General features: G+C 74.8%; 205 protein-coding genes, 1 tRNA gene, 1 pseudogene and 1 riboswitch (2 of these 208 only partly in view). Of the genes and pseudogenes, 81 read left to right on the forward strand and 126 right to left on the reverse strand.

The annotated features are described in order from the left end of the window. Positions 1-572 carry the end of an FUSC family protein gene (locus TPA0908_RS23785; protein ID WP_281941425.1) on the forward strand. Its footprint begins 592 nt before the window's first position, so the window shows 572 of its 1,164 coding nt (coding positions 593-1,164); its start codon lies off the left edge, out of view; its stop codon occupies positions 570-572. A gap of 44 nt (positions 573-616) precedes the next feature. On the opposite strand, the gene TPA0908_RS23790 is transcribed toward TPA0908_RS23785, so the two are convergent. The 4 genes from TPA0908_RS23790 to TPA0908_RS23805 all read right to left on the reverse strand — a co-directional run bounded on the left by TPA0908_RS23790 (position 617) and on the right by TPA0908_RS23805 (position 3,402). Beyond that, complete coding sequence (locus TPA0908_RS23790; protein ID WP_281941428.1) at positions 617-1,162, reverse strand: hypothetical protein; 546 nt, start codon at positions 1,160-1,162, stop codon at positions 617-619. Between the two features lie 87 nt (positions 1,163-1,249). Then, complete coding sequence (locus tag TPA0908_RS23795; protein WP_281942676.1) at positions 1,250-2,386, reverse strand: RNA polymerase sigma factor; 1,137 nt, start codon at positions 2,384-2,386, stop codon at positions 1,250-1,252. Positions 2,387-2,394: 8 nt separating this feature from the next. After that, entirely contained in the window at positions 2,395-2,805 is a 411-nt protein-coding gene (locus tag TPA0908_RS23800) for a YciI family protein (protein ID WP_281941430.1), read from the reverse strand. A gap of 180 nt (positions 2,806-2,985) precedes the next feature. Next, positions 2,986-3,402 carry a DUF6069 family protein gene (locus tag TPA0908_RS23805; RefSeq protein WP_281941432.1) on the reverse strand — a complete coding sequence of 139 codons (417 nt, stop codon included), beginning with the start codon at positions 3,400-3,402 and terminating at the stop codon, positions 2,986-2,988. A 171-nt stretch (positions 3,403-3,573) separates the two neighbouring features. Here TPA0908_RS23805 and TPA0908_RS23810 point away from each other — a divergent pair, with 171 nt between their 5' ends. The 5 genes from TPA0908_RS23810 to TPA0908_RS23830 all read left to right on the forward strand — a co-directional run bounded on the left by TPA0908_RS23810 (position 3,574) and on the right by TPA0908_RS23830 (position 8,157). Further along, complete coding sequence (locus TPA0908_RS23810; RefSeq protein WP_281941434.1) at positions 3,574-4,680, forward strand: sensor histidine kinase; 1,107 nt, start codon at positions 3,574-3,576, stop codon at positions 4,678-4,680. Positions 4,681-4,855: 175 nt separating this feature from the next. Next, positions 4,856-5,518 (forward strand): response regulator, encoded by a 663-nt coding sequence (locus TPA0908_RS23815; protein ID WP_281941436.1) that lies wholly within the window; start codon positions 4,856-4,858, stop codon positions 5,516-5,518. A 254-nt stretch (positions 5,519-5,772) separates the two neighbouring features. Continuing rightward, complete coding sequence (locus TPA0908_RS23820) at positions 5,773-6,258, forward strand: hypothetical protein (protein ID WP_281941438.1); 486 nt, start codon at positions 5,773-5,775, stop codon at positions 6,256-6,258. Positions 6,259-6,333: 75 nt separating this feature from the next. Further along, positions 6,334-6,984 (forward strand): class F sortase, encoded by a 651-nt coding sequence (locus tag TPA0908_RS23825; protein WP_281942678.1) that lies wholly within the window; start codon positions 6,334-6,336, stop codon positions 6,982-6,984. A 75-nt stretch (positions 6,985-7,059) separates the two neighbouring features. Next, positions 7,060-8,157, forward strand: a complete 1,098-nt coding sequence (locus TPA0908_RS23830) for a magnesium and cobalt transport protein CorA (protein WP_281941440.1) — start codon at positions 7,060-7,062, stop codon at positions 8,155-8,157. Between the two features lie 10 nt (positions 8,158-8,167). Here the strand turns inward: TPA0908_RS23830 and TPA0908_RS23835 are convergent, their stop codons facing one another. Both TPA0908_RS23835 and TPA0908_RS23840 read right to left on the reverse strand, forming a co-directional pair. Then, positions 8,168-8,779 (reverse strand): TetR/AcrR family transcriptional regulator, encoded by a 612-nt coding sequence (locus tag TPA0908_RS23835; protein WP_281941442.1) that lies wholly within the window; start codon positions 8,777-8,779, stop codon positions 8,168-8,170. Between the two features lie 57 nt (positions 8,780-8,836). Further along, complete coding sequence (locus TPA0908_RS23840) at positions 8,837-9,895, reverse strand: phosphotransferase family protein (protein WP_281941444.1); 1,059 nt, start codon at positions 9,893-9,895, stop codon at positions 8,837-8,839. A gap of 179 nt (positions 9,896-10,074) precedes the next feature. On the opposite strand from TPA0908_RS23840, the gene TPA0908_RS23845 reads away from it, so the two are divergent. Then, positions 10,075-10,464 (forward strand): YchJ family protein, encoded by a 390-nt coding sequence (locus TPA0908_RS23845; RefSeq protein WP_281941446.1) that lies wholly within the window; start codon positions 10,075-10,077, stop codon positions 10,462-10,464. 83 nt (positions 10,465-10,547) lie between these two features. Here TPA0908_RS23845 and TPA0908_RS23850 read toward each other — a convergent pair whose 3' ends face one another. From TPA0908_RS23850 to TPA0908_RS23885, 8 genes and pseudogenes are all read right to left on the reverse strand, one after another. After that, entirely contained in the window at positions 10,548-12,410 is a 1,863-nt protein-coding gene (locus TPA0908_RS23850) for a transketolase (RefSeq protein WP_281941447.1), read from the reverse strand. A gap of 56 nt (positions 12,411-12,466) precedes the next feature. Further along, entirely contained in the window at positions 12,467-13,750 is a 1,284-nt protein-coding gene (locus tag TPA0908_RS23855; protein ID WP_281941450.1) for an MFS transporter, read from the reverse strand. Positions 13,751-14,260: 510 nt separating this feature from the next. Continuing rightward, positions 14,261-15,055: pseudogene (locus TPA0908_RS23860) on the reverse strand (membrane protein); the annotation flags it as partial. Positions 15,056-15,108: 53 nt separating this feature from the next. After that, on the reverse strand, positions 15,109-16,089 hold the full coding sequence (locus TPA0908_RS23865) for a hypothetical protein (protein ID WP_281941453.1): 981 nt from the start codon (positions 16,087-16,089) through the stop codon (positions 15,109-15,111). A gap of 53 nt (positions 16,090-16,142) precedes the next feature. Continuing rightward, positions 16,143-17,786, reverse strand: coding sequence for a serine/threonine-protein kinase (locus TPA0908_RS23870; protein WP_281941455.1), 1,644 nt, complete (start codon positions 17,784-17,786; stop codon positions 16,143-16,145). 238 nt (positions 17,787-18,024) lie between these two features. Then, positions 18,025-19,830, reverse strand: coding sequence for a CehA/McbA family metallohydrolase domain-containing protein (locus TPA0908_RS23875; RefSeq protein WP_281941457.1), 1,806 nt, complete (start codon positions 19,828-19,830; stop codon positions 18,025-18,027). 150 nt (positions 19,831-19,980) lie between these two features. Continuing rightward, positions 19,981-20,421, reverse strand: a complete 441-nt coding sequence (locus tag TPA0908_RS23880; RefSeq protein WP_281941459.1) for a DUF4395 domain-containing protein — start codon at positions 20,419-20,421, stop codon at positions 19,981-19,983. Between the two features lie 121 nt (positions 20,422-20,542). Further along, on the reverse strand, positions 20,543-20,995 hold the full coding sequence (locus tag TPA0908_RS23885) for a TlpA family protein disulfide reductase (RefSeq protein ID WP_281941461.1): 453 nt from the start codon (positions 20,993-20,995) through the stop codon (positions 20,543-20,545). A gap of 212 nt (positions 20,996-21,207) precedes the next feature. Between TPA0908_RS23885 and TPA0908_RS23890 the strand changes: the two genes are divergently transcribed. From TPA0908_RS23890 to TPA0908_RS23920, 7 genes are all read left to right on the forward strand, one after another. Then, the gene (locus TPA0908_RS23890) at positions 21,208-22,341 is read left to right on the forward strand and encodes a peptidoglycan recognition protein family protein (protein WP_281941463.1); all 1,134 of its coding nucleotides are present in this window, start codon (positions 21,208-21,210) and stop codon (positions 22,339-22,341) included. Positions 22,342-22,610: 269 nt separating this feature from the next. Beyond that, positions 22,611-25,796, forward strand: coding sequence for a penicillin acylase family protein (locus TPA0908_RS23895; RefSeq protein WP_281941464.1), 3,186 nt, complete (start codon positions 22,611-22,613; stop codon positions 25,794-25,796). A gap of 95 nt (positions 25,797-25,891) precedes the next feature. After that, on the forward strand, positions 25,892-27,079 hold the full coding sequence (dinB, locus tag TPA0908_RS23900) for a DNA polymerase IV (protein ID WP_281941467.1): 1,188 nt from the start codon (positions 25,892-25,894) through the stop codon (positions 27,077-27,079). 101 nt (positions 27,080-27,180) lie between these two features. Further along, on the forward strand, positions 27,181-28,110 hold the full coding sequence (locus TPA0908_RS23905; protein WP_281941469.1) for a hypothetical protein: 930 nt from the start codon (positions 27,181-27,183) through the stop codon (positions 28,108-28,110). Continuing rightward, positions 28,110-28,562 carry an ABA4-like family protein gene (locus TPA0908_RS23910; protein WP_281941471.1) on the forward strand — a complete coding sequence of 151 codons (453 nt, stop codon included), beginning with the start codon at positions 28,110-28,112 and terminating at the stop codon, positions 28,560-28,562. Before TPA0908_RS23905 ends, TPA0908_RS23910 begins: the two co-directional genes overlap by 1 nt. 9 nt (positions 28,563-28,571) lie before the next feature. Further along, complete coding sequence (locus TPA0908_RS23915; RefSeq protein ID WP_281941474.1) at positions 28,572-29,801, forward strand: sensor histidine kinase; 1,230 nt, start codon at positions 28,572-28,574, stop codon at positions 29,799-29,801. Next, positions 29,798-30,424: a response regulator gene (locus tag TPA0908_RS23920; protein WP_281941476.1), complete on the forward strand. Its 627-nt coding sequence runs from the start codon at positions 29,798-29,800 to the stop codon at positions 30,422-30,424. Before TPA0908_RS23915 ends, TPA0908_RS23920 begins: the two co-directional genes overlap by 4 nt. 4 nt (positions 30,425-30,428) lie before the next feature. On the opposite strand, the gene TPA0908_RS23925 is transcribed toward TPA0908_RS23920, so the two are convergent. From TPA0908_RS23925 to TPA0908_RS23945, 5 genes are all read right to left on the reverse strand, one after another. Next, on the reverse strand, positions 30,429-31,142 hold the full coding sequence (locus TPA0908_RS23925) for an RraA family protein (RefSeq protein ID WP_281941479.1): 714 nt from the start codon (positions 31,140-31,142) through the stop codon (positions 30,429-30,431). A gap of 83 nt (positions 31,143-31,225) precedes the next feature. Then, the gene (locus TPA0908_RS23930) at positions 31,226-31,852 is read right to left on the reverse strand and encodes a maleylpyruvate isomerase family mycothiol-dependent enzyme (RefSeq protein ID WP_281941481.1); all 627 of its coding nucleotides are present in this window, start codon (positions 31,850-31,852) and stop codon (positions 31,226-31,228) included. Between the two features lie 31 nt (positions 31,853-31,883). Next, a complete protein-coding gene (locus TPA0908_RS23935) occupies positions 31,884-32,636 on the reverse strand; it encodes a dienelactone hydrolase family protein (RefSeq protein ID WP_281941483.1) in 753 nt (250 codons plus the stop codon). Between the two features lie 79 nt (positions 32,637-32,715). After that, a complete protein-coding gene (locus tag TPA0908_RS23940; RefSeq protein ID WP_281941485.1) occupies positions 32,716-33,645 on the reverse strand; it encodes a diacylglycerol/lipid kinase family protein in 930 nt (309 codons plus the stop codon). 10 nt (positions 33,646-33,655) lie between these two features. Beyond that, positions 33,656-34,255 carry a TetR/AcrR family transcriptional regulator gene (locus tag TPA0908_RS23945; RefSeq protein WP_281941487.1) on the reverse strand — a complete coding sequence of 200 codons (600 nt, stop codon included), beginning with the start codon at positions 34,253-34,255 and terminating at the stop codon, positions 33,656-33,658. A gap of 73 nt (positions 34,256-34,328) precedes the next feature. Between TPA0908_RS23945 and TPA0908_RS23950 the strand changes: the two genes are divergently transcribed. Then, positions 34,329-34,874, forward strand: a complete 546-nt coding sequence (locus tag TPA0908_RS23950; RefSeq protein WP_281941489.1) for a hypothetical protein — start codon at positions 34,329-34,331, stop codon at positions 34,872-34,874. A gap of 51 nt (positions 34,875-34,925) precedes the next feature. Here the strand turns inward: TPA0908_RS23950 and TPA0908_RS23955 are convergent, their stop codons facing one another. Both TPA0908_RS23955 and TPA0908_RS23960 read right to left on the reverse strand, forming a co-directional pair. Continuing rightward, complete coding sequence (locus TPA0908_RS23955) at positions 34,926-35,696, reverse strand: SIR2 family NAD-dependent protein deacylase (RefSeq protein WP_281941491.1); 771 nt, start codon at positions 35,694-35,696, stop codon at positions 34,926-34,928. Further along, positions 35,693-35,980, reverse strand: coding sequence for a DUF1905 domain-containing protein (locus TPA0908_RS23960; RefSeq protein WP_281941493.1), 288 nt, complete (start codon positions 35,978-35,980; stop codon positions 35,693-35,695). The genes TPA0908_RS23955 and TPA0908_RS23960 overlap by 4 nt, the downstream gene beginning before the upstream one ends. 119 nt (positions 35,981-36,099) lie before the next feature. Between TPA0908_RS23960 and TPA0908_RS23965 the strand changes: the two genes are divergently transcribed. Together TPA0908_RS23965 and TPA0908_RS23970 are read left to right on the forward strand one after the other, a co-directional pair. Next, positions 36,100-37,389 (forward strand): sensor histidine kinase, encoded by a 1,290-nt coding sequence (locus TPA0908_RS23965; protein WP_281941495.1) that lies wholly within the window; start codon positions 36,100-36,102, stop codon positions 37,387-37,389. After that, on the forward strand, positions 37,377-38,036 hold the full coding sequence (locus TPA0908_RS23970) for a response regulator transcription factor (protein ID WP_281941497.1): 660 nt from the start codon (positions 37,377-37,379) through the stop codon (positions 38,034-38,036). The genes TPA0908_RS23965 and TPA0908_RS23970 overlap by 13 nt, the downstream gene beginning before the upstream one ends. A gap of 4 nt (positions 38,037-38,040) precedes the next feature. On the opposite strand, the gene TPA0908_RS23975 is transcribed toward TPA0908_RS23970, so the two are convergent. Together TPA0908_RS23975 and TPA0908_RS23980 are read right to left on the reverse strand one after the other, a co-directional pair. Then, a complete protein-coding gene (locus TPA0908_RS23975) occupies positions 38,041-39,669 on the reverse strand; it encodes an ABC-F family ATP-binding cassette domain-containing protein (RefSeq protein ID WP_281941500.1) in 1,629 nt (542 codons plus the stop codon). A 218-nt stretch (positions 39,670-39,887) separates the two neighbouring features. After that, entirely contained in the window at positions 39,888-40,193 is a 306-nt protein-coding gene (locus tag TPA0908_RS23980) for a DUF1330 domain-containing protein (RefSeq protein ID WP_281941503.1), read from the reverse strand. A gap of 121 nt (positions 40,194-40,314) precedes the next feature. Here TPA0908_RS23980 and TPA0908_RS23985 point away from each other — a divergent pair, with 121 nt between their 5' ends. Beyond that, complete coding sequence (locus TPA0908_RS23985; RefSeq protein ID WP_107158076.1) at positions 40,315-40,647, forward strand: putative quinol monooxygenase; 333 nt, start codon at positions 40,315-40,317, stop codon at positions 40,645-40,647. Between the two features lie 54 nt (positions 40,648-40,701). Here the strand turns inward: TPA0908_RS23985 and TPA0908_RS23990 are convergent, their stop codons facing one another. After that, the gene (locus tag TPA0908_RS23990; protein WP_281941506.1) at positions 40,702-41,547 is read right to left on the reverse strand and encodes a S1 family peptidase; all 846 of its coding nucleotides are present in this window, start codon (positions 41,545-41,547) and stop codon (positions 40,702-40,704) included. A gap of 411 nt (positions 41,548-41,958) precedes the next feature. Here TPA0908_RS23990 and TPA0908_RS23995 point away from each other — a divergent pair, with 411 nt between their 5' ends. Further along, positions 41,959-43,401, forward strand: a complete 1,443-nt coding sequence (locus TPA0908_RS23995; RefSeq protein WP_281941507.1) for an endo-1,4-beta-xylanase — start codon at positions 41,959-41,961, stop codon at positions 43,399-43,401. Positions 43,402-43,502: 101 nt separating this feature from the next. On the opposite strand, the gene TPA0908_RS24000 is transcribed toward TPA0908_RS23995, so the two are convergent. Together TPA0908_RS24000 and TPA0908_RS24005 are read right to left on the reverse strand one after the other, a co-directional pair. Then, positions 43,503-45,077: a Na+/H+ antiporter gene (locus TPA0908_RS24000; RefSeq protein ID WP_281941509.1), complete on the reverse strand. Its 1,575-nt coding sequence runs from the start codon at positions 45,075-45,077 to the stop codon at positions 43,503-43,505. Positions 45,078-45,153: 76 nt separating this feature from the next. Beyond that, positions 45,154-45,774 carry an L-threonylcarbamoyladenylate synthase gene (locus tag TPA0908_RS24005; protein ID WP_281941511.1) on the reverse strand — a complete coding sequence of 207 codons (621 nt, stop codon included), beginning with the start codon at positions 45,772-45,774 and terminating at the stop codon, positions 45,154-45,156. Positions 45,775-45,870: 96 nt separating this feature from the next. Here TPA0908_RS24005 and TPA0908_RS24010 point away from each other — a divergent pair, with 96 nt between their 5' ends. Continuing rightward, on the forward strand, positions 45,871-46,134 hold the full coding sequence (locus tag TPA0908_RS24010) for a hypothetical protein (protein ID WP_281941513.1): 264 nt from the start codon (positions 45,871-45,873) through the stop codon (positions 46,132-46,134). Positions 46,135-46,369: 235 nt separating this feature from the next. Continuing rightward, positions 46,370-49,375, forward strand: a complete 3,006-nt coding sequence (locus TPA0908_RS24015; RefSeq protein ID WP_281941515.1) for a glycosyl hydrolase — start codon at positions 46,370-46,372, stop codon at positions 49,373-49,375. Between the two features lie 46 nt (positions 49,376-49,421). On the opposite strand, the gene TPA0908_RS24020 is transcribed toward TPA0908_RS24015, so the two are convergent. Genes TPA0908_RS24020 through TPA0908_RS24035 form a run of 4 tightly spaced genes read right to left on the reverse strand, consistent with a single transcriptional unit; the run spans position 49,422 to position 54,437 of the window. Continuing rightward, the gene (locus TPA0908_RS24020; RefSeq protein WP_281941517.1) at positions 49,422-49,802 is read right to left on the reverse strand and encodes a VOC family protein; all 381 of its coding nucleotides are present in this window, start codon (positions 49,800-49,802) and stop codon (positions 49,422-49,424) included. Between the two features lie 9 nt (positions 49,803-49,811). After that, positions 49,812-52,640, reverse strand: a complete 2,829-nt coding sequence (locus TPA0908_RS24025; protein ID WP_281941520.1) for an FAD-binding and (Fe-S)-binding domain-containing protein — start codon at positions 52,638-52,640, stop codon at positions 49,812-49,814. A gap of 2 nt (positions 52,641-52,642) precedes the next feature. Then, positions 52,643-53,476: a nucleotidyltransferase domain-containing protein gene (locus TPA0908_RS24030; RefSeq protein WP_281941522.1), complete on the reverse strand. Its 834-nt coding sequence runs from the start codon at positions 53,474-53,476 to the stop codon at positions 52,643-52,645. Positions 53,477-53,519: 43 nt separating this feature from the next. Further along, positions 53,520-54,437, reverse strand: coding sequence for a diacylglycerol/lipid kinase family protein (locus TPA0908_RS24035; protein ID WP_281941524.1), 918 nt, complete (start codon positions 54,435-54,437; stop codon positions 53,520-53,522). Positions 54,438-54,868: 431 nt separating this feature from the next. Here TPA0908_RS24035 and TPA0908_RS24040 point away from each other — a divergent pair, with 431 nt between their 5' ends. Then, positions 54,869-56,932 carry a M4 family metallopeptidase gene (locus tag TPA0908_RS24040; RefSeq protein WP_281941526.1) on the forward strand — a complete coding sequence of 688 codons (2,064 nt, stop codon included), beginning with the start codon at positions 54,869-54,871 and terminating at the stop codon, positions 56,930-56,932. 193 nt (positions 56,933-57,125) lie between these two features. Here the strand turns inward: TPA0908_RS24040 and TPA0908_RS24045 are convergent, their stop codons facing one another. Next, positions 57,126-57,575 (reverse strand): YbaB/EbfC family nucleoid-associated protein, encoded by a 450-nt coding sequence (locus tag TPA0908_RS24045; RefSeq protein WP_281941528.1) that lies wholly within the window; start codon positions 57,573-57,575, stop codon positions 57,126-57,128. A gap of 208 nt (positions 57,576-57,783) precedes the next feature. On the opposite strand from TPA0908_RS24045, the gene TPA0908_RS24050 reads away from it, so the two are divergent. Next, positions 57,784-59,346, forward strand: a complete 1,563-nt coding sequence (locus TPA0908_RS24050; protein WP_281941531.1) for an LLM class flavin-dependent oxidoreductase — start codon at positions 57,784-57,786, stop codon at positions 59,344-59,346. Between the two features lie 49 nt (positions 59,347-59,395). On the opposite strand, the gene htpG is transcribed toward TPA0908_RS24050, so the two are convergent. Further along, positions 59,396-61,294 (reverse strand): molecular chaperone HtpG, encoded by a 1,899-nt coding sequence (gene htpG, locus TPA0908_RS24055; protein WP_281941533.1) that lies wholly within the window; start codon positions 61,292-61,294, stop codon positions 59,396-59,398. A gap of 145 nt (positions 61,295-61,439) precedes the next feature. Here htpG and TPA0908_RS24060 point away from each other — a divergent pair, with 145 nt between their 5' ends. The 3 genes from TPA0908_RS24060 to TPA0908_RS24070 are packed head-to-tail and all read left to right on the forward strand — an operon-like array spanning position 61,440 to position 63,618. Continuing rightward, positions 61,440-62,162 (forward strand): FadR/GntR family transcriptional regulator, encoded by a 723-nt coding sequence (locus TPA0908_RS24060; protein WP_281941535.1) that lies wholly within the window; start codon positions 61,440-61,442, stop codon positions 62,160-62,162. Next, positions 62,159-62,986 (forward strand): sterol desaturase family protein, encoded by an 828-nt coding sequence (locus TPA0908_RS24065; RefSeq protein ID WP_281941537.1) that lies wholly within the window; start codon positions 62,159-62,161, stop codon positions 62,984-62,986. The genes TPA0908_RS24060 and TPA0908_RS24065 overlap by 4 nt, the downstream gene beginning before the upstream one ends. Further along, the gene (locus TPA0908_RS24070; RefSeq protein ID WP_281941538.1) at positions 62,983-63,618 is read left to right on the forward strand and encodes a lysoplasmalogenase; all 636 of its coding nucleotides are present in this window, start codon (positions 62,983-62,985) and stop codon (positions 63,616-63,618) included. Before TPA0908_RS24065 ends, TPA0908_RS24070 begins: the two co-directional genes overlap by 4 nt. A gap of 164 nt (positions 63,619-63,782) precedes the next feature. Here TPA0908_RS24070 and TPA0908_RS24075 read toward each other — a convergent pair whose 3' ends face one another. Then, entirely contained in the window at positions 63,783-64,655 is an 873-nt protein-coding gene (locus TPA0908_RS24075) for an NAD(P)-dependent oxidoreductase (protein WP_281941539.1), read from the reverse strand. Positions 64,656-64,788: 133 nt separating this feature from the next. Between TPA0908_RS24075 and smpB the strand changes: the two genes are divergently transcribed. The 6 genes from smpB (at position 64,789) to TPA0908_RS24105 (ending at position 69,770) form a co-directional block, all read left to right on the forward strand. Next, a complete protein-coding gene (gene smpB, locus TPA0908_RS24080) occupies positions 64,789-65,280 on the forward strand; it encodes an SsrA-binding protein SmpB (RefSeq protein WP_281941540.1) in 492 nt (163 codons plus the stop codon). Between the two features lie 78 nt (positions 65,281-65,358). Beyond that, a complete protein-coding gene (locus TPA0908_RS24085; RefSeq protein WP_281941541.1) occupies positions 65,359-65,796 on the forward strand; it encodes a VOC family protein in 438 nt (145 codons plus the stop codon). A 46-nt stretch (positions 65,797-65,842) separates the two neighbouring features. Beyond that, positions 65,843-66,418, forward strand: coding sequence for a helix-turn-helix domain-containing protein (locus TPA0908_RS24090; RefSeq protein ID WP_281941542.1), 576 nt, complete (start codon positions 65,843-65,845; stop codon positions 66,416-66,418). Next, a complete protein-coding gene (locus tag TPA0908_RS24095; protein WP_281941543.1) occupies positions 66,415-67,677 on the forward strand; it encodes an MFS transporter in 1,263 nt (420 codons plus the stop codon). The genes TPA0908_RS24090 and TPA0908_RS24095 overlap by 4 nt, the downstream gene beginning before the upstream one ends. Before the next feature lie 114 nt (positions 67,678-67,791). Beyond that, entirely contained in the window at positions 67,792-69,027 is a 1,236-nt protein-coding gene (locus TPA0908_RS24100; RefSeq protein WP_281941544.1) for a ricin-type beta-trefoil lectin domain protein, read from the forward strand. A gap of 107 nt (positions 69,028-69,134) precedes the next feature. Next, positions 69,135-69,770: a GNAT family N-acetyltransferase gene (locus tag TPA0908_RS24105; RefSeq protein ID WP_281941546.1), complete on the forward strand. Its 636-nt coding sequence runs from the start codon at positions 69,135-69,137 to the stop codon at positions 69,768-69,770. Here TPA0908_RS24105 and TPA0908_RS24110 read toward each other — a convergent pair. Next, the gene (locus TPA0908_RS24110) at positions 69,730-75,510 is read right to left on the reverse strand and encodes a WD40 domain-containing protein (RefSeq protein ID WP_281941548.1); all 5,781 of its coding nucleotides are present in this window, start codon (positions 75,508-75,510) and stop codon (positions 69,730-69,732) included. The genes TPA0908_RS24105 and TPA0908_RS24110 overlap by 41 nt on opposite strands. 109 nt (positions 75,511-75,619) lie before the next feature. On the opposite strand from TPA0908_RS24110, the gene TPA0908_RS24115 reads away from it, so the two are divergent. After that, positions 75,620-76,852, forward strand: a complete 1,233-nt coding sequence (locus tag TPA0908_RS24115; RefSeq protein WP_281941550.1) for an ArsB/NhaD family transporter — start codon at positions 75,620-75,622, stop codon at positions 76,850-76,852. A 21-nt stretch (positions 76,853-76,873) separates the two neighbouring features. Here TPA0908_RS24115 and TPA0908_RS24120 read toward each other — a convergent pair whose 3' ends face one another. Both TPA0908_RS24120 and TPA0908_RS24125 read right to left on the reverse strand, forming a co-directional pair. Continuing rightward, on the reverse strand, positions 76,874-77,308 hold the full coding sequence (locus TPA0908_RS24120) for a hypothetical protein (protein WP_281941552.1): 435 nt from the start codon (positions 77,306-77,308) through the stop codon (positions 76,874-76,876). After that, positions 77,301-78,596, reverse strand: a complete 1,296-nt coding sequence (locus TPA0908_RS24125; RefSeq protein WP_281942679.1) for a molybdopterin-dependent oxidoreductase — start codon at positions 78,594-78,596, stop codon at positions 77,301-77,303. Before TPA0908_RS24125 ends, TPA0908_RS24120 begins: the two co-directional genes overlap by 8 nt. Before the next feature lie 235 nt (positions 78,597-78,831). On the opposite strand from TPA0908_RS24125, the gene TPA0908_RS24130 reads away from it, so the two are divergent. Then, positions 78,832-79,902, forward strand: coding sequence for an NAD-dependent epimerase/dehydratase family protein (locus TPA0908_RS24130; protein WP_281941553.1), 1,071 nt, complete (start codon positions 78,832-78,834; stop codon positions 79,900-79,902). A 114-nt stretch (positions 79,903-80,016) separates the two neighbouring features. On the opposite strand, the gene TPA0908_RS24135 is transcribed toward TPA0908_RS24130, so the two are convergent. Continuing rightward, positions 80,017-81,429, reverse strand: a complete 1,413-nt coding sequence (locus TPA0908_RS24135) for a hypothetical protein (RefSeq protein WP_281941555.1) — start codon at positions 81,427-81,429, stop codon at positions 80,017-80,019. A gap of 145 nt (positions 81,430-81,574) precedes the next feature. Between TPA0908_RS24135 and TPA0908_RS24140 the strand changes: the two genes are divergently transcribed. The 3 genes from TPA0908_RS24140 to TPA0908_RS24150 are packed head-to-tail and all read left to right on the forward strand — an operon-like array spanning position 81,575 to position 83,672. Continuing rightward, complete coding sequence (locus TPA0908_RS24140; RefSeq protein WP_281941557.1) at positions 81,575-82,249, forward strand: glycosyltransferase family 2 protein; 675 nt, start codon at positions 81,575-81,577, stop codon at positions 82,247-82,249. After that, positions 82,246-82,953, forward strand: a complete 708-nt coding sequence (locus TPA0908_RS24145; protein WP_281941559.1) for a TIGR04282 family arsenosugar biosynthesis glycosyltransferase — start codon at positions 82,246-82,248, stop codon at positions 82,951-82,953. Before TPA0908_RS24140 ends, TPA0908_RS24145 begins: the two co-directional genes overlap by 4 nt. Beyond that, a complete protein-coding gene (locus tag TPA0908_RS24150; protein ID WP_281941561.1) occupies positions 82,950-83,672 on the forward strand; it encodes a methyltransferase domain-containing protein in 723 nt (240 codons plus the stop codon). Before TPA0908_RS24145 ends, TPA0908_RS24150 begins: the two co-directional genes overlap by 4 nt. 51 nt (positions 83,673-83,723) lie before the next feature. Here TPA0908_RS24150 and TPA0908_RS24155 read toward each other — a convergent pair whose 3' ends face one another. After that, complete coding sequence (locus tag TPA0908_RS24155) at positions 83,724-84,056, reverse strand: winged helix-turn-helix transcriptional regulator (protein ID WP_281941563.1); 333 nt, start codon at positions 84,054-84,056, stop codon at positions 83,724-83,726. A gap of 162 nt (positions 84,057-84,218) precedes the next feature. Between TPA0908_RS24155 and TPA0908_RS24160 the strand changes: the two genes are divergently transcribed. Continuing rightward, a complete protein-coding gene (locus TPA0908_RS24160) occupies positions 84,219-85,106 on the forward strand; it encodes an SDR family NAD(P)-dependent oxidoreductase (protein ID WP_281941565.1) in 888 nt (295 codons plus the stop codon). Between the two features lie 6 nt (positions 85,107-85,112). Here the strand turns inward: TPA0908_RS24160 and TPA0908_RS24165 are convergent, their stop codons facing one another. After that, positions 85,113-85,334, reverse strand: a complete 222-nt coding sequence (locus tag TPA0908_RS24165; RefSeq protein ID WP_281941567.1) for a sigma-70 family RNA polymerase sigma factor family protein — start codon at positions 85,332-85,334, stop codon at positions 85,113-85,115. Between the two features lie 11 nt (positions 85,335-85,345). Between TPA0908_RS24165 and TPA0908_RS24170 the strand changes: the two genes are divergently transcribed. Next, a complete protein-coding gene (locus TPA0908_RS24170) occupies positions 85,346-85,672 on the forward strand; it encodes a hypothetical protein (RefSeq protein ID WP_281941569.1) in 327 nt (108 codons plus the stop codon). Here TPA0908_RS24170 and TPA0908_RS24175 read toward each other — a convergent pair. The 6 genes from TPA0908_RS24175 to TPA0908_RS24200 form a co-directional block, all read right to left on the reverse strand. Further along, a complete protein-coding gene (locus TPA0908_RS24175; protein WP_281941570.1) occupies positions 85,663-86,067 on the reverse strand; it encodes a VOC family protein in 405 nt (134 codons plus the stop codon). The genes TPA0908_RS24170 and TPA0908_RS24175 overlap by 10 nt on opposite strands. Positions 86,068-86,103: 36 nt before the next feature. Continuing rightward, entirely contained in the window at positions 86,104-87,006 is a 903-nt protein-coding gene (locus tag TPA0908_RS24180) for an inositol monophosphatase family protein (protein ID WP_281941571.1), read from the reverse strand. A gap of 15 nt (positions 87,007-87,021) precedes the next feature. Further along, complete coding sequence (locus TPA0908_RS24185) at positions 87,022-87,675, reverse strand: sulfurtransferase TusA family protein (protein WP_281941573.1); 654 nt, start codon at positions 87,673-87,675, stop codon at positions 87,022-87,024. Beyond that, positions 87,672-88,682 carry a hypothetical protein gene (locus TPA0908_RS24190; protein WP_281941575.1) on the reverse strand — a complete coding sequence of 337 codons (1,011 nt, stop codon included), beginning with the start codon at positions 88,680-88,682 and terminating at the stop codon, positions 87,672-87,674. Before TPA0908_RS24190 ends, TPA0908_RS24185 begins: the two co-directional genes overlap by 4 nt. A 43-nt stretch (positions 88,683-88,725) precedes the next feature. Next, the gene (locus TPA0908_RS24195; RefSeq protein WP_281941577.1) at positions 88,726-89,514 is read right to left on the reverse strand and encodes a class I SAM-dependent methyltransferase; all 789 of its coding nucleotides are present in this window, start codon (positions 89,512-89,514) and stop codon (positions 88,726-88,728) included. A gap of 139 nt (positions 89,515-89,653) precedes the next feature. After that, positions 89,654-90,610 carry a TolB family protein gene (locus tag TPA0908_RS24200; RefSeq protein ID WP_281941579.1) on the reverse strand — a complete coding sequence of 319 codons (957 nt, stop codon included), beginning with the start codon at positions 90,608-90,610 and terminating at the stop codon, positions 89,654-89,656. A gap of 139 nt (positions 90,611-90,749) precedes the next feature. On the opposite strand from TPA0908_RS24200, the gene TPA0908_RS24205 reads away from it, so the two are divergent. The 3 genes from TPA0908_RS24205 to TPA0908_RS24215 are packed head-to-tail and all read left to right on the forward strand — an operon-like array spanning position 90,750 to position 92,087. Continuing rightward, positions 90,750-91,343 (forward strand): HD domain-containing protein, encoded by a 594-nt coding sequence (locus TPA0908_RS24205; RefSeq protein ID WP_281941581.1) that lies wholly within the window; start codon positions 90,750-90,752, stop codon positions 91,341-91,343. 46 nt (positions 91,344-91,389) lie between these two features. Continuing rightward, a complete protein-coding gene (locus TPA0908_RS24210; protein WP_281941583.1) occupies positions 91,390-91,869 on the forward strand; it encodes a DUF2975 domain-containing protein in 480 nt (159 codons plus the stop codon). Then, complete coding sequence (locus TPA0908_RS24215) at positions 91,869-92,087, forward strand: helix-turn-helix domain-containing protein (RefSeq protein WP_107158121.1); 219 nt, start codon at positions 91,869-91,871, stop codon at positions 92,085-92,087. The genes TPA0908_RS24210 and TPA0908_RS24215 overlap by 1 nt, the downstream gene beginning before the upstream one ends. Before the next feature lie 109 nt (positions 92,088-92,196). Here TPA0908_RS24215 and TPA0908_RS24220 read toward each other — a convergent pair whose 3' ends face one another. From TPA0908_RS24220 to TPA0908_RS24235, 4 genes are all read right to left on the reverse strand, one after another. Then, positions 92,197-93,396: an RtcB family protein gene (locus TPA0908_RS24220; RefSeq protein WP_281941586.1), complete on the reverse strand. Its 1,200-nt coding sequence runs from the start codon at positions 93,394-93,396 to the stop codon at positions 92,197-92,199. A gap of 24 nt (positions 93,397-93,420) precedes the next feature. After that, a tRNA-Glu gene (locus TPA0908_RS24225) sits at positions 93,421-93,494 on the reverse strand. Between the two features lie 352 nt (positions 93,495-93,846). After that, the gene (locus tag TPA0908_RS24230; protein ID WP_281941589.1) at positions 93,847-95,211 is read right to left on the reverse strand and encodes a cellulase family glycosylhydrolase; all 1,365 of its coding nucleotides are present in this window, start codon (positions 95,209-95,211) and stop codon (positions 93,847-93,849) included. Between the two features lie 202 nt (positions 95,212-95,413). Further along, positions 95,414-96,439 carry a LacI family DNA-binding transcriptional regulator gene (locus tag TPA0908_RS24235; protein ID WP_281941591.1) on the reverse strand — a complete coding sequence of 342 codons (1,026 nt, stop codon included), beginning with the start codon at positions 96,437-96,439 and terminating at the stop codon, positions 95,414-95,416. A gap of 229 nt (positions 96,440-96,668) precedes the next feature. Here TPA0908_RS24235 and TPA0908_RS24240 point away from each other — a divergent pair, with 229 nt between their 5' ends. From TPA0908_RS24240 to TPA0908_RS24250, 3 genes are all read left to right on the forward strand, one after another. Further along, a complete protein-coding gene (locus TPA0908_RS24240; protein ID WP_281941592.1) occupies positions 96,669-97,814 on the forward strand; it encodes a helix-turn-helix domain-containing protein in 1,146 nt (381 codons plus the stop codon). A gap of 157 nt (positions 97,815-97,971) precedes the next feature. Beyond that, positions 97,972-98,136 carry a hypothetical protein gene (locus tag TPA0908_RS24245; RefSeq protein WP_281941594.1) on the forward strand — a complete coding sequence of 55 codons (165 nt, stop codon included), beginning with the start codon at positions 97,972-97,974 and terminating at the stop codon, positions 98,134-98,136. After that, a complete protein-coding gene (locus TPA0908_RS24250) occupies positions 98,123-99,316 on the forward strand; it encodes a helix-turn-helix domain-containing protein (protein ID WP_281941596.1) in 1,194 nt (397 codons plus the stop codon). The genes TPA0908_RS24245 and TPA0908_RS24250 overlap by 14 nt, the downstream gene beginning before the upstream one ends. Before the next feature lie 20 nt (positions 99,317-99,336). Here TPA0908_RS24250 and TPA0908_RS24255 read toward each other — a convergent pair whose 3' ends face one another. Next, positions 99,337-99,729: a hypothetical protein gene (locus TPA0908_RS24255; RefSeq protein ID WP_281941598.1), complete on the reverse strand. Its 393-nt coding sequence runs from the start codon at positions 99,727-99,729 to the stop codon at positions 99,337-99,339. 151 nt (positions 99,730-99,880) lie between these two features. Here TPA0908_RS24255 and TPA0908_RS24260 point away from each other — a divergent pair, with 151 nt between their 5' ends. After that, on the forward strand, positions 99,881-100,654 hold the full coding sequence (locus tag TPA0908_RS24260; protein ID WP_281941600.1) for an alpha/beta hydrolase: 774 nt from the start codon (positions 99,881-99,883) through the stop codon (positions 100,652-100,654). 9 nt (positions 100,655-100,663) lie between these two features. Here TPA0908_RS24260 and TPA0908_RS24265 read toward each other — a convergent pair whose 3' ends face one another. From TPA0908_RS24265 to TPA0908_RS24275, 3 genes are all read right to left on the reverse strand, one after another. Further along, a complete protein-coding gene (locus TPA0908_RS24265) occupies positions 100,664-101,170 on the reverse strand; it encodes a DinB family protein (RefSeq protein WP_281941603.1) in 507 nt (168 codons plus the stop codon). Between the two features lie 69 nt (positions 101,171-101,239). Continuing rightward, positions 101,240-102,028 (reverse strand): M15 family metallopeptidase, encoded by a 789-nt coding sequence (locus tag TPA0908_RS24270; RefSeq protein WP_281942681.1) that lies wholly within the window; start codon positions 102,026-102,028, stop codon positions 101,240-101,242. An 88-nt stretch (positions 102,029-102,116) separates the two neighbouring features. Then, entirely contained in the window at positions 102,117-103,079 is a 963-nt protein-coding gene (locus TPA0908_RS24275; RefSeq protein WP_281941606.1) for an acetylxylan esterase, read from the reverse strand. Positions 103,080-103,270: 191 nt separating this feature from the next. On the opposite strand from TPA0908_RS24275, the gene TPA0908_RS24280 reads away from it, so the two are divergent. Further along, on the forward strand, positions 103,271-104,296 hold the full coding sequence (locus TPA0908_RS24280) for a LacI family DNA-binding transcriptional regulator (RefSeq protein ID WP_281941608.1): 1,026 nt from the start codon (positions 103,271-103,273) through the stop codon (positions 104,294-104,296). 13 nt (positions 104,297-104,309) lie between these two features. On the opposite strand, the gene TPA0908_RS24285 is transcribed toward TPA0908_RS24280, so the two are convergent. The 8 genes from TPA0908_RS24285 to TPA0908_RS24320 all read right to left on the reverse strand — a co-directional run bounded on the left by TPA0908_RS24285 (position 104,310) and on the right by TPA0908_RS24320 (position 113,485). After that, on the reverse strand, positions 104,310-105,608 hold the full coding sequence (locus tag TPA0908_RS24285; RefSeq protein WP_281941611.1) for a D-alanyl-D-alanine carboxypeptidase family protein: 1,299 nt from the start codon (positions 105,606-105,608) through the stop codon (positions 104,310-104,312). 95 nt (positions 105,609-105,703) lie between these two features. Continuing rightward, a complete protein-coding gene (locus tag TPA0908_RS24290; protein ID WP_281941613.1) occupies positions 105,704-106,420 on the reverse strand; it encodes a polysaccharide deacetylase family protein in 717 nt (238 codons plus the stop codon). Further along, complete coding sequence (locus tag TPA0908_RS24295) at positions 106,417-107,658, reverse strand: MGDG synthase family glycosyltransferase (protein WP_281941615.1); 1,242 nt, start codon at positions 107,656-107,658, stop codon at positions 106,417-106,419. Before TPA0908_RS24295 ends, TPA0908_RS24290 begins: the two co-directional genes overlap by 4 nt. A 142-nt stretch (positions 107,659-107,800) precedes the next feature. Next, a complete protein-coding gene (locus TPA0908_RS24300; RefSeq protein ID WP_281941617.1) occupies positions 107,801-109,075 on the reverse strand; it encodes a D-alanyl-D-alanine carboxypeptidase family protein in 1,275 nt (424 codons plus the stop codon). Between the two features lie 142 nt (positions 109,076-109,217). Then, complete coding sequence (locus tag TPA0908_RS24305; protein ID WP_281941619.1) at positions 109,218-109,637, reverse strand: protein-tyrosine phosphatase family protein; 420 nt, start codon at positions 109,635-109,637, stop codon at positions 109,218-109,220. A 100-nt stretch (positions 109,638-109,737) separates the two neighbouring features. Then, complete coding sequence (locus TPA0908_RS24310) at positions 109,738-110,367, reverse strand: hypothetical protein (protein WP_281941621.1); 630 nt, start codon at positions 110,365-110,367, stop codon at positions 109,738-109,740. 13 nt (positions 110,368-110,380) lie between these two features. After that, a complete protein-coding gene (locus TPA0908_RS24315; protein ID WP_281941623.1) occupies positions 110,381-112,165 on the reverse strand; it encodes a DUF4012 domain-containing protein in 1,785 nt (594 codons plus the stop codon). An 84-nt stretch (positions 112,166-112,249) separates the two neighbouring features. Beyond that, entirely contained in the window at positions 112,250-113,485 is a 1,236-nt protein-coding gene (locus tag TPA0908_RS24320; RefSeq protein ID WP_281941625.1) for a glycosyltransferase family 4 protein, read from the reverse strand. Between the two features lie 144 nt (positions 113,486-113,629). Between TPA0908_RS24320 and TPA0908_RS24325 the strand changes: the two genes are divergently transcribed. After that, the gene (locus tag TPA0908_RS24325; protein ID WP_281941627.1) at positions 113,630-114,184 is read left to right on the forward strand and encodes an arsenate reductase/protein-tyrosine-phosphatase family protein; all 555 of its coding nucleotides are present in this window, start codon (positions 113,630-113,632) and stop codon (positions 114,182-114,184) included. Here TPA0908_RS24325 and TPA0908_RS24330 read toward each other — a convergent pair. Beyond that, positions 114,165-115,619, reverse strand: a complete 1,455-nt coding sequence (locus tag TPA0908_RS24330; protein WP_281941629.1) for a tyrosine-protein kinase domain-containing protein — start codon at positions 115,617-115,619, stop codon at positions 114,165-114,167. The two genes, TPA0908_RS24325 and TPA0908_RS24330, sit on opposite strands and share 20 nt — an antisense overlap. A gap of 185 nt (positions 115,620-115,804) precedes the next feature. Between TPA0908_RS24330 and TPA0908_RS24335 the strand changes: the two genes are divergently transcribed. Together TPA0908_RS24335 and nhaA are read left to right on the forward strand one after the other, a co-directional pair. Further along, a complete protein-coding gene (locus TPA0908_RS24335; RefSeq protein WP_281941631.1) occupies positions 115,805-117,661 on the forward strand; it encodes a polysaccharide biosynthesis protein in 1,857 nt (618 codons plus the stop codon). Positions 117,662-117,802: 141 nt separating this feature from the next. Continuing rightward, positions 117,803-119,101 carry a Na+/H+ antiporter NhaA gene (gene nhaA / locus TPA0908_RS24340; RefSeq protein ID WP_281941634.1) on the forward strand — a complete coding sequence of 433 codons (1,299 nt, stop codon included), beginning with the start codon at positions 117,803-117,805 and terminating at the stop codon, positions 119,099-119,101. A 57-nt stretch (positions 119,102-119,158) separates the two neighbouring features. On the opposite strand, the gene TPA0908_RS24345 is transcribed toward nhaA, so the two are convergent. From TPA0908_RS24345 to TPA0908_RS24380, 8 genes are all read right to left on the reverse strand, one after another. Beyond that, positions 119,159-119,359, reverse strand: coding sequence for a hypothetical protein (locus TPA0908_RS24345; protein WP_281941636.1), 201 nt, complete (start codon positions 119,357-119,359; stop codon positions 119,159-119,161). 100 nt (positions 119,360-119,459) lie between these two features. Continuing rightward, the gene (locus tag TPA0908_RS24350) at positions 119,460-120,047 is read right to left on the reverse strand and encodes a TMEM165/GDT1 family protein (protein ID WP_107162705.1); all 588 of its coding nucleotides are present in this window, start codon (positions 120,045-120,047) and stop codon (positions 119,460-119,462) included. A 228-nt stretch (positions 120,048-120,275) separates the two neighbouring features. Then, the gene (egtD, locus tag TPA0908_RS24355) at positions 120,276-121,241 is read right to left on the reverse strand and encodes an L-histidine N(alpha)-methyltransferase (protein ID WP_281941640.1); all 966 of its coding nucleotides are present in this window, start codon (positions 121,239-121,241) and stop codon (positions 120,276-120,278) included. Beyond that, a complete protein-coding gene (gene egtC / locus TPA0908_RS24360) occupies positions 121,241-122,023 on the reverse strand; it encodes an ergothioneine biosynthesis protein EgtC (protein WP_281941643.1) in 783 nt (260 codons plus the stop codon). The genes egtD and egtC overlap by 1 nt, the downstream gene beginning before the upstream one ends. Positions 122,024-122,032: 9 nt before the next feature. Then, positions 122,033-123,361, reverse strand: coding sequence for an ergothioneine biosynthesis protein EgtB (gene egtB / locus TPA0908_RS24365; RefSeq protein WP_281941644.1), 1,329 nt, complete (start codon positions 123,359-123,361; stop codon positions 122,033-122,035). Beyond that, complete coding sequence (gene egtA, locus TPA0908_RS24370; RefSeq protein ID WP_281941646.1) at positions 123,358-124,593, reverse strand: ergothioneine biosynthesis glutamate--cysteine ligase EgtA; 1,236 nt, start codon at positions 124,591-124,593, stop codon at positions 123,358-123,360. Before egtA ends, egtB begins: the two co-directional genes overlap by 4 nt. Positions 124,594-124,752: 159 nt before the next feature. After that, positions 124,753-125,523 carry a hypothetical protein gene (locus tag TPA0908_RS24375; RefSeq protein ID WP_281941649.1) on the reverse strand — a complete coding sequence of 257 codons (771 nt, stop codon included), beginning with the start codon at positions 125,521-125,523 and terminating at the stop codon, positions 124,753-124,755. Between the two features lie 16 nt (positions 125,524-125,539). Continuing rightward, positions 125,540-126,157, reverse strand: a complete 618-nt coding sequence (locus TPA0908_RS24380; protein WP_281941650.1) for an RNA polymerase sigma factor — start codon at positions 126,155-126,157, stop codon at positions 125,540-125,542. A 500-nt stretch (positions 126,158-126,657) separates the two neighbouring features. Between TPA0908_RS24380 and TPA0908_RS24385 the strand changes: the two genes are divergently transcribed. Then, positions 126,658-128,052 carry a serine/threonine-protein kinase gene (locus tag TPA0908_RS24385; RefSeq protein ID WP_281941652.1) on the forward strand — a complete coding sequence of 465 codons (1,395 nt, stop codon included), beginning with the start codon at positions 126,658-126,660 and terminating at the stop codon, positions 128,050-128,052. Positions 128,053-128,115: 63 nt separating this feature from the next. On the opposite strand, the gene TPA0908_RS24390 is transcribed toward TPA0908_RS24385, so the two are convergent. The 5 genes from TPA0908_RS24390 to TPA0908_RS24410 form a co-directional block, all read right to left on the reverse strand. After that, complete coding sequence (locus TPA0908_RS24390) at positions 128,116-130,596, reverse strand: ABC transporter permease (RefSeq protein ID WP_281941653.1); 2,481 nt, start codon at positions 130,594-130,596, stop codon at positions 128,116-128,118. Between the two features lie 5 nt (positions 130,597-130,601). After that, positions 130,602-131,366: an ABC transporter ATP-binding protein gene (locus TPA0908_RS24395; RefSeq protein ID WP_281941656.1), complete on the reverse strand. Its 765-nt coding sequence runs from the start codon at positions 131,364-131,366 to the stop codon at positions 130,602-130,604. A 147-nt stretch (positions 131,367-131,513) separates the two neighbouring features. Continuing rightward, complete coding sequence (locus tag TPA0908_RS24400) at positions 131,514-132,179, reverse strand: response regulator (RefSeq protein WP_281941658.1); 666 nt, start codon at positions 132,177-132,179, stop codon at positions 131,514-131,516. Further along, the gene (locus tag TPA0908_RS24405) at positions 132,176-133,387 is read right to left on the reverse strand and encodes a sensor histidine kinase (protein ID WP_281941660.1); all 1,212 of its coding nucleotides are present in this window, start codon (positions 133,385-133,387) and stop codon (positions 132,176-132,178) included. The genes TPA0908_RS24400 and TPA0908_RS24405 overlap by 4 nt, the downstream gene beginning before the upstream one ends. Positions 133,388-133,427: 40 nt before the next feature. Further along, positions 133,428-134,123, reverse strand: a complete 696-nt coding sequence (locus tag TPA0908_RS24410; protein ID WP_281941662.1) for a DUF305 domain-containing protein — start codon at positions 134,121-134,123, stop codon at positions 133,428-133,430. Between the two features lie 153 nt (positions 134,124-134,276). Between TPA0908_RS24410 and TPA0908_RS24415 the strand changes: the two genes are divergently transcribed. After that, positions 134,277-135,713 (forward strand): LVIVD repeat-containing protein, encoded by a 1,437-nt coding sequence (locus tag TPA0908_RS24415; RefSeq protein ID WP_374709259.1) that lies wholly within the window; start codon positions 134,277-134,279, stop codon positions 135,711-135,713. Between the two features lie 74 nt (positions 135,714-135,787). After that, a complete protein-coding gene (locus TPA0908_RS24420; protein ID WP_281941666.1) occupies positions 135,788-136,402 on the forward strand; it encodes an HDIG domain-containing metalloprotein in 615 nt (204 codons plus the stop codon). Here the strand turns inward: TPA0908_RS24420 and TPA0908_RS24425 are convergent. The 3 genes from TPA0908_RS24425 to TPA0908_RS24435 are packed head-to-tail and all read right to left on the reverse strand — an operon-like array spanning position 136,399 to position 140,013. Next, a complete protein-coding gene (locus tag TPA0908_RS24425) occupies positions 136,399-137,391 on the reverse strand; it encodes a linear amide C-N hydrolase (RefSeq protein WP_281941668.1) in 993 nt (330 codons plus the stop codon). The two genes, TPA0908_RS24420 and TPA0908_RS24425, sit on opposite strands and share 4 nt — an antisense overlap. A gap of 47 nt (positions 137,392-137,438) precedes the next feature. Then, positions 137,439-139,052 carry an asparagine synthetase B family protein gene (locus TPA0908_RS24430; RefSeq protein WP_281941670.1) on the reverse strand — a complete coding sequence of 538 codons (1,614 nt, stop codon included), beginning with the start codon at positions 139,050-139,052 and terminating at the stop codon, positions 137,439-137,441. A gap of 4 nt (positions 139,053-139,056) precedes the next feature. Continuing rightward, positions 139,057-140,013, reverse strand: a complete 957-nt coding sequence (locus tag TPA0908_RS24435) for a hypothetical protein (protein ID WP_281941672.1) — start codon at positions 140,011-140,013, stop codon at positions 139,057-139,059. 182 nt (positions 140,014-140,195) lie between these two features. On the opposite strand from TPA0908_RS24435, the gene TPA0908_RS24440 reads away from it, so the two are divergent. After that, positions 140,196-142,391, forward strand: a complete 2,196-nt coding sequence (locus TPA0908_RS24440) for a family 43 glycosylhydrolase (protein ID WP_281941674.1) — start codon at positions 140,196-140,198, stop codon at positions 142,389-142,391. A gap of 40 nt (positions 142,392-142,431) precedes the next feature. On the opposite strand, the gene TPA0908_RS24445 is transcribed toward TPA0908_RS24440, so the two are convergent. Together TPA0908_RS24445 and TPA0908_RS24450 are read right to left on the reverse strand one after the other, a co-directional pair. Further along, positions 142,432-142,965 (reverse strand): 2'-5' RNA ligase family protein, encoded by a 534-nt coding sequence (locus tag TPA0908_RS24445; RefSeq protein ID WP_281941676.1) that lies wholly within the window; start codon positions 142,963-142,965, stop codon positions 142,432-142,434. Between the two features lie 63 nt (positions 142,966-143,028). Then, positions 143,029-143,772 (reverse strand): helix-turn-helix transcriptional regulator, encoded by a 744-nt coding sequence (locus TPA0908_RS24450; protein ID WP_281941678.1) that lies wholly within the window; start codon positions 143,770-143,772, stop codon positions 143,029-143,031. Between the two features lie 373 nt (positions 143,773-144,145). On the opposite strand from TPA0908_RS24450, the gene TPA0908_RS24455 reads away from it, so the two are divergent. The 3 genes from TPA0908_RS24455 to TPA0908_RS24465 all read left to right on the forward strand — a co-directional run bounded on the left by TPA0908_RS24455 (position 144,146) and on the right by TPA0908_RS24465 (position 147,601). Next, positions 144,146-144,751, forward strand: a complete 606-nt coding sequence (locus TPA0908_RS24455) for a hypothetical protein (protein ID WP_281941679.1) — start codon at positions 144,146-144,148, stop codon at positions 144,749-144,751. Positions 144,752-144,911: 160 nt separating this feature from the next. After that, a complete protein-coding gene (locus TPA0908_RS24460; RefSeq protein WP_281941681.1) occupies positions 144,912-145,739 on the forward strand; it encodes a hypothetical protein in 828 nt (275 codons plus the stop codon). A 101-nt stretch (positions 145,740-145,840) separates the two neighbouring features. After that, positions 145,841-147,601 carry a DEAD/DEAH box helicase gene (locus TPA0908_RS24465; RefSeq protein ID WP_281941683.1) on the forward strand — a complete coding sequence of 587 codons (1,761 nt, stop codon included), beginning with the start codon at positions 145,841-145,843 and terminating at the stop codon, positions 147,599-147,601. Between the two features lie 123 nt (positions 147,602-147,724). Here TPA0908_RS24465 and lon read toward each other — a convergent pair whose 3' ends face one another. Continuing rightward, the gene (lon, locus tag TPA0908_RS24470; RefSeq protein WP_281941684.1) at positions 147,725-150,061 is read right to left on the reverse strand and encodes an endopeptidase La; all 2,337 of its coding nucleotides are present in this window, start codon (positions 150,059-150,061) and stop codon (positions 147,725-147,727) included. Between the two features lie 222 nt (positions 150,062-150,283). Here lon and TPA0908_RS24475 point away from each other — a divergent pair, with 222 nt between their 5' ends. Continuing rightward, entirely contained in the window at positions 150,284-150,631 is a 348-nt protein-coding gene (locus TPA0908_RS24475) for a histone-like nucleoid-structuring protein Lsr2 (RefSeq protein ID WP_281941685.1), read from the forward strand. A gap of 428 nt (positions 150,632-151,059) precedes the next feature. Here TPA0908_RS24475 and TPA0908_RS24480 read toward each other — a convergent pair whose 3' ends face one another. Then, on the reverse strand, positions 151,060-152,358 hold the full coding sequence (locus TPA0908_RS24480; RefSeq protein ID WP_281941687.1) for a hypothetical protein: 1,299 nt from the start codon (positions 152,356-152,358) through the stop codon (positions 151,060-151,062). A 248-nt stretch (positions 152,359-152,606) separates the two neighbouring features. Continuing rightward, positions 152,607-153,470 carry a PDDEXK family nuclease gene (locus TPA0908_RS24485; RefSeq protein ID WP_281941688.1) on the reverse strand — a complete coding sequence of 288 codons (864 nt, stop codon included), beginning with the start codon at positions 153,468-153,470 and terminating at the stop codon, positions 152,607-152,609. Positions 153,471-153,605: 135 nt separating this feature from the next. Between TPA0908_RS24485 and TPA0908_RS24490 the strand changes: the two genes are divergently transcribed. Further along, positions 153,606-154,688: a DICT sensory domain-containing protein gene (locus TPA0908_RS24490; protein ID WP_281941690.1), complete on the forward strand. Its 1,083-nt coding sequence runs from the start codon at positions 153,606-153,608 to the stop codon at positions 154,686-154,688. 55 nt (positions 154,689-154,743) lie between these two features. Then, on the forward strand, positions 154,744-155,460 hold the full coding sequence (locus TPA0908_RS24495; RefSeq protein ID WP_281941692.1) for a helical backbone metal receptor: 717 nt from the start codon (positions 154,744-154,746) through the stop codon (positions 155,458-155,460). Between the two features lie 13 nt (positions 155,461-155,473). Here TPA0908_RS24495 and TPA0908_RS24500 read toward each other — a convergent pair whose 3' ends face one another. Further along, the gene (locus tag TPA0908_RS24500) at positions 155,474-156,172 is read right to left on the reverse strand and encodes a CBS domain-containing protein (protein ID WP_281941695.1); all 699 of its coding nucleotides are present in this window, start codon (positions 156,170-156,172) and stop codon (positions 155,474-155,476) included. A gap of 217 nt (positions 156,173-156,389) precedes the next feature. Here TPA0908_RS24500 and TPA0908_RS24505 point away from each other — a divergent pair, with 217 nt between their 5' ends. Further along, entirely contained in the window at positions 156,390-156,947 is a 558-nt protein-coding gene (locus TPA0908_RS24505; RefSeq protein ID WP_281941697.1) for a DoxX family membrane protein, read from the forward strand. Between the two features lie 168 nt (positions 156,948-157,115). Continuing rightward, positions 157,116-157,484: an FKBP-type peptidyl-prolyl cis-trans isomerase gene (locus tag TPA0908_RS24510; RefSeq protein WP_281941700.1), complete on the forward strand. Its 369-nt coding sequence runs from the start codon at positions 157,116-157,118 to the stop codon at positions 157,482-157,484. A 55-nt stretch (positions 157,485-157,539) separates the two neighbouring features. Here the strand turns inward: TPA0908_RS24510 and TPA0908_RS24515 are convergent, their stop codons facing one another. Then, entirely contained in the window at positions 157,540-157,893 is a 354-nt protein-coding gene (locus TPA0908_RS24515) for an anti-sigma factor antagonist (RefSeq protein ID WP_281941702.1), read from the reverse strand. A gap of 235 nt (positions 157,894-158,128) precedes the next feature. Here TPA0908_RS24515 and TPA0908_RS24520 point away from each other — a divergent pair, with 235 nt between their 5' ends. Beyond that, entirely contained in the window at positions 158,129-159,148 is a 1,020-nt protein-coding gene (locus TPA0908_RS24520; RefSeq protein WP_281941704.1) for an SMP-30/gluconolactonase/LRE family protein, read from the forward strand. A gap of 59 nt (positions 159,149-159,207) precedes the next feature. On the opposite strand, the gene TPA0908_RS24525 is transcribed toward TPA0908_RS24520, so the two are convergent. From TPA0908_RS24525 to pdhA, 4 genes are all read right to left on the reverse strand, one after another. Further along, a complete protein-coding gene (locus TPA0908_RS24525; protein WP_281941705.1) occupies positions 159,208-160,479 on the reverse strand; it encodes a L,D-transpeptidase in 1,272 nt (423 codons plus the stop codon). Positions 160,480-160,699: 220 nt separating this feature from the next. Then, positions 160,700-162,151, reverse strand: a complete 1,452-nt coding sequence (locus tag TPA0908_RS24530) for a dihydrolipoamide acetyltransferase family protein (protein WP_281942683.1) — start codon at positions 162,149-162,151, stop codon at positions 160,700-160,702. 110 nt (positions 162,152-162,261) lie between these two features. Beyond that, a complete protein-coding gene (locus TPA0908_RS24535) occupies positions 162,262-163,266 on the reverse strand; it encodes an alpha-ketoacid dehydrogenase subunit beta (protein ID WP_281941706.1) in 1,005 nt (334 codons plus the stop codon). Next, positions 163,266-164,471: a pyruvate dehydrogenase (acetyl-transferring) E1 component subunit alpha gene (gene pdhA, locus TPA0908_RS24540; RefSeq protein WP_281942685.1), complete on the reverse strand. Its 1,206-nt coding sequence runs from the start codon at positions 164,469-164,471 to the stop codon at positions 163,266-163,268. Before pdhA ends, TPA0908_RS24535 begins: the two co-directional genes overlap by 1 nt. 72 nt (positions 164,472-164,543) lie before the next feature. Here pdhA and TPA0908_RS24545 point away from each other — a divergent pair, with 72 nt between their 5' ends. Next, positions 164,544-165,050, forward strand: coding sequence for an Lrp/AsnC family transcriptional regulator (locus TPA0908_RS24545; protein WP_281941708.1), 507 nt, complete (start codon positions 164,544-164,546; stop codon positions 165,048-165,050). 4 nt (positions 165,051-165,054) lie between these two features. Here the strand turns inward: TPA0908_RS24545 and TPA0908_RS24550 are convergent, their stop codons facing one another. Both TPA0908_RS24550 and TPA0908_RS24555 read right to left on the reverse strand, forming a co-directional pair. Further along, positions 165,055-166,029 (reverse strand): DNA polymerase domain-containing protein, encoded by a 975-nt coding sequence (locus tag TPA0908_RS24550; protein WP_281941710.1) that lies wholly within the window; start codon positions 166,027-166,029, stop codon positions 165,055-165,057. Positions 166,030-166,072: 43 nt separating this feature from the next. After that, on the reverse strand, positions 166,073-166,402 hold the full coding sequence (locus tag TPA0908_RS24555) for a hypothetical protein (protein ID WP_281941712.1): 330 nt from the start codon (positions 166,400-166,402) through the stop codon (positions 166,073-166,075). A gap of 442 nt (positions 166,403-166,844) precedes the next feature. On the opposite strand from TPA0908_RS24555, the gene TPA0908_RS24560 reads away from it, so the two are divergent. The 3 genes from TPA0908_RS24560 to TPA0908_RS24570 all read left to right on the forward strand — a co-directional run bounded on the left by TPA0908_RS24560 (position 166,845) and on the right by TPA0908_RS24570 (position 170,401). Next, positions 166,845-168,329, forward strand: a complete 1,485-nt coding sequence (locus TPA0908_RS24560) for a S8 family peptidase (protein WP_281941714.1) — start codon at positions 166,845-166,847, stop codon at positions 168,327-168,329. A 98-nt stretch (positions 168,330-168,427) separates the two neighbouring features. Next, positions 168,428-168,745, forward strand: a complete 318-nt coding sequence (locus tag TPA0908_RS24565) for a hypothetical protein (RefSeq protein WP_281941715.1) — start codon at positions 168,428-168,430, stop codon at positions 168,743-168,745. A gap of 111 nt (positions 168,746-168,856) precedes the next feature. Continuing rightward, positions 168,857-168,946, forward strand: a riboswitch (ZMP/ZTP riboswitch). A gap of 18 nt (positions 168,947-168,964) precedes the next feature. Further along, positions 168,965-170,401, forward strand: a complete 1,437-nt coding sequence (locus TPA0908_RS24570; protein ID WP_281941718.1) for a glycine hydroxymethyltransferase — start codon at positions 168,965-168,967, stop codon at positions 170,399-170,401. 95 nt (positions 170,402-170,496) lie between these two features. On the opposite strand, the gene TPA0908_RS24575 is transcribed toward TPA0908_RS24570, so the two are convergent. The 6 genes from TPA0908_RS24575 to TPA0908_RS24600 form a co-directional block, all read right to left on the reverse strand. Beyond that, entirely contained in the window at positions 170,497-170,748 is a 252-nt protein-coding gene (locus TPA0908_RS24575) for a hypothetical protein (protein ID WP_107160278.1), read from the reverse strand. 69 nt (positions 170,749-170,817) lie between these two features. Beyond that, positions 170,818-172,131, reverse strand: coding sequence for an aminotransferase-like domain-containing protein (locus tag TPA0908_RS24580; RefSeq protein WP_281941719.1), 1,314 nt, complete (start codon positions 172,129-172,131; stop codon positions 170,818-170,820). Position 172,132: 1 nt separating this feature from the next. After that, positions 172,133-173,212, reverse strand: a complete 1,080-nt coding sequence (locus TPA0908_RS24585) for an alpha-hydroxy acid oxidase (protein ID WP_281942688.1) — start codon at positions 173,210-173,212, stop codon at positions 172,133-172,135. Between the two features lie 16 nt (positions 173,213-173,228). Beyond that, positions 173,229-174,203: an alpha/beta hydrolase gene (locus tag TPA0908_RS24590; protein WP_281941720.1), complete on the reverse strand. Its 975-nt coding sequence runs from the start codon at positions 174,201-174,203 to the stop codon at positions 173,229-173,231. Then, on the reverse strand, positions 174,200-175,423 hold the full coding sequence (locus TPA0908_RS24595; protein ID WP_281941721.1) for a cytochrome P450: 1,224 nt from the start codon (positions 175,421-175,423) through the stop codon (positions 174,200-174,202). The genes TPA0908_RS24590 and TPA0908_RS24595 overlap by 4 nt, the downstream gene beginning before the upstream one ends. A gap of 67 nt (positions 175,424-175,490) precedes the next feature. After that, positions 175,491-176,774, reverse strand: a complete 1,284-nt coding sequence (locus tag TPA0908_RS24600; RefSeq protein ID WP_281942690.1) for an SGNH/GDSL hydrolase family protein — start codon at positions 176,772-176,774, stop codon at positions 175,491-175,493. Between the two features lie 314 nt (positions 176,775-177,088). Between TPA0908_RS24600 and TPA0908_RS24605 the strand changes: the two genes are divergently transcribed. From TPA0908_RS24605 to TPA0908_RS24620, 4 genes are all read left to right on the forward strand, one after another. Then, positions 177,089-178,654 carry a class I adenylate-forming enzyme family protein gene (locus TPA0908_RS24605; RefSeq protein ID WP_281941722.1) on the forward strand — a complete coding sequence of 522 codons (1,566 nt, stop codon included), beginning with the start codon at positions 177,089-177,091 and terminating at the stop codon, positions 178,652-178,654. Beyond that, positions 178,651-179,874 carry an MFS transporter gene (locus TPA0908_RS24610; RefSeq protein WP_281941724.1) on the forward strand — a complete coding sequence of 408 codons (1,224 nt, stop codon included), beginning with the start codon at positions 178,651-178,653 and terminating at the stop codon, positions 179,872-179,874. The genes TPA0908_RS24605 and TPA0908_RS24610 overlap by 4 nt, the downstream gene beginning before the upstream one ends. A gap of 285 nt (positions 179,875-180,159) precedes the next feature. Then, on the forward strand, positions 180,160-182,076 hold the full coding sequence (locus TPA0908_RS24615) for a trypsin-like serine protease (RefSeq protein ID WP_281941726.1): 1,917 nt from the start codon (positions 180,160-180,162) through the stop codon (positions 182,074-182,076). 96 nt (positions 182,077-182,172) lie between these two features. Further along, positions 182,173-182,856: an SGNH/GDSL hydrolase family protein gene (locus TPA0908_RS24620; RefSeq protein ID WP_281941728.1), complete on the forward strand. Its 684-nt coding sequence runs from the start codon at positions 182,173-182,175 to the stop codon at positions 182,854-182,856. A 295-nt stretch (positions 182,857-183,151) separates the two neighbouring features. Here TPA0908_RS24620 and TPA0908_RS24625 read toward each other — a convergent pair whose 3' ends face one another. Then, on the reverse strand, positions 183,152-183,868 hold the full coding sequence (locus TPA0908_RS24625; RefSeq protein WP_281941730.1) for a TetR/AcrR family transcriptional regulator: 717 nt from the start codon (positions 183,866-183,868) through the stop codon (positions 183,152-183,154). A gap of 58 nt (positions 183,869-183,926) precedes the next feature. Between TPA0908_RS24625 and TPA0908_RS24630 the strand changes: the two genes are divergently transcribed. Then, on the forward strand, positions 183,927-184,760 hold the full coding sequence (locus TPA0908_RS24630) for an alpha/beta fold hydrolase (RefSeq protein WP_281941732.1): 834 nt from the start codon (positions 183,927-183,929) through the stop codon (positions 184,758-184,760). Here the strand turns inward: TPA0908_RS24630 and TPA0908_RS24635 are convergent. The 21 genes from TPA0908_RS24635 to TPA0908_RS24735 form a co-directional block, all read right to left on the reverse strand. Then, a complete protein-coding gene (locus TPA0908_RS24635) occupies positions 184,750-186,096 on the reverse strand; it encodes a hypothetical protein (protein ID WP_281941733.1) in 1,347 nt (448 codons plus the stop codon). The two genes, TPA0908_RS24630 and TPA0908_RS24635, sit on opposite strands and share 11 nt — an antisense overlap. A 3-nt stretch (positions 186,097-186,099) precedes the next feature. Continuing rightward, positions 186,100-187,065, reverse strand: a complete 966-nt coding sequence (locus TPA0908_RS24640) for an alpha-ketoacid dehydrogenase subunit beta (protein WP_107160317.1) — start codon at positions 187,063-187,065, stop codon at positions 186,100-186,102. Then, positions 187,065-188,036 carry a thiamine pyrophosphate-dependent dehydrogenase E1 component subunit alpha gene (locus TPA0908_RS24645; RefSeq protein WP_281941735.1) on the reverse strand — a complete coding sequence of 324 codons (972 nt, stop codon included), beginning with the start codon at positions 188,034-188,036 and terminating at the stop codon, positions 187,065-187,067. Before TPA0908_RS24645 ends, TPA0908_RS24640 begins: the two co-directional genes overlap by 1 nt. Then, positions 188,033-188,830, reverse strand: coding sequence for a DUF3050 domain-containing protein (locus TPA0908_RS24650; protein ID WP_281941737.1), 798 nt, complete (start codon positions 188,828-188,830; stop codon positions 188,033-188,035). The genes TPA0908_RS24645 and TPA0908_RS24650 overlap by 4 nt, the downstream gene beginning before the upstream one ends. 3 nt (positions 188,831-188,833) lie before the next feature. Next, positions 188,834-189,757: a phytanoyl-CoA dioxygenase family protein gene (locus tag TPA0908_RS24655; protein ID WP_281942692.1), complete on the reverse strand. Its 924-nt coding sequence runs from the start codon at positions 189,755-189,757 to the stop codon at positions 188,834-188,836. 53 nt (positions 189,758-189,810) lie between these two features. Next, complete coding sequence (gene hppD / locus TPA0908_RS24660; protein ID WP_281941739.1) at positions 189,811-190,917, reverse strand: 4-hydroxyphenylpyruvate dioxygenase; 1,107 nt, start codon at positions 190,915-190,917, stop codon at positions 189,811-189,813. Positions 190,918-190,981: 64 nt separating this feature from the next. Further along, positions 190,982-192,223, reverse strand: a complete 1,242-nt coding sequence (locus tag TPA0908_RS24665; RefSeq protein ID WP_281941741.1) for a beta-ketoacyl-[acyl-carrier-protein] synthase family protein — start codon at positions 192,221-192,223, stop codon at positions 190,982-190,984. Then, entirely contained in the window at positions 192,220-193,839 is a 1,620-nt protein-coding gene (locus tag TPA0908_RS24670; protein ID WP_281941743.1) for a class I adenylate-forming enzyme family protein, read from the reverse strand. Before TPA0908_RS24670 ends, TPA0908_RS24665 begins: the two co-directional genes overlap by 4 nt. Further along, the gene (locus TPA0908_RS24675; protein WP_281941745.1) at positions 193,836-194,354 is read right to left on the reverse strand and encodes a beta-ketoacyl synthase chain length factor; all 519 of its coding nucleotides are present in this window, start codon (positions 194,352-194,354) and stop codon (positions 193,836-193,838) included. Before TPA0908_RS24675 ends, TPA0908_RS24670 begins: the two co-directional genes overlap by 4 nt. Then, entirely contained in the window at positions 194,351-195,523 is a 1,173-nt protein-coding gene (locus TPA0908_RS24680; RefSeq protein ID WP_281941747.1) for a beta-ketoacyl-[acyl-carrier-protein] synthase family protein, read from the reverse strand. Before TPA0908_RS24680 ends, TPA0908_RS24675 begins: the two co-directional genes overlap by 4 nt. Continuing rightward, a complete protein-coding gene (locus tag TPA0908_RS24685) occupies positions 195,516-195,761 on the reverse strand; it encodes a hypothetical protein (protein ID WP_107160333.1) in 246 nt (81 codons plus the stop codon). Before TPA0908_RS24685 ends, TPA0908_RS24680 begins: the two co-directional genes overlap by 8 nt. Continuing rightward, positions 195,761-196,024 carry an acyl carrier protein gene (locus tag TPA0908_RS24690; protein WP_107160335.1) on the reverse strand — a complete coding sequence of 88 codons (264 nt, stop codon included), beginning with the start codon at positions 196,022-196,024 and terminating at the stop codon, positions 195,761-195,763. Before TPA0908_RS24690 ends, TPA0908_RS24685 begins: the two co-directional genes overlap by 1 nt. Positions 196,025-196,230: 206 nt before the next feature. Then, complete coding sequence (locus TPA0908_RS24695; protein WP_281941750.1) at positions 196,231-197,577, reverse strand: class I adenylate-forming enzyme family protein; 1,347 nt, start codon at positions 197,575-197,577, stop codon at positions 196,231-196,233. Positions 197,578-197,860: 283 nt separating this feature from the next. Beyond that, positions 197,861-199,108 (reverse strand): beta-ketoacyl synthase N-terminal-like domain-containing protein, encoded by a 1,248-nt coding sequence (locus TPA0908_RS24700; protein WP_281941752.1) that lies wholly within the window; start codon positions 199,106-199,108, stop codon positions 197,861-197,863. 115 nt (positions 199,109-199,223) lie between these two features. Further along, the gene (locus TPA0908_RS24705) at positions 199,224-200,495 is read right to left on the reverse strand and encodes a beta-ketoacyl-[acyl-carrier-protein] synthase family protein (RefSeq protein ID WP_281941754.1); all 1,272 of its coding nucleotides are present in this window, start codon (positions 200,493-200,495) and stop codon (positions 199,224-199,226) included. Next, positions 200,492-200,902 (reverse strand): cupin domain-containing protein, encoded by a 411-nt coding sequence (locus TPA0908_RS24710; RefSeq protein ID WP_107160343.1) that lies wholly within the window; start codon positions 200,900-200,902, stop codon positions 200,492-200,494. The genes TPA0908_RS24705 and TPA0908_RS24710 overlap by 4 nt, the downstream gene beginning before the upstream one ends. Continuing rightward, the gene (locus TPA0908_RS24715; RefSeq protein WP_281941756.1) at positions 200,899-201,606 is read right to left on the reverse strand and encodes an SRPBCC family protein; all 708 of its coding nucleotides are present in this window, start codon (positions 201,604-201,606) and stop codon (positions 200,899-200,901) included. Before TPA0908_RS24715 ends, TPA0908_RS24710 begins: the two co-directional genes overlap by 4 nt. Continuing rightward, a complete protein-coding gene (locus TPA0908_RS24720) occupies positions 201,603-203,084 on the reverse strand; it encodes an acetyl-CoA carboxylase biotin carboxylase subunit (protein ID WP_281941759.1) in 1,482 nt (493 codons plus the stop codon). The genes TPA0908_RS24715 and TPA0908_RS24720 overlap by 4 nt, the downstream gene beginning before the upstream one ends. Continuing rightward, positions 203,084-203,638 carry an acetyl-CoA carboxylase biotin carboxyl carrier protein gene (gene accB, locus TPA0908_RS24725; protein ID WP_374709260.1) on the reverse strand — a complete coding sequence of 185 codons (555 nt, stop codon included), beginning with the start codon at positions 203,636-203,638 and terminating at the stop codon, positions 203,084-203,086. The genes TPA0908_RS24720 and accB overlap by 1 nt, the downstream gene beginning before the upstream one ends. Next, on the reverse strand, positions 203,563-205,296 hold the full coding sequence (locus tag TPA0908_RS24730) for an acetyl-CoA carboxylase carboxyltransferase subunit alpha (RefSeq protein WP_281941763.1): 1,734 nt from the start codon (positions 205,294-205,296) through the stop codon (positions 203,563-203,565). Before TPA0908_RS24730 ends, accB begins: the two co-directional genes overlap by 76 nt. Then, positions 205,293-205,622 carry a TcmI family type II polyketide cyclase gene (locus TPA0908_RS24735; RefSeq protein ID WP_107160353.1) on the reverse strand — a complete coding sequence of 110 codons (330 nt, stop codon included), beginning with the start codon at positions 205,620-205,622 and terminating at the stop codon, positions 205,293-205,295. Before TPA0908_RS24735 ends, TPA0908_RS24730 begins: the two co-directional genes overlap by 4 nt. A 434-nt stretch (positions 205,623-206,056) precedes the next feature. Here TPA0908_RS24735 and TPA0908_RS24740 point away from each other — a divergent pair, with 434 nt between their 5' ends. From TPA0908_RS24740 to TPA0908_RS24760, 5 genes are all read left to right on the forward strand, one after another. Continuing rightward, positions 206,057-206,896, forward strand: a complete 840-nt coding sequence (locus TPA0908_RS24740; RefSeq protein ID WP_374709244.1) for an AfsR/SARP family transcriptional regulator — start codon at positions 206,057-206,059, stop codon at positions 206,894-206,896. 96 nt (positions 206,897-206,992) lie between these two features. Beyond that, a complete protein-coding gene (locus TPA0908_RS24745; RefSeq protein WP_281941766.1) occupies positions 206,993-207,340 on the forward strand; it encodes a TcmI family type II polyketide cyclase in 348 nt (115 codons plus the stop codon). A gap of 217 nt (positions 207,341-207,557) precedes the next feature. After that, the gene (locus tag TPA0908_RS24750) at positions 207,558-208,766 is read left to right on the forward strand and encodes a hypothetical protein (RefSeq protein ID WP_281941767.1); all 1,209 of its coding nucleotides are present in this window, start codon (positions 207,558-207,560) and stop codon (positions 208,764-208,766) included. A 306-nt stretch (positions 208,767-209,072) separates the two neighbouring features. Continuing rightward, a complete protein-coding gene (locus tag TPA0908_RS24755; RefSeq protein WP_281941768.1) occupies positions 209,073-210,275 on the forward strand; it encodes a low temperature requirement protein A in 1,203 nt (400 codons plus the stop codon). Between the two features lie 118 nt (positions 210,276-210,393). Next, on the forward strand, positions 210,394-210,600 hold the full coding sequence (locus tag TPA0908_RS24760; protein WP_091574126.1) for a hypothetical protein: 207 nt from the start codon (positions 210,394-210,396) through the stop codon (positions 210,598-210,600). Between the two features lie 187 nt (positions 210,601-210,787). Here TPA0908_RS24760 and TPA0908_RS24765 read toward each other — a convergent pair whose 3' ends face one another. The 4 genes from TPA0908_RS24765 to TPA0908_RS24780 form a co-directional block, all read right to left on the reverse strand. Next, on the reverse strand, positions 210,788-212,884 hold the full coding sequence (locus tag TPA0908_RS24765; protein WP_281941769.1) for an APC family permease: 2,097 nt from the start codon (positions 212,882-212,884) through the stop codon (positions 210,788-210,790). A 63-nt stretch (positions 212,885-212,947) separates the two neighbouring features. After that, a complete protein-coding gene (locus tag TPA0908_RS24770; RefSeq protein WP_281941770.1) occupies positions 212,948-213,379 on the reverse strand; it encodes a hypothetical protein in 432 nt (143 codons plus the stop codon). A gap of 97 nt (positions 213,380-213,476) precedes the next feature. Continuing rightward, positions 213,477-214,247 (reverse strand): DUF5995 family protein, encoded by a 771-nt coding sequence (locus TPA0908_RS24775; protein ID WP_107160365.1) that lies wholly within the window; start codon positions 214,245-214,247, stop codon positions 213,477-213,479. Between the two features lie 110 nt (positions 214,248-214,357). After that, positions 214,358-217,288 carry a helix-turn-helix transcriptional regulator gene (locus tag TPA0908_RS24780; protein ID WP_281941771.1) on the reverse strand — a complete coding sequence of 977 codons (2,931 nt, stop codon included), beginning with the start codon at positions 217,286-217,288 and terminating at the stop codon, positions 214,358-214,360. Between the two features lie 189 nt (positions 217,289-217,477). On the opposite strand from TPA0908_RS24780, the gene TPA0908_RS24785 reads away from it, so the two are divergent. Beyond that, positions 217,478-220,372 (forward strand): AAA family ATPase, encoded by a 2,895-nt coding sequence (locus tag TPA0908_RS24785; protein WP_281941772.1) that lies wholly within the window; start codon positions 217,478-217,480, stop codon positions 220,370-220,372. A gap of 210 nt (positions 220,373-220,582) precedes the next feature. Here TPA0908_RS24785 and paaI read toward each other — a convergent pair whose 3' ends face one another. Both paaI and paaK read right to left on the reverse strand, forming a co-directional pair. Continuing rightward, positions 220,583-220,990 (reverse strand): hydroxyphenylacetyl-CoA thioesterase PaaI, encoded by a 408-nt coding sequence (paaI, locus tag TPA0908_RS24790; protein WP_281941773.1) that lies wholly within the window; start codon positions 220,988-220,990, stop codon positions 220,583-220,585. A 1-nt stretch (position 220,991) separates the two neighbouring features. After that, positions 220,992-222,299 carry a phenylacetate--CoA ligase PaaK gene (paaK, locus tag TPA0908_RS24795; RefSeq protein WP_281941774.1) on the reverse strand — a complete coding sequence of 436 codons (1,308 nt, stop codon included), beginning with the start codon at positions 222,297-222,299 and terminating at the stop codon, positions 220,992-220,994. A gap of 297 nt (positions 222,300-222,596) precedes the next feature. Between paaK and TPA0908_RS24800 the strand changes: the two genes are divergently transcribed. From TPA0908_RS24800 to TPA0908_RS24810, 3 genes are read left to right on the forward strand one after another with little or no spacing between them, the layout of a single operon-like run. Beyond that, a complete protein-coding gene (locus TPA0908_RS24800; protein WP_281941775.1) occupies positions 222,597-223,100 on the forward strand; it encodes a FluC/FEX family fluoride channel in 504 nt (167 codons plus the stop codon). Then, positions 223,097-223,459, forward strand: a complete 363-nt coding sequence (gene crcB, locus TPA0908_RS24805) for a fluoride efflux transporter CrcB (RefSeq protein ID WP_281941776.1) — start codon at positions 223,097-223,099, stop codon at positions 223,457-223,459. The genes TPA0908_RS24800 and crcB overlap by 4 nt, the downstream gene beginning before the upstream one ends. Positions 223,460-223,499: 40 nt before the next feature. Further along, positions 223,500-224,204: an MBL fold metallo-hydrolase gene (locus TPA0908_RS24810; protein ID WP_281941777.1), complete on the forward strand. Its 705-nt coding sequence runs from the start codon at positions 223,500-223,502 to the stop codon at positions 224,202-224,204. Positions 224,205-224,373: 169 nt separating this feature from the next. On the opposite strand, the gene TPA0908_RS24815 is transcribed toward TPA0908_RS24810, so the two are convergent. After that, positions 224,374-224,404: the 3' end of a hypothetical protein gene (locus TPA0908_RS24815; protein ID WP_281941778.1), read on the reverse strand. The gene runs 302 nt beyond the window's last position; 31 of the gene's 333 nt are visible here — the last part of the coding sequence; the start codon falls outside the window, past its right edge; its stop codon occupies positions 224,374-224,376.

The raw sequence follows: 224,404 nt of genomic DNA on the forward strand, positions 1-224,404 counted from the left end.
TGGAGCGGGCCCGCCAGGTGGACGACTGCGTGGATCGGCTGCGCGAGGCGGTGGCGGCCACCGGTGAGACGTTGCGACTACGGGTCCGCCGCCGCCGGCACATCGGCCAGGTCCGGGAGGTCGAGGCCACCACCCGGCAACTCGACTACGCCGCCCGCAACATCCGGGTGCTGGCCCGCGCCGGGGTGCACCTGACCCGGTTGCACACCGCCACCCCACCCGAACTGGCCGTGGCGATCAACGAACTCGCCGACGCGCTCCGCGCCGCCGGCGAGGCCATGGTGCACAGCCTGACCGGCGACGAGGACGCGACCGAGTGCGCCGAACGGGCCGACGCCGCCGCCCTGGAGGCGGTCCGGATCGCCGCGCAGTTGTTCGAGTCCCAGCCGCCCCTGCCACTCATCATGATCATCGGGCAGATCCGGGCCACCGCCATCGACCTGCTGCGCGCGGTCGGCACCGACGACCCGGTCCTCGGCCGGGTCGACGAGGCCCTCGGCCTGCCGGAGCCACCCACCCCGCCGACGCCTCGCGCCGATCCCGGAACGACGCCGACGACAATGGCGGCTTGACAGCGGGGCGGGGCACTTCCGGGCCGGCCGCGTCCCCGCTCAGCTCAGTCGGCCTCGTCGAGGGTGGGGATCGGCAGCGCGACCGGGTCGCCGGGACCGCCCGCCGGGACCGAGTGCGGCGGCGCCGGCCGGTCCACCGCCGGTCGCCGCGAGTACAGCCGCCCCTGGCCGACCGGACCGTTGCGGCGGGACACCTCGACCGCCACCATCCGGATCGGCGCGGGCGGCGCGGTGAACCCGGGTACGCCCCAGCGCAACCAGATCGGGACCCGCCCGGCGCCGGCCTCGGCCAGCAACTTCTCCACCGTCCGTCGACGGTCGGTGTGGTCGACCTCGACGACGACCGGCGGACGGTCCGGCCGGGCGCAGGCGACGTCGAGCACCGACTGCCGCCCGGACAGCGGCGGCGGCAACGGCACCACGCTCGCCGCCCGGCGGTAGACCCGCCAACCCTCGCCGGTCGCCCACTCGGCCACGGCGTCGACCAGCCGGGCGGTCACCTCGTCGGTGGTCAGATCCACGAAGGTCAGCCCGTCGAGTCGGTGCGCGAGGGACGCGGCCACCCGCTCGCCGTCCAGCCCCAGATCCATGCCCGCAGGCTAGCGTGCGACCGACCCGACGGCCCCTGCGGAGCGCACCCCCGAGAACCGGCCGACGTCCGCCCCGGAACGGCCAGGTCACCGAGTGTTGAGGCGGGCGGCCTGGCGGATCAGGTGGTCACGCTCGGCCAGATTGGTCGCCCGACGAGCGGCCTCGGCGTAGAGGCGGGCCGCCGTCGACCGGTCACCGTCGCGTTCGTGCAGGTACGCGGCCACCGCCGCGTACCGGGGCAGCGCCTCGTCCAGCGCCGCGAGCGCGGCCAGCCCGGCCCGCGGACCGTCCGCCTCGCCGACGGCGACCGCGCGATTGAGCCGTACCACCGGGCTGTCGGTCAGGCGCACCAGTTCGTCGTACCATTCCACGATCTGCACCCAGTCGGTCTCCGCCGCGGTGGGCGCGTCGGCGTGCAGCGCCGCGACGGCGGCCTGGGCCTGGAACTCACCCAGCCGGTCGCGGGCCAACGCCGCCTGGAGGATCCGCACCCCCTCGCCGATCAGGCCGGTGTCCCAGCGGCGGCGGTCCTGCGCGGCCAGCGGCACCAGACTGCCGTCGGGCGCGGTCCGGCTGGCCCGGCGGGCGTGGTGCAGCAGCATGAGGGCGAGCAGCCCGGCCACCTCGGGATGGTCGATGGCGGCGGCGAGCTGCCGGGTGAGTCGGACCGCCTCGGCCGCCAGGTCGACGTCGCCGGAATAGCCCTCGTTGAAGACCAGGTAGAGCACGCGCAGCACGGTGGCGACATCACCGGGCTGGTCGAACCGGACGCCGGACACGGTGCGCTTCGCGCGGCTGATCCGCTGCGCCATGGTCGCCTCCGGCACCAGGTAGGCCCGGGCGATCTGCCGGGTGGTGAGCCCGCCGACCGCGCGCAGGGTGAGCGCCACCGCGGACGACGGGGTCAGCGACGGATGCGCGCAGAGGAAGTAGAGCCGGAGCGTGTCGTCGACCCCGGGCACCGGCCCGGGCGCCGGCTCCTCGTCGACGGCGTCCTCGCGCCGACGCCGGGCGGCGTCTGCGCGGGCCGTGTCGAGGAACCGGCGCCAGGCCACGGTGACCAGCCACGCCTTCGGCTCGCGCGGCGGGTCCGCCGGCCAGACGCGGAACGCTTCGACCAGGGCGTCCTGCACGGCGTCCTCGGCCGTCGCGAAGTCGGCTCCGCGGCGGACGAGGACGCCGAGGACGCCCGGGATGAGGCTGCGCAGCAGCACCTCGTCCATCGGTCGGGTCACTCCGTGATGGTGGGCGGCGCGGTCAGGAACGGGCGCAGCTCCAGCCACTCGCGGATCGGCTTGCCGCCCTGCCCCGGCGCGGCCGACAACTCCGCGGCCAGGTCGAGGGCGCGTTCGTGGCTGTCCACGTCGATCACCATCCAGCCGGCGATGAGGTCCTTCGTCTCGGCGAACGGACCGTCGGTGACCGGCGGGCGACCCTCGCCGTCGTAGCGCACGAACGTGCCCTCCGGGGCGAGCGCCTGCGAGTCGACGAACTCGCCGGTCTCCTCGAGGCGGGCCGCGAAGTCCTTCATGTACTGCACGTGCGCGGTCACCTCCTCCGGCGTCCACCGGTCCAGCAGCGGCATGTCGGTGACCGAGGTCGGGCCGCCACGGTAGTGCTTCAGCAGCAGGTACTTCGCCATCGTGGGTCTCCTCGGTGCGGGTGCGGCCCATTCTGGCCGCGTTCACCCCGGGGACGGAGCCGGCCGCCGGTTCTCGACATCGCGGTCGCCGACGCCACACCCCGTAGGGCATCCTAGGATCCTGGATTATAGTCGGGTCGGGGTCGCCCACCCCCGTGCCGGCGACCCCGACCCGACGGCTCAGCCGGCGGCGGTCCGCCGCAGCGCGGGCACCAGCACGGCGCCGGCCACCAGGTGCAGCACCACCAGGGTCACCGTCGCCGGCCCACTCGCCCCCCCGCCCAGCGGGCCGAGCAGGGACAGCAGCAGCACCAGCACCGCGACCGCGGTCCAGACGGTCCGGGCCCGCCCGGTGAAGCGCTCCAGCAGGGCCAGCAACGCCCAACCGGCCAGGCCGGCGAGCAGCGTGCTGACCGCGACGGCGAACGGCGTGACGCGCTGCTCGCCGTCGCCGCTGCGCGCCACCAGCTCCACCCCGGCCAGCGGCACCGAGACGACCCAGCCCAGCAGCGTGGCGACGGTGGCGGCGAGCACGGTGAGCAGCCGGTCACGGCGACGGGCCGGACGGACGCCGGCACTCGGGATCGTGGTCTCCATCGGTGCGTACCTCCCGGTCGGATCTACTGGCGGAAACGCTAGGTCCGGCCGGGCACCGCGCGGATCACGCCGGGGAGCGGTTCCCGCCTCCGTCCCGGGACCCAGCGCCCCGCCGCATCTCCGTCTCCCGGCCGATGAACGGCGGTGGGCCGACGGCCTAGCATCCGGGGCATGAGGTGCCCGTCCCGGTCCCGGTCCGTGCTGCTGCTGATCGACGGCGGCATCGCCGCCGTCGTGCTCGGCGTGTCGCTGCTCGTGCTGCTGACGTCGGACACCCGCCCGACCACGCCGGGCGGCACCGCCGTCGCGGTCGGCCTCGCCGCGTGGCAGGCCAGCTGTCTGCTGTGGATCCGCTACCGACCCGGGTACGCGCTCGCGATGGCCGCGGCGGCCGGCGTGGGCCTGGAGGCGCTCTGCCCGGCACTGGGCTGGCTCGGGCTGGTGGCCGCGCCGCTGTCCTACGTGGCCCGGCTGCGGCCGCCCCGCTTCTCGCTTGTCGCGCTCGGCCTGCTGCTGGCGTGCACGCCGTGGAAGCTGGTCACCGGTGACTGGCGGGACCTGCTGCTCGCGGTGACGGCGCTCGGCCTGAGCTGGTCGGTCGGCGAGTTGCTGCGCGCCCGGGAACAGCGGCGCTGCGAGTGGGAGCGGCAGGTCCGCGCACGGGAGCGGGAGCGGATCTCCCGCGAGCTGCACGACGTGGTCGCCCACCACGTGGCGGTGATCGCCGTGCAGGCCGTCGCCGCCGAGGACGTCTTCGACGAACAGCCGGAACAGGCGCGCGCCGCGCTCGGGTCCATCCACACGGCGGCCCGGTCCGCGCTCACCGAGCTGCGCGCCATGCTGCACGCGTTGACCGCCGACGACGGGACCGACCCGAACGGGCCGCAGCCCGGGCTGGCCCAACTCGACGCGCTGGTCGAGGCCGTGCGGGCGGTGGGGCTGCCGGTGACGCTGCGCCGGGAGGGCGACTGCGGGAAGCTGCCCGGCGGAGTGCAGCTCTCGGCGTACCGGATCGTGCAGGAGTCGCTGACCAACGCGCTGCGGCACGGGCACGCCACCCGGGCCGACGTCGACGTCCGGTACGACGACGGGGTGCTGCGGCTCGAGGTGGTCAACGACGGCTCGACGCCGACCCGCCGGCCCGGGACGACCGGTGGGCGCGGCATCGTCGGCATGCGGGAACGGGCCCGGCTGCTCGGCGGCACCCTCGACGCCGGCCCTTTGCCGACCGGCGGTTTCCGGGTGCACGCGAGACTGCCGGTCGGCGCGGCCCGGTGAGCGCGAGGAGCGAGCCGGGCTTGCGAGCCCCGCAGTCGCGAACGAAGGAGGCCCCGGTGAGCGCGAGGAGCGAGCCGGGGTTGCGAGCCCCGCGGTCGCGAACGAACGAGGCCCCGCGAGCGCGAGGAGCGAGCCGGGGTTGCGAGCCCCGCAGCCGCGGACAGAAGGGGATCCGGTGACCGTGCGCGTGGTGGTCGTGGACGACCAGGAGCTGATCCGCGCCGGGCTGCGTACGGTGCTCGACGCGCGAGCCGACCTGACCGTGGTCGGCGAGGCCGCGGACGGCGTGGAGGCGGTGGCGGTGGCCACCCGGACCCGGCCCGACGTGGTGCTGATGGACGTGCGGATGCCCCGGCGGGACGGCATCGCCGCCACCCGGGAGCTGGTGGCCGCCGGCAGTCCGGCCCGGATCGTCATGCTCACCACGTTCGACGTCGACGAGCACGTCTACGCCGCGCTGCGCGCCGGGGCGAGCGCCTTCCTGCTCAAGGACACCCGCCCGGCGGACCTGGCCGAGGCGGTACGGGTGGTGGCCCGGGGCGAGGCGCTGCTGGCGCCGACGGTGACCCGGCGGCTGCTGGACCGGTTCGCCGACCGGCTGCCCGGTCCGGCGCCCACCGCCGAGCGGGCCCTCGCCGCGTTGACCGCCCGCGAGGTGGAGGTGCTCACGCTGACCGCCCGTGCGCTGTCCAACGCCGAGATCGCCGAGCGGCTGCATGTGAGCACCGCGACCGTGAAGACCCATGTCTCCGCGATCCTCACCAAGCTGGGCCTGCGGGACCGGATCCAGGCGGTGGTTCTCGCGTACGACGTCGGGCTGGTCCGGCCGGCCGGCTGAGCCGCGCCGGGCGCGCGGCGGCGCTCACCTCGCGGGGCGGGCTCGGCGTTTTGTCCGCCGTGGCGCCGCGTGTGCCGGCATGTCCGCCGTCCGGTGGCGGGAGGGGGGACACCGGACGGCAACGAAGATTTCTCAATTACCCCCAGTGACCGCCGCAACCCTCCTAGTGTTGGCCACACCGGTGCTCGTCACGGAGTTGGCCACCCGAACGACGTCCCACGCAGACAGCGGACGAAAAGTGAGGGAAGACGCGGATGAAGGCACAGTCAATTCTCGGATCGGCGGCGGTCGGCGTGGGTCTCGGCGCACTGCTGCTCCCGGCCGCCGCGCTGGCGGACACCAGAGTCTCACCCGCCACCACCCCGGTCGGCGGCACGGTGGTGCTCACCTCGACGTGCAACCCGAAGGCCGGTGACGCGATCTTCCGGGTCACCGGGCCGGACCGGGATCAGAACGTCAGGTCCACCACGGCCGCGGCGGGCGGCGGGCTGAGCGCGGAACTGTTCACCGCCGGGTTCACGCTCGGCACGTACACGGTGGCCACGACCTGCGGCGACGGCAGCGACGGCGGCAGCGCCACGTTCACCGTCACCCCGATCGGCGGCGCGCAGGCCGGCGCCGGCGGCCGGGACGGCGACACCGGCGTGCTGGTCGCGGGCGGCGCGCTGGCCGCCGGCGCGCTCGCCGGCGGGGCGTACGTCCTGGTCCGTCGCCGGCGCCGGGCCGGCGTCACCGCCTGACAGCTCGTCGAGTGGGTCGCCCGCGCCGGTCCGTCCGGCGCGGGCCCCGCGTCCTCGCCGGACGGAGGTAGGACCCTGTCCCCAGCAGAGCGTCGGACGGGTGGGCCGTCGCGGGCCCGCACCGCCGCCGTCGTCACCGCCGTCACCCTGGCCGGGGCCACCGGCGCCGGCCTGCTCTCGGCCGGTCTCGGCAGCACCTCGGCGTCGCCGCCCCAACCGGGCGCGTCCGCCGCGCCGGCCACCGAGCGCCCCGGCTCCGCCGGTCCGGCGCTCCCCCGCGCGGCGCCGCTGCGGGTGGTCATCCCCCGCATCGGCGTCGACGCCGAGATCGTCGCGGTGGCCACCGACGACGACGGCGCGCTGGAGGTGCCGCCGCTGGAGCACCCGGAGGTCGCCGGCTGGTACCGGCCCGGGCCGGCGCCCGGGCAGGCCGGCAACGCGGTGCTGGTCGGGCACGTCGACTCCACCCGCGGGCCGGCGGTCTTCTTCGACCTCGGCCGGCTGCGTCCCGGCGACACCGTCCGGGTGGTCCGGGCCGACGGCCGGACCGCGGCGTTCACCGTGGACGGTGTCGGCGCGTACCCCAAGGCGCGTTTCCCCACCGAGCGGGTGTACGGCGGCGGCGCGGCGGCCCGGCTGCGGCTGATCACCTGCGGTGGTCGGTTCGACCCGCGCACCGGCAGCTACCCCGACAACATCGTGGTCTTCGCCACCGCCGCCGGTTGACCCGGCCCGGACCCCACCGCCGCACCGCCGGGCCGTACGGTAGGCCGTCGGTTTCCCGGCGGGCGGAGGTGTGCGGTGGACCGGATCCGGTGGCGGGATCGACTGCCCGGCGTCGTGGGGCGCCTGCTCGGGCGCGACCTTCCGGTGGCTGGGAAACGTCCACGCCGGACCAACCCGGACGCGGTGGTCGACTGCGCGGTCTACGTCGCCGGGCGGCGGGAGCCGGGCCGGCCGCACTACGCCGACGCGTACGCCCGGGCCCGCCACGGCCGCCGCGCGTTCGTCTGGCTCGGGTTGCACGAGCCGGGCGCGGCGGTGATGGCCGCGGTCGGCCGGACGTTCGGTCTCGACGAGGCGGCGGTGGAGCAGGCGCTCGCCGACGGGCACCGGCCCACCGTGCGGCGTCTCGGCGACGTGACGCTGCTGGTGCTGCGCAGCGCCGGGTACGTCGAGCACGGCGAGCTGACCGCCACCTCGGAGGTGGTCGACACCGGGGACGTGCTGGTGTTCCTCGGCGACCGCTTCGCGCTGACCGTCCGGCACGGCGCCACCGGCGCGCTCGCCCCGGTACGCGAGGCCGTGCAGCACCGCCCCGACGTGCTGGCCCAGGGACCCTGGGCGGTGGCGTACGCGGTCTGCGCCCGGATGGTCGAGCTGTACGGGGAGGTCGCCGAGCACCTGGAACGTGATCTGGAGCGGGTCGAGGAGAGCGTCTTCGCCCGCGAGCACGGCGCCGACATCCAGCACCTCTACCAGCTCAAACGGGAGGTGGTCGAGTTCAAGCGGGCGGTGCTGCCGTTGAGCGCCCCGCTGCGCGCGCTGCTGGACCCGGCCGACGCCGGGCCGCCGACCGCGCTGCGGTCCCGGTTCGCCGCGGTGGCCGACGACCTGGCCCGGGTGGTCGAGCGGATCGGCGCCTACGACGAGTTGCTCACCTCGCTGGTCCAGTCCCGGCTGGCGCAGCTCGCGGTGGAACAGAACGACGACATGCGCAAAATCGCGTCGTGGGCGGCGATCGCCGCCTCGCAGACCGCGGTGGCCGGCGTGTACGGGATGAACTTCGCGCACATGCCGGAGCTGCACTGGCGGTACGGCTACGGTGGCGCGCTGCTGCTCATGGCGACGCTGGCGGTGACGCTGCACCGGTTGTTCCGCCGCTCCGGCTGGCTCTGACCGGCCGTGTTCACCGCGGTTCGGGCGGCGTTCCGGGCCCGGCCGCGGCCCGGAGCAGGCCGGTGAGGCCCTCCTCGAACAGCAGGTCGTCGCTCCACCGGCCGTCGTCGAGGTGCCCGGAGGCGGTCAGCGTCGGATAGGCGTCGGCACTCGCCGCCACGTGGGCGCGGGCGGCGGCCCGCGCATCGGGGTGCGTGGTCCGGCGCCAGGTGGCCTCGGTCAGCGACGCGCCGATGACGTAGTTGGCCAGCATCCGGGTGGCCACCGCGAGCTGACGGCCGTGGCAACCGCCGCGCACCAGCGTGGCCTGGAGGAACTCGGTGCGGGCCAGCACGTTGGGGCCGAGCATCGGCCGGCCGACCAGCCCCGGCGCCCAGGGGTGGTCGAGCATCGCGGCGCGCCAGGCGCGGACGAGAGCCCGGACGTCGTCCCGCCAGTCGTCGCTGACCGGCGGGATCGGCACCTCGCCGAAGATCCGGTCGACGGCCAGGTCCAGGACGTCGTCCCGGATCCGCACGTGCCAGTAGAGCGCCGTGGGTGTCACGTCGAGGCGCTCGGCGAGGCGGCGCATCGTCAGCCCGTCGACGTCGTGCCGGTCCAGGAGGGAGACCGCCGCGTCCACGATGTGCTCCCGGGTCAGCGGCGGTCGGCGGCGCGCCCGGGCTCCGCCGGCCGCCGGTCAATTGAGCGGCCCGGACAGGTCGGCCAGCTCGGCGTCGAGCAGCTCGGCCAGCCGTGCCACCCGGCCCGGATCCGACGCCGCGGTGATGCCACGGCTGGGCATCTCCACGGTCATCAACAGATAGAGGTGCAGCCGGTAGAGACCGAGCCGCCGCCGCACCGCCGCGTCGAACGGGAACGGCGCCACCGCCCGGTACCCCCGCACCAGCGGATCGTCCGGCTCGTCCTCGGCGCGGCGGAACAGTAGCGGCGAGACCAGGTCCAGCAGCGGATCGCCCCACAGGTACCGTTCCCCGTCGACCAGGCCGCTGAGTCGGGGCGTGCCGTCCGGGCCCTCGACCGCCAGCACGTTGCCGGCCCAGCCGTCCACGTGCAGCAGCGCCGGACGGCGGACCGCGTCGAGGACTGCCGCGTGCCGGGCGACCGACGCCCGGATCCGGGACGTGGGCAGCGGCACCGCCCAGTCCGCCGCGTCGGCGAGCAGGTCGTCCACCATCGCGAGGTACGCGCCCCGCCAGGTGGAAGCGGCGGCCCGCCCACCGTCGTAGCCGTACCGACCGCCGTCGCCGTGCCGTCCGCCGTCGCCGTGCCGTCCGCCGTCGCCGTACCGTCCGTCGGGCACGGCGTGCAGGGCGGCCAGTGCGCGGCCGAACTCCGCCCGCAGCGGGGCGACGTCCGCGCCGGCCCGGGTCAGGTCCCACAGGGTACGGCCGGGTAGGCGCGCCGTGAGCAACCAGTCGCCCAGCTCGGGATGGCGTCCGTGGTGCAGCAGCGACGGCACCGGCACGGTCGGCGCGCGGTCGGCCACCAGCCGTAGGTAGCGCGCCTCCGCCCCGATCATGTCGCGCTCGTAGCGCAGCAGTGGCACGCCCGGCGGTGGGCCGACCTTGAGCACCACCTCACGCCCGTCGGTGAGGCGTACCCACCAGACCGCGGCGAACCCGCCGCCGGTCAGCGGACCACAGGCCGCCACCTCGCCGGCCGGCCCGAGCGAGGCGGTCAGGTAGTGGCGGACCTGCTCCGGGTCGAGGTCGCGCCGGGTCGGACTGCCACTCATGGTGCCTCGGACACTAGTGCGCCCCTCCAGCCCCCGCTGCCCCTCCGGCATCCGCCCGGCCTGAGGTAAGGAGGGGGCCCCGCTTAACGCATCCGGTAGAGGAGGGCGCCCCGCTTGACCTGCCGGTGTTAAGCGGGGCCCCCTGCTCGCACCTGTCGGCGGCAGGTGAGAATCGGGGAATGGCGAAACGGAGCACGGCCTGCCCGTGCGGGTCGGTCCGGCCGTACGAGGACTGCTGCGCCCCGGTACACCGGGGTGTCGCGACGGCGGCCACCGCCGAGGCGTTGATGCGGTCCCGGTTCAGCGCGTTCGCGCTCGGCGACGCCGACTACCTGCGGCACAGTTGGCACTCCGGCACCCGGCCCGATCGGCTGGAGCTGGACCCGGGCACCCGGTGGACCAAGCTGGAGGTGGTGGAGACCGGGCAGGGCGGCCTGTTCGACAGCACCGGCACGGTGCGGTTCCGGGCCCACTACCGGGAGGGTGGTCGACCCGGCGTGCTGACCGAGCACAGCCGCTTCGCCCGGGAGGACGGCCGGTGGGTCTACGTCGACGCGCTGCCCGGGTGACGATGCCGGCGCGCCGGCCCACGCGTGTTAAGCGGGGCCCCCTGTTATGCAGAATGCGTTAACTGGGGGCCCCTCCTTGCGCCTCAGGCGAGGGCGCGGGCGGCGGCGACGACGGCGTGCACGCCGATGCCGGCGCGGTCGAGCTGCTGGGTCGGGGTGCCGGAGCCGGGCAGTCCGCGTACCGCGAGGTGCTGGACGCGCACCGGGTCGGCCCGGTCCGCCAACGCCTCCAGCACGGCCGAGCCGAGACCGCCCTCGGGGTAGTGGTCCTCGACCACCACGAGCCGGCCGCCGGTGTCCCGCGCGGTCTCGATCAGGCGCTCCCGGTCGACCGGCTTGATCGAGTAGAGGTCGACCACCCGGGCGTCGATCCCCTCCCGGGTCAGCTCGTCGGCGGCGGCCAGGCAGACGTGCACGGTGACGCCGGTGCCGAGCAGCGCCACGTCGGCGCCGTCGCGTACCACCCGGCTGCCGCCGATCGGGAACGCCTCGCCGTGGTCGTAGAGCACCGGGTACGCGCCGCGGGTGGTGCGCAGGTAGCTGACGCCCGGCCGGTCCGGCAACTGGGCGACGAGCGCCGCGCAGGAGACCGCGTCGGACGGGCACAGCACCGTGGAGCCGGGGACCGCGCGCAGCGCGGCGATGTCCTCCAGCCCCATCTGGGAGGGCCCGTCCGGGCCGATCTCCACGCCGGCGTGCGAGCCGACCAGGGCGATGTCGGCGCGGGAGACGCCGGCCATCCGGATGAAGTCGTAGGCGCGGGACCAGAACGCGGCGAAGGTGGCCGCGAACGGCCGCCGGCCGCGGACCGCCAGGCCCACGGCGGCGGCGACGAGCTGCTGCTCGGCGATGAACATCTGGAAGAACCGGTCGGGGTACGCGTCGGCGAAGCGCTCGGCCCGGGTGGAGTCGGCGACCTCGCCGTCGAGCGCGACCACGTCCGGCCGGGCGGCGCCGAGCGCGCGCAGCGCGTCGCCGTACGCGTCCCGGGTGGCGACCTTCGCGCCGCGCTCGTAGCGGGGCAGGTCGGGTTGTCCGGGCTCGGCCCCGGTGGCGCGCGGCGCGGCGGGCGGGCGCGGCCCGGTGACCCGGATCCGGGTCGGCCCGCCGAGCGCCCGCACCGCCCGGTCGGCCAGCTCGGGGTCGAACGCCTTGCCGTGCCAGGACGGGTCGTCCTCGACCTCGGGCACGCCCTTGCCCTTGACGGTGCGGGCCAGCACCACGGTCGGGCCGGTGGCGTCCCGGGCCTGCCGGTACGCGTCGTCGACCGCGCCGAGGTCGTGGCCGTCGACGACGATCGCCCGGCAGCCGAACGCCTCGACCCGCCGACGGTAGGTGTCCAGGTCCCACTCCAGTTCGGTCGGGCCGCGCTGGCCGAACCGGTTGACGTCGACGATCGCGGTGAGGTTGCGCAGGCCGTAGTGGCCGGCCTTGTCCAGCGCCTCCCAGACCGAGCCCTCGGCCGTCTCGCTGTCGCCGCAGAGCACCCAGACGTGGGCGGTCGACCGGTCGAGGTACTGGGCGGCGAGCGCCACGCCCACCCCGACCGGCAGGCCCTGGCCGAGCGAGCCGGTGGCGACGTCCACCCAGGGCAGGACCGGGGTGGGGTGGCCCTGGAGGCGCGACCCGGCGCGGCGGTACGTCTCCAGCAGCTCCTGCTCGCTGATCGCTCCGACGGCCCGGAACACCGCGTACAGCAGCGGCGAGGCGTGGCCCTTGGAGAAGATCAGGTGGTCGTTGCCGGGGTTGCCCGGGTAGGACCAGTCGTAGCGCAGGTGCCGGGCGACCAGCACGGCGAGCAGGTCGGCGGCGGAGAGGCTGGAGGTGGGGTGGCCGGAGCCGGCCATGGTGCTGCACCGGATCGCGTCCACCCGCAGCTGGGCCGCCAGCTCCGCCAGCCCGCTGAGGTCCTCGTCGCGCAGCGTGCGCTCTGCTTCCAGGGTCACCGCAATCGTCTCCCGCGGTCGGTCGGGTCCGCCACTCACCGTAGTGGCGAATGCGGCTATTGTTCCTTTTTCCAGTGAGTCACCCCCCGTCCGGTGAGCAACCAGAACGCCACCACCAGGTACGGCAGCACGGCCACCGCGAACGCGGCCGGGTTGCCGAGCGCACCGGCGAGCAGGCCGTACCCGGCGTAGCAGGCGACGGTGGTCAGGTCGGTGGCCATACCGGCCAGCGAGGTGACCGTGGCCCGGGCGTCGCCGGTGATCCGCGCCTGCAACCGCGCGTCGGCGAGCACGGTGGCGAGCTGGAACGCGGCGAACGCGACCGCCAGCAGCAGGAACCCGGCCGGGTGGCGCAGCAACGCCCCGGCCGCCGTCGCCACCGCCGCGGCCACCAGCAGGCCGGCGTACCCGCGGTGCGACAGCCGCTCGCCCAGCGGGGCGAGCAGCCCGCCCACGCTCATCCCGCCCCACACCAGCAGGAGCAGCAGCGGCACGGCCGCCTCGGTGACGCCGGTGTCGCGGGCCAGCAGCCCGGTGTACTCGTCGAGTCCGCCCCAGATCGCGGCCACGGCGGCGACCAGCAGCACGGCGGCGCGGACCGCGTGGTCGGCCCGCACCTCGGCCAGCCCGCCGCGCAGGCTCTCCCGCCAGCCGGGCTCGTCGTCGGCCGCGTCCTCGCCCGGGCCGACGCCGGGGGCGGTCTCCCCCGGGCCGGCGCCGCCCGGCACCGGTCGGTCGGCCGCCGGCACGGTGACCGGCGCCCGGCGCTCCGGCAGGCGCGCCGCGACGGCGGCGGCGAGCAGGCAGGTCAGCACGCTTGCCGCACCGACCGCGAGGTAGCCGCCGAGCGCGAACACCGGGCCGGCGAGCACCCCGGAGCCGACCGCGCCGAGCACCTCGGCGGTGCGGGCGCGACCGATCAGGCGGGCGTACCGGTCGGCCGCGCCGAGGCGGTCCAGCTCGGTGAAGACCAACGCCTCCAGCGCGCCGGAGCGCAGCGCACCGCCCGCGCCCCAGAGCAGGAAGCCGACGGCGAACGCCGGGTACGACGGCAGCAGCACCCAGAGCGCGAAGCCGGCGGCGGTGAGCAGCGGCGCCAGGCAGAGCAGCAGCCGCCGGGACAGCGCGTCGGCCCACGCGCCGGACGGGATCTCCAACAGGATGCCGGCGGCCGACCAGAGGACGAACAGCGAGGAGATCTGCCCGACCGACAGCCCGGTGTCGGCGAACAGCAGGACGTAGAGCGGATACAGCAGGACGAGGTCGGTGAGGAACGCGTAGCCGTAGAGCGTCGCCGCCAGTCGGCGGGTCGCGGGCACGCGGGCAGGGGCGACGAGCATGGGGCCTTCCCACGGGACGTGACGGACACCGGTCGGAGTGCACGGTGTCCGCGGCGGCCCGCGGCCTCGTCGGTCAGGCGGGGATCAACATCGCCAGGTCATGCCGACGATCCTAACCGGACTCCGCGTCGACGAACACGCGGAGCTGCGCCCACCCTCGAGCGGCCGGCGGCCGGGCCGAGCGCCCCTACCCCCCGGCTGAACACGCGCCGGGGCGGGACCCGCATCGGATCCCGCCCCGGTCGTGCGCTCGGCTCAGCGGCGGAACTTGTCCACGTCAGCCGGCGGGATGACCATCGTCGCCTCGCTGTCCGCCGCCTGCTCGGCGGTCGGCTGGCGCGGCGCGGCCGGCGGGGTGCGCCCGGAGTCGCCGAGCGGCGGGATCACCTGGGTGGCGTCCTCGGCGCCCGGGGCCGGCACCGGCTGGGTCGGCTCGGCGGCACCCGCGTACGCCGGCACCGGCTGGGTCGGCTCGGCGTCCCGGGACACCGGCTGGGCGCGGTCCGCCTCGGCGTCCCCGGCCACCGGCTGGGTCAGCTCGGCCTCGCGGTACGGGCCGGTCGTGGCGAGCCGGGCCTCGACGTCACGCCGACCGGCCTGGTAGGCGCGGGCGTGCGTGGCGATGGTCCGGGACTCCTCCTCGGCCCGGGTCAGCCAGCTCTCCCAGCGGCTCTGCATCGGCCGGACCAGACCGCCGCCGACGCCCACCACCAGGATCCCGCCGACGGTGGCGAGCACCGCGATCAGCACCGGCGTGGTCACCGCGGTGGCGACGCCGATCTGGTTGAGCGCGGCGATCACCCCGAGGCCGAGGATGAACACCGAGGCGAGGTTGGCCAGCACCCGGCCGTAGGAGAGGCCGCCGAGCGCGCTGGAGATGATGTCCTTCACCGCGCGGGCGATGGCCGCGGCCACCACCACGATGACGATCGCGACGAACGCCCGCGGCAGCCAGGCGACCACCATGGCGATCAGGTCGGAGATCGGGTTGGGCCCCCAGATGCCGAACGCGAGCTGGAGCGTGACCAGCAGCACCGCGTAGTAGGCCAGCTTGGCGACGATGTCGCTGGCGTCGTACTTCGAGCGGGCCAGCGCGGTCTTGATGCCGCCGCGCTCGACCGCCCGGTCGAAGTGCACCCGCTCCAGGACCTTGTCCACCAGCTTCAGCACCGCCTTGGCGATCAGCCAGCCGGCGACCAGGATCGCGACGAACGCGACCGCCTTGGGCAGGAAGAGCATCACCGAACGGAACGCGTCGCCCACCGCGTCACCGAAGTTGTCTTTCATCGAAGGGCCTCCACGCATGGGTTCATGTTCATCCCGGGTGGGCCTACCCTGGGCGGCGCGCGGGGAAACGCTCAGCCGCCGGGGCAGCGGTAGCTGACCCGGGTGCCGGCCTGCACCGGCGTCGGTTCGACGATGTTGACGGTGGCGGTCCCGGTCGTGGCGCCGACGCCGCTGAACGTCCACCTGAGGGTGAGCGTCGCGGTCCGCTGGCCGCTGCCGACCCGTTCGGCGAGCAGCGCGCCGGGCGGCGCGTCGGAACGGAACCACTGGTAGCGGATCGTGCCGGCGCGCCCGTTGGTGCGTACCGTGGCGACGACGTCGACGGTCACGTCGCAGGCCACCCCGGCCGGTCGGGGCACCGCCACCGCGACCTGTTCGATCTCCAACGGTCGCAGCCGCTGCCACAGGTAGAGCCCGACGGTCACCAGCAACGCGGCGGTGAGCAGCGTGGACAGCACCGAGACGACGCGGCGCCAGACCGGACGCGGCGGGCGGGCCGGCGGTGCGGCCGGCCAGGCCGGGGCCGGCGGCGGCGTCGCCGGCACACCCGGCCCGAAGCGCAGCTCGCCGCCGGGCGGGGGCGTCGGAACGCCGCTCACCGCCCGCGCGTCCACAGTCGTCTCCCGGTACGCCCCGGCGGTCGGCCCGGTCGGTCCGGTGGCCGTCGGCAGGTACCCGGTGGTCGGCTGCCCACCGGCCGACCACGGCCCGGTCAGGTGCACGGTCGGCTCCCCGCCGCCGGCGGTACCGCCGAAGTGCACGGTCGGTGCCGCGCCGCCGGCGGTGCCGCTGCCGAGGTACACGGTCGGCGCCCCGTCCACCGGCCCGGATATGGCCGGGCCGGCGAGGTGCGCCGTCGCGTCGGCTGCCGCGGGCGGGCGCGCGAGGTGCGCGGTCGGCTGCCAGGCGGGGTCGACGCTCAGGGGCGCGGTGGCGTCCGCGTCGACCGGCGGCCGGGGCGGGACGAGGTGGACGGTGGGCTCGTCCCGGGCCGGGTCGGCGGGCAGGGCGCGGGTGGGCAGCGCCTCGGTGGGCTCCTCCGGCCGGGTCACGCCGGCCGTCCCCGGTCCGGGCCACGGTGCGGGGCAGCGGGCACGTCGTCCTCCTAGCCGGGGGTGCAGTAGTTGTAGAGCGTCACGTACACCGGGGACGCCGAGGTGGCCGCGTTGCCGGCGGCGTCGACGGCGGTGACCTCGATCGGGATGCGGGTGCTCTGCTTCGGCGCGGCCAGCGGGCCGAGCGTGCCGGTGAACACGCCGCGTCCGGCGGCGGCCATCCGGACCGTGCCGGTGGCGCCCCCCAGCAGGTAGCGGAACGTGACCGTCAGGGCGGCCGGGCCGCTGCGGTCGTCGGTGACGGTGACCGTGACGGTGCTGCTCTGCGCACCGTACGGGCAGCCCTTCGGTTCGAGCTGGCCCGGGTCGACCGTCACCCCACCGACGGCCGGCGCGCTGACGTCCGGCGGGGGCGGCGGCGCGGTGCGGCGCGACGGGGTGGGGGCCGGCGCGCTGGTGCGTACCGGTGGCCGGGTCGGCGACCGCGTGCCGTCCGGGGTGGCGGACGGCGTGCCCGTCGGCGGGTCGGGCGGGACGGACGGCGTGGGCGACGCGGTGGCGGTGGTGTCCGGTGTCGCGGTGTCCGTCGGGTCCGGCGCGGCCGGGCCGGTGGGGCCGGCCGGCGACGCGCCGGTGGACGTCTCGGCGGCCGGGGTCTCGCGGGCGGCGTAGCTGTAGCCGGCGCCTCCGACCAGCACAGCGGCGACCACGGCGCCGGTCGCCAGCAGGACGCGCTTGCGTCCCCGCCGGAACAGGCGGCCCCGGTCGGTCGTGGCGCCGAGCGCGGTGCTGGCCAGCGCGGTGGCGCCCTCCGCCCGGTCGGGGAACGGCCACAGCGCGGCCAGCAGGGCGGCCCGCCGGGCCAGCTCGTGCAGCCCGCGCTCCTCCCAGTCGGGCCCGTATCCGGTGCCGGCCACCCGGTCCAGCAGCTCCAGGAAGACCGCGGCCGGTTGCGGCCGGTCGTCAGGGCGCTTGGCCATGCCGTGGCGGAGCAGCTCGTGCACCGGCGCGGGCGCCGGGTCGGTGGGGATCGGCGCGCTGGCGTGCTGGTCGCGCAGGGAGAGCAGGTCGGGTCCCTGGTACGGGGGTCGCCCGGTGAGGCACTCGAAGAACGTGGCGGTGGCGGCGTAGATGTCGCAGGCCGGGCTGGCCGGAGCGCCGGTCCACTGCTCCGGCGCCATGTAGCGGGGCGTGCCGGAGACCGTGGTGTCGCTGCCCCGACCGATCGGCATGGCGATCCCGAAGTCGGCGAGCTTGCTCAGCCCGGCACCGGAGACGAGCACGTTCTCCGGCTTGTAGTCGCGGTGCACGACGCCGTGGGCGTGGGCGGCGGCGAGCCCGGCGAGCGAGCCCTTCAGCACGCAGAGCGCGGCCTCGGGCGTGGTCGGGCCGTGCGCGCGCAGCATCTGCCGCAACGACACGCCGTCGACCAGTTCCATCACGATGGCCGCGCCGTGCGGGGACTCGACGTACTCGTAGAGCCGGCTGACGTGCGGGTCGTCGACCTCGCCGAGCAGCCGGGCCTCGTCGCGGAAGGCGGCCCGGAACGAGGAGTCGGCGCCGAGATCACGGACCAGGTACTTGATCGCGACCGGGGTGCCGGTGCTGTCGTGGGTGGCCAGCACGACGCTGCCGGACGCCCCGGAGCCGAGCGTGCGAACCGGCGTGTAGCCGGACAGCTGCCAGCCGCTCATGCGACCCACTCCACGGCGCTCCAGGGGCGGATGTCGGTGGCCGCCTCGCTGGCCATTCTGGTCGCGTCGGGGCTGCCGGCCATCGGCGCAACGGATGCTTCCACTCGCCGGACGGCGGCCCCGGATCCGGCCGCGGGCGACGGATGGTCGGTAACGGACACACCGCCAGTGCTAGCAGACACCGGCAAGCGTCAGCCCGCCGGTCGCTCCCGGTCGACGGCGCGACCCGGTGGGACGGTCAGAAGCGGCGGGTCGGGGGGACGCCGCCGGGTGGGGGTCGGCGCAGCAGCCAGACCGGGTTGCTCGCCGCGACGACGTCGCCCTCACGGTCACGGACCTGGGTTCGCAGGTACGCCCCAGCGCCCACCCGCACCGGCAGGTCGTGCCAGCCCTGGCGGAGCTGACGCCACGGCACCTGTCCGGTCCGGATCGCGGGCTTCGGATCCGCGACGCCGGCGGAGTCGACGTCGCCGGTGACCACCTCCAGGGCGGCCCCGGCCGGCAGGTCGGTGGCGCGCACCCGCACCGTCACGGTGTCGTCGGCGACGGTGGGCAACGCGCCCATGGCGCTGCGACCGCCCAGTTCCAGGTCCAGCGCGCCCCGATAGGCGGCCAGGTCGGCGAACCACGCCTGCCCGGCGCGCAGCGCCGCGACCAGGTCGTCCCGCCGGGTGGAGCCGGCCCAGACGGAGGTGATCCACCGGTCCCGCCCGGCCCGCCAGTCGGTGCCGTCGTGGTCGTCGGTGACGCCGACGGCGGTCAGCGGGATCGCGTTGCGGGCCGCCACGTCGTACGCCCAGAGGTGGTCCTCGACCGGGGCCCGTCCGATCTCGATCAGGTCGACGCCGAGCCCGCGCCGCGCCACCAGCAGCCGGGCCAGTGAGTCGCGCCGCTCCACGTCCAGCGGGTGGTTCCAGCAGACCACGCCGCCGTGGGCGTGCAGGAACCGCACCATTCGCTCGGTCGCGTCGACGTCGTTGTCCCGCACCGGCGGGGACGGGAAGCGGGGCAGTGTGCCGTCGCCGCCGAACCAGTTGAGGTGGCGCACCATCGACACCTCGTACGCCCGGTGGTGGGTCACCTCCGGGTACGCCCCGGCGTAGCCGCGCAGCACCTCGGCGCGCAACTCCTCGCCGGCCTGCCCGGCGCGGCGGGCCCGGTCGAAGACCAGCCGGTCGACCAGGTACGCGCCCCGCGCGCCGTCGGTGACGGTGACGCCGAGGCGCAGCCCGCGCAGCGAGTTGTCGCCGGCCACCAGGTCGGGCCAGAGCCGCCGGACGTCGGCGAGCAGGTCGAACGTGTGCCGCCGCCAGACGCCGGCCGGGGCGGGCCGGTCGACCGTGCCGTGCCGGCCGTCGACGGTGTGCCGGGCCGCGTCGGTGCCGCCGAGCCGGTAGCGCAGCACCAACTGCCCGGCGTGCCGGCCGGGCCCGGCCGGGTGGTGGGACAACGCGATCTCGACGGTCAGCGTGGCTCCCGGCCCGGTCGACTCGGGTCGCACGTCGAGGTGGAGCGTGGTGTCGGCGATGTTCCCGGTGTGCGTCCAGTTCCACGCCTTGCCGGCGTACCAGTGGGTGCCGGCGCCGGCGGCGGTGAGGCGCAACGCCCGGCCGGGTCCGTCGGCGGCGTCCGGGACGACGACGAAGTCGGCGGACGAGTCGGTGAGTCGCCCCTCGGTGGCCGGACGCCAGGTCCAGGCGAGCCCGCCCTCCGGTTCCTCCGGCCCGTCGAAGTGCACGACGCGACGGTGGTCGTGCGCGGCCACCCGGAAGTCGTGGTCGGTCCACCAGAGCACGTCGACGGCGTTACGGCGGGCCTGGTCGAGGTGGGCGGCGTAGCTGGCGACGCCCTCGCTGAACGAGGCGTGCAGGTGCATGGCCATGCTGACCGGCCGGCGTCCGCGGGCCTCCCGCGGCCGGTCGCGGGTGGCGGCCAGCCCGACCGGTACGCCGATCCCGGCGACCGCCAGCCCACCCGCGGCGACGAGCACGCTGCGCCGGTCCAGCCGTACCCGACCACCCATGCCGCTCCCCCGTCCCCGCATCAGCCGGCCCAGCGTACGGGCGACCCGGGTCGATCGGAATCCGGTGAACGCCCCACCCGCCGATCTTGCGGTTGCCGCCCTCGGTGCGGGCGGATCGCCCCTTTCGTCGGGGCACCGAGCGCAAGATCGACGCACCGGGACGGCGGGGGGTCAGCGTGGGGGCAGGGCGACCCGGGCGGCGAGTGGACGGCCGGTGAGCCGGCGGACCGCCAGGTACGCCTCGCAGCCGAGGCAGAGCCCGAACGCGGCGTTGAGGAACGCGGCGGCGAGCGCCCCGGCGGTGGCGACCAGCCCGAGGGCGGGCAGGCCGGCGAACCAGCCGACCGCGCCCACGACGGTGAAGGCCAGCCCGACGAGCTGCGCGAACCGGACCGGGGCGACCGGCTCCAGTTCGGTCGGCGGGTCCAGCCGGGGCGCCACCACCGCCCGGAACAGCAGCCCGTACGGGGCGAGGCGCGGACTCGCGGCGGTGAGCGCGAAGACGGCGGCCTGGGCGAGCAGGAGCGGTCCCGATCCGGTGAGCAGGGCGACGGCGAGGACGACGGTGGTGAGGGCGGCGGCGAACCGCGCTCCCCGGGGATCGAGCAGCATGGGGGTTCCGTTCCGGCGAGGGCGAGCGGGGCGGTCGGTCAGGCGGGGCGGGCCGACGCACAGAGGCTCGCCGCCAGCCGGCCGTGGTCCACCACCCGGCGCCGGGTGAGCCACGCCCCGGTCATCCGCGGGCCCCGGCGGCGAGCGGGGCGAGCATGCCGAGCAGTTCGTCCCGGTCCGGCACGCCGGCGGCCCGTCGGACGATCCGACCGGTCGCGTCCACCACCAGCACCGTCGGCGTGCGCCAGACATCCAGCGCGCGGGCGGCGTCGAGGTGCTCGTCGACGCCGATCTCCAGCAGGGTGACCCCGTCGAGCCGACCGGCGACGTCGTCGAGGACCCGGCGGGTGGCCCGGCAGGGGGCGCAGACCGGGGCGGAGAACTGCACCAGGGTGACCGCGCCGGCGCGTACCCCGAGGGTGGCGAGCGTGGCGGCGTCGCCGGCGGCGGTCGGGCGCCGATCGCGGACAGCACGCAACCGGCCGTCGTGACGACGGCGCCACCAGCCGAACGCGGTGGCCGCCGCGATCACCGCGACGAGCACGGAGAGGCCGGTCAGGTTGGGCGACTGCACCGCTCCAGGCTGCCACGACGACAGGCGGCGGGACATGGTCCGTTCCGGTCGACGGATGTGACATCGCCTACCTGTCCGGTAGGAGTCGGCCGACACGAGTGGCATTTGTCCTCTGGCGCGCCGCGCCGCCGTGGCAATATTCTCCATCTCGCGCGCTTAAGTTGTAGTTCCTTTACATCGCCCGGCGTCGGTCGGGTCATCGAGGAGATGCCATGCACTTCGACCACCCCGAGCTGGACCGCCGTACGCTGCTGCGGGCCGGCCTCGGCGCCGCCGCGGTCGCGGTCGTCGGGAGCGAACTCGCGATCCCGGCCGCCGCGCAGGCCGCGCCGGGCGCGGACCTCGACTGGATCATCAGCTGTGACGAGTGGGCCGCCCGTCCGCCGGCCGACCCGCTGTCGGTCAGCGCGATCCCGACCAACAAGATCATCGTGCACCACATGGCGTTCCCGAACGTCACCGACTATTCCGAGGAACACGCCAAGCAGCTCGCCCGCGACTGCCAGGACCTGCACATGGACGGCAACGGCTGGTCGGACACCGGGCAGCACTTCACGGTGAGCCGGGGCGGTCACGTCCTGGAGGGACGCCACGGCAGCCTGGAGCGGTTGCAGGCCGGCGACCGGCAGATGATCGCCGCGCACTGCCCGGGTGAGAACGGCCGCGCGATCGGCATCGAGAACGAGGGCACCTACGTCACCGAGACGCCGCCGGAGGAGCTGCTCGACGGCCTGGTCCGGCTCTGCACCGCGATCTGCCGGCAGTACGGGCTGCACGCGCACGACATCTTCGGCCACTGGGACTTCCGCGCCACCCAGTGCCCGGGCGCGATGTTCTACCGGGAGTTCCCCCGGCTGCGCCGCGAGGTCTTCCGCAAGCTCGGCACCCGGTTGGGTGACGTGCCGGCGCGCCGCTGGCCGGACATCTGGCGCTTCGTCGGCGGCCCGGTCGTCCAGGTCGCGCAGTACCTGCTCACGTTCCGCGGCTACGCCGTGCCGGTCACCGGCGTGTTCGACGCCGCCACCGTGGCGGCCGTGCAGGACTGGCAGGCCCGCAACGGCATCGGCGTCGACGTGGACGCCACGCTCACGGCGCCGACCTGGGAGACGCTCGCCCCGGAGCTGGACCAGCACGACACCGGCGTTCCGGTGGTCGCGGCGCAGCTCATGCTCGCCTCCAAGGGCTACGCGGAGGTGCTCCCGACCGGCGAGTACGACCACGTGACCCGGACCGCGGTGAAGGACCTGCAACGCCTGCACGGGCTGCCGCCCACCGGCAAGCTCAGCACCAGCACCTGGTGCGCGCTGGTGGGAGGTGTGGTGCGCCAGTCGTTCCACAAGGGCTGACGGTCGCACCGGCGGGGAGCACGGTGGGGGGCGGCAACGGCGCCGCCCCCCACCGTCGCGTCCGGACCCCGCGCCTGGAGCGAAACGTCGGCATTCGCGGCTGGTGAACAACGGGTATCCCGGACGGCGGTCCGCCGCCGATCATTGCCCGGAGATAGATGTGAGTCATTCTCACCTCCGGGTGGATCGCCCGGGCGCGGAGGGCGAGACGTCGGCAACCGGCAGCCGGGCGTACCGAAGGCCCGACTCCGCGTCCCCGGAGGATCGCCATGCCCCGACCCCCACTCCGTGCCCGGCTCGCGGCGCTCACCGCCGCTGCCCTGACCGCGAGCGTGCTGACCGTCACCCCGCCGTCACCGGCGCTGGCGGCCACCACGTTCGCCGCCAACGACTACTGCCTCGGCCAGTGCGCCGACATCCTGCCCCCCGGGCAGAACGGCAACGCCACGCTCGTCGCCATCCTGGCCCACCAGACGCTCGGCACCCGCCCGGCGCACTCCAGCGACCAGCTCGACGAGTACGCCAACCTGGTCTACAACTACGCCGGGCTGACCGACGAGCAGATCGCCCAGTTCTACAACGACTCCTCGTTCGGCGTCCCCGCCGCGCAGGTCGAGAGCACCGTCTCGCCGCGCTCGGACGTCACCATCGTGCGGGACAAGGCCACCGGCGTCCCGCACGTCACCGGCACCACCCGCGGCGGCACCATGTTCGGCGCCGGCTACGCCGGGGCCCAGGACCGGCTCTGGGTGATGGACCTGCTGCGGCACGTCGGCCGCGGCAACGTCACCTCGTTCGCCGGCGGCGCCCCCGGCAACCGGGAGCTGGAGCAGAGCGTCTGGGCCAACTCGCCCTACACCGAGGCGGACCTCCAGGCCCAGGTGGACGCGCTGCGCACCAAGGGCACGCGGGGCCAACAGCTCTACACCGACGTCGTCGACTACATCGCCGGCATCAACGCCTACATCGACAAGTCGATCGCCGACGACAACTACCCCGGCGAGTACGTGCTGGCCGGCGCCGGCAAGCCGAAGCACTTCACCATGACCGACCTGATCGCCACCGCCGGCGTGATCGGCGGCCTGTTCGGCGGCGGGGGTGGCAGCGAGATCCAGTCCGCGCTGGTCCGGGTCGCCGCCCGGGCCAAGTACGGCGCCACCGAGGGCGACCGGGTGTGGGCGGCGTTCCGGTCGCAGAACGACCCGGAGACCGTGCTCACGCTGCACGACGGACAGAGCTTCCCGTACGGGGCGACGCCGCCGGGCGCGACCAGCGCGGTGCTGCCCGACGCCGGTTCCGTGGTCGCCGAACCGCTCGCCTACGACGCCACCGGCGGGGCCGCCGCCCGCACCGGCGCCAGCACCGCCACCAAGGACCTGCTCGGCGGCCTGGCCAACCTGCGCGCGCACGGCATGTCCAACGCGGTCGTGGTCTCCGGCCGGCACACCACCACCGGCAACCCGGTCGCCGTGTTCGGGCCGCAGACCGGCTACTTCGCGCCGCAACTGCTGATGCTCCAGGAGTTGCAGGGCCCCGGGATCAGCGCGCGCGGCGCGGCGTTCGCCGGGCTCAACCTCTACGTGCTGCTCGGACGCGGCCAGGACTACGCGTGGAGCGCCACGTCCGCCTCGCAGGACCTCACCGACACGTACGCGGTGCCGCTGTGCACCACCGACGGCAGCGCGCCGACGCTGCGCACCAACCGCTACCTCTACCACGGGCAGTGCCTCGCGATGGAGGCGCTGGAGCAGCGCAACTCGTGGTCGCCGACGGTGGCCGACTCCACCCCGGCCGGCTCGTACACGCTGCGCGCGCTGCGCACGAAGTACGGGCTGGTCGCGTACCGGGGGCTGGTGAACGGGCAGCCGACCGCGTTCACCAAGCTGCGCTCCACCTACCGGCACGAGGCCGACTCGGCGATCGGCTTCCAGGCGTTCAACGACCCGTCGGCGATGGGCAGCGCGGCGGCGTTCCAGGCGTCCGCGGCCAGCGTCGGGTACGCGTTCAACTGGTTCTACGTCAACTCGACCGAGGCGGCGTACTACAACTCCGGCTCGAACCCGGTCCGGTCGTCGGTCACCGACCCGAACCTGCCGACGAAGGCCGAACCGGCGTACGAGTGGGCCGGCTGGAACCCGGACACCAACGACGCCAGCTACGCCCCGGCGTCGGCGCATCCGCAGTCGGTCAACCAGGACTACTACGTGAGCTGGAACAACAAGCAGGCGCGGGACTTCGGCGCGGCGGACGGCAACTTCAGCTTCGGCTCCGTACACCGGGGTCAGTTGCTGGACGGCCCGGTGCGCGCCGCGATCGCCCAGCGCAAGCTCGGCCGCGCCGACGTCGTCAAGATCATGGCGGACGCGGCGGTGACCGACCTGCGCGGCCAGCAGGTCCTCGGCGACCTGCTGCGGGTGCTGGACAGCGCGCCGGTCACCGACCCGGCGCTGGCCGACGCGGTCGGCAAGCTTCGGGCCTGGCAGCAGGCCGGCAGCAGGCGGGTGGAGACGTCGCCCGGCTCGAAGGTCTACCAGCACGCCGACGCCATCCGGATCTTCGACGCCTGGTGGCCGCTGCTGGCCTCGGCCGAGTTCCGGCCCGGCCTCGGGCCGGACCTGTACGCCACGCTGGTGGACGCCATCGAGGTCAACGAGGCGCCCTCCGGTGGCCAGAACGGCGGGCGCGACGGCGCGGCGAGCTGGGCGTTGCAGGGCCAGGCGCACAAGGGCTCGTCGTTCCAGTACGGCTGGTGGGGCTACGTCGACAAGGACGTGCGCACCGTGCTCGGCGACCCGGTGGCCGGCGGGCTGGGGCGCGCGTACTGCGGCAACGGCGACCTCGGCGCCTGCCGGACGGCGCTGCTCGGCGCGCTCGGCCAGGCCGCCGCGGTGCCCGCCACCACGGTCTACCCGGGTGACAAGTCCTGCGGCGCCGGCGACCAGTGGTGCGCCGACTCGATCGCCCAGTCCGGGCTCGGCGGCATCACCCACCCGCTGATCGCCTGGCAGAACCGGCCCACCTACCAGCAGGTCGTCTCGTTCCCGGCGCGCCGGGGCGACGACGTCACCAACCTGGCCCAGGGCCGCCCGGCCAGCGCGTCGAGCACCCAGTTCCTGACCAGCTACACGCCGGACAAGGCGGTCGACGGCAGCCTGGGCAGCCGGTGGGCCAGCAGCTACAACGACAACCAGTGGCTGCGCGTCGATCTCGGCGCGGCCCGCACCGTGAGCCGGGCGGTGCTGCGCTGGGAGTCCGCGTACGGCACGTCGTACCGGGTGGAGGTGTCCGGCGACGGCAACTCCTGGACGCCGGTGTTCGCCACCACCACCGGCAACGGCGGCGTCGACAACGTCACCTTCGCCCCGGTCAGTGCCCGCTACGTGCGGGTGTACGGGGTCAAGCGGGCCACCTCGTACGGCTTCTCGCTCTACGAGTTCGAGGTCTACGGGCGGTGACGACGGTGACCGGCCGGTGGGAACCTCCGCCGGCCGGTCACCATTTCCCCGCAGGTCAGCACCCATCCGTCGAACAGGTGTGCGAAGATGGTCGGGTGTCGGGCGAGGCCACCATCCTGCATGCCGACCTGGACGCGTTCTACGCCTCGGTCGAGCAACGCGACGACAGCCGGCTGCGCGGCCGGCCGGTGATCGTCGGTGGCGGCGTGGTGCTCGCGTGCAGCTACGAGGCGAAGGCGCGGGGCGTGCACAGCGCCATGGGCGGCCGGCAGGCGCGGCGGCTGTGCCCGGAAGCGATCGTGGTGCCACCCCGGATGGCCGCCTACACGGCCGCCAGCCGGGCCGTGTTCGAGATCTTCCGGCAGACCACCCCGCTGGTGGAGGGCATCAGCATCGACGAGGCGTTCCTCGACGTCGGCGGGCTGCGGCGGCTGGTCGGGCCACCCGCCGGCATCGCGGCCGAGCTGCGCGACCGGGTCCGCCGCCAGGTCGGCCTGCCGATCACGGTCGGCGTGGCCCGCACGAAGTTCCTGGCCAAGGTGGCCAGCGGGGTGGCCAAGCCGGACGGCCTGCTGGTCGTCGAGCCGGCGCGGGAGCTGGCCTTCCTGCACCCGTTGCCGGTCGAGCGGCTGTGGGGCGTCGGCCCGATCACCGCCGCGAAACTGCGCGAGCGCGGCATCCGTACGGTCGGGCAGGTGGCCCGGCTCGACGAGCCGACCCTGGTGTCGCTGCTCGGCGGCGGCGCCGGCCGGCACCTGCACGCCCTCGCCCACAACCGCGACCCGCGCGCGGTGCAGGTGGGCCGCCGCCGCTCCTCGATGGGCGCGCAGCACGCGCTGAGCCGCGAGCCGCACTCCCCCGCCGAGCTGGACGCGGTCCTGGCCGGCCTGGTCGACCGCGTGACCGGGCGGATGCGTGACGCCCGGCGCACCGGCCGCACGGTGACGCTTCGGTTACGCTTCGCCGACTACACCCGGGCCACCCGCTCGCACACGCTGGACAAGCCGACCGCGCAGACCGCCCCGCTGCGGGCCACCGCCCGGGCGCTGCTGCGCGCCGCGTTGCCCCAGATCGAGCAGCGCGGCATCACCCTGCTGGGCGTCTCGGTGGCCAACCTCGACGCCGGGCACACCCAGCTCACCCTGCCGTTGACCGCCCAGCCGGGGCCGGCGCTGGACGCCGCCGTCGACGCCGTCCGGGACCGCTTCGGCGCACGGGCGCTGACCCGAGGGGTGCTGCTCGGCCGCGACCCGGGCGTGGAGATGCCCCGACTGCCCGACTGACCGCCTCCTCCCCCGGGAGGAGACCCGGCTCCCACCGGTGGCCGCGACCGCGACCCCCGGTCGGGCGCGACCACGGTCGCCGGCCGCGAGCATCTACAGACATGACTACCGTACGGAAGCGGGCGGCCGGCTGGCCCCGCCCCCTGCTGCTCCTCGTGTCCATGATGGCGGCGCTGACCGTCGTCGCCGCGATCGGCCTCGTCACCGATGCCCGCGTGCTCACCGGCGCGCCGGTCTGGCTCAAGCCGCTGAAGTTCGCGGTCTCGCTCACGCTCTACGGCGGCACCCTGGCCTGGATGCTCTCCCTGCTGCCCCGACGCAGCCGGCTCGCCGAACGGGCGGTCACCGTGATCGTGGCCGCGGCGGTGCTGGAGATGGCCCTCATCGTCGTCCAGGTGCTGCGCGGCACCACCAGTCACTTCAACACGGGCACGCCGCTGGACGCGGTGCTCTACAACGTCATGGGCACGGCCATCACGGTGCTGTTCCTGGCCCAGGTCGTGCTCGCGGTCGTCCTGGCGCGCCGGCCCCTGCCGGACCGCGCGGGCGGGTACGCGATCCGGGCCGGGCTCGCGGTGTCGCTGCTCGGCATGCTTGTCGCGTTCCCGATGCTGACCCAGCACCCGGACGGCACGCCCCCCGGCATCACCGGGGCGCACAGCGTCGGCGTGCCGGACGGCGGCCCGGGGCTGCCGGTGGTCGGCTGGAGCACCACGGGCGGCGACCTGCGGGTCGGTCACTTCATCGGGCTGCACGCGTTGCAGGCGCTGCCGTTGCTGGCGATCCTGCTCGACCGGTTCCTCGGCGCCCGCCTGGACGAGCTGGTCCGGGCCCGGCTGGTGCTGGTCGGCGGGTTCGCCTACGCCGGGCTGACGCTGCTGGCCACCGTGCAGGCGCTGCGCGGACAGCCGCTGCTGCGGCCGGACGAGATCACGCTGACCGCGGCGGGGGTGCTGGTGGCCGCCACCGCGGCGGCCACCGGCCTGGTCCTGGCGCGCCGGTCCGACCACGCCACGGCGGTGCTGGTCTGATGGCCGCCATCCTGTTCGGGCTGACGTTCGCCCTCGCCGCGCCGTTCTGGGCGCTGATGATCGTGGCGCCCCGCTGGTCGTGGACCGCGCGGATCGTCGACTCGCCGTTGATCGTGGCACCGGTCCTGCTGATCTACGCGATCCTGGTGCTGCCGGCGCTCGGCACGGTGCTGCCGGTGGTGGCACTGCCCACCCTGGACGGCGTCCGGGACCTGCTCGGCACCGACAGCGGCGCGGCGGCGGCCTGGGCCCACATGATCGGCTTCGATCTGTTCGTCGGGCGGTGGATCTGGCGCGACGGCCGGGAGCGGGGCATCCCGGCGCTGCTCGCCGCGCCGGTGCTGGTGCTCACCATCCTGCTGGGCCCGCTCGGGCTGGCCGTCCACCTCGGACTGCGGGCCGGGTGGCGGCGGCGGACCGTGGTGGTGGCCCCGGCCGCGCCGGTTGCCTAGGCTCACGTCGTGGGCTGGGTGGGTCGACTGCTCGACGCAAGTGACACGCTCGCGCGGCGACTGCTGCTGAATCTCGCCGGCGTCGGCTACCTGGTCGTCGGCGTGCACGGCCGGCCCGGGCCGACGACGACGCAGTGGATCCTCGCGCTCGGCGCGTTCGTCCTGGCGCTGCTGTGTCATCGCCGGCCGCTGCTGAACCTGCTGCTCCAGTCGGCCCTGCTGGCGGTCGCGTTCCCGCTCGTCGACGACGTGATGATCAACCAGGTCGGGGCGAGCTGGGCGCTGCTGGAGCTGACCATGCGGGCCGCGCGGCCCCGCACGTTCTGGCTGGCCGCCGGGCTGCTGGCCGCCGTCGACCTGACCGGTCTGATCGGCGACCCGCTCCGGCAGGCGCTCGCCGGTCTGCTCGGCCTCGCCGTCACCGTCGGGCTGCCGCTGCTGATCGGCCTGGTCGTGCGGACCACCCGGGAACTCGGCCGGCAGGCCGAGGAACGGGCCGTGGCGGAGCAGCGCCGACGCGAGTCGGAGAGCCGGGCCGCGCGCGCCGACGAGCGGGCCGCGATCGCCCGGGAACTGCACGACGTGATCGCCCACCACGTCGCGTCGATGGTGCTGCGGGTCGGGGTGGCCCGGCACGTGCTGCCGGACCTCGACCCGCGGGTCGGCGCGGTCTTCGACGACGTGCACCGCACCGGCACGGCCGCGCTGACCGACCTGCGCCGGCTGGTCGCGGTGCTGCGCGACCCGGACGGCGTCCGCGGTGACGCGGCGCTGACCGCGATCGATCCGGCGGCGTTGCCGGCGGCGCTCGGCGTGGCGGTGGACCGGGCCCGGCAGGCCGGGGTCACCGTGGAGGCCGACGTGGACCCGGCGATCGGCACCCTGGACGCGGTCCGCGGCCAGGCGGTGCTGCGACTGACCCAGGAGGCGTTGACGAACGTGGCGAAACACGCGGGCGCGACCGCCCGGGCCCGACTGACCGTGTCGGTGGTCGACGGGGCGGTGCACTGGGCGGTCTCCGACGACGGGCGCGGCGCGGCGCCGACCGTGGTGCCGGTCGGCGGCGGCCACGGGATCGTCGGGATGCGGGAGCGGGTCGAGGTGCTCGGCGGGCGGCTGGAGGCCGGGCCGACCGGCGACGGGTGGCGGGTGCGGACGGTGCTGCCGCCGGGCGGCGCCCCGGACCGGCCCGCCCGGGTGGCGCCGGGGTCGCGGCCGGCCGCGCCGGAGCCGGCGTGATCCGCGTGCTGCTGGCCGACGACCAGCACCTGATCCGCGCCGGCCTGCGGATGCTCTGCGACGCGCAGCCCGACCTGGAGGTCGTCGGCGAGGTCGACAACGGCCGCGACGCGATCGCCGCCGCCGCCCGGCTGCGGCCGGACGTGGTGGTCATGGACCTGCGGATGCCCGGCGTCGACGGGATCACCGCGACCAGCCGGATCCTCGCCGACCGGCCCGCCACCCGGATCATGGTGCTCACCACGTTCGGCGACGACGACCACCTCTATCCCGCGTTGACCGCCGGCGCCTGCGGCTTCCTGCTCAAGGACGCGCCCCCGGCCGACCTGCTCGACGGCCTCCGCCGGGCCGCCGCCGGGGACAGCCCGTTCAGCCCCGAGGTGCTGCGCCGGCTGGTCCAGCGGGCGGTGCACGCCCGCGCCGGCACGCCCCGGCGGTCGGCCGGGCTGACCGCCCGTGAGCAGGACGTGCTCGACCTGGTCGCGGAGGGGCTGGCCAACACCGAGATCGCGGAGCGGCTGCACATCGGCGTGACCACGGTGAAGACCCACATCACCAGCCTGATGGCGAAGACCGGCAGCCCCAACCGGGTCCGCCTGGCGCTGTGGGCGCGCGGCGGCTGAGCGGTCACTCCTCGATCGCGCCGCCGACCGCCCGCAGGTGCGCCCGGAACGTCAGCGTCGGGTCCGCCGCACGGGCGGTCAGGTAGTCGTCGAACGCGAGCTGCGCCCGCAGCGACCGGCCGGCCCGGATCCGGTCGGCCTGCCGCCGCTCGGTGTCCCGGATGGACCCGGCCAGGTCGAACAGCTCCCCGGCCCGGTCGGCCGGCACGAAGAGCACACCGTCCTCGTCGGCCAGCACCAGATCACCGCCGTCGACCGTCCACGGCCCGACCCGCGCCGCGTCCAACGCGCCGGCCGGCCGTGGGTCCAGCTCCAGCGGCCCGCTCGCCGTGGCGCCGAGGCTGAACACCGGCAGCCCGACGACGGTGAGGTCCGCGGTGTCCCGGTGCGCGCCCCAGACCACGAGGCCGGCCAGGCCGGCGGCCCGCGCCTCCCACGCCACCAGGTCCCCGACGCAGGCCCGGTCGGTGCGACCGCCGTCGTCGACCACCAGCACGTCCCCCGGCTCGGCCCGGTCGATCGCCTCGAGGAAGACGTCGACGCTGCCGGCGTGCCGGGCCGGCCGGACCCGCCCGGCGAGGCGCCGCCCGGCCAGCACCGGGCGTACGGCGGCCGGGGCGCAGCGGACCGCGACGCCGGCCCGCAGGCAGGCGTCAGCGACGTGGGCGGTGGTCAGCGCGGCGAAAGGCCCGGCCGGGGCGGGGTGGTCGACGTCCATGGGCCGACGCTAGCCAGCCGGGGACGGGGATGGCAGGTGCCAGTTGCGCGCCGGTGGCCTGTGCCCGCGCCGGCGGAGGCCGGTCAGGGGGCGGCGAGCCGCGCCACGCCGTCCCCGGTGAGGTCGGCCAGCGCCACCCGGCGGCCGGTCAGCGCGAGCAGCAGCGCGGCGCCGGTGCCCCGCACCACCGGCCCGTCCCCGGCCGACCAGCCCAGGTCGGTCGCCTCGACGCGCAGCCCGGCGACCCGCCGACGGTCGACGAACCCGACCGCCCGGCCACCGGTGAGGAAGTCCAGCGAGATGCGCAGCCGCTCCGGGTCCAGGTCGGCGGGGAGGCCGAGCGGCCGGCGGATGTCCTGCCCGTGCACCTGGAGGCCGGTGAGCTGGCCGGGCCAGCCGACCACCGGCAGGCGGAACCGGTGGTCGGCGTGCTCCCGCAGCGCGGCGGCCAGTTCGGCCGGCGGCCGCCGGGCCACCCGCCGGGCCAGCCGCGCGTTCGCCACGTGCGGCCGGAACCCGGCGCCGACCAGCAGTGGCAGCATGCGCCACGGCGTGGAGACCAGCGGTGACACCAGGTGACCGGCGACCTCCCGGACGGTCCACGCCTGGCAGAGGCTGGGCGTGTCCAACTGGGCCGGGGTGAGCGAGTCGATCAGGTCGGCCGTGCGGCGCCGCTCGGCGGCGATCATCGGCAACAGGTCGGTCTCCACCAACCCATTGTGGCCGCGCCGACCGGCCGGGTCAGCCCGGGAAAGTGCGGTCTAGCAGGTCGAACAGGGCCGCCCAGTGCCGCTCGGTGGCCTGCTCGTCGTACATCGGCGTGTCCGCCTGCGTGTAGCCGTGGCGGGCGCCCCGGTAGACCTCCGAGCGGTAGGTGACGCCGGCCGCGTCCAGCGCCTGCTCCAGCGTCGCGATCTGCTCGGCGGTCATCGACGCGTCCTGGTCGGCGTGACCGAAGTAGAGTTCGCCGGTCACCGCGCCGACGCCCCGGTGCGGGCTGTCGGGCGCGTCGCTGACCACGTGACCGGCGTGGAAGGCGGCCACCGCGGCGATCCGGTCCGGGTGGGCCTCGATGGCCCGCAACGCGTTCGTGCCGCCCATGCAGTAGCCGGTGATCGCCGCCGGGCCGGGTGCGACATCCGGCTGGGCGGCGAGGAAGTCGAGGTAGGCGGCAGTGTCCCGGGCCACCACGTCCGGCGTCAGCGCGGCCATCAGCGGGCCGAGCCGCGCGAACAGCTCGAGACGCCGGCTGTCGTCGGCCACCGCGGACGTGTCGACCGGCGCGGCGGGGCCGGCGCGGTGGAACAGGTTGGGCACCAGCACCACGTATCCCCGGGCGGCGATGGTCGCGGCCATCTCGGCCAGCCGGGGCCGCAGCCCGAACGCGTCCATGAACAGCAGCACGCCCGGGAACGGGCCGCCGGAGTCCGGCCGGAGCAGGTAGGCGTCCGCCGTCCCGTCGGGGGTGGGCACGTCCACGATCGTCGGCTGCACGGTCCGAACCTCCTCGCTGCGGTTTCCGCGTCGCACGCTACTCCCGGCGTCGGTGGCCGGCACGTCGAGGCCGGGCCGGTCAGTGGTCCGGGCTGTCCGCGGGCGCCATCAGCCGCAGTGCGTTCGGGTCGAGGCCGATGCGCACCGGCGTCCGCCCGTACGGTTCGCCGTCGACCTCGATGCGGGCCGGCGGGTCGGTCTCCAGCCACAGCTGACGCACGGCCAGGAACGGCTCGTCGCGCAGCGTGCGACGCCGGCCGGCCGCCGCGTTGCGGGCCGTGTCGCGCAGCAGCCCGCGCCGGCTCGGCCCGCCGACCGGGTACGCGACCAGCAGCCGGTCGTCGGCGTTGGCGTCGGCGGTGATCGGCCGGCCGGCGTGGAAGCCGCCGTTGGCCACGTACACCTGGTGGGTGCGGAACGCGTGGTCCCGGCCCTCGGCGCGGACCGTCACGCGCAACGGGCGGTGCCGGGTCAGCAGCCCCAGCGCGGTCAGCGGATAGGCGAGCCGGCCCACGGCGCGCTTCAGCCGCGGCGGCGCGGTCAGCATGATGTCGGCCGACAGCCCGATCCCGACGTGGTTGGTGAACCGGGTGTCACCGATCAGGCCGAGGTCGACGTCGATCACCTTGCCGCCGGTGAGCACGGCGATCGCCGCGTCGAGGTCGAGCGGGACGCCGACGGTGCGGGCGAAGTTGTTGGTGGTGCCCAGTGGCAGCAGGCCCAGGGCGACGTCCCGGTGGGCGAGCAGCCGGGCCGCCGCGCCGACCGTGCCGTCGCCGCCGCCGGTGACCAGCAGGTCCGGGCCGAGGTCGGCGGCCTCGGCGAGCACCCGGTCCAGCTCGCCCGGCCGGTCCACCGGGTACGCCCCGAGCAGCGTGAAACCGGCCGCGCGCAGGCGCGCGTGGACGGTGTCGTAGAGCCGGCGGCCCCGGCGGGAGTGGGCGTTGACCACCAGCGCCGCCCGCCGTCGTTCCCGGATCGCCGTCGACAGCTCCTGTTTGGTCCGCACGGGTGCGACCCTATCCGCCGACGCCGGTGTCCGACCCCTCGGCGAGCTGGTCGAGGTGCGCGGCGAGCAGGTCGCGGATCCGGGCCGGCGGCATCCGGTCGGGATGCAGCAACGCGTGCAGCGTGAGGCCGTCGAGCAGGGCGTGCAGCCGGGCGGTGGCGGCCTCGTCGGCCGGTTCCGCGCCGGTGAGCAGCGCGACGGCGAGTTCGGCGGCCCGGCGTACGCCGTCGTCGGCCTCGGTCATCCGCTCGCGGGCGGCGGGGTCGACAGGCACCCGGGCGGCGAGCAGCAGCCACACCTCGGCCTCCCGCGCCCGTTGCCGGTCCAGCGGGAGCAGCTCCTCGAGCATCCGTTGGACGACCTGCCGGGTGGTGCCGGTGCGGTCCCCGGCGGTGAACCGCTCGGTCGCCTCGGCCATCACATGTTCCATGGCGAAGACCAGCAGCTCGGTCTGGGTCGCGAAGTAGTGCCGCAGCGCGCTGGGCGACCAGCCGGCCTCGGCGGCGATGCTGCGCACCGTGGCGGCGCCGACGCCGTCGCGGTAGACGACCCGCCACATCGCCTCGGCCAGCTCGGCGCGGCGGGCGTCATGGTCGACGATCTTGGGCACGGCCCCTCCGGCGGCGGGTGGACGACTGTTGCTACGGTTGTTGTCGCACAGCGTACTAAAACCTGGAGGCCACGTGCTCATCGGAGTGATCATCGCCTGTGAGGTGGCGTTCTGGCTGTTCCTGGTCGCCGGGCTGGTCGCCCGCTACCCGCTGCGGCGGCCCCGCCTGGGCGCCGCGCTGCTGCTCGCGGTGCCCGCCGTCGACCTCGTGCTGCTGGCCGCCACGATGATCGACCTGCGTGGCGGGGGCACCGCCACGTTCGCGCACGGCCTCGCCGCCGCCTACCTGGGCTTCTCCGTCGCCTTCGGGCACAGCATGGTGCGCTGGGCCGACGAGCGGTTCGCCCACCGGTTCGCCGGCGGGCCGCCGCCGCGCCGGGCCCCCCGCCACGGCTGGGCCCGGGCCCGGCACGAGTGGCGGGAGTGGGGCAAGGGCATGCTCGGCTGGGCGGTCGCCTGCGCCGTGCTGCTCGGCGGCGTCGCGCTGGTCGGCGACGCCGAGCGGACCGGTGAGCTGTGGGCCTGGGCCGGTCGGCTCACCCTGGCCATGGCGGCCTGGCTGGTGTTCTGGCCGGTCGCCTACACCGTGTTCCCCAAGCGGGCGCCCCGCGACGTCTGACGCTCACCCCTTACGGCCGGTGGTCGCGATGCCCTCGACGAACCACCATTCTCAGCCGGCGGACGCGTCGGGCCAGGCGGCCCGGACCAGCGCCGGCAGCACCTCGCCGGCCGGCCCCCGCAGGTTGACCGCGCAGACCGCGTCCAGCGGCGTCGGCACCGGGTTGACCTGCACCACCGGCGCGCCGAGGCGGGCCGCCACCAGCGGGATCTCCGCGGCGGGGTGGACCAGGGCCGAGGTGCCGACGGTGAGCAGCAGGTCGCAGCGGGACGCCGCCTCGACCGCCGCCGCCAACGCCGCATCGGGCAGCGCCTCACCGAACCACACCACGCCGGGCCGGACCGGTGCGGCGCAGTGGGCACAGGCCGGCGGGTCGAGCGGCCCGGCCGGCTCCCCCGCGGCGTCGGGCAGCGGCGCCGACCGGGCGCACCCGGAGCAGCGGGGCGCGAACAGGCTGCCGTGCAGGCGGACCGGGGCGAGGGCGCCGCCCCGCTCGTGCAGGTCGTCGACGTTCTGCGTGACCACCACGGTGTCCGGCAGCCGGGCCTGGATCGCGGCCACCGCCCGGTGCCCCGGGTTCGGCGCGGCACGGCGCACCCCGTGCCGCCGGCCCTCGTACCAGCCCCAGACCAGGGCCGGGTCGGCGTGGAACGCGGCCGGGGTGGCCAACTGCGCCGGGTCGAAGCGCTGCCAGAGGCCGACCTGCGCGTCCCGGAACGTCGGCACGCCGCTCTCGGCCGACATGCCGGCACCGGTGAACACCACCGGCCGGGTCGCGGCGGCCAGCAGCCGGGCCGCCGCGGCGAGGTCGCCGGCGCTCACCCGTCCACCGTCAACCGGACGCCCACCCGGTCGCCCAGCTCGATCCGTTCCGCGCGGCGCACCGCCACCTTGAGCGGCAGCACGTAGCGGCCGTCCTTGGGCCACAGCGACGTCCGCCAGTCGGTGGCGCCGACCCGGACGCCGACCGGGACCATGCCCCAGCCGTAGCTGACCGAGGCGGCGGCGGTCGCCAACGCCGCGCACTGCTCGTCGGGCACGGTGACGAAGTGGTAGGGCGCCGGGCCGCGCCAGAACCACACCTCGCCGCTGAACGCCAGCTCCATCCGCTCAGGATAGGGACGGGGTACGACGTGCCCGGCCCGGCGGGGTGGGGCCAGCCCCACCCGACAACCGGGGTCTGGACGGCTGGGCCGGCCGGCCGCCGCCTGGCTAGCGTCAGCCCATGACCGTGGACCGACCGTCGTACCTGGCCGGGGCGTTGCGCCGGCGCCGATACCTGCGCTCCGCCTGGCCGTGGCGGGCCCTGGCGTACGCCGTGACCACCCTGCCGGTCGCCGGCGTGCTGGCGGTGGCGGCGGGCGTGCTCGCCGCGCCGCTGCTGCTGGTGGTGAGCGCGCTGCGGCAGGGCCGGCCGGTCGACGTCCCGGTCCTGGTCGTGCTCACCCTGGTGTCGCTGGCCGGGCTCGCCGTCGCCCCGCTGGTCGGCGCGCCGGTGGCGGCGGTCGAGCGGTGGCGGCTCGGCCTGGTCGACCGCCGGCCGGTACGCGCGCCGGGGCGGCGTGGCCCGGCCGCCCGCTGGACCGGCGCCGCCGCCTGGCGGGAGGTCGCGTACGCCGGCTGGCTGGGCACCGTGGTGCCGGTGGCGTACGGCACGTTCGCGCTGCTGGTGCTGCTCGACGCGGCGCTCGTCGCCGGCCCGTGGCTGGCCGGCGGCGAGGACCGGATCGTGCTGGTCTGGGCCACCGTCGACTCCCCGGCCGGGGCGGTCCCGTACGCGGTCGCCGGTGTGCTCGCCGTGCCGGCCCTGGGCTACCTCGCCGGCCTGCTGGTCGCGGGGCAGGCGGCGGTGGCCCGGTGGCTGCTCGACGACGCGCCCGACGCCACCGCGCTGCGCGAGGTGACGCGGTCCCGGGCCCGACTGATGGGCGCGTACGAGGCGGAACGCCGCCGCATCGAGCGGGACGTGCACGACGGCGCGCAGCCGCGGCTGACCAGCCTCACGCTCCAGCTCGGGCTGGCCCGCCTCGACGTGCCGGACGACTCGCCGGCGGCACGACCGCTGGACCTGGCGCACGAGCAGGCCAAGGAGCTGATGGTGACGCTGCGCGGCATCGTGCAGGGCCTCCGCCCGCCGCAGCTCACCGAACTGGGGCTGGCCGGCGCGGTCGGCGACCTGGCGGCCCGCTCGACGGTCCCGGTCACCGTACGCGCGGAGCTGCCCCGCCCGGTGCCGGAGCTGGTCGAGACCACCGCCTGGTACGTGGTCTCCGAGGCGTTGGGCAACGTGGCCCGGCACGCCCACGCGACGCGCGCCGTGGTGCGGTTGACCCGGACCGGCCACCTGCTGGTGGTGGAGGTCGAGGACGACGGCCGGGGCGGCGCCGACCCGGCGCGGGGCACCGGCCTGACCGGGCTCGCCGACCGGGTGGCCGCGGTGGACGGCAGGTTGCTGCTGGCCAGCCCGGCGGGCGGGCCTACCCTCGTGCGGGTGGAGCTGCCGTGCCGTCCGTGATCCGGGTCGTCCTCGCCGAGGACGAGGTCCTGCTCCGGGAGGGTCTGGTCGGCCTGCTGACCCGGTTCGGGTTCGCGGTGGCCGCCGCGGTCGGTTCCGCACCGGCGCTGCTCGACGCCGTCCGCACGCACCGGCCCGAGTTGCTGGTGACCGACATCCGGATGCCGCCGGAGCACCGGGACGACGGCCTGCGCGCGGCGGTCACGCTGCGCGCGGAGCGGCCGGATCTCGCGGTGGTGGTGCTGAGCCAGCACGTGCAGAGCGGGTACGCCGCGGCGCTGCTGGACAGCGGCGACGGCCGGCGGGTCGGCTACCTGCTCAAGGACCGGGTGGCCGACGTCGCCGAGTTCGCCGACACGTTGCGCCGGGTGGCCGCCGGCGGCACCGCGGTCGACCCGGACGTGGTGCGGCACCTGCTGCGCCGCCCCCGCGACCCGCTCGACGCGCTCTCCCGGCGCGAGCGGGAGGTGCTGGGGCTGGTCGCGGAGGGGCACTCCAACGGCGCGATCGCGGCCCGGCTGCACGTGACCGAGGCGGCGGTCGGCAAGCACGTCGGCAACATCCTGGCCAAGCTGGACCTGCCGCCGGACCAGGAGACCCACCGCCGGGTGCTGGCCGTGCTCGCCTACCTGCGCGCCGAAGGTTGACGGGCTACCGCTCCGGGCCGCCGGTCTCGGTCAGGGCGCCGTCGGCCAGCCGCAGCCACCGGTCCACCCCGAGGTCGGCCAGGAACCGCGGGTCGTGGCTGACCACCAGCAGCGCTCCCCGGTAGCCGCCGAGCGCGCCCGCCAGCTGGGCCACGCTGTCCAGGTCGAGGTTGTTGGTGGGCTCGTCGAGCAGCAGCAGCTGCGGCGCCGGCTCGGCGTTCAGCACGCAGGCCAGGGTGGCGCGCAGCAACTCGCCGCCGGAGAGCACGCGGACCGGCAGGTGCACCCGGTCGCCCCGGAACAGGAACCGGGCCAGCAGGTTCATCCGCTCGGCGTCGGCGAGCCCGGGTGCGAAGGCGGCCAGGTTCTCCGCGACGGTACGCGCCGGGTCGAGCAGGTCCAGCCGCTGCGACAGGTACGCCACCCGCCCCTCGACCCGGGTGGCGGTCCCGGCGGTGGGCTGCTGGTCACCGCTGACCAGGCGCAGCAGTGTGGACTTGCCGGTGCCGTTCGCGCCGGTGAGCGCGATCCGTTCCGGCCCCCGGACGGTCAGGTCGATGCCGTCGAACACCTGACGGCCGGCGTACTCGGCGCACAGCCGCTCGCCGTGGAAGACGGTCCGGCCGGCCGGCACGGCGGTGTCGGGCAGGTCGATCACGATCTTGTCGTCCTGGCGGGCGGCCCGGCTGGCCTGGTCCAGCCGGTGCTGCGCGTCGCCGAGGCGGGCGGCGTGCGTCTCGGCGGCCCGGCCGGCGGAGACCTGGGCGTCCCGCTTCAGGCCACCGGCGACGATCCGGGCCAGCCCGGCGTCGGGCAGGTTACGGGCGGCCGTGGCGGCGCGGCGGGCGGCGCGTTCCCGGGCCTGCTGGAGTTCGCGCTTCTGCCGCTTGAGGTCCTGCTCGGCGCCGCGGACCTGCCGCTGAACCACCTCGCGCTCGGCGCGCACGGCCTGCTCGTACGCGGTGAAGTCGCCGCCGTACCAGCGGAGCTCGTCGGGGGCCAACGCGGCGATGCGGTCCATCTCGTCCAGCAGCGCCCGGTCGTGGCTGGCCACCAGCAGGCAGCCGGTCCAGCCGCGCAGCACCGCCGTCAACCGCTCGCGGGCCGCCTCGTCGAGGTTGTTCGTCGGCTCGTCGAGCAGCAGCACGTCCGGCCGCCGCAGCAGTTGCCCGACCAGCCCCAGGGAGATCACCTGACCGCCGCTGAGCGTGCCCAGCCGGCGGTCCAGGGCCAGCCCGCCGAGGCCGAGGCGGACCAGCTCGGCGTGGGTGCGCTCCTCGACGTCCCAGTCGTCGCCGACGGCGGTGAAGTGTTCCTCGCGGGCGTCACCGGCCTCGATGGCGTGCAGCGCGGCGACGGCCCGGTCGACGCCGAGGACCTGGGCGACGGTCTGGTCGACGGCGAACGGCAGGTGCTGGGGCAGGTAGCCGAGCACGCCCCGGACGGTGACCGCGCCGGCCGTCGGGCGCAGCTCGCCGGCGATCAGCCGCAGCAGGGTGGTCTTGCCGCTGCCGTTGGGCGCCACCAGGCCGGTACGGCCGCCGGGCACGGAGAAGGTCAGGTCGGTGAGGACCGGTGTGTCGTCCGGCCAGGAGAAGGAGAGCGCGGAGCTGACGACGTAGGCGTCGGACATGATCAACCTCAGGAGGGAGAGCCGCGGGCGCGGTGCGCCGGCGTGGACAGGGGACGACGAAGGGGGCCGCGGCGACGGCGCGGGATGCGCGCGTCGGCGGCCGTCCGGGGCTCTCACCCGGAGATGTCGTCGTCACCTGCCATGACCACTCCGATCCTCGACGGACCGGTAAACCCTAGCTCACCGAGGGGCCGCCCGGGGCCCGCCGGTGGCGTCGGTCAGGCCGGCCAGGCGTGGCCGATCCCGTCGAGCAGCAGGACCACCCCGCCGGTGGCCGCCTCCCGGTCCCGGGAGATCGCCTGGTACTCCGGCGAGGCGGACCAGCGCTCGAAGTCCTCCCGGCTGTCGAAGGACATGAGCACCACCTTGTCGTGCGGCCAGTCGCCCTCCACCACGCGGGGGGCGGTGTCGGCGGCGAGCAGCCGGCCGCCGTGCCGGGCCAGCACCGGGAGGAAGGCGGCGACGTAGCGGTCGTAGCGCGCCCGGTCGTGGACGGTGAGCTGCGCGAGGGCGTAGACGGTCACCGGGTCAGGCTACCGATCGGTAGACGCGCCCGATGCCCTCCGCGTTCACCGACCGGCGGCGGGCGAGCTGCTGGGGCCGGTGACCAGGGATCGGGGCGCCCGGCCTGGGTAGCCTGGACCCATGATCTTCATCACCGCCAAGTTCCGGGTCCGGCCGTCCGACGCCGACCGCTGGCCGCGGATCGCGGCCGACTTCACCGAGGCGACCCGGGCCGAGCCCGGCTGTCTGTGGTTCGACTGGTCCCGCAGCCTGGCCGACCCCACCGAGTACGTGCTGGTCGAGGCGTTCCGCGACGACGAGGCCGGTGCCGCGCACGTGCAGTCGGCACACTTCCGCGAGGCCCAGCGCACGCTGCCGCCGCACCTGGTCGAGACGCCACGGGTCGTCAACGCGACCGTGCCGCAGCAGGACTGGTCGCGCCTCGGCGAGATGGCCGTGCCGGGCGACGACTGACCCGGGTGCCCGCCGGGCCGGGCGGTCGGTCCGCGCCCGCCCGGCCCGCGTCGGTCACGGGATGCTGAGGCCGTACGCCGCGAGGATCTCCAGGATCGGCTGGTAGTAGCTGGTGCCGCCACTCGTGCAGTTGCCGCTGCCGCCGGAGAGGATCCCGAGCACCGTGCCGGTCGCCGCCACGTAGAGCGGGCCGCCGCTGTCCCCCGGCTCGGCGCAGATGTTCGTGCGGATCAGCCCGGTGACGCTGCCCTCGGCGTAGTTGACTGTCGCGTTCAGTCCGGTGACCGAGCCGCAGCGGACGCCGGTGGTGGCGCCGCTGCGGCAGACCGCCTGCCCGACGTACGCGTTGCCGGCGGCGGAGATGGTCACCTGGCCCGGGTAGGTGTACACGGCACTGGGATGGGTGACCGTGCCGGTGTAGCGGACCACGCCGTAGTCGTTGCCGGGGAAGCTGCTGCCGGTCCGGCTGCCCAGCACCGTGGTGCGGGCGCTGTCGGCGTACCAGGTCGCGCCGAGCGTGGTGCAGTGTCCGGCGGTGACGAAGTACCAGGCGCTGCTGCTGCGGACGTTCACGCCGAGCGAGCAGCGCCCGCCGCCGCTGTAGATCGCCTGGCCGCCGGCGATGAGCGGGCGCAGCCGGCCGGGCTCGTGCCGCAGCACCGCGCCGGATCGGGTGGCGGCGCGGCGCACCGCGGCCAGCGCGGCCCCGCGTACCGTGTCGTCGACGGTGACGGTCAGGCGGCCGGTGGCCGGGTCGTGGCCCCAGGCGGTGCCGACGGTGCGCGCCTCGGCGAGCGTCGACGGCGCCGGTGGCGGCGTCGTCGCGGCGGCACGGGCGGCGGCCGGGGTGGCGGCCAGCAGGGCGGTGAGGACGAGGACGACGAGCGACGGTCGGCGCATCCGGAGGATCCTTCCATCGGTGGAAGTCGATTCCGTTCAGCATCGACCCCGGCCCGCCGGTGTTCAAGCGCCGGCCGCCGTCCGGTGCCGGACAGCGGCGCGACCGGGTCGCCTCGGTATGCCCGGCGCCGAAACTTCCGGAGCCGGCACGCCGGTCGGGCCGACCGCCCGAGCCGCATCTTCACGCGCTCGGCCGCCGGCTGCGCCGGGCAGATTCGGGTATCGACGGCGTTAAGTTTTCGGAATGATTCCGGTAGGCTCTCCGGCCAGGGATCTGCTTCGATCGACCCACGGTGGCGGGGAGTCACTCCCCATCCCGCGCGGCCTCCGGGCGGCCGCGCACGAGCCGACACCGTGACGGGCGGTGGTCGGGGCGACCTCCCATTCGCCCAAGCTAGGAAAGGCTTTCACATGGACAAGGTGCTCGCCCGCGACAGCGGAAGCGCGGCAGCCCGGTCGCGTCCGCGTGCCGCGGTGGTGTCGATCGTGGCCGGAGCCGCGGCCGTGGCCGCGACGATCGCGGTGGCGACAAGCGCCAGCGCCGGCACGACGCTCGGCGCGTCGGCGGCGGAACAGGGCCGCTACTTCGGCACCGCGGTGGCCGCGTTCAAGCTGTCCGACAGCACGTACGTCGGCATCCTGAACCGCGAGTTCAACATGGTCACGCCGGAGAACGAGATGAAGTGGGACGCCACCGAGCCGTCCCAGAACCAGTTCAACTACAGCAGCGCCGACCGGATCGTGGCGCACGCCCAGGCCAACGGCATGCGGGTACGCGGGCACGCGCTGGCCTGGCACCAGCAGCAGCCGGGCTGGGCGCAGAGCCTGTCCGGCACCGCGCTGCGCAACGCCATGGTCAACCACATCACCCAGGTCGCCACGCACTACAAGGGCAAGATCTACGCCTGGGACGTGGTCAACGAGGCGTTCGACGACAGTAACGGCGGCCGGCGCGACTCCAACCTGCAACGCACCGGCAACGACTGGATCGAGGTCGCCTTCCGCACCGCCCGCGCCGCCGATCCGGGCGCCAAGCTCTGCTACAACGACTACAACACCGACAACTGGACCTGGGCCAAGACGCAGGGCGTCTACAACATGGTCAAGGACTTCAAGGCCCGCGGCGTGCCGATCGACTGCGTCGGCTTCCAGTCGCACTTCAACAGCGGCTCGCCCTACCCGGGCAACTACCGCACCACGCTGCAGAACTTCGCCGACCTCGGCGTCGACGTGCAGATCACCGAGCTGGACATCGAGGGCTCCGGCAGCACCCAGGCCACCACGTACGGCAACGTGGTCAAGGACTGCCTGGCCGTGGCGCGCTGCAACGGCATCACGGTCTGGGGCATCCGCGACAGCGACTCGTGGCGGGCCAGCGGCACGCCGCTGCTGTTCGACGGCAACGGCAACAAGAAGGCGGCGTACACGTCGGTGCTCAACGCGCTGAACGCCGGTGGCACGACGCCGCCGACCAGCACCCCGCCGACCACGACGCCGCCGACGAGCACGCCGCCCACCACGACGCCGCCCACGTCGGAGCCGCCGTCGACGCCCCCGCCGGCCGGCGCCTGCACCGCGACGCTGACCACCAACCAGTGGCAGGGCGGCTTCGTCACCACCGTGCGGGTCACCGCCGGGGGCAGCCCGCTCAACGGATGGTCGGTGTCGGTGACGCTGCCCTCCGGCTCGTCGGTCACCAACGCGTGGAGCGCGCAGGCCAGCGGCTCCAGCGGCGCGGTGACGTTCCGCAACGTCGACTACAACCGCCAGGTCGGCGCCGGCGGCAGCACCGAGTTCGGGTTCCAGGGGACGGGCACCGCCCCCGCGGGCACCGCGAGCTGCACCGCCGGCTGATCCCTCTCCCCCTGTTCCACGGAAGGAGTGGCTGTCCGGGCCCGGACAGCCACTCCTTCCGTGAATCGAGCGGGGGGCGGGGCTGGCGATCGACGCGCCGTTCAGTCCTCCAGCTCGGGGCCGAGCAGGCGCAGCTCCTCGATGTCGGTGGCCGCCTGGAGTTCCCGCAGCACCGCCTCGTCGATCTGGTTGGTGTTGCGCAGCCGGGTCACCTCCCGACGCTTGCGGTCCAGCATCTCCAACTGGAGTCGCCGGGCCAGCTCCCGCTCCCGGTCCGTCGCCTCGTCGCGCGGGTTGCGGACGTCGTCCAGGTGGTCCTGGTAACCGGCGCGGAGCCGCTCCACGGTGCCCGGCGCGACGCCCAGCTCCGCGGCGGTTCCCGGTAGCGCCTCCAGCACCGCCTCGGTGGCCCGGATCCGGGCCACCCGTATCTCGTCCGCGCGCTCCCGGTCGCCGGTCAGGCCGGCCCAGCCCACGACCGCGGGCAGCGTGGTGCCCTGCACCACCATGATCAGCACGATCACCACCACGGTGACGAAGATGATCAGGTCACGTTCGTGCACCGGCGTGCCGGCGTGCGTGGTCACCGGCACGGCCAGCGCCGCGGCGAGCGAGACCGCGCCCCGGAACCCGGCCCAGCCCGCCGCGGTACGCATCCGGGCGTCGAAGTGGCGCGACCGCCGCGACTCCCGCCGGTCCACGCGTTGCAACGCCGAGACCGACAGGTGCACCCAGGCCAGTCGGGTGACCACGACGACCAGCGCCACCAGCACCGCGATGCCGAACGACGCCACCGGCGGGTGGCTGGTGATGCTGCGCAGCGAACGCGGCACCTGCATGCCGAGCAGCACGAACAGGCTGCCGTTGATCATGAAGGTGGAGAGGTCCCAGAACGCGTACGCGGTGACCCGGGAGCGGGCCCGGATCACCCGGGGGCCCGCCCACGACAGCAGCAGGCCGGAGACGACCACCGCGAGCACGCCGCTGGCGTGCACCGCGTCGGCGAGCAGGAACGCGACGAACGGGGTCATGATGCTCAGCCCGCCCTCGCGCATCGCGTCGTCGACGTGTTTGCGGATCAGCACGACCAGCCCGCCGACGAGCAGCCCGGCGGCCACCCCACCCAGCGACTTGCCGACGAACTGCCCGGTCAGCGAGAGCGCCCCGGGCACCTTCCCGCCCGCGATCACGCCCACCGCCACCGCGAACAGCACCAGCGCCGTACCGTCGTTGACCAGGCTCTCCGCGCGCAGCGTGGTGAGGATGCCCCGCGGCATCCGCTTGGCCAGGCCGGCGACGGCGGCGGCGTCGGTGGGCGCCAGGACCGCGCCGAGCACCCAGGCGGCGGCCGGTTCCACCCCGAGGGCCCGGGTGACGTACGCGACCGCGACCATCGTGATGATCACCAGCGCGACGGCCAGCAGCACGATCACCGCGAGGTTGGCCCGGATCTCCCGGAGGCTGATCACCAGGCTCTCCCGGTAGAGGATCGCCGGCAGGAACAGCACCAGCACCACCTCGGGTTCGAGGACCACGTTCTCGAACGGGGGCAGCAGGCCGAGCAGCGCGCCCATGGCGATCAGCAGCACCGGCGGCGCGACGCTGTACCGGCCGCCGATCGTGGTGCCGACGAGCACGGTGGCGCCGAGCACGCCGATCAGCACCAGTGCGTCCACGCCGTACCCCCGTCACCGTCCGCCGGAACCACCGTGCCGCACCTCGTGGGCCCGGTGCGGCGGAACGGACCGATCGCTACTCGAAGCGGGACGGGTCGCCGGCGCCCCGGCGCAGGATCTCCGGCTCCGGGCCGGACAGGTCGACCACGGTGGTCGGTTCGAGCCCGCAGTCCCCGGCGTCGACCACGGCCTCGACCAGGTGGTCGAGGCGTTCCTTGATCTCCCAGCCCTGGGTCATCGGCTCCGTCTCACCGGGTAGCAGCAGGGTGCTGGAGAGCAGCGGCTCGCCCAGCTCGGCGAGCAGCGCCTGGGTGACGGTGTGCTTCGGCACCCGCGCGCCGACCACCCGCCGGCGCGGGTCCTGCAACCGGCGCGGCACCTCCGAGGTCGCCGGCAGCAGGAACGTGTAACTGCCCGGGATCACGGACTTGACCTGCCGGAAGACCGCGTTGCTGAGTTTGACGAACTGACCGAGCTGGGCGAAGTCGCGGCACACCAGCGTGAACGGGTGCCGCTCGTCGAGCCGCCGGATCTCCCGGATCCGCTCCACACCGGCCCGGTTGCCGAGCCGGCAGCCGAGCGCGTAGCAGGAGTCGGTCGGGTAGACGATCACGCCGTCGGACCGGAGCAGGTCCACCACCTGCCGGATCACCCGGGGCTGGGGGTTGTCCGGATGCAGGTCGTAGTACCGCGCCACGCCGGCCAGCCTATGCCCCGTCCCGATCATCCGCAGGTTTGCCGGGGGCCGGTTCCGGAAACAGGTGGGGGCCGTTCACCACAGGGGGGATCGACCATGTCCGAATCCAGCACCGCCCGCGCCGCCGCCCGTCCGGCGGAAGTGACCGACCCACTGCTGTGGGATCTGTCCGCCGCGGTGGCCGACGCGCACCAGCCGGACGAGGATCGGGCGTGCGCCAGCCCGAGCTGCGCCGGCGCGGCCTGGCCGTGCGCCGCCTGGGACACCGCACAGATGGGGCTGAGCGCCGCCCGCCCCGGGTCGTCCGCGACCGACGCGCCACCCACCACCACCCCGCAGCGCCTGGCCCCCGCCGCCTGACCCACCCGCCCCACCCAAATTCCCGGAAAGAGTGACTATCCGGGCCCGGATAGTCACTCTTTCCGGGAAAAAGGGGGCGCTCGTGGAGGTGTTGGTGGGGGCGAGAGAGCGCTCTCTTGGGTAACAAAACATTGACGGACGCGTAACCGGAACCTAATCTCGCTTCTCAAGAGAGCGCTCTCTCAGCCGTCGGACCACCATCCGGACACCACCTTCTCCTCTGAAGGGGACCTCCATGACACTCCCCCTGCGGGACGTCTCCCCCGGCGCCGCACCGCCGCCGACCCCGCTCCCGTCCACTCCCCGGCGCCGCCGGGCCATCGCCCTCGCCGCCGCGTCCCTGCTGGCGGCCGGCCTGCTCGGCGTCGTGGTCGGCGGTGGCGGCACCGCCACCGCCGGCACCGTCGGCGCGGGCAGCTTCACCGAGACGCTGCCGCCCGGGGCCGTGCTGCCCAGGGGCTGCGGCACGGTCAGCACCAATCCCCGCATCTTCGCCACCGCCGACGCGCCGGCCGGTGCGATTCCCACCAACGACTGGTGGTCCTCGCTGATCTGGAAGCGCAACAACTGCGGGACCAGTGAGAACCTCCAGGCCCACCCGCTGGCGTTCAAGGCCGAGAACAACGGGCTCGGGCTGTCCTACACCACCACACCGGCGATCAGCGGCACCGCGACCGGGGTCGGCGAGTACCACTACCCGTACACCGAGGACGTCCGCGTCGGGGTGGCCGGGCTGGCCGCGCCGGTGGTCAAGGCCGCCGGCTGGACCGACTGGACCGTCACCGCCGACTGGAGCGACGGCAACCGCAGCATGCGGGCCACCATCGGACACGGCCTGCCGTTCAGCTACTACACCGTCACCGGCGGCGGCGCCGCGCAGCTCACCGCCACCGCGACGCCGACCGTGTGGCGCAACTCCGGCGCCACCATCGGCTTCACCGTCAACGGCCACGACTACGTCGCGTACGGGCCGACCGGGTCGAGCTGGACCGTCAACGGCGCCGGCATCAGCTCCACGCTGGCCGGCAAGGGCTACTTCTCGGTGGCGGTGCTGCCCGGCGGCGCGGACAAGGCGGCCCTGGCCGACACGTACGGCCGGTACGCCCACGCGCACGTCACCGGCACCCGGATGAGCTACGCCTACGACCCGGCGACCGGCTCGGTGCGCACCACGTACGCGTTCACCACCACGCCCCGCGAGGGCACCGAGACGAAGACGGTGGTGGCGCTCTACCCGCACCAGTGGCGCAGCCTCACCGGCGCCACGCCGATCACCCCGACGTACGTCTCGCCCCGCGGCGCCATGCGGGTGCTCGCCGGCGTGCCGTCGTTCACCACCGCCATGCGCTTCACCGGTGCGCTGCCCGAGGTGCCGGCCGTCGGCGACGCCGCCGGCGCGGACCTGAGCACGGTCACCAACTACCTCAACGCCGAGCTGGCCAACCCGGAGGGGATCAGCGGCAAGGACACCTACTGGGCCGGCAAGGGCCTCGGCCGGGCCGCCCGGATCGCCGAGATCGCCGACCAGCTCGGGATCACCACGGTCCGTGACGCGGCCGTGGCGGCCATGAAGACCCGGCTCACCAACTGGCTCACCGCCGGCTCCGGCGAGACCGGCCAGCTCTTCTACTACGACCGTAACTGGGGCACGCTGATCGGCTACCCCGCCTCCTACGGCTCCGACGAGGACCTCAACGACCACCACTTCCACTACGGCTACTTCGTCGCCGCGGCGGCCACGGTGGCCAAGTTCGACCCCGGCTGGGCCGACGACACCCGCTACGGCGGCATGGTCGACCTGCTCATCCGCGACGCCAACAACTACGACCGGGCCGACGGGCGCTTCCCGTACCTGCGGGACTTCGACATCTACGCCGGCCACGACTGGGCCTCCGGCCTGGCGCCGTTCTTCGCCGGCAACAACCAGGAGTCCTCCTCGGAGGGGATGAACTTCGCCAACGCCCTGATCCAGTGGGGACAGGCCACCGGCGACACCGCCGTCCGGGACGCCGGCGTCTACCTGTGGACCACGCAGTCGGCGGCCATCTCGGAATACTGGTTCGACGTGCACGACGAGAACTTCCCGGCCGGCTTCGGGCACAAGACCGTCGGCATGGTGTGGGGCGACGGCGGCGCGTACTCCACCTGGTTCTCCTCCGCGCCGGAGATGATCCAGGGCATCAACATGCTGCCGATCACCGGCGGCCACCTCTACCTGGGCGACCACCCCGAGTACGTCAAGGCCAACTACGCCGAGCTGCTCACCAACAAGAACGGCCCGCCGACGGTGTGGCAGGACATCATCTGGGAGTTCCTGGCGCTCGGCGACGGCGACGAGGCGTTGCGCAACTTCCGGGCCAACAGCACGTTCGCCAGCGAGGAGGGCGAGAGCAAGGCGCACACGTTCCACTGGATCCGCAACCTGGCCGCGCTCGGCAACGTGGACACCACGGTCACCGCGAACCACCCGCTGGCCAAGGTGTTCCGCAAGGGCACCGCACGCACCTACGTGGCGTCGAACATCACCGCGGCGCCGCTGACCGTCACGTTCTCCGACGGCACCCGGCTCACCGTGCCGGCCGGGAAGACCGCCACCTCCGGGGCGTACACCTGGAGCGGCGGCAACGCCACCGGCGGCGTGACCGTGCCGACCGGTCCCCCGCCGACCGGCACGCCGACGCCCACCCCGACCACCCCGACGCCCACCCCGACCACCGCCAGCCCGACGCCGACCAGCCCGAGCCCCAGCCCGAGCCCCTCGACGCCGACGCTGGAGCCGACCCGCTACCTGGCTGCCGGCGGCGGGCTGGACGGCACCGCCGGCCCGGCCGGCACGGTCACCGTCGTCGCCGCGAACGGCAACCACGACGGGACGCCGACCAGCCCGCAGGTCTTCACCGCCACCGGGCTGACCGGCACGTACACCGGCGGGGCCACCGCCTTCGACCTGGGCGTCGACGCCGGCATCGCGGTCGGCAACGGCGTCCAGGCCCGGGTCTCGTACGACCTGACCGGTGACGGCAGCTTCGACCGGGTGGAGACCTACCGGTACTTCGCCACCGACCCGATCGTCGGGTTCGAGCGCTACCGCCAGACCCAGGGCCTGGCCTCGGCCACCGGCACGCTGGGCAACCTGGCCGGTGGCACGGTGAAGGTCGAGGTGTGGAACGCCATCGGCAACAACCCCACCACGGTCGGCACCGGCGACCGCTCGACGATCACCCTGCCCTACTCCCGGTGACCGAGGACCGGCGCCCCGACCCGTCGACGGGTCGGGGCGCCGGCCGTCACGGCCAGCGGCTGGCGGTGGCCTCGAACAGCTCCGGGTCGCTGGCCACCGGGATGACACAGACGAGGTGACCGCCGGGGGCGCGCAGCACGTGGCAGTCCTGCCAGCGGGAGACCGGGGTGGCGCCCAGCCCGCGCAGCCGCTCGACCTCGGCGGGCACGTCGTCGGTTTCGATGTCGAGGTGGTGCCGGGGCGTGTCGTCCACCGCCTGCACGGCGGTGACCAGGCCCGGCACCACGTCGGCCAGGCCGGTGAACTCGGGCTCCGACGGGTCGGTGCGCACCTCGGCGCCGAGCGCGGCGGACCAGAACGCGCTCACCTCCCCGGCCGACTCCTTCGGCGCGTCGATGATCAGGGCGTACAGGCGGGACCGGTGCATCGCCCGAGCCTAGACACGATCGCCGTGCCCGGCAGCCCCGCCGGATCCGACGGTGGCCTCGGCCAGCAGCTCCAGCAGGTGCCGGTACGGCTGCCCGGTGGCCCGCGTCAGGCCGATCTCGCAGGTGCGGTTCACCGAGGCGTACCCGTCGAACGGCCGGGCCGTGACGGCGGCGGCCTCCACGCGGGTCGCCGACGCGGTCAGCTCCGGGTGCAGCAGACCCCGGTCGCCGGCGAAGCCGCAGCACTGCCAGCCCTCCGGGACCACCACCTCGTCGGCGACCGCCCGGGCCACCGCGAGCACCGCGTCGTCCAGGCCCAGCCGCACCGACGAGCAGGTCGGGTGCAGCGCCAGCGAGCCCAGCCGGCGGCGCACGGTCAGCCGCGGCAGCAGCGTGGTGGCCGTGAACTCCACCGCGTCGACCACGCGGAGCCCGCCGGCGTCGGCGAGCAGCCGGTCGAAGCCCTCGGTGCAGGAGGCGGCGTCGCTGACCACCGGCAGCGCGCCGTCCCGGCTGGCCGCCCGCAGCACCGCCGGCACCCGGTCCCGCACCGCCCGCCACCCGTCGGTGAGGCCCTTGGACGACCAGGGGGTGCCGCAGCACAGGTCGCCGACGCCATCCGGCACGAGCAGGCGTACGCCGGCCCGGTCGGCGAGGGTGCGCAGCGCGTCGGCCACGCCGGTCCCGCCCTCGGCGGGGGCGAACAGCGTGCCGAGGCAGGACGGGACGAAGACCGCGTCCGGCTCGTCGGCCGGGTGCGGCCGACGGGGCGTGCCGCCGCGCGGCAGGTCCCGCCGCCACTGCGGCACCCGCTCGGCGCCCAGCACGGCGCGGGCCGCCCGGGTGGCCGCCTCGGGCAGCGCCGGCGGTAGCGCGCCGGCCAGGTCCAGCCCACGGGCCATGCCCCGGGTGGTGGCGCCCCAGCGGCGGGCCGCGCCGCGCCAGCCGGCCCGCGTCGCCCGGCCCTGCTCCTCGGCGCGCAGTCGCTTGACCAGGTCACCGGTGTTGATCAGCACCGGGCAGGCGGTGGCGCACATGCCGTCCACGGCGCACGTCTGTACCGCGTCGTAGTCGTACGCGTCGGTCAGCTCCCGGGCCAGCGCGGCGTCGCCGGCGGCCTCGGCGGCGACGATCTCCCGGCGCAGCACGATGCGCTGCCGGGGCGTGGTGGTCAGGTCGCGGCTGGGGCAGACCGGCTCGCAGTAGCCGCACTCGACGCAGCGGTCCACCTCCTCCTCGACGGTCGGCACGGTCTTCAGGTGCCGCAGGTGCACCGTCGGGTCGTCGCTGAGCAGCACGCCCGGGTTGAGCACCCCGTGCGGGTCGCAGAGCGTCTTCAGCTCCCGCATCACGTCGTACAGCTCGTCGCCGAACTGTCGGCGCACGTACGGGGCCATCACCCGGCCGGTGCCGTGCTCGGCCTTGAGCGTGCCGCCGTGGCCGAGCACCAGGTCGACCAGTTCCTCGGTGAAGTCGGCGTAGCGGGCCGGGGCCGCGCCGTCGGCGAACCGCTCGTTGAGCATGAAGTGCAGGTTGCCGTCCTTGGCGTGCCCGAAGATCACGCTGTCGGCGTAGCGGTGGTGGCCGAACAGGTCGGCCAGCGCCGCGCAGGTGTCGGCGAGCGCCGCCACCGGCACCGCGATGTCCTCCAGCAACGCGGTGGTGCCGGACGGGCGGGCGCCGGCCACCGCCGCGTACAGCCCCTTGCGGATGTGCCACAGCGCGGCCCGGGCGGCGGGCTCGCCGCTGAGCCGGGCCGGGGTGGTCAGCGGCAGGTCGGCCAGCACCGGGCCGGCGGCGGCGACCCGGTCGGCCAGCGCGTCCGGCGCGGACTCCTGCCACTCCACCAGCAACGCGGCGTGCCCGCGCACGGTCAGGGCGCGCAGCGCATCGTCCGCCTTCGGGTCGCGCTGGGCCACCCGCAGCGCGGCGGCGTCGAGCAGTTCGACCGCCGCCGGCCCGGCGGCGACCAGCGCCGGCATGGCGGCCATCGCCGCGTTGAGGGTGTCGAAGACCAGCAGGCCGGTCGCGGCGTGCCGGTGCACGGGTACGGTGCGGAACGTCGCGGACGCGACGAACGCGAGCGTGCCCTCGCTGCCCACCACCAGCCGGGTGAGCAGGTCGGCCGCGTCGTCGTGGTCGAGGAACGCGTTGACGCCGTACCCCATGGTGTTCTTCATGGCGAACTGGGCGCGGACCCGGCGCACCGAGTCGGGGTTGCCGCGGACCCGGTCGCGCAGCCGCAGCAGGCCGGCGTGCAGCGCCGGCTCGGCGGCGCGCAACCGGGCGTCGGCGTCCGGGGCGCCGGTGTCCAGCACGGTGCCGCTGGGCAGCACCAGCACCAGCGACTCCAGCGTGCGGTAGGTGTTGGCCTCGGTGCCGCAGGTCATGCCGCTGGAGTTGTTGGCGACCACGCCGCCGACCGTGCAGGCGGACTCGCTGGCCGGGTCCGGGCCGAGCCGGCGGCCGTGCGGCGCGAGCCGCGCGTTGACCTGCCGCAGCACCACGCCCGGCTGCACCCGCACCCGCCGCCCGTCGTCGAGCACCGTCAGGTCGCGGAAGTGCCGGCGGACGTCGACGAGCAGCCGGTCGGTGACCGCTTGGCCGCTGAGGCTGGTGCCGCCGGAGCGGAACGTCAGCGGGGTGCCGGAGCGGCGGCTCTGCGTCAGCAGCGCGGCGACCTGGCCGGCGTCGGCCGGGGTGGCCACCGCGCCGGGGTGCAGCAGGTAGTGCGACGCGTCGTGGGCCAGCCGCAGCCGGTCCGCGGCCCGGGTGCTCACCCCGCCGGGCACCGCCGCCTCCAGCCCGGCCCGGACCGACGCGCTCAACTCTCCCATGATCACCAACCTCCCGACCCCACCCTAATCCCGTCCCCGGTCCGCCCCGGTCGGTCGGGCGGGTCGCCGCCGGCGGTGAGGCAGGACAGGACGCGGCGCTGGAACGCGCGGGCGGCCGGGCCGGCCGGGGGCGGGGCGCCGCGGCGGGCGGCGATCGACGCCCGGATCAACGCGGCGTCCGGGTCGGTGGCGGCCACCCGCAGGCCGGCGTCGACCTTGCCCAGCCAGACCCCGTCGCGGTGGCGCACCAGCGCGCGGCAGGCCCCGAGCACCGCGTCCTCGGCGCCCGGCGCCGGCCCGTCGCCGGGCGGCGTGGGCCGCGCCAGCCACCAGCGCAGCGCGTCCACCAGCAGCGCCCGTAGCGCCGCCGGGGACGGGTCGGCGAAGACGTCGGCGGCGGGTGCGCCGAGCAGGGCCAGGCCGGACTGGCGCAGGATGCTGCGGTCCAGCGCGTACCAGAACCGCCCGTCGGCGGCGGGCCGGTCGGCCGGGTCGAACGTGGCCCGGAACGCCATCGCGGCGCCGGTGTTCAGCTCCACCTCGAAGCCCGGCTCGGGCGTGCCGGAGGCGGCCACGTCCCGCCGGTAGACGACCAGCTCCAGGCCGCGCGCCGGGCAGGGCAGCGCCTCGTGCCGCAGCCGGTCCACCAGCGCCCGCTTCGCGGCGGCCGGGACCGGGCCGGCGACCAGCAACGCCACGTCCACGTCGCTCCGCCCCGGATGGTAGGCGCCCAACCCGACCGAACCGGCCGCGTACCCGCCGGTCAGGTCGTCGCCGAGCACGCCGCGGGCACGCTCGACCAGGTCGGCGAGGTAGTCGCGGACGTCGTCACGCATGCCGGCATCCTGCCCGGCGCGGTTGCCGGCGCCGACGGCCGGGTCAGTCCTCCGGCTCCGGGCAGCAGACCGTCAGCCCGCCCGGCACCACCTTGACCTTGAGCCGTTTCGCCGTCCCCCGCGCGCCGCCGTCCAGCTCGTACGTCTTCGGCGCGGCGAACCGTACGGTGATCTTCCGACCCCGGGTGATCCGCACGAACGGCGACTCGTCGGAGCGCCCGGCGGCCATCCGCCCCAGCGTGCGGGCCCAGTCCACGGCGCCGCTGGCGGTGGCGACGCCCACCTCGAGCGCGCCGTCGTCGGGCCGGGCGTCGTCGAAGGCCGGGATGCCGCCGGTGATGGTGCCGACGTTGCCGAACAGCACGCAGCTCGCCTCGCCGTCGAACCAGTCGGCGCCGTCCACCCGGACGCGGGTGCGCACGCACTCGCCGCGCACGTGCCGCAGCCCGGTCCAGACGTAGGCGACCCGGCCGAGCCGGCTCTTGAGCCGGCGGTCCGCGTCGCGGATCAGGTCGCCGTCGAACCCGGCGCCGGCCATCACCGCGAAGTGCTCCCCGTTGATCCGGCCGAGGTCCAGGCGGCGGCGCGGGCCGTGCAACGCGACCCGGACCGCCTCGGGCAGGTCGGCCGGGATGCCGAGGTTGACGGCGAAGAGGTTGGCGGTGCCGGCGGGCAGGATGCCCATCGGCACGTCGGTGCCGGCCAGCGCGTCGGCACACCGTTGCACCATGCCGTCGCCGCCCCAGACCAGCACCAGCTCCGCGCCCTCGTCGAGGGCCGCGCGGACCCGCTTCGGCGCCTTGCGGCTCTTCGGCACCTCGTACCAGAGCAGCCGGCCGACGCCGGCGCCGACGAGGCGGGCGCGCAGCTCGTCCAGGCCGCCGCCGAAGGTCTTCTTCCGGTGGGCCACGACCGCGATCACGCCCGTGCGGGTCGGGCGGTCGGTGGTGCTCGTTCTCATGGCGCCCTCGTACCCGGAGCGCGCCCGGCCCACGCCTGCCACCGTGACCGGCCCGGCCGCTCGTTCACGCTGAATCTATGTGCACAGGTTGCGTAGAGCGGCAATCCTCGCATCTCGGACCGACCATCGTCCACGGACGACAATGTTCACCCTGATCAGGGGCTATTGAAGATCATGGCTTCCTGAATTCGCGTCGACGGCCGACTGTCCGGCAGATGTCGGTTGCCCCGGTCACCCATTGCTCCCGGCTCGCGCGCCGTGTGATTGTGCACCCAACGAGCCGCCGACCCCCGACGGCCCGGACGGTCGATCTGTCGACCCGGAGCCACGCCGGCAGCTCCGGTGACCGACCGTCACCCCGCCTCGCACCATCGCGCCGCCCGTCCCCACCGGGCTCCGTGCGGCGCGCCTAGGAACAGGAGCACACCCTCTTGAAGCTCTCACCCCGCCTCGCCGCGCTCACCGGCGCGGCCGCGGCCGGCGTGCTGGCCGCCGGCACCGCCGCGGCCGTGCAGGCCGCGCCCCCCGGGCCCGCCGCCCCGAACCCCGCCCAGGCCCGCGCGACAGCCGCCGACTCGGCCCGCGCGCTGGTCGCGAACCGTCCCGCCTACCTGCAGGCCGGCTCCGACGACGCGTTCGTGCAGAAGCCCGTCATCTCCTCCGAGGGCACCCAGTACGTGCCCTACGAGCGGACCTACCGGGGCCTGCCGGTGGTCGGCGGCGACTTCGTGCTCGCCACCGACGCCGCCGGCAACCTGAAGTACGCCTCGGTCGCCCAGCAGCGGCCGATCGGTGCGCTCGCCACCACCCCGAAGCTGACCTCGGCCGCCGCCGCGAAGACGGCGCGCGCCCAGCTCAAGACCGTCAGCGCGGTCGAGGGCACCACGCTCGTGGTCTACACGCTCGGCGCCAGCCCGACGCTGGCCTGGGAGACCACCGTGCGCGGCACCGGCGCGGACGGCGCCAGCCGGCTCACCGTGGACGTCGACGCCCGCACCGGCGCGGTGCTGCGCAAGCAGGAGCACATCGTCGCCGGCACCGGCACCGGCGCCTGGAACGGGCCCAGCCCGCTGACGCTGAACACCACCCAGTCGGGCAGCACGTACACCATGAAGGACCCGACCGTCACCAACCTCAGCTGCCAGGACGCCGCGAACAACACCACGTTCAGCGGCACCGACGACGCCTGGGGCAACGGCACCGGCACCAACAAGGAGACCGGCTGCGTCGACGCGCTGTTCTCCGCCCAGACCGAACACAAGATGCTCAACCAGTGGCTGGGCCGCAACGGCGCCGACGGCAACGGCGGCTACTGGCCGATCCGGGTGGGCCTGAACGACCAGAACGCCTACTACGACGGCACCCAGGTCCAGATCGGCAAGAACACCGCCGGTCAGTGGATCGGCTCGCTCGACGTGGTGGCCCACGAGATCGGCCACGGCATCGACGACCACACCCCCGGTGGCATCTCCGGCGGCGGCACCCAGGAGTTCGTGGCGGACACGTTCGGCGCGGCCACCGAGTGGTTCGCCAACGAGCCGTCCAGCTACGACGCGCCGGACTTCCTGGTCGGCGAGAAGATCAACCTGGTCGGCTCCGGCCCGATCCGGAACATGTACAACCCGGGGGCGCTCGGCGACCCGAACTGCTACTCCAGCAGCGTCCCCGGTGGCGAGGTGCACGCCTCCGCCGGGCCGGGCAACCACTGGTTCTACCTGCTGGCCAACGGCAACAGCCCGACCAACGGGCAGCCGTCCAGCTCGACCTGCAACGGCGGCAGCGTGACCGGCCTGGGCATCCAGAAGGCCATCAAGATCATGTACAACGCGATGCTGCTGAAGACCTCGTCCTCGTCGTACCTGAAGTACCGCACCTGGACGCTCCAGGCGGCGAAGAACCTCTACCCGAGCGGCTGCACCGAGTTCAACACCGTCAAGGCGGCCTGGGACGCGGTCAGCGTGCCGGCGCAGTCGGGTGACCCGACCTGCTCCGGCGGCGGCACCCCGACGCCCACGCCGACCACCTCCACCCCGCCGTCGGGCGGCTGCTCCGGCAACAAGCTGGCCAACCCCGGCTTCGAGTCGGGCAACGTGAACTGGACCGCCTCGTCCGGCGTCATCACCACCGACAGCGGCCAGGCCGCGCACGGCGGCTCGTACAAGGCGTGGCTCGACGGCTACGGCTCCTCGCACACCGACACGCTCAGCCAGTCAGTCAGCATCCCGGCCGGCTGCCGGGCCACGCTGAGCTTCTGGCTGCACGTCGACAGCGCGGAGTCCACCACGAGCACCGCGTACGACAAGCTGACCGTCAAGGCCGGCAGCACCACGCTGGCGACCTACTCCAACCTGAACAAGGCCACCGGCTACGTGCAGCGGTCCTTCGACATCTCGTCGCTGGCCGGCACCACCGCCACCATCTCGTTCAGCGGCGTGGAGGACGCCTCCCTCCAGACGTCCTTCGTCGTCGACGACACCGCGGTCAACCTGAGCTGACCGCAGCGCGAGCGGCCGGTCGTCATCCTCGGAGACGGCCGGCCGCTCCGTCGTCTCCGGTGACCGGCCGCCGCCGGTCAGGCCGGACGGACGGGCGGATGGGCGGCGCGGGGCGCTGAGCGCCGATCAGACCGGACGGACGAGCGGCACGGGTCAGGCCGGACGGACGGGCGGGCGGGGCGCTGACCGCCGATCAGACCGGGCGTGCGGCGCGGGACGCGGCGGCGCGGTCGCGGCGGATCCGCGCGGCCACCTCGTGCATCGTCGCGCTGAACAGCTCCGCCTGGTCGGGCAGCCCGCCGAGCCGGGCGGCGAGCGCGTCGGCGTCCGCCCGGGCCGAGGCGCTGACCTGAGCGTCCAACTCGGCGAGCGCGGCGTTGACGGCGGCGACGACGTGCCCGCAGAGCGCCTCCAGCGGTTCCCCGGCCAGCTCCGGGTCGACCGCGACGGAATCCAGCCGGCCACCCTGGACGGCGACCGCGCGGACCCGCCCGCCGGCCGCGACGCCCTCGGCCCGCAGCAGGTCGCCCGGCTCGCCGTCGGCGTGCACGGTGGCCCGGGACCGCATCGCGGCCAACGCCTGCTGCGTGCGGGTCAGCAGCTCGTCGAGGCTCGCGGCGGCCGAGAACGCATCGTTGGTCATATCCGCGCTTTCTTCACGTCTTAGCCAAGCACCCGTGACCATAGCAACCGGCGGCGACGGAACCCGGTCACCGGCCACCCCGGCCGGTCACCGGCGCCCCGAGCAGCACGGACGCCGACGGCCCGGCGTGTCGCGGGACGGCGGACGCCGGGCGGGCCGCGGCGTTACCGTGGGCGGGACCGGACAAGATCGCGCGAGGAGCGGGTGGATGACCGACCACGGACCCGAGCTGGCCTTCGGCAGCTTCCTCACGCCGGCCGCCGGGCAACCCGAGCAGGTGGTGGCGCTCGCCACGCTCTGCGAGCGGGCCGGGCTGGACCTGGTCACGTTCCAGGACCATCCCTACCTGCCGGCCTTCCTGGACACCTGGACGCTGATGTCGTACGTGGCCGCCGCCACCGACCGGATCCGCCTGGCCGGCAACGTGCTCAACCTGCCGCTGCGCCAACCGGTGGTGCTGGCGCGCAGCGTCGCCAGCCTGGACCTGCTCACCGGCGGCCGGGTCGAACTGGGGCTCGGCGCGGGCGCGTTCTGGGACGGGATCGAGGCGGCCGGCGGGCGGCGGCTCTCCCCCGGCGCGGCGGTCGACGCGCTCGACGAGGCGATCCGGGTCATCCGCGCGGTGTGGGACGCCGACCGGCGCGACATGATCCGCCTGCCCGGCGAGCACTACCGGGTGGTCGGGGCGAAACGCGGGCCGGCCCCGGCGCATCCGGTGGGCATCTGGGTGGGCGCGTACAAGCCGCGGATGCTGCGGCTGGTCGGGCGCGCCGCGGACGGCTGGCTGCCGTCGCTGTCGTACCTGCCGAACGGGCCGGACGACCTGCCGGCGCTCAACGCGCTTGTCGACGACGGCGCGCGGGCCGCCGGCCGGGACCCGGGCGCGATCCGCCGGATGCTCAACGTCAACGGCACGTTCGCCCGCTCGTCCACCGGCTTCCTCGCCGGGCCGCCGGAGCAGTGGGTGGAGGAGCTGGCCGGGCTCACGCTGGCGCACGGCATCACCACGTTCATCCTCGCCGGTGACGAGCCACGCGCCATCCAACTCTTCGCGCAGGAGGTGGCGCCGGCGGTGCGGGAGCTGGTCGCTGCCGAGCGCACCACGCCCGGCAGCGGCGCCCGGGCCGTCGCCGGGGAGCAGGCCGCGACCGGCGGTCCGACCGCGCTCGCGGTCACCCCCACCCCCGACCCCGGGGTACGCCTGAGCGCGCGCCGCCCCTGGGACGAGTCGACCCGGCCGACCGCCCCGCCGGCGCCGGCCGGTCAGGTCTACCCGGCCGGCGGGCAGGCGGCCGGACAGCACCTGGTGGACGTGCACGACCACCTGCGCCGGGAGCTGGCCCAGGTGCGCGACCTGCTCGACCAGGTCAGGCGCGGCGCGGTCTCGCCCGGTGGGGCGCGGGCCGCGCTGAACGAGATGACCATGCGGCAGAACAACTGGACGCTGGGCGCCTACTGCGCGGCCTACTGCACCGTGGTGACCCAGCACCACGGGCTGGAGGACGCCTCCATCTTCCCGCACCTGCGCCGGGCCGACGGCGGGCTGGCGCCGGTGCTGGACCGCCTGACGGAGGAACACATGGTGATCCACGACGTGGTGGAGAGCGTGGACCGGGCGCTGGTGGAACTGATCCGCTCCCCCGGCGACTTCACCGAACTCCAGGACGCGGTGGACCTGCTCACCGACACGCTGCTGTCGCACCTGTCGTACGAGGAGCACCAGATCGTCGAGCCGCTGGCCCGCTACGGCTTCTTCCCCGGCCAGCTGTGAAAGGAGGGGCCCCTTCTTAACGCCTGGCGTTAAGAAGGGGCCCCTCCTTTCACCTCTGGAGGCCGCGGGCGAGGCGGTCGGCGAGGATCCGGGTGAAGCGCGCCGGGTCGGCGAGGTCGCCGCCCTCGGCGAGCAGCGCCATGCCGTACAGCAGCTCGGCGGTCTCGGTCAGCGCGGCACTGTCGCCGCCCTCGCCGTGCGCCTTGCGCAGCCCGGTGACCAGCGGGTGGGTCGGGTTCAGCTCCAGGATGCGCTTGACCTGGGGCACCTCCTGGCCCATCGCCCGGTACATCTTCTCCAGCGTCGGCGTCATGTCGTACGCGTCGCCCACCACGCAGGCCGGTGACGTGGTCAGCCGGGTGGACAGGCGCACCTCCTTGACGCTGTCGGCGAGCGCGCCGCCGAGGAAGGTGAGCAGCTCGGCGTACTCCTGCCGTTCCGCCTCGGCCTTCTCCTTCTCCTCCTCGGTCTCCAGGTCGACCTGCCCCTTGGCCACCGACCGCAGCGTCTTCCCGTCGTACGCGCCGACCCGCTCGACCCACACCTCGTCCACCGGATCGGTGAGGATCAGCACCTCGTAGCCCTTGGCCCGGAACGCCTCCAGGTGCGGGGAGTTCTCGATGGTGGCCCGGTTGTCGCCGGTGGCGTAGTAGATCTCGGTCTGGCCGTCCTTCATCCGCTCCACGTAGTCGCGCAGCGTGGTCAGCTCGGCCGGGTCGTGGGTGGAGGCGGCGCGAACCAGGTCGAGCAACGCGTCGGTGTTGTCCGCGTCCTCCAGCAGGCCCTCCTTGACCACCGGCCCGAACTCGGTCCAGAACGTGCGGTACGACTCGGCCGACAGGCCCTTGAGCGTGGCGAGCACCTTCTTGACCAACCGCCGGCGCACGGCGCTGATCTGCCGGTCCTGCTGGAGGATCTCGCGGGAGATGTTCAGCGACAGGTCGTGCGCGTCCACCACGCCCTTGACGAAGCGCAGGTAGTTCGGGATCAGCGCCTCGCAGTCGTCCATGATGAACACGCGCTTGACGTAGAGCTGCACGCCGCGCCGGCCCTGCGGGGAGAACAGGTCGACCGGGGCGTGCGAGGGCAGAAAGAGCAGCGCCTCGTACTCGAAGGTGCCCTCACCGCGCATGTGGATGGTTTCCAGCGGGTCCGCCCAGTCGTGCGCGACGTGCCGGTAGAACTCCTTGTACTCCGCCTCGTCGACCTCGTCCCGGGACCGCGCCCAGAGCGCCTTCATCGAGTTGAGCGTCTGCTCCTCGCGGGTGGTTTCGCCGTCCTCGCCGGGCTTGTCGACGGTCATCCGGATCGGCCAGGCGATGAAGTCGGAGTAGCGCTTGACGATCTCCCGGATGGTCCGCTCGGCGGCGTAGTCGTGCAGGTTGTCCTCGGCGTCGACGGGCTTGAGGTGCAGCGTGACGGAGGTGCCCTGCGGCGCTTCCTCGACCGCCTCCACCGAGTAGGTGCCCTCGCCGGTGGACTCCCAACGGGTGCCACCGGTCTGCCCGGCCCGGCGGGTCAGCAGCGTCACCCGGTCGGCGACCATGAAGGTGGCGTAGAAGCCGACGCCGAACTGGCCGATCAGCTCCTGCGAGGCGGCGGCGTCCTTGGACTCGCGCAGCTTGCGCAGCATCTCGGCGGTGCCGGACTTGGCGATGGTGCCGATCAGCGCCACCACCTCGTCGCGGGACATGCCGATGCCGTTGTCCCGCACGGTCAGCGTGCGGGCCTCGGCGTCGGTCTCGATCTCGATGTGCAGGTCGGACGTGTCGGCCGACAGCTCCTTGTCGACAAGCGACTCCAGCCGCAGCTTGTCCAGCGCGTCGGACGCGTTCGAGATGAGTTCACGCAGGAAGACGTCCTTGTTCGAGTAGATCGAGTGCACCATCAGCTGCAACAGCTGACGCGCCTCGGCCTGGAACTCCAACGTCTCGACCCGGTCGCTCACACCGACTCCCTTCACCGTGGCGGTCCTACCGCGGAAAAGGATACGAGGCGTGACCGCGACGGTACCCACCGGCCGGGCCGGCCCGGGAAATCGAACTGGTCCAACCAGTTGACGGGTTGATGTGTCCGGGGCCACACTGCTGGCCATGGCCTTCACCCCCGCGCCGCGCGCCTCCGTCTCCGACCACGTCTTCGGCCAGCTCCGCGACGCGATCGTGGCCGGCCGGCACCGCCCGGACGAGACGCTGCCCGGCGAGCGGGAGCTGGCCGCCGCGTTCGCGGTGAACCGGCACGCGGTCCGGGAGGCGCTACGCCGGCTGCAACAGCTCGGCCTGGTCCGGGTCAGCCAGGGCGGCGCGACCCGGGTGCTCGACTGGCGGGTGCACGCCGGGCTCGACCTGGCGCTGTCGCTGGCCCGCTCCGGCGACGTACTCCCGGTGGAGACGCTGGTCCGCGACATGCTGGAGATGCGGGCGTGCGTCGGCGTCGACGCGGCCCGGCTCTGCGCCGAACGCGGCGACGAGGCGGTGGTCGCCGCGCTGGTCCGGGCCGCCGAGGAGTACGGCGCGCTCGCGCCGGACCTGGACCGGATGGCCGAGGCGAACATCCGCATCTGGCGACTCGTCGTGCGGGGCAGCGGCAACACCGCCTACCAGCTCGCCTTCAACAGCCTGGTGGCCGGCACGTTCGCGGTCGGCGACGTCCCCCCGGACGCCCGCGCCGCCGAACTGCTCGACGTGGCCGGTCACCGCCGGCTCGCCGCCGCCGTGGCGTCCGGTCAGGGCGCGGCGGCGGCCCGGCACGCCCGGGCACTGCTGACCGCCCCGGTCACCACCCCCACCACCACCGGAAGGGAAGCGCGCGCATGATCCCCGCCGTGCTGTACGCCGTCCCGGCGTTCCTGCTGCTGATCGTGATCGAGGCGGTCTCCTACCGATTCCTGCCCGACGACGACGAGCGCGGCTACGAGCTGCGCGACACCACCACCAGCCTGTCGATGGGATTAGGCAGCCAGCTCATCGGCTTCCCGTGGAAGCTGCTCACCGTCGGCCTCTACGCGGCCCTGTGGACGGTCGCGCCGATGCACCTCTCCCCCGGCGACTGGTGGACCTGGGCGATCCTCTTCTTCGCCGACGACCTGGCCTACTACTGGTTCCACCGGTCCCACCACGAGGTGCGGGTGCTCTGGGCCAGCCACGTGGTCCACCACTCCAGCGTCCACTACAACCTCTCCACCGCGCTGCGGCAGAGCTGGACGCCGATGACCTCGCTGCCGTTCTGGCTGCCGCTGGCGCTGCTCGGCATCCCGCCCTGGATGATCTTCCTGCAGCAGTCGATCAGCCTGCTCTACCAGTTCTTCCTGCACACCGAGCGGGTCGGCAAGCTGCCCCGGCCGATCGAGTGGGTCTTCAACACCCCGTCGCACCACCGGGTGCACCACGGCTCCAACACCGAGTACCTGGACCGCAACTACGGCGGCATCCTGATCGTCTGGGACCGGCTGTTCGGCAGCTTCGAGCCGGAGCGGGCCGCGGTGCGCTACGGGCTGACGACGAACATCGGCACCTACAACCCGCTGCGGGTGGCGACGCACGAGTTCGCGGCGATCTGGTCCGACGTCCGCCGGGCGACGTGCTGGCGGCACCGGCTCGGCTACCTGCTGGGCCGTCCCGGCTGGCAGCCGGCCCGGTGAGGCGTTCCTGGCTGCCCCTGTTCGGGCTCGTCGCCGCCGTCGAGCTGGTCGGGGTGGCGCTCGACTCGACGGTGCTCCAGTGGCTGGCCAAGCCGCTGCTGGCGCCGGTGCTGCTGGCGTACCTCCTTCAGCGCCGACGCCGGTGGGACGCGGTGGCGACCGGGCTGGTCGCCGCCACCGCCGGGGACGTGGCGCTGCTCGTGCCCGGACCGGCCGCGTTCCTGGTCGGCATGGGGTGCTTCCTGGTCGCGCAGCTCGCGTTCCTCACCGGTTTCCTGCGTCGCGGTCGGCCGCCGGTGCTGGCCTGGGCCGGCTACCTGGCCGCCTGGGCGGCCGGGAACGCGCTGCTGTGGGGCGCCTTGGGACCGCTGCGGCTGCCGGTGCTCGGCTACAGCCTGGCGCTCTGCCTGATGGCCGCCGCCGCGACCGGGGTGTCCGCGCGGGTCGCGGTCGGCGGCGCGTTCTTCCTCGTCTCCGACCTGCTCATCGGCGTGGGCGCGGCCGGCACCGAGCTGCCCGGCGCGGGCCTGCTGGTGATGGGCACCTACTGCGCCGCGCTGCTGCTGATCACCACCGGCTGGGTGGCCGCCCGCGTCGAGGCCGCCCGTGAGCCGGAGGTGGCGCCCGTCTGACCGGGGTGGGTGGCGGTGCGCGGGAGTCGCCCACCGCCACCCGCGCCTCAGCGGACCCGGACCGGCACGGAGAGCAGTTCGTTGTCCGCCGGGAGCGCGTCGCGGTGCCGGCCAGGTTGTCGCTGTAGGGCCGGGCCAAGAGAAGCTCTGGTTCCGGTTAAGGATCAGCGGTTCGCGCCCCCGCCGAGCGCGCGGGTCACCACGGTCAGGTCGTCGCCGCCGAGGCCGAGCTCCGCCGCGTGCCGCCACTCGGCGGCCAGCGCCTCGGCGGCCGGGAAGCTGCCCGGCGGCGCTTCGCCCAGCGCCAGCTCGACGTCCTTGAGCGCCAGCGCGAGCGAGTACTGGGCGCCGTGCTCGTCGCGGACGACCCGCGCCAGCTTCTCCGCCGCCCAGGGCGAGACCAGCGGGCTGCCGTCCAGCGCCTGCCGGACCGTGTCGCGGTCCAGGCCGAGCGTGTCGCCGAGCGCCACCGCGGCGGCGACCCCCTCGTTGACGAACGCCAGCAGCAGGTTGTTGACGAGTTTGAGTCGCGAGCCGGCGCCGGTCGGGCCCAGCCAGAGCGTCCGCTGCCCGATCGCGTCGAACACCGGGGCGACCCGCTCGCGGGCCTGTTCCGGGCCGGAGGCGAGCACGGTGAGGCGGCCCTGCTCGGCGGGACCGCGGCTGCCGGCCACCGGCGCGTCCACCAGGCTGACGTCGGGCCGTTCGGCGGCGACCAGGTCGGCGAGGCGTTCGGTCGCGGCCACGCCGATGGTGCTCATCTGCGCCCACACCGCACCCGCCGGCAGGGCGGCGAGCATGCCCTGGTCGACCGCGATCGCGTGCACCGCGTCCGCGTCGGTCACCATGGTCACCGCCACGTCGGCCCGGCGGACCGCCCCGGCCGGGTCGGCGGCCACCTCGGCGCCCCGCCCGGCGAGGGCGTGGGCCGGCTCGGGGTGCCGGTTCCACACCACCGTGTCCAGCCCGGCGCCGATCAGGTTCGCCGCCATCGGCGTACCCATGCCGCCGAGCCCGAGCACCGCCACGCGTGTCATCCGCCGCTCCCCTCGTCGCCGTCCGGGCCAGCCTAGGTGCCGGCCCGGGCGGGGGCACTCCGAACGCCGACCGCGGCCGGACGGCCGGCACGCGGGGACGCTCGTGGCCCGCTCCGACGGGTATCCTGCCGGCGTGGCCAGGGAGAACGGGCGCAAGGCGATCGCCTCGAACAAGAAGGCGCGGCACGACTACGACATCCTCAAGACCTACGAGGCGGGCATCGTGCTGGCCGGCACCGAGGTGAAGTCGCTGCGCGAGGGGCGGGTGTCGCTCGTCGACGCGTTCGCCCAGGAGCGCGACGGCGAGCTCTGGCTCTACGGGCTGCACATCGCCGAGTACGGCTTCGGCACCTGGACGAACCACGCGCCCCGGCGCACCCGCAAGTTGCTGCTGCACCGAGTGGAGATCGCCCGCATCCTGGAGAAGCTGCGCGACGGCGGGGTCACGCTGGTGCCGCTGTCGATGTATTTCGCGGACGGCTGGGCCAAGGTCGAGCTGGGCCTGGCCCGGGGACGCCGGTCGTACGACAAGCGTCAGGCGCTCGCCGAGCGGGACGCCAAGCGGGAGATCGCCCGGGAGATGGGGCGCCGGCTCAAGGGCCGGGCGGCGACGCGCCGGACGTGACGCTCCCGCGGGTCGCGGTCAGTTCCTGACCGCTACGTCGGGAAGGCTGGCCGGGACCCGAGGAAGAGGAGAGCCGCAATGGGCCTCGACGTGCAATTCACCTTCGACTGCGCCGACCCGGCCGCACTGGCCGCGTTCTGGGCCGAGGCGCTCGATTACCGGGTGCAGGGGCCGCCGGACGGCTTCGACTCGTGGGAGCAGGCGCTGACCGCGTTCGGCGTGCCGCCGGAGCGGCACGGCGACGCCTCGGCCGTGGTCGACCCCGAGGGCACCGGACCACGGCTGTTCTTCCAGCGGGTGCCGGAGCCGAAACGGGGCAAGAACCGGGTGCACCTCGACGTCCGGGCCGCACCCGGGCTGACCGGCGCGGCCCGGATGGCGGCGCTGGAGGCGGCGGCCGACCGGCTGGTGGGGCTCGGGGCGACCCGGGTGGCCCGGCACGAGCCCGCTCCGCCGCTCGGCGCCGGGCACCTGGTGCTGGCCGATCCGGAGGGCAACGAGTTCTGCCTCGACTAATACAAGACATCTTGTACTTCATCTCTTGTCGGTCTAGCGTGGCGGCATGGCGGACCGGCCGAACCACGTGCACCTGACCGACCCACGGGCCATGCGGGCGCTGGCCCACCCCACGCGGCTGCGGCTGCTGGGCGAGCTGCGCCTGCGCGGCCCGCAGACCGTGGGCATGTTGAGCGAGCGCACCGGCGAGGCGGTCGGCTCGGTCAGCTACCACGTCGGCAAGCTGGCCGAGCACGGCTTCGTGACCGAGGCTCCCGACCTGGCCCGCGACCGCCGCGAACGGTGGTGGCGGGCGGCGCACGCCACCACCGACTGGGACCCGGTCGAGCTGCTCGACGACCCGGAACGCCGGCTCGCCGGCGACCTGCTGCGCCGCGCCGCCATGGAGCGGTACGTGGCCCGCTACCAGGCCTACCTGGAGTCGGAGGCGAGCCTCGATCTGGCCTGGGTGCGCGGCACCACCAGCAGCGACACGGTGCTGCACCTGACCCCCGACGAGCTGGGCGAGCTGCGCGACGAGCTGTCCGAGCTGGGCCGACGCTGGCAGGCGCGCGGCGCGTCCGGCCGGCCGGGCGCGGAGATGGTCACGCTGATCTGGCAGGCCTACCGGGGGCCACAGTGACCCGGGACCGCCGGCCGCTGGCCGGGCTGCTGATCGGGCATGCCGTCTCGCTGACCGGCAACGTGCTGACGCTCATCGCGCTGCCGCTCTACGTGCTCGCCGAGACCGGCTCACCGGCGGCCACCGGGCTGGCCGGCGCGTTCGCCACCGCGCCGGTGGTGCTCGGCGGCGCGTTCGGCGGCGTGCTGGTCGACCGGATCGGTTACCGCCGGTCCAGCGTGCTGGCCGACGTGGTCTCCGGCGTGACGGTCGCCGCCGTGCCGCTGCTGCACGCCACCGTCGGCCTGCCGTTCCCGGCGCTGCTGGCGCTGGTCTTCGTCAGCGGGCTGCTGGACACGCCGGGCCAGACCGCCCGCACCGCGTTGCTGCCGGAGGCGGCGAGCGCGGCCGGAGTGCCGATCGAGCGGGCGATCGGCTGGCACGAGGCGACGTCGCGGGGCGCGCGCATGATCGGCGCCCCGGTGGCCGGTCTGCTGGTCGGCGTGCTGGGCGCGCTGCCGGTGCTGGCCGTGGACGCGGCCACGTTCGCCGTCTCGGCGCTGGTCGTGACGCTGCTGGTGCCGCGCGGCCTGCGTCCGTCCACCGAGGAGGCCGAGCCGGAGACCGGCGGCTACTGGCGACAGTTCGCCGCCGGGCTGCGCTTCCTGGCCCGGGAGCCGCTGCTGCGCGCCATGGTGCTGCTGGTGCTGGTCACGAACCTGTTCGACGCGGCCAAGAGCAACGTGCTGCTGCCGGTGGTGGCCGACCGCGAGCTGGGCGGGCCGGCCGCGTTCGGCCTGCTGGTCGGCGTCATGGGCGGCGGCGCGCTGGTCGGCTCGTTGGTGTTCAGCGCGATCGGGCACCGGCTGCCCCGCCGGGCCACGTTCGTCACCGCGTACGCGATCTGCGGCGCACCGCCGCTGTGGGCGCTCGCCGCCGCGCCGCCGTTGCCGGTGGTGGTCGCGGTCGTCGCGGTGGCCGGGCTGGCCGCCGGCGCGCTCAATCCGCTGATGGGCGCGGTGGAGCTGGAGCGGGTGCCGGCGGCCATGCGGGCCCGGGTGTACGGGGTGATCGGCGCCGGCGCCTGGGCGGCGATGCCGTTGGGCGCGTTGGGCGCCGGGCTGGCCGCCGACCGGTTCGGCACCACGCCCACGCTGCTCACCATCGGCGCCTGCTACCTGCTGGTGGTGCTGACCCCGCTGCTCGGCGGCCCGTGGCGCGGGATGCGCCGACCGGTGCCGGCGCCACGGCGCGCCGTGCCGGAGGAAGCGCTCTCTTGACAACGGGTGACTTCGTTCATACCTTCATCGAAGGTTATCTTTATAGTTTGTTTACCGTTCTGCGGGGCCGGCCGCCCGGACGGTAGGCGGACCCACCACCGCAGGAGGCACCCCGTGCGCAGTATCCGTACCGTCGCCGCCCTGGCGATGGCGGCGGTCGGCCTCACGGCCGCCCTCACCACCGTCCCGAGCACCCCGGCGATGGCCGCCCCCGGCGCGGTCACCTGGTCCGACGACTTCACCGGCCCGGCCGGCGCCGCCCCCGACGCGAGCAAGTGGCGTTACGACATCGGCGGCGGCGGTTGGGGCAACAACGAGTTGCAGTACTACACCAACAGCACCCGCAACGCCGCGCTCGACGGCAACGGCAACCTGGTCATCACCGCCCGCAAGGAGAACCCGGCCGGTTACGGCTGCTGGTACGGAAGCTGCCAGTACACGTCGGCCCGGCTGCTCACCAACGGCACGTTCGCCCAGGCGTACGGCCGGTTCGAGGCACGCATCAAGATCCCGCGCGGGCAGGGGCTGTGGCCGGCGTTCTGGATGCTCGGCAACGACATCGGCAGCAACCCGTGGCCCAACAGCGGCGAGATCGACATCATGGAGAACGTCGGCTACGCCCCCTCCACGGTGTGGGGCACGCTCCACGGCCCGGGCTACTCCGGGGCCAACGGCATCGGCGCGTCCACCTCGCTGCCGAACGGCCAGGCGCTCGCCGACGCGTTCCACACGTTCGCCGTCGACTGGGCCCCCGACTCGATCACCTGGTATCTCGACGGCGTGGCCTACTCGCGCAAGACGCCGGCCGACGCGGGCGGCAACCGCTGGGTCTTCGACCACCCGTTCTTCATGATCATGAATGTGGCGGTCGGCGGCAACTGGCCCGGCTCGCCGGACGGCTCCACCACGTTCCCGCAGACCATGACCGTCGACTACGTCCGCGTGCAGGCCTGGGACGCCGGCGGCGGGGGCACCGGCGGGCCGATCGTCGGGTTCGGCAACAAGTGCGTCGACGTGGCGAGCGCGAACACCGCCAACGGCACCGCCGTGCAGCTCTGGACCTGCAACGGCACCGCCGCCCAGCGCTGGACCTGGAACGCCGACGGCTCGGTGCGCGCGCTCGGCAAGTGCCTCGACGTGGCCTCCGGGTCGACCGCCAGCGGCGCCAAGGTGCAGCTCTACGACTGCAACGGCTCCGGCGCGCAGAAGTGGGTGTTCAGCGCGGCCGGCGACATCGTGAACCCGCAGGCCAACAAGTGCCTGGACGCCACCGGCAACAGCTCGGCCGACGGCACCAGGTTGCAGATCTGGGACTGCACCGGCGGCGCCAACCAGAAGTGGAAGCGCTGACCGGCCGGTGAGCCGGGGCGGGCGGCGCCCACCGCCCGCCCCGGCGCCCGCCCCGCCGGTACGATGGCGCGGCGCCATCCCCACCCCTCTCCCGAGACGGCGACGCCATGAGCGGGTTCACCACCGGAGTCGTCCCCACCGACCGGCTGCTCCTGCTGCCGCTGGCCGTCGCGCACGCCGAGGAGATGGCCGCCGTGCTCGCCGACCCGGCGCTGCACACCTTCATCGGCGGCAGCCCCGCCGACCCGGCGGGGCTGCGCGCCCGCTACGAGCGGCTGGTCGCCGGCTCCCCCGACCCGGCGGAGTCGTGGTGCAACTGGGTCATCCAGCTCCGCGACGACGGCGCGCTGGCCGGGTTCGTCCAGGCCACCGTCACCGCGCCCGTGGGCCCGCCCCGGCACCCGGCCACGGCTGGCGCCCGGGCGGTCGGGCACCGGCACCGCGACGACACGGAGCCGGTCGACGCCGGGCCGGTCGCGGAGATCGCCTGGGTGGTGGGCACGCCCTGGCAGGGACGCGGGATCGCCACCGAGGCCGCCCGGGGAATGACCGGCTGGCTCGGGCGGCGCGGTGTGCGTACCCTCGTGGCCCACATCCATCCCGACCACCGCGCGTCGGCGGCGGTGGCCACCGCCTGCGGTCTGGCCCGGACGGACGTGTGGCACGACGGCGAGGTCCGCTGGACGGGCCCGGCGGGGGCGGTCAGAAGGGGGCGTCGACGGCCAGACGGCGGACCTGGGTGAGGTAGGGGTCCAGTTCGCCGACCTCGAAGCGGCAGGTGCCGATGACGTGCCAGAACTGGCCGCCCGGGTCGCCGTCCAGCTTGTAGCGGCCGTCCGGGCTGACCGCCGCCCAGCCGTCCGGCAGACCGATCAGCGTGGTCCGCAACTGGGCGTGCTCCGGGTCGGCCACGTCCCACAGCCGGACCGTGCCGTCGTCGCCGGCGCTGGCCAGCAGGCTGCTGTCCGGGCTGAAGTGCACCGACCAGACCCGCCGGGTGTGCGCGGCGAGGGTGCCGTGCAGCCGCCCGGTGCCCGGGTCCCAGAGCCGGATCACCAGGTCGTCGCCGGCGGTGGCGAGCAGGTTGCCGTCCGGGCTGAACGCGCACGACCAGAGCCGACCGGTGTGCTCGGTGAGCACCGTGCGCGCCTCCCCGGTGGCCACGTCCCACACCACCGCGGTGCCGTCGTTGCCGGCGCTGGCCAGCAGCGTTCCCTCGCTGTTGAAGCCGATCGAGTAGACCCGTTCGGTGTGGTGCTCCAGGGTCAGCCGGCAGGTGGCGGTGGCCGCGTCCCACAGCCGGACCATCTGGTCGTCGCAGCCGGTGGCGATGGTCTCGCCGTCCGGGCTGAACGCCACCGTGCGGACCCGGCCCCGGTGCGGGGTGAGCGTGGCGAAGTGCCGGCCGGTGCGGCGGTACCAGAGGCGGACCGTGTCGTCGTCGTTCGCGGTGGCCAGGGCGTCGCCGTCGGGGCTGAACGCGACCGCCCAGACGTGGTCGGTGTCCACGTTGAGTTCCCGCTCGTCCGCGCCGGTGTCGGTGTTCCACAGGTGCACGCCGCCGTCGCCGCTGGGCGTGGCGACCAGCGCCTCGTCCGGGCAGAAGACCACCGAGAGCAGGCGGTCGGCGGGGGTGGCGAGCTGCCGCAGCAGGCGACCGGTGCGCGGCTCCCAGAGCCGGACCACGCCGTCGTTGCCGCAGGCGGCCAGCACCTCCCCGTCGTCGCGGAAGGAGAGCGCGGTGACCCGCCGGCCGTGCCCGCGCAGCGTGTGCTGGAGCTGCCCGCTGCGCACGTCCCACAGCCGGGTGGTGCCGTCGTTGCTACTGGTCGCCACCTGGTTCTGGTCCGGCCGCCAGACCACCGGCCACACCGAGCCGCGGTGCCGGGTCAACTCGTGCCGCACCTGGCCGTCGGCGGTGTCCCAGAGCTGGATCGCGCCGTCGCTGGCGGCGGTGGCGAGCAGGCTGCCGTCGCCGTTGAACCGGACGCTGTAGATCGCGCCGCGCTGCCGGCCGAGCACCCGGACCGGCCGGCCGGTCTCGGTCTCCCACAGCCGCAGCGCGCCGTGCGTGTCGCCGGTGGCCATCAGTGTGCCGTCGGGGCTGATGTCCAGCGCGTACACGTCGGCCTCGTGGCCGCGCGGCTGCCGCAGCAACTCGCCGTCGGAGGCCCGGCGGACCCAGACCCGGCCGTGCTGCCCGACGGCGGCCAGCAGCCGGCCGTCCGGCGAGTGCACCACCCGGTAGACCACCTCCGGCTCCCGCACCTCGAACGCGAGCCGGCCGGTGTGGATGTCCCAGCCGCGGACCGCGCCGGCGCTGTCCACCACCACCACCCGCCGGCCGTCCGGACTGAACGAGGTGCCCCAGATCGGCGCGTCGTGCCCCGGCCACTCGTGGCGCAGCCGCGCGGTGCGGGTGTCGAAGAGCCGGACCACGCCGGCCGCGTCGCCGACCACCAGCCGGCCCCGGCGCTCGTCGGTGAGCAGCGGCCACACCCAGCCGGCGAAGACGTCCTCGATGACGTGCCGCACGTCGCCGTGGTCGGCGTCCCACAGCCGTACGGTCAGGTCGGCCGCGCCGGTGACGAGCTGGTGCGAGGCGGCGTCGTAGCGGACCGCGTAGACCCGGGAGCGGTGCCCCTGGAGCGTGCGCACCGGCAGTCCGGTGGCCGTGTCGCAGAGCAGCACGCCGCCGTCGTCGCTGCCCACCGCCAGCACTGCGCCGTCCGGGCTGTACGCCACCGGCACCGGCAGCCGGCCCACCTCGAAGCCGTACCCGACGCCCACCGCGGGCGGCGCCAGCCCGGGCGCGACCGGCCGGCCCGGCGCGACGACCGCGCCGCGCAGCTCCGGCGCGCGCAGCAACGCCGGGTCGGCGCTCACGTCGATCAGCGCGGTGCGGTGCCAGCTGCTGCCGGCGATCCGCGCGCCGCGCAGGTCGGCCCGGAACAGCCGGGCGCCGGCCAGCTCCGCGCCGCGCAGGTCCGCCCCGGCGAGCCGCGCCTGGTCCAGGCGCGCGCCGCGCAGCCGGGCGTGTTCCAGCCGCGCCTCGGTCAGGTTGGTCGCCACCAGCCGGGTGTCGGTGAGGTCCGCGCCGGTCAGGTCCGCGCCGGCCAGTTCCCGGTGCGACAGGTCCTCGCCGCGCAGCACCGCGCCGCGCAGGTCGGCCCGGTCGGGCAGGCGCAGCCGGGCGGACAGCCGCAGGGCGTTCGCGCGCAGCGTCTCGCCGGCCGACTCGTCGCCGAGCACCCGGGCCGTCCACGCGGTGCAGCGGGCCGGGTCGGCGAGGTCGCCGAGGAACTCCACGGCCAGCGCGGACAGCGACCGGACCGCCAGCGCGGTCGGCTCCTCGCCCCGGTTGAGCTGCTCGGCGACGCCGTCGGCGACCAGCCACTCCATCACCGAGGTGTGGATGAAGCCGAACAGCCCGTCGTCGGTGCGGACCAGCAGGCTGCCCGCGCCGACCGCGTGCGCGGCCTGCGGCCCGGACAGCCTCGACTCGGCCCGCCCGGCGAGCTGGCCGGTCGACTCGGTCAGCTCGGCGAGCCGCAGGTAGGACTCGCCGCTCTCCCAGAGCTGGAACGCCAGCCGGCTCACCGCCTGCCACAGCTCCGGCCGGCGCAGGCTGACCGGGGCCCCCGGGATGCCCTGGGTGCGCCGTTCCTCGAAGTCCAGCCAGGACTCCAGGATCTCCCGGTAGAGCGCGGCGGCGCTGAACGTGCCGCCGGCGCCGGCCACCGCGGCCAGCCGGCCCTCGTCCAGGTTGGCGATGAACCCGAGCATGCGCGGGTTACGGGACAGGCCGAGCAGATCCTTGACGCCGGCCAGCAGACTCATCCGCTCGCGGGCGGCGGCCTCGTCGCCGTCGTAGCGGTGCCGCAGGAACGCCTCGATCTGGCCGGGGGTGAAGTCCTCCACCGCCAGCACCCGGCGGTGCGGCAGAAGGCCGACCCGCTCGCCCAACGCGGTCAGCACCTGCGAGTTGGTCTTGAAGTGCTGGGTCCGGCTGCTCACCACGATCTTCGCCGCGCCCTCGGCGGCCTGGAGCAGCGTCTCCAGGTGGTCGGCCGCCCGGTCGTAGGTCACCCGGGCCACCAGCTCGTCGAACCCGTCGAAGAGCAGCACGATCCGGCCCTGCCGCAGCATGTACCGGAACGCCTTGAGGTCGATCACCTGCTCACCGTGGTTGGCCAGGTGCGCGGCGACCAGGCCGTCCACCGAGTGCGCCTTGTCCAGCGCGCGCAGCTCGACCAGGATCGGGATCAGGTCCGGTGCGGCGGTGGGCAGCCGGCGGGCCACCTCCCGCAGCGCGAACGTCTTGCCCCGACCGAAGTCACCGAGCACCAGCACGAACCGGCCGTCCGGGGCGGAGACGGTCTCCAGCAGCTCGTCCACCACGTCCTCGCGGACCCGCTGGTCCGCGCCGACCAGGTGGCGGTAGCGCTGGGGGACGTACTGCCCGGGTGGGTAGAGCCGGTCGGCCTGGAGCCGGGCGGTCTGCGCGGCCACGTAGTCGCGCAGGTCCAGCAGGCCCTGGAACTCGGTCAGGTGCAGCACGCGTACGCCGCGCCGCTGCGCCTCCTCGGCCAGCCCGCGCGGCACCCGGTCGCCGTCGTAGACCAGTTCGGACCCGATGTCCGGGTCGGTGGCGTGCACCCGACGGGCGAACCGGTCCACGTCGTCCGGCCCCGGCGTGCCCACGTGCGCGCCGACCCGCTGCTGCCGGACCACCCCGTCGGAGCGGTAGCTGACGTACAGGTGCGGCGGGTCGCCGTCGACACGCCGCACCACCACCCGGTCGTAGCGGGCCTCGCACACCTCGGCGAGCCGGTCCAGCAGCCGCTCCACCGGCGCCGCCGGCGTCGCCGCCGCGGCCGGCGCCCCGCCCTGGGTGGCGCCCTCCACCAGGGCCGGCCGCCTGGGGTCGGGCACCTGGGCCGGGCCGGCCGCGCCGAACGTGGCCTCGGCGCGCGGCCAGCTCACCGCCGTGGACTCGCCGACGTCCTCACGGTCGTCGCGGCCCAGCACCCAGCGGGTCATCCCGTCCGCGCCGAGTCGCAGCACCTGCGCCCGGCCGTCGCGCGGCGCGGCGGCCAGCGGCACCACCGGGTCGACCCGGCCGGCCGGCGCCGCGTCGGAGATCAGCAGGTTGAGCATCGGGCCGACCAGCCGGTTGACCGAGCCACGGTCGCGCAGCGACACCCGGTCCGGCGGGGCCTCGTCGGCGTACGGGCTGCGCGGGCCGGGGGCGTGCGCCATCGCGCCCAGCCGCAGCCAGCCGGACTGCTGGTAGTGGCGCAGCCGCTGGGCGAACCAGCTCGACTGGGCCTCGCCGAGGAAGCCGTAGCGGTCCTCCTCACGGTGGGTGATGGCGATGGTGGAGTTCAGCCCGGCCACCACCACCCGCAGGTCGGGGATTCCGAACAGCGTCCAGGGCTGTTCGCTGTCGAAGAGCCGGTCGTCGAGCCCCTGGTAGAGGTCGTCGAAGAGCCGCGCGTAGTGCCGCCACTTGGGCCAGTAGGGCGGCTGCGGGTCGACGTCGTCGGCCTCGCAGGTGGCGAAGTACGCCCGGCAGGCGGCCATCGTCACGTCCCGCGGGCCGGGCACCACCACGAGGCGGTGCGGTTCCAGGCCGAGCAGCACCCGCAGCCCGGTGAGGAAGCTCAACGCGTCGGAGAACTCACGCGGGGTGCCCGACTCGGTCAGGTTGCCGGCCACCACCAGCAGGTCGGGTCGGGGCACCCCGTCGTTCATCAGCAGCGTCAGGTCACCCATCAGGTGCTCCTGCACCTCGCCGGGGGTGACCGGGGCGCCCGGGTCGAGCACGCCGCGACCGAACCGGGGCCCGGCCACCTGGAGCACCGTGACGGTGTCGCGCGCCGTGGGCGGCGCCACCGCGGCCGGCGGAAACGGCGGCGGGTTGATCGGGGTACGCCGGGGGCGACGCTGCGCGGGCGCCCCGGCGGCGGGCGCGGCGAGCAGGCCGGCCGGATCGTCCGGGTGGTGCGGGAACGCCGGTTGCCGCATCGGCTTGGCCCGACCGTCGAGCGCCTCCCGGATCCGGTCCAGCACCCGGGCGCGCGCCTGCGCCGGGTCGTCCACGCCGACCAGGTCGACGTAGGTGATGGTGGCGAGCAGACCGTCGATCGGGCAGTCCTCGACCCGCACGGTGACCAGCTTGTTGCCGGTGCCGTCCGGGTCGGCGCGCAACGCCGCCTGCCACTCCAGCTTGCCGTACGTGGAGTGCAGGTAGCGTTCGGACAGCACCGCCACCACCACCTCGGCCTCACGGACCCCGCGGTCCATGAAGTCGATGAAGTTGGTGCCGGCCACGAAGTCCCACGCCTGGATCATCGTGCGGTAGCCGGCGGTCTCGAACTCCCACGCCAGCCACGTCGCCCAGCGTTCGTCGGCCGGCGAATAGCTGATGAAGAAGTCGATGGGGCGGTCGGACCGGGTGGGGTGCGCGCCTACAGCCACGTGGTCATTATGACCACCGACGGTCAACAGATCGACACCCTCGGCAGCTCGGCATGCCGTCCCACGTCGGTCCGGACCGGTCGGGGCGGATGTGCGAGGATCGTCGTTCGTGGAGACCGTCGGCGATCCGCCGTCCGCCGCGCCGGACCGATCCCGTCGGAGCCGGCTGCACGTGCTCGACTGGATCGCGATCGGGCTGGCCGTGGTCGGCGTGTTCTGCGTGCTCACCGGGCTGCTCCCCCGCGCCGACGCCGAGGCCACCGTACGCCGGATCGTGCCCATTCTGATCTTTCTCGGCACGGTGGTGGTGCTGGCCGAGCTGACCGCGGTGGCCGGTGTGTTCGACGCGCTCGCCGCCCGGGTGGCGATCACCGCGCGGGGCAGCTTCCGGGCGCTGTTCTGGCTCTGCGTCGGTTTCGCCTCGGTCACCACCATCGCGCTCAACCTGGACACCACCGCGGTGCTGCTGACGCCGGTGATGATCGCGCTGGCCCGGACGCTGAACGTGCCGCCGACGCCGCTGGCCATGACCACGGTCTGGCTGGCCAACACGGCGAGCCTGCTGCTGCCGGTGTCCAACCTGACAAACATCCTGGCCAGCGACCGGATCGGCCTGGACCCGGTGCCGTGGGCGGCCCGGATGTGGTGGCCGCAGCTCGTCGCCATCGCGATCACCATGCTGCTGCTGTGGTGGTGGTACTGGCGACCGGCCCGCGCCGGGGCCGACCCGTTCGTCCCGCCGCCGCCGTACGTGGCGCCGGACCGGTTGCTCTACCGCACCGCGCTGGCCGCCTGCCTGCTCTTCGTCGGCGGCGTCCTGGCCGGGGTGGAGATCGGCGTCGCCTCCGGGGTGGCCGCCGCGATCGTGGTGGCCGGCTTCGCGGCACGCGCCCGGCACCGGCTGCGGCCGGCGCTGGTGCCGTGGCGGCTGCTGGTGTTCGTCACCGGCCTGTTCCTGGTGGTGCAAACCATCGGCCGGCACGGCCTGGACGGCGTGATGGGCGCGCTGATCGGCGCCGATCCGGGTGCGGAGGGGGCGCTGCGGGCGGGCGCGGTCGGCGCGCTGTTCAGCAACGTGGTCAACAACCTGCCGGCGTACGTGGCCGGCGAGGCGGTGATCGCCGCCGACCGGCACACCCAACTGCTGGCGCTGCTGATCGGCACGAACGTGGGTCCGCTGGCCACACCATGGGCGTCCCTGGCCACGCTGATCTGGTACGAGCGTTGCCGGGCCGCCGGCGTGGCGGTGCCGCTGGGCCGGTTCGTGGCGACCAGCGCCGCACTGGCCGCCCTCGCCACGGCGGGCACGGTGGCCGCGCTGCTGATCGGCCCCGGCGCCTGACCCGTCCCGCGCGTCGGGAGGTCAACGCTCGCGGTGGCGAAACCGGCGGACCGTGTAAAGCAGCGCGCTTCCGGCGAACAGCACGGCGCTGACCGCCAGCCAGCGTCGCAGCAGCGGTTCGGGCGTCAGCCCGGTGGCCGCCGAGTACGTGCCGTCGCCGAGCCCGAGCACGCCGGGCAGATAGACAAGCAGCAGGAGCCCCGAGCCGAGCGCCGGCACCCGCACGTGGTTGCGCACCGCCGGGCCGACGCGCCGCAGCAGCCGGTCGAGGGTCGCGTACGCGGGGAAGAGCACCAGGTCGTGGGCGACCACCGCGCCGACGAACCAGAGCAGCATCCGCCCCGCGGTCGGCTCGCCGGCCAGCCGCAGCGCGATCCAGCCGGTCACCGTGAAGCAACCGACCAGGAGCGCCAGGTGCCACCACGCCGCGCCGTACGCCCGCCGGAGCTCAGCCATCGAACTCGATCTCCTCGACCCACTTGGTGCAGTGCACGCCGGGCAGCGCCGGCACGATGATCCGGGCCGGGAAGCCGTGGTCGGGGCTCAGGTCGACGCCGTTGACCCGCAACGCGAGCAGCGCGTCCGGGTCGCTGACCTGGCCGCCGTGCAGGGTGGCCCGGCTGAACAGCCCGCCGCGTTCCAGCGAACGGACCCGTGCCGTGGCCGGCTCCGCGGCGCCGACCAGCGCGGCGAGGTCCCGCAGGCGTACCCCGGTCCAGGTCTGCGACGTCGACCAGCCCTCCACGCAGGCGATCGGCAGCGTGGCGGTGTGCTGCGGCAGCGCGAGCAGCCGGTCGCGGTCGAGCGTCTCGGCCCGGTCGCCGGCGCGCACCGTCAGCGACCAGCCCGGCCCGGTCCGGTCCGGCGTGACGCCGGCCGCGGCGGCGGTGCGGTTGACCGGAAAACCGGTCGGCCCGTCGCCGATCCGCCGGCCGCGCGGCAGCAGCAGCGCGGTGCCGCGTAGCGCGTCCACGCCCTGCCCCACGGTCAGCGCGGCCAGCAGCAACGCGCCGCCGCCGGCCAGCGCCAGCACGCCGCGCCGGCTCATCGTCGCCGGGCCGGGGCGACGGGCCACCAGGCCGTCCGGGTCCGCCGGCTCCGGTCGGGTCCGGGCCAGCGGGGTACGCGCGAAGCCCGGCCCGCGCAGCGCGGTCACCAGCCGGGGCAGCTTGACCGCCACGTGCACCACCAGCGCCACCGTGAAGATCCAGGCGCCGTACCAGTGCGCGGTGTAGAAGTCGAAGCCGAACAGGTACGCGTACTGCACGTTGAGCAGGCCGGTGGCGCTCTGGAACAGGATGCCGCCGACCAGCAGCAACAACGACAGCCGCTCCAGCACCTGCGCGACGGAACGGGCGGGTGGCCAGGCGAACAGCTTCGGCACCACCGACCAGAGCTTGGCCAGCACCACCGGCACCAGCACGATCCCGAGCGTCACGTGCAGCCCCTGGGTGACCCGGAACAGCCACGCCGGCCGGGTCGGCCAGTCGAACACCGGCGGGTGCAGCCACCCCACGTCCCGGGGGAACGCCTGGTCGAAGCGGGGGCCGTAGGCGATCCAGTCGAGCAGCCCGGTGACGATCACCAGCGGCAGGGTGGCCAGCAGCACGGCACCCAGCACGGAGGTCAGCCACGGTCCGCGTACCGGGCTGCGCCAGGCGCGGTCGACCGCGTCGACGCCCGGGGGACGGTGGCGGTCCAGGACACGCCAGAGCCGGGCCGGCGCGGCGTACCGCGGCTCGATCGCGGCGGGCGCGGGGTCGTCCGGCGGTGGGACGTCGGTGGGCACGGGCACCTCCTCCGGCGACGGGGCCGACCGACCGGCCGGTGCTTACGGGATGGGACGCTAGACGCCGCCGGTCGCCCGCGACGGCGTTTGCCGCATTACCGAAGCCTTACCGCCGTCGTCCCTTACGGACCGCTGACGTCGGACGTGAACCGGCCGCCGACCCGACCCGGGTGCTTTAGCGTGGGCCGGTATGCGGGTACTGCTCACCGGCGCGGCCGGCTTCATCGGATCGCAGATCGCCGACCTGCTGGCGGCCGAGGGCCACGAGCCGGTCTGCCTGGACGCCCTGCTGCCGCAGGCGCACGGCGGCGCGCTGCCGGAATGGTCCCGGCGGCACGACCCGACCGTCGGCGACGTCCGCGACGCCGGGCTGCTGGACCGGCTGCTGGCCGGCGTGGACGCGGTCTGCCACCAGGCGGCCATGGTCGGGCACGGGCTCGACCCGTCCGACGCGCCGGACTACGCCGGGCACAACGATCTCGGCACGGCGGTGCTGCTGGCCGCCATGCACCGCGCCGGGGTACGCCGGCTGGTGCTGGCCAGCTCGATGGTGGTCTACGGCGAGGGGCGCTACACCTGCGCCCGGCACGGCGTGGTGCGCCCCGCCGCGCGCCGCGCCGCCGACCTGGCCGCCGGCCGCTACGACCCGACCTGCCCCGGCTGCGGCGACCCGCTCACCCCGGCGCTGGTGCCCGAGGACGCGCCGCTGGAGCCCCGCAGCACGTACGCGGCCAGCAAACTCGCCCAGGAGCACTACGCCGCGGCGTGGGCCCGGCAGACCGGCGGCGGCGTGTGGGCGCTGCGCTACCACAACGTCTACGGTCCCCGGATGCCCCGGGACACCCCGTACGCCGGGGTGGCCTCGCTGTTCCGCTCGGCGCTGGCCGCCGGTCGCGCCCCGGTCGTGCTGGAGGACGGCCGGCAGCGGCGGGACTTCGTGCACGTCACGGACGTGGCGCGGGCGAACCTGCTGGCGTTGACCGCGCCGCCGCCGGACGGCCTGGTGCCGGTGAACGTCTGCTCCGGCGAACCGCACACCGTGGGCGACCTGGCCACCGTGCTGGCCGAGGCCATGGGCGGTCCGGCGCCGGAGATCGCCGGCGGCGCGCGGGCGGCGGACGTCCGGCACGTGGTGGCCGACCCGACCCGCGCCCGCGACCTGCTCGGCTACACCGCGCGGGTCACGTTCACCATGGGCGTCAAAGCCTTCGCCACCGACCCCCTCCGCTCCCCCGCCACCCTCTCCCCCCAGCCCGCCTGACCCCTCCCCCTCTTCTCGGGCCGCACAGTTTCCCGGAAAGAGTGGCCATTCCGCCCGCGACAGCCACTCTTTCGGGGAAGCTGTGCGGCCTTGCCGGTAGGGGCGAGGGCGGGTTCAGGAGACGGTGCGGAGGAGGTGGTTGACGAGGAGGGCGGTCACGGCCTGGGCGGCGAGCCAGCGGCGGTGTGTCGACGGAGGCAGGTTTGCGACGGCGACGAGCAGCCACACCACGAACGGCAGCCAGATCCGCTCCACCTCGGCCTTGCTCATCCCGGAGAGGTCGGCGGCGGCCACCACCAGCGCGGCGGCGGCCGGCAGCAGCACCGTCGGCCCGAGCCCGACCAGCCGTCCGGTCCACCCGGTCCACCCGGAGCGGCGAGTGCCGGCCGGGCGGGCAGCCGACCAGGCGGCGCGCGCCGCGACGGCGGTACGGCGCAGCGCCGGCCCGAGCACCGGCCCGGCGGAGAGCAGCAGCGCGGCCAGGTTCGCCCACACCCAGTACGTGTACGGGCGGTCGGCCGCCCAGCCCTGGTAGTAGCGCTCGACGACCCGGTCGTACCCCTCCCACCACCGGAAACCGGAGAGCACGAACAGCGCCGTGACGGCCGAGACACCGGCGGTGGCGGCGACCAGGGTGGCCCGGCGGCGGTCGGGCCGCAACGCCGACACGGTCACCGCCAGCGCGCCGACCAGCACGAACCCGTACGACAGGTGCAGCGCGAAGCCGAGCAACAGGCCGCCGGCCAGCGCGGCGAGCGGTCCGCGTACCGCCAGCAGCGCGAGCCCGGCGGCGACCACGCCGGTGAACACCGCGTCGCCGGAGGCGCCCAGCCACACCGCGCCGGGCAGCAGCACCAGGAACGGCAGCACCGCCCGGGCCGCGTCGGCGGCGCCCAGCGCGCGCAGCGTGACCGGCACGGAGACCACCACGGTCGCGCCGACCAGCACGCAGCACAGCGCGGCGGCGGCGCCCCCGCCCAGCCCGACCCGGTCCAGCCAGACGAAGACCAGCAGCGCGCCCGGCGGGTGCCCGGCGGTGTGGGTGGACCAGGAGTCGGGCTGGAAGTCCAGGATGCGGTCGGTGAAGCCGGCCAGCATGCGGGGAATGTCGGTCACCCCGGGCACCTCGTGCAGGTACTCCGCCTGCGGCGTCAACCGTCGCGTCAGCCCGGCCGTCCAGCCGTCCACCAGGGCCAGCGCCAGCGTCCACGCCACCGCGGCCAGCCAGCCGACGGCCAGCAGCGGGCCCCATCGGGCGGTCCGGGCCCAGCGCAGTCCCGGGCCGAGCACGGCGAGCGCGACGAGCGCCGCGAGCGGCGTACCCCAACCGGCGTGCGGACGCCAGGTGGCGTAGAGCGGCGCCGCGTCGGCGTGCAGGCCCACGCCACGCCGGTTGAGCACCAGGCCGACCACGACGGCGGCGGCGAGCAGCGCCGCCTCGACCGCGACCACGACCAGGTCGCCCCGGTGCGGGGAGCCGGTCCGGTCCGCGGCGGGGGCGCGACGCAGGGTGGGTGCGGATCTCATGACGACCGCACGGTACGGGGGGCCGGCGCGGGACGGGGCCGCAACCGCCGGCCCGTCACGGGATGGTAAGAAATGCCTGCTCGTAACGGTTCCGTAAGCACGATCGAGGGCTCGGTCGGGTGGCGGTCGGCCTAGCGTCGGCGGCATGCGGACACAGATCGACGTGGTGCTGCCGTGCCTGGACGAGGCCGCCGCCCTGCCCGGCGTGCTGAACGCGTTACCGCCGGGTTACCGGGCGATCGTGGTGGACAACGGCTCCCGGGACGGCTCGCCCGAGGTGGCGGCCCGGCACGGCGCCCGGGTGGTACGCGAACCACGTCGCGGTTACGGCGCGGCCGTGCACACCGGGCTGGAGGCCGCCGGGACGGAGCTGGTCTGCGTACTGGACGCGGACGGCTCGTTCGACCCGGCGGAGCTGCCGGCGCTCGTCGCCCCGGTCGCGGCCGGCACGGCCGACCTGGCGGTGGGGCGCCGTCGACCGGTGTCGGCCGGCGCCTGGCCGTGGCACGCGCGGGCCGGCACCGCGCTGGTCGCCGCGTTGCTCCGGCAGCGTGGGGTGCCGCTGCGTGACCTCAGCCCGATCCGGGTGGCCCGCCGCGAGGCGTTGCTGGCGCTCGGCGTCACCGACCGGGCGTTCGGCTATCCGTTGGAGTTGATGATCCGGGCGGCGGCGGCCGGTTGGCGGATCCACGAGCACGACGTCCGCTACGCCCCGCGCGCCGCCGGCACGAAGTCAAAGGTGTCCGGCTCGGTACGCGGCACGGTCCGGGCCACCCGGGACTTCCTCACCGTGCTGCGCAGTGTGGACGGCCGGCGGTGACCGTCCTGCTGGTGGTGGCGAAGGCCCCGGTGCCGGGGGCGGTGAAGACGCGGCTGTGCCCGCCGGCCACCCCGGCGCAGGCGGCCCGGATCGCCGCCGCCGCGCTGCGCGACACGCTGGACGCGGTCACCGCCACCGGCGGTGTGACGCCGGTGCTGGCGCTGGCCGGGCGTCTGGCCGACGCCGAGGACGGCGCGGACCTCGCCGCCACGGTCGCCGGCTGGCAGGTGCTGCCGCAGTGGGGCGACGGCCTCGCCGAGCGGCTGGCCCACGCGCACGCCGACGTGGCGCACGCGTACCCGGGGCGGCCGGTGCTCCAGATCGGCATGGACACCCCGCAGGTGACGCCGGCGCTGCTCGCCGACGGCGTACGCCGGTTGGCCGCACCCGGCGTCGACGCGGTGCTCGGCCCGGCGGCGGACGGCGGCTGGTGGGCACTGGGGTTACGCGACCCGCGCCGCGCGGCGGCGTTGCGCGCGGTGCCGATGTCCACCGCCGAGACCGGGCGGCTCACCTACGCGGCGTTGTTCGACGCGGGACTGCGGGTGGGTGCCCTGCCCACGCTGCGCGACGTGGACGACTGGGCCGACGCCCGCGCGGTGGCCCGGGGTGTGCCCGGCGGCCGGTTCGCCCGCGAGGTCGCCGCGCTGCGACCCGCCCTGGTGGCGATGTCGCCCGATCGTCGACCGAAGGCGGTTCGATGAGCGCCGGCCCCGCGAGCGCGACCAGCGAGCCGGGCCTGCGGGCCCGCCAGTCGCCGACCCGGACCAGCCCGGCGGGCGCGACCGGTGTGCCGGCCGGTGTGGACGCCTTCGACATCGCGCTGCGCGAGCGCACCGGCAGTCACTGGCTGGTGCAGGCCGACGGGGTTCGCCGGCGGCTGCCGGTGGAACGGTGGCACGGCCCGGCGGAGGCGGCGACCGCCACGGTGGTGGCCCGCTGCCACGGCCCGGCGTTGGACCTGGGGTGCGGGCCGGGCCGGCTCACCGCGGCGCTCACCCGGGCCGGCCTGGCCGCGCTCGGCGTCGACGTCTGCCCGCGGGCGGTGGCGTCGACCCGGGCGCGCGGCGCGGTCGCGGTGCGCGCCGACCTGTTCGACCCGCTGCCGGCCGAGGGCCGGTGGCGGCACGTGGTGCTGTTGGACGGCAACATCGGCATCGGCGGGGACCCGGCGCGGCTGCTGCGGCGGTGCCGGGAGCTGCTGCACCCGGACGGCACCGTGCTGGTCGAGCTGGACCCACCCGGCAGCGGCGCCTGGCAGGGCCGGGCGCACGTGGTCTCCGGCCGGCGGCGGGGGCCCAGCTTCGGCTGGGCGCGGCTGGACACCCGGGCGGTGCACGGTCCGGCCACGGCCACCGGGCTGTCCGTGCGGGACCTGCGTTCGGCGGGCGGCCGGTGGTTCGCGGAGCTGGCCGTGGCCTGACCGCCGACCCCGCACCGTGGAACGGCGCTACCGCCGCTCGTGCGCCGCCCGTCAGCTGGTGCGGGGCGGGAGGTTGTTGACGCGCCTGCTCGCCGCGATGGCTGGTTGATGCTCGATGGCCCATCTGGCCAGGCCCGACAGCGGCTCCAACAGAGATCTGCCGAGGGGTGTGAGGCGGTACTCGACGCTGGGTGGGATCGTCGCGAAGACCTCCCGGTGGACCAGTCCGTCCTTCTCCAACCCGCGCAGCGTGCGGGTGAGCATGCGCTGACTGATCGCCTCGATGCCACGGTGAAGTTCGTTGAACCGATGCGGTCGCTGCCCCAGCAGGACCACCACGAGCACTGTCCACTTGTCCCCGACTCGGCGCAGGACGTCGGTCACCGGGCACTGATCGTGCTCGTCCCCGGGCACCGGGCTCGGCAACACGGTGTCGAGTGGGGCAGGCACACCGGTGTTCGCTGCTGACATCGAACTGCCTTCTTCCACGAGCCGGACGGGTTACTGATGATGGAGGTCCTTACGAAGAGTAACTAGGGGGAAGCGATGGTCACCCACCATCACGGCGGCAGAGGCCGGGATGAGACAGCGCGGGGCCGGACCGTTGTCGTCACCGGCGGCAGCGACGGCATGGGACGAGGTGTCGTGCTCGCCCGAGCGGCACGCGGCGACCGAGTCCTCGCGATCGGGAGCAACCCGACCAAGGGCGAGTCCCTGCTCTCCGAGGCCACGGCGACCGGGGTGGGTGACCGGGTCGAGTTCCTGGCTGCCGACCTCAGCACGATCGCCGGCAACCAGGCGGTGATCGACCACGTCGCGGCCACCTACCGGACCGTCGACGGCTTGGTGCTGGCGGCGAACCGCCACTCACCTCGGCGCGTCGAGACCAGCGACGGATTCGAATCGACCTTCGCGCTCTACTACCTGAGCCGCTACCTCCTGGGCCACGGCCTGATGCCCGCGCTGTCGGCCGCCTCGAAGCCGGTGATCGTCAACATCGCCGGTGTCGGACTCACCTCCGGAAAAAAAATTAACTGGGACGACCCGCAGCTGCGGAACCGATATCGCACCATCGCGGCGCAACTCCAGGCAGCACGTGCCAACGATCTCCTGGGAGTGTCGATGGCGGGCCGGTTCGGCGAGCGGGTTCCCTACGTCCTCTACCACCCCGGGTTCACCCGCAGCGGCGCCTCCGCGATGGAGCAGGTCAACCCCCTGACTCGGGCTGTCGTCAAGGCCCTTGCCTCGGTTGCCGCCCGGTCCGTGGAACGGGCGATCGCGCCGGTGCACGAATTTCTCGACTCGCCACCCACGGTCCCGTTGACGGCAGTCGACCGCGGCAGGCCCGTGCCGCTCGACCTGGAGACCCTCGACCCCGCCGCAGCGCGACGCCTCGCCGACATGACCGAACAGATCCTGACCGTCGTCTCCTGACGCCGCTCAGTCGGCGAGGCCGAGCGCGGCCAGCCGGTGCGGGTCGGCGATCACGTCCACGGCGGCGATCCGGCCGCCGGTGACCGTGAACGCCATCACCGACAGCGGCCGGCCGCCGGCGCTGACCAGCACGCCGGCGGCACCGTTGACCAGCACCGGCCGGGCGTACGGGAAGAGCCGTCCGAACGTGGTGGCCTGCGCCGCGACCTCGGCCGCGCCGGTGAGCACGGTGGTGTGCGGTGGTGCCGGTCCCCGGCGGTCTGCGGCTGCAACCGGTCGACGCCGCCGAGGTGGCCGCGCGGCTGGTCGACCTGACGCTCGACGCGCCCGCCGGCCTGGTGCCCGATCTGGCCGGACCGGCCACGCACGGCCTCGACGACCTGCTGACCGGCTACCTGACGGCCATCGGTCGGCGCCGGTTGCGGTTGCCGGTACGCCTGACCGGGCGGGCCGGGCGGGCGTACCTGGAGGGGGCGAACCTGGCCCGGCCGGGCGCTACCCGGGGCGTTCGGACCTGGGACGAGTTCCTGGCCGGGCGGCTGCGGTCCGGCGCCGGTCAGCCCTGACCGGCCGGCGGGTGAAACTGTTCGAACATGACCTCGTAGCCGTCCGGGTCGAGCCCGTAGAAGATGCGGGCCCAGCCCACGTCCTCCGGCTCCAGCGTCACCGGCAGCCCCTCCTCGCGCCAGAGCGCGTACGTGGCGGCCAGGTCGGCGGTGGGGACGGTGAGCACCACACCGAGACCGGGCGGCCCGTCCTTGGTGGCACGTTCCCGCTCGGCGTTGTGGTGCCCGTGCCGGTGCAGGTCGGACAGGATCAGCCAGGTGTGGCCGAACGTGAGGTAGCGCAGGTGCGGCTGGTCGGGTTGCGGGATCTGCTTGAAGCCGAGTTGCTGGTAGAGCCGGTGCGAGCGGTCCAGGTCGCGGACCCGGAGACCGAGCTTGAGCTGTCTGGCGGCCATCGGCGGGACGCTACCGGATCCCGCTGGCGCCCCGGTTCACCAGCCGACCGTGCCGAGGCTGATCGGGGTGAGCTGGCGGACCTGCGGCTCGATCCACTGCGCCGCGGTGACCAGTTTGACCAGCCGGTCGATCGTCTCCGGTGGGCCGGCGACGAAACTGCGTCGGTCGGCCGGGCAACCGTAGCGGTCGTCGAACGGGCCACCGTCGAGCGCGCGTACCACCATGCCGGCCTCGGCGGCCAGCAGCAGCCCGGCCGGCAGGTCGACCGCCTCCGGGCGGTAGCCGACGATGCCGTCGATGTCGCCCCGGGCCAGCATCACCCAGGACAGCAGCGGCGCCCACAGTTGCAGCACCCGGCGGGCGGTGGTGTCGAGCACGACCTTCAGCGCCCGGGCGGTGCTGTCGTCGCGGCGTACGCCGTGGCCCTGGGTCCAGGCCAGCACCGGCGCGGCCGGCACCGGCCGGTGTGCGGTGCGCAGCGGCCGGCCGGCCGGGTCCGCACCGTGCACGAACGCGCCGTGGCCGCGCAGGGCGGACCAGGTCCGGCCGGCGACCGGGTCGTGCACCACGCCGAGCACCGGTGAGCCGCGTTCACACAACGCGATGCCCACCACGTACGCCGGCAGGCCGATCGCCACGTTGTTGGTGCCGTCGAGCGGGTCGACCAGCCAGGCCCAGGTGGTGTCCGGGGCGTACTCGCCGCCCTCCTCGGCGATCACCCCGTGCTCCGGCCAGCGGGCCCGGATCCGGTCGACGATCAACCGCTCGGCGGCCAGGTCGAGGTCGGTGACCAGGTCACCGGAGTCGTCCTTGGCCCGGGCGTGCACCTCGCCCCGGATGCCCCGGCGCAGCAGTCGGCCGGCCGCCCGGGCGGCGCCCACCGCGAACCGGTGCGCGTCGCGCAGGTCGGGCCTGCCCCTGTTCGGCTCCACGTCCATGGCTCCTCCAGCCAGTCAGCCCCGTGCCACCAGTCGCGCGATCTCCCGCGCCATCCGCGCGGTCTCCGCCGCGTCGCAGCGGTCCCGGCGGACCCGGTGGCTGCGCCCGTCCACCGCGCCGAGGCTCAGGTCGCACGCGCCGGGTGTGGTCCGGCCGAGCGCCACGGTCACCGCGGGCGTGCCGGCGGCGACCTCCGAGGTGTGGAAGCCACCGGCGCGCAGCGCGTACGAGTCGCCGGCGGTGTGCGTCTCCACGGTGGCGGTCATCGCGGTGACCAGACGGTCGGTGGCGGCCACCTCGTCGACCTCGCCGAGGCTGTGCACCTCGTAGATCCGCCAGGAGGGGTCGGCGGGGGCGTCGGTGACGTCGATCAGCTCGTTGCGGACGGTACCGTACAGCACGTGGCTGAGCAGGTCCCAGCTGTGCGAGTGCATGGCCGAGGTGGTGGGGCGCACCGGCGGCGGGTCGGCCGGCCAGGCGTGCACGCAGATCCCGTCGGGGCCGTCACGCTCCACCGGCAGGCAGGTGAAGCCGAGCGGGTGCCGGACCGCCCGCAGTGGTCGCCGCCCGTCGGCGACGTCGGCGAGCACGTGCAGCACCCAGTCGCGCAGCAGCTCCGGCCGGGTGCCCCGGTCGATCTCGCGGGCCAGGTCGGCGTAGCTGGTCATGCGTACGGGTTCCTCGCCTGGAGGGCCTTGCGCACGATCTCGCCGACCTCCCGGTCGCCGAAGGACCGGGGCAGCGTCAGCCCGAGCGCGGCGAACAGCCGGCGGACCTGTTCGACGGACGGCTCGTCGTCGAGGCGGACCTGGCCGGCGGACTCGATCGGCACCCGGCGGCTCTGCCGGCGGCTGTAGTCGAGTTCGATGTTGAACCGGTTGTAGTAGACCTCGCCGCGGTCGATGCGCAGCGCCGGCGTCTGCGGGTTCTCCTGGGTGATGACCACACAGGAGGAGGAGAGGTCGTAGCGGAACGTGGTCATCTGCGCGGAGAGCCGGATGTCGACGGTGAGCAGGCCGGAGCGTTGCATGTGCCAGCAGGCGGCGAGCACCGTCGCGTACGACTCCTTGCGGGTGCGGTCGACCGTCCACGGTTCCTTCGGTTCGGTCGGCTCGTCGGCTTCCAGGCTGCGCCGGAACCACGCGTACCGCTCGCAGACCTCCTCGTCGGTCGGGTCGATGATCTCGATGGCGAGGCTGAGCGTGGCGTTGCGGCGGCGGGCGTGTTTCAGGCACTCGGGCAGCGTGACGGCGCGCAGGTAGGTGCCGGTGCCGCCCTTGAAGTGCCACTGGTCGGTGTGCTGCCGCGCCTCGTCGAGCGCCTGGCCGACCTCGCTGCCGTGCAGCACCCGGACCATGGAGGCGCTCTGGATCGCCTCCCGGGAGCGGGTCAGCGCGCCCTCCGGGCCGGTGAGCGCGGCCATCGGCGGGACCAGGTCGGTGAGCCGCGCGCGGACGTCCACCATGACCTGCCGGACCTCCTGCTCGGCGGTCCGGCGGCGCAGCCGGTCGCGCAGCACCGCCTGGGCGAGCAGGCCGAGGACCAGCAGGATGGCGCTGTTGACCACGTCCTGGCTGACGGTGTTGGTCAGGCCGAGGACGGCGACCGTGACGGCCAGCAGCAGACCGATGAACGCGTCGAGATTGCTGACGACCCAGCCGAGCAGGCGCGCCATGACATCCCCCGGTCGACGACGGAGCCTCCATGATAGCCCTTTGTCAATGCGCGATCACGCCCCGTTTCGCCGGTGGCGGCGGTGTGCCGCGTCGCCGGGCGGCGCAGATCAGCGACCCGCCGAGACCCGGCGCGGCCCGGGCCAGCCACCGCGAGGTGACCCAGCGACCGCCCGGCAGCCGCCATCCGACCTCGTTGGAGCGCATCGCCAGCGGGAGGAACCCGGCGCGGCGCAGCGTGCGCCGCAGCAGCGACGCGGTGAACGGGCGGATGTGCAGCCAGAGGTAGGGGTGCAGCGGGTCGACCTGGCGCGGCGCCCGGCCGGCGAGGAAGGCCAGCCGGTCCTGTACCGGGGCCAGGTTGGGGGTGGTGAGCACCAGCAGGCCGTCCGGGGCCAGCACGCGGTGGCACTCCCGCAGCAGCGCCAGCGGATCGTAGACGTGTTCGATCAGCTCGCCGGCGAGCAGCCCGGCGAAGCTGCCCGCCCGGAACGGCAGGCCCCGGGTGGCGTCCAGGCAGACCGGCAGCGCCGGCCCGCCGGCGGCCCGCCGGGCGGTGCCCAGCGCGGTCTCGGCCATGTCGGCCAGCACGAGCGGGCCGGGCAGCGCGGCCGGGTCGAGCATGCCGCGCGACCCGCAGCCCAACTCCAGCACCGGTCCGTCGCCGGTCACCCCGTCGGCCATCAGCCGGGCCGCGACGGCGCGGCGCACCCGGTGGTACGGGTCGTCGACGTACCCGTCGACCTGCGCGCCGTCGTGGTAGCTGTGGTGGTTGGCGTGCCGGCCGTGCGCCTGCGCGCGGTGCGCCGAAGTCCCGGTCGGCGGCTCGGCCATCGCACCCTCCACAGCGGTCGCCGGCCCCGTCGGCGGCGTCCACCCAAGCCTCGCACCGCGCGCGCCCGGTTGCGGGGATCTCCACCCCGGATACGCCGACGCGGCGGCCGTGGTCCGGCCGCCGCGTCGTCCGGGTGGGTCAGATGGCCCGCGCCCAGTCCAGCCGGGAGGAGTCGTCGTACTCGTCGCCGGGGATCCACCACGGCTCACCGAAGCCGCTGGTGGAGACGATGATGTTGCCGCCGTCGGGCTCGGTGTTCTCCGGCGGGATGGACAGCGCCGCGCAGTACCGGCCGTCCGGGGAGAACACCGGCGACAGGTAGAACCGCGGTTGGTCGGTGAGCTTCTTCAACCCGGTGCCGCCGAGCCGCACCGACGCCAGGGACTGGTTGTACGTGTCCCGGTCGGGATACCAGCGGGTGGTGCAGAACACCACGCGCTCGGAGTCGGGCGTGAACACCGGCCCGCTGACCCGTTCTCCCGCCTGCGGCGTGTAGAGCCGCCGGACGGTGCCGGTCGCCAGCTCCAGCACCCGCAACTGCCAGCCCTCGGAGCGGCTGAGCCAGTGCAGGACGATCATGGAGCCGTCCCGGGACCAGTCCGGGTCCCGCATGACGTGCCCCTGGGCCAGCACCCGGGTGGCGCCGGTCGCCACGTCGACCGCGATCAGCGTGTCGTCCTGCGCGCCGGTGACCAGGGCGATCTCCCGGCCGTCCGGCGACCAGGTCGGGGCGCCGTAGTGGACGCCGGGCGGGTCGGCGAGGAGCGTGCGCTTCTGGCCGGTGACCCGGTCGTGGACCGCCACGTACGGCAGCAGCGTGCCGTCGCCCGACCAGGCGGTGTTCTCCCAGGCCACGTACCGGCCGTCGGGTGAGGTCTTGGCGTTGTCGCCGTCCTCCAGCAGCCAGCGCGGGGTGGTGCGGCCGGGGTCGACCTGGCGCACGCCCCAGCCGACGCTGACCAGCCACGGCCCGTTGACGGTCTCGGCGGCGGCGGCCGGTGTCGCGGCGGCCGTCCCGCCGGCCAGTCCGGTCGTGGCGGCCACACCGGTCAAGGCGGCGGCGCGCAGCAGATGACGACGGTTCAACTCGATCATGCGAAATCCCCCGTGGTAGACATCGCTCCACCCTCCTGACAGGACGGAGACGCCGGGATCGGGCGAGCGGACCGTTCACCGTCGGCCACTCGGCCAGGACGCGGGGTGAGCGGCGGCGACGCCCGGTACCCTCGCCCCGGTGACCTCCGACGCGTTGCGCCGCGCCCTGACCGAACCGGGTGACCCGCCGCTGCTCCCGCTGCCCGGGGTGGCGGTCGAACTGCTGGCCGCCCTGTCCGCGCCGCCTCGGCTCGGCGCGCACCTGCGGCTGGTGCACGACGTCGCCTGGCACCTCACCGCCGCGTTCGCCGAGCGTTTCGCCGCGGTGCCGTTCGACCGGCAGGCGGTGCTCTTCGGCGCCGCGGTGCACGACCTCGGCAAGGTCGAGCACCCGGCCGAGCTGACCGGTCCCGGCTCCGCGCACGAGGAGGCGGGCTACCAGTTGCTGCTGCGCTTCGGCGTGCCCGAGGAGCGGGCCCGCTTCGCGGTCACCCACGCCGCCTGGCACTCCCCCGGCGTGCAGTTGGAGGATCTGCTGGTCAGCCTCGCCGACAAGGTGTGGAAGGGCCGCCGGGTCACCGACCTGGAGCAGCTCGTGGTGGACCGGCTCGCCGACATCACCGGGCAGGAGCCCTGGCAGACGTTCCTGGACCTCGACGACGTGCTCGCCGACCTGGCCGCCGGCGCGGACCACCGGCTCGCCTTCCAGGCCGAGCATCCGGTGCACGACTGATTCTGAACCGATTGACTTTCGATAGCTTCCGAGTGATAGTCGATGCATGGTGACTACCGAGCGTGCGGTGACCGCACTGCGTGCCTTCCTCGTCCTACTGTTCGGCATTCTGCTGCTGTTCCAGACCATGTCGTTGCCGGGCCAGTTCGCGCACCTGGCCCGGGAGGACCCGGAGATGGCGTACCTGCGCTGGCCGGCCACCGCCGTGACCGTGTTCTGGGTGCTCTGCGTGCAGGTGGTGATCGTGTGCACCTGGCAGTTGCTCACCCTGGTCCGCACCGACCGCATCTTCACCGAGGCGTCCCTGGCCTGGGTCGACGGGATCGTCTGGGCCGTCGCCGCCGCCTGGGCGAGCCTGGTCGCCGTCTTCCTCTACGTCGGGTTCCACGCGAACGACCCGGGACTGCCGCTGCTGCTGTTCCTGCTCACCACCGGCGTCAGCGTGCTCGGGCTGCTGATGGTGGTGATGCGTGCGCTGCTGCGGCAGGCCACCACGCTGCGCACCGACATGGAAGCGGTGATCTGATGCCCATCGTCGTCCGCATCGACGTCGAACTGGCCAAACGCAAGATGAGCGTCGGTGAGTTCGCCGAGCGGGTCGGGCTCACCCCGGCCAACGTCGCGGTGCTCAAGAACGGTCGCGCCAAGGCCGTCCGCTTCAGCACCCTGGAGGCCATGTGCCGGGTCCTCGACTGCCAACCCGGCGACCTACTCGAATGGGTCGCCGACGGGGAGGAGGCATGAGATACGCGCTCACCGCCCTGGCCGTCCTCGCCGTCGCGCTCGGCGTCGCCGTGCGCGTCGCCCGGCGTACCCGGTAGGGCCGGCGCCCCCTCGACGCCGGCCCCGCCGGTCAACCCTTCACGCAGACGACCTGCTTGAGGTGGGCGACCACCTCGACCAGGTCCTCCTGCTGGGCCATCACCTCGGTGATGTCCTTGTAGGCGGCCGGGATCTCGTCGACCACCCCGGCGTCCTTGCGGCACTCCACGCCGGCGGTCTGCGCGGCCAGGTCGGCCGTGCTGAACGTCCGCTTCGCCTGCCCCCGCGACATCCGCCGCCCCGCGCCGTGCGACGCCGAGCAGTACGCGTCGAGGTTGCCCTTGCCGCGCACGACGTACGAGCCGGTGCCCATCGAGCCGGGGATGATGCCCAGGTCGCCGTCGCCGGCCCGGATCGCCCCCTTCCGCGTCACCAGCACCTCCACGCCGTCGTACCGCTCCTCCGCCACGTAGTTGTGGTGGCAGGAGATCGGCTCGTCGTAGCCGACCCGCGGGAACGCGTCCCGGACCACCTGGCAGAGCAGCGCCAGCATGACCGCCCGGTTGCGCCGCGCGTACTCCTGCGCCCACCACAGGTCCCGGCGGTAGGCGTCCATCTCCGGCGTGCCGGACAGGAACACCGCCAGGTCACGGTCGGGCAGGTCGGTGTTGTGCGGCAGCCCGCGCGCCACCGCCATGTGCCGCTCGGCCAACTCCTTGCCGATGTTGCGGGAACCGGAGTGCAGCATCAGCCAGACCCGACCGTCGTCCGGGCCGCCCTGCTCCAGGCAGACCTCGATGAAGTGGTTGCCGCCGCCGAGCGTGCCGAGCTGCCGCTGCGCCCGCGTCTCGAGCTGCGCCACCTTCCGGTCGAGCGTGCCGAACCGACGCCAGAAGTCGACCCAGCCGGCCTGCTCCAGACCCCGGACCCGACGCGGGTCGACCGCGTCGTCGCGCATCGCGAACCCGACCGGGATCGCCGCCTCGATCGCCGACCGCAGCGGCCCGAGGTCGTCGGGCAGGTCGGCGGCGGTGAGCGAGGTGCGCACCGCGGACATGCCGCAGCCGATGTCCACGCCGACCGCGGCCGGCGAGACGGCCTGCCGCATGGCGATGACCGAGCCGACCGTCGCGCCCTTGCCGAAGTGCACGTCCGGCATCACCGCGACGCCCTGCACCCAGGGCAGCGCGCCGATGTTGCGCAGTTGCCGGGCCGCCTGCGCCTCGATCGCGTACGGGTCGGTCCAGACCCGGACCGGCGCCCGGGTACCGGCCAGCGGGGTGAAACCCATGATCGTCTCCTTGCTCGTGGGATGTAGGCCGTACGGGACTCGAACCCGTAGCCTCCCGGGCGAGAACCGGGTGAGCTGCCCATTTGCTCCAACGGCCCGTGCCGGGACGGACGTCCCGGGAATTCGCCCCGGACACGGAGAACCGCCCGGCTCCGGTCTGGGGCGGGCGGTTCGCGCGGATCGTCGCGTCGGCGCTAGACGCGCCACCACCCCGGTTGCCGCCGCTGTTCCCGGCGGCCACCGCGGCCCGGTTCGGGCAGCAGGGCACCGGCGCGCGGCACGGGCCGCTCGGCTCGGGTGCGATTCTGCTGCGACACGGCGTGCTCCTGAGGACTGGAACCGGTTGACGTTGCCCGTTCACGGTACGACCACGGAGTCCGGCCCGGCAACGCGATATTGACGAGAGCCCGGTGCGGGCCACCTGTGGAGGCGGCCCGCACCCGGTCGGTCTCAGGTCGCGGAGCAGGACGGCGTCGGTACGCCGTTCGTGCCGTTCCACGAGCCGAGGAAGCCGAAGGTGGCGCTCGCCCCGGCACCCAGGCTGCCGTTGTAGCCGACGTTACGCGCGGTCACGGCGGCCCCGCTGCTGCCGACCGTCGCGTTCCACGCCTGGGTGACGGCCTGACCGTTTGCGAACGTCCAGGTGACGGTCCAGCCACTGATCGCGGCACCACCGGCCTTGACCTGGACCTCGGCCTGGAAGCCGCCCTGCCACTGACCGGCGACCCGGTAGGTGGCCGTGCAGCTCCGGCCGCCGGTCGGCGGCGGGGTCGCGGTCGGGGTCGCGGTCGGGCCGGGAGTGGCGGTGCCGGTGGGCGACGGAGTCGAGGTAGGGCCCCCACCTCCGAAGACGGTGGCTTCCTTCGCGGTGGCCTTGATGCCGTTGACGCCGTTGAAGATCCGTTGACCCCAGGTGGTGAGCCGGGCGGGGTCGAAGTCGGTCGCCATGTCGAGGATCGGATCGCTGTTGCCGCTCCACGACCAGGCCAGGTAGCCCAGGCCCCGGGCCTGTGCCTGGGCGAGGATCGTCTCGTGGTCCACCTCGCCGGGTGCGAACTGCCAGCCGAACTCGCCGATCACCAGCGGCCAGCCGCGGGACTCGAAGAGGTCGAGGTAGTCGGTGATGGCGGCGGCGTTGTTGAAGACCGAGTACATGTGGATCGACAACACCGTGTTGTGCCGGCTGTCCGCGTCCAGGATCGTCTGGGCGTTGTCGCGCATGACGTGCTGCCAGTCCTGGCCCCAGTTCGGTCCGTCCACCATGAGCAGGTGCTCGAACCCGTTCGCGCGCATCTTGCGCACCGCCGCGGCGGTGGCGTCGGTCCACTGGGCGGCGTTGACGTTGCCGATCGGCTCGTTGCCGATGTTGATGACGACGTACCTCTCCTGCCCGACCAGCGCGCTCTTCTGACCGATCCAGTAGTCGACCGCCTCGTCCAGTGAGGCGGCGGCCCCCTCCTCGCCGTAGCCGGTGGTGTCGTGCACCTCCAGGACGCAGATGAGCCGGTTCTGTTTGCACAGCGCGATCACCTCGGGGACGTCGCTGGACGGTCCCCACCGCTTCCCACTGCCCAGCACCACCCGCACGGTGTTGGCGCCGAGCGCCTTGACATCGGCGAACGCTCTCGTCCGGCCGGTGTACCAGACGTGCGGGTGGTTCACCCCGCGCATCACGAACGGCGCTCCGTTGGCCTCGACGATGGCACGGCCACTGACGTGCAGTCCGACCGCGGCGTCCGCGGGCCGAACGAACATCAGGACCGACGCGGCGACGGCGAGCAGGGCAGCGCCGACCGCGATGAGTCTTCTCTTCATGATCTACCTCGCGTTGAGCCCGGCAGGTGCCGGGGTGTGACGCGCCTGCCCTGACGTACCGCTCGACGGCCGTACGCGACGCGATTGTGACGTTTGTAAGAGGATGCTGCGACGAGGCCGGCTCGGGCGCTCGGACGGTTTCCCCACCCTATCCGTCCGCATCCGACAGGGCAATAGGTGTCCGTCTATATACGGCGGGCGGTCAGCGGTCGCCAGCCGCCTCCGTGCCAGGCGGCCCGGTCGAGGAACGAACCACCAGCGACGGTTGGAAAAGCGTCTCCCGGTGGGTGTGGCCCGGTCGGGACTCGTCCAGCAACAACTCCGCGGCGGCCCGGCCGAGCCGGTACGGCGGCTGGTGGACGGTGGTCAGCGCGGGCGCCAGCCGCCGCGCGAACGGCAGGTCGTCGTAGCCGACCACGGAGATGTCCCGCGGAACGCGTAGTCCCAACGCGTGCAGTCCGTCCAGCAGGCCGAGCGCGGCGGTGTCGTTCACACACACCACCGCCGTCGGTGGCGCCGCCCGATCCACCAGTCGCCTCGCCGCCTGCGCGGCGGCGTCCAGCAGCGGAGGCGGGTGCAACCGCAGACGGACGTCCACGAACGACACCGCCGGGTCCAGGCCGGCCGCCGCCACCGCCTGCCGCACGCCCTCCCGTCGCGCCAGCACCGGACCAGGATCGACGGTGGCGCCGAGAAAGGCGATGCGGCGATGGCCGAGCGCGACCAGGTGCTCCCCCGCCAACCGCCCGCCCAGTAGGTCGTCCACGGTCACCGCACACAGGTCCAGCCGGCCGCGCGGGTGGTCGACCAGGACGACGGGTATCCCGTCGCGGCTCAGCCGCAGCAGCGGCTCCGGGTCGTCGTCGATCGGCGAGATGATGATGCCCCGCACCGCCTGGGCGTGCAGTAGCGTGAGCAGTCGCCGCTCACGCGTGCGCCGAAGGTCCGTGCTGCAGGCGAGAATGACGCAGCCCGCCTCGGCCAACCCGTCCTCGATACCCCGGTTCAACTCCGCGTAGAAGGGGTTGGCCAGATCCAGCGTGACGCTCCCGACGACCGGGCTCGGCAAGCCACGTAGCTGCCGAGCCGGCCCGTGCGGCACGTAGCCCACCGCCTCGATCGCGGCCTGCACCCGGGCCAGGGTCTCGGCGGCCACGATCGACGGCCGGCTCAACACGTTCGCGACGGTGGAGACCGAGACACCCGCGACCCGGGCCACCTCCCGCATGCCGCCCCGACCCTCAGAAGCGCGGCCCGGCACGGCGGCCCGCTCCATTCCGGGACCCGGAAACGTCGAGGACGACCACCTGACGAATCTACCGCCACCATCGCGTGGACGGGCGACCCGCTCCGGTCCGGCCGGCCCCCACGTCGGCTCTCCGATCGGCGCGCGCAGTCACACATCGGTGACCAGAGGTGTACCGTCCGAAGTGGCTGCCCGTGGTGCGCCTGGCGGGTTGGTCCGCGACCGGTTGGGGGTGCCGCCCGTGTCACCTGTCTGGGATGGTCGATTCGGTGCAGAGCTGCGCCGGCTCCGCATGTCGGCGGGGCTATCGTTGCGGCAGCTCGCTCCACTCGTGCTGTCCAGCCGGGGACACCTGCACGACCTGGAGACGGGGCGACGTCAACCGACCATCGACCTGGCCACCCGGCTCGACACCGCGCTCGGGGCCGACGGCCTGCTGTCCGGCATGCGGCGCCCGGTGGCCTCCTCGGCAGATCCGGAGCGGTTGGCCTACGTCGCCCGGCATCCGCGCCGGATCGATCCCGCGACGCTGCATGCCCTGGCGGATTCGCTGACCGCCCACCGCCGGCTCGAAGACACCCTCGGCTCCACGTCGCTGCTGCCAACGATCCGTGCCCAACTGGACATGATGATCACGCTGGTGACCGAGACCGCCGGTGTTCTCCGGCCACAGGTGGTTGACGTCGCCGCGCAGTGGGCACAGTTCGGCGGTTGGTTGTACGCCGCGAGCGATCAGCGTCGTCTCGCCGGGCGTTGGTACGGCACCGCGCTGGAGTGGGGCACGGAAGCCGGCAACCCGGACATGGTCGCCACCGTACTCAGCCTGCGGGGGCATCTGGCCTGGTCGGAACGCCGTGCGGATGCGGTCGTCGACCTTTCCGCAGCGGCGGCCCGGCAGCCGGCAAGCCCCGGCGTGCGAGCGATAGCGACCCAGCAGCAGGCCCGTGGTCATGCCTTGACAGGTGAGACGAGTGCCGCCATCGCCCTGCTCGATCGAGCCGCCGAACTGCACGAGGCTGCCGGTCGGGCACCCGACCGGGAGCCGCCGTGGATCTACTTCCACTCGCCCGCCTACCTGACCATGCAGCGTGGGCTCGCCTACCGGCTGCTCGGCCGGGACGCGGACGCCATCGACCACCTCCGGCGAGGGCTGGCCGGGCTGCCGGCGGAGTCCGCCAGCGCCGCGTGGACGGGACCTTATCTCCTGCGCCTGGCGGCTGCGCTCGCGGACACCGGGGACGCCGACGAGGCGTTCGACATCTATGAACGGGTCCGGATTCTCGGACGTGTCACCCGCACCGCCACGCTCATCGACCAGGCCGAGGCCGCCGTCCGCACGTTGTCCGCACGCAGATAGCGGACGCGGCGGTGCTCGAACGTCACTGCCCGACGACTGAATGCTGATCTCCGGGCCTGGCTCGTCGAGCAGCATTCCATCGCGAGCCGCGTCCGTCGTTCGGCATGGCGGTGATCGGGTCCTTTCGCAGCACCGGCATGCCTCCGGAGGAGGACACGTGGACAGGTCGAAGCGCAAGACCGCCGATAGCCGGGGCGAGCAGATTCAGGCCGCCGAGCGGGAGGCGGCGCGGCAGCGGCTGCTCGCGCAGGCCGAGGCGGACCGGATACCGGTCGAGGAGACCACGCGGGCGGTGCCGGACCGGCGGCATGACCGGCGGTGAGGTGCCGGTCGGCCGCCGCGTCGCGCAGTGGCGCGTCCGGCGTCGGATGACCCAGCAGATGCTGGCCGACCGGTTGGGCAAGTCCAAGAGCTGGGTCGACAAGGTCGAACGCGGCGTGCGCGCCCTGGACCGGTTCTCCGTCATCCAGGATGTCGCCCGGGTGCTGCGGGTGGAACCGGCGGCGTTGCTCGGCGGGGAGAAGCCACCGCCGGCCCGCGCCGACGAGGGGGTGGACGGGGTACGCACGGCGCTGGCCCGCTACGACCTGTGCCCGGCCGGCCCGGACCGCCGGTCGTCGACGGCCACGGACGAGCTGGGCCGACGGGTGGATCATGCCTGCTCGGCGTACCGGCACGCGCGCTATCCGCAGGTGCTGCACCTGGTGCCCGAGCTGCTCGACGCGACCCGTCACGCGTACGCCGCCGGTGGCCGGGACGGTACGGACGGGCTGCTGGTGCGGGCGTACCGGATCACGGCGTCGGTGCTGGTGAAGCTCGGTGAGCCGGATCTGGCGTGGCTGGCGGCCGACCGGGCGGTGACGGTGGCCGCCGATTGTCCCAGGTGGACGGCGGTCGCGGCGGTGCCGCTCGGTCAGGCGCTGCGCGCCGCCGGACGCGGGCGGCTGGCGACGACGGTGACCGTCGCCGCCGCGCACCGGATCGGGGTGGCGGCGCGCCCCGGGTCGCCCGTCGAACCGGCGCTGTCCGGGACGCTGTGGGTCGAGGCGGCGCTCGCGGCGGCGTCCTGCGGCGACGCGCGCAGCGCGGCGGAGTGGCTGGGGGTGGCCGCCGGGATCGCCGGGCGGGCCGACCCCCGGCTCGACCCCCACCTCGACGGATTCGGGCCGGCGGCCGTGCAGGTGGCACACGTGGCGGTGGCTGTCGAACTCGGCGACGGCGGCGAGGCGGTCAGCCGGCACGAGACGGCCATCCGGTCGGAGGGCTGGCGGTGGTTGCCCGTCGAGCACCGCGCCGCGCACCTGGTCGACGCCGCGCGGGCGTACCTCCAGATCGGTGACCTGCTGCGGGCGGGCCGGGCCCTGACCGAGGCCGACCGGCTCGCGCCGGCCGAGGTCCGGATGCGGCCGGCGGCGCGTACCGTGCTCGCCGAGGTGGCGCGCGGCGGACCCGCGCCGGCCGGCGTGACGCACCTGGCGACGGCGGTCGGCCTCACCCGCTGACGCGGACCGGACCGCCGGCCCTAGCCGGCCTGGGCCACCGGGTGGCGCTTCATCTCCTCCATGAAGGGGAAACGGGCGGTGAGGTCGGCGAGCGTGGTGCCGGACCGCCAGGCGGCGGCCACCTGGGCGACCTGGAGCAGGTCGGTGGCGTCCCCCCGGGCCTGCACCTCGCCGTCGACCCGCAGGTCGATCATGAAGTAGCGGGCCTGGGCGCCGAGGCTGACGCAGACCACGCCCCGGTCGGAGGTCAGCTCGGCGCAGGTGAACCGGCTGCGGCCCTGCTCGGGAGCGCTGACCCGCCCGACGTCGAGCTGGTGGGCGGTCGCGGTCTGCGTGAGCGCGGGAGCCAGACCGCCGGGCTCGACCAGATCCGGGTAGAGGCGCACACCCAGTGCCGCCGAGACGTCGCTCATGACTGACTCCCACTTCCTCGTGACAGAGACCAGCAACGCGCAGGTTACGAACACGTTTCCGGCACGCATGCCCATCCTGTCCCGCGCGGAGGCCCGCGGCAATAGGAACGGTCAATCCGCCCCCATCGGGCCACCGGTACGCTGCCGGCTCATGGCGCGGATACGGTGTGACTTCTTCTCCGAGACGCTCGGCGTGGGCACCTCGATGACGGTGCTGCTGCCCGACCGGGGCGCGGCCGGGATCGGCCTGGCCGGCGCGGCCGGCGACGGTGATCCGCCGGTGCTGTACCTGCTGCACGGCCTGAGCGACGACGACACGGCGTGGACCCGGCGGTCGTCGATCGAACGGTACGCCGCACCGCTGGGGCTGGCCGTGGTGATGCCGCAGGCGCAGCGCAGCCTCTACTGCGACGAGGCGCACGGCAACCGGTACTGGTCGTTCCTCAGCGAGGAACTGCCCGAGGTGTGCCGCTCGTTCTTCCGGCTCTCCACCCGCCGCGAGGACACGTTCGTGGCCGGCCTGTCGATGGGCGGCTACGGCGCGGTGAAGTGGGCGCTGCGCCACCCGGACCGGTTTGCGGCGGCGGCCAGCCTCTCCGGCGCGCTCGACGTGGTGCACCGGCGGCACCACCCGACCAGCCCACTCGACCCGGCGGTGTGGCACACCGTCTGGGGCGACGGCCCGGCGCCGGACGAGGACGACACGGTGGCGCTGCTGGAGCGGGCCGGCGACGACCTGCCCGCGCTCTACGTCGCCTGCGGCACCGAGGACTTCCTGTACGAGGACAACGTCCGGTTCGTCGACACCGCCCGGCGGCGCGGCCTGCCGCTCACCGTCGACTTCGCCCCCGGCGACCACGACTGGCCCTACTGGGACGCCCAGATCGCCAACGTGCTCACCTGGCTGCCGTTGCGCGGTCGCTGACCGGCACACTCACACGCCGACGGTGCCGTCGACGGCCTCCCGGAGCAGGTCGGCGTGGCCGTTGTGCCGGGCGTACTCGTGGATCATGTGCAGCATCACCAGGCGCAGCGAGACGTCCTCGCCCCAACGGGCCTGGTGGCCGGTCACGTCGAGCGACTCGGCCGCGAGCTCGATCCGGCGGGCGTGCGCGACCTCCCGCTGCCACGCCTCGAACGCCTCCGCGCGGTCGGCGTCGCGCGCGTCGTACGCCGCCTGGTAGTCGTCGGTCTCCGACCAGACCAGCGGCACGTCCTCGGCGGCGATGACGCGACGGAACCAGGCGCGTTCCACCTCGGCCATGTGCCGGACCAGGCCGAGCAGGGACAGCGTGGACGGCGGCGAGGACTGCCGGCGCAGCTGCTCGTCGGTCAGCCCCTCGCACTTGCGGGCCAGGGTGGCACGGTGGAAGTCGAGGAAGGCGCGCAGCGTCTCCCGCTCGCCGGCCCGCAGCGGCGGGCCGATCCGTTCGATGGTCACCGGGGACGTCCTTCCGGGGCGGGGTCGGTCCCCCGGAGCCTAACCGTCGTGGATCATGAGGCAACCGGGTTACCGCAGCGAGGAGCGGGCCACCGGAAAGTCGAACCAGGTGTCCGGGTACGGCTCGTCCACGTACCGGTAGTGCCACCACTCACGTGGATAGTTCTCGAAGCCCTGCGCCGTCATCAACTCCTTGAGCAACGCCCGGTTCCGGCGGGCGGTGTCGGTGAGCCCCGGGGCGGCGGTGTGGGCGCGCGGGTCGAAGCAGTCGAACCCGGTGCCCATGTCGACCGAGTCGTCGGCGAAGCGCCGGCCGGCGGGCGCGGTGCAGGGCAGCAGCGGTTGGCCCGGCGCGTAGCCGGGCTGCGTGGGGGTGGGCACCGGGACCAGGGTCAGGTCGAGCGTGCTGCCCCGGCTGTGCGCGGTGGGCGCGCCGAGGTAGCCGTCGGCGAAGAGCCGGTCCTTCGGCACGTCGGGGTAGAACTCCGCCTTCGTCTGTTGCTCCTGCGGGCGCTTCGCCCAGGCGACGAACTCGTTCACGGCCCGCTGCGGGCGGTAGCAGTCGTACACCTTCAGGCTTCGGCCGCGGCCGAGCGCGGCGGCCTGCACCCGGCTCAGCGCCTCCGCGGCCCGGCGGGTGAGCAGGCAGAGCGGCTCGGCATAGCCGTCGATCGGCCGGCCGACGAAGTTGTGCGCGCCCGCGTACCGGATGTCGGTGCGCACGCCCGCGTCGACGGTGGCCAGGTCGACGATGTCGGCCGGGGCACGGGGGCCGGTCGGGGTGGCCGACGGCGTCGGGCGCGGCGCGGGTCGCTGGCAGCCGGCGGCGAGGGCCGTGACCACCACGACCAGGACCATTGCCGTACGTCTGCGCACGCTGCCGTGTCTACCACGGTGTAAGGAGGGGCTCCTTGTTAACAGACGTCTGTTAACAAGGGGCCCCTCCTTACACCAGCGTCGCGTGGAGGAAGTCGACCGCGGCGGCGTCGTCGTCGATGCCGCCCGCCTCGTGGCCGTTGAAGCGCCAGACCGTCAGCTCCTTCTCGCCCCGGTAGTCGTGGTACGCGGCGTAGACCGTCGACGGCGGGACGATCTCGTCCATCAGCGCGACGGAGAAGCGGGCCGGCACCTCGGCGCGCCTGGCGAACGCGACCCCGTCGACGTAGCCGAGCGTGTGGAACACCTGTTCCGCCCGGTCCCGGTGCACGGCCAGGTAGTCCCGGATCTCGCGGAACGGCGCCGAGTCGGTGAGCCCCACGGCGCGGGGGATGTCGCAGAGGAACGGCACGTGCGCCACCGCCGCGCGCACCCCCGGGGCCAGCGCGGCGGCGGCCAGCGCGGCGGCCCCGCCCTGGCTGTGGCCCAGCACGGCGATCCGGGTCGGGTCGACGCCCGGCAGCTCGCGGGCCGCGTCGACGGCCCGGACCGCGTCGGTGAGGAAGCGCCGGTAGTAGTAGCGGCGGGGCTCCTCCACGCCCCGGGTGGCCATGCCGGGCGCCTGCGGCCCGGCCGCCGCGACGTCCGGGGTGTCGCCGCGGCTCCACCCCGAGCCCTGGCCGCGGGTGTCCATCTGGAGGTGGGCGAAGCCGGCGGCGGACCAGAGCAGGTTCTCCAGCGGGTGACCGCGGCCGCCGCCGTAGCCGACGTACTGCACCACGGTCGGCAGCGGCGTGGGCGCGCCGCGGGGCACCCGCAGCCAGGCCCGGACCGGCTGCCCGGCGAACCCGGGAAAGGTCACGTCGAAGACGTCCACGGCCGCCAGCGGGGTCGGCACCGGGGTCGCGGTCACCGGGTCGCCGCAGGAGCGGGCCTCGGCCAGCGTCTCGGCCCAGAAGGCGTCGAAGTCGGAGGGTTCGCGCAGGTCGCTGCGGTGCTGGCGGAGCTCGGCCTCGGTCAGGTCGGTGAACACGCCTGGGCTTCCTCGTCGGGTCGGCATGGGCACGTCGCGGCACGGTCGCCGACGCGTTTCCGGAAGGTTTCCGCAAGTTGTCCGAACGCTAGGGCCGGGTCGATCTGTCGTCAAGCCCTCGGCGTACGGCAAGATGTCCGTGGGGCGGAACGGTTTTCCGGTCGGTCCGGCAGCCGGCGAAGGGAACACGGGTGAGCGCGGACGACGAGCGCAGGGTGACCATCACCGCGATCGCACGGGAGGCCGGTGTCTCCGTGCCCACCGTGTCGCGGGTGCTCAACGGGCGTTCCGACGTCGCGCCGGACACCCGGGAGCGGGTCGAGGAGTTGCTGCGCCACCACGGTTACCGCCGCCGCAACAGCCGCACGGTACGCCGGGCGGACCTGGTCGACCTGGTCTTCAACGACCTGGACAGCCCCTGGGCCGTGGAGATCATCCGCGGGGTGGAGGACGTCGGCCACGCCGCCGGGGTGGGCATCGTCGTCTCGGCCGTGCACCGCGAGTCCAGCTCCACCCGGCAGTGGCTGCACAACCTGCGCGCCCGCGCCTCCGACGGGGTGATCGTGGTGACCTCGCACCTGAGCCCGGCGGTGCACGCGCAACTGCGCCGGCTCAACGTGCCGGTGGTGGTGGTCGACCCGGACGCCGGCGTGGCCGGGACCGACGTGCCGGCGATCGGCGCCACCAACTGGACCGGCGGCCTGTCCGCCACCGAGCACCTGTTGAGCCTGGGCCACCAGCGGATCGGGTTCGTCGCCGGCCCGCCGCACCTGCTGTGCAGCCGGGCCCGGCTGGACGGCTACCGGGCCGCGCTGGCCGCCGCCGGCGTGCCGGCCGACGACCGGCTGGTGCACCCGGGCGACTTCTACCACGCCGCCGGCTACACGGCCGGCGGCGCGCTGCTCGACCTCGACGACCCGCCCACCGCGATCTTCGCGGCCAGCGACCAGATGGCCTTCGGCGTCTACGAGGCGGTGCGCCGCCGCGGCCTGCGGGTCGCCGACGACGTCTCCGTGGTCGGCTTCGACGACCTGCCCGAGGCGCGGTGGGCCTCACCGCCGCTGACCACCGTGCGCCAGCCGCTGGTGGAGATGGGCCGCCTCGCGGCCCGCACCGTGCTGCGCCTGGCCCAGGGTGAGGAGATCGAGTCGCCCCGGATCGAACTGGCCACCGAACTGGTGGTGCGGGACAGCACCGCGGCCCCCGCCGGCCGCTGACCAGTCGGACTTCTCAGTCGCCTTCCGGAATTTCCGGCTTCCGCAGCCCGGGCGCGGCCGACAGTGCCACCGCCGCGGCGTGCCGACGGCGACGGGCCAGCAGCACCGCTCCCCCGGCCACCACCACCGCGCCCACCGTCAGCGGCACGCCGACGCCCGACCCGGTGCCGGGCCGCGCCGCGCCGCCGCCCAGGTCGGCGTGCCCGGCCAGCGCCGACGCGGCCCCGGTGGCGGGCGTCGGCGAGCGGTCCAGCTCGCCCGGCTCCACCAGGCGGCCGACCGCCGCGTCCCGGGGCAGCCCGAATCCCCAGTCCAGCAGCGCCGCGCCCTGCTGCCAGCCGCGCTGGGTGGGGATCTCCGCGCCGAGCAGCGTCACCACCAGGCGGCGCCCGCCACGCTCGGCCGCGCCGACGTACGTGTGCCGGGCCAGATCGGTGAAGCCGGTCTTGCCACCGAGCGCGCCCGGATAGTGGTCCAGCAGCATGTTGTCGTTCTGGATCTGGAACGCCTTCTCGGGCAGCGCCGGCTGGGCGGGCACCTGCGCGGTGCGGGTGGCGGTGTAGCGCCGGAAGGCCGGCTCGCGGAAGCACGCCCGGGCGATCAACGCCAGGTCGTACGCGCTGGTGAACTGCCCCGGGCCGTCCAGCCCGGACGGCGTGACCGCGTGCGTCTGCCGGGCGCCGAGCCGATGCGCCTCGTCGTTCATCGCGCGGACGCCGCCGGCCAGCCCGTCCGGGCCGCCGCCGAGCCGGGCCAGCGCGTTGGCCGCCTCGTTGCCCGACTTCAGCAGCAGGCCCAGCCAGATCGTCTCGATCCGGTAGCGCCCGCCCTCGGCCAGCCCCACCGCCGAGCTGCCCGGCTCGATCGCCAGGTCACCGGCGGTCATGGTGACCTCCCGGTCCGGGTCCAGCCGGGGCAGCATGGTGGCGGCCAGCAGCAGCTTCTGCACGCTGGCCGGGACGCCGTACTCGTGCGGGCCGCAGCCGCCGAGTACCGCGCCGGTGTCCAGGTCGGCGACCAGCCACGAGGTCGCGGTCACCGGCGGCGGCGTCGCGGTCGCCGCGGGCGGCACGACGAGTCCGGCGGTGTCCAGCGCCGCGCCGCCGACGGACCGCGCGGCCGGGTCGGGCGGCGGCGGGGCCTGCGGCGGACGGGTCGCCGGGGCCGGCACGTTCGGGCAGGGCGGCGCCCCACCGGGCAGCCGGCGGGCCGGCCCGCCGGTCCGGGTCGCCGCCACGGCGGGTGTCACCGGCGTCGACAGCGGCAGGAGCAGGACGGCGGCCAGCGCCACGGACGGTCGCCAGGTCCCCATGCCCCGGACGCTAGCCACGCCGACCCGAACGGGTCGCCGGCTCCGGGATTCGCGCCCCGGCGGCGTTGTGGTGGCGTAGGGTCCCGGCTCTGCGGTCAGCGCGCCGCGAGCCCGTGGCCGCCGAGCGGGCCGACCTTCCACCCCCGGTGACGGCACTCCGCGAGCAGTCCGGGCAGCGCGGCGAGCCCGGCCCGCCAGGCGCCCGGCGCGGCGGCGCAGGAGGAGTCGTGCAGCAGGACCGTGCCGCCGCCGCGCAACCCGGCCAGGACGCGGCGGCGGACACCGTCCCCGGTCGCCGACGTGGTCCAGTCCCGCCCCCAGCAGCTCCACAGCACCGGCCGCAGACGCAGTCGCCGGGCGGCGACCAGGGCCGCGCCGGTGAGCACCCCGTACGGCGGGCGCAGGAACGCCGGCGGCCGGCCGGTCACGTCCACCACCAGGTCGTACGCCCGGGTCAGGTCGCGGACGGTGCCGGCCGGCCCGCGCAGCAACAGGTTGTCGTGTGCCCAGCCGTGCAGCGCCACCTCGTGCCCGGCCGCCACCAGCCGGCGGCCCAGGTCCGGTCGGCGCCGCAGCATCACGCCGAGCACGAAGAACGTGGCCCGGACCCGGTGCGCGGCCAGCACGTCCAGGAAGTGGGGCGTCGACTCCGGGTCCGGGCCGTCGTCGAAGGTCAGCGCGACCCGGTCGGGTGCCCCGAGGCCGTGCAGGCCGGGCAGCAGGCGCTGCCGGAGGGCCGGGAGCGTGGTGACCGCCGGCGCCGCGTGGGCCAGCGGCAGCGCCACCGCCGCGGCCAGGGCGGCCGTCCTCACCGCAGTCCGCCGGTGGACTGGAGCAGCGCGGCGACGACGGCCACCGCGTCACCGACCGGATCCAGCAGCGGCCGACGCCCCGGGTCGGCCGGACCGGCCGGGGCAGCCCGGCGCGCGGCCTCGGCGACCAGTCCGACCGGGTCCTCCGACACCGGGCCGGCGCGCGCCCCGGCCGGGTCCTCGGGCCCGGGATCGGGGCGCGGCACGGCGGTCCCCGGCGGCGGGGCGCGGTGCGGCGGCGGGGCCGGCGGGCCGGCGTCGAGCACCGCCGCGAGCACCGGGCCGAGCTGTTCCGGGGTGCCCGCCCACCGGGTGAGGCCGGACCGGGCCAGGACGTCGGCGTTCGCCCGCCCGTGCCCCGGCAGGGGACGGTAGGTGACCACCGGCACCCCGGCCGCGAGCGCCTCCTGACAGGTCAGCCCGCCGGCGTTCTCCACCACCACGTCCACGGCCCGCATCAGCGTCGGCATGTCGTCCACCCAGCCCAGCACGTGCCGGCCGGGACCGCTCAGTCGCCGGCGCAGCGCGCGGTTGCGTCCGCACACCACCACCGGTCGGGCCCCGGTCGCGCCGACCTCCGCCACCGTGGCCGCCACCTCGCCGACGCCCCAGGACCCGGCCACCACGAGAGCGAGCACGCCGTCGTGCGGCAGGCCGAACCGCTCCCGGGCCCACTGCCGGTCGAGGCCGGCGCCGCCGGCGAACGCCCGGGAGACCAGCGGCTCGACCACCGCGACGTCGGCGTCGGCGTCCCGTTGCAGCTCGGCGTGCCGCATCGTGCAGTAGACGTCCACGCCCGGCGCGAGCCAGGTGGGGTGCACCACGAAATCGGTCACGTAGGTGAAAATCGGAACACGGAGCCGGCCGCCGCGCCGCAGCGGGCCGAGAAGCTGGTTGGCGAACGGGTAGGTGGTCACCACCGCCCTCGTGTCCGGTGGAATGCGGCGGCGGATCCGGGCCCGGAACGGGCGCAGCAGCGCACGGATGGCGCGAACGGACACCCGCGACCGGCTGGTCAGCCGGAACAGCAGGTGGTAGCCCCGGGGCAGCCGGTGCAACACCCCCCGGTACGTCTCCCGCACCGCCCGGTGCACCGGTCCCGGCAGCAGGTGGAGGAGGTTCAACCGGTCCACCTGGAAACCCCGACCGCGCAGGCGCTCCGCCAACTCGTCGGCGGCCCGGTCGTGTCCGGCGCCGATGTCCGCGGAGACCACCACGATCCGTCCCGGGTGCGCCATGGGCGGCGCATACCCACCCGGACGGCGTCCACGCGGCGCGACCGGGACCGGGACCGGTCAGGCCCGGCCGGGCGGTCCGAGCGGGCACCGAGCCCGGTCAACGCGGCCCGGCGGCGGGGTCCGAGCGGGGTCGGCGCGGCGGTCAGGCGCGGCGGCGAGCGGGCCGCCGGAGCCGGCCCCGCCGGGCGACGAGCACCGCCACGGTCCCGCCGACGGCGAGCGCCAGTAGGCCGGCGGCCGGCACGATGAGCGTCCAGTCACCGTCGGCCATCCGGTGCAGCGCGGTGCCGGCCGGCCCTCGCCACGGCCGCGGCGTCGGCGTCGCCGGCGCGTCGGCCGCGGGTTCCCGGGTCGCCGCCGGCGCGGCCGGCTGGTCCAGCTCACCCGGGTCGACCAGCCGGCCGACCGACGCGTCCCGGGGCAGCGCGAAGCCCCAGTCGAGCAGTTGCGCGCCCTGCTGCCAGCCGCGTACCGGGCGGGCCTCGGCGCCGAGCAGCGTCACCACCAGCCGGCGCCCGCCGCGCTGGGCGGCGCCGACATAGCTGTGCCGGGCCAGCTCGGTGAAGCCGGTCTTGCCGCCCAGCGCCCCGGGATAGCGGTAGATGAGCTGGTTCTCGTTCTGGATCTGGAACCCGCCCTTCTTCAGCGCGGGCTGGGCCGGGATCTGGGCCCGCTCGGTCACCGCGTACCGGCCGAAGCGGGGGTCGGCGAAGCAGGCGCGGGCGATCAGCGCCAGGTCGTACGCGCTGGTGAACTGCCCGGGGCCGTCCAGGCCGGACGGCGTGACGGCGTGGGTCTGGAGCGCGCCGAGCCGGCGTGCCTCGGCGTTCATCTGGTCGACCCCGGCCCGGGCACTGCCGGCGCCCAGCCGGGCCAGCATGTTCGCCGCGTCGTTGCCCGACTGGAGCAGCAGGCCCAGCCACAGTGTCTCCACCGGGTAGCGCCCGCCGACCAGCAGGCCCACCGCCGAGCTGCCCGGCTCGATGTCCAGGTCGGCGGCGGTGGCGACGGCCACCTGCTTCGGGTCGAGGCGGTTGAGCATGGTGGCGGCCAGCAGCAGCTTCTGGGTGCTGGCGGGGGTGCCGTACGCGTGCGGTCCGCAGGCGCCCAGCACGGCGCCGCTGTCCAGGTCGGCGACCAGCCAGGTGGTGGCGGTGACCGCCGGCGGCGCGGGACTGCCGGGCGGTGTGACGAGGCCCGGACCGGCCAGCGTCTCGCCGCCCACCACCTGCTGTTCGGGCACCGACGCCGGCGGGACGGGACGCGGCGGCCGGGACACCTTCGGCGCGGGCAGCCGTGGGCAGGGCGCCACGGCGCCGGGAGCGGGAGCCGGCGCGGGAGCGCCCCGCGCCGGGGCGGGCGCACCGGCCGCGAGCAGGGTGACGGCGGTGACGGCGGCCAGGACCCGGGCTCTCATGAAGAGGCACCTTACCCAGCGCGGCTCCGCCGGCGGCGCGGCTCACCGGGCCGGTGACGGTGCGCCGATCGTCCGGCCCCGCGCCGTGGTCGAGTCGCGGAGCCGGGCTGTCCCGAGCGGCCCGCCGGGACCGGCGGGTCGGTCAGTGGACGCCGCGCAGCCACCGTCGCTGCCACGGCGTCTCCACCGCACGCGGATGGTAGTGCGCGCGCACCCAGGCGACCGCCCGCCCGGGGTCCAGCCCGTCCAGCACCGCCAGGGCGGCGAGCGCGGTGCCGGTGCGGCCCACGCCGCCGTGGCAGGCGACCTCGACCCGTTGACCGGCGTACGCGCGTCGCCGCGCCTCGCGCAGTGCGTCCAGGGCGTCGGCGCGGTCCAGCGGGAGCCAGAAGTCGGGCCAGCGGATCCGCCGGACCGGCCAGGCCGGTTCCGGCCCGCGCGCCAGCAACAGGGCGAAGTCGGCCGGGGAGGCCGGGGCGGCGACCCGGCGTCCCCGTACGGTGGCGCCGCCGGGCAGCGTGAGAAGACCGGCGGGATCCGTCCACGGTGGCGTCGGGTGCACCGGCCCATTGTGCGGCGTACCCCGGACACGCGGGTGCCCGCCGGAGCTTCTCCGGCGGGCACTCGCGATCGGCCCGGGGTCTCCCCCGGCGCGCCTGGCGTCAGCCGAGGCGACGGCGGCGCCAGGCCAGGGACGCCAGCAGCAGCACCGCGCCGGCAGCGGCCAGGCCACCGCCGAGCTTCAGCGGCGTGCCGATGCTGCCACCCGTGACGGGCAGGTGCCCGCCGTGGTGTGGCGGACGCGTCGGCCGCACCGGGAGTACCGTGCCAGTCGTGCTGGCGGTCCGGCCGGTCGTCTGACCGGTGGCGGTGAACGTGTAGCGACCGACGCGGGTCGGACGGTAGTTGACGGTGAAGTTGCCGCTCCCGTCGGCGCGCACGGTGAAGTGCGTCGGCGGCGACTGCGGCGCGGCGAGGTTCGACGTGTGTGCCACCGACGCCATCGCCACCGTGCTGCCGTCGCTGCGCCGCGCCGTTCCCTCGGCTGGCGCGGCGAACGGAAGGTCGGAGATGGTGACGTCGATGTCCACCAGCTCGTTCGAACCGAAGCCCTGGCCCTGAAGGGTGAAGGTCTCACCGAGGGTGATGGTGGATGGGGTCACGGTCAGGGTCGCCGGTGGTTGTCCGGGCGGGTAGACCGGTGGCTGCGGCTGCGCCGCTCCGGCCGCGGTCGGCGCGGCCACGACGGCCAGGCCCACCGAGAGCGCCATGATGATGCGGGATAGCCGCATGATGGTTTCCCTCCTACTGTTCACATCTGGGTGCGGTGGTTATCTGGGTGGTCCACGGGGTGACGGTGGGAGTGAGCACCAGATCGGCCGTGCCGGCGCCGTTCTGGCCGGTGAGCAGCGTGACGTCGAGCGTCCGGGTCTGCCCGGGGCCGACCTCCACGTTCGCCACCGCGACCTGACGCCGACGGTCGAGCCCGCTGCCCATCGCGGTGTCGCGGCCGTCCAGCCGGCCGGCGAGGACCGCGCCGCCGCTGGGGGTGTGCACCGAGACGAACGTGCGGGCGGTGTACTTGTCGCCGGACAGGGCCATGCCCGTGACCGACTCCGTCAGACCCGACCGCGGGGCGGTGGAGTGCACCGTGACCCGCAGCCGCAGTTCGCGGCGTCCGTCCGGCTGGCACGCGCCGACCGTCAGGGTGGCCGAGAACCTGAGGTAGTAGCCGAGCTTCGCGCCGCTGCCGTCGTTGAGGAACACGCCGACCGTCGGCACGGTGTCCCGCTCCGGGAGCTGCCCGGCCAGCCGGGTCCCGGCCACCGCGCGTTGCTCGTCAGAACGGACACTCCAGAACAATATCCGACGTTCCTGTATCGAGCGGCTAATAACGGTTAAAAGCGCTCGCGGGTCAACCGTCCTGGTGAACAGCGCGTCGAACACCCCCGACGCGGCCCGCGCGTAGAACGCGTCCTGCGCCTTCACGTCCAGGTCCCGGTACGAGTCGCTGAGCAGCGTCCGCACGGCGGTGCCGCCGGCCAGCGCCGGACCGTCCGGCACCTTCACCGGGCCGATGACGTTGAGCAGGTACGACAGCATCACCGGGTCGACCGCCAGCACACCGTCCACCGTGATCCCGGTGCGCCGGCGCACCATCTCGCGGTAGAGCGCGGCGGCGGTCGGGAAGCTCGGGCTCAGATTGACGTCCGCCGGATACATCCCCGGCAGCTCGGACCAGAGCCGGCGCATCTCCGGGTCCACCTTGAGCGGTGGATCGAAGTACTGCAGATCCGTGGCGTTGCCCTGCCCCGCCAACCGGATCCGGCCTGAGTCCGCGCGCAGCACGGCGTACGCGCCGAACATGCCGCCGGTGGCCCGCAGCTCGGCCGGGTTCTGCGAGACGAGCAGGTAGCTGCGCGGGCCGTCCGCGCCGAGCAGTGGCGGCAACAGGCGGACGCCGCGGTCGGCGGCGGAGGTGAGCCCGCCCAACCGGTCCAACTCCTCCCGCAACGCGGTGACCGCGTCACGTACCTGGGCCACCAGGCCGCGGGTCGGCACCGCGCGTAGCCGGTCCGCCGTCCGGCGGACCGCCTGGTCGGCGGCCGACACCTCGGCCGCGACCGCGCGCAGCCGGCCCACGTCGAGCCGGCCCTGTTTCGGCACCAGCGAGGCGAGGTCGACCCGGAGCAGGGTGGGGAAGGCGAGCCGGGCCAGGTCGTCCACCGCCACCGAGATCTGCCGCACCGCCGTCAGGTTGTCCCCGGCGTACGGGATGCCCTGGCCGAGCCACCAGACCGGGTCGCCGGTCGCGCCGCGCGCGGCGCCGGCCTGTTCCTGGAGCGCGGCCAGGGTCCGCTGGGCCCGGGCCACGTCACCGTCGAGCACCTGGGCGCTGAGGTCCTTGGCCAGGCCGGCGGCGTTCACCAGGTGGGCCCGGGCCTGCCAGCCCCGGAACGTGACCCAACCGCCGGCGGTGGCCAGCACCGAGACGACGACCAGCCCGACCAGCAGGACACGACGGACGCGGGCCCGGCGGCGTCGCCGTGAGTGTCGGCGTCGGCGGTGCGACGCCGCGTGTTCCGTCACGCCACTCTCCTCGGGGTCGACCGGCCTGCGATCACCTTTCGGTGCTCGTGTCGGATAGGAGTATGTATCGGATGAACTATGCCTCTAGTCGGTTTTCGTGTTTTTCATGCGAACCGTGGCCACGTCGCGCAGCAGCGCCTCGATCCGGTCGACGCCGGCCCGCAGCGACATCTGCCGGAGGTAGGCGTCCCGCCCCCGGCGGCCCATGTCGGCCCGGGCGGCCGCGGGAATCGCCGCGGCCAGCCAGAACCGGTCGGCCAGGGCCGCCCAGTCCTCGGGCGGGCAGGACAGCCCGGCACGGGCCCGCTCCACCAGCTCCGCGGTGTCGCCGCCGGCCGAGGCGACCACCGGCGCGGCGCAGGAGAGCGCGGCCGGCAGGGTGCCGGGCACGGTGCCGCGCAGCTCCGGCCGGTCGCGCAGCATGACGAGCTGGTAGTCGGCGGCCGCGTAGAGCTGGGGCATGTCCGCCGGCGAGCGCCGCTCGACGAACCGGACGTTGTCCGCGCGGAGTTCGGCGGCGAGGTCCCGCACCCGCCGCTCCTCCGCGCCCGAGCCGACCAGGACCAGGTCCATCCGGTCCCGCAGCGCCGCCGCCGCCCGGACCGCGGTCTCCAGACCCTGCCGTACGCCGATCGTGCCGGCGTGCATCACCACGCAGCGGTCGTCCCGGCGGATCAGCCGACGTGCGGCGGGACCGGGCCGCGCCGGGCGGAACAGTCGCTCGTCGGTCCAGTTGAGCACCGTGCGCACCCGATCCGGTTCGGCCCCGCCGGCGAGCACCAGCTCGCGCATGGACGGTGCGCTGACCGCGATCGCGTCCGCCTCCCGGTACAGCCGACGCAGGCCGGCGTCCAGCCGCCCCGACCAGCCACCTGCCGCCCCCGGCCGGGCCGGCTCCTCCTCCGCCCAGACGTCCTGCACGTGCAGCACCGTCGGCACCCCGCCCAGCATCCGCAGCAGGCCGGCCGCGGCGAAGGTCACCGCGGGGAGTTGGAGGACGTACAGCGCGTCGAGGCCCCGCAGGTAGCGCCGGCCGGCGAGCGTCGCGCTGCCGGCGAAGGAGAGCCAGCCGGCCGCCCGCGCGCGGGCGGAGCCCGCCCCGCCGGCGTACCGGGGCACCCGGCGGACCGTCAGCCGCTCGCTGCGCGTCTGGTGCCCCCACCGTTGCCGCCAGCCCGGATAGAGCTGGCCACCCGGGTGGTCCGGGAACCCGGTGAGCACGCGTACCTCGTGGCCCCGGGCGGCCAGCTCCTCGGCCAGGCTGCCCGGGATGAACGCCGGTTCCGGCGGGAAGTGGTACGACAGGATGCCGATCCTCATGGCCGCGCTCCCGGCGCGGCCTGCCGGACCCCGGTCCACCGTGGCGCGTACGATGCCGGCATCCCCTCGCCGTCCGGCCGCGACCGCCGGCAGCCCACCGTCGCGGCGCCGCCCCGCGCGACCGCGCCGACCAGAGGGGTCCAGATGCCCGACGGGGTGCTCTTCGTCTGCCACGCGAACATGTGCCGGTCACCGATGGCCGAGTTCGTCGCCCGCCGGTTGCTGGCCGGGCTCCCGGTGACGGTGGCCAGCGCCGGCACCGACGCGATCGACGGGGCGGGCATGCACCCGTACGCCGTCGAGGTGGCCGCCGGGGACGGCGCGGACGTGACCGCCTTCCGCACCCGCCGGCTGCGCCCGGAGCACCTCACCTCGGCGGCGCTGGTGCTGACCGCGACCCGTCGCCAGCGTTCGGCCTGCTCGGCGCTGGCCCCGGCCGCGTTGGGCCGGATGTTCACGCTGCACCAGTTCGCCCGCCTGGCCGCCGCGGCCCGGCCGGACGGCGCGCCCGGGACCACCCCGCTGCGGGCGGCCGTGGTGGCGGCCGTCCGTGCCCGGGGGCGGCTGCAACCCGCCCCCGGCGGCACGGACGACCTGCGGGACCCGATCGGCGGCTCCCCGGCCGACTTCCGCCGGTGCGCCGAGGAGATCGAGCGGTCGATCCGGCCCCTGCGCGCGCTCATCGCGACAGCCGGGTGAGTTCCTGAGTCCGGTCACCCACCGCGGTCTGCGCGCCCCGCTGGGTCGCCCCGACCCGGCCGGTGGGCACGGTCGGCGCGGCCGGCGGCACGACCACCTTGTACGTCTCGTACTGGTAGGCGTCCGCCTTGCCGACCTTGGCCATGTTGAGCACGCAGCCGAGCAGGCGCACCGACACCGAGCTGAGCGCCCGCGCCGCGGCGGCCACCTGGCCGCGCGAGGTCCGCCCCTGCTGGGTGACCAGGAGCGCGCCGTCGGCCTGCACGGCCACCACCACGCCGTCGGTGACCGCCAGCAGCGGCGCGGTGTCGATGATCACGATGTCCGCCGACTCGCGCAGCGCCACCAGCAGGTCCGCCATCGCCTTGGAGCCGAGCAGCTCGCTCGGGTTCGGCGGGGTGGCGCCGCTGGGCAGGACCAGCAGCGACTTCTCGCCCCACCGCTGCACCACGTCACCGACCTGCACGTCGCCGACGAGCACGTCGGTGAGCCCGACCCCGCCGTCGAGACCGAGGTAGTCGGCGGCCTTGGGACGGCGCAGGTCGGCGTCGATGAGCAGCACCCGCCAGCCCGCCTCGGCCAGCGCGATGGCGACGTTGCAGGCCATGGTGGTCTTCCCCTCGCCCTGCAGGGCGCTGGTGACCGCGATGACCCGGGCCGGCTCGTGCACGTCCACGAAGCGCAGGTTGGTGCGCAGCTTGCGGACCGCCTCGGCGCGGACCGAGGTGGCCGCGTCACCGACGATCAGCGGGGCGGCCTTCGCGCCGGCCTCGAACGGGATCTCGCCCAGCAGCGGGCTGCCGGTCACCCGCTGCAACGCCACGGCGTCGCGCATCCGTACGTCGGCCATGCCGCGCAGCACGGCCAGCGCGGCGCCGGCCAGCAGGCCGAGCAGCCCGCCCAGGGCCAGGTTGCGCGCCGGTCGCGGCGAGACCGGGCTGGAGGTGACCCGCGGGCCGCTCACCACCTCGATCTTGATCGGTGGGGCCTTGCCGTCCGCCGGGGTCTCCACCTTCCGCACCAGCTCGGTGAACTCGGTCGCCAGGGTCTCGGTGAGCTTCAGCGCCCGGGTCTGGTTGGTGTCGGTGACCGAGGCCTTGAGCAGCACCTTGTCGGGCAGCACGTCCGTGGAGATCTTGCCGCGCACCTGGTCGGCGGTGAGTCCGAGCGGCGCGTCGGCGACCACGCTCTGCGCCAGCCGGTCGCTGGTGAGCAGGTCAGCGTAGGACTTCACCCGCTGTTGCAGGAACAGGCTGCCCTGGTAGGCGTCCATCACACCCGGACTGGCCGTGGTGACGAAGAACGTCACGGAGGCCTGGTACCGAGGCACGGAGCGGACCGTCACCAGGGCGGCCACACCCAGCGTGAGCATGACCGTGACCAGCACGATCCACCAGTGGCGTCGGACCAGGCGCAGGTAGCCGAGGATGCTCATCCCGCTCCTCCTCGCGACACGCCGACCTGCCGAAGAAGTTGCACAAAAGCCCCCTAAAAGCCCCAGTAGCCGTGCCAGGATCGAATCGCCTATTCACCCCGTTAGGTGACCAGACGAATGTAAACGACCGGAAAGCACGGACGACGTAAATCCGCTCATTCCGGATGAACACGTAGAGGGCAACCATGGATCGTGAAGCCACCGCCGCAGACGAGGCGCTGCGGACACGCAGTCACACCACCCACCGCGCCGCCACTCTCTCCCTGTTAACGCTGGACACGGCCGCGTGGTGCGGAGGATTTCTCGGCGCCGCCTGGACCCGCTACGAGTTCGACCTGACCGCCGCCGCGACCGGCCGCGTGCTCACCGTCGCGCTCGCCTGCGCCGCGCTCTACGCGCTGCTCACGCTGCTGCGCTCCCGGCTCTACGGCCGCTATCCGATCGGCAGCGCCGGGGACGCCCGCGGGCTGGCCGGCACCGCGGCGATCGCCGCCGCGATCACGCTCGCCGGCGTGCTGCCCTGGGCCGAACGACCGGTCCCCGCGACCACCCCACTGGTCGGCGGCACCGTCGCGTTGGTGCTGATGGCGGCCGGCCGCGGACTGTGGCGGTTGCACGCCGACCGGCACCGCCCGGCGGCGCGACACGCCGAGCGGTGCCTGGTCTACGGCGTGGACGCGGCCAGCGAACGGCTGGTCCGCGTGCTGCTGCACGACCCGGACAGCAGCTACCGTCCGGTGGGTCTGCTCGACGACGCCCCGGAGAGCCGCGGGCTCCGGCTGGAAGGGCTGCGCGTGCTCGGCGGGCGGGAGCAGGTCGGCGCCGTGGTCCGGGCCACCCAGGCGCGTACCGTCATCTTCTCGATGACCGGCGGCGACCCGCGGCTGCTGCGCGACGTGCGCACCCGCACGCTGGAGGCCGGGGCCACGTTCAAGGTCCTGCCCCCGGTCCGCGAGGTGCTCGACCGCCCGGTCCACGCCACCGACGTCCGCGACGTTCAGCTCACCGACCTGCTCGGCCGCGCCCACCGGGTGGCCGAGCTGGCCGTCGAGCGCGGCGGGCTGGCCGGCCGGCGGGTGCTGGTCACCGGCGCCGGCGGCTCGATCGGCTCGGAGCTGTGCCGGCAGATCGCCCGCTGCGAGCCGGACGAGCTGATGATGCTCGACCGGGACGAGTCGGCGCTGCACGCGCTCCAGATGTCCCTGCACGGCCGGGCGCTGCTGGACGGCCCCGAACTGATCCTGGCCGACATCCGGGACGCCGACGGCATCGCCCGGGTGATCGCCGACCGGCAGCCCGACGTGGTGTTCCACGCGGCGGCGCTGAAGCACCTGACACTGCTCCAGCGGCACCCCGGCGAGGCGATCAAGACCAACATCTGGGGCACCCTGAACGTGCTGGAGGCGTGCCGGGACGTCGCCGAGTTCGTCAACATCTCCACCGACAAGGCGGCCAACCCGACGAGCGTCCTCGGCTACTCCAAGCGGATCACCGAACGGCTCACCGCCCACCAAGCCGCGCAGCTCGGCGGCACCTACCTCAGCGTCCGGTTCGGCAACGTGCTCAGCAGCCGGGGCTCGGTGCTGACCGCGTTCCAGGCGCAGATCCGGGCCGGCGTGCCGATCACCGTCACGCACCCGGACGTGACCCGCTACTTCATGACCGTGCAGGAAGCCGTGCACCTGGTGCTCCAGGCCGCGACCATCGGCCGCGGCGGCGAGGCGCTGGTGCTCGACATGGGCGAGCCGGTCCGGATCGCGGACGTGGCGCGGCGGCTGTCCGCCGAGGCGGACCACCCGGTGGACATCGTCTACACCGGGCTCCGGCCGGGCGAGAAGCTGCACGAGCACCTCTTCGGCGCGGACGAGGCGGACAGCCGGCCGCTGCACCCGCTGATCTCCCACGTCCCGGTGCCCCCGCTGGACCCGGACGAGGTGCGCGCGCTGGACCCGTACGCCGACCCGGAGGAGCTGGTGAAACGGATGGCGGCGTTCTGCGAGACGATCGGCGCGGTGCTGCCGGCGCTGCCCGGCCAGCGCTGACCGCCGCCGACGGCGGGTGCGGCGGCACCCGCCGCGGCTGCGCTCGCCGCCGGTCCGGCGGACCGGTAGGGTTGGCGGCGGTGTGCCGGGAAGCCTGGTCGGCGATGGATCCACCGACCCCTGCTCCCGGACGGACGCCGTATGCCCCATCACACCCCGCCCTCCCGCCTGCTGGCTCGGCGCTCCTGGCCGGAGGCCCGCTTCCTGGCGGACGTGCTGCGCACCGAGACGGTCGGCGGCGGCCTGCTGCTGCTCGGCGCGGTCCTCGCCCTGGTCTGGGCGAACTCGCCGTGGCGCGCCGCCTACGCCGCGCTGGGCGACTGGGTGCCCTGGCCCGGCGGCGCGGCGCTGCACCTCGACCTCGGGCTCGCCACCTGGGCCGCCGACGGGCTGCTGGCGATCTTCTTCTTCGTGGTCGGCCTGGAACTCAAGCGTGAGTTCGTCGCCGGGGACCTGCGGGACCCCCGGCGGGCCGCGTTGCCGGTGGTCGCCGCCGTCGGCGGCATGGCGGCGCCGGCGCTGATCTACCTGGCGGTGACCGCGAGCGCCGGCGGCGCGGGGCTGCGCGGCTGGGCGATCCCCACCGCCACCGACATCGCCTTCGCGCTCGCCGTGCTGGCCGTGATCGGCTCGCACCTGCCGCAGGGGCTGCGGGCCTTCCTGCTCACCCTCGCGGTGGTCGACGACCTGCTGGCCATCACCATCATCGCGGTGTTCTACACCGCCGACTTCCACCCGCTGCCGCTGCTCGGCGCGCTGCTGCCGATCGCCGTGTTCGGGCTGCTGGTGCAGCGGCGGCGCACCTGGTGGTGGGCGCTGATCCCGCTGGCGGTGACCGCCTGGGTGCTGGTGCACGCCTCCGGGGTGCACGCCACCGTGGCCGGCGTGCTGCTCGGCTTCACCGTGCCGGTGCTGACCGGGCGGGGCGGTGAGCCCGGGCTCGCCGAACGGCTGGAACACCGCTGGCGGCCGATCTCCGCCGGCCTCGCCGTGCCGGTCTTCGCGTTCTTCGCCGCCGGGGTCTCGCTCGTCGACGTGGACCTGGGCGCGGTCGTCCGGGACCCGGTCGTGCTCGGCGTGGCCGGCGGCCTGGTGCTGGGCAAGGTGATCGGCGTGTTCGGCTCCACGTTCCTGCTCGCCCGGTTCACCCGCGCCGAGCTGGACGAGGAGATCACCTGGGCGGACCTGGTCGGGCTGGCGTTGCTGGCCGGCATCGGCTTCACCGTCTCCCTGCTCATCGGGGAACTGGCGTTCGGCCCGGGCAGCCCCGAGGACGAGCGGGTGAAGGCCGCCGTGCTGGCCGGTTCGCTGATCTCCGCCGGCCTGGCCGCCGGGGTGCTGCTGCGGCGCAACCGGGTCCACCGCCGGATCAGCGAACGGGAGAGCCGGGACGACGACGGCGACGGCATCCCGGACGTCTACCAGGAACGGCCGGCCTGAGCCGGAACGCGCCGGCCGCCGCCCCCGGTCGGGGCGACGGCCGGCGCGGGACGGGGCTCAGCCGTGGCGCTCGGCGCGACGGTCGGCGCCGTCCTCGGTCTCCTCCAGCGCGTCGGCGAACGGCTCGGTGAGGTCGTCACCCGGCACCGCGACCCGCTCGGCGCGGTCCTGCTCGTCCGCGCGACCACCGGGAGGTGGTTCCGGCGCCGTGGCGCCCCCGGCGAAGCCGTACTCGTTGGGCTCATCGTGCCTGCTCATGCGCGGAACCTCCCGGTCGTCCGAATCCTGGCGGCGGTGCCGTGACACCACCGCCAGGACACTTACCCACCGCGCCGGTCCCTGATCATCCGAGCGCCGCTCAGGTCAGCTCCCGGACCGCCTCGAAGACGAGCCAGAGACCGCAGATGGCGAACAGCACGGCCGCGCCGTACCGGATGGTCCGTTCCGGCAGGTGCCGGCCGAGCATCCGGCCCACCAGGATCGCCAGCGCGTCCGCCGCGACCATGCCGAGCGTGGAGCCGAGCCAGGTGCCGAACCAGCCGTACTTGGTGGCCAGCGTGATGGTCGCGAGCATCGTCTTGTCGCCCAGCTCGGCCAGGAAGAACGCCACGCCGACCGCGATGATCGCCGACTTGGTGCTGCGTTCGGCCTTCCGCTTCTCCTCCTCGGTGAGCTTGTCGCCGCGCAGCGTCCAGGCGCCGAAGCCGAGGAACGCCAGACCGGCGATGAGTGAGATCCAGCCCGTGGGCAGCACGCTGTTGAGGCCGACGCCGATGGCCACCGAGGCCAGGTGGACGATCGCGGTGGCGATGGTGATGCCGATGAGCACCGGCAGCGGTCGGAAGCGCGTGGCGAACGTCAGCGCCATGAGCTGGGACTTGTCGCCCAGCTCGGCGACGAAGATGACGCCGAAGCTGACCACCAGCGCGACGAGGAAACCCTCCATGTGAACCTTCCCGATCAAGCCGGGAGGAGAGACAGGGACGCCCTCGACCCGGCTGCGACAGCCTGAGTCGAAGGTCTCGCCCGCCCCGGGGACCGGGGCCGCGTGGCCGGATGCGGAACGCACCAGTGTGTCGACCACGACATTGGGGGCTACTCCCCTTCGCGCCGACCAGCCTAGCCGATCACCGTCGACCCCGGTCGTCGGGTGTGACCGGGGTCGCGCCGGCCGTCACTCGGCCCGGGCCAGGCTCACCCCGAACAACCCGTCCGGGTCGGTCCAGAACGCCTGCCGCGCGAACCCGGCGCGGTCCAGCTCGGCGGCGACGCCCGCCGGCCGGAACTTGGCCGAGACCTCGGTGCGCAGCTCCTCCCCGGCGGCGAACGCGAGGTCGAGATCCAGCACCCGCACCCGGGTCGGACGCTCGGCGCGCAGCCGCATCTCGATCCACTCCCGGTCCGGGTCCCAGACCGCCACGTGGCGGAACGCGGCGACGTCGAAGTCCGCGCCCAACTCCCGGTTGATCACCCGCAGCACGTTGCGGTTGAACTCGGCGGTCACGCCGGCGGCGTCGTCGTAGGCCGGGACGATGACGCCCGGGTCCTTCACCAGGTCGGTGCCGATCAGCAGCCAGTCCCCGACCTCCAGCGCGGCGCGCATGGCGGTGAGGAACCCGGCCCGCTCCCCCGGCAGCAGGTTGCCGATCGTGCCGCCGAGGAACGCGACCAGGCGTCGGCCGCCGGTGGGCAGCCGGTCCAGGTGCCGGGTGAAGTCGCCGACGATGCCCCGCACCCGCAGCCCCGGGTACGCGGCGGCGATCTGCTCGGTGGACCCGCGCAACGCGCTGACCGAGACGTCCAGCGGCACGAACGTGCCCAGGTCGCCGTGCCGGGTGAACGCGTCCAGCAGCAGCCGGGTCTTCTCCGACGAGCCGGAACCCAGCTCGATCAGCGTCTTCGCGCCGGTCAGCGCCGCGACGTCGGCCGCGTGCGCGGCCAGCACCGCCCGCTCGGCCCGGGTCGGGTAGTACTCCGGCAGGCGGGTGATCTCCTCGAACAGCTCGCTGCCCCGGGCGTCGTAGAACCACTTCGGCGGCAGCCACTTCGGCGACGCGGTCAACCCGACCCGGACGTCCTCCCGCAGCGCCCGGTCGAGGTCCTGCTCCTCCAGGTGGATCTCCAGTGGCTCCGCGCCCATCAGGTGTCCTCTCTGCCATCGGTGGATGAGCCGGCCCCGGTCGGGGCCAGCTCGCGGATGTCCAGCCCGGCCGCGGTGGCCAGCACCAGCCGCCCGTCCGGCACCGCCTGCCAGCCGGGATCGTCGTCGAACGGTTCGGAGGCCAGCAGCACCGAACCCGGGCCGCGCCGCACCGACAGCGCGTGCCCGGCCACCGTCGCCGCGACCGTGACGCCGTCGGTGAGCAACAGGTTCAGCCGCGAGCCGGGCGCCGCGGCGGCCACCGCGGCGACGGTGTCGGCCACCGCGTCGCCGAGCGCCGCGCCGGCCCGCAGCCGATGCCGGACCAGCGCCCAGAGCACCGCCGAGTCGGTCGGCACGTCCAGCGTGAGCAGGTCCCGCACCGGCAGCCCGGCGGCGAGCGGGACGAGACTGTCCGGCCAGCCCCGGACCACGCCGTTGTGGCTGAACAGCCAGCGCCCCTCGGCGAACGGCGCGGCGGCGGTCTCGTGCAGCGGCATGCCGACCGTGGCCGAGCGGACGGCGGCCAGCACCGCCCCGGCGGACGTCACGGCCGCCAGCTCCGGCAGCGTCGTGTCACTCCACATCGGCTGGGCCCGCCGGTAGCGGACCGGATCGGCGCCGTCCGGGTACCAGCCGACGCCGAAGCCGTCGGCGTTGATGGTGCCGCCGCCGCGCATGTCACGCGGCGCCCAGGACTGCCGCAGCAGCCCGTACGGCGGGTCGAACAGCAGGCTCCGCAGGGTGACCGGTGGGCCGAGGTACGCGAGGTGACGGCACATCCGGCCGGTTCACTCCCCGTCGCCGGCGTCGCGGGCGCAGCGGAACCCGCTGAAGATCTGCCGCCGGATCGGGTAGTCCCAGTTGCGGAACGTGCCCCGGCACGCCGACCGGTCGGTGCCGAACGAGCCGCCGCGCAGCACCCGGTGGTCGTCGCCGAAGAAGACCTCCGAGTACTCCCGGTACGGGAACGCGGTGAAGCCGGGGTGCCCCCGGAACGTGCTGGCGGTCCACTCCCAGACGTCGCCGACGAGCTGGTGCACGCCCAGCGGCGACGCGCCGTCCGGGTAGGCGCCCACCGGCGCCGGCCACAGGTGCCGCTGGCCCAGGTTGGCGTGCGCGGTCCCCGGGTCCTCGTCGCCCCACGGGTAGCGGCGGGAACGGCCGGTCGCCGGGTCCCACCGGGCCGCCTTCTCCCACTCCGCCTCGGTGGGCAGCCGCTTGCCGGCCCACGCCGCGTACGCCTGCGCCTCGTACCAGCAGACGTGCACCACCGGCTCGTCGTCGCGCACCGCGGACCAGCGGCCGAACCGGCGGTACGCCCAGCCGTCGCCGTCGCGCCGCCAGTGCAGCGGCGCGCTCAGCCCGGCCTCGACCCGGTGTTGCCAGCCGGCCCCGCTCCACCAGCGCGGCTGGTCGTACCCGCCGTCGGCGATGAACGCGCGGTACTGCCCGTTGGTCACCGGCGTCGCGTCGATGCGGTACGCGGGCAGGTCGACGGTGTGCGCCGGACGCTCGTTGTCCAGCGCCCACGGGTCGGTGGAGGTGCCCATGGTGAACGGCCCGGCCGGCACCAGCACCTCGCCGCCGACGTCGACCCGGGGTTCCGGCGGCGGTGGCGCGTCCAGCACCGGGGCGCCGGCGCGCAGTTGGTGGGTGGCGAGCATCGTCTCGTCGTGCTGCTGCTCGTGCTGCACGATCATGCCGAACGCGAAGCCGTCCTCGACCAGCCGGCGGTCGGTGAACCGGATGCCGTCCAGCAGGTCGTACACCTTGTCCCGGACCGTCCGCACGTACGCGCGGGCCTCGGCCGGGGGCAGCAGCGGCAGCGCCGGCCGGTCCTTGCGGGGTTGCTTGAACGCGTCGTAGAGGTCGTCGATGTCGCGGCGCACCGGCTCGCGCCCGCCGACGTCGCGGACCAGCCACAACTCCTCCTGGTTGCCGACGTGCGCCAGGTCCCAGACCAGCGGCGACATCAGGGTGGAGTGCTGCCGGACCAGGTCGTCGTCGTCCACCGCGTCGGTCAGCAGCGCGGTGCGGGCCCGGGTGCGCTCCAGCTCGGCCGCGATCCGGTCGCGCAGCCGCTCGGCGTCCGTGCCCGGTCGCTCGGTCGTGGTCACCGCTGTCCCCTCTCCGCGGCGGCGCGCCGCCGCCGGATCGCTCGGTGCGTCTCGTCGTACAGGCCGGCCGGCAGGTCCAGCGCCGGCAGGGCGGCCAGGGCCAGGTCGAACAGGGCCGCCGCGGCGGTGGCCAGCGCGGGGTCGGCCAGCCCGTGCCGGGCCGCGTCGTGCCACCGGTCGGCGACCGGACCGGCCGCGGCGAGCGCGTCGCCCGTGGTCGTCCGGTCGGCGAACAGCGCCGCCAGCACCGCCAGCGGCACCGTCCAGGCCCGGCCCGGCTGGGCGTCCAGGTAGCGCAGTTCCAGGTAGCCGCGTGGGCGTACCGGCGGGAAGAGCGTGCTGACGTGGTATTCCAGGTCGTCGGTGGTGGGTGGGCGGGGCAGCGCGCCGGCCAGCCAGTCGGTGAAGGTCACGTCCGCCGGCGGGGTCCAGTCCGGTCCGTCGCCGCGGACGCACAGCAGCGGCGCGGCGAGCGCGTAGTCGGTCCAGGCCGCCACCGGGTCGCGGTCGGCATCGGCCGGCGACCAGACCGGACGGGTACGCGCCGGATCGATCGCCAGCCAGGCGGCCATCCGCGCGGACGCCCAACCGGTGGGCCGGCCGGCGTGCCGGTCGGCGGTGGCGAACGCGGCCAGCAGCGGCGGCCCGACGGCGTGCGCGGCGGCCCAGCGCTGGGCGACCTGGTCGGGCTCGCCGGCGTCCAGGCAGACCTGGAGCCCGGCCGTGCTGTACATCATCGCCCGCCCGGCCGGGCCACGCCTGTCGAAGACGTCCCGCATGGCGCGGTAGCGGGCGGTCTCCACGGCCGGTCGGGGCGGACGCCACGGGTCCATGCCGGTACGGCCCAGCACGAGGCCGGCGGCGTCCAGCCGGGTGCGTAGCTGCGTGATGTCGGCCTCGGTGGCCGAGACGAGCGCGGCGACCGACGGTCGCGGCGGGGTGGAGATCTCCACCTGCCCGCCGGGCTCCACGGTCACGGTGCCGCCGCGCCGGAGCTCGTCGGTCGGGCTGGTGGGGTCGAGGGTGACGGGGCTGTGCCGTCCCAACGCTGCGCGCAGTCGCTCACGGTCGACCGGTCGGGTCGGGTCCGCGGCGTCGTGCACGGTCCATTCCAGTTCGACGCCGGTGAGTGTGGGTGGGCCGGTCTTGAAGCAGATCCGGGCCAGGTGCCCGCGCGCCGCGGCCTCGTCCCCCAGGACGGTGGCACGATCCAGCTCCGGCGACATCACCATTGAGGCGGCTCCTCTCCCCGGGGACGGGCGACACACCGTCGCCCTGGGCCCGGCCGGTCCGGCACGGGGCCCGCGCCTTCCCCATCCTCTGTCTAGCAGACGGAATTCGCGCGCCCGGAGAGATGAATTTTTGTCCGGAATCTGATTGCGCCGGCCGGCTCAGTCCTCGTCGTCGTCCTGGCCGCCCGGCCCGGGCTTCCGCGCGTCGTCCGCCGGCTTCTTCGACGACGGATCGGCCGGCGTCTTCGGGGCCTTCGGGGACGACTTCCCCGCCGGCGTCTTCGGGGACGCCGCCGGCACCAGGGTCCGGCAGTAGCTCTCCACCCGGTCGGGCCCGCCGGCGGCGGCCACCAGGTCGGCGAAGCCCGGCGTGGTGAGGGCCCGGGCGCGCTGCGGCTCCGACTTGGCGAGGTAGGCGCGGCAGTGACCGACGAGCGCGCCGCCGACCGACGGCGGCACGGCGGGCCGGCTCCCGGACGGCGTCCCGGGCGACGAGGCCGCACCGGAGGCCGCACCGGACGGACCGGCGGGGGTCGACCGCGACGGACCGGCGGCGGTCGGGGCGGGGCCCGCCGTGGTCGGGGCCGGCGGAACCACCGGTTGCGGGCTCCGGTCCAGCCGCACGGCGGCGAACGCCACCCCGGCGACCGCGGTGGCGGCGAGCCCGGACAGCGCGGCGGCGACGCGGAGCCGACGACGCGGACGGGACGCCGGAACCGGCGCGGCGACCGCCGGCGCGGCCCGGGCGGCCCGGAAGGCGGCGAGCGCCCGTTCCTCGCCGTCGAGTTCCCCCGCGGTGGCCGGGGCCGCCGCGGCGGCGAGCAGCCGGGTCAGCGGGTCGGCGTCGGCCGGCGGCACGGCGTGCGCGGCGTCGAGCAGCCGGTCGGACTCCGCCCGATCGGCGGGCCCGTCGGACCGGTGAGGTCCCATGCCGTCTCCCCTCACGTCAGCCCTCCGCCGGCTCGGCCTCGGACGCGTGCGGCGCCTGGCTGTCGGTACGGGGCCGGACCGCGCCCGGCACGTCCTCCGGCGCGGCGCGCTCCAGCAGCGCGGCCAGCCGGCGCAGCCCGCGGTGCGCCGCCGTGCGCACCGCGCCGGCCCGCCGGCCCAGCACCCGCCCGGCGGTCTCCGCGTCGAGCCCGATGACAGCCCGCAGCATCACCGCCTCGGCCTCGGCCGGTGGCAGCGTGCGGATCAGCGCCAGCGCGCTCTCGGTGCCGAGGGCCTCGCCGGCCCGGTCGGCGGTGTCGGCGTCCCCGGCCAGGTCGTTGAGGGCCTGCACGGGCACCGGGACCACCGGCCGACGCCGTTGCCGCCGCAGGTGGTCCATGGCCCGGTTCCGGGCGATGGTGACCGACCAGGCGCGGAACTCGCCGCCGGTGAACGAGGGCAGGTCCCGGGAGATCTGCAGCCAGGTCTCCGAGGCGACGTCCTCGGCGTCGCCCCCCACCAGCGTGGTCAGGTACCGCAGCAGGGCCGGTTGCAGGCTGCGGTAGAGGAAGCGGAACGCCTCCTCGTCACCGGCCTGGGCCGCGGTGACCGCCTCGTTCAGCTCTCTGGTCACGGTCGCCGCCCGGACCCCGCGATCGCGGGTCGGGCGTCCGTCGACGCGGGAGACCACACCGCCATCCGCACCCCCGGCCCCCCGCTGAACTGATCGACGCCGGGCCGAGCCCGGGACGCACGCTTGACAACGCCGCCCGGCACGCCCGGCGGCGGGACATACCGTACCGGCGTCGCGGGGCGACCGGGAGCCGGGCCGACGTCGGGAGCGCGACCGGGCGGGTGGCATGGCCCGGACGGCTGAAAAACCGAGAGAAATGTCTACCGGCGAGTACGGCGTGTCGGTGTAACGAAGGCCACCGTCGAGTCGCTGCTCCCGCGCGGGAAGCGGACAGCCGCCGGGAGACCGGCATTTTCTGGCCGATCGTACCCGGCCGGTCACGGTCAGCCCACCGCCGTCGTGCCCTCGACCGTTCGGCCGACCGGGGCGCAGCCGCTCGCCGTCGGCAGCAGGAGAGATCGCCGGAAATACTCCGCGGCCGCTGTGGGTACGGTATGGGGATGCTCTCCTCCGACGTCGTACTCAGCGGTCGGTACCGCCTGGAAGACCGTGTCGCCACCGGCGGCATGGGCGACGTCTGGCGGGCCAAGGACCTGGTGCTCGGCCGCCAGGTGGCCGTCAAGGTGCTGCTTCCCGCCCTGGTCCGCGACCCGGACTTCATCGCCCGGTTCCGCTCCGAGGCGCGGATCATGGCGTCGCTGCGCCACCCCGGCGTGGTGCAGGTCTTCGACTGCGGCGAGGACGAGCTGCCCGACGGCAGCCGGGCCGACTACCTGGTCATGGAGTTCGTCGCCGGCGAGCCGCTGTCCCGACGGATCGAGGATGCCGGCCACCTCGAGGTCGCCGAGACGATGTCGATCGTGGCCCAGACGGCGCAGGCGCTGCACGGGGCGCACGGGCGGGGCATCGTCCACCGCGACGTCAAGCCGAGCAACCTGCTCGTGCAGGACGACGGCACCGTGGTCCTGGTCGACTTCGGCGTGGCCCGGTCCACCAACGTCACCAGCATCACCAGCACCAACGCGGTGCCCGGCACCGCCCTCTACATGGCGCCCGAGCAGGCCGCCGGCCGGCCGGTCACCGGCGCCACGGACGTCTACGCGCTCGGCGCGGTGGCGTACTGCTGCCTGACCGGCAGCCCGCCGTTCACCGGCGACAACCCGCTCCAGGTCGCCGTGCGCCACCTCGACGACGAGCCGCCGGAGCTGCCGGCGGAGATCCCGGCACCGGTCCGCGAGCTGGTGGCCCGGGCCCTGGCGAAGGACCCCGCCGACCGCTACCCGAGCGCCGCGGCGATGGCCGACGCGGCCCGGGCGGCGCGTACCGACTCGCCCACCGCGACCGTGACGGCGCTGCGCGGCGCGGCCGGGCCCGGGCACACCCGCGACGAGCAGCCGGTGGCCCGGCCGGCGGCCGTGGTCGCGCCGCCGCGCCGCCCCGGCCGGCGCGGTGCGCTGGTCGGTGCGGCGGGCGCGGTGCTGGTGGCGGTGACCGCCCTCGGCGCGCTGCTGGCCGCCGCCCGGGAAGCGGACGCGCCGGCCACCCGGATCGACTCCACCCGCCCGGCGGTGGCGCCGAGCAACTCGGTCGCGGACACCGCGGTCACCGGGGGGCCCTCGGCGGACGACGAGGACTACACCTACCGCCCGGTCGGTCCGAACGAGCGGCCCTCGGCCTCGGCCTCGGCGACGCCGAGCGCCTCGCCCAGCGCGTCGGTCGAGCCGAGCCCGTCGCGCGTGCCGTCGACGGCGCCGACCGCGCCGAGCACCGCGCCGACCACCAGCGCGCCCCCGGTCGAGACCACCGCGCCGACCGAGACCACCACCACCACGACCGCCCCGGCCGGCGGCGACGGCGGCGGTGACGCGGGCGGTCAGCCGGCCGCCGGCCGCTGAGCCACCACCGTTCCGGCGAGCCGGTCCCGTCGCTGACGGCCGACCGGCTCGCCGGGCGCCGGGTCAGTCCGCGCCGAGCGCCGCCACCACCGGCCGGGCCAGCGCGCGCCGGGCCGGCAGGACGGAGGCGAGCAGCGCGGCCAGCACCGCCACCGCCACGATCATTCCGAGCCGCCCCCACGGCAGCACCACGGTGAAGTCGCCACCGACGCGGGCCACCACCGCCATCGCGCCCGCCGCGACGGCGATGCCCAGCGCGACGCCGAGCACGGTGCCGACCAGCGCGGTGAGCACCGCCTCGACCGCGAGCGCCGCCCGCATCCCGGCGCGGCTCAGGCCGACCGCGCGCAGCACGGCGGTCTCCCGGGTCCGCTCCACCACCGACAGGCTCAGCGTGTTGGCGACCCCCACCAGCGAGATGACCACCGCCAGGCCGAGCAGCACCGTGACGAAGCCCAGCACCAGGTCGACGGTGCCGGTGAGCATCCGCTTGTAGGCGGCCTGGTCCAGCACGTTGACCGTCGGGTAGCGGGTGACCACCGACTCGACGGCGGACCGGGCGACGTCCGGGCTCACCCCGTCCGCCGGGTCGATCTCGGCGAGGTAGCCGCGTTCGGCGGGGAAGAGGCGGCCGAAGTCGGCGTCCACCAGCTCTACCGCGTACCCCGTCGGCACCCGGCCGCCGGCCGTCGCCGGCCGGTCGTCCGCCACCACGGCGGCGACCCGGAACGGCCGGCCGGCGACGGTGACCGTCGCGCCGACCGTCCAGCCCCGGGCGGCGGCCAGCTCGCGGTGCACCAGCACCGAACCCGGCCCGAACGCGCCCGGGTCGCCGGCGTCCACGGCGGACAGCGTCCGGCGGACCAGCGCCGGGTGCGCGGCCCGCACCTCGACGCCGTCGGTCACCCGGCTGCGCTGCTCGTGCACCACGCCCAGCTCCGGCCGGGCGGCCAGCTCGTCGACGAGCCGGGCCGGCAGTTCCCCACCGATGCCGGTGACCAGGAAGTCCACCCCGACCCGGGCGTCCACCGCGCGTTCGATGCCGGCCTTGACGCTGCCGGCGCCGACCACGAACGACGAGACCAGCCCGATCCCGATCACCATGGCCGTGGCGGTGGCCGCCACCCGGCGCGGGTTGCGCACCGCGTTCGCCACGGCCAGCGTCGCCGGGACGCCGAACAGCGCGCCCAGCGGCACGCCCAGCACCCGGACCAGCGCCGGCACCAGGACCGGACCGAACGCCACGATGCCGCCGAAGGCCAGCAGTCCACCGGCCGCCACCAGCGGCACCTGCCCGGTGGTCCCGGCGCCGAGCAGCGCCGCGACACCGGCGGCGAGAACCAGCGCCCCGACCGCGAGGCGGACCCGGCCGGCCGGGCGGGCCGGCCGGGTCGCCGCGTCGGTCAACGCGGCCACCGGCGCGACCCGGGTGCCCTGCCAGGCCGGCAGCGCCGCGGCCAGCACGGTGAGCAGCACGCCCGACCCGAGCGAGAGCAGCACCGTACGGGCCGTCACGGTGATCCCGTCGGCCACCGGCGCCCCGGTGCCGCCCAGCAACGCGCCCAACCCGGCGGACAGCGCCGTGCCGGCCAGCACGCCGAGCACGGAGGCGAACAGCCCGGTCAGCGCCGCCTCGGCCAGCGTGGCCCGATAGACCTGCCCCCGGGTCGCGCCGACCAGCCGGAGCAGCGCGGTCCGCCGGGAGCGTTGGGCGAGCACGATGGCGAAGGTGTTGGCGATCACGAAGCCGGCCACCACCACCGCCACCGCCGCGAACGTGCCCAGCAGCAGCTCGAACTGCCGCAGGTCGCGCACCGCGTCGGCGACCGCCGCGTCGAGCACGGCCGCGTGGTCCCGGACCGGCACGCCCGGCCCCACCACCGCCCGGACCCGGTCGGCGAGCGCCGCCGGGTCCACCCCGGGCCGGGCGGCCACCATGATCCGCCCGTATCCGCGCCCGCCGTCGACCGCGAGGGCGTCCGCGCCGGTCAGGCCGATGAACGGGCCGCCGACGTCGCGGTTGGTGCCGGCCACGTCGACGGCGCCGACGAGCGTGTACGGGCGGGCCGCGCCGCCCGCGCCGCCGACCGAGACCGGTGCGCCGAGCACGAACCGCTGCCGGGCGACGGTCCGCTCGTCGAGCACCAGCTCGCCCGCGCGCTGCGGCAACCGCCCGGCGACCACGTCGTACGACTGGAGGGCCGGTTCGGTGGGGATCGCGGCGAGGACCGCGTACCCGAGCACGGGCCGGCCGGCCGCGCCGACCACGCCGGCGGTGCCGGTCAGCTCCCCCGCGGCGGCGGCCACCCCGTCGACCGCGCGGACCCGGTCGACCAGGGCCGGTGACAGCGGCCGGGAGCCGGCGTACGCGGCCAGGTCGGTGTGCCTGTCGAACGCGCCGGCCCGCTCGTACGCGCCGGTCCGCATGCCGTCGGTGAGCATGAGCGTGCCGGCGACGAACGCGACGCCGAGCACGATGGCCAGCGAGGAGAGCAGCAGGCGCAGGCCCTCGGCGCGTACCTGGCGCAGGGTCAGGCGCAGCATCCCGCTCACCGCCCCACCGGGGTCACGGCCCGGTCGAGCCGGTTGAGCACGTCGCGGACCTGGCCGGTGGTCGGCCGGTGCAGTTCGTCGACGAGCCGGCCGTCGGCCAGGAAGACCACCCGGTCGGCGTACGCCGCGGCGGCCGGGTCGTGGGTGACCATGACGACGGTTCGGCCGAGCGTGTCCACCGCCTCGCGCAGCAGCCGCAGCACCTCGGCGCCGGCGCGCGAGTCGAGGTTCCCGGTCGGCTCGTCGGCGAAGATCACCCAGGGGCGGGTGATCAGCGCCCGGGCCACCGCGACCCGCTGCTGCTGGCCGCCGCTGAGCTCGGCCGGCCGGTGACCGAGGCGGTCGGCCAGTCCGACCGCGGCCACCACCTGCCGCAGCCAGGCCGGGTCGGGCCGCCGGCCGGCGATGGCCAGCGGCAGCACGACGTTCTCCTCGGCGGTCAGCGTGGGCAGCAGGTTGAACCGCTGGAAGACGAAGCCGATCCGGTCCCGGCGCAGCCGGGTGAGCCGACGGTCGTCGAGCCGGGACAGCTCCGCCTCGCCGATGCGGACCGTGCCGCTCGACGGCCGGTCCAGGCCGGCGAGGCAGTGCAGCAGCGTGGACTTGCCGGAGCCGGAGGGACCCATCACGGCGGTGAACCGGGCGGCGGCCAGGTCGAGGTCGACGCCGTCCAGCGCGACGACGCGGGACTGCCCGACGCCGTACTCCTTGCGCAGGTCACGGGCGGCGAGCGCGACGCCTGTGGTCGGGGTTGCGGGCAACGTGGTGCTCCTGTCGGACGCGGTCTGGTGACCCTTCCGACGCTATGGCCGGCACCCCGGCGGTGATCTCCACCGGCGCGCTCGACCCGCGTACGCCTCCGGTCGCGCCGCCCGGTCGCGCCGGTACGCCCCGAGGCGTACGCCGGGTCAACCGCCGGGCGTGACCAGCCCGCTCTCGTACGCCAGCACGACGGCCTGCACCCGGTCGCGGAGCTGGAGCTTGGCCAGGATGCGGCCCACGTGGGTCTTCACGGTCGCCTCCGCGACGTGCACCCGGGCGGCGATCTCGGCGTTGGACAGCCCCTGCGCCACGAGCAGCAGCACCTCCCGTTCCCGCTCGGTGAGCTGGGCCAGCCGCGGGTCCTCGGCCGGGGCCGCGCCGAGCTGCCCGGCGAACCGGTCGAGCAGCCGCCGGGTGATCGACGGCGCCACCACCGAGTCGCCCTCGGCGACCACCCGGATCGCGGCCAGCAGCTCCTCCGGGGGCACGTTCTTGAGCAGGAAGCCGCTCGCCCCGGCGCGCAGCGCGGCGAACGCGTCCGCCTCGGTGTCGAACGTGGTGAGCGCCAGCACGCGCGGCCGGCGTGCGGCCGACCGGGCGCAGATCCGGCGGGTCGCCTCCACCCCGTCCATGGTGGGCATGCGCAGGTCCATCACCACCACGTCGACCTCGACCCGGTCCAGCACCCGCAGCGCGTCCGCGCCGTCGATGGCCTCGCCGACCACCGCCAGGTCCGGTTGGGAGTCGAGCACCATCCGGAAGCCGGCGCGCACCAGCGCCTGGTCGTCGACGATCATCACCCGCACGGTCATGCCGCCGCGCTCCCTTCCTCGGCGCCGGTCGCCGCGGGCAACGGCAGCCGGACCTCCACCCGCCATCCGCCGGCCAGCGTGGGGCCGGCGGCGAGGCTGCCGTCGTACACCCCGACCCGTTCCCGCATGCCGACCAGGCCGTGCCCGCCGGACGGCGCCGGCCGGACCACCGGGCGACCGCGCCCGTCGTCGACGGCCCGGACCGCGACGGCGTCGGCGGCCCAGTCGAGCGTCAGCTCGACCGACGCGCCCACGCCGGCGTGCTTGAGCGCGTTGGTCAGGCTCTCCTGCACCACCCGGTAGACGGTCAGCTCCAGGCCGGGCGGCAACGCCACCGGCGTGCCGGCGCCGCCGCGGTCGATCCGCAGCCCGGCGGCGCGGAACCGGTCGAGCAACGCGGGCAGCTCGACGAGCGCGGGACGCCGGTGCGCCGGCTCGTCGGCCATCGCGGCCGGCTCCGGCCGGCTGGGTTCCCGGAGTACGCCGACCAGCCGCCGCATCTCCTCCAGCGCCTGCCGGCCGGTGTCCGCCACCACCTTGGCCGCCTCGCGCGCGGTCGCCGGGTCCCGGTCCAGCGTGAACCGCACGCCGTCCGCCTGCACGATCATGACGGCCATGCTGTGCGCGACCACGTCGTGCAGCTCGCGGGCGATCCGGGTGCGTTCCTCGGCCACCGCGGCCCGTGACTCGGCCTCCCGCTCGCGTTCGGCCGTCGCGGCGCGCTCCTCCAGGCTGAGCACGTAGAGCCGCCGGGTGCGGACGTTCAGCCCGACCAGCCAGACCGCGCCGGTGACCAGGCCGTAGTAGAGCGCGCCCGCCCACCAGGGCGACGGTCCGGGCCAGGAGAGCGCGGAGAGCAGCACGCCGATCGCGGCGCCGATCCCGGCCAGGATGCCGTCGGCGGACCGGTCGGCGTACTTGACCACGCTGTAGAGCGCGATCAGCACGCCGATGTCGTAGCCCAGCGGCCCCCAGCCGACGATCACCTGGGCCAGCGCGAGCGCGGCCACCACGACGGCGACCGCGGACGGGTGGGTGCGTCGGAAGAACAACGCCGCCGCCATCGCCACGCCGACCGCGAACGCCGGCAGGCCGCCCTGCTCGGCCAGGAGGCCGAGCACGGCGAACACGACGACCAGCCCGGAGACGGCGGCGTCGAACGCGACGCCGCGCACCGGGCGGCCGAGGATCAGGCGGTCCACGGTCACCCAGCGTACGGGGCGGGCCGGGCGTGCTGCCCGGGCCCGGTCAGCGGGTGAGGAGGGCCCGCATGCGGGTGATCTCGGCGGACTGCTCGACGGCCACCGCGTTGGCGAACTCCTGCATGGCCTGGTCCGCGCCGACCTTGAGCAGGTCGGTGGACATCACCACCGCGCCCTGGTGGTGGGCGGTCATCATCTGCACGAAGAGGCGGTCGAACGCCGCGCCCCGGGCGGCGGCGAGCTGCCGCACCGCCTCGGTGGACTGCATCCCGCGCATGGTGGCGTGATCGTGTCCGGCGACCTCGGCGGGCAGGTCGCGGGTGCTGAGCCAGGCCCGCAGCACACCGACCTCCGGCCCCTGGGCGGCCCGGATCCGGTCGGCGACGGCGCGGATCCGGGGGTCGGCGGCCCGGTCGGGGGCGAGCGTCGCCATCTCCAGCGCCTGCTCGTGGTGCGGGATCATCATCCGGACGTACCAGACGTCGAGGCTGTTGAAGCGCGGCGCCGCGTTGCGGACCTGCCCGCCGTCGCGGGTGGCGGCCGGCTCCCCCGGGCGTCCCGGCACCAGCACCGGCGGCGCCGAGCCGGTCGCGGCCGGCGTGGTCGGGGCGGTGGCGGCCGGGCTGAGCCGCGCCGCCGCCGGACGGCTGTCGCCGCGCCCGGCCAGCGCCAGGCCGCCGAGCACCAGGAGCGCCACCAGCGCTGTGACGGGAAGCCACACGCGTGCCTGCCGGCCGGTCATACGACTCTCCCTCCGGTCGAGGTGACAGCGATCCTATCCAGAGCGTAAAGTTCCTCGATGTGACCGGCGTCACATTGATGACGGTCGCCGATCGGTAAGGTGTGGCGAATCATCATCCCCTTTCGAAGGGTGTTGCCGATGATCAACATCCGCATGTCCCGTACCCGGACCGTCAGCCTCGCCGCCGCCGGCCTGCTGCTCGCCGGCGTGGTCGCCGCGCCGCCGAGCAGCGCCCAGGAACTCCCCCGCGCCCAGGCGGCGCCGGCCACCGCGGACAACGCCGTCCCCGGGGTCGACGAGATCTCCAGCAGCCCCAACCTGCGCCAGGTGGCCAACCTGCCGAAGCAGGCCCCGTTCGACACCACGGCCGCCCTGGGCACCGACATCGCCTTCCAGGGCCGGTACGCGTTCGTCGGCAACTACGACGGCTTCGTCATCTACGACGTGTCGCGGCCGAGCCGGCCGTCGATCGTGGCGCAGGTGCTCTGCCCCGGCTCGCAGAACGACATCTCGGTCAGCGGCGACCTGCTGTTCCTGTCCACCGACTCGTCCCGCACCGACGACTCGTGCGCCAGCACCGCCCAGCCGGCCTCCGTCAAGGAGTCCTGGGAGGGCATCAAGATCTTCGACATCCGCGACAAGCGCAACCCGCGCTACATCAAGTCGGTGGAGACCGCGTGCGGCTCGCACACCCACACGCTGGTGCCGGGCAAGGACCGGCGCGACGTCTACCTGTACGTCTCGTCGTACAGCCCGCGCGCCGAGTTCCCCGACTGCCAGCCGCCGCACGACTCCATCTCCATCGTCAAGGTGCCGGTGAAGAACCCCACCTCGGCCTCGGTGGTGGCCACCCCGAACCTCTTCCCGGACGGCGGCTACCCGGGCATCCCGGGTGAGAAGTCCGCCACCACCGGATGCCACGACATCACCGCGTACCCGTCGAAGGACCTGGCCGCCGGCGCCTGCATGGGCGACGGCATCCTGCTGGACATCAAGGACCGGGAGGCGCCGCGGGTCATCGAGCGGGTCACCGACACCGAGAACTTCGCGTTCTGGCACTCGGCCACGTTCAACAACGCCGGCACCAAGGTCGTCTTCACCGACGAGCTGGGCGGCGGCGGCGCGGCCACCTGCAACGAGGTGGTCGGGCCGGACCGGGGCGCGGACGCCATCTACGACATCACCGGGCGCGGCGACGCCCGCAAGCTGGTGTTCCGCAGCTACTACAAGATCCCGCGGGTGAACGCGGACACCGAGAACTGCGTGGCGCACAACGGCTCGCTGATCCCGGTGCCCGGCCGCGACATCATGGTCCAGGCGTGGTACCAGGGCGGCATCTCGGTGTGGGACTTCACCGACTCCCGCACGCCCAAGGAGATCGCCTACTGGGAGCGCGGCCCGCTGGACGCCACCCAGCTGCGCACCGGCGGCTCCTGGTCGGCCTACTGGTACAACGGCCACATCTACTCCAGCGACATCCAGAAGGGACTGGACGTGCTGGAGCTGCGCGACCCGCGCACCTGGCTGGCGCAGTTCCTGCTGGTGCCCGAGTTGAACGCGCAGACCCAGGCGGGTTACCTGAGCTGGTGACCTGACGACGGCTGCACCGGGCCCGGCACCCCGAGGGGGGCCGGGCCCGGCCCATGCGAGGGGACCCCGGGAACATGACGATCGAGCAGCGGACCGCGATGCCGACGGACGCGCAGATCCGGGCGCTGCACGAGCGGCACGCGCCGACGGAGGCGGCGTTCCACCTCGTCTGGACGCACTGCCGGATCGTGTGCGAGGTGGCGGAGCAACTGCTGGAGCGACACGGCGCGGGCCTGGACGTCGCCCTGGTGCGGGCCGGCAGTCTGCTGCACGACATCGGCGTCTACCGCCTGCACGACGCCGCCGGCCGGTTCGACCGGGCGAACTACGTCCGGCACGGCGTGCTGGGCCACGCGCTGCTACTCCAGGCGGGCCTGCCCGAGACGCTCGGCCGGTTCTGCTCCCGGCACACCGGGGTGGGCCTCACCCGCGAGGACGTGCTCCGGCAGCGGCTCCCGCTCCCGGTCGCGGACTGGACCCCGGGCACCGACGAGGAGGTGCTGGTGATGTACGCGGACAAGTTCCACAGCAAGACGACGCCGCCGACGTTCGTCTCCGCCGCCTCGTACTCGGCGGCCGTGCGGCGCTTCGGCGCGGACAAGGTCGCCCGGTTCGCGGCGCTCGTCGAGCGGTTCGGCGAGCCGGACCTGGCGGTGCTCGCCCGCCGGCACGGGCACCCGGTCGGCTAACGCATCGGCAGCCGGTAGTCGCGGGCGCCGCCACCGGCGGTCACCAGCCGCACCTCGCCGCTGCGCAGCCCGTACGTCACCGACCAGCGGGTGTGCGACTGGCGGACCGCGTCGAGCAGGCGCAGCGCGCCGGCGGCGTCGACCGTCCCGCCGGACCGGTCCAGCTCCCGGGCCAGCACGCCGTACCGGTGGTCCTGGCGCAGCTCCCGGTCCGGCACGCCGACGGCGGGCACGTTGGTCAGCGCCTGCCAGGGGCCCCGACGCTTGTCGACGCGCAGTTTCCCGTCGACGAACTCGACCACGGCGGACGCCCCGGTGGCGTCCGCGAGCAGGTAGTGCAGCGGCGGGCCGCCGTCGAAGTCCAGGTTGTACCGCTCGAACACGGCGACCGCCTCGTCCACCGTGGCCGCCGCGTCGAGCACCAGGCGCAGGATGCGCACCGAGCCGACGGTGGGCCGCCCGGCCACCGGTTCGGCCCGCGCGCCGTCGTCGGCGGCGAGCCCCACGGCGAGCCCGCGCTCGTTCATTCCGTCGAACGGCAGCAGCGGCGCGTCGAGCAGCCGTCGGTCACCGGCCGGGTCGGCGGGAACCCCCAGGTACGAGATGTCCACGAGCGAGATCGAGGCGTACCCGTCCGGCGGGTCGGTGCGCAACACCAGCGCCGGGTTCGGCTGCCAGTCGAAGTTGCGGGCGAACAGCGGCCGGTCCCGGTCGGCGAGCGCGGCGAACAGCGAGCAGCCGAACGGGCTCGGCGGCGTGCTGTCGGCCACCCCGGCCGTCGGGTCGTAGTCGCCGACGTAGGTCATCTCGTACAGCGGCAGGTCGTCGACCTTGCGCAGGCTGGCCAGCGTGCGCTCGGCCTGACCCGGGTCCTGCCGGGACGCGGTCGGCGTGCCGACGCCGGCCGGGCCGGCCGACGGGCGGCTCTCCCCGCAGCCGGTGCCGAGCAGCAGCAGTGCGAGACCGGTGGCGATGAGCGTCCTCCGCATGCCCGCGACGCTAGAAGAGACACGCCCGGATGTCCATCGCGGACGGCTCACCCCGGCAGGGACGCCTCGTCGCCGCCGCGGGTACGCCGCGGGTTGACCAGCCGGCGCACCATCGGCGCGGCGTTCCACCGGGCCGCCCCGACCAGGTCCCGGGCGTGTTCCAGCACGGTGTAGTCGGGCCGGGCCACGCCGTCGGCGATGGCCCGGTCGAGGTCGTTGCCGCACCGGGTGAGCACGCTGTCGAAGTCGCGCCGGACCGGCTCCAGCAGGTCGTAGCCGAAGGAGCGGTGCAGCCGGGCGAAGAGCGGCTTGTAGAGCCTGGCCCGCTCGTGCAGGCCGGACGAGTAGGACATCGGGTTCTTCGGCCGGCGCCGGACGTAGTCGGGCAGCACGTCGGCGAAGGCCCGGCGGACGATCCACTTCTCCTGCCCGTCGCGCAGCTTGAGGCCCAGCGGCAGCCGCATGGCCAGCTCGACGACGCTGAGGTCGAGGAACGGCACCCGCGCCTCCACGCCGTGCCCCATGCTGGCCCGGTCCACCCGCTGCAACTCGGTCCGGCACAGGTTGCGGATCTTGTGCAGGAACAGCCGGCGGGACCGCTCCGGCCCGACCTGGTGGTACATGGGATAGCCGCCGAACAGCTCGTCCGAACCGTCGCCGGTGAGCACCACCTTCACGCCCAGCTCGCGCAGGCGCCGGAAGATCGGCACCGAGACCACCGCGTTGATGATGTCGCCGTACTCGGTCAGCTCCGAGATCCGGATGGCCTCGCGCACGTCGGCGCGGCGGATGTCGCGCGGACGCAGCTCGATCACCTCGTGCGGCACGCCGAGGTCGGCGGCGAGCCGCCGCGCGTACGCCACGTCGGGGCTGTCCGGGGCGCCGACGGTCACCGCCACGCAGTCCGGATGCAGCTCCCGGGCGTGCAGCAACGCCAGCGAGCTGTCCAGGCCGCCGGAGAGCACCACACCCACGGTGAGGTCGGTGTCCAACCGGATCCGCATGGCGTCGGTGAGCGCGGCGCGGACGAGCAGGGCGGCCTCGTCCGGGTCGTCGATCACCGGCAGTCCGGCGCCGAGCGTGAGCAGGTCCACGTGCGGGCGCAACCGGACCGGATCGTCGGGCCCGGCCCAGCCGTGGTGACCCGGCGGCACCTCGTTGATCGGCGCGCCGTGCCCGACCAGCGCCTTGACCTCGGAGGCGAGGTGCAGGCAACCCGGGCCGCGGGACCAGTAGAGCGGCTTCACCCCGAGCGGGTCCCGGGCCAGGTACGCCCGACCGCCGGCACGTTCGGCCACCACGAAGGCGTACTCGCCGCGCAGCCGGCGCACCGCGCCCTCGCCCCACTGGCGGAACGCGGCGAGCACCACCTCGGTGTCGCCGGTGGTGCGGAAGACGTGGCCGAGCCGGGTCAGCTCGGCGCGCAGCTCGTGGTGGTTGAAGACCTCGCCGTTGAAGCAGAGCAGGTGCCGCTCGTCGGGTGAGACCCAGGGCTGCACGGACCGGTCCCGGTCCACGATCCGCAACCGGCGTACGCCGGCCAGCAGGCCGTTCTCCTGCCGGGTCTCGGTCACCTCGCCGCGTGGGGCCAGCGCGGCCAGCATCCGCCGGAAGGTGGCCGGGTCGGCCTCCGGGCCGGTGCTCAGCGCGATCCCGCACATCGGGTCAGCACCCCATCTCGGCCTCGTACGCCCGCCGGTACCGGCGACGGGCCGAGGGCGCGAGGCAGAGGTGCCAGGCCTGTCCCTCGTCGACCACGTTGATCTCGCCGGCCTCCTGCCGGCCCAGCAGCAACCCGGCCAGGGCGGTGCGCGCGCCGAACCGCTCGTACCAGTCCAGCTCGACGTCGGCCGCCCAGCCCAGGCAGTGCCCGCTGGGCACCATGGCGGCGTACCCCAGCCGGCGCAGCCGGTACTGGTGCTCGGCGCTGCGGGCCAGGCTGGTCACCCAGAGCGGCGGCGTGCCGGCGCGGGTGACCGTGGCGAACTCCCGGGCCAGGTCGTTGAGGAGAGCGATCATCTCGCGACGGGCCCGGCGGAACAGCAGACCCGCCGTACGCGGGCTGGCACCCGGGCGGACCCGGCGCCGGACCGCCTGCAGCCCGCGTCCCAGCACCGTGGCGGGCTGCTCGCGGTAGCGGAACTCCAGCAGCCCGCGGCGGCGCAGCCACTCCAGGTCGACGAGTTCGGTGCTGGTGCGCACCTGGCCGTCGGTGCGGAAGGTCGGGCTGTCCCGCCACCACAGCACGTCGACGCGGGAGAGCAGGAAGATCCGGACCAGCGCGGTCAGGTCGTGCGCCGAGCTGCGCGCGTTGGGCTGGTAGCGCGCCATTTCCAGCAGCAGCGTCTCCCGCGCGCCGACCAGTCCCTGCGGGGTGGCGTCCAGGACCGCGGCGATGGCCGGCTCGCGCAGCCGCTGGTCGAGCAGCACCTGTCGGGCGGTGGTCGAGGGCGCGTCCGCCAACGCGCCCACCTCGACCAGCAGGTCCGCCACCGCCGCCCGGTAGGCGGCCAGGTCGGGCCCGGCGGCAGGCCGGTCGACGGCCGGCAGCCGGCGGGCGGGAGCGGTGGACGTGGCGGTGGGGCCGGGCTGGCGACCGGGGCTACGGCTGGGCACTCGCATGGTCTCCGTCCCCTCTCGTCGGGACACGGTGCAACTGGGTCTGCACCTCACGTAACCACCCGGGACGGGAGCGCCGGGGGCAATGCGCCCACTCTCCTTCGAACGGTTCTTTACAACGTTGTATCCAACGCTGTACAAACGTGTGCACCGCAGTGACCTCCGTCTACTCCCAGGCAGGCCCGATGCGACACCTCCACCGCGGCGGCGTGCTCGCCGCCGTACTCACCCTGACGCTCGCCGGGGCGGCGCCCGCGCCCGCCGCCGGGCCCGACCGCTACCGCAACCCGGTCTCCGCCGGGTTCGCCGACACCTTCGCCGACCCGGTCGTGGTCCGTGGCGACGACGGCGTCTGGTACGCCTTCGGCACCTCCGACCCGCTGCGCGAGGGTGAGGGCCGGGCCCACCGGGTGCCCATCGCCCGCTCCACCGACCTGGTCGACTGGAGCTACGTGGGCGACGCGTTCAGCGCCGACCAGCGGCCCGCCTACGCCGCGCCCGGCTCCGCGTTCTGGGCGCCCGACGTGCGCCGGATCGGCGGGCGCTGGGTGATGTACCTGACCGTCACCGACACCACCGTCTCCGACGACACGTTCGACACCGCCGTCGGCGTGGCCACCGCGCCGAGCCCGGCCGGCCCCTGGACGTTCGTCGACACGCCGGTGGTCGCCCCGCGCCCCGGCGCCGGCGGCGGCTACCTGTGGACCATCGACCCGAGCCAGCTCACCGGCGCCGACGGCCGCTCCTACCTCTACCACGGCAGCTACTACGGCGGCATCTCGGTCACCGAGCTGACCCCCGACGGGCTGCACGCGGTCGGCACGTCGACAGCGGTCGCGGTGGACAACAAGTTCGAGGGCGCCTACGCGCTGCGCCGCGACGGCTGGTACTACCTCTTCGCCTCCACCGCGAACTGCTGCGCCGGCCCGGCCACCGGCTACTCCGTCCAGGTCGGCCGCGCCCGTGACCCGCGCGGCCCGTTCGTCGACCGCGAGGGCCAGCGCCTCGACGTCTCCCGGGCCGGCGGCACGCCGGTGCTGACCCAGAACGGCAACCGGTGGATCGGCACCGGCCACAACGCGGTGCTCACCGACCTGTCCGGGCAGGACTGGATCGCCTACCACGCGATCGACCGGGCCGACCCCTACCTGGACGAGCCGTTCGGCGTCAACGAGCGGCCGATGCTGCTGGACCGCCTCGACTGGATCGACGGATGGCCCACCGTCAACGCCGGCGCCGGCCCCTCCGACGGCGCCCGTCCCGCGCCGGTCACCAGCGGTCGCGTCGACGCCCGCTTCGACACCGCCGACCTGCGCGGCTGGCCGACCGGGTCCGGCTCGTGGCGGGCCGCCGGCGGCGTGCTGACCGGCACCGGGACGCTCACCTCGCGTACCGGCCTCGGCGGCGACCTGCGGGTCGAGACCGACCTGCGGCTGACCGGCGCGACCGCGGCCGGGCTGCGGCTCGGCACGGTGGACGTCCGGGTCGGCGGCGGCCGGCTGGCCGCCGGGACCGCCAGCGTGCCGCTGCCCGCCGGCACCGACCCGCGCGACCGGCACAACCTCGCCGTGGAGGTCCGCGGGCGGCAGCTCGTCGCCACGCTCAGCCCGTCCCGCCTCGGCGACCCGGTCGCGCGGGTGTCGGTGCGGCTCCCCCGGCCGGCGAACGGCCCACTGGCGCTGCGCGCCGAGGGCGGACCGGCCGAGTTCGACAACGTCAGCGCCACCCGCCTGTACCGCCCGGTGCGGCACGAGGTCGCCCCGCCCCGGGTCGGCCCGGTGCTGCGCGACTACTCCGACGAGTTCTCGGGCGGCCTCGACCCGGCCTGGCGGTGGGTGCGCCAGGACCCGGCCGCGAGCGTGTCCGGCGGCGCGCTGCGCTGGCCGGTCCAGGACGCCGACCTCTCCGGCACCGGCAACACCGCCGGGGTGCTGCTGCGCGACGCGCCGGCCGGTGACTACGTCGCGGAGACCAAGGTGACGCTCGACCTGGGCGAGGAGACGGTCCGCAACTACCAGCAGGCCGGCCTCGTCGCGTACGTCGACGACGACCGGTTCGCCCGGCTGAGCCAGGTGGCCATCTGGAACACCCGGCAGGTCGAGTTCGGCTACGAGCTGCCCTTCGCCGGCCAGCCGGTCTACGGCGGCAGCATCGTCGGCACCCCGGGGAGCACGACCTGGCTGCGACTGGCCCACCACGTCGACCGGGTCACCGGCGAGCACGAGTTCCGCGCCGGCTCCAGCCGGGACGGGACGCACTGGACGTGGGGCGCGGTGTGGACCTTCCCGGCCGACACCACGCCGCGGATCGGCCTGGTCGCCCACGGCGGCGCGACGCCGGCGGTGACGGCGGAGTTCGACTACCTCCGCTTCCACCGCTGACCGCGTCCGGGGCCGCCCCACCGCCGGGGGCGGCCCCGGCTCAGCCGCCGGGGCGCGGGCAGGTGGCGGTCAGCTCGGTGACGGTGCGGGTGTCGCCGTCGTAGCTGCGGGCGGCCACGAACTCCCCGCCCGGGCGGTCCGCGCCGGCGACCGCCCGGGCACGGCGGCGGTCCGCCCCCCGGAAACGCAACGCCAGGCTCAGGTGCGGCACCCAGCGACCGGGCAGGTGCCACGGGTGCGGGCCGGACGCCTCGGCGAGCACGTCCCAGACCGCGCCGTGCAGCGCGACGAGCTGCGGCGTCGGACGGACCAGCCAGACCAGCGGCGCGCTGCCGTCGAGGACCGCCAGCCGATCGAGCCGGACGGGCAGCGGCAACGCGGCGTCGCAGAGGTCGGCGAGGCGCTGCTCGACGCCGGGCGGGAAATCGTCGACCGACGCGAGCGTCAGGTGCGGCCGGTTGGTCGGGTGCGTGTTGCGGGCGAGGCTGGGCAGGCCGGCCGCGGCGAGCCGGCTCCAGGCTGCCCGCACCGTGGCGTCCAGCTCGGGTGAGCAGAGCAGTTCCACCGTCCGCACGGGATCAGGCTAGTCCCCGGCGGACAGCGGGGACGTCCGGTACCCGGTTGCGGACCACACGGGTCAGAGCCAACCGGCCTCGCGGGCCCGCCGGACCGCCTCGGCCCGGTCGGCGGCGCCGAGTTTCTGCACGCAGGCGCTCAGGTGGTTGCGGACGGTCCCGGCGGCCAGGTGGGTCCGACGGGCGATCACCGCGACCGGGGTGCCCAGTTCCGCCAGTCGCAGCGTCTCCAGTTCGCGCGGGAGCCGCGCCCCGGCCGCCTGCCCCTGCCGGGCCTCGACCAGCAGGTCCCAGAACCACACCTGGACCCAGGTGAGCAGCGCGATCCCGGCGCCCACCCCGCCGGTGACCAGCAGCGCCGTGGGCAGCGGTCCGCCGGTCGCCACGGTGACCCCGGCCGCGGCGGTGAGCACCCCGACCGCCGCGGCCACCGCCACCGCCGGCCGGAACAGCAACGGCGTCATGCCGACCAGCGACGCGCCCAACCACGCCCAGGTCGGCCAGGCGCCGGCCGCCACCGGGCCGACCAGCGGCAGGCTGAGCAGCGCGACCACCGCCAGCGCGAGGTGCCGGCGGCGCCGGGCCGGGGTGGCGAGCCAGGGCGTGACCGCCGCGTGCAGCACCGCCACCTGGGCCGCCGTGAAGCCGAGCAACCCCACCACGCCGAGCACCGCCCGCACCGGGTCCGGCTCGCGGAGCAGGCCGACCGCGGGCAGCAGCACCGTGGTCCACCCGTTCGTGCCCAGCGAGAGCAGGGTGATGCGCCGGGCCCGGCGCAGCCGGTGGTCCGCCGGATCGACAGTCATGCCCGCCGATCCTAGGGGTGGCACGCCGGCACCCGACCCGGCGATCGGCACCGCGGGCCCGTGCCAGCTCAGTGACGCGGAAAGGAAAATGCTAAGACAGTTTCCGGGTCAACTGTTGTGGCAGCAAAATCAATTCACCTTTCTCCGGGTGCATTTCCCGGGATCGGATGATACGAATGGAAGCGGGGAACGGAATTCGCGTTGCTCGGCCGCTCGGCACACCGCCGGCCCGGCGACCCACCACCGGGAAGCGGCTTGACCAGCGCTGATGCGAGCCGGGCGAACGCCGGACGCTTCCACCCCACCCTGCGCCCCGACGCAGGAACAATTGCCGGTGTTCCACCTCGCGTGGGACGAGAAAGAGGAAGAGGAAATGTCGCGAGTCACCCGCAACATGATTCGTTCGCTATTCGCCGCCGGATGCGCGGCCGGCCTGGTCGCGGTGGCCGCGCCGCCGGCCAGCGCCGCGACGTACACCGGATACCTTCAGGGCACCTGCGCGCAGGCCTCGGGCAGCGCCTACCGGCTCCAGATGAAGATCCCGGTGAACGAGCTCAACGTGCCGGTCGTCTACGCCAACGGCAGCACCGGCACGGTCAGCGCCACCACCGCCTTCATGACCATGAACGTCGAGTGGTGCTCGAACGGCAGCGCGGTCACCTACGCCAAGATCGTGTCCAGCAACGCGGACCGGACCAGCGGTGGCGTCACCACCAACCTCGAGCGGAAGAGCTACACCAAGTCGGGCACGCCGCCCACCGCCGTCGGCGGGCCGTACACCCTCGGCACGGCGGCCACCTGGGGGCGCAACTTCTCCGGCACCGTCAGCGGACAGCCGTTCGGCGTCGGCGGATCGCTGACGTTCACACCGGCGAACTTCACCTCGACCATGACGGTCAAGGTGTACCCGACCGACGCCCGGGTCGAGTGCACCGGCACCGCGGTCGGCCACCCGGAGTTCTGCTCCCTCAACTACTGATCCGAACAGCCCGTACGGCGACGCTCCCTCCGCACCGGTCGGGAGCGTCGCCGCACGGCCGCGTCCATGCCTCAGGTCACGAGTGACCCGTGCGTTCCACACGGTTTTCCGATGACGGACGCGCCTGGCCCGGTGCGTCCCGCGCCGGCAGGGTCGGGGCATGACGGAGATGACGGTGGGCGTACCCCGGCGGTGGGCCGGCTGGGCGCGGACCCGGCACCTGGCCGGGATGGTCGTGGCGATGGTGGCCGGCATGGTGGTGCTCGGCCCGCTGTGGCGGATCGGCGGGGAAATGCTGGGCGGCGCGGGCGTGCTCGCCCGGCCGGACGTGGACGCGCTGCTGATGGCCACGAACATGGCAGCGGGCATGGTCGCCTGGATGTGGTACCGGGGCGACGGGTGGCCCGCCGCCGGGGAGATGAGCGCGGCCATGTACGTGCCGTTCCTGCTCCTCCTCCCGGCCTGGTGGGTGGGGTGGGTCGGGGACGACGTGCTGCTGCTCGGCGGTCACCTGCTGATGCTGCCGGCGATGGCGCTGGTGGCGCTGCGGCACCGGCACCCGGCGACCGCGCCGCCCCGCCGGCACCCGGTGGTGGCGGCGTTGGCGCGTCGCTGGCCGGTCGGCCTGGCGCTGCTGATGACCGCCGACATGTGGTTCGCCCCGGGCGTGGTGTCGCCGTGGTCGCTGCTCGTGCTGCCGGCCGGCTACCTGGCCATCGGCGCGTGGCGACGGCACCTCGGCGACCGGTGGCAGCTCACGGTCCAACTCGTCGGGCTGGCCGTCTGGGGCGGCCTGGCGGCCGTGGCGCTGGCCGCGCCGGCCCAGGTCGCCGGCGCGCTTGTCGGCCTGGGCTGGCTCGGACACGCCGGCTGGGACCTCTGGCACCACCGCGCCGAGCGGGTGGTGCCACGCGGGTACGCGGAGTGGTGCGGGGCGCTCGACGTGGTGGTGGGGGTGACCACCCTGCTGGCCGTCGCGTCGGGGTGAGCCGGCCGGAGCAGCGGGCCCGGACGGGGTCGCGCGTGGTGCGGCGAACGTTTGCGCCGGTCGCCGCGACCCGCGCCCGGCGGTGATGAAAGGCTTGCCGCATGAGCGCCGCACCGACCCCGACCGAGCCCACCACCCCCGCCGTCGCCGAGGACACCGCCGCCTTCGCGGATCTCGGGCTGCGCGCCGAACTGCTGGGCGCGCTGTCCGCCCTCGGCTACGAGGAGCCCACGCCGATCCAGAGCGAGGCCATCCCGCCGCTGCTGGCCGGCCGGGACCTGCTCGGGCAGGCGGCGACCGGCACCGGCAAGACCGCCGCGTTCGCGCTGCCGCTGCTGCAGCGGATGCCCACGCCGCGCCCGGACGGCGACCCGGTGTCGCTGGTGCTGGTGCCGACGCGGGAGCTGGCGGTGCAGGTCTCCGAGGCGTTCCACCGCTACGGCAAGGATCTGGGCGCCCGGGTGCTGCCGATCTACGGCGGCCAGCCGATCGGCCGGCAGCTCCGCGCGCTCGACCACGGGGTGGACGTGGTGGTCGCCACGCCCGGGCGCGCGCTCGACCACATCGCCCGCGGCACGCTGCGGCTCGGCTCGCTGACCACCGTGGTGCTGGACGAGGCGGACGAGATGCTCGACATGGGCTTCGCCGAGGACATCGAGGCGATCCTGGAGCACGCCCCCGAGGGCCGGCAGACGGTGCTCTTCTCGGCCACCATGCCGGCCCGCATCGACGGGCTGGCCCGGCAGCACCTGACCGACCCGGTGCGGATCCGGATCGAACGCGAACGCCAGGTGGCCGGCGAGGCGCCGCGGGTACGGCAGAGCGCCTACATCGTGGCGCGGGCGCACAAGCCGGCCGCGCTGGGCCGGGTGCTGGACGTCGAGTCGCCCACCGCGGCGATCGTGTTCTGCCGCAGCCGGGAGGAGGTGGACCGGCTCACCGAGACGATGAACGGTCGGGGCTACCGGGCCGAGGCGTTGCACGGCGGGATGAGCCAGGAGCAGCGGGACCGGGTGATGGGCCGGCTGCGCTCCGGCACCGCGGACCTGCTGGTCGCCACCGACGTGGCGGCCCGCGGGCTGGACGTCGAGCAGCTCACCCACGTGGTGAACTACGACGTCCCGTCCGCGCCGGAGTCGTACGTGCACCGGATCGGCCGGGTGGGCCGGGCCGGCCGGGAGGGCGTGGCGATCACGCTCGCCGAGCCGCGCGAGCACCGGATGCTGAAGACGATCGAGCGGGTCACCGGCCAGCGGATCACCGTGGACAAGATCCCGACGGTGGCCGACCTGCGGACCCGGCGGTTCGAGCTGACCCAGGCCGCGGTGCGCGAGTCGGTGCTCGAGGACGACCTGGAGCCGTTCCGGGCGGTCGTCGAGTCGCTGACCGACGAGTTCGACCTGATGGAGGTCGCGCTCGCCGCGGTGCGGTTGGCGCACGAGGCCACGCTGCCCGGCACCGCCGACGAGGAGGAGATCCCCCAGGTCTCGGTCCGCCCGAACCGGGAGGGCCGGCCCGGCTCCGAGGGTCGGGACCGGCGCGGTGGCGGCCGGTCCCGCGCCGCCGGCACGACCCAGGTCTTCATCGGGTTGGGCCGTCGGGCCGGGGTACGACCGCAGGACCTGGTCGGCGCGATCACCGGGGAGACCGGGGTGAGCGGGCGGGACATCGGCTCGATCGAGATCGCCGACCGGTTCTCCCTGGTGGAGGTGCCGCAGGGCATGGCCGACGAGGTGATCCAGGGTCTGCGGGACAGCACCATCAAGGGTCGCAAGGCCACCGTCCGGCGGGACCGGGACGGTGAGGGCGACGGTGGCGGTGAGCGTCGCTTCGACCCCCGGGACCGGCGCGACCGCCGGTAGCCGGCCCACCGCGCCGGCTCGGCCCGAAGATGGTCGGTCCGGCACGGTGGCGTGCCCCGCGTCTCGCGTTCCGGGCCACGAACCCCCGCCGCCCGGCGGGCGACGGGGGTTCGACGGGGCCGGTCAGGCCGCGGTGAGCGGCTGGCCGCCGAGGCTCTGGGCGTCCACCTCGGCCGGACGCAGCGCCAGCGCGAGCACGTCCGCCACGTCGGCGAGGGTGTGCACGGTCAGCGCCTCGCGCACCTCGGCCGGCAGGTCGTCCAGGTCCGGCTCGTTGCGCTTCGGGATGATCACCTCGGTGAGGCCGGCCCGGTGCGCGGCGAGCAGCTTCTGCTTCACGCCACCGATGGGCAGCACCCGGCCGGAGAGCGTCACCTCGCCGGTCATCCCGAACTCGGGCCGCACCGGCCGGCCGGTGACCAGGGACGCCAGCGCGGTGACCATGGTGATGCCGGCGCTGGGACCGTCCTTCGGCACCGCGCCCGCCGGGAAGTGCACGTGGATCCGCCGCCCGGCGAGGGCGTTCGGGTCGATGCCGAGGCGTCGTCCGTTGGAGCGCAGGTAGGACAGCGCGATGTGCGCCGACTCCTTCATCACGTCCCCGAGCTGACCGGTGAGGGTCAGGCCCGGCTCGCCCTCCATGCTGGTCGCCTCGATGAAGAGCACGTCCCCGCCGGCGCCGGTGACGGCCAGGCCGGTGGCCACGCCGGGCACCGCCGTACGTTCGGCGGACTCCGGGGTGAACTTGGGCCGCCCCAGGTAGCGGGCCAGGTTGGCGGTGTCGACGCGGACCGGCGCCGGGTCGGACGCCAACGCCACGGTCACCTTGCGCAGGATCTTCGCAAGGGCCCGTTCGAGCTGCCGGACGCCGGCCTCCCGGGTGTACTCCCCGGCGATCAGCGCCAGCGCCTCGTCGGCGACGGTCACCTCGTCGGCGGTCAGCCCGGCCCGCTCCTGCTGCCGGGGCAGCAGGTGGTCCCGGGCGATGGCCACCTTCTCGTCCTCGGTGTAGCCGTCCAGCGTGACCAGCTCCATCCGGTCCAGCAGCGGGCCGGGGATGTTCTCCACCACGTTGGCGGTGGCCAGGAAGAGCACGTCGGACAGGTCGAGGTCGACCTCGAGGTAGTGGTCACGGAAGGTGTGGTTCTGCGCCGGGTCGAGCACCTCCAGCAGGGCCGCCGCCGGGTCGCCGGAGTAGCCGACGGCCAGCTTGTCGACCTCGTCGAGCAGCACGACCGGGTTCATCGAGCCGGCCTCACGCAGCGCCCGCACGATGCGGCCGGGCAGCGCGCCGACGTAGGTGCGCCGGTGGCCCCGGATCTCGGCCTCGTCCCGCACCCCGCCGAGCGAGACCCGGACGAAGGTGCGACCCAGCGCCCGGGCCACCGACTCGCCCAGGCTGGTCTTGCCGACGCCGGGCGGGCCGGCCAGGGCGAGCACCGCGCCGGAGCCGCGTCCGCCGACCACGCCGAGGTTGCGCTCCGCGCGGCGGTTGCGCACCGCGAGGTACTCCAGGATGCGGTCCTTCACGTCGGCCAGGCCGGCGTGGTCCGCGTCGAGCACCGCCCGGGCCGCGGCCAGGTCGGTGTTGTCCTCGGTACGCGTACTCCACGGCATCTCCAGGACCGTGTCCAGCCAGGTGCGGATCCAGCCCGCTTCGGGCGAGGCGTCGCTGGCCCGCTCCAGCTTGCCGACCTCGCGCAGGGCCGCCTCGCGGACCTTGTCCGGCAGGTCGGCGGACTCGACCCGGGCTCGGTAGTCGGCGGAGCCGTCCGGCTCGTCCTCGCCGAGTTCCTTGCGGATCGCGGCGAGCTGCTGCCGGAGCAGGAACTCCCGCTGGGACTTCTCCAGCCCTTCCCGGACATCGGTGTTGATCTGCTCGGTGACCTCCTGCTCGGCCAGGTGCTCCTTCACCCAGCCGACCAGCAGCTCCAGCCGGGCGGTGACGTCCGGCGCGGCGAGCAGCTCGGTCTTCTGCGCCAGGCTGAGCCAGGGCGCGTAGCCGGCCGAGTCGGCCAGCTCGGAGAGGTCGGTCATCCGCTCCATGGCGTCGATGACCTGCCAGGCGCCGCGCTGCTGGAGCACCGAGGTCATCAGCGCGCGGTACTCGCGGGCCAGTTCCCGGGCCCGGCCGGCCGGCGCGGGTTCGTCGAGGGTCGTCGCCTCGACCCAGAGCGCCGCGCCCGGGCCGGGCACACCGGAGCCGATGCGGGCGCGGGCGATGCCGCGCACCACGGCCGCCGGTTCGCCGCTGGGCAGTCGGCCCACCTTCTCGAGGGTGGCGACCACGCCGACCGAGCCGTACTCGCCGTCGATGCGGGGCACCGCCAGCAGCGTCTTGTCGCCGGTGGCGCGGGCCGCGTCGACAGCGGACTGGGTGGTCGGGTCGAGGGTCACCGGGACGACCATCCCGGGCAGCAGGACGGCGTCGGTCAGGGGAAGTACCGGAAGAGTTGCCATCGAACACCTGCCATCAGTTGGTTGAGCGTGTCTGACTCAAGTAACAAACCGTGCACCTTGTTCCGGCTTGTGACCCAGGCCACGTCCACCCCCTCCGGCCCTATTGGCGGTCCATCGTTTACCCCGACCCGCCGAATGGAAAGTGTCGGGTATTGTTGCGGAATTACCGCCAGGTAGGTCAAACTCTTAGCCACACCCCGCCCGACACAGGGAGTAATGGCGATGGCAAGGAAAGTAATCACCGTTCTGACGGACGACCTCGACGGCGGAAAGGCCGATCGGACCGTCGAGTTCAGCCTGGACGGCGTGGCCTACACGATCGACGTCTCCGACGAGAACGCGGGCGTCCTGCGTAAAGCGCTGGACCCGTACATCAACGCTGGCCGGCGCATCGGCCGCGGACCAGTCGACGCCGGCCGCGCGGCGCGGCGCGCCACCCGGCCGAGCACCTCGGGAATGGACCGCGAGCAGAACCGCGCCATCCGCGAATGGGCCGCCAAGAACGGCTACGAGATTTCCGAGCGCGGGCGCATCCCGGTCTCCGTGGTGGAGGCGTACAAGGGCCGCTGAGGCTCCCGGTTCACGGTCGGGCGCCACGGGGTCACGCTGGGAATCAGCGGGGCCCCGGCCGGCTTTTTTGGTCGACAATTTTCATCCGGCTCGATCGACTCGGCAGCAACTTTCTCGGCGGGCGCACCGCGCGGTGCGCGAGCCTGCCGCACCCAGCCTTCCGCGCTGACCGCAGCGACGACGCGGCCGGTGCACGGGCCGCCCCCCGGGTCCCGTCGCCGGCACCCGGGGGCCGCCGGACGGTCGGACGGACAGCGCAGCCGCGTGCTTCCGCGACGGGCGGCGAGCCACCGGCCGCACACCGAAGCGACGGCACCGACGACTCAGCCCGCAAGACCCACCGGCGACCCCGCCGCGACCGGACCGACCCGCGAAGCGGCCGGAGCCGCCCGGGCGTACCCGGACGGCTCCGGCCGTCGGCGTGCGGGTCAGTTGACCTGGATGCGCACCACGTCGATGGCGGGGGTCTGGTTCGCCCGCTCCATCATCGGGATCCGGTGCGAGCCGTCGCCGGCCCAGACCGAGCACTGGGCCAGGCCCGAGTCCGGCAGACCCGGAATCTGGATCAGCACGTCGTCCGGCTGGGACCCGCCCCGGCCGTCCTCGGTGGCGACGAAGAAGGCCGGCACGTCCTGCGGGTTCGGGGGCTGCCGGGTGCTGCCGAGCATCCGGCACGCGGTGTGGAAGTGACCGCGGACCAGGCCCTGGTCGTTGAGCAGCGAGCTCTCCAGGTAGTAGCCGCCCTGCCCGGCGGCGAGGAACCGGTCCCGCACCAGGTTCCTCGTGGTGACCCGGAGCGTGAACGGCTGGTTGCGCTGCACCTGGTTCGGGAACTGCGTGATGAGCAGCGACGGGTTGTTCGCCGCGGCGCCGACCTCACCGAACGCGGTGCTCACGCAACGGTTGCCGTTCTGGAAGCCGTTGTGCGCCTCCAACTTGCTGTTGGCGCAGTCCTTGGCCAGCACGTTCAGGCCGTTGTTGCCGCCGTTGTTCTGACCGCCGCCGTTGTTGTTCCCGCCGTTCTGGCCACCGTTGTTGTTGCCACCGTTCTGACCGCCGGTGTTGCCGCCGTTCTGGCCGCCGTTGTTGGCCCCGCCGGTGTTGCCGCCGTTCTGCGCGTTGTCGGCCAGGGCACACGGGGCGAGCTTGTCCAGACCCTGCGGACGCTGGCCGCCCCGCCCGATGGCGGTGGCGATCCGGTTCAACGTCGCGGTCCGCTTGTCGGCGAGCGGCCGGAGGATCGCGTTGTTGATGAAGTCGCCGCCGTTGCGGCCGTCCGCCGCGAGACGTCGGTTCGCCTCGGCGATCTGGTTGTCCAGCAGGGCCAGGTTGCGGTCCACCTCGGCGCGCGCCCGGGCGGGCACCTGCGGCAGCTTGCTCTTCACGTCCGGGCAGGTCACGGTCGGGGTGCCGGCGCCGGCGCCGCCCCCCTTGGTCTGCTGGCACTCGGCCGCCGACATCTGGCCGTCACCCCAGTGGTTCCGGACCCAGCGACCGTTCTGCCAGGTCCGGGTGGTGCTGCCCTGGCCGCCCGGCGCGGTCGCGCCCGCACTCGGGGCCACGCAGGACGCCGAGGCCGCGCGGGTGGTCGTCCGCCGGTCCTGGGCGGACGAGATCTGGGTGACGGCGACGATGCCGCCGAAGACCGCGAGCGTGCCGACCACGGCCAGCATCCGCTTGCTCCGCGCGTTACCGGATGACCGGCGCGCCCGTGTGGACCTGCGCATCGAATTGTTCTCCTTCTCGATCCGGTAGTTGACTGGTGATCCCGGCGGAATTCTTCGGGGTGAGATCACTGCGACGTCGGAGCCGCGCGTCAATGGCCGACGGTGCCCTTTCCGCACCGTCTCCGCGCCGTCCGGGCGCGGCGGAAGATCTGCGTCCATTCCCGCTTAGGTACGGAGGGCCGACGGCGAAGGTTCAACCGGGGATCGGAAAAAAATCGGCGGGCCGGCCGGTGGCCGGAGCGGGCCGGTCAGTCGACGCAGAGATGGTCGAAGGCGAAGCCGCCGTCGAAGGACTCCCGCCGGTCGGCGAGGCGCCGCACCTGCTCGCGCAGTTCGGTCCGGTCCATCAGGGACGCCTCGTCGGCGGCCGGGTCACGCAGCTTCTCCCCCAACGCCGTGACGGCCAGGTCCTCGGCGAGCCGACCCGGATCCACCCCGCAGGAGAAGCCGCGGGACGTCAGTCGCACCCGCTCCACCCGGCAGCGACCGGGCCGCACCTCGACCCAACTCCAGCCCTCGGCCGGGCCACCGGTCCACCGCACGTGCAGGCCGCGCACGATCGGGTCGGCCAGCCGGCCCGCCACGTACGCCTGGACCGCGGCGGCGCGGGCCACCGCGCCGAGGTCGTTGACCGGGCCGCGCCGGCCGTCCGGCAACCGGCCCACGATGTCGCGGAACCCGACCGTCTCCCCGCCGTCCGGCCCGGTGCCGGCCGCGTAGGCGCGGGCGTCGAGCACGTACTCGACGAACCGGCGAACCTGCTCGCCGCCGAGCGTCGGTGACTCGACGCGCAGCAACGGCAGGCCCACGGCGTCGCAGACCGCGTCGGTCAGCCGCTCGGCCCGGCGGGCCGGCGAACCGTCCGGCACGGGCGCGGCGAACCGTACGGCGAACCGTGGCCGACCGGTGTCGGCGGCGCACACCACCAGGTCGAGGCCGGCCCGGCCGGCGGTGCTCCACTGGCTGCCGGTGACACCGGGCGGCCGGCCCTGGACCAGCTCGCCGAGGCGCCGGTCGGCGTACCCGAGGTGGCCGGCGCGGGCCAGCCGCGTCGGCGTGGCGGTCGGGATCGGCCGCAGCCAGGAGGCGGCCACGCTGCCGGTGCTGGTCATCTCGCACAATCCGTCCGTCGCTCGGTCGACGTCCGAGTGTATGGCGTCGATCATGGCGATCGCCTCGGCGGTGCGGAGGAATCCGGGCACCCGTCGGGCGGTGCGCCGTCAGGGTCGGCCCTCTAGGCTCGGCGGGTGCACAGCGGACGGACCCCGGAGCGATTCACCAAACGCAGCCTCGTCGCCGTATCCCACGCCATCGAACGAGCGGCGCTGGCCGAGGCGGAGGACGGCCCGCTCGTCGTGTTCGCGCTGTTCCAGCGGCTGCCGTACTTCGCCCGGGAACGGGAGATCTACCGGCGGATCGCCGACCGGGCCGCCGCGACGGTGGTCGCCATGGTCGGCGGCCCGCCGCCGGACCTGCCCGACCGGGTGTACGGGGTGGCGTTGGACGAGGCGGAGGATCTGGCGCGGGAGTGGAGCGTGGTGGCGCTGACCCCACGCTTCGGCGGCACGCTGGTGGCGTACGACCGGGCCGAGGTCGCGCCCGCGCCGACGCTGGAGGCCGGTCGGCTCTTCGACGGCCGCTGGGGGTTCCGCCGCGACGCGGCGCTGCACGAGGTCATCCGGCTGCGCGAACAGCTCGCCGAGCGACTGCCCGGCCCGGCCCGAACCGCGCTGGACGAGGCGGTCGCCCGGGTACGGGACATCCCGGCCGCGCCGGGCGAGTCCCGGGCCGAGGCGGCGCTCCGGCTGCTGGCCCGGCGCGGCGACCGGAACGCGCGACCGGCCGAGCCGACGGACGGGATGCTCGACGAGCCCGCCCTGCGCCGGTGGACCGGCACGGACGGGGTGACCGCCTCCGGCACGCTGCCGGTGGCGCTGGTCGGCCTGCGGGTCGACGAGCCGGCCGGCGCACCGGAACGCTTCGGCCGACGCAGCACCGCCCGGGAGGGCCAGGCCGTGCTCGGCGCGGTCACCGGCGTGCTGCGGCCGGTGGACCGGGCGGTACGCGTCGCCGACAACGAGTTCCACCTCGTCCTGCCCGCGCTCTCCGAACCGGAGGCGTTGGCCGTGGTGGGCCGGCTGCACGAGGCGATCTCGGCGCTGGCGCGGTCGTACCCGTTCGTCGCGTACACGATGCACGCCGCGGTCGCGGTGACCACCCGACGGCCGCTGCCGACGGACGACCTGCGGGCCGCCGTGGAGTGGGCGGTGCGGGAGGGGGTGCCGGTGGCGGGTCTGCCGCCGGAGCCCGCCCCGGCCGGCGCCCGCTGACCGGTCGTCCGCCCACCACTGTCACGCCACGGCACCGGGGCGAGGGGAGCACGTCGTGCGGGTGGTGTCGCTGGTGCCGTCGCTGACCGAGGCGGTCGCGGCGACCCGGCCGGAGGTGCTGGTCGGCGCCACGGACTGGTGCACGCACCCGGCCGGGCTGGACGTCGCCCGCGTCGGCGGGACGAAGTATCCCGACCTGGATCGCGTCCTCGCCCTCGCGCCCGATCTGGTGCTGCTCAACGAGGAGGAGAACCGGCTGGCCGACGCGGAGGCGCTGCGCGCGGCCGGGGTGCCGGTGCGGGTCACCTTCCCGCGTACCGTGCCGGAGGCGCTCGACCAGCTCGGCGCGCTGGTCGGGGCGCTCGGCGTGTCGGTCGAACCGTCCTGGCTGCGGGCCGCCCGCCGGGCCTGGGCCGCGCCGCCCGTCCCCGAGCACGTCCGGACCGCGGTGGTGCCGGTGTGGCGCCGCCCGTGGGTGGTGCTGGGCCGGGACACGTTCGCCGGGGACGTGCTGCGTCGGCTCGGCGTGGCCAACGCCTGGGCCGACGACCCCGAACGCTATCCCCGCCCGGCGCTCGACGCGCTGCGCGCCCGGTCGCCGGAGCTGGTGGTGCTGCCGGACGAGCCGTACCGGTTCACCGCCGACGACGGACCGGAGGCGTTCCCCGGGGTGCCGGCGGCGCTGGTCTCCGGCCGGCACCTCACCTGGTACGGCCCGTCGCTGGCCGAGGCGCCGGCGCTGCTCGCCGCGCAGCTCGCCTCGCCGGTCTGAGGCGGCGCCCCGGTCAGGCGATCGGGGTGGCGTGCACCGGGTCCAGCTCCCTCAGCGTGGTGTCGTCCACGTCGTACCCGACGGCGTTGTGCACCGCGACCACGCCGGCGACCTGACCGGCCAGCCGGCCGGCGAGTTCGACGGCGCTGCGTCGGTCCAGCCGTCCGTCCAGGGCGACCTCACCGCCGCGGACCTGGACCGTGACCAGGCCGTCCCGGACGGCGAGCACCCGACGCAGCACCTCCTGGACCACGTCCTCGCGGATCTCCGCGTCGGAGCGCAGGTGCACCCGGAGCAGGTCGCCGCGGGTCACGATGCCGGCCAGCCGGCCGAGGTCGTCGAGGACCGGCAGCCGCTTGACCGCCTCCCGGTCCATCAGCCGGGCGGTGGCCGGCAGTGACGCCCGCCCGTGGGTGGTGACCGCTGGCGCGGTCATCAGGTCCCGGGCCACCAGCGCGCCCGCCTTCTCCCGCGCGGCCCGCCGGCGCCGCCCCTCGAACACCCGGCGTTCCTCGAGGCGGCCGGACCACTCCACCTTGTGCAGCAGATCCGCCTCGGAGATCACGCCGAGCACCCGGTGGAACGAGTCCACCACCGGCACCCCGCTGACCCGCTCCCGCACCAGCACGTCCACCACGTCCCGGTACGGCGTCTCCGCGTCCACCGTCGCGACGTCCCTGGTCATCACGTCGGTCACCTGCCATGTCCTCATCACGACCTCCTCGCACGGGTCCCTCACCCGGCGACGCTAGGCGGCCCACGGACGGCGCGGCAGGGGCGGCGGACCGGTTGCGGACGGGTCGACCGGACCGGGTCGGGACGGGACCAAGGACCCGGTCCTCAGGGCCCCGACGGCCCTGCTCCGGATCACCGCGCGGGAGTGGAATGGAACTGCCACCGGGAAGCGCGGTGCGAGGCACAGAAGGGACGTGGACACCATGACCGCGACAATCGAGCGGACCCCCGCCGACACCATCGCTCCGGCGGTCGAGACCCCCCGCCAGAAGGCCACCCGGTTCGTCTGGGCCGGGCTGCGGATCGCCCTGGGCTGGATCTTCCTCTGGGCGTTCCTGGACAAGATGTTCGGCCTCGGCCACGAGACCCCGGCGAAGAACGCCTGGATCAACGGTGGCAGCCCGACCAAGGGCTTCCTCGGCTTCGGCGTGGCCGGCCCGTTCGAGGGCGTCTACCACGACATCGCCGGCGCGGCCTGGGCGGACTGGCTGTTCATGCTCGGCCTGCTCGGCATCGGCGTGGCCCTGCTGCTCGGCATCGGCATCCGGATCGCCGCCGTCGCCGGTGGGCTGCTCCTGGTGCTGATGTGGACGGCGGTGCTGCCCCCGGAGAACAACCCCGTCATGGACGACCACCTCATCTACGCGGGCCTGCTCGCCGGCCTGGCCCTGGTCGGCGCCGGCAACACCCTCGGCCTCGGCCGGGCCTGGGCGAAGCTCCCCCTGGTCCAGCGCCTCCCCTGGCTGAGGTGAGCGCAGGTCGCCCCCGGGGCGGGCGTCGCCGGCAGGCGGCGCCCGCCCCGTCGTGCGACCGGCTCCGCCCCGCCGACGCGGCCCGGGTGGGGGACCGGCGCGTATCGGCCGGTCGCGATCCGGCAGGATCGACGGTGACCACACCGTCAGCACCGAGGAGACCCGCTCATGGAGAAGCCCGAGGTTGGCCCGATCGAGGGCGCGCCGCCCGCCGATCTCGTCGTCGAGGACCTCACGGTCGGCGACGGCCCGGAGGCGCACGCCGGCCAGCTCGCCAGCGTGCACTACGTGGGCGTGGCCCACTCCACCGGCCGCGAGTTCGACGCGTCGTGGAACCGGGGCGAGACGTTCGAGTTCCCGCTCGGCGGCGGCCAGGTCATCGCCGGCTGGGACCAGGGCGTGATCGGCATGAAGGTGGGCGGCCGGCGGCGGCTCACCATCCCCCCGCACCTGGGCTACGGCGCCCGGGGCGCCGGCGGCGTCATCAAGCCGAACGAGACGCTGGTCTTCGTGGTGGACCTGCTCGGCGTGCGCTGAGCCCCGCCACCGGCCGCCGGGCCGTCGGCGCGATGCCGGCGGCCCGGTCCCGTGGTCAGGCCGCGGCGCAGGTCAGCAGCGCCCGCGCGGGGCCCGACTCACGCACCGGCACGACCCGGTGCAGGCCGGTCACCCGCAGCACCCGGGCGACCACCGGCGCGGGATCGACGAGCACCAGCTCGCCACCGCGCGCCCGGACCCGCAGGTGCGCGGCGGCCAGCGTGCGCACCCCGGCGGCGGAGAGCAGCCGCACGCCGGACAGGTCGACCCGCACCACCGGCCGCGCCGGCGCGGCCCACAACGCGGCCCGGAACGCCGCCACGGTGGCGATGTCGATCTCGCCGACCGGACGCAGCTCGACCACGTGGTCGAGCACCTCCGTCGCCACCTCGAAGCGGTCGTCTGTCATGCCCCAAACCTACCCTCCCCCACCGACAGTTTCCGCTGCTCGGCCCCGGGGTTCCGGGTTGCGCCCGGGTGCCGACCCCGAGCCGTCTCAGGGTCATCCCGCAGCCGCCCGCCGGCCCGGCCGCGCGGCCCGCGGGGAGCGCCCCCGACCACCGTGGGGCGGACCGGCGGACCGGCGGACCGGACACGCCGCGGCGGACTCCCCCGCGCCGCGTCGGCCGGGTCACAATGAGCCGATGGCCGTTCCCCGCCCGCGCGTCCCCCTGCTGATCCGCCCGGTCCGTGAGCCGGCCACCGTGCCGCCGCCGCTGGCCGGGGCCTGGGCCGCCACCGACACCCGGCTGGACCGGGCCGACCTGCTGCCGCTGCCCGAGGGCGGCCACGGCCCGGAGGACGTGGTGATCGACGCCGAGGGGCGGGCGGTCAGCGGCGACGAGAACGGCCGGCTCTGGTGGTGGCCGGCCGACGCGCCGGCCGGCACCCGCCCGACGCTGCTCGCCGAGACCGGTGGCCGGCCGCTCGGCATCGAGCTGGACCCGGTCGACGGCGGGCTGCTGGTCTGCGACGCGTACCGGGGGCTGCTGCGGGTCGACCCGACCGGGACGGTGCACGAGCTGACCGGCACCGCGCCGCCGGTGCATCTGGCCGACAACGCCGCGGTCGCCCGGGACGGCACCGTGTTCTTCACCGACTCGTCCGACCGCTTCCCGCTCTCGCACTGGAAGCGGGACCTGCTGGAGCACCGGCCCAACGGGCGGGTGCTGGCGTACGACAGGCGCACCGGACGCACCGACGTGGTGGCCGACGGGCTCTACTTCCCCAACGGGCTGGCGCTCACCCCGGACGAGTCGGCGCTGATGCTGGTCGAGACCGCCACCCACCGGCTACTGCGGGTGGAGTTGCCGACCGGGCGGGCCACCGTGCTGACCGACCTGCCGGCGTACCCGGACAATGTCTCCGCCGTCGGCGACGGGACGTACTGGATCGCGCTGCCCAGCCCCCGACTGCCGATCATGGAACGGTTGCTGCCCCACCCCCGGGTCCGGCAGCTCGTCGCGCTGCTGCCCGGGGCGGTGCAGCCGCAGCCGCGCCGTTACGGGCTGGTCGCGCTTGTCGACGGCGCCGGGCGGGTGCTGCGGACGCTGCACGGCCCCGGCGGCGCGTACCCGATGGTGACCGGCGTCCGGCAACACGGCCGGCAGCTCTGGCTGGGCAGTCTGACCGCGACCGGCGTGGCCCGCGTCGACCTGGACTGAGGTCGACGTGGGCCGGCCCGCGCGGACGCGGGCCGGCCCGTGGCCGTTCCTCCCCCGGTTCAGCCGCCGCTGTTGCTCGCCGACGGGGTGGGCGCGGGCGACGACCCGCCGGCCACCGCGCCCGGGTGCGGCGTCGGGCTCCGCGTGGGCTTCAACCCCGCCGGTACGGGCAGCGCGCTGCCCTTGGCGAACTCGTCCCAGCTCACGTTCCAGGCGGTGAAGCCGTTGCCCTGCTGGAGCTGCACCTCGGTGCCCTTGACGGTCACCAGGTCACCGACCTGCGTGACGCCCATCAGCCAGTCCGCTCCGGCGGCGGAGACGTTGGTGCAGCCGTGCGAGGTGTTGTTGTAGCCCTGCTCCCCCTCCGACCACGGCGCCGAGTGGATGAACTCGCCGCCCCAGGTCAGCCGCTGGGCGTCGTCCACGTCGACCACGTAGCCGCCGTCCGGCTCGCCGCGGGTGTCGAACGTGGTGTGCTCGTGCTTCTCCATGATCACCATGGTGCCGCTGGAACTCGGCGTGCTCGGCTTGCCGAGGCTGACCGGCAACTTCCTGAGCACCTTGCCGTCCTGGTAGACGGTCATCTGCTTGGTGGTGTTGTCGATGTCGAGCGACACCTGCCGGCCCACCCTGGCGGTGGCCACCCGGTCGGTGTCACCTACCGCGTCCTTCCCGATCGGCAACCCCTCCAGCGCGCTGCGCACGCTGATCCGGGTGCCGGGCTTCCAGCGGTCCGGCGCCCGGTACTCGGCCTGCTTGCCGTCCGCCATCCACGACCAGGTGCCCGGCTGCGGCGGGTCCGTCCTGACGAACAGCCGGCGCTGCACGTCCGCCCGCGCCTGTTCCGGAATGGGCGGATCGAAACCGAGTACGACCGGCATCGCCGTTCCGTACGTCTGCTTGTCCTGGAGATACAATTCGCTGGTGACGGCCGGTTTGGTGGATTTGGCCATCGTCGTGAACGTCGTCTTCCGCGTCGTGGTCTTCCCGGAATCGCCGCTCACGGTCACCTCGGCCGTGTACGTCCGGGAATTCGCCAGCGGGCGGTCCGGCACCCAACCGGATCCGTCCTCCCGCGCCTGGGCCGGCACCGGGCGGCCCTTGTCGTCGGTCAGCTTGACGCCGGTCACCTTGCCGTTGCTGGCCTTCGTGCCCACCTCCGCGCTGATCGGCACGTCGCGGGCCCGGTCGGCCGGCGTCACCGTGACCGACGGCGGGGCCGCCTCGGCCCGCTTCGCCACCGACTTCGGGCCGGCGGTGCACGCGCCGACCGCGAGTGGCGCGACCGCGACGGTCATCGCGAAAAGCGTCAGTCGCCGCCTCACAAACATATTCCGTCCCCCATTTCGGCACCCCCTCGCCCACATTCTGTAGGCCCGTCGTCACGGTGTGGCGCCTTCGGCGGAATTGCTCGGAAACGGCTGCGTGAAATGGGTCGGTGGCGGCCGGATCGGGAGTCGGCGGGCCCGACGACCGGTATCGCCCGTCCCGGGTGTGGCGCTCCCCTGCGGACGGCCGCAGCCCCCGGTCCGAGGGCTGCGGCCGTCGCGGTCAGACGTTGGCGATCAGCAGGGCGGGGCGTTCGACACAGTCGGCCACGTGGCGCAGGAACCCGCCGGCCACGCCGCCGTCGCAGACCCGGTGGTCGAAGGTGAGGCTGAGCTGGGTCACCTTCCGGACCGCCAACTGCCCGTCGACCACCCAGGGCTTGTCCACGATCCGGCCGACGCCGAGCAGCGCCGCCTCCGGATGGTTGATGATCGGCGTCGAGCCGTCCACCCCGAACACGCCGTAGTTGTTGAGCGTGAACGTCCCGCCGGTCAGCCGGGCCGGGGGCAGCGTGCCGGCGCGGGCCGCCGCCGTGGTCTCGGCCAGCGCGGCGGCCAGCTCGCCGGTGGTCAGCCGCTGGGCGTCGCGCAGCACCGGCACGACCAGGCCCCGGTCGGTCTGCGCGGCGATGCCCAGGTGCACGCCGGCGGACTGCACGATCCGCTGCCCCTCGGTGTCGACGCGCGCGTTGAGCTGCGGATACCTCCGCAGGCCGCTCAGGCAGACGCGGGCCAGCAGAGCCAGGATGCTCACCGGCGCGTCCGGGGTGGCGGCGTTGATCGCGGCCCGGGTCTCCAGCAGCCCGGTGGCGTCCACGTCGACCCAGATGGTCACCTCGGGGATCTCCCGGCGGCTGCGGGAGAGCTTGTCGGCGATCGCCTTACGGATGCCGGTGAGCGGGACGACCACGTCGCCGTCGCCGGCCGGAACGAGCCCGACGTGCGCGTCCGGCGCGTCCGGCACGGCCGCCAGCCGGGCGGTCGGCGCGGCCAGCGCCGTCTCCACGTCCGCCCGACGGATCACACCGCCCGGCCCGCTGCCGCGCACCGACGCCAGATCGATCCCCTGCTCCCTGGCCAGCCGCCGCACGATCGGCGAGATGACAAGCGGCGCCGACGCCGGGTCACCGGTCCGCGCCGGATCGGGCGTCCGGTCCGGCGACGCGGTCGAGCCGGCCGGGACCGACGAGCCGGCCACCGTCAGCGGGTCGGTCCCTGCCGGCGAGCCGGCCGCGAGCGCGGGACCGGGCTCCGCCGGGGCGGGTGCGCCGGGTTCGGGGGCCAGCGCCAGGCGGGGTCGGCGACGCCGCCGGCCCGCACCGCCGTGCCCGGTGCCGTACCCGATCAGGACGTTGCCGGAGCCGGCCCGCTCCTCCTCGCGGTAGGTGGCGTGCGGGTCGGGGGCGTCGCCGCCGTCGAGCGGCGCGATGGTGATCAGCGGCTGGCCGACCGGGCGGACCTCACCCGCCACGCCGTGCAGCGCGACGACCCGGCCGGCGTACGGGCAGGGCACGTCGACGACGGCCTTGGCGGTCTCCACCTCGACCACGCTCTGGTCCACGGTGACCACGTCGCCGACCGCGACCCGCCACTCGACGATCTCCGCCTCGCTGAGCCCCTCACCCAGGTCGGGCAGGAGGAAGTCACGGGTCCCCACGGCGGTGCGTTCGCTCATGCCGTGCTTGCCGGGCATGCCCTCACGGCCCTCGCTCCGCTCGGTGCGTTCGCTCATGCCGAGCCGACCGGGCATGCCCTCACGGCCCTCGCTCCGCTCGGTGCGTTCGCTCATGCGGCTGCCCACCGGGTGTCGGGCTGGTCGTCCCACTGCAACCGGGCCACGGTGTCCAGCACCCGGTCCACCGAGGGCAGGTGGGTGTGCTCCAGCATCGGCGCCGGGTAGGGGATGTCCAGCCCGGACACCCGCAGCACCGGCGCGTGCAACGCGTGGAAGCAGCGCTCCTGCACCCGGGCGGCGATCTCGGCGCCCACCCCGGCGAAGCCCTGCGCCTCCTGGATCACCACGCAGCGGCCGGTACGGCGCACCGACGCGGTCACCGTGGCGTCGTCGAACGGCACGATGCTGCGCACGTCGACCACCTCCAGGTCCCAGCCCTCCTCGCGGGCCGCCTCGGCGGCGGCCAGCGCCACCGGCACCGCCGGCCCGTACGCGACGAGCGTCGCGTCGGTGCCCGGCCGGCGCACCACGGCGGTGCCGATCGGCGCGGTACGCGCCGGCAGCTCCGCCTCGCCGCTGGAGAAGTAGAGCTTCTTCGGCTCCAGGAACACCACCGGGTCCGGATCGTCGATCGCGGCGCGCAACAGCGAGTACGCGTCGTCGACGGTGGCCGGGGTGACCACCTTCAGGCCGGGGGTGTGCGCGTAGTACGCCTCGGACGAGTCGCAGTGGTGCTCCACGCCGCCGATGCCGCCGGCGTACGGGACCCGGATGACGATCGGCACGCTGAGCGCGCCACGGGTGCGGTTGCGCAGCTTCGCCACGTGCGAGGCGATCTGCTCGAACGCCGGGTACGCGAACGCGTCGAACTGCATCTCGACCACCGGCCGCAGCCCGGACATGGCCAGGCCGACCGCGAAACCGACGATGCCGGCCTCGGCGAGCGGGGTGTCGAAGCACCGCTTGTCGCCGAAGCGGGCCTGCAACCCGTCGGTGATCCGGAAGACGCCGCCGAGCTGGCCGACGTCCTCGCCGAAGACGAGCACCCGCTCGTCGTCGAGCAGCGCGTCGGCGAGCGCGGCGTTGAGCGCCTTCGCCATGGTCACGGTGGCCATCAGGCGTCCCCCTCCTCGTCGCGGGCCGCGGCCAGCTCGGCCCGGACCAGTTCCCGCTGCTCGACGAGCTGCGGCGTGGGCTCGGCGTAGACGTGCTCGAAGAGGCTGAGCGGGTCCACCGTCGGCTGCTCGTCCATCCGGCGGCGCAGCGTGGCGGCGTACGCCTCGGCCTCCTCGGCGACCGCCGCGACCGCGGCGTCGTCGAGCACGCCCCGGGCCCGCAGGTACGCCTCCAGCCGGGCGATCGGGTCGCGGTCACGCCACGCCTCGACCTCGTCGGCGTCCCGGTAGCGGGTCTGGTCGTCGGCGTTGGTGTGCGGCTCCATCCGGTAGGTGTGCGCCTCGATCAGGTACGGGCCCCTGCCGGCGCGGGCGTGCGCGACGGCCCGGTTCAGCACCGCCAGCACGGCCACCGGGTCGTTGCCGTCGACCTGCTCGCTGGGCACGCCGTAGCCGACTCCCTTGTACGCCAGGCTCGGCGCGGCGGTCTGCCGGGACAACGGCACGCTGATCGCGTACTTGTTGTTCTGCACCAGGAAGACGACCGGGGCCTTGAACACGGCCGCGAAGTTGATCCCCTCGTGGAAGTCGCCCTCGCTGGTGGCGCCGTCGCCGATGAACGTCAGCGCCACGGTGTCCCGGCCCTGGTACGACTCGCCGTAGGCGAGACCGGCGGCGTGCACGCACTGGGTGGCCAGCGGCGTGCACTGCGGCGCGGTGCGGGTGACGGCCGGGTCGTAGCCGCAGTGCCAGTCGCCGCGCAGCAGGGTGAGCACCTCGACCGGGTCGAGGCCACGCGCGGTCAGCGCCATCGACTCCCGGTAGGTGGGGAAGACCCAGTCTGAGTCGCGCAGCGCGAGCACGCCGCCGACCTGGCAGGCCTCCTGGCCACGGGCGGACGGGTAGACGGCGAGTCGCCCCTGCTTGGTCAGCGCGGTGGCCTGGGTGTCGAAGCGGCGGCCGACGACCATCCGCCGGTACATCTCGCGCAGCGTCTCGACCGGCGGTTCCGGATAGTCGTCGCGGGGCGGCAGCGGGGTGCCGTCCGGGTCGAGCAGCCGAACCGGCTCGGGCTGCGGCAGCAGGCCGGCCGACGGGTCGGGGACGGCCGGGGTGGCCGGCCGGCGGGTGCGCGGGGATGCCCTGCGGACCGCCTGGGGTGTGGTCGTCACGGCGGGGACCTCCTGGACGTGTGGTGGACCTATGCTCCTGCCCATGGATGATTGACTCAACATCCGCGCTGAACGCGGGACGAATGGCACGGGAGGGTGAGCGAAGTGAGCCAGGAGACCGGCACCACAGCGGGCGCGACGGGCGGAACGGGACGTTCGGCCGGCCCGCTCGACGAGGTCGACCGGCGGATCCTGCGCGAACTGGTCGCGGACGCCCGGCTCTCCATCCGGACGCTCGCCGACCGCGTGCACGTCTCGCGCACCAACGCGTACGCCCGGGTGGAGCGGCTGCTGCGCGACGGCGTGCTGGCCGGCTTCACCGCGCGGGTCGCGCCGGAGCCGGCCGGGCTGGGCACCTCGGCGTACATCGCGCTGACGATCGAGCAGAACACCTGGCGGGAGGTCTCCGCCGAGCTGGCCCAGGTGCGCTACATCGAGCACGCGGCGCTGCTCAGCGGCGAGCACGACGTGCTGGCGCTGGTCCGCGCGCCGGACAACGCCACGCTGCGCGACGTGGTGCTGGACCGGGTGCAGAGCATCGCCGGGGTGCTCTCCACCCGCACCTGGCTGGTCTTCGAGGAGTTCGACGGGACACTGAGCCCCTGGGCCTGACGGCTCACCGCTCCGGCGGCGACTCCAGGCCCTCGCGGTCGGCCAGCTCCAGCAGCGGCGCCAACGAGTGTCGCCGACCGTCCAGGCCGGCGTGCGGGTCACCGCGGTCGGCGAAGCGGGCCGGCATGCTGAGCACGTCGAAGTCCTCCGGCCGGGCGTCGTCCAGCTCGGCCCAGTCCAGCGGCGCCGACACCAGCGCCCGGGGCGTGGGCCGGATAGAATACGCCGACGTCATGGTGTGGTCGCGGGCCATCTGGTTGTAGTCGACGAAGACCGGCCGGTCACGCTGGTCCCGCCACCAGGTGGTGGTGACCAGGTCCGGTCGCCGGCGTTGCATCTCCCGGCCGAGCGCCAGCACCGCCCGCCTGCACTCGCCGAAGCTCCACCGCGGCTCGACCGACAGGTAGACGTGCAGGCCTCGGCCGCCGGTGGTCTTCGGGTACCCCTCCAGGCCCAGCTCGGCGAGGAACGCACGCACCTCGTGGGCCACCGGCACCACCTGGGCGAACTCCACGCCCGGCATCGGATCCAGGTCGATGCGCAGTTGGTCGGGGTGCTCCACGTCGGCCGTCGACACCGGCCACGGGTGGAACCGCAGCGTGCCCAGGTTCGCCGCCCAGATCACCACCGCCAGTTCGCTGGGCGCCACCTCGTCGGCGGTCCGTCCGCTGGGGAACGTGATGTGCGCGGTACGCACCCAGTCAGGTGCCCCGGCCGGCAGCCGCTTCTGGTAGAACGCGTCGCCCCGGTTGGTCTGCCGGGTGGCGATCGTCGCGCCCTCGAACACGCCGCGCGGCCAGCGTTCCAGCATGGTGGGCCGGTCCCGCAGCGCGCGCAGGACGCCGTCGCCGACGGAGAGGAAATAGCGCACCACGTCCAGCTTGGTCAGCCCGCGCTCGGGAAAGTAGGGCTTGTCCGGGCTGGAGACGCGGACCAGCCGCTCCCCCACCCGGATCTCCTCGGCCGCCGTGGTCGCCATCCCACCCACCGTAGGGCACCGACCGCCGGCGCGCGGGCATCCGTCAGGTGATCAGCAGGATTCCGACCACGATCAGCGGCACCGAGACGAACAGGAAGATGCCGACGCCGGTGAGCACCCGGCCGCCGCCGCCGTCCTCCCGCTCCGGCGCCAGCCCGAACGTGGACCGGGCCGGCAGCATGCCGATCCGGCTCAGCGTCAGGTCACCGGTCATCCCGATCACGGCCCCGACCAGCATGAACGCCACGCCGACCCGGTGCACGAAGTCGCCGCCGCTGAGCGCCACCCAGACGCCCACCGCCACCGTGATCGCCACCACCGCGACCACGAAGAGCACAAGGGCCTCCCGCAGCCCCTGAACCACCGTCGACATGCGCACCTCCCCCGGCCGGGCCGCCCGACCCGGCCGACATCTTGCCGGATCGATGCGCACCGCGCTGCCCCGTCCGGCTGGCGGGTGGCGGCCTGCGGCACAGTCCACCGGCTACTGGGCGGCGGGCCAGGCACCGGGCACCGTCCGGCACTTCCGCTCGACGGAGCGCCGGCGCGGTCACCCGCGCCGGGCGTCGGGTACGGGGAGCCGCATGGCGGAGTTGGCAGCGCTCTGGATCGTCCGGCACGGTGAGAGCACCGCGAACGTCGCGGCCACCGCGGCCGCGACGTCCGGCGCCGAACTGATCGACCGCTCGCCACGGTCTGACGGCCGACACGCGACGACGAGGGTGTGTGTAACACCACACCACGCTCGCGCGCTGAGCCGGTGAAGGGCGTGCAGTCTGCGCGTCCTCCACCGGATCGGCCCCCTGGGAGTACGTGTGAACAACCTTCGTCGCAAGACACTGGCCGCCGCGTCCGCCGTGACGCTCGGCGCCGGCCTCGCCGTCACCGGCGGCCTGGCGCCGGCGGCAGCCGCCGGACCGGAGACGTCGTACCTGGTCCTCGCCCCGCAGGGCGCCACCACCGGCAAGGCCGCCGCCCGGGTGGCCGCCGCCGACGGCACCGTGGTGGCCGCCTACGACCAGATCGGCGTGCTCGTCGCCCGCTCGACCAACCCGGACTTCGCCGCCCGGGTGGCCGGCGCGGGCGTCGAGTCGGTCGCCTCCACCGCCGGCCTGGGCACCGCCCTCGACGAGGGCGAGACCGTCGAGGTCTCGGCGGCGCAGGCCGCCGACGCCACCGGCGACCCCACCAAGGAGCCGCTCTACGGCCAGCAGTGGGACATGGACATGATCCACGTCCCGCAGGCCCACGCGGTGACCACCGGCCGCCCGGACGTCGTCGTCGGCGTCCTGGACAGCGGCATCTCCAGCACCCACCCGGACCTGGCGACCCAGATCGCCAAGGACAAGAGCACGTCCTGCGTCGGCGGCGTCACCGACACCACCGAGGCGGCCTGGAACCCGACCAACAGCGACCACGGCACCCACGTGGCCGGCACCATCGCCGCGGCGATCAACGGGGTCGGTGTCACCGGCGTCGCGCCGGGGGTCAAGGTGGCCGCCGTCAAGGTGGTCAACGACGACGGCTACATCTTCCCGGAGGCCGCGGTGTGCGGGTTCCTCTGGGCCGCCGACCACGGGATGCGGCTGACCAACAACAGCTACTACATCGACCCGTGGGAGCTGAACTGCCGTAACGACGCGCGGCAGCGCCCGGTGTGGCAGGCCGTGCAGCGGGCGATCCGCTACTCGCAGTCCAAGGGCGTGCTCAACGTGGCGTCCGCCGGCAACTCGAACTACGACCTCGCCCACAAGATCACCGACACCGGCAGCCCGAACAACGGGACGCCGGAGGAGCGCGAGAACCTGACCAACGCCTGCCTCGACCTGCCGGCCGAGGCGCCCGGCGTGGTGACCGTGGCCGCGGTGGGCCCGACCGGCGCGAAGAGCTACTACTCCTCGTACGGGCAGGGCGTGATCGACGTGACGGCGCCGGGCGGCGACACCCGGTTCCGGACCCAGGGCGCGCGTTCCACGTCGACCGACGGCATCCTGTCGACCACCTTCAACACCGTCACCCGCACCAACGGGTGGGGCTACAAGCAGGGCACGTCGATGTCCGGCCCGCACGCCACCGGTGTCGCGGCGCTGGCGCTGTCGGCGCACCCGGGCATGACCCCGGGCCAGCTGTCGTCGTTCCTGGAGCGCACGGCGACCGCCAAGCCCTGCCCGGCGGGCGTCTACAACCCGGTCCCGCTGATCCCGACGGGCCCGAACGCGTACGACGCGACCTGCTCCGGTGGGGCGCGTAACGGGTTCTACGGCGCCGGCGTCGTCGACGCGTACACCGTGGTGAAGTAACCGACCGCAACCACGGACCGGGCCCGGCGTGATTGCCGGGCCCGGTCCGTTTGTCCTGGTCGGACGCCGAGGACGGGCCGGCGAGCCGGCGCGGGAAGGTGGTCACGCAGATCCTCGAGGCGCTGACGGTGCACACCTACCCGGAGAACGAGGTGATGGCGGACGTGCTCTGCCTCGAACTGCACGCCATGAACGCCGACGACGAGCGGTTCGTGGCCAGGACGACGGTGCTGATGGAGAACGTGCTGCACCACGTCGAGGAGGAGCAGGAGTGGTTCCCGAAGGTGCGCGAGGCGCTCGGCCGGAACCAGCTCCAGGAGATCGGCCAGCGCATGCTGGACCTGCGGCCGACGGCGCCGAAGACGCCGACCGCCCCGAAGCCGCTGAAGAAGGCGCGCGACGCCGTGGACGCCTGACGCGCAGGTGAGAAGGGGCCCCTTCTCGACGCGAGGCGTTAAGAAGGGGCCCGCCCTTGGACCCGGGCCGGCCGGGCCCGCAGGTCCGGTCCGGGGTCGACCGCTAGGATCGACCCGGGCCGTGACTGGCGCGTGGAGATGGAGCACCATCGGGGAGCGGCCTCGTCATGAGGACGCATGCCGAGCGCCTGGGCCTTCCGCACGTCACCAGGAGGTCGCATGTCGCACAACGCCGAGTCCACCGCCTTCCGCAGCGCGCTGGAGGTGATCCGCGCCGTCGAGCCGCGGGTGGCGGACGCCATCGGGGCGGAGTTGGCCGACCAGCGCGAGTCGCTGAAGTTGATCGCCAGCGAGAACTACGCCTCCCCCGCGACGCTGCTGGCGATGGGCAACTGGTTCAGCGACAAGTACGCCGAGGGCACCGTCGGTCGTCGCTTCTACGCCGGCTGCCAGAACGTCGACACCGTCGAGGCGCTCGCCGCCGAGCACGCCCGGGAGCTGTTCGGGGCCACCCACGCGTACGTGCAGCCGCACTCCGGCATCGACGCCAACCTGGTCGCCTTCTGGGCGATCCTGGCCGACCGGGTCGAGTCCCCCGCGCTGAAGAAGGCGCAGAAGCGCCACGTCAACGACCTGACCGAGGAGGACTGGTTCGCGCTGCGCCGGGAGTTGGGCGACCAGCGGATGCTCGGCATGTCGCTCGATGCCGGCGGCCACCTCACCCACGGGTTCCGGCCGAACATCTCCGGCAAGATGTTCGACCAGCGCAGCTACGGCACCGACCCGGCCACCGGTCTGATCGACTACGACAGGGTGGCCGAGGCGGCCCGGGAGTTCCGGCCGCTGATCCTGGTCGCCGGCTACTCCGCGTATCCCCGGAAGGTCAACTTCCGGATCATGCGGGAGATCGCCGACTCCGTCGGCGCGACGTTCATGGTCGACATGGCGCACTTCGCCGGTCTGGTCGCCGGCAAGGTCTTCACCGGCGACTTCGACCCGGTGCCGCACGCGCACATCGTCACCACCACCACGCACAAGTCGCTGCGCGGCCCGCGCGGCGGCATGGTGCTCTGCGGCCCGGAGCTGGCCGACCAGGTCGACCGGGGCTGCCCGATGGTGCTCGGCGGTCCGCTGCCGCACGTGATGGCCGCCAAGGCGGTGGCGCTGGCCGAGGCGCGGCGCGCCGACTTCGCCGACTACGCGCAGCGGATCGTGGACAACGCGCAGGCGCTCGCCGACGGGTTGCTGCGCCGGGGCGCGACGCTGGTCACCGGCGGCACCGACAACCACCTGGTGCTCATCGACGTGTCCGGCTACGGCCTGACCGGCCGGCAGGCCGAGCAGGCGCTGCTGGACTCCGGCATCGTGACGAACCGCAACGCGGTGCCGCAGGACCCGAACGGCGCGTGGTACACCTCAGGCATCCGGATCGGCACGCCGGCGCTGACCACCCGGGGGCTCGGCGCCGCCGAGATGGACGCGACCGCCGAGCTGATGCACACCGTGCTCGACCGCACCAGCCCCGGCACCGGCCCCGACGGCGCCCCGTCCAAGGCGAAGTACGTCCTGGACCCGGCGGTGGCCGAGCAGGTCGGCAAGCAGGCCGCCGACCTGCTCACCCCGTTCCCCCTCTACCCCGAGGTGAACCTGACCTGAGCCCGCCCGCCATCGAAGTCGATCAAGGAGTTTGCGTCAGCCGGCACGCCGGAACCGACGCAAACTCCTTGATCAACGAGGGGGTGGGGGGTGGGTCAGCGCAGGGGGCGTTTGAGGTGGTAGCGGTGGACCTCGGTGCTGCCCTGCACGTTGTTCACGTCCTCGGCGGCGGTGACCAGCTCCCAGCCCTCCCGGCCGACGCGGTTGAGGTGCGCGACCGCGGTGTCGCCGTACGCGGTCACGTCGGTGCGGGACCCGTCCGGGCCGTACCAGACGAACGAGACGTGGAAATTCCGGCCCTGCCCCTGATAGCGGCGGACCAGCAACGCGTACTCCCAGGCAACCATCCGTCCATTATCAACGGACACCGGGTCGCCGGGGAACACGGGTGGTGCCGGAACCACGACCCTGCGGCGTCAGGCCGGCGCGCCCACCGCGGCCGTGGTGTCCGCGACCAGCGCCGCGAGCCGGTCCAGGCCCACGTCGATCTGCGCCGGGGTGACCGCGCTCACCGACAGCCGCAACGCGTTCACCGGCGTGCCGGCGTCGTAGAAGTGCGCCATCGGGGTCCAGAGCACGCCGTACTCCCGGGCCGAGCGGTGCAGCAGCGCGTCGTCGACCGGGAACGGCACGGTGACCACCACGAAGAAACCGCCGGCCGGCACGGTCCAGCCCACCGGCCCGCCGGCCGGGAAGCGGCGGGCCAGGCCGTCGACCAGGTGACGCAGGTTGCGGCCGTACGCGGCCCGCTCCCGGACGTTCGCGGCGACAAGTGAACAGTCGTGCGCCAGCAGCGCGCCGCCGATCACCGCCTGGCTGATCGGGGACGTGTTCACCGTGACCATGCTCTTGATCTTGGCGAGCTGGTCGGCGAGCGGGCCGACGGTGCCGTCCGCGCCGCCCACCCGCTGGTCGGCGACCACGTAGCCGACCCGCGCGCCGGGCAGCACCGTCTTGGCGAAGGAGCCGAGATAGACCACCCGACGCGCGGTGTCCAGCGCCTTGAGCGTGGGGCGGCGGTCCACGCCGGCGGCCGGGAACAGGCCGTACGGGTTGTCCTCGATCAGCAGCAGCTCCTCCTCGGCGGCCAGGTCGAGCAGCCGGCGGCGCTGGGCGGTGTCCATGCTGATCCCGGACGGGTTCGCGAAGTCCGGCATCACGTAGCAGGCGCGCGGGCGCAACCCCTCGGCGCGGGCCCGGCGCAACCCGGCCCGCAGGTCGGCCAGGTCGACGCCGTCCGGGCCGCCGGCCACCGGACGCACCGGCAGGTCGACCAGGCGGGCCGCGCCGGTCAGCCCGACGTACGTGGGCGTCACCGCGAACAGCACGTCGGCCGGGTCGGCCCGCAACGCGCGCAGCACCAGGAACATCGCCTCCTGGCAGCCGACCGTCACCACGATCGTCTCCGGGTCGACTGTGAGCCCCTCGTCGACGGCGAGGTGGCGGGCGACGAGGTGGTGCACGATGCCTTTGGTCCGGCCGTACTGCAACAGCGTCCGGTCCACCTGGGCCGGGCTCAGCCCCAGGTCGTCGGCGAGGTGCGCGCGGAACCGGTCCAGGTGGTTGGGCAGCAGCGCCGAGTCGAAGAACTCCTCGTACGGCCGACCGGCGGCCAGCGACACCGCGTCGGGATAGTGCTGCGCCACCTCGTTGAGAAAGTTCATCGAGTTCAACGCCGGGTCGCCGACGCTGCCGTGCAGCGCCTCGACGGTCAGGTCCACCGGTTCCACGTCAGGCTCCGATCCGGGTGCGCAGCCGCCGGGCCGAGGCCGGGTCGGGGCAGCCGCTGAGGATGAGCGCGTCCCGCAGCTCGGCGGCGAGCAGCGCCAGGGCGGCCTCGGCGCCGGCCCGGCCGCCGGCCGCGAGCGCCCAGAGCAGCGGCCGGCCGACCAGCACGCCGGCCGCGCCGAGCGCGAGCGCGCGCAGCACGTCGACGCCGCCGCGGATGCCGCTGTCCAGCAGCACCGCGCACCGCTCCCCCACCGCGTCGACCACCTCCGGCAGCACGCTCGCGCTGGCCGGGGCGGCGTCGAGCTGCCGGCCGCCGTGGTTGGAGACCACCACCGCGTCCACGCCGGCGTCCGCCGCGCGGACCGCGTCGCGCGCGTCCAGGATGCCCTTGACCAGCAACGGCACCGGGGTACGCGCGCGCAGCCAGGCCAGGTCCGCCCAGCTCACCGCCGGGGCGAAGACCGCGCCGGTGTGCACCGCCACCGCCGAGACGCCGGGCGTGCCCTGGTGGGCCAGGTCGTCCCGGCCGCCGGGCAGGTTGGCGGCGGTGACGTGCGCCGGCAGCGTGAAGCCGTTGCGCACGTCGCGCAGGCGCCGGCCGAGCACCGGCACGTCCACGGTGAGCATCACCGCCGCGCAGCCCGCGCCCAGCGCCCGGTCCAGCAGCTCCGCCACCAGGCCCCGGTCGCGCAGCCAGTAGAGCTGGAACCACACCGTTCCGCCGGCCGCGGCGATCTCCTCGATCGGCGTGCTGGACAGCGTGCTGGCCACGTAGGGCACGCCCGCCGCGCCGGCCGCCGCCGCGAGCGCCGGCTCACCGTCGGCGTGCAGCAACCGCTGGTACGCCATCGGCGCGACCGCCACCGGCAGCGCGGCCCGGCCCCCGGGCAGCGTCGCCTCGGTGCTCGGGGTGTCCACACCGGCCAGCATCCGGGGCAGCAGGGCCACCCGGTCCAGCGCGGCCCGGTTGGCGGCCAGCGCGGTCTCCGTGCCGCTGCCGCCGTCGACGAAGTCCCACACGTCGGCCGGGAGCACCGCCCGGGCCAGCCCGGCGAAGTCGGCCAGGCCGGCCGGCGGCATGAAGGCCGAGGCGGGGTCAGCCACGGTCGGTCCCGACCGAGGCCCCGGCCGACGCCGGATCGAGGCCGAGGTGTGCCCGCAGGAACGCGGCCACCCGGTCCTGGGCGTCGCGGCCGGCGTCGAACACGCCGGGCATGGCGAAGAAGCCGTGGATCATGCCCGGGTAGTCGGCCGTCTCGGTCGGCACGCCGGCCCCGCCCAGCCGCTCGGCGTACCGCTCGCCCTCGGCGCGCAGCGGATCGTGCCCGGCGGTGACGACGAGCGCCGGCGGCAGGCCGGACAGGTCCTCGGCGAGCAGCGGCGAGGCCAGCGGATGGGACGCGTCCGCCGGGTCGGCGAGGTAGTGGCCGCGGTACCAGTCCACCGAGTGCCGGTTGAACAGCAGCGGGTCCTCGTCGTCGGCCGGGCGACGGCCGGGGCGCTGGTCGGTGTTCGGGTAGACCAGCACCTGGGCGGCAAGCCGGGGCCCACCGTCGGCACGGGCCAGCAGCGTCACCGCGGCGGCCAGGTTGCCGCCGGCGCTGTCCCCGCCGACCGCCAGCCGGCCCGCGTCGATCCGGAACTCGTCGGGGTGCGTGGCCAGGTGGCGCAGCGCGGCGTGGCAGTCCTGGACCGCGGCCGGGAACGGATGCTCGGGGGCGAGCCGGTAGCCGACCGTCACGGTCTGACAGCCGACGAGGTTGACCAGCCGCCGGCAGATCCCGTCGGCGGTGTCCACGCTGCCGAGCGTCCAGCCACCGCCGAAGAACCACACCAGCGTGGGCAGCGGACTGTCGCCGGCCGGCCGGTGCACCCGCACCGGGAGCGGCCCGGCCGGGCCGGGCACCTGGCTGTCGCGTACCTCGGCGACCGGCTCGACCGCGCCGCCGCCGGCGCGGATCGCGGCGAGGTCGGCGGCGCGGGCCTCGGCGAGGGTCTGGGTGTAGAGCGGCACGGCGCCCGCCGTCGCCCGGGCGGCCCGCCACGCGACCACCTGCGGATCGAGCGTCATCCGGCCTCCCCGGTGGTGACGAAGAGCTTGTCGATGCCGCGCAGGAAGAGGCTGCCGCTGTAGGTGTACGGCTGGGTGACCGCGAGTCGGGGGAAACGGGCGAACAACCGGGGCAGCGCGATCCGGCCCTCCAGTTTCGACACCGCCGAGCCCAGGCAGAAGTGCAGTCCGACGCCGAAGGCCAGCGACGGTGGGCCGTCCCGGTGCGGGTCGAAGCGGTCCGGGTCGGGGAAGCGGGCCGGGTCCCGGTTCGCGGCGGCGATCAGCAGCAGCACGTTGTCGTCGCGGGCCACCGACACGCCGTCCAGGTCGGCGTCGGCCGGCGCGGAACGGGCCAGGAAGTGCACCGGGCTCTCCATCCGCAGCACCTCGTCCACGCAGCCACGGGCGAGCGCGTCGTCACCGGGCAGCGCGGCGGTCACCTCCGGATGGTCGAGCAGCAGCGGCAGGCCGTTGCTGAACATGTAGACGGTGGTGACGAAGCTGGCGTTGAACAGCACGATCAGGTTGCTGATCAGCTCGTCCTCGGTGAGGTCGACACCGCCCGCGTCGAGCACCTCGACCAGCCCGCTGATCAGGTCCTCGCCGGGGGCCCGGCGGCGGTGGGCGATCAGGTCGCGGTAGTAGGCCCGCAGCTCCTCGGCGGCCTGGTTGGCCCGGGTCAGCCGCTCCGGCGTCTTGCCGGCGACGTCCATGTACTCGTCGATCCAGTCGACCCGCTGCCGGTACCAGGCCAGATCGGCGGCGGGCAGGCCGATGAACTCGGCCATCACCAGCGCCGGGACCGGGTACGCGAAGTCGGCGACGAAGTCCACCTCGGTGCCGTCCGCGCCGGCCTCGGCCATCGCGTCCAGGCGTTCGGTGACGATCCGCACCACCACCGGCTCCAGCGCGCCCAGCCGGCGCGGGGTGAACGTCTTGGCGAACACCGCGCGCATCCGGGTGTGGTCCGGCGGGTTGACGAACATCATCGAGGTGAGGAACGTCCGCAGGATCTCCTGCTCCTCCCAGCCGGGCGGGAAGCCCTTGTACCACTCCGGATCGCGCAGGATCCGGTCCACCACGTCGTAGCCGCCGGCGACGGCGGTGACGGTGCTGTGCTCGGCGCGGGTGGGAACGGCGTTGATCGGCCCGTGCGCGTGCAGGGCCGCGTAGTAGGGATAGGGGTTCTGCCGGCCCTGCTCGCTGTACAGGCCGGTCAGGATCTCGCTGACGTCCACGGCGTTCTTCCTCCCCAGGAAAAGGCGGCGGGGGCGGCCGCCGTGTCGACGCCGCCCCCGCCCGGTGTCACAGCCCGAGCAGCCGCAGCGGGACGGCGTTCGCCATCGCCTGCGCGCCCGCGTCGTTCGGGTGGATGTGGTCCCCGGCGTCGTACGCCGGCAGCAGCCGGCTGGGCTGCGCCGGGTCGCGCAGCACGGCGTCGAAGTCGAGCACGCCGTCGAACTCGGCCCGGCCGGCCCCGCGCAGCCAGGCGTTGACGGCGTTGCGGGTGGCGTCCTTCTCCTCGGTCCACACGCCCGGCCCGCCGTTGCCCTCGTACGGCGTGATGGTGCCGACCAGGCTGGTCAGCCCGCGCGCCTTGACCTGCTGGTTGAGCTGGCGCAGCGAGGCGATGATCGCCTCGGCGCTGTCGCCGTTCATCCAGATGTCGTTGATGCCCAGGTGGGTGATGACGGTCCGGACACCGGTCTGCGGGAACACGTCCTCGTTCAGTCGGGCCAGCGCGTTCGGGCCCAGCTCGTAGTAGCCGGGGAAGCCGCCCGCACCGGGCTCCGGGCCCTCGTGGTTGAGCCGGTTGCCGGCCAGGCTGAGGTTGAGCACGCCCGGCGTACGGACCTCCGGGCGGGCGTCGATCAGCCGCGCGGCGAGCAGGTCCGGCCAGCGCTTGTCGGCGTTGACCGTGCTGCCGTTGCCGTCGCCGATGGAGTCGCCGAGCACCACCACCGAGCCCGGCGCGACCTTGCGCTCCACGTCGATGCCGGAGAGGAACATCCAGCAGCAGTTCGGCTTGATGGTGAAGCCGGCGCCGCCGGCCGCGGTGGTCAGGTCCGTGGCGCCGATGAAGTTGGTGACCCGGGACTGGCCGTGGAACGTGACCGGTCCGGTGAGCACCGGGAAGTACAGGGTGACCACCAGGTCCTCCTGCTCGGCCACCGGGTAGGCCAGCGGGTCGCTGAGCAGTTCGGCGCCCTTGTTGATGGTGGCCGACGTGCCGCCGGAGAACGTCAGTTCCCGGACGCTGGCCGGGTCGACGTCGGACAGGTCGTCGGCGGTGGCGGTGTTCGGCCGGGCGACCGTGGCGTGCCCGACCTTGACGGCCTGCTCGCCGTAGAGGTTGGTGAGGCGGACCCGCAGGCGCGGACCGCCCACCGTGGTCTGCACCGTCATCCGGATGCTCTGGTCGTTGAGGCCGGTGTTGGTCAGCCCCACGGTGTTCCCGCGGGTCACCGCGGCGGCCCAGCTTCCCGCCCACTCGGCGCGCCCGTGCCCGGCGCGGTCGGTGTCGGTGGGGCCGGCGCTCGCGGTGACCGCCGGGGTGCCGGCGATCAGCAGCGTTGCGGCAGAAGCTATGACGTGCCATCTCTTCGGGGTCGGCATCGATCCTCCATGTTCGCCCAACCCCGGGCGCGGCGCGGTCGGCGCCACCTGCCCGGGCGATGGACCGGAAACTAGCCGCCGCTGGTGACGAGCGTCAATCAACCTGATCGACATGATCAAATGCCCGCGGGATGCCGGGCCCCGACGTTCGGCTCTGTCCGCCGTGGACCGCCGCTGCCTAGGCTCGGAACCGGCGGCGGTGCGGTCGCCGACCCGGCACCCGCCGTCCGAGTACCGGCCCTGACCTGGGCCGGGCGCCGCTCGCGGACAACGATGGGGGCTGCCCGATGACCGACCGGCCGAACTACGTGCACGAGGCGCTGGAGCTGTTCGCCGGGTTCGGCGACCGGGAGGCGCTGGTCGGCGGTGACCGCCGGCTCACCTACCGGCAGGTCGCCGCCGAGGTGCGCGGCCTGGCCACCGCGCTGCGCCGGCACGGCGTACGCCCCGGCGCGGCGGTGCTGGTGATGCTCGGCAACACGGTCGAGGGCCCACTGCTGCACCTCGCGTTGCACCTGCTCGGCTGCCGGGCCATGTGGGTCGCCCCGGTCACCTCCCGCCGCGAGATCGACGAGTTCGTCGCGCTGGCCGCGCCGGAGGTGTTCGTGCACGATCCCCGCGATCCGGAGTCCGGGCAGGTCGCGGCCGGCCTGGTCGGCGTACCGGTGCTGTGTCTCGGCCCCGGCGGCGCCGGGCCCGACCTCACCGCGGGCGGCGACGGCGACGACTCGACCGACCTGCCGGCCCCCGGGCCGGCGCCGGAGTCGTTCCTCCAGACCAGCGGCACCACCGGCACGCCGAAGCTGGTGCACCACCGGGAGAGCTTCTACCGGCAGGTGCTGGTGCTCGCCGCCGGCATCCGGTCCGCCGGGATCCCGCTGCTGCGGCACCTGTCGCACTCCCCGATGTGGCTGGCCAGCGGCCAGATCACCACGCTTGTCAACCTGTTCACCGGCGGGGTGCTGTTCCTGCGCGAGCGGTGGGACCCGGCGGCGTTCATCGCGACCGTGGACGCCGAGCGGCTGACCTCCACGTTCGTCACCCCGCCGATGCTCTACGAGGTGCTCGACCATCCCGACCTGCCGGGCGCCGACTTCTCCGCGATGGTCATGTTCAACGTGGGCGCCGGGCCCGCCGCGCCGGCCCGGCTGCGCCAGGCGATCACCCGGTTCGGCCCGTGCCTGCGCATCGTCTACGGGCTCAGCGAGGCGGTGGTGATCTGCGCGCTGCCCGGGCTCACCGACGATCCGGAGCACCCGGAGCGGCTGCGCTCCTGCGGCCGGCCGTACGGGGACGTGACCGTCGAGATCCGCGACGCCGACGGGCGGGTGCTGCCGGCCGGCGTCGACGGCGAGGTGTGGGCCCGGACGAAGCTGAGCTTCGCCGGCTACCACGGCCAGCCGGAGCTGACCGCCGAGACGCTCGTCGACGGCTGGGTGCGCACCCGCGACATCGGGCACCTCGACGACGACGGTTTCCTCTACCTGGTCGACCGGTTGCAGGACCGGATCCTCACCCGGCAGCGGAGCTGGCCGATCTACTCCCGCCCGATCGAGGACGTGCTCGCCGGCCACCCCGAGGTAAGGGCCGCCGCGGTGATCGGGGTGCCGGACCCGGTGGCCGGGGAGCTGCCGCACGCGTACGTGGTGCCGGCGGCGGGCGCGTCGGTCACCGGCGACGACCTGATCGCGCTGGTCGTCCGGGAACTCAGCGAGACCTGGGCGCCCGGCGCGGTGGAGTTCGTCGACGCGCTGCCGCTGAACCGGTCCGCGAAGGTCGACAAACGGGCGCTGCGGGCCCGGTACGCACAGGAGCACCCGGCCGGCGCGGACCCGATCGGCAGTCCGGCGTGAACCCGCGCCGGGAGTTGTACACCCTGGTCGGCGCCGACCTGCTGTCCAACCTCGGCACCCGGATCTCGGTGGTGGCCATTCCCTGGCTGGTGCTGGAGACCACCGGCAGCCCGACCCGGATGGGCCTGGTGGCCGCCGCGGAGACGCTGCCGTACATGCTCTCCAGCGCGCTGGCCACGCCGTGGGCGGACCGGTTCGGCGTCCGCCGTACCTCGATCTTCGTGGATTCGGCCAGCGCGGTCGCGATGGCGGTGGTGGCGCTCGCGCCCTGGCTCGGCTTCGGCACGCTGCTGGTGCTGGTGGCGATCGCCGGCGGGCTGCGTGGCATCGGCGACCGGGTGAAGCACGTGCTGTTCAAGCCGGCCGCCGAGCGGGCCGGGGTGCCGCTGATCCGGCTCACCTCCGCCTACGACGGGCTGGCGCGGGGCATGACGCTGTTCGGCGCGGTGCTGGGTGGGCTGCTCATCGACTGGGTGGGGCTGACGCCGGCGATCTGGATCGACGCGGCCACGTTCGCGGTCTGCGCGCTGCTGATCGGGGTGCTGGTCCGGCCGCCCGCGCCGACGCAGCCGGCGCCCCGGGAGCCGTACCTGCGGGCGCTGCGCGGCGGCTTCGCGTACCTGCGTACCGACCGGACGCTGCTGGTCATGCTGATCGTGGTCTCCGCGTCCAACATGTTCGCCAACGCCAGCGTCGCGGTCTGGATCCCGCTCTGGGTCAGCCAGGTGCTCGGCGACCCGGCCGGGTTCGGGCTGCTGCTGGGCGTCTTCTCGGCCGGCGCGTTGCTGGGCAACCTGCTGTTCACGCTGGTCGGCGCGCGGCTGCCCGGCCAGGCGGTGTTCGCGCTCGGGTTGGCGCTCAGCGGCGCGCCCCGGCTGCTGGCGCTGGCGCTCAGCGACGACCTGGTGGTGGTGCTGGTGGTGACGTTCCTGTCCGGGATCGGGATCGCGGCGGTGAACCCGCTGCTCGGCGCCGCGCTCTATCAACGGGTACCGGCGGCGTTGCAGACCCGGGTGCTGGGCATCTCCGGCTCGGTGGCGTTCCTCGGCCTGCCGGTGGGCGCGCTGCTCGGCGGCTGGTCGGTGGCGCTGTTCGATCTGGGTCCGGCGTTGCTGGTGATGTCGGTGGCCTGCCTGGTGTTCACCGTGGCGCCGCTGCTGTTCCTCCGCTCCGGCGCCGGCCGGCCGGCGCCGGAGCCGGTCGCCCCCACCCCGGCCTGACCGGTGGTGTCGGTGGCTCGGCGTAGCGCCTCCGGGCGGGTAGCTGAGCAGGTCCCGCGCCGACGCACGGGGCAGCACGACGGGTGGCTTTTCGCTACCCTCTTGATCCACGGGCAATGCCTGCGGTAGCCACACGGGGGAACGTCGATGGTGTACCGGCACGAACGCGCCCCGGCGCGTCCGGCACACCTGTCGCCGCAGCGGGCGCATGCTGTCCACGGCTCGACCTCTCTCCCGGTTCGCCCGGCGGCGTCGCCGACGCTCGTACAACCGGAAAAGAGGAGCATGAGCTTCATCCGAACGCGCCGCGCCCGCAGGATCGCGGCGTCGGCCGTCGTCGTGGTGGCGGCAAGCATGATCAGCGGCGGCGCCGCGCAGGCGGTCAGCGGCGTCAGCCCGGTGCCGGCCGGGAGCTACTCGTTCACCGCGAAGATTCAGAGCGACCTGCGGGCCTGCTCCGCGGTGCTGGTCGCGCCGAGCTGGGTGATGACCACCGCGAGCTGCCTGGCGGAACCGGGCCAGCAGCTCGTCGCCGGCCCGCCCAGCCGACGCACCACCGTCACGGTCGGCCGAACGGATCTGAGCACCACTGCCGGGCACGTCCTCGCCGTCACGGCCGTGCTCCCCCACCCGACCCGCAACGTCGCGCTCGCCCAGGTGGAGAAGCCGGCGGACGGGGTGCCGCCGGTCGCCGTCGGCGCGTCCGCCGCGCCGGGCGAGGAGCTGCTGGCCGCGGGCTTCGGCCGGACCGCGACCGAGTGGGTGCCGGACAAGCTGCACGCCGGCACGTTCGCGGTCACCGGCGTCAGCACCGACACGCTCACCGTCGACGGCAGCGCCTCGGCCGCCAGCCTGTGCCGGGGCGACGCCGGTGGGCCGCTGCTGCGCACCGGCGCCGGCCAGCCGCAACTGGTCGCCCTGCACGACACCTCCTGGCAGGGTGGCTGCCTCGGCGAGACCGACACCCGGCGCGCCGCGACCGAGGTGCGGGTGGACGGTCTGGCCCCGTGGATCGCGGCGAGCACCAGCAACAACAACTACGTGGCGCTCTCCCCCGGCGGGCTCCTGCTGGACACCCGCACCGGCACCGGGGCCCCCGCCGGGCTCCGCGGCGCGAACAGCACCACCGACTTTCCGGTCCTCGGCGTCGGCGGGGTCCCCGCGGCGGGCGTCTCCGCGGTCCTGGTCGACGTGACCGCGGTCAGCCCGACCGCCAACACGTTCCTGACGGTGTTCCCGACGGGCTCCACCCGGCCGGCCACGTCGTCGCTCAACGCGTCGGCTGGTGGGATCATCTCGACGACCCAGGTGGTGCGTCCGGGCCCGGACGGCCGCGTCTCGGTCCACAACCCCGCCGGCAACGTCCACGTCGTCGTGGAGGTGCACGGCTACTTCACCGCCGGGGCGGGCGGTGGGCTGGTCGCCGTGCCGCACACCCGGGTGGTCGACACCCGCGACGGCACCGGCACCACCGTCGGCAAGATCCCGACCAACGGATCCCGGACGTTCACGTTCACCGGCGGCGTCGTCCCGAGCGGCGCGACAAGCGTGTTCCTGGACGTGGCCGTGGTCGGTTCGACGAGCGCCAGCTTCCTGCGGGCCTACCCGGAGGGCGGGGCCGACGCGACAAGCGTGCTCGACTACGTCAGCGGGGTCACCTCGCAGGGCGTCGCGGTCAAGCTCTCCTCCGCCGGTCGGGCCACCTTCTTCAACAAGGGCCCGGCGGTCGACCTGGTGATCTCCGTGCAGGGCTACGTGACCGCCGCCGCGTCGGGTGGCGCCGAACTGCGGCCGGTCCCGGCCCTGCAGGTGGTCGACACCCGGGCCAACGGCGGCACGCCGATGACGGCGCGGGGTGCCCTGTTCGTCAACCTGACCGACCCGGTGGGCATCTCGCCGGACGCGATGGGCGGCGCGCTGCTCTCGGTGACCACGGTGGGCCCGACCGGCTCGGGTTACCTGACCGTCGAGTCGGGCGCGGGCCCGTTCGCGACCACTCCCGACGGGCCGGTGGTGACCAGCCAGTCGGTGGCGAACTTCGCCGCCGGCCAGATCGCACGCACCACGATGGTGATGGTCAGGGTGAACGACGCCGGCCCGCGCTACGCGACCAGGAACATCCGGATCCTGAACGTCAGCGGTGGCACGACGCATGTCATCGTCACGCTGCACGGCTGGTTCAACAGGCCGCCGACCGCCTGAGCGGCCGTACGACCGGTGTCCGCCGCCCCGACCGTCCGATCGGTCGGGGCGGCGGACCGCTTTCCCCGTCCCGACCGCTCGGCTAGCCTCCCGGTCATGTCATCGACGTTGACCGAGGCCACGGATCCCTGGTGTCTGCGCCCCGGCGAGGCCGCCGACCTGCTGCGCGACCATCCGTGGCACCGGTTCGCGGTGCTCGGCGACAGCGTCGCGGAGGGCCTGTGCGAGCCGCTCGACGGCTACCCCGACGTGCAGTGGGCCGACCGGGTCGCGGCCGAGCTGCGGGCGGTGCGCCCGGAGCTGGCGTACCTCAACCTGGGGCGGCGCGGGCTGCGGGCGCACGAGGTGCGAGCCACGCAACTGGCCGACGCGCTGGCGTTCGGGCCGGACCTGGCGCTCGTGGTGTGCGGTGGCAACGACGCGTTCCGGCCCGGCTACGACCCCGACGCGGTCGACGGGGAGCTGGTCGCGATCATCACCGCGTTACGTGACGCCGGGGCGGACGTGATCACGGTGGGCATGTTCGACGTCTCGCACAGCCCGGCGGTGCGGGACACGCTGCGGGCCGGGCTGGGCGCGCGGATGCGCCGGCTGGCCCGGCACACCCGCGCGGTGGCCGAGCGCCTCGGCACGCTGCACGTGCACCTCACCGACCATCCGCTGGTCGCCGACCCCTCGCTCTACAGCGGCGACGGCCGGCACGGCAGCGCCCGCAGCGACGCCGTCGCCACCGCGGAAACGCTCCGGGTCCTCGCCACCCACCACACCCGTCATCGGTAGGGCGACGCCCGCCACCGGTGACGGGCCGGTTCCGCGAACACCGTCGGCCGATCGGCCCGGCCCGGCCGCGGTGACACCGGCGGGTGCCGTGGGCCGGCCGACCCGCCGCCAGACCGGCCCTCGCCGCGAGCGACGGGCGGGCGTACGAGCGCCTTTCGAGCTGATGGCGTAGACGACTCAGCACCCCGCGCCCTCAACCCCGCACTGCCCTGGCCGCCGCCCTCGCCGCCCGCCCGTTGACCAAGGAGTCGGCGTCGGGTCCACCGCGATACGGGACGGGAACTCTTCGATCACGTCACCGCCCGGCGGGGGCGTCCGGAGGCGGTCCGGGGCGGTCGGGGGTCAGGAGGCCGGTGAGCAGGGCACGCAGGGTGCGGGCGAACAGGTCGCCGTCGGGCGGGGTGGCGGCGTCGGCGAACGCGGCAGCCAGATGGGGGTACGCCGCCAGGTCGACGTGGTCGAACGTGACCACGCCGGTGGCCGCCGCGCTGCGGGCGAAGAGCGTGACCACGCCGGTGACCATGGCGACCGCCTCGAACTTGGCGGCGACCCCGGCCGGCACCGGTTGCAGGATGCGCAGGCAGGCGTCGAAGTAGGCGAGCGTGTTCGGCCCGGGGGCCGCGCGCCGGCCGAGCGCGTCGGCCAGCCACGGGTGCCGCCGGTGCAGCGCGAGCTGGCGGCGGGCCAGCCGCAGGAACTGCTCGACCCAGTCGCCGTCGTCGCTCGGGTAGGGCCGCAGCTCCCCCACGCACCTGTCGACCATCAGGTCGAGCAGGTCGTCGCGGGACGACAGGTGCCGGTAGAGCGAGCCGGCGGCCATGTCCAGCGCGCCGGCCACCGCCCGCATCGACACGGCGTCCAGCCCGCCGGCGTCGGCGAGCGTGACCGCGGCGGCGGCGATCTCGTCCCGGCCGTGTGTCGGGGTCGGCCCGCGGCTGCCGCGTGGCGGCCGGCTCCAGATCGACGGGCCGGGAGATCCGCCGCCGGCCGGATTCGTGGATGCGCCGCTCACCATCCCACTGTAAACTGCAAACGGCGTTCGCAGTTTCATGGGGTCGGAGGGAGCGGTCATGCAACGGATCACGGCCACGGACGGCGCGGGCATCGTCCTGCACTCCACAGGCACCGGGCCGGGGCTGGTGGTGGTGCACGGCGGCGGGGTGACGATCGCGGAGTACCGCCGGCTGGCCGCACGGCTCGCCGAGCGGTTCACCGTGCACCTCTACAACCGGCGGGGCCGGGCGGACGCCCCTCCCCGCCGCGAGCCGTACACGGTGGAGCAGGAGATCGACGACCTCGGCGCGGTGCTCGCGCACACCGGCGCCCGGTGGGCGGTCGGGCACAGCTACGGCGCGTTCGTGGTGCTGCGGGCCGCGCTGCGACTGCCGCTGGAGCGGATCGCGGTCTACGACGCCCCGCTGCGGCTGGCCGGACACGGCATGCCTATGGCGTTTCTCGAGCCGGCCGAGGCGGCCGTCCGGGCCGGGCAGAACGCCCGAGCCCTGGCCATCGTGGCCGCCGCCGTCGACCCGCAGAACCCGGCGTCGCGGCTGCCGCTGCCGGTCCGGGCCGCGATCACCCGGCTCTTCCTGCGCACCGAGATCGGGCGCACCATGGGCGCGCTGGTCGGGATGACGCTCGCCGAGTCACGGCAGATCGTGGTGCACGACGGGCCGGCCGAGCAGTACGCCGGCATCACCGCCGACACGCTCCTGATCAGCGGCGCCCGGGCCGCGCCGTTCTTCACCGAGACCAACGAGCTGCTGGCCACCGTCCTCCCGCACGCCCGCACGCTGCGCGTGCCCGGCAGCCCGCACAACGGCATCGCCGTGGCGCCGCCCGCCCTGATCACCCCCCTGACCGCCTTCTTCACCACCCCGGCCCAGGGTGGGATCAGTCGGTGAGCAGGATGCCGGACATCAGCACGCCCCGGGCCAGGTTGAGGACGCCCTCGCAGCCCGGGTAGCCGACCCGCGCCAACGCGCCGGAGGCGGTGCGGTCGAACAGGTACGGCGCGAGGCTGTACGGGACGTCGGCGGTGACCGTCTCGCCGGTCTCGATCCGCACGAAGTCCATCGCCACCCGGTCCGCCTCGTGGTAACGCTGGAGGATGTGGCCGCCCGCGTCGATCGCGGCGCGTACTCCGTCCTCCCAGGCCACCGCGCTCAGCTCCGGCCCGATCAGCACGCCGTGCCCGGCCGATCCGCCGGCCGGCTTGGCGACCAGCTCGGCCTGCTCGGCCAGCGCCCGGTCGAGCTGGTCGGCGGTGAGCGCGACGGTGTGCGGCACGTACCGGCGGACCAGCACCCGGTCGGGCTCCGGCAGCAGGTCCAGGTCGGCCCAGAGCCAGGCGTAGTTCAGCTTGTTGCTGAGCAGCCAGGCGGCGCTGCTGACGAACATCGGCAGCGTGCCGGCCGCCAGCGCGCCGGCCACCGCGTCCAGGCCGGCGCCGGGCGTGACCCGGTTCGGCACGAACAGCCGGAACAGCGCGTCCACCGGGGCGCCGCCGACCACCAGCCGACGTGCGGCGTCCAAGGTGGCGGTGGCGACCGGCGCGATCACCAGGTCGATGCCGAACGGCCGGGCCTGGTCGACGAGCGGAGAGAGGATCCGGATGAACGTCTCCGGGTCGTCCAGCCCCGGATACTCCGCCTCGAAGTCCATCAGCAGCGCCACCCGTGCGTCGGGCAGGCCGAGCGTGTCCCGGATGGCGACGAACCGCTGGTCCAGCAGGGACGGCGCGGGCCGTACCCGGTCGAGCAGGCCGGCGTCGCGGTACAGCTCCGCGTACCGCTGGATCACGGTGTCGGCGTCGAAGCCGCCGCCGAGGCTGCTGTCGATGTTGTACTCCACGATGCACGGCACGCCGCCGGAGAACAGCACGTCCGGCCGGTACGCGGCCAGCAGCCCGTCGTGCAGCTCCTCGTCCGGGTCGAGCAGCCGGGTCTCCCCGTCCGGCACGTCGAGCAGCCGGCGCAGCTCACCGGCGGTGCGGGCGCGCCGCTGGCACGCCTCCAGGATGAGCTGGGCGATCCGGTCGCAGACCTCGTTCAGCTCACGGAACGCGTCCGCGGTGAGCACCGGCGGGCGGGCCAGCCGCCACCGCGTGTTGTAGGTGGCCCGGCCGTGGAAGATCTTCTCCCAGGCGCCGGCGCCGGCCGTCACCATGGCCGACCGGGTGGACTCGGGCAGGTCGGTCCACGCCGCGCCGAGCGGCGGCCACGGGTAGTTCGGGTCCATCGTTCATCCGTCCTTGAGGGTCAGTTGGATGGCGGCGGTGAGCTGGTCCCGGCCGGGCTGCACGGCCCGGTCCAGGGCCGGCGCGAACGGCAGCACCGCGCCGTCGGGCCGGGTGACCCGCCGCGGCGGGGCGGCCAGCCGGACCCGCTCCACCACGGTCGCGATGATCTCCCCGGCGATGCCGCAGGACCGGTTGCCGTCGTCGACCACGACGAGGCGTCCGGTGCGGCTCACCGAGTCGACGAGTCCGTCCCAGTCGAACGGGTACAGCGTGCGGGGGTCGAAGACCTCCACCGACGCCTGACCGGCCAGCTCCTCGGCGACCGCGAGCGCCTCGTGCACCAGGTGCCCGACCGCGACCACGGTGACGTCGTCGCCGGCCCGGCGGACCACGCCCCGACCCAGCGGCACCGGCGCCGGGTCGGCCACGTCCTCCCGTAGGTCCAGCGCGCCGGCCGGGGCGAAGACCACCACCGGGTCGTCGCAGCGGATCGCGGAGACCAGCAGCCCGTACGCGTCGGCCGGGGTGGCCGGCACCACGGTGGTCACCCCGACGTGGGCGAACAACGCGTACGGGTGGTCGGAGTGCTGCCCGGCCCAGCCGGTACGGGAGCCGGAGCCGGGCACCAGGTAGGTGACCGGCACCGCGCACTGGCCGCCGGTCATCAGCGGGAACTTGTGCGCGTGGTTGACGATCTGCTCGAAGACCAGGAACAGCAGCGACGGGATCTGGAACTCCACCACCGGCCGGGCCCCGGCCAGCGCCGCGCCGGTGGCGAAACTGGTGAACGCCTGCTCCGACAGCGGCGTGTCGCGCACCCGCTCCGGGCCGAACTTCTTCACCAGCCCGGTGGTGACGTTGGCGGCGGCCACCCGGATGTCCTCGCCGAGCACCACCACCGACTCGTCGCGGGTCATCTCGTCGGCGAGCGCCCGGGTGAGCGCCCTACGGTAGGAGAGCCGGGGCATCAGCCACCTCCGGTCCGGGCGGTCAGCCCGCTGGCGTACAGGTGGTCCAGGGCGGTCGCCGGGTCCGGGTGCGGGCCGGCCAGCGCGAAGTCGACGGCGGCGGCCAGCACCGCCTCGACGGAGGCGTCGATCTCGGCCCGCGTCGCCGGGTCCAGCCGCGCGCCGGCGATCTCGACCGGGTCGCGGGAGCGGCCGTCGGCCACCTCCTGCGGCGGCCGGTAGTCGAGGCGTACCCGGTGTTCGAAGGTGTGGTGGGCGTCGAACCGGTAGGTGTGCGCCTCGATCAGCTCGGGTCCGCCGCCGGCGCGCATCCGCGCGACGGCGGCGGCTGCCGCCGCGCGTACCGTCTCCGGGTCCTGGCCGTCGACGGCGGTCGCCGGCATGCCGAACGCCTCGGCCCGCCCGGCGATCGTGCCGGCAACCGCGCCGGCGACCGGCATGGTGGTGGCGTAGCCGTTGTTCTCGCAGACGAACAACACCGGCACCCGCCAGAGCGCGGCCAGGTTGAACGCCTCCAGCAGCATCCCCTCGTTGACCGCGCCGTCGCCGAAGAACGTGGCGCCGACCAGGTCGGCGCCGCGCCGCCGGCGCTCCCACACCGCGCCGGTGAGGATCGCGCCGGCGGCCCCGACGATGGCGTTGGCGCCGAGCACGCCGACGCCGAAGTCGGCGGCGTGCATCGACCCGCCGCGGCCCCGGTTGAGCCCGGTGACCCGGCCGCACAGCTCGGCCAGCATCCGGGCCGGGTCGGCGCCCTTGGCCAGCACGTGTCCGTGCCCGCGGTGGGTGCCGGTCACCAGGTCGCCGGCGGTCAGCGCCGCGCAGACCCCGGCGGCGATCCCCTCCTGACCCAGGTACGGGTGGATGCCGCCGACGATCTCCCCGGCGTCGACCAGCTCGATCGCGCGCTCCTCGAAGCGGCGGATCAGCCGGACCGTCCGGTAGAGCGCGGCCGGGTCGGGGCCGGTCACGCCGGACGGCCCTCCTTGATCGCCGCGAGGATGTCGTCCCAGAGCCGGGCCCGGGCGGCGAGCGCGTCGTTCACCGTGTCCGCGCACTCCTGCCACTTGGTGTCGTCGTCGCCGCACAGGTCGGCGAGCATCTGCATGGCCATCGGGGTGTGCTGCTCGCCGTCGACCTCGATGTGCCGCTCCAGGTAGTCGACGAACGTGTTCAGCCGGTTGCTGCGCTCGTTGACGGCGACGACCTGGGTGAACATCTCCGGGATGAGGTCCTCCCGGCCGAACGCGAACGCCGCCGCCTGGCAGTGCACCGGGGTGGTCTCGATGATCCGCCAGGTGGTGCCCGCGAAGGCCGCCGACGGCGCCGGCACCCCGGCCTCGCCGAACGACTCGGTCACCGGCCGACCGGCGCGCAGCAGGTCCACCAGCTTGTCGACGGGAGTGGTGTCCGCGCCGGCCTCGGTCATGCCGCGCACGTAGAGCTCGAAGTGGCTGATGTAGCCCTCGCCCAGCTCGTCGCTCTCCTCGACCATGACGATGTCGTTGATCAGGCGGCGGCTGCCGGTCGGGCCGGTCGGGATCCACGGGACCGTGACGCAGGTGAGCTGGCGCTGCAACGACTTCAGCAGGGACATGAAGTCCCAGACCGCGAAGACGTGGTGCTCCATGAACGTCACCAGCGCCTCGTGGGTGTCCAGGTTGGCGTAGAGCGGGTGGTTGACCACCACGTCGCGGCGTTCGGTCACCGCCCGCTCCAGCCGCTCGATGCCCGGGTGCGTCTTCCCCCAGTCGTACCGTGACATTTGTCAGCCTCCCTGCTGGGCGCGATCGCGCCAGATAACCGGGCAGTAATCGGGGTCCGCGTAGTCCGGCCGGCCCTCGTGGGTGCGGCGGACCAGCACGTCGTGGTTGTACGCGGCGAGCGAGCCGTCGGAGAGCGGATACTCCCGCCAGGCGTTCTCGCCGTCCTGCAGGTGCAGCGAGATCGCCCGCCGGGGGCGACCGCTGACGTTCGCGCCGCTGCCGTGATAGGTACGGCAGTGGTGGAAGCTCATGTGCCCCTTGGGGATCACCATGGGGATCTTGCGGATCTCGGCGTGGTTGTACGCCGCGTTCTCGGCCAGCATCGCCTCGAGCTGGTCGCGGTCCCGGTCGGCGAAGTGCCGCACCACCGTGTCGTCCGCGCCGATCTCCCGCCACCGGTGCGAGCCGTCGACCATGGTGATGGTGCCCATCTCCACGCCGCAGTCGTGGAACGGGATGAACGCGGTGAGCATCTCCTCCGACGACGAAGACGCCCAGTAGTGCTTGTCGAAGTGCCAGGGCACGATGTTGGACGGCTCGCCGGCGATCGGCGGCTTCCAGATCAGCGTGGACTGGAAGATCCGGATCTCGACGGCCCGGGCCAGCCGGGCCGCGACCGCCCCGATCAGCGGCTTGCGCAGGATGCGGGCGATCCCGTCGTGCTCGTGGTGGACGTAGTCGTTGTGCCGCTGCACGTCGCCGCGCGACGGCTCCCAGTAGGCCAGCTTCGGCGGGCGTACCGGCAGCAGCCGGTCACGTTCCCCGGCGTAGTAGCCGTCGGTCGCCGCCACGAGTTCGTCCACCTCGTCGTCGGTGAACAGCTTCTTCGACAGGTACCAGCCGTGCTCGACGTAGTGCCGGACGTCGTCGTCGGAGGGCAGCAGCGCCTCCTCCTCGGCGGTCAGCCCGGGATCGATGGTGGTCATGCCGAGCCGGCCGGGCATGGCCTCACGGCCCTCGCTTCGCTCGGTGCGTTCACTCATGCCCCTACCCCTCCTACCCCTCCGGCCGCGACGACGGGGGTCGCCCCCGCCGCGGCCAGTTCACGTTCCTTCGCCTCGTAGAGCGCCTTGATGTTGCCGCTGCCGAAGGTGCGCGCCCCGCGCCGCTCGATGACCTCCAGGAAGAGCGTGCGACGCACGTGCATCGACTCGGTGAAGATCTGCAGGAGCTGGCCGTCGTGGTCGGAGTCGACCAGGATGCTCAGCTCACGCAGCCGGTCCACCGGCGCGTCCAGCCGGCCGACCCGCTGTTCCAGGTCGTCGTAGTAGGCGCCGGGCGTGCGGGCGAAACGCACTCCCCGGCCGGCGAGCGCGCCGACGGTGGCGACGATGTCGTCGGTTCGCAGCCCCAGGTGCTGCACACCGGCGCCGGCGTGCCAGCGCAGGAAGTCCTCGATCTGCCCGGGTCGGGCGCCCGTGTCCGGCTCCAGCAGCACCAGGGTGACCTGCCCGGACGGGCTCTGCACCACCTTGGAGTTCATCGCCTGCCCGCCGACCTCGACGTGCTCGGTGAAGATGTGCGCGAAGCCGAACACCTTCTCGTAGTGGGCCACCGTCTCGTCGAGCTGCCCGGGCGGCACGCAGACCGCCAGGTGGTCGACCTCGGCCAGCAGCGCGTCGCCGTCCGGTGCGGCGACCGGCTCGATCGCGCCGGGCAGGAACACGCTCCGGTCCCCGCGCCGCTCCACGAGCCGGTGCAGCACGTCGCCGAAGCCGCCGACCTCGGCGATCACCACCTCGGCGTCCGCGCCGGTGTAGGCGCGCGGCGGCGTCACCCCGGTCGCGCCGCGGGCCACCAGCTCCGCGTACGCCCCGGCGGCGTCGTCGACCGCGAGCGCGACCACGGCGATGCCGTCGCCGTGCCGGTGCACGTAGGTCGCGGCCGGGTGTTCCGCGGACAGGCCGGTGGTCAGCAGCAGCCGGATGCCGGCCTGGGCCAGCAGCAGGGACCGCTGCCCGGCCAGCCCGGTCTCCGGTCCGCCCTGGCCGTGCAGCCGGAACCCGACCGCGGTGTCGAAGTAGAAGGCCGCCTGCCGGGCGTCCCCCACGTAAAGCTCCAGATGGTCTATGCCGTTGATGTGCATGGGCTTCCCCCTGTTCCCCCCGTGGTGGCGACCCGGGCTCGTCGCCCGGGAATGGAGTCTCCGGTCAGGCCGCGGCCGGGGTGGCGACCCGGCGCAGCAGCAGGCTGACGTTCTGGCCGCCGAACCCGAACGAGTTCGACAGCGCGTGGTCGGTCCGGGTGGGCCGGGGCACGGCGCGGACGTGGTCCGCCTCGCACTCCGGGTCCGGGTCGTCCAGGTGGTAGGTGGGCGGGAGCAGGCCGCGCCGCAGCGCCAGCGCGGTGGCCGCGGCCTCCAGCACGCCGGACGCGCCGAGCAGGTGCCCGGTGAGCGCCTTGGTGGAGCTGACCGGCACGCCGCCGACGCCGAACACGTCGGCCAACGCGGTCGTCTCGGCGATGTCGCCGAGTTTGGTGCCGGTGCCGTGCGCGTTGACGTAGCCGACGTCCGCCGGCCCGATCCCACCGGCGGCGAGCGCCCGGCGCATGCACGCGGCCGCCCCGGCGCCGTCCGGCCGCGGCGCGGTCGGGTGGTACGCGTCGGTGTTGGTGCCGTAGCCGGCGACCTCGGCGTACCCGGTGACGCCCCGGGCGGCGGCGTGCCCGGCCCGTTCCAGCACCAGCAGCGCCGCACCCTCGGCGAGCACGAAGCCGTTGCGCCGCTTGTCGAACGGGCGGCTCGCCTCGGTGGGCTCGTCCCAGCCGCGCGCCAGTGCCCGGGCGTTGCCGAACGTGTCGGCGAACGTGCCGAACAGCGGCGCCTCGCTCGCCCCGCAGACCACCACGTCGGCCTCGTCGGCGCGGATCAGGCGTACCCCGTCGGCGACGGCCTGGGCGCCGGAGGCGCAGGCCGTGCCCACCGACGAGCTGTAGCCGCGGATGCCGTGCGCGATGGCGATCCGGGCCGACGGCATGTTCGGCAGGATGCCGGTGAGCAGGTACGGGCTGACCGCCGCCCGGCCACGTTCGGCGCGGGCCACGACCTGACGTTCCAGCGTGGCCATCCCGCCGACCCCGCCGACGATCACCGCGATCCGCTCCGGGTCGACGTCGCGCCCCACCTCGATGCCGGCGTCGGCGAGCGCCTCGGCGGCGGTGAGCAGCGCGAGCAGCACGACCCGGTCGAGCACCTTCGTCTCCGGTCCGGAGGCGACGCTGCGCGGGTCGATGTCGGGCAGCACCCCGGCCACCTCGAGGCTGTCCCGCGCGGGGTGCCCCTCGGGGGGCCGGCGCAGACCGGAGCGGCCGGTGAGCAGCGCGTCGAACGTCTCCGCGACGCCGCGACCGGCCGGCGTGAACAGCCCCATGCCGGTGATCACGGCGGTCATGACGGCGCCTCGGTCAGGTAGCGCTCGCGCAGCGCCACCTTGCGCACCTTGCCGGTCACGGTGACCGGGATGTCCTCGGCACGTACCGGCACCACCCGGCGCAGCGTGGCGGCCACGTCCGGGCCGAGCGCCGCGCGGATCGCGGCGGTGCGGTCCTGGGCCGGGTCGGCGCCGGCCGCCAGCTCCAGCAGCACGTCGGTGGTGACCGTCCCGTCGGCCTCCTTGACGATCACCACGGTGCAGTCGGTGACGTCGGCGCAGGAGGCGAGGATCCGCTCCTCGGACAGCGCGGTGAAGAACCGCTTCCCGCCCGCCACCTCGACCGAGTCGACCGCCCGGTCCAGGTGGTAGTAGCGGCCGTCGTCGTCGGCGTACACCAGGTCGCCGGTCAGGTACCAGCCGCGCAGCCGGAACCGGTAGGTGGTGACCGAGTCGTTCCAGTAGCCCCGGAACAGCGACGGCGAGTCGATGCCCAGCCAGCCGACCTGCCCGGCCGGCAGCTCGTTGCCGTCGGCGTCGAGCACGGCCACCCGCGCGAACCGGTACGGGCGGCCGACGCAGCGGCCGTAGCGGTCGGTGTCCACGGTGTGCGTGATGTGGAACATCGAGTGGCCCATCTCGCTGGAGCCCAACCCGTCGATGAACACCGAGCCGGGCACCCGGGTCACCCCGGCGCGGGTCACCACGTCCCGCGAGCCGACCGCGACCAGCCGGCGCACGTGCGGCTCGTGCGAGCAGTCACCGGTGTTGAACCACAGCCGCACCGAGTCCAGGTCGTAGCCGGACAGGTCGAAGCGGGCCAGTTCGGCCCAGGTCATCGAGAAGCCGAAGACGCCGTCCGGCCGCCACCGCTGGATCGCGTCGAGCACCCGTTCGCCGCCCTGCTCGGAGAGCAGGTACATCTGGGCGCGGTTGCCCAACGCCTGGTTGACCATGAGCACGGTGGCGGTGTGCGGGGCGGGCAGCGCGTTGAGGATCCGGGTGGTGCCCTGCGCCTGCGGCATGGACAGCAGGTGCCGGGTGGCGGCGAAGAGGCTGGCGTGCGAGTGCAGCACCGCCTTCGGCACGCCGGTGGTGCCGGACGTGTGCGTGATGACGATCGGGTCGTCGGGGTGGTGCCGGTAGTGCGCGGGCGCGGCGGCCGGATCGCCGGCACCGGCGTGCGCCGGCTCACCGAGCAGCGGGGCGCCCAGGTCGTGCCCGGCCAGCGCGGCGGCGTGGTCGGCGTCGGCGAGCACGCCGGCGGCACGCAGCCGGCGAATGTACTCGGCGGCGATCTCCGGGCGCAGCCGGCCGTTCATCAGCGCCGGGATGGCGCCGAGGCGGGTCAGCGCCAGGAACGACAGCACCATGTCGGCAGCGGTGCCGGCCCAGACCGCGACCGGATCGCGCGGCTGCACGCCACGTTCGTGCAGCCAGGCCGCCCGGGCGGTGACCATCCGGTCGAGTTCGCCCAGGGTCAGCGGGGTCTCGGCCGGGTGGCCGTCGACAGCGGTGTCGAAGGTGAGCCCCGGCCCGTCCGGGTCGGCGCCGTGGGCCAGCACCCGGGCCAGCACGTTGCCCGCGCCCAGTTCGGTGTCGGCGGCAAGCGCGCCGCGTAGACCTTTCGTCCTCATTGACGTGTCTCCTCCCCCAGCAGCACCGCGGTCGCCTCGCCCGGCGCTCCGTCCGGTGCCGGTTCGATCAGGATCAGCAACGCCTGCGCGGCGTCGCCGTCGTGGCACAGCAGGTCCACCTCGGCCGCACCCTCGGCCCGGGGGTCCCCGGTGGGGCTCAGGCACACCACCGGCCCGTCCAGTCCCCAGCGCGCCGCCACGTGCCCGGCCACGCTGTTCGGCACCGACTGGAAGAAGAACAGCGGGCCGACCCGCCCGCCGGCGGCCACCGTCTGCCGGACGTGCACCGCCCCGGCCGTGTCGCCGGCGGCGCTGACCAGCACCACCGCCGTCCGGTTGTCGGCCGGCAACGGCCCGGCGCCGTACCGCCGGGTGAGGCACCGCTCGGCGACGGCCACCACCAGCGGGTGGAAGGGCGAGTGCACGAACCCCGGCACCCCGGGCGGCGCCCCGTCCCCGTCCTCCGGCCAGCGCGCCTCGGCCAGCACCGCCCACGCCGACTGCCCCGCGGTCACGGGGCACCCACCAGCAGCGCGGTGTTGGCGCCGCCGAAGGCGGCGTTGAGGGTCAGCGCGTACGGGGTCGGGGCGGGTCGGGGGGCGTCACGGATGACGTCGAGCGGGCAGTCCGGGTCCGGGGCCAGCCAGCCGGCCGTGGGCGGCAGCTTGCCGCGCCCCAGCGCCAGCACGGTGACCACCAGTTCGAGCAGCCCGGACGCCTCCAACGCGTGCCCGTGCACCGACTTGGTGGCGCTGACCGGCAGCCGCCCGGCCAGGTCGCCGAAGACCCGGACCAGCGCCGCCGCCTCCGAGGCGTCGCTGAACGGGGTGCCGGTGGCGTTGGCGTTGACGTAGCCGACCTCGGCCGGGGGCAGCCCGGCGCGGCGCAGCGCCGACTCGGCCGCCCGGGCCAGCCCGAGCCCGCCCGGGTGCGGCTGGCAGGCGTGGTAGGCGTCCCCGGCGCGGCCCCAACCGGCCACCGTGGCCAGCGTCGGCGCGCCCCGTCGGGCGGCGACGTCGGCCGACTCCAGCACCACGGCGGCCACCCCGTCACCGAGCAGCAGTCCTTTCCGGCCGGCGCTGAACGGGCGTACCGCCCCGTCGGCGGCGAGCGCCCGGCCGGCGTCGAAGAGCGCGTACTGGTCGGGTTCGACCAGGTAGCCGGCCGCGACCACGACCCGCTCCAGGTCGCCGCGCCGGATCAGCGCGGCGGCGTCGGCGACCGCGGTGCTCGCCGAGACGCAGGCGCTGGTGTAGACCCGGGTGGGTCCGCCGAGGCCGCAGCGGTCCGCCAGGTGACCGGCGAGCGCCGGCACCGGGGGCCCGAGCCGCCCGCCGTCCGCCGCGCCCGGCACGTCCGACGGCTCCGCCGGCCACTCGGGTACGGGCAGCGAGTGCGGCCCGCCGTGGGTGGCCAGGAACAGCGCCGTGCCCGCCCGGTCGGTCGGGTCCAGCCCGGCGGCCCGGCCGGCGCGGTCGATCGCGTCGGCCAGCTCGTCGGCGAGCGTGCCGACCTCCGGCAGCGTGGCCGCCACGGTGACGCGTCGGCCGGTGGTGTCGAATCGGCGCACCGGGCGGAACGCCGGGGCGCCGGTGAGCACCCCGGACAGCAGCGCGTCGGCGCCCCGGCCGAGGGCGCTGACCGCGTGCATGCCGATGATCCGTACGGGACCCCGCTCAGCCATCTGCGGGAGCGGTCAGCGAGGCGCGGAACACGGTCAACGCGTCGTCGACGGTGCGGACGCCGGCGACCTGGTCGTCGGTCAGGTCCAGCCGGCGGTCGAACCGCTGCTCGACGAGGTGCACCAGCCAGGCCAGTTCCATCGAGCCGAGCCGGTCCGGGACCTGGTCGGTGGGCTTCGCGGTCAGTTCGGCGAGCATCTGCACCAGGTCAGCTCGCCCCAGGTCGGGCTGACCGGACATCAGGAGTTGTCGCTGTTCGCAGCCGCCCGGTCGGCGACCATGGTGGTGAACTCGCCGACCGTCATCAGGGCCAGCTTCTCCGACTCGTCGTCGGCGAACTTCAACCCGTACCGGTCCTCGACCCGGACGGCGAGGTCGGCCAGCGCCAGCGACTCCAGGTCGACGCCGGAAGGGCCGAGGGTGGTGCCGTCGTCGAGGTCCTCGACGTCGTAGTTCATGTCGGCGAGCTGGTCGATGACGAAGGTGCGGACCTCGTCGCGCATGGGTGGGACCTCATTTCGGGGTAACCAGTTTCCGGTGCCCGGTCGGGACACCGTGTCCGGATGGGCCGGCCGGGCCGCCGGCGTCCAGCGGGAGCTGACGCGGCGGCTGCTCCGGCGCACGGGTGGCGCGCCGGCCGGTCCGGGGCGGGGATCGGGGTGGGCCGGGCGGCCGGCGGACGCCCGGTGGTGCTCGCGCAGCGGGCCGGTCACGTGGCCGCGTCCCGCAGCGCCGGGGCGGAGCGGACCAGCTTGCCGGTGGTGGTGCGGGGCAACTGGTCGAGCAGGTGCAGCGTGCGGGGCCGTTTGAAGCCGGCCAGCCGCTCGGCGATCAGATGGTCCAGCGTCTCCTCGGTCGTCGCGCCGTCGGTCTGCACGTAGGCGCTGATCCCGTCGTCCCAGACCACCACCGCGGCGGTCACCCCGGGCAGGCCGGCGACGGTGGCCTCCACCTCGGTCAGGTCGACCTTCAGGCCACCCACCGACACCTGCGAGTCGAGCCGGCCCCGGATCGTCACCAGCCCGGTCTCCGGGTCGACCACGCCGGCGTCGCGGGTGTGCAGCCAGCCGTCGGCCCAGCGGGTCGGGTCGGAAAGCCCGACGTACGGGTTGGCCGGGCAGCTCACCCACAGCTCGCCGTCCTGCTCCCGGACCCGGATGCCCGGGGCCGGCGCGATGGCGGGACGGTTCCGCCCGTACAGGTCGGTGCCGATGACGCCGACCTCGGTCATCCCGTACATGTTGCCCAGCGGGACGCCGTAGCGGTCGGTGAAGGCCCGGGCCACCGCGGCGGGCACCAGCTCACCGCCGGTGGTCATGCGCGCGAACTGGGGCAGCGGGCCGGAGGGCACGGTGGAGGCGAGCAGCCCGATGTGGAACGGCACGCCGAGCACGGTGGCCGGGGTGTCCTGGGCGGCGATCGCGGCGAGCACGGCGTCGCCGCTGAGCCGCTCCGGCGGGCACAGCTCGACGCCGGCGTGCAGGCCGTAGAGCAGGCCGCCGACCAGGCCGAGCACGTGCACCATGCTGGGCAGCAGGATGATGCGCTCGCCGGGCCGCGCCACCCCGTCGATCTCGGTGTAGCGACGCACCTCGGCGACCAGGTCGGCGGCGGTGCGGCCGATCACCTTGGACGGGCCGGTGGAGCCGGAGCTGAGCTGGATGACCGCGTGCGGGCTGCCGGCCGGACGGTCGGAGTACGCGGTGACGCCGGCGTCGACGTCGACAAAGACGCGCAGCGCGCCGCCGCCGGAGCGGACCGGCGCGACCACCACCTGCGGGGTGAGCCGACGCAGCGCCCGGTCGACCTCGTGGTCGGTGAGCCGGTGGTCGAGCAGCACCGCCTGGGCGCCGGTGCGCCAGGTGGCCAGCAGGTGCGCCACGTACGCCAGCGACGGGGGCAGGCGCAGCGCCGCCGCCCCGCCGGCGCGCAGCCCGGCCCCGGTCAGCCGGGCCTGCGCCTCGCCGACCAGCCGGCGCAACGTGCCCCGGTCGACCGGGTCGGGCAGGCGGAGACAGACGTCGCTGTCGCGCCCGGCGAGCAGGATGTCGTCCACCCAGCCCGCCGTCGATACGGCATCTTGCGCCCCGGTCACGACCCGCCACCGCCCAGCCTGAAAGTGGGCGGGGAACCCGCCCGAGAAGAATGCCCTTCGCGTTCGCTGCCCGGAACACTACGAGGGCCTTCTCGGCATCACCAGATGCAAATGGCTAGATCCAAAACAGCGGCTGGGTGGATTGCTCAGGCTCGATCGGACAGGCAGGATCGGGCGCACGCCGGCACAGTGGCCCGCCGGCCGCGTCGCCGTGCGCGACCGCCGGTGCCCCGGGGAGGACGGGTCAGCGGTCGACGGTGGGCGGCGGCGCGGCGCCACGCAGCACCAGCGCGCTGTTGAACCCGTCGAAGCCGCGCGCCCCGACCAGCGCGATCCGGCTGCGCGGCCGGCGCGGCTCCCGCAGGTACGTCAGCTCGCAGCCGGGCGCGGGCTCGTCCGGCCCGGCCGAGGCGGGCAGCACGCCACGGGAGAACGCCAGCAGCGCGGTGGCCGCGTCCAACGCCGACCCGCCCTGGTGGGCCCGGCCGGTCAGCGGCTTCTGCGTGGTCACCGGCGGGGTCCGGTCGCCGAACACGGCACGCAGCGCGCTCGCCTCGGCCCGGTCGTACGCCGGCACCCCGAGCGCGTCCGGCCAGATCACGTCCACGTCGTGCGGCCGGACCGCGGCCCGCTCCAGGGCCAGCCGCAGCGCACGGGCGTAGTGGGTCGGGTCGGGGCCGGCCGCCACGTCGGTGGGGGTGGCGTCGTGGGTGGCCGCCCAGCCGGTGATCTCCCCGTAGATCCGGGCGCCCCGGTCCAGCGCGTGCCCCAGTTCCTCCACCACGAACACCGCGCCGCCCTCGGCCGGCACGTACCCGCTCGCCGCGGCGTCGAACGGCCGGTACGCGCGCGCCGGGTCGGCGACGTCGCTGAGCAGGCCGGAACGGAGCTGGCAGGCCAGCGCGTACGGGCTCAGCGGGCACTCGGTCGCGCCGGCGATCACCACCGGTGTGCCGCGCCGGACGGTGCGTACCGCGTGCGCCAGGCTGTCCAGCCCACCGGCCGACTCGGAGACGGTGACGCCGGACGGCCCCTTGAACTGGTGGCGGATGGACAGTTGCCCCACGCTGGCGGCGTAGAACCAGGCGATCGACTGGTACGCCCCGACGGTGCGGGTCGCCCCGCCCCAGAGCCGTTGCAGCTCCCGCTGCCCGAACAGGTTGCCGCCGGACGAGCTGGCCAGCGTCACCGCCCAGCGGTACGGGTCGGGCGAGACCTCCGGCAGTCCGGCGTCGGCCAGCGCCAGCCCGGTGGCGGCGAACCCGAGGTGCGTCCACCTGTCGGTCTGCACCCGCGCCCGGGTCCCGACGAACCCGGCCGGGTCGAAGTCGGCCACCTCGCCGGCCACCCGGGTCGGATAGCCGGCCGGGTCGAACAGCGTGATCGGGCCGGTGCGCCGGGTGCCGGCGAGCACGGTGGCCCAGTGCGCGTCCGCGCCGACCCCGCTGGGCGCGACCACGCCGATGCCGGTCACCACCGCCCGGGCCGTCACGGTGCCGTCCTTGTTCGCGACTGCGGGGCTCGCAACACCGGCTCACTCCTCGCGCTCACGGATGCCGTCCTTGTTCGCGACTGCGGGGCTCGCAACACCGGCTCACTCCTCGCGCTCACGATGCCGCCACGGCGAGCCGGCGGAACACCATCGCGGACTGGAAACCGCCGAAGCCGCTGCCCACCGAGAGCGCCACGTCCACCGGCACCTCGCGGGCCTCGTTCGGCACGTAGTCCAGGTCGCACTCCGGGTCCCGGGTGGTCCAGTTCGCGGTGGGCGGGACGACCCCGTACTCGATGGCCATGGCGCAGGCGGCCATCTCGATCGAGCCGATCGCGCCGAGCGAGTGCCCCACCATCGACTTGATCGAGCTGATCGGCACCCGGTACGCGGCCGGGCCGAGCGCCCGCTTGAACGCGGCGGTCTCGTGCCTGTCGTTCTGCCGGGTGCCGGAGCCGTGCGCGCTGACGTACGACACGGCCGACGGGGCGAGCCGGGCCTGGCGCAGCGCGTCGGTGATGGCGACCGCCATCTCCGCGCCGTCCGGGCGCAGGCCGGTCATGTGGAAGCCGTTGCTGCGGCTGGCGTAGCCGGCCACCTCGCAGTAGACGTGCGCGCCCCGGCGGCGGGCGTGTTCGGCCTCCTCCAGCACCAGCACGGCCGCGCCCTCGGCCAGCACGAAGCCGTGCCGGTCGGCGTCGAACGGCCGGGACGCGTGCTCCGGGTCGTCGTTGTCCGGGCTGGTCGCGCCGATCGCGTCGAACGAGGCGACGGTGACCGGGGAGATCGGCGAGTCGGCGGCGCCGGCCAGCACGATGTCGGCCTCACCGTCGGCGACGAGCTGGTGGGCGTACCCGATCGCGTCGATGCCGGAGGTGCAGCCGGTGGAGACCACCTGGGCCGGGCCGTGCAGGCCGTGCCGGCAGGCCACGTCCGCGGCCAGGCTGCTGGGCACCAGCGCCTGGTAGAGGTACGGCCCGCCGAGCGCGTGGTCGACGAGCCAGTGCCGGCCGGAGTCGCTGACCCGGACGTACTCCTGCTCCAGCGCCATGGTCCCGCCGACGGCGGTGCCGAGCACCACGCCGGCCCGCTCCCGCTCGGCGTCGGTGAGCGTCAGCCCGCTGTCGGCGAGCGCCTCGGCGGAGCAGGCGAGCGCGAACTGCACGTACCGGTCGGCGCGTTGCCGCTCGGCGAGCGTGATGCCGGCCGCGTCGGGGTCGAAGTCGCACTCGGCGGCGATCTGCGAGCGGAACGGCGACGGGTCGAAGAAGCTGATCCGCCGGGTGGCCGTCCGTCCCTCGGTGATGGTCTTCCAGAACCGGTCCCGGGTGGCGCCGCCGGGGGCCACCACGCCGACGCCGGTGACCACGGTGCGCCGGCCGGTCACGACGGCTCCCGTGGCGGTGGGGCGGCGCTCTCGGTGTCGACGTGCCCGAGTTCCGGGCGGGGCGCGAGCGGACCGAGGTGGAAGACCACCTCGGCCGGCTCGTCGCCGGTGTTGCGCAGCCGGTGCCGGACGTCCTTCGGCACGTACAGCGCCTCCCCGGCGGCCACCGGGACCGGCTGGTCGTCCAGGTCGACGGTGATCGCGCCGCGCGCCACGTAGAGGAACTCCTCGCTGTACGGGTGGTAGTGCTCGGCGATCCGCTCCCCCGGCGCGAGCGCGGCCACCCCCATGAACCCGGAGGTGCTGCCGACGGTCTTCGGGCCGAGCAGCACCCGCAGCTCGCCGCCGCGCCGCCGGTCGGCGGGGACGTCGTGGACGGAGACCCGGGCGGTGGTGGTGTCGGTCATCGCGCGCCTCCCGCGTACGCCCGCTCGATCCTGTCCTTGATCACAGCGAGCTGGATCGCGCTGTTGGTGTTGATCCGCGCGGTCATGCCGGCGTTGTCGACCGGCGCGGTGGGCTTCATGGCGAAGTCCTGCGTCCAGGTCATCCGGGTGCCGCCGGGGATCTCCTCGTAGCGCCAGTGGATGCGCATGTACTCGAACGGACCGGTCTCCACCCGCCGGGCGTGCACCTCGCGGGCGGCCGGGTCGGCGGTGCGTTCGCTGACCCAGCTCCACGCCACGCCGTTCTCGTCCGGGTGCATGGTGAGCCGGAAGCGGACCGTGTCGCCGTCGCGGTGCAGGATCTCGGCCACCGCGTACTCGGTGAACAGCTCGGTCCACCGGGCCACGTCGTTGGTGATGTCCCAGACCAGCGGCAGCGGCGCGAGGATGTCCACCGCGTTCTCGGTGTGCCCCGGCGGGTCCGCGCGGCGGGCCACCAGGTCGGCGACGCCGGCGATGCTGAGTTCGCCGGCCTGCTCGGGGATCTTCACCCGCCACCGGTCGGCCACCACCGCGGCGAGTTCGAGCAGCGCCAGCGAGTCCATGCCCAGCTCCTCCAGGCTCGCCGCCGGGGTGGTGGCGGCGACGTCGGGGTCCAGGCCGCAGTGGGTCACCAGGATGTCGGTGATCTCGCTGGCGAGCGGTCGGTCGGGGGCGACGGTCATGGGTTCCTCCAGGTGGTCGGGCCGGTGGCGGGAACGGCGGGAACGGGGGTACGGCCGGTCGGGTCGTCCCCGGCGCGCGGGTCGGGCACGGCGGCGTGGTCGGCGTCGCTGGTGTCGGTGCCGGCGTCGCCCGGGGTGAGCAGGCGCTCGACCAGCGCGGTGGTGTGCCGGGCGGCCCGGAACGCCGGGTCGCGCAGCACCCGCCGGGCGAACGGGATGGTGGTCCGCACGCCGGGTCCGGCCACGTCGAACTCGGCCAGCGCGCGGTCGAGCCGGTCCAGCGCGGCGGCCCGGTCCGGCGCCCAGACCGCCACCTTGGCCAGCAGCGAGTCGTAGTGCGGGCCGACCAGGTAGCCGGCATAGCCGTGCGTGTCGACCCGGGTGAACGGGCCACCGGGCGGCCGGAACCGCTCCAGCCGGCCGGGGGCGGGCGCGAAGTCACGGTCCGGGTCCTCCACGTTGACCCGACACTCGATCGACACCCCGCGCAGGTGGACGTCGGACTGCCGCAGCCGCAGCGGCGTGCCGGCGGCCACGTGCAACTGTTCCTGCACCAGGTCGACGCCGGTGACCATCTCGGTGACCGGGTGCTCCACCTGGATCCGGCAGTTGATCTCCAGGAAGTGCGCGCGTTCCGCGTCGTCCACCAGGAACTCGACGGTGCCGGCGCCGGTGAAGCCGACCGACAGCGCGCCGCGCAGCGCGACCTCGGCGAGCGTGTCCAGGGTGGCCGGTCGCAGCGCGGGCGCCGGCGCCTCCTCGATGAGCTTCTGGTGCCGGCGCTGCACCGAGCAGTCCCGGGTGCCCAGGTGCACGCCGTTGCCGTGGTTGTCGCAGAGCACCTGCACCTCGACGTGGCGGGCGTCGACGAGGTAGCGCTCGACGTACACCCGGTCGTCGCCGAAGGCGACCTGCGCGGCGGCGCGGGTGCGGGCGTACGCCCGGGGCAGCTCGGCGGCGGAGCGCACCACGGTCATGCCGCGTCCGCCGCCGCCGGCCGCGGCCTTCACGATCACCGGGTAGCCGACCTCGGCGGCCACCGCCTGCGCCTCGGCGACGGTCGGCAGCGTCCGCACGCTGCCCGGCGGCAGCGGCAGGCCGGCCCGGCTCATCAGCGCGCGGGCGGTGGACTTGTCCGCCAGCGCGGCCATCACCTGCGGCGGCGGACCGACGAAGACCAGCCCGTTCTCCGCGCAGATCTCGGCGAAGTCGGCGTCCTCGGAGAGGAAACCGTAACCGGGGTGGACGGCCTGCGCGCCGGTCTGCCGGGCCGCCTCGACGATCGCCGCGGCGTTGAGGTAGCTGCGACGGCTGGCCGCCGGCCCGATCCGGACCGCCTCGTCGGCCAGCCGCACCGGCAGCGAGTCGGCGTCCGCGCTGGAGTGCGCCACCACCGTACGGACGCCCAGTTCCCGGCAGGCCCGCAGCACCCGTAGCGCGATCTCGCCCCGGTTGGCGATCAGCACCTTGTCGAACATCAGGCGTCCTGACCGGGGTCGGGGTCGAGGACGACCAGCGGCTGGTCGTACTCGACCGGCTTGCCGTCGGGGACGAGCACCTCGACCACCCGGCCGGCCTGACCGGCGGTCACCTCGTTCATCAGCTTCATCGCCTCCACGATGCCGATCACCTGGCCCGGCCGGACCAGGTCACCGACCGCGACGAACGGCGCCGCGCCAGGCTCGGGGGCGCGGTAGAACGTGCCCACCACGGGCGCCCGCACGGTCGTCCGGTCGGCGTCGGGCGTCACCTGCGCGACGGGCCGCGACCCCGGCTCACCGGCCGGTTCCCCGCCGGTACGCGGCGTCGGCGGCACCGGGTCGTGCCACTCCACCTCCAGCGCCGCGTCGCCGCTGCGCAGCCGTACCCGGCGGACCGGCCCGGCCAGGTCGTCGACGAGTTTGCGGGCCTGCCGGCGCAGCCCGTCCAGCACCTGCTCGGCCCCGGCGTCCGCCATCACGCCACCTCCGGCCGGTCGTCGACGGCGGTGCGACGCGGCGGCGCCGTGGCGCGGGCCGACGGGTCCACGGATCGCGCCGCGCCGAAGCGGCGGAACCGCTGCCGGCGGCGGCGCACGAGCGTGGCCGGCGGCACCGTGAGCAGCGGGGCCAGGTTCGCCGCGACCGCCCGGCGCAGCAGCTCGGCCGCGCCCGCCGGGTCGCCGTGCGCGGCCGGGTACGGCTCCGGCACCAGTTCGTCGACCACGCCGAGCCGGCACAGGTCGGCGCCGGTGAGCCGCAGCGCCCGGGCGGCCTGCGGGGCGGCGGCGCTGTCCGGCCAGAGGATCGCGGCGCAGCCCTCGGGGCTGATCACCGAGTAGACGGCGTGCTCCAGCATGAGCACCCGGTCGGCGACGGCGAGGGCCAGCGCGCCGCCGCTGCCGCCCTCACCGGTGACCACCGCGACGACCGGGGTGGGCAGCACGCTCAGCGCGAGGATGTTCTCCGCGATCGCCGCGGCCTGGCCCTGCTGCTCGGCGGCCACCCCCGGGTCCGCGCCGGGCGTGTCCACGAGCGTCACCACGGGCAGCCGCAGCCGGGCCGCGAGGCGCATCAGCCGCAGCGCCTTGCGGTGCCCGGCCGGGCTGGCCATGCCAAAGTTCCGGGCCACCAGCTCGGCGGTGGTGTGTCCCTTCTGGTGGCCGATCACCATCACCGGCCGGCCGTCGAGCCGGGCGACGCCGCCGACGACCGCCGGACAGTCCGCGCCCAGCCGGTCGCCGTGCAGCTCGACGAAGCCGTCGAACGCGGTCTCCAGGTAGTCGAGCGTGGTCGGCCGGCCGGGGTGCCGGGCGGTGCGTACCGTTTCCCAGGGGTCGCGGGCCGGCCGGGCGACGGCGGGTGCCCCGGCGGCGGCCGGTCGCGGTGCCGGCGGGGTGGGCCGGCGGGCGGCCCCGGCGGCGGCGAGCAACGCGGCCAGCCGCCCCCGCAGCGCGTGCCGGGGCACCACCATGTCGACCTGTCCGTGCCGGAGCAGGTACTCCGCGGTCTGGAAACCCTCGGGCAGCGCGGCGCCGGTGACCTGGCGGATCACCCGGGGGCCGGCGAAGCCCAGCCGGGCGCCGCTCTCCGCGAGCACCACGTCGGTGTTGGTGGCGAACGACGCGGCCACCCCGCCGTACGTGGGATCGGTGACCACGCTGACCGTCAGCAGACCCGCCTCGCGCAGCCCGGCCACCGCCTGGCTGACGGTGGCCATCTGCATCAGCGACAGCGCGCCCTCCTGCATCCGCGCCCCACCGGACGCGGTGACCAGCACCAGCGGGACACTGTCGGCCAGCGCCCGCTCGGCGGTCCGGGTGATCAGCTCACCGACCGCGCAGCCGAGGCTGCCGCCGAGGAAGCGGAAGTCCATCACGGCCAGCGCCACCGGATGCCCGCCCAGCCGCGCGGTGCCGCAGAGTACGGCCTCGTCCAGGCCGGTGCCGGCGCGGGCCGCGCCGAGCCGGTGCGGGTACGGCAGCGCGTCGACGAAGTCGATCGGGTCGACCCGGACCGCCCGGTCCGGCAGCGGGACGAACGAGTCCGGGTCGACGAGCTGCGCCACCCGGTCCGGGGCGTCCAGCCGCGTGTGCGTGCCACACTCCGGGCAGACGTCCAGGTTGCGGCGTAGCCGCTTGCGGTAGAGCAGCGAGGCGCAGCCGTCGCAGCGGGACCAGAGCTGCTCGTCGCGGGGCGCGGTGGTGGTCACGGCCGCCGCCCGGCGTCGTACCGGTAGAAGCAGTGCGCCATGGCGTCGCGCGGCGAACGCCAGGTCGGCAGGTACGGCGAGATGTACGGCCGCAGCCGCTCGCTGATCCGGACGAACTCGGGATGGCCCCGGGCGTCCTCCACCGCGCTGTGCGCCGGCGTCTCCGTCTCCAGCAGGTGCACGTAGAGGTCGTGCAGCCGGTAGAGGGACCGGTGCCGCACGCCGACCAGGCCGGGCAGCTCGGTCGCGTCGGACTCGGCGAAGATCTCGGCGACCCGGTCCTCGGCGGTGGGCACCACCTTCGCGACGATGAGCGAGCGGTCCATGCGCGGCCTCCCCTGGTGCGTCCCGGTGCGCGGCGGACCGGTCACGCCGCACGGTTGGCCCACGGTGCCGCCCGGGCCGTCAACCGGGCGTCAACCGGGCTCGATCGGACCGCAGAAATGGTGACGCTGCGTTGACGCAACCTGTGCGTCAGCTATGCGAAGATCAACCGACACTCGTCCATTGACGACACTTATTCGCAGATCACGGGCCACTTACGAATACGTTACGGAGGGTCAACGAAGTCACCGCCTGTTGACTCAGAGTAACAGACGTTGATATTCTCCGTTCTGGTCGACCCGGCCACGGCACACGTCCGGCGACCGCGGCGGAGGCGTTCCGACAACGGCGTCGCGGGCGAGAAGATCCGGGCAGACAGGACAGTCGGGACTCAGGTTCCGGTGCTGGGGGGTGCGCCGTGTCCGGTGGATCGAGGATGCCGACGGCGGGGGATCCCGCCCCCCGCGTGGCGCTGCACCTGCTCGGCGGTTTCCAACTGCTGCACGACGACGTGCCGGTGGTGGTGCCCCGCGGCCTGCAACGGGTCATCGCCCTGATCGGCCTGCGTCCGGCCGCGACCCGCAGCCACCTCGCCGGACTGCTCTGGCCCGAGACCCCCGAGGAGCGGGCGCTCTCGTCGCTGCGTACCGCGCTGTGGCGCCTCCGCCAGGACCCGTGCTGCCCGCTGCGCACCGACGGTGACACGGTCCGCCTCGGCGCCACCGTCCACCTCGACGTGGACGAGCTGGTCGAGGCCGCCGCCCGGGTCCGCGACGGCATGACGCCCCGCGGCGCCGCCGGCACCGGCCGGCACGACCTGCTCCCCGGCTGGTACGACGACTGGGTGCTGCTGGAACGCGAACGGCTGCGCCAGCTACGCCTGCACATGCTGGAGGAACTCGCCGGCAACCACCTCGCCGCCGGCCGGCACGGCGAGGCGCTCGAGGCGGCGCTGGAGGCGCTGGCCGCCGAGCCGCTGCGCGAGACCCCGCACCGCCTGGTCGTCCGCATCCACCTGGCCGAGGGCAACGCGTTCGAGGCCGTGCACGCGTTCTACGTCTACCGGGACCTGCTCCTGCGCGAGCTGCGCCTGGAACCCTCCCCGGCCATGACCGCGCTGCTCGACGACACGCTCGCCCCGATCCGCCGGGCCAGCCGGCCGGATCCGCCGCAGCGGCCTGCCGGTCGGCCCGCCAACGCCGCGCCGCGCGGCCCGGCGCCGCACCCGCGCGGCGCGACGTCGCCACCCCCATCAATGCCCAGGGGTACGCCGTGACGGCGAGGTGACACCCGCCCCGGCATCGTGGGACCCACGACCGCCGCCGTCCGGCCGGTGGTCGACGCGGCAGCAGCGCGGCGGAAGGGGTCTGCGATGAGTCGACTGTTGGTGGTCAGCCGGATCGTGCCCGGATCGCAGGGCCGGGTGGCCCAGATCTTCGCCGAGTCCGACGCGACCGAGCTGCCCCGGCTCACCGGGATCCGGCACCGGTCGCTGTACTACCTCCACGACCTGTGCGTCCATCTGATGGAGACCGTCGACGTCGCCCCGGACCCGACCGCCGACCTGCGCGAACACCCGCTCTACAAGCGCGTCAACGAACGGCTCTCCGCGCACACCTCGCCGTACCTGCCGACCTGGCACTCGCCCCGCGACGCCGTGGCAGGTTGTTTCTACAGCTGGGACACCGCCGACGCCCCCATGCCCGACCGGATCCGCTGACCGGACCGGGCCACGGACGAGGCACCCCGGGACCGCGCACGGCACCAGGTCCCGGGGTGCCTCCCGCACCCACGGTCATCCTCCGGCCACCGGCCGGCAGGATCGGTCCCACCGTCGGCACCCGGCGCCGACCTGCCTGTCGTGCCGCGCGCACGTGTGCAAAGCTGCCCCGAGCTTTCTCGCGACCGTCGTGCACGTACATACAAGGAGGTTGGCCATGCCGTCGAGCTTCGGGCAGTGGCTGCTCGTGATCCTGGCCCTGCTCATCGGACTTGGCGTCGGTTGGGTGGTGAGCGGCCGCCGGGCCGGCGCCGGCGCCGTCACGCCCACCGTGGACGGTGCCGCCGTCCCGGCCACGGTGACCGCCACCGTCGACGAACCGCAGCCGGCCGCCGTGGTCGACGAGACGCCGGCCCCCGCCGCGGTGACCGACCGGCCCGCCCCGGCCGACACGGACGCCCCCGCCACCCCCGCCACCCCCGCCGCCGATGCCGCCGATGCCGACGCCTCCGCCGACGGCGCGACCGGCGAGCCCGAGCCGGTCGTGGTCACCGCCGCCGGTACCGCCGACGAGCCGGTGACCGCCTCGACGCCCGCCGACTCGGTCACCTCCGACTCGGTCACCTCCGACTCGGTCACCTCCGACTCGCCGGAACCGGCCGGGACCGCTTCGGCACTCACCGAGCCGACGCCAGTCGCCATCGAGACCGAGCCCGAGCCCGCCGCCACCGAGACCGAGACTGTCGCGAGCGGGCCGGAGCTGGAGCCCGTAGCCGCTTCTCCCGCGCCTGCCGCCGAGCCCGAGCCCGCCGCCGCTCCTTCCGCGCCCGTCGCCGAGCCCGAGCCCGCCGCCGCGCCCGTCGCGACCCGGCCGGAGCTGGAGCCCGTAGCCGCTTCTCCCGCGCCCGAGCCCGTCACCGCCACGCCGGGGCCCGTCGGCGCGACCGGGCCCGAGACGGTCGCCACCACGGGCACGCCCGTGACCGCGCCCGAGACCGAGACCGAGGCCGTCGCCGCCGAGCCCGTCACCGCCGAGCCCGTCACCGCCGAGCCCGTCACCGCCGCAGCCGAGCCGGAGCCCGCGAACGAGCCGGCGCCCGTGGCCGACGAGCCGGCGGTCACGCCGGTCGTGCCGACGCCCCGGACCTCGGTCGAGAACGACGCGCCGCCGCAGGCCGACACCGAGGCGCCGGACGACTTCCGCCGCATCCAGGGCATCGGGCCGAAGCTGGCCGCCGCCCTCCAGGACGCCGGCATCCGCACCTACCGTCAGCTGGCCGGGCTGGACGAGGCCGCGCTGCGCGAGACCGTGAAGGCCGCCGGCCTGCGCGCCGCCCCTGGCCTGGCGACCTGGCCCCAGCAGGCGAAGGTGCTGGCCGGCGCCCGCGCCGAGGCCGACAAGGTGCTGCCGGCCAGCGCCGAGTAGTCCGTACCCGTTCCGGGCCGGTGGTGACCGATCGTCGCCACCGGCCCGACGTGTGTGCCCACCGCGGCGCCGGCGGCTGGGGCCCGCGCCGACACCGCCGGACCAGGGCGACCGCCTCGGACCGGCGGCCCGACCCGCCACCTCCCCGCCGGGCCGACGCACGCCGTCGGAGCGGGCGCACGGGCTCGCCGGAGCGGGCGGGCCCTGGCGGAATGCCGGAAATCCGACGAACGGCGACGGCCTCTCGCTACGGTCTGTGCAGGGGCGGGACGGCCGACGCCGAGCCCGCCACCGCAGGAGCAACTCGTGCCCACCCGGACGCCGGAGCCCGCCGGCCGGCCACCGCCGGTCCGCGATCCCGAGGCGCCCCGCCGGGTGACGCTGCTGGAGCTCTTCTTCGATCTGGTCTACGTGGTGGGGCTCGCGCTGATCTCGCGGTACCTGGTCGGCGGGGTCGGCTGGGAGCGGGCCGCCGAGTCGCTGATCATGTTGATGGCGATCTGGTGGACGTGGGCGATCACCACCCTGGTCACCGACCTCTACGATCCGCAGCGCGCGGAGATCAAGCTGCTGGTGGTGGCCGTGATGTTCGGCGCGCTGCTGATGACCACCGCCATTCCGGAGGCGTTCGGCGCACGGGGGCTGGTCTTCGCCGGCACGTACGTGGCGATCCATCTCGGACGCGGCCTGTTCCTCATGCCGGCGGTCCGCCGGCACCCGCAGACCGGCCGCCGGGCCATCCGGATCTCCGCCTGGTTCGCGGTGTCGGCGGTGCCCTGGCTGATCGGGGCGGTCGCGGCGCACGGCACGGCCCGGACGTGGTTCTGGGCCTCGGCGCTGGCCGTCGACTACCTCGGCTTCCGGCTGGCCTATCCGGTGCCCGGTCTGGGCGCCGTGCCGGACGCCCAACGCAACGTGACCGCCGAGCACCTCTCCGAGCGCTACCAGCAGTTCTTCATCATCGCGCTGGGTGACGCGGTGCTGGTCACCGGCAGTGTGTTCAGCCTGCACCACTCCGAGGTGGAGAACATCGCGGCGTTCACCACCGCGTTCGCCACCACGCTGCTGCTCTGGCGTGTCTACGTGCACAAGTCCGGTGAGTTGCTGCCGGCCGCCATCGCCCGGTCGAGCCAACCGAGCCGGTTCCTGATCACCGCTCCGTACACCCACCTGTTGATGGTGGCCGGGGTGGTGACCTCCGCGACCGGCTTCGACCTGGTGCTCCTGGAGCCGACCGGACACACGCCGCCGGCCTGGTTGGCGGTCATCCTCGGTGGGCCGGCGCTGTTCCTGACCGGTCGGGCCGCCTTCGAGTACGAGGTGTTCAGCCGGGTGTCGCTGTCCCGCCCCGGTGGTGTCCTGGCGCTGCTCTGCATCGCGCCGGCGCTGCTGTTCCTCGCACCGGTGTACGCCTCCGTCGGCGCCATGCTGGTGCTGGCCGGGGTGGCCGCGGCCGACCACCGGCGCAGCCGGGGCCGCCCGCCGGAGGAGCCGGCGCCGCCGTACTGAGTTCCCCGGCCGGTAATCGGAATCGGCCGCACCGGGGCCGACACGCCGTTTGGCGGATCACCCGCGCGGGGTACATGCCCTCCACCTCGAACTCACCACAACCCCGTGGAGGCAACTGATGCGCGGCACCTCGATAGTCGGCGTCCTGGTCGTCATCTGGCTCATCATCGGCGCGATCGCCGCCGGCCAGCGCGGCTACTACGGCAACGACGACACCAACTGCGCGGAGGCGGGCACGATCCTGGTCACCATCGTCGCCGGCCCGCTGAACTACATCGGCGCCAACCCGAAGATCGACTGCAAGCTTCCGGAGCCGTCCAAGTAGGTCCGCCGCCCGCCGTACCCCGCACTGCCCCGGCCCGCGCCCGCCCAGCGAGCGCGGGCCGTTTCGCGTCCCCGGCGGCGCCCCTCACTCCCGCTAAGCCATCCTAGGAGGCTGGGCTTTCGGCGCGGGGCGTGAGAGGGGCTCCCCTCTCGACCGGAGGCGTTAACAGGGGGCCCGTCCTTCAACCTCAACCGCCGACGTGGATGCCGGGGCGGCGGGTGGGGTCGGGCTCGGACTTGCGGATGATCTCGCGGACCACCGGCGGCGTGTCGCCGCGCCCCAGGATCAGGTAGCGCAGCAGGTGGGCGATCGGGTTCCCCTCCGACCACTCGAAGTGGCAGTGCGGGCGGACCCCGGTGGCGTCGCGCAGCGCGAGCAGGATCGCCGCGATGGCGTTCGGCGCGGCCGGGCTGCGGGCTCGCAGGATCCGGTACCCGCCGATCTCCACCCCGTGCACCCGCAACACGTGGCTGAACTGCGACGGGTCGCTGACGTCGATCTCCAGGAAGATCACGTCGGCGGCGCCGGGAACCGGGTTCATCGACCGCTGCGCCCGCTCCTTGACCCGGTACTCCTTCACCGACCCGCTCTGCCGCTTGTTGGCGATGACGTGCAGCCGCCCGTCCCGGGCGACGGACTCGTCGACGAAGCGGCGGGCCGGTTCGTCGAACTCGATGCGCTCGGCGCGCAGCTCGGTGGTCCGGGTGACCCGGGAGATCAACGAGACCGCGATGATGCCGGCGATGAAGAAGCCGGAGATGGTGATGCCGTCCGGCTTCGCCACCACGTTCTCCGCGAGCGCGTACAGCAGCACGGTGGTGAGCAGCGCGAACCCGGCCGCGGCGAGCCGGTGCCGGGCCCGCGCCGCCGAGATGGTCACCGCGATCGCGCCGGAGACCATCATGGCCAGGATGCCGGTGGCGTACGCGCCGGCCTGGGCGTTGACGTCGGCGGAGAAGGCGACCGTGATGGCGATGCTGATCGCGGTGTAGACCAGCACCACCGGGCGGACCGCGCGGCCCCACTCCGGCGCCATCCCGTACGACGGCAGGTAGCGGGGCACGATGTTGATCAGACCGGCCATCGCCGAGGCGCCCGCGAACCAGAGGATGAGCACGCTGCTGATGTCGTAGACGGTGCCGAACGCCTCGCCGAGGCGCTCGTGGGCGAGGAACGCCAGCGCCCGCCCGTTCGCCGCCCCGCCCGGGGCGAACGCCGCCGGCGGGATCAGCACCGTGGTGACGAAGGTGGTGGCGACCAGGTAGACCGACATGATCAGCGCGGCGGTGGTGAGCAGCCGACGGGTGCTGCGGATCCGGGCGGCGAGCCGGCGCTCCGGGTCGCCGCCGTCGCCGCGGACCAGCGGCATCATGCTCACCCCGGTCTCGAAGCCGGACAGTCCCAGCACCAGCAGCGGGAACGCGAGCACGCTGGTGGCCAGCACGTCGCCGGCGCCGCCGACCCGGGTCAGCCGGGCGGTCCAGTCGGTGAGCAGCCCGGGGTCCGCGGCCACCTGGGCCAGCCCGGCGACCACCACCACCGCGTTCAACGCCAGGAAGACCGCCACCAGCGGAATGGCGACCTGCACGGCCTCGCTGAACCCGAGCAGGAAGACGCCGCCGAGCACCAGCAGCAGTACCACCGTCACCAGCACGGCGGCGCTGGTGCCGTGCGGGAACGACGCGGGCAGCACCGGGTTCTCCAGCAGGTGCACGCTGGCGTCGGCGGCGGAGAGCGTGATCGTGATGATCCAGGAGGTGGCCACGAAGCCGAGCAGCACCAGCACGAAGAGCTTGCCGCGCCAGAACGGCAGCAGCCGCTCCAGCATGGCCACCGAGCCCTGCCCGTGCGGGCTCTCCCGGGCCACCCGCCGGTACATCGGCAGCATGCCCAGCAGCGTCAGCGCCACGATGAGCAGCGTGGCCAGCGGGCTCAGCGCGCCGGCCGCGACCGCGGCGATGCCGGGCAGGTAGGACAGCGTGGAGAAGTAGTCGACGCCGGTCAGGCACATCACCTGCCACCAGGGGTGGGCCCGTGCCTGGTGCTCCCCGACCTCCGGGCCGACCGGCTCGACCCGGTGCTGGAACAGCCAACGGTGCAGCCGGTCGGCCGGGGCCGCCGGACGGGCCGGCGCGGCCACCCGCTCCGGCAGCGTGCCCGGGGCGCGGGTGGCCCGGTCGCCGGGCTCGGCGTGCCGGCCGGCCCGGGCCGCGGCGGCGGCGTGCGCCTCGCGGCGGCGGTCCCGCGTACGCCGGGGCTGCTCCCCGTCCCGTGCCTGCGCCATCTGCTCCCCTCCGGCCCCCTGATCACGGTAGGCGGTGGCCGGGGCGTGGCCCGGCGGAACCGGTCAAGCACCACCGGAAGAACCGGGCGCCAGCGCGTCGCGCAGTGCCGTCGGGTCGGCGACGGTCACGGTGACCGCCGGGTGTCGGGGCCAAGGGCCGGGCGCCAGCGCCGGCACCGGTTCGTCGAACCGGAGGCAGAGACCGCCGGCGACGCTGCTGCCGAACGTCACGCCGCCGTCGGCCAACGACAGGTGCGGGCCGACCGCCCGCCACCAGCGGTACGGTCCGCTCAGCTCGACGTCGACGACGTTGGCCGGGGTGGTCCGCAGCCGCCACGGGCCGAACCGGACGACCAGCGCGTCCGGGGCGAGTTCCACCGTGGCGGTCTCCGACCGCACCCCGAGCAGGGCCAGCGGCAGCCGGAACGCGGGGTCGAAGCGGAACGGGAAGTGACGGACCGGACCCGGCGGGCCGGTCGGTTCGGGATATGACACGGCCCCGTCGTACCCGGCCGGACCGGCTCGACACCCACCGGACGGCGTCCCCGCGTCCCGCGCCCGGACGGCGGGACGCGGGGACCCCCCGTCCCGGCTACTGCAGGAACGCCCCGAGGGGCGACAGCAGCAGCCGGCCGAGCAGCGCGGCGTTGTCGTCCAGCCGCGTCCGCTCACACTCACGGGCGTCCGGGTCGTGGCGGCAGTGCCAGATCTTCTGCGCGTTGCGCCACGCCACGTTGCGGGTGTACTCCACCAGCTCGCCCTGGTACCAGTCGTCGATGTCGCCGTTCACCATGTCGATCATGAGCTGCCAGTGGTCCAGGTAGCCCCGGCGCAGCTCCGGGATCCGCTCCGCGAAGATCTTGTTGATCTCCAGGTAGTCGCGGTGCTGGTCGCTGCCGTCGACCGGCTCGGACTCCAGGCTCTCCAGCGTCGTCACCAGCGCGAACGGCAGGTCGTAGTTGATGTGCGCGTTGACCCCGGCGGCGGCTGACGGCAGTGGCCGGGCGTCCGGACCACGCATCCGCTTGAACAGGCACGACCAGGCGCGCGGCGTGCTCGGGCTGGAGTCGGTCCAGAACCGCAGCGCCTCGAAGTAGCGGGCGGCGAACTCCACGTCGAGCCGGGCCAGGAACGCCGGATCGACGAACCGGTCCTCGTAGAGACCGTCGAGCACCGTGCTGGTGATGACCAGGTAGAGCCGGTTGAAATCGGCGAGCGGGCAGCTCGCCTCCAGCGGCGGGAGCCGGACCAGCAGGTCCTGCAACTTGGTGAGGTGGTCGACCACCGCCGGCACGTCGGCGGGGTGGTCGGCGAGCAACCCGACGATGTCCTGGTGCACGGGACCCCAGACCGGTTCGGTCATCTCTCCTCCACGATGGTCGGCGCCCCCCACGACGCCATCCGACTCCGCCGGACAGCCTGCCAGCCGCCGGGCGTGGGTCGGATCAGTAGAACGACGTATTCGGCGTACGTCTATTCCGGACGGTTGCGCAGGAAGATGGCGCTGGCCTGCACCCGGGTCCGGACCTGGAGCTTGTCGAAGATGTGCGACACGTGCACGCCGATGGTCCGCTCGCTGATGAACAGCCGCTGGCCGATCTCCTTGTTCGTGAGCCCCTCGGCGACCGCGGCGAGCACCTCCCGCTCGCGCGCGGTCAGCACCGCCAGCTCGTCCACCGCCGGCACGGCGGGTGCCGCGCGTGGCCGGGGCGCCGGCGTCGGCGCGTCGTCCAGGGTCACCCGGGCCCGACCCGCCAGGGTACGGATCTCCGCGCTGAGCGGCACCGCGCCGAGCGCCTGTGCCGTCGCGTGCGCCTGGCGCAGCAGCTTACCGGCGGTCGCCATCCGGCTGCGGCGGGACAGCAGCGCCTCGGCCTGCCGCAGGCGGGAGTACGCCGCGGGATAGGGGTGGTGCCGCCGGTCCCACTCGGTGGCCGAGCGGCCCCACAGCTCGGGGTCGCCCCGACCGTCGTCGAGCCGGCTCAGCTCGGCGTCGCAGAGCGCCAGGAAACCGTCCGCGACGTACCGCACCGGGGCGCCCGCCCGGGCGCTCTTGCGGGTCACCCGGTCGACCACCTCGCGCAGCCGGCGCACCGCGTTCGGGTCCACCTCCACCGTCCGGCTGGCCGCCGCCTCGGCCTCGGCCCGCAGCCCGTGCCAGGCCAGCGTGGCCAGCACGATGACGTCGTCGGAGCGGCTCTCGGTCAGGCCCCGCTGGACGGCCTGCCGGGCCAGGTCGTGCCGGCCCTGCCACATGGCCAGCCCGGCGCGCAGGATGAGCATCGGCAGCACGTGCCGGGCGCCGCCCCCGGCCAGCACCGTGGCGACCGCCTCCAGGTCACGGTCGGAGGCCTCGACGTCGCCGTACCCGACGGAGAGCCGGCACCGGGCCAGCAGCAGCTCGACCGCGTCCGCGCCGGACGGCCGGTGCCGCAGCGCGGCGGCGACGACCTTCTCCGCCTCGGCCCACTGCCCGACCCGGAACAGCCCGTTCGTCGCCACCGCCAGCAGCCGGGTCTCCCAGGTGCGGCCCAGGCCCAGCTCGGCGACGCGCTCGGCGCCGCGGCGGGCCACCACCACGCCCTCCTCCAGGATGTTGAGCGGCCCGGTGAGCAGCTCCGCCAGGTGCAGGTACGCGCAGGCCACGTCCTCCGGCCGGCCGGAGGACTCGGCGGTCTCCAGCGCCCGGCGCATCACCGTCAGCCCGTCCGCCGGGTCGCCCAGGAACGCCTCGCTGAAGCCGAGCGCGGAGCTGGCCAGCACCACCTCGGAGGTGCAACCGGGCACGCCGGCGGCCAGGTCGAGCGCCTCCCGGGCCTGCTCGCCGGCCTCGGCGTAGCGCCCCAGGTGCAGCAGCAACTCGGCCCGGCGGGCGGCGGCGGTGCACCGCTCGTGCGGCGAGCAGTCGGTCGCGGAGAGCACCCGCCGGTACTCCTCCTCGGCCGGCGCGGACCGACCGGCGGCGGCCAGGTAGCGGGCCCGCCGGATGTGCAGCGCGCAGGTCGGCGGGCCGGCCGGATCGGCCGACAGCTCCGCCAGCAGGGTCAGCGCCCGGGCGTGCTCGCCGCTGTGGTGCGCGGCCTCCGCGGCGTGGCTGAGCAGCTCGGCGCGGTCCACGTCGACGGGTGCCGGCCGCCCGCCGTCGGGCGGCACCACGGCCGGCGTGGCCGCCAGCGTCAACGCGGTCGACCAGTGGCGGTGCGCCTCGGCGTACCCGTGCAGCCGTTCCGCCTCGCGGGCGGCGGCCATCGCCGCCGGCAGCGCCCGCGCCGGCTCGCCGGCCTGCCGCCAGTGGTGGGCCAGCCGGGCCTGGTGCAGCTCCGCCGGGGCGGCGGTGAGCGCCTCGGCGTAGCGGCGGTGCAACGCGGCCCGCTCGGCGGGCAGCAGCTCGCCGGCCAGGATCTCGGCGACCAGCCGGTGCCGCAGCCGGTAGCCGTCGTCGGCGCCGACCAGCAGGCGGTGCGCCACCGCCTCGCGCACCGCGTCGAGCAGCTCGTCCTCGGGCAACCGCACCACCTGCGCCAGCAGCCAGTGCTCGACCGGCTCGACGCCGGCGGCGACCGCCTGGACCACGGCGTGCGCCGGCTGGGGCAGCGCGTCGACCCGGCCCAGGAAGACCTCGCGCAGCGTGTCGGAGAGGCCGTCGCGACCGTCCCGCCGGTCGCGGGCCAGCTCCTCCACCACGAACGGGTTGCCGCCGCTGCGCTGCCACAGCTGGTCGGCGGCCTCCGGCGGCAGCGGCGCGCCGACGATCGCGGCGGCCAGCTCGTCCGTCCCGGCCCGGTCCAGCGGGAGCAGGTCGACCACCTGGACGGAACGCAACCGGCGCAGCTCGGCGAGCACCCGGCGCAGCGGGTGCGCGCCGCGCAGCGACTCCGCACGGATCGCGGCCAGCACGGACAGTTGCAGGTCGCCCAGGCCGGCGAGCAGATAGAGCAGGAGCTGGCGGGTGCTCCGGTCGACCCACTGGAGGTCGTCGAGCACGAGCACCAGCGGCCGGCCACCGGCCACCAGGTGCAGCCCCTGGGCGACCCGTTCCAGCAGTGCGCCCGCACCGTCCGGGCCGGGGGTCTCCTCGTCGAACACCTGCAACAGGCCCCGGACCGCCGAGGTGGTGCGCGCCTCGGCCAGATCGGCGTCGAGCCGCCGCAGCGCCTGGCGCACCGGGTGCAGCGGCGAGGCGTCGCCGATGTCGAGGCAGGTGCCGGTGAGCACCAGTGCGCCGGCCTGCCGCACCTGCTCGCCGACCTCGCTCAGCAGCCGGGTCTTACCCACCCCGCTCTCGCCGGTGAGGAAGACCGCCGCGGTGTGCCCGGGGGCGACGTCGTCGAGCAGCGCCGAGCGCAGCGTCGCCACGGTCCCGGCGCGGCCGACGAGCGGTGCGGAGTCCACGTCGCTGGCCATGGGAGGCAGCCTAGTCACAGGTCCCCGCACTGTTCTACGGCGTTGCGGGCCCTGTGGTACCTCCCGCGTCGACAACACGACTAACGGTTGCGCGTGGCCGACATACGTCGTCCTACCGATCCCCCGAGGGCCCGGTGGTGAAAGTGTCCGGAGGTCGTCGGGCACCGGACCAGGGAAAGGGTGGGTGCGATGGTGATCACCACGCCCGTGGCGAGTCGGGAAGCCGCCCGCGCGGCGCTCTGGCCGGTCCCGGAGGAACGCCGCACCGTCACGGTGCTCTTCGTCGACATCGTCGGCTCGACCGGCCTGGTGGAACGGCTCGACCCGGAGGACGTGCGGACGCTGCAACGGGTCTACTTCGGCACCGTCGCCGGCGTGCTGCGCCGGTGGCGGGGCGTGGTGGAGAAGTACGTAGGCGACGCCGTGATGGCGCTGTTCGGCGCGCCCGGCTGCGACGGCTTCGACGCGTACCGGGCGGTGCGGGCCGGGCTGGAGATCCAGGCGGCGCTGGACCGGCGGTCGCCGGGCGACGCCCGGCTGCGGGTGCGGGTCGGCGTGGCGACGGGCGAGGTGCTGGTGGACCTGACCGGCGCCCGCGACGGCGGCCACGGCGCGGCCAGCGGCGCGGTGATCACCACCGCCGCCCGGCTCCAGGAGTACGCGCCGCCGGGCGGCGTGGTCGTCTGCCCGGTCACCCGGCGGGCAGTCGCCGGCCTCGTGGAGCAGCGTCCACTCGCGACCGCGACGATACCCGGCAAGACGCTGCCGCTGGACGTCTGGCGGGTGACCGGGGTGTCCCCGTACCGGCCGACCCGGCACCGGGGCCCGCTGGTGGGCCGCCGGCGTGAACTGGCCGGCGCGGCCGACGCGGTGACCCGGGCGCTGCGCGAACGCCGGCCACGGTGGATCTCCGTGACCGGGCCGCCCGGCAGCGGCCGCAGCCGACTGCTGCACGAGCTGACCCGCGCCGTGACGCGCGTGGACGGCACGGCGGTGCGCTGGTGCGTGGCGCACTGCCCGCCGTTCCCGGAGGGGGACCTGGCGCCGCTGGCCGACCTGGTCCGCGCGCTGCTCACCCCGGACGCGACCGACCGACCGGCCACCGTACGCCCGCTGCCCGGCTCGGCCCCGGGCGCGGCCGGATGGGCCGCGACCAGCCCGGCGCTGGCCGCGTTCCTCGCCGCGCCGCGCGACGCCGCAGCGGCGGCCCGGGCCGCGGTGGCCGCCCGCGAGCTGCTGCTCGACCGGGCCGCCGGAAGCCCGGTGGTGGTGGCGGTGGACGACCTGGACCGGGCCGCGCCGGCACTGCACCGTTTCCTGGGCCAGCTGTACGCCGCGGCCGGCGACCGCGGGCTGGCGCTCGCGGTGGTCGCCACCCACGGCGCCGGCCACGCCGACCCGCGGCCGGCGCCGGTCGCCCGGCGGCTGCGGATCTGGCTGCCGCCGCTGGGCGCGCGGGACACCGGCCGCCTGCTGCGACACCTGCTGGACCGGACCGGCCGGCCCGCCGCGCTGGCCGCCGCGCTGCTGCCGCTGGTCGGCGGCAACCCGGCCGTCGCGAACGCGTACGCGGCGGCCGACGCGGCGAAGGATGAGCCGGCCGGGGTACCCGCACCGGTCCGCCGGCTGGTGGACGCCCGGCTGGACCGGCTGGACGGCGCGCAGCGCGCGGCGCTGATGGCGGGCGCGGTGGTCGGCGGCCCGGTCACCACGGCGACCGTCGAGCGGATGCTCGCCTGGCCGGCCGGCCAGGCCGGGCCGGTGCTGCGCGCCCTGGCCGCGGCCGGCCTGCTCCGCCGTACCGGCGCCGGCGCCGTACCGGGAGCCGACGCAAACGCGGGCGCGGACGGGACCGTGCCGGGCGGTGCGCGCGAGTGGGCTGGTTCGGACACCGGAGCGGGCGTGGGCGTCCCGCGCACCGGTATCGGCTCGGGCAGCGCCGCCGCCTCGGGCGGCTCGCGCATCTCGGGTATCTCGGGCGGCTCGGGCGGCTCGGGCGGCTCGGGCGGCTCGGGCGGCTCGGGCGGCTCGGGCGGCTCGGGCGGCTGGACGATCGTCGAGCCGGTGGTGGCCCGGGTGGCCGCGCACCGGTTGCCGCGTGCGGTGCGGGCGGACTTCGTCCGCCGGCTGACCAGCGGTGGGCCGGTGCCGGCGATCCGCGCCGACCGCATCGGCGTACCCGTCGCCGTCCGGTCCGGGGCCACCCCTGGGCCGGCGACCGTCGCGCGCTCCGGCGCGGTCGTCGAAGCGCGCGTCGACGCCGGGTTCGGCATCGGGGCGGGAACCGATGTCGGGTGGGGAGCCTGGACCCGGACGGGAACCGGCCTCGGGCGGGGGGCTCGCACGGGGGCCGGCGTCGGCACGGGGGCCGGCGTCGCTGGCAGAGGGATCAGCGGCCGTCCGGGTATCGGCACGGGGGCCGGCGTCGCTGACCGGGGGATCAGCGGCCGTCCGGGTGTCGGCGTGGTGCGCCAGGTGGCCGATCGGCCGGGCGAGGCTCCCGCCGCACGCCTGCCGGCGCCGGTGGAGGCCGGCGTCCCCGGGTGGGACGCCGAGGAGCGGGTGACCTGCCCGCTCGGGGCGGGGCGGGCGCGCCGGTCGGGTGGAGGGGCCCGACCGGCACCCGTCCCGCCGTCCGGACCGGACGGGGCCGGCAAACTCCGGTCGGCGACGGAGCGATCGGGGTACGCCGACGCGGCCGGCACCCGGGCCGACCCGTCACGGGGGGAGATCGGACAGCGGAACCCGCCGGCCGCCCTCGGGCAACAGGACACTCCGACCGGCGCCGGGCGACGGAACGGCGCCGTCAGCATCGGGCGACCGGACGCTCCGGTCAGCGGCGACAGGCGGACCGGACCGGGTTCCCCGGCCCCGTACAGGCCAGGCGGTGCGGCGCAGGTCGCAGCGGTCGGTCCGGCACGGGTCGCACCTGACGGCCCGGCGCGGGTCATACCGGGCGGCCGGGCGCGGGTCGCACCTGACGGCCCGGCACGGGTCGGCTGGGTGACCGGCCCGCCCGAACGAGCGGACCGGGGCCGGCGAACACCGACGCCGCCCGACGCCGCGCTCGGGCTGGCCGCCTGACGGTCGCGTCCGGGTCGGAGCGGGCACGGGGCCACTCCGGCCCGGGCAGCGGCCGAAGCAGTCGCGCCCGGCAAGCGTCCGGTGGCGCCACGCGCGCCGTTCCATCGATCTTGGAGTAGTGGCACTTCCGATACCAGGAGTGAACCGACATACCTTGGCGCCACTAGTCCAAGATCGGCGAAGTGGCCGGGGCGGGGGCGGGGGCGGGGTTCAGTCGCGGGCGATGACCCGGCTGCGTCCCCGGAACTCGGCCACCACTTCGTCGCCGCGTCGCACGGTGACGTCGTAGATGCCGCTGCGGCCGTGCCGGACCCGCTCGGTGGCGTACGCGTCCAGCACGTCGCCCGCGCGCACCGGGCGCAGGAAGGTGATCTCGCCCCCGGCGGCCACGGTGGCCGGGCCGTGGCTGTTGCAGGCCAGCGCGAACGCGGTGTCGGCGAGCAGGAACACGAAACCGCCGTGGCCGATCGCATGCCCGTTGAGCATCGCCGGGGTGACCCGCATCCGGGCCACTGCCGCGCCGTCGCCGGCCGAGACGAGCTCGATGCCGAGCCCGGTCGAGGCGACATCGGCGTCGAACATGTCGTGGGCCGCGGTACGCCCGCCGTCATCAGTCATCTCAGCGCTCCCGCCGCTGGTCGACGATGCGGCGCATCTTGCCCATCGAGCGCTCCACCCCGTCCGGCTCGATCACCCGGACCGCCACGGAGACGCCGATGGTGTTCTTGACCTGCTCGACCAGGGCCGCCCCGGCCCGCTCCGCGTCGGCCACCGCGGCGCCGGCACGGCGCTCGACGTGGACGGTGAGGGTGTCCAGCCGTCCCTGCCGGTCGAGTACGCACTGGAAGTGCGGCGACAGCGCGGGCGCCCGCAGGATCAGCTCCTCGATCTGGGTCGGGAAGACGTTCACCCCCCGGACGATCATCATGTCGTCGGTGCGTCCGGCGATCTTCTCGATCCGCCGCATGGGGCGGGCCGTGCCGGGCAGCAGCCGGGTGAGGTCACGGGTGCGGTAGCGGACCACCGGCATCGCCTCCTTGGTCAGCGACGTCAGCACCAGCTCGCCGCGTTCGCCGTCGGGCAGCACCGCGCCGGTGACCGGGTCGATGATCTCGGGGTAGAAGTGGTCCTCCCACAGGTGCAGGCCGTCCTTGGTCTCCACGCACTCGACCGCCACGCCGGGGCCCATCACCTCGGACAGGCCGTAGATGTCCAGCGCGTGCAGGTCCAGCCGCTGCTCCAACTCCCGGCGCATGTCCTCGGTCCACGGCTCGGCCCCGAAGACGCCCACCCGCAGCGAGGTGGCGCGCGGGTCGACGCCCTGGCGTTCCATCTCGTCCACGATGGCCAGCATGTAGCTGGGGGTCACCATGATGACCTCCGGTTCGAGGTCACGGATCAGCATGACCTGCCGCTCGGTCATGCCGCCGGAGACCGGGATGACCGTGCAACCCAACTCCTCGGCGCCGTAGTGCGCGCCCAGGCCGCCGGTGAACAGGCCGTACCCGTACGCGACGTGCACCCGGTCGCCGCGCCGGCCGCCGGCGGCCCGGATCGAGCGCGCCATCAGGGTGGCCCACGTGTCCAGGTCGGCGCGGGTGTAGCCGACCACGGTGGGGCGTCCGGTGGTGCCGGAGGAGGCGTGCAGCCGGGCGATCCGCTCCCGGGGCACGGCGAACATGCCGAACGGGTAGTTCTCCCGCAGCTCGGCCTTGGCGGTGAACGGGAAGCGGGCCAGGTCGGCCAGGTCGCGGACGTCGTCGGGGTGGGCGCCGGCGGCGTCGAACGCGCGCCGGTAGTGCGGCACGTGCGCGTACGCGTGCCGCAGCGAGTGGCGCAACCGGTCCAGTTGGAGCGCCCGCAGCTCGTCGACGCCGATCCGCTCGGCGGGATCCAGCTCGTCCGGACGAGGGGTGCGGTCCTGCACGGTTGCCTCCTGCGCGACGGGCCCGACGCCGCCGCGCCGGGCGGGAACCCGCTCACCGTACGCCCGTACGGCCCACCCTGCCAGGTCAACGCCACCTCCTCGCCGATCTTGCGGTTACCGCCCTTCGCGCGGGCGGTTCGCGCCCTTTGCCGGGGCCGGTACCGCAAGATCGACGAGGAGGCGCGGGGTCGGGGTGGGGCGGGGCAGGGCGGGTTATGCTCGGGGAGTCGGCGGTGGGGCCCGCCGTCCCGGGAGGCGCCGGGAGAACCGCGACCACGCCAACGGTCCCTGCCAGTGATGCCCGTCCTGGTGGGAGGCACCGTGAGACGACCGCCCGAGTCCCGCGTCGATCCGGACGTCGATCTCTGCGTACCCGCCGACCGGACGGAGCTGACCGCGCACCCGGCGGCGGTGCTCGGCGTGATCGCCGCCGGCGGCGTGCTCGGCGCACTGGCCCGCGCCGGCGCGCAGGCCGCCGCGCCGCACCCGCCCACCGGTCTCCCCTGGGCCACGTTCGGCGTCAACGTCACCGGTTGCCTGCTGATCGGCGTGCTGATGGCGGTCCTCACCGCCCGGCCGGCCGGGCCGCTGGTCCGGCCGTTCCTCGGCGTCGGCGTGCTCGGCGGGTTCACCACGTTCTCCGCGTACGCGGTCGACGCGCAACGTCTGGTGACCGCCGGCGCGCCGGGCACGGCGCTGGTCTACCTGGCCATGACCGTGCTCGCCGCGCTGCTGGCGGTCGCCGCCGGGGACGTGGTGGCCGGCCGGCTGCTGGCCAACCGGCACGGGGAGGCCCGGTGACCGTCCTCTGGATCGCGCTCGGCGCGGCGCTCGGCGCTCCGCTGCGCTACCTCACCGACCGGGCGGTGCAGGCCCGGCACGACTCCGCGTTCCCGTGGGGCACGCTGACCGTCAACGTGGCCGGCTCGCTGCTGCTCGGCGCGGTGCTGGCGGTGCCGGCCGATCCCGCGGTGACCGCGTTGGTCGGCACCGGCTTCTGCGGCGCGCTGACCACCTGGTCCACGCTCAGCTACGAGACGCTGCGGCTGGCCCGCACCGGCGCGCGTCTCCACGCGTACGCGAATGTGCTGGTCAGTGTGGTCGCCGGGCTCGGCGCGGCCTTCGTCGGGTACGCGTTGACGGCCGCGTTCACCGGCTGACGGGGCAGCCGGTGGGGGCGGGCGGCGATAGCATCCCGCCATGGAGCTGCGCCACCTGGCCGACCGGGTCTGGCTGTTCCCCGGCGACCCCGACCCGGGCGCGGTGCGGCCCACCGTGGCGGTGGTCGCCGACGATCGCGGCAGCGTGCTCGTCGACGCCGGCCACAGTCCCGCGCACGCCCGGGAGATCCGTGCCGGGATCGCCGCCGCCCGGCTGCCGGAGCCACGCTGGCTGGTCTACACCCATCACCACTGGGACCACGTCTGGGGCGCCTGCGCCTGGCCGGGCGTGGAGATCGTCGGGCACGAGGCCGGGGTCGCGCCGTTGCGCGCCGAGGCGGCCCGCCCGTGGAGCCACCGTCACCTGCGGGAGCGGGTCCGCGCCGAGCCGCGGCTCGGGCCCAGCTACCGGGCGCGGGCGCTCGCCGTGGACGACTGGGACGGTTTCGCGGTGCTGCCGCCGACCCGCACGTTCACCGACGAGCTGATGCTGCCCACCGGCGTGGTGCTGCGGCACGTCGGTGGCCGGCACGCCCCCGACTCGACGGTGGTGCTGGTGCCGGACTCCCGGGTGCTGCTGCTCGGCGACTGCTGGTACCCGCCGCCGCTGCACGAGCGCGGCCCGACCGACGGGCCGGATCTGGCGCTGGCCCGGAGCCTGCTCTCCGAGCACGTCGAGTGGTACGTCTCCGCGCACGACGAGCCGCTGGGCCGGGACCAGGCCCGCGCCGCGCTCGGCGAGTGAGGGGCCGCCGGCACACCCCGCGACCGCGATGACCCGGCGACCGCAATGACCCGGCGGGGACCGGCCCGGAGCGCACCGCCCCTGGCCTGGACCCGTCCGGCGCGGACCGGCCCGGAGCGCACCGCCCCTGGCGCGGACCCCTCCCGCCTGGGCCGGGCCGGCCCGCAGGTCAGCGTGCGTGGCGTTCCGGGTGCGCCCGG

The sequence above is a fragment of the Micromonospora sp. AKA38 genome (assembly GCF_027925725.1).
Taxonomy (GTDB): Bacteria; Actinomycetota; Actinomycetes; order Mycobacteriales; family Micromonosporaceae; genus Micromonospora.

Excerpts from the sequence above, each read along its gene's own strand:
- egtC (WP_281941643.1), bottom strand. The coding sequence starts at position 122,023 with ATGTGCCGTCACCTCGCGTACCTCGGCCCACCGGTCACCCTGCGGAGC.
- TPA0908_RS23890 (WP_281941463.1), top strand. The coding sequence starts at position 21,208 with ATGCACTTCGACCACCCCGAGCTGGACCGCCGTACGCTGCTGCGGGCC.
- TPA0908_RS24330 (WP_281941629.1), bottom strand. The coding sequence starts at position 115,619 with ATGAGCATCCTCGGCTACCTGCGCCTGGTCCGACGCCACTGGTGGATC.
- egtA (WP_281941646.1), bottom strand. The coding sequence starts at position 124,593 with ATGGTGATGTCGCCGGAGCTGGATCGTGCCACCGTCCTGGGGGACGAG.
- TPA0908_RS24630 (WP_281941732.1), top strand. The coding sequence starts at position 183,927 with ATGCAACGGATCACGGCCACGGACGGCGCGGGCATCGTCCTGCACTCC.
- TPA0908_RS24190 (WP_281941575.1), bottom strand. The coding sequence starts at position 88,682 with ATGGCGCGCCTGCTCGGCTGGGTCGTCAGCAATCTCGACGCGTTCATC.
- TPA0908_RS24640 (WP_107160317.1), bottom strand. The coding sequence starts at position 187,065 with ATGCCCCGGCTCTCCTACCGTAGGGCGCTCACCCGGGCGCTCGCCGAC.
- TPA0908_RS24295 (WP_281941615.1), bottom strand. The coding sequence starts at position 107,658 with ATGGCGCACCCGGGACGGATCGTGGTGGTCTCCGCGGACATCGGCGCC.
- TPA0908_RS24450 (WP_281941678.1), bottom strand. The coding sequence starts at position 143,772 with ATGACTGTCGATCCGGCGGACCACCGGCTGCGCCGGGCCCGGCGCATC.
- TPA0908_RS23895 (WP_281941464.1), top strand. The coding sequence starts at position 22,611 with ATGCCCCGACCCCCACTCCGTGCCCGGCTCGCGGCGCTCACCGCCGCT.
- TPA0908_RS23925 (WP_281941479.1), bottom strand. The coding sequence starts at position 31,142 with ATGGACGTCGACCACCCCGCCCCGGCCGGGCCTTTCGCCGCGCTGACC.
- TPA0908_RS23855 (WP_281941450.1), bottom strand. The coding sequence starts at position 13,750 with ATGCTCGTCGCCCCTGCCCGCGTGCCCGCGACCCGCCGACTGGCGGCG.
- TPA0908_RS23965 (WP_281941495.1), top strand. The coding sequence starts at position 36,100 with ATGACCGTGGACCGACCGTCGTACCTGGCCGGGGCGTTGCGCCGGCGC.
- TPA0908_RS23975 (WP_281941500.1), bottom strand. The coding sequence starts at position 39,669 with ATGTCCGACGCCTACGTCGTCAGCTCCGCGCTCTCCTTCTCCTGGCCG.
- TPA0908_RS24230 (WP_281941589.1), bottom strand. The coding sequence starts at position 95,211 with ATGAAGAGAAGACTCATCGCGGTCGGCGCTGCCCTGCTCGCCGTCGCC.
- TPA0908_RS24480 (WP_281941687.1), bottom strand. The coding sequence starts at position 152,358 with ATGCGCAGGTCCACACGGGCGCGCCGGTCATCCGGTAACGCGCGGAGC.
- TPA0908_RS24570 (WP_281941718.1), top strand. The coding sequence starts at position 168,965 with ATGTCGCACAACGCCGAGTCCACCGCCTTCCGCAGCGCGCTGGAGGTG.
- TPA0908_RS23995 (WP_281941507.1), top strand. The coding sequence starts at position 41,959 with ATGGACAAGGTGCTCGCCCGCGACAGCGGAAGCGCGGCAGCCCGGTCG.
- TPA0908_RS24180 (WP_281941571.1), bottom strand. The coding sequence starts at position 87,006 with ATGGACGTGGAGCCGAACAGGGGCAGGCCCGACCTGCGCGACGCGCAC.
- TPA0908_RS24555 (WP_281941712.1), bottom strand. The coding sequence starts at position 166,402 with ATGTCGACGGTGGTTCAGGGGCTGCGGGAGGCCCTTGTGCTCTTCGTG.
- TPA0908_RS24670 (WP_281941743.1), bottom strand. The coding sequence starts at position 193,839 with ATGAGGACGAAAGGTCTACGCGGCGCGCTTGCCGCCGACACCGAACTG.
- TPA0908_RS24620 (WP_281941728.1), top strand. The coding sequence starts at position 182,173 with ATGTCATCGACGTTGACCGAGGCCACGGATCCCTGGTGTCTGCGCCCC.
- TPA0908_RS24745 (WP_281941766.1), top strand. The coding sequence starts at position 206,993 with ATGAGTCGACTGTTGGTGGTCAGCCGGATCGTGCCCGGATCGCAGGGC.
- TPA0908_RS24460 (WP_281941681.1), top strand. The coding sequence starts at position 144,912 with ATGACGGAGATGACGGTGGGCGTACCCCGGCGGTGGGCCGGCTGGGCG.
- TPA0908_RS24800 (WP_281941775.1), top strand. The coding sequence starts at position 222,597 with ATGCCCGTCCTGGTGGGAGGCACCGTGAGACGACCGCCCGAGTCCCGC.
- TPA0908_RS24680 (WP_281941747.1), bottom strand. The coding sequence starts at position 195,523 with ATGGCTGAGCGGGGTCCCGTACGGATCATCGGCATGCACGCGGTCAGC.
- TPA0908_RS24425 (WP_281941668.1), bottom strand. The coding sequence starts at position 137,391 with ATGCGGAGGACGCTCATCGCCACCGGTCTCGCACTGCTGCTGCTCGGC.
- TPA0908_RS24220 (WP_281941586.1), bottom strand. The coding sequence starts at position 93,396 with ATGGGTTTCACCCCGCTGGCCGGTACCCGGGCGCCGGTCCGGGTCTGG.
- TPA0908_RS24575 (WP_107160278.1), bottom strand. The coding sequence starts at position 170,748 with ATGGTTGCCTGGGAGTACGCGTTGCTGGTCCGCCGCTATCAGGGGCAG.
- TPA0908_RS24690 (WP_107160335.1), bottom strand. The coding sequence starts at position 196,024 with ATGCGCGACGAGGTCCGCACCTTCGTCATCGACCAGCTCGCCGACATG.
- TPA0908_RS23840 (WP_281941444.1), bottom strand. The coding sequence starts at position 9,895 with ATGAGTGGCAGTCCGACCCGGCGCGACCTCGACCCGGAGCAGGTCCGC.
- TPA0908_RS24715 (WP_281941756.1), bottom strand. The coding sequence starts at position 201,606 with ATGACCGTCGCCCCCGACCGACCGCTCGCCAGCGAGATCACCGACATC.
- TPA0908_RS24345 (WP_281941636.1), bottom strand. The coding sequence starts at position 119,359 with ATGAGCAGGCACGATGAGCCCAACGAGTACGGCTTCGCCGGGGGCGCC.
- TPA0908_RS24020 (WP_281941517.1), bottom strand. The coding sequence starts at position 49,802 with ATGCACCGGTCCCGCCTGTACGCCCTGATCATCGACGCGCCGAAGGAG.
- TPA0908_RS24750 (WP_281941767.1), top strand. The coding sequence starts at position 207,558 with ATGCCGTCGAGCTTCGGGCAGTGGCTGCTCGTGATCCTGGCCCTGCTC.
- TPA0908_RS24530 (WP_281942683.1), bottom strand. The coding sequence starts at position 162,151 with ATGAGCGAACGCACCGCCGTGGGGACCCGTGACTTCCTCCTGCCCGAC.
- TPA0908_RS24150 (WP_281941561.1), top strand. The coding sequence starts at position 82,950 with ATGAGCGCCGGCCCCGCGAGCGCGACCAGCGAGCCGGGCCTGCGGGCC.
- TPA0908_RS23795 (WP_281942676.1), bottom strand. The coding sequence starts at position 2,386 with ATGGACGAGGTGCTGCTGCGCAGCCTCATCCCGGGCGTCCTCGGCGTC.
- TPA0908_RS23845 (WP_281941446.1), top strand. The coding sequence starts at position 10,075 with ATGGCGAAACGGAGCACGGCCTGCCCGTGCGGGTCGGTCCGGCCGTAC.
- TPA0908_RS24655 (WP_281942692.1), bottom strand. The coding sequence starts at position 189,757 with ATGACCACCATCGATCCCGGGCTGACCGCCGAGGAGGAGGCGCTGCTG.
- TPA0908_RS24090 (WP_281941542.1), top strand. The coding sequence starts at position 65,843 with ATGGCGGACCGGCCGAACCACGTGCACCTGACCGACCCACGGGCCATG.
- TPA0908_RS24010 (WP_281941513.1), top strand. The coding sequence starts at position 45,871 with ATGTCCGAATCCAGCACCGCCCGCGCCGCCGCCCGTCCGGCGGAAGTG.
- TPA0908_RS24060 (WP_281941535.1), top strand. The coding sequence starts at position 61,440 with ATGGCCTTCACCCCCGCGCCGCGCGCCTCCGTCTCCGACCACGTCTTC.
- TPA0908_RS23880 (WP_281941459.1), bottom strand. The coding sequence starts at position 20,421 with ATGCTGCTCGATCCCCGGGGAGCGCGGTTCGCCGCCGCCCTCACCACC.
- TPA0908_RS24260 (WP_281941600.1), top strand. The coding sequence starts at position 99,881 with ATGGCGCGGATACGGTGTGACTTCTTCTCCGAGACGCTCGGCGTGGGC.
- TPA0908_RS24420 (WP_281941666.1), top strand. The coding sequence starts at position 135,788 with ATGACGATCGAGCAGCGGACCGCGATGCCGACGGACGCGCAGATCCGG.
- TPA0908_RS24235 (WP_281941591.1), bottom strand. The coding sequence starts at position 96,439 with ATGCGGGAGGTGGCCCGGGTCGCGGGTGTCTCGGTCTCCACCGTCGCG.
- TPA0908_RS24015 (WP_281941515.1), top strand. The coding sequence starts at position 46,370 with ATGACACTCCCCCTGCGGGACGTCTCCCCCGGCGCCGCACCGCCGCCG.
- TPA0908_RS24390 (WP_281941653.1), bottom strand. The coding sequence starts at position 130,596 with ATGCTGCGCCTGACCCTGCGCCAGGTACGCGCCGAGGGCCTGCGCCTG.
- TPA0908_RS24270 (WP_281942681.1), bottom strand. The coding sequence starts at position 102,028 with ATGGTCCTGGTCGTGGTGGTCACGGCCCTCGCCGCCGGCTGCCAGCGA.
- TPA0908_RS23820 (WP_281941438.1), top strand. The coding sequence starts at position 5,773 with ATGAAGGCACAGTCAATTCTCGGATCGGCGGCGGTCGGCGTGGGTCTC.
- TPA0908_RS24440 (WP_281941674.1), top strand. The coding sequence starts at position 140,196 with ATGCGACACCTCCACCGCGGCGGCGTGCTCGCCGCCGTACTCACCCTG.
- TPA0908_RS23805 (WP_281941432.1), bottom strand. The coding sequence starts at position 3,402 with ATGGAGACCACGATCCCGAGTGCCGGCGTCCGTCCGGCCCGTCGCCGT.
- TPA0908_RS24195 (WP_281941577.1), bottom strand. The coding sequence starts at position 89,514 with ATGGCCGAGCCGCCGACCGGGACTTCGGCGCACCGCGCGCAGGCGCAC.
- paaI (WP_281941773.1), bottom strand. The coding sequence starts at position 220,990 with ATGACTGATGACGGCGGGCGTACCGCGGCCCACGACATGTTCGACGCC.
- TPA0908_RS24400 (WP_281941658.1), bottom strand. The coding sequence starts at position 132,179 with ATGACCGTGCGGGTGATGATCGTCGACGACCAGGCGCTGGTGCGCGCC.
- TPA0908_RS23790 (WP_281941428.1), bottom strand. The coding sequence starts at position 1,162 with ATGGATCTGGGGCTGGACGGCGAGCGGGTGGCCGCGTCCCTCGCGCAC.
- TPA0908_RS24130 (WP_281941553.1), top strand. The coding sequence starts at position 78,832 with ATGCGGGTACTGCTCACCGGCGCGGCCGGCTTCATCGGATCGCAGATC.
- TPA0908_RS24310 (WP_281941621.1), bottom strand. The coding sequence starts at position 110,367 with ATGCGGCTATCCCGCATCATCATGGCGCTCTCGGTGGGCCTGGCCGTC.
- TPA0908_RS24140 (WP_281941557.1), top strand. The coding sequence starts at position 81,575 with ATGCGGACACAGATCGACGTGGTGCTGCCGTGCCTGGACGAGGCCGCC.
- TPA0908_RS24775 (WP_107160365.1), bottom strand. The coding sequence starts at position 214,247 with ATGACCGAACCGGTCTGGGGTCCCGTGCACCAGGACATCGTCGGGTTG.
- TPA0908_RS24605 (WP_281941722.1), top strand. The coding sequence starts at position 177,089 with ATGACCGACCGGCCGAACTACGTGCACGAGGCGCTGGAGCTGTTCGCC.
- TPA0908_RS23870 (WP_281941455.1), bottom strand. The coding sequence starts at position 17,786 with ATGAGCGGCTGGCAGCTGTCCGGCTACACGCCGGTTCGCACGCTCGGC.
- TPA0908_RS24050 (WP_281941531.1), top strand. The coding sequence starts at position 57,784 with ATGACCGACCACGGACCCGAGCTGGCCTTCGGCAGCTTCCTCACGCCG.
- TPA0908_RS24455 (WP_281941679.1), top strand. The coding sequence starts at position 144,146 with ATGTCGCGAGTCACCCGCAACATGATTCGTTCGCTATTCGCCGCCGGA.
- TPA0908_RS23800 (WP_281941430.1), bottom strand. The coding sequence starts at position 2,805 with ATGGCGAAGTACCTGCTGCTGAAGCACTACCGTGGCGGCCCGACCTCG.
- TPA0908_RS24510 (WP_281941700.1), top strand. The coding sequence starts at position 157,116 with ATGGAGAAGCCCGAGGTTGGCCCGATCGAGGGCGCGCCGCCCGCCGAT.
- TPA0908_RS23960 (WP_281941493.1), bottom strand. The coding sequence starts at position 35,980 with ATGGAGCTGGCGTTCAGCGGCGAGGTGTGGTTCTGGCGCGGCCCGGCG.
- TPA0908_RS24590 (WP_281941720.1), bottom strand. The coding sequence starts at position 174,203 with ATGACGCTCGATCCGCAGGTGGTCGCGTGGCGGGCCGCCCGGGCGACG.
- TPA0908_RS24665 (WP_281941741.1), bottom strand. The coding sequence starts at position 192,223 with ATGACCGCCGTGATCACCGGCATGGGGCTGTTCACGCCGGCCGGTCGC.
- TPA0908_RS24085 (WP_281941541.1), top strand. The coding sequence starts at position 65,359 with ATGGGCCTCGACGTGCAATTCACCTTCGACTGCGCCGACCCGGCCGCA.
- TPA0908_RS24185 (WP_281941573.1), bottom strand. The coding sequence starts at position 87,675 with ATGACCAGCTACGCCGACCTGGCCCGCGAGATCGACCGGGGCACCCGG.
- TPA0908_RS24415 (WP_374709259.1), top strand. The coding sequence starts at position 134,277 with ATGTCCCGTACCCGGACCGTCAGCCTCGCCGCCGCCGGCCTGCTGCTC.
- TPA0908_RS24740 (WP_374709244.1), top strand. The coding sequence starts at position 206,057 with ATGCCGACGGCGGGGGATCCCGCCCCCCGCGTGGCGCTGCACCTGCTC.
- TPA0908_RS23810 (WP_281941434.1), top strand. The coding sequence starts at position 3,574 with ATGAGGTGCCCGTCCCGGTCCCGGTCCGTGCTGCTGCTGATCGACGGC.
- TPA0908_RS24720 (WP_281941759.1), bottom strand. The coding sequence starts at position 203,084 with ATGTTCGACAAGGTGCTGATCGCCAACCGGGGCGAGATCGCGCTACGG.
- TPA0908_RS24585 (WP_281942688.1), bottom strand. The coding sequence starts at position 173,212 with ATGCCGCCGGCCGGCCTGGCCGACTTCGCCGGGCTGGCCCGGGCGGTG.
- TPA0908_RS24615 (WP_281941726.1), top strand. The coding sequence starts at position 180,160 with ATGAGCTTCATCCGAACGCGCCGCGCCCGCAGGATCGCGGCGTCGGCC.
- TPA0908_RS24430 (WP_281941670.1), bottom strand. The coding sequence starts at position 139,052 with ATGTGCGGGATCGCGCTGAGCACCGGCCCGGAGGCCGACCCGGCCACC.
- TPA0908_RS24030 (WP_281941522.1), bottom strand. The coding sequence starts at position 53,476 with ATGCGTGACGACGTCCGCGACTACCTCGCCGACCTGGTCGAGCGTGCC.
- TPA0908_RS24255 (WP_281941598.1), bottom strand. The coding sequence starts at position 99,729 with ATGAGCGACGTCTCGGCGGCACTGGGTGTGCGCCTCTACCCGGATCTG.
- TPA0908_RS24120 (WP_281941552.1), bottom strand. The coding sequence starts at position 77,308 with ATGGCTGAGCTCCGGCGGGCGTACGGCGCGGCGTGGTGGCACCTGGCG.
- TPA0908_RS24035 (WP_281941524.1), bottom strand. The coding sequence starts at position 54,437 with ATGAGAACGAGCACCACCGACCGCCCGACCCGCACGGGCGTGATCGCG.
- TPA0908_RS24685 (WP_107160333.1), bottom strand. The coding sequence starts at position 195,761 with ATGTCCGGTCAGCCCGACCTGGGGCGAGCTGACCTGGTGCAGATGCTC.
- TPA0908_RS24210 (WP_281941583.1), top strand. The coding sequence starts at position 91,390 with ATGGTGACTACCGAGCGTGCGGTGACCGCACTGCGTGCCTTCCTCGTC.
- TPA0908_RS24375 (WP_281941649.1), bottom strand. The coding sequence starts at position 125,523 with ATGGGACCTCACCGGTCCGACGGGCCCGCCGATCGGGCGGAGTCCGAC.
- lon (WP_281941684.1), bottom strand. The coding sequence starts at position 150,061 with ATGGCAACTCTTCCGGTACTTCCCCTGACCGACGCCGTCCTGCTGCCC.
- TPA0908_RS23875 (WP_281941457.1), bottom strand. The coding sequence starts at position 19,830 with ATGCGGGGACGGGGGAGCGGCATGGGTGGTCGGGTACGGCTGGACCGG.
- TPA0908_RS24045 (WP_281941528.1), bottom strand. The coding sequence starts at position 57,575 with ATGACCAACGATGCGTTCTCGGCCGCCGCGAGCCTCGACGAGCTGCTG.
- TPA0908_RS24410 (WP_281941662.1), bottom strand. The coding sequence starts at position 134,123 with ATGACCGGCCGGCAGGCACGCGTGTGGCTTCCCGTCACAGCGCTGGTG.
- TPA0908_RS24485 (WP_281941688.1), bottom strand. The coding sequence starts at position 153,470 with ATGACCAGCACCGGCAGCGTGGCCGCCTCCTGGCTGCGGCCGATCCCG.
- TPA0908_RS24300 (WP_281941617.1), bottom strand. The coding sequence starts at position 109,075 with ATGAGAGCCCGGGTCCTGGCCGCCGTCACCGCCGTCACCCTGCTCGCG.
- TPA0908_RS24385 (WP_281941652.1), top strand. The coding sequence starts at position 126,658 with ATGCTCTCCTCCGACGTCGTACTCAGCGGTCGGTACCGCCTGGAAGAC.
- TPA0908_RS24765 (WP_281941769.1), bottom strand. The coding sequence starts at position 212,884 with ATGGCGCAGGCACGGGACGGGGAGCAGCCCCGGCGTACGCGGGACCGC.
- TPA0908_RS24475 (WP_281941685.1), top strand. The coding sequence starts at position 150,284 with ATGGCAAGGAAAGTAATCACCGTTCTGACGGACGACCTCGACGGCGGA.
- TPA0908_RS24810 (WP_281941777.1), top strand. The coding sequence starts at position 223,500 with ATGGAGCTGCGCCACCTGGCCGACCGGGTCTGGCTGTTCCCCGGCGAC.
- TPA0908_RS23905 (WP_281941469.1), top strand. The coding sequence starts at position 27,181 with ATGACTACCGTACGGAAGCGGGCGGCCGGCTGGCCCCGCCCCCTGCTG.
- TPA0908_RS24285 (WP_281941611.1), bottom strand. The coding sequence starts at position 105,608 with ATGGGGACCTGGCGACCGTCCGTGGCGCTGGCCGCCGTCCTGCTCCTG.
- TPA0908_RS24780 (WP_281941771.1), bottom strand. The coding sequence starts at position 217,288 with ATGGCCAGCGACGTGGACTCCGCACCGCTCGTCGGCCGCGCCGGGACC.
- TPA0908_RS24175 (WP_281941570.1), bottom strand. The coding sequence starts at position 86,067 with ATGGCCGCCAGACAGCTCAAGCTCGGTCTCCGGGTCCGCGACCTGGAC.
- nhaA (WP_281941634.1), top strand. The coding sequence starts at position 117,803 with ATGCCCCATCACACCCCGCCCTCCCGCCTGCTGGCTCGGCGCTCCTGG.
- TPA0908_RS24435 (WP_281941672.1), bottom strand. The coding sequence starts at position 140,013 with ATGCGAGTGCCCAGCCGTAGCCCCGGTCGCCAGCCCGGCCCCACCGCC.
- TPA0908_RS24760 (WP_091574126.1), top strand. The coding sequence starts at position 210,394 with ATGCGCGGCACCTCGATAGTCGGCGTCCTGGTCGTCATCTGGCTCATC.
- TPA0908_RS24025 (WP_281941520.1), bottom strand. The coding sequence starts at position 52,640 with ATGGGAGAGTTGAGCGCGTCGGTCCGGGCCGGGCTGGAGGCGGCGGTG.
- TPA0908_RS24785 (WP_281941772.1), top strand. The coding sequence starts at position 217,478 with ATGGTGATCACCACGCCCGTGGCGAGTCGGGAAGCCGCCCGCGCGGCG.
- TPA0908_RS24650 (WP_281941737.1), bottom strand. The coding sequence starts at position 188,830 with ATGTCACGGTACGACTGGGGGAAGACGCACCCGGGCATCGAGCGGCTG.
- hppD (WP_281941739.1), bottom strand. The coding sequence starts at position 190,917 with ATGCACATCAACGGCATAGACCATCTGGAGCTTTACGTGGGGGACGCC.
- egtD (WP_281941640.1), bottom strand. The coding sequence starts at position 121,241 with ATGGGCGCGGAGCCACTGGAGATCCACCTGGAGGAGCAGGACCTCGAC.
- TPA0908_RS24325 (WP_281941627.1), top strand. The coding sequence starts at position 113,630 with ATGCCCGACGGGGTGCTCTTCGTCTGCCACGCGAACATGTGCCGGTCA.
- TPA0908_RS24075 (WP_281941539.1), bottom strand. The coding sequence starts at position 64,655 with ATGACACGCGTGGCGGTGCTCGGGCTCGGCGGCATGGGTACGCCGATG.
- TPA0908_RS24215 (WP_107158121.1), top strand. The coding sequence starts at position 91,869 with ATGCCCATCGTCGTCCGCATCGACGTCGAACTGGCCAAACGCAAGATG.
- TPA0908_RS24160 (WP_281941565.1), top strand. The coding sequence starts at position 84,219 with ATGGTCACCCACCATCACGGCGGCAGAGGCCGGGATGAGACAGCGCGG.
- TPA0908_RS24550 (WP_281941710.1), bottom strand. The coding sequence starts at position 166,029 with ATGGCGACCACGGCGGCCGAGGAGATCCGGGTGGGGGAGCGGCTGGTC.
- TPA0908_RS24525 (WP_281941705.1), bottom strand. The coding sequence starts at position 160,479 with ATGTTTGTGAGGCGGCGACTGACGCTTTTCGCGATGACCGTCGCGGTC.
- TPA0908_RS24250 (WP_281941596.1), top strand. The coding sequence starts at position 98,123 with ATGACCGGCGGTGAGGTGCCGGTCGGCCGCCGCGTCGCGCAGTGGCGC.
- TPA0908_RS23990 (WP_281941506.1), bottom strand. The coding sequence starts at position 41,547 with ATGCGCCGACCGTCGCTCGTCGTCCTCGTCCTCACCGCCCTGCTGGCC.
- TPA0908_RS24515 (WP_281941702.1), bottom strand. The coding sequence starts at position 157,893 with ATGACAGACGACCGCTTCGAGGTGGCGACGGAGGTGCTCGACCACGTG.
- TPA0908_RS24065 (WP_281941537.1), top strand. The coding sequence starts at position 62,159 with ATGATCCCCGCCGTGCTGTACGCCGTCCCGGCGTTCCTGCTGCTGATC.
- TPA0908_RS24465 (WP_281941683.1), top strand. The coding sequence starts at position 145,841 with ATGAGCGCCGCACCGACCCCGACCGAGCCCACCACCCCCGCCGTCGCC.
- TPA0908_RS24710 (WP_107160343.1), bottom strand. The coding sequence starts at position 200,902 with ATGACCGACACCACCACCGCCCGGGTCTCCGTCCACGACGTCCCCGCC.
- TPA0908_RS23985 (WP_107158076.1), top strand. The coding sequence starts at position 40,315 with ATGATCTTCATCACCGCCAAGTTCCGGGTCCGGCCGTCCGACGCCGAC.
- TPA0908_RS24320 (WP_281941625.1), bottom strand. The coding sequence starts at position 113,485 with ATGAGGATCGGCATCCTGTCGTACCACTTCCCGCCGGAACCGGCGTTC.
- TPA0908_RS24635 (WP_281941733.1), bottom strand. The coding sequence starts at position 186,096 with ATGGACCCGAACTACCCGTGGCCGCCGCTCGGCGCGGCGTGGACCGAC.
- TPA0908_RS23910 (WP_281941471.1), top strand. The coding sequence starts at position 28,110 with ATGGCCGCCATCCTGTTCGGGCTGACGTTCGCCCTCGCCGCGCCGTTC.
- TPA0908_RS24200 (WP_281941579.1), bottom strand. The coding sequence starts at position 90,610 with ATGATCGAGTTGAACCGTCGTCATCTGCTGCGCGCCGCCGCCTTGACC.
- TPA0908_RS24105 (WP_281941546.1), top strand. The coding sequence starts at position 69,135 with ATGAGCGGGTTCACCACCGGAGTCGTCCCCACCGACCGGCTGCTCCTG.
- TPA0908_RS24520 (WP_281941704.1), top strand. The coding sequence starts at position 158,129 with ATGGCCGTTCCCCGCCCGCGCGTCCCCCTGCTGATCCGCCCGGTCCGT.
- TPA0908_RS24335 (WP_281941631.1), top strand. The coding sequence starts at position 115,805 with ATGGATCGTGAAGCCACCGCCGCAGACGAGGCGCTGCGGACACGCAGT.
- TPA0908_RS24735 (WP_107160353.1), bottom strand. The coding sequence starts at position 205,622 with ATGGACCGCTCGCTCATCGTCGCGAAGGTGGTGCCCACCGCCGAGGAC.
- TPA0908_RS24535 (WP_281941706.1), bottom strand. The coding sequence starts at position 163,266 with ATGGCCACCGTGACCATGGCGAAGGCGCTCAACGCCGCGCTCGCCGAC.
- TPA0908_RS24500 (WP_281941695.1), bottom strand. The coding sequence starts at position 156,172 with ATGAGGACATGGCAGGTGACCGACGTGATGACCAGGGACGTCGCGACG.
- TPA0908_RS24350 (WP_107162705.1), bottom strand. The coding sequence starts at position 120,047 with ATGGAGGGTTTCCTCGTCGCGCTGGTGGTCAGCTTCGGCGTCATCTTC.
- TPA0908_RS24135 (WP_281941555.1), bottom strand. The coding sequence starts at position 81,429 with ATGAGATCCGCACCCACCCTGCGTCGCGCCCCCGCCGCGGACCGGACC.